The organism is Lipingzhangella rawalii (genome assembly GCF_031628175.1).
In the GTDB taxonomy this organism is placed as follows: domain Bacteria; phylum Actinomycetota; class Actinomycetes; order Streptosporangiales; family Streptosporangiaceae; genus Lipingzhangella_A; species Lipingzhangella_A rawalii.
Map to the genome: position 1 here is coordinate 112,590 of NZ_JAVLVT010000003.1, position 230,686 is coordinate 343,275.

Genomic DNA, 230,686 nt, shown 5'->3' on the forward strand with positions numbered 1-230,686 from the left:
GCATACGGCGGGGAGGGCTGGTGGAGCGCGAGTTCGGCCCCGCTGGCCAGGGCACCGGCCTGGAAGCAGGCGTGCATGCGGTCGTAGAGGCGCTGGAGGGCCTCGGCGTCGGGGGCTCGCAGTAGGTACTCCGCCGCGGTGTGTGCGGGAATCACGTTGCTGGCGGTGCCTCCTGCCGTGGTGAAACCGTGCACCTGTTGCCCCGGTTCCAGCTGTTGACGGGCCAGACCGATCGCGGCCTGCGCGACGGTCATCGCATCGGCCGCGTTGACGCCCAGGTGGGGTGCCATCGCCGCGTGCGACTCCCGACCGGTATAGGTCACCGTGATGTCGGTGCACGCCAGGGACGTGGGGGCACAGCGCTCGTCGGGTCCGGGGTGCACCATCATGGCCATGGCGACGTCGTCGAACACGCCGGCGTCCAGCATGAGCTGTTTGCCGCCGCCCTGTTCCTCGGCCGGGGTGCCCACGACCCGCACCGTGATGTCGAGGTCGGTGGCCAGATCCCGCAGGGCCAGGGCCGCGCCGGTGGAGGCCGCGGCGATGATGTTGTGCCCGCAGGCATGCCCGATCTCCGGGAGGGCGTCGTATTCGGCGCACAGAGCGACCACCAGGTCCGAGGTGCCGACACTGGCGGTGAACGCCGTATCCAGGCCGGCCACACCCGGCTCTACCTCGAATCCTGCCTCGGCCAGCACTTCGGTCACCTTGCGGGCGCTGCGGTACTCGGCGAAGGCCAGTTCCGGTTCGGCGTGGATGTCGTGCGAGAGCTGGACCAGAGTATCGCGGTACCGCTGTACCTGGGTGGTGATGTGCTGGACGTCGGTCTGGGGGAGGATCATGCGGGTACGGTACCGTCCGTTGTCTCGTCGGTGCTGGGGCGGCTCCGTGGTGGTCTGGGCAGCTTCTGGCCTGGTCAGATTTCCTTCGCTGCGGCGTGCAGCCCCGCGGTTGCCGCATCCAGCTTGGCGTCGTCAATGTCGAGGTGCAGCACGAGCCGCACCAGGTCCGACCCGAGGGCCACGGCACGCACTCCCTGGGTTTCCAGTGCCGCTACCAGCTGCTGGGCGGAGTCCGCCGGGGTGGTGACCAGCACCATGTTGGTTCGTGCGACCGCGCTGAGCTGCGTGTTGTCGGTTACGAACCGCGCGAGTCGCTCGGCACGGTCGTGGTCCTGCACCAGCCGGCTGCGGTGCTGGTGTAGTGCGTGCCGGGCGCCGGCGGCCAGAACCCCGACCTGCCGCATCGCCCCACCCAGCAGCTTGCGGGCTCTCCGGGCCTGGGCGATGGTGGCCGCGTCCCCCGCGAGCGCGGAGCCGACCGGGGCGCCGAGGCCTTTGGAGAAGCAAACCGAGACCGTGTCGAAACCGGCTGCCACGGCTGCCGGTTCCTGGTCCAGAGCAACGGCGGCGTTCCACAGCCGCGCTCCGTCCAGGTGGGTGCGCAGCCCGTGTTCGTGGGCGAACGCGGTGGCGCGCCGCTGCTCCTCCAGGGGCACCACGCGTCCGGTCAGGGTGTTTTCCATGCACAGCAGGCTGGGCCGTGCCCGGTGGATGTCCTCGGTTCCGGTGGCCCAGCGGTGCAGCACGTCCGCGGGTGGAACCCCGTCGGGGCTGTCGAAGGTGCGTGGCAGCACCCGGGACAGGACCGAGGCGGCCCCCTGCTCGTTGCCCAGGATGTGTGCCTGTTGTGGCGCCCAGATCTCCGCACCGCTGCGGGTGTGCACATAGACCGCGATCTGGTTGCCCATGTGTCCGGACGGAACGAAGACAGCGGCTTCCTTGCCCAGCAGGTCCGCGGTCTCGGTCTCCAGGTCGGCGACGGTGGGGTCCTCGCCGAAGACGTCGTCGCCCACCTCTGCCGCTGCGATGGCGGAGCGCATTTCGGGGGTGGGACGGGTGACGGTGTCGGAGCGCAGGTCGATCACGGTGGCGCTACCTCCGGAAACTAGGAGACGCTCGTCATCCTACGAATCCGGTAGTGGTATCGGGACACGTGGTGGAACCCGGCCTGCACGTACAGCTCCAGTGCGGCCCTGTTGACGCTCTCCACCGCGAGGTAGGCCCGGCTCGCCTGCCGCGCATGCCCCCAGGCCAGGAGCGCGGACAGCACCTGTCGCGCCAGCCCCTGACGGCGGGCCCTCTCCTCGGTGGCCAAGGCGTAGATTCCCACTGTGCCCGCGCTGGGCGCGTGGACCGCACACCCACGGGCGCGGCCGGAGGCGTGCACCGCATAACCCACGTCTGCTGGTGCGAGGATTCGTGCGGTGATTGCCGCCGACTCCGCGGTGACCCCCAGTGGCTCGTTCAGGGCGTCCCAGCGGGCGTCGGGTGTGTCCCGGATCTCAACATCGGGCTGAGGCCGGTGGTGGGGGGTAGTGTCGCGCGCCAGCAGTACCGTCGTGCCACAGGTCTCGAATCCCGCTGCGGCCAGTCGTTGGTCCAGGTGCTGCTGGCCTGGGCCCACTTGGACACAGGGAGTGTGGCCACGCGTGGTGTAGTGCTCGATCACCGGCTCGATCGGGGCAGCGTCGTGGATGGCGCGCGCCGAATTGGCGCGTCGGGACGTACCACCGCTGGTCCCCAGGTGCCATCCGTCCCGTTCCACAAGGTGGAGTGCGGGCCAGTCTGTGGCCAGGCGTTGCCACCACCACGTGTCCATGAATCCTCCTCGACCGTCCCAGACGGGCCGTTCCGGCATCGCGGGATCGCTGCCCGGACCGATGGAGTTTAGGGGAAGGGCGGGGCCGCCAGCACCGTGTTTCTGTGGCTCCGGGGTTTCTGTGCTGGCGCGCTGCGGTGTATCCGCGGGCACGGGCGGTGGGGGAGCGGTGCGGGGCGGGCCCCGCGGACTCCAGCGCCTCCCGGTATCCGTCAGACTGGGAGGGGAACGGACATGCCGCCCCGGCGGTAGGGCTGAGGGGTGCCGGGACGGCCGCACAAGGACGCGCAGACAGCAGGACCCAGGCAGGTGCCGGACGTGGATGGCCAGGACCGGGAAGTAGGGGCAGGCGGGTGCCGCGAGGGGTGCGGTGCCGGTGCTGGTCCCGCGGTGTGCGCCGCCCCCACTGCCGGTATGGTCCGCGCCATCCGGCCATGTGGGGCCAGGTGCCACGAACTGGGTTCTCGGTGATACTGCGGGGAGGGACATCCGGCCGTGTGACGGCCCTGGCGATGATGGCGGTGGCAAGTGCCCGAGTACGAGTTCGTGTTCATCGTGGAGGGCCTCGTCGAGGACGACGTGGCCGCTACCCGCCGACTGCGGGCCGAGTTGGGCGCACGGGTCTGGAGGAGCGGCGAGCTGTGCCGGCTTCAGGTTCGTTGGACCGGTCCGGACCCGGTGGCGGCCGTTGGTTCCTTCGCGACTCATGTCGCCCAGGTGGTGTCCCGGGTGCGGTTGGCCCGGTTGGACCGTGACCTGGTGCGGGTCGCCGATATCGCGTCTCGGGTGGGAGTCCCCGTGGACACCGTCGCGGAGTGGATCGCCAGTCCGAACCCGGAGGGGGAAGTCTTTCCACAGCCTGAGGGTGACGTGGCGGAAGAGCGCGTGTGGCTGTGGGCGGAGGTCAACCAGTGGCTCGCCGGCTTCGGCTTGGATGACGGGCGTCGTCGCCCCAGCCGCGCGGACATGGCCGAGATTGAATGGCGACTCCAGCGGCGCAAGCTCACGGAGTTGACCGTGCGGGCCACCCCGGAGAGTGGGCCGAATCTCGCGCAGGTGTTGGAGCGGGCCCTACGGTCCCCGGACTTCGTGGACTATCTCGTGTCCCGGGACCAGGTCCGTGACGTCAACGGGCGCTACACGATCGTGGCGTGCGCTCCCGACGAGGCGGCGACCACCGTGTTCCGGCGACTGCGGGGCGCACGTCATCCCGTGGTCCTGGCCATGACGGAGGGTGATGTGCGCGCCGTGGAGATGACCCCGATCAGCGAGCGTCCCGCCGATGTCGTAGAGCTGGTGCGGGAGATGACCGCACGGGACTGGTTCGGTCTGATCCGGCTCAGCCCCGGCCAGAGCTACGGACTGCGGGAGGATTCCGAGACCGGGGCGATGCGTGCGGACGGGATGCTGGACATGACCGGGCAGGAGCTGGACGAGGGTGGACTGCCCGCGGACTAGGACGGATGAGGAACGAGTCGCCCCGGCACGGCGTTAGGCTGGAGATCGTGGCTGATACTTCGATTCGCACCCGTTTCGCACCGTCCCCGACCGGCATGTTCCATGTGGGAAACGCGCGTTCCCTGCTGCTCAACTGGGTGGTGGCGATGCAGACCGGGGGGCGGCTCGTGTTGCGGATCGAGGACACCGACGCCGAACGCAACCGTCCGGAGTGGACCGAGGGCATCCTGGACGCCATGGCATGGCTCGGGGTGGACGCCAGCCAGTACGAGGGCCCCTACTCCCAGGCCTCCTACGCCCCGAAGCACCAGGAGGTTTCCGAGCGCCTGTTCGCGGAGGGGCGGGCCTACTACTGTGACTGCACTCGGGAGCAGCTCCAGCAGCGGCGGGAGAACCCCAACCTGGGCTACGACGGCTACTGCCGGGACCGGGGCCTGGAGCCGGGGTCGGGGCGTGCGTTGCGGTTCCGCGTCCCCGATGGGGGCGTCACCGTGGTGGACGACCAGATTCGCGGGCAGGTGGAGTTTCCCCACGACGCCCTGGAGGACTTCGTGATCGCCCGCGGCGACGGTTCGCCGCTGTTCGTGCTGGCGAACGTGGTCGACGACGTCGAGATGGGCATCACGCACGTGATCCGTGGGGAGGAGCACCTCTCGAACGCGCCCAAGCAGCAGCTGTTGTGGCAGGCTCTGGGCCACGAGGCACCGGTGTGGGCACACGCCCCCGTGCTGGTGAACGAGAAGCGGCAGAAGCTCTCGAAGCGTCGGGACAAGGTGGCCCTGGAGACCTACCAGGCGGAGGGCTACCTGCCTGAGGCCATGGTGAACTACCTCATGCTGCTCGGGTGGTCCCCCGGCGACGACCGGGAGATCATGCCGTTGGCCGAGATGGTTCCGCTGTTCGATCTGGGGGACGTCAACCCGTCTCCGGCGTTCTTCGACGAGAAGAAGCTGCGTGCCTTCAACGGCGAGTACATCCGGGCCCTGGGCGAGGACGAGTTCGTGGCGCGCTGCCAGCCGTTCCTGCACGGCGACGACGTCCCGTGGCCAGCGGAGAACTTCGACGCCCGGCTGTTCGCGGCGATCGCGCCGCTGGCACAGACTCGGGTGGCCGTGTTGAGTGAGATCGTCGCGAATGTGGACTTCCTGTTCCTCGACGAGCCCGTTTTTGATGAGAAGAGCTGGGACAAGGCGATGAAACCGGGCGCGGCCGAGGTGCTTGCCGGGGCGCGGGAACGGTTCGCGGAGGAGTCCCTGTCCTGGGACGCGGCCACGCTCAAGGCGACTCTGGAGGAGATCGGTCAGCAGCACGGACTCAAACTCGGCAAGGCACAGGCGCCGGTTAGGGTGGCGGTCACCGGACGCACGGTCGGACTGCCGCTGTTCGAGTCTCTGGAGCTGCTGGGGCGGGAACGTACCCTGGAGCGTATCGACGCCGCCCGTACGCGGTTGGGCTGATCGCCACGTCGGTGCCCGCCGGCTGCCTGGACGGGGGCGGGCGCTCTAGCTGCTTCTAGCGCCCCCATCGGCCTTTCCCCGCCCCCAACCTCTGGGGGACCACTCCCAGGTGTCAGCACCGCCGTGATCCCGCCCCGAAGGCCGTCTCAGGGCTGTGTCGGGATGTTGGGCTGTCGGACGCCGATCAGAACGGCCACCACCACGGTGGCCAGTCCTTGCCATCGTCCTCGTCCGCGTTGTCCTCGGTGTCATCCCCGTCCTGCTCGGTGTCCTCGGAGCCCTCGGATTCCTCCGTGCCGGACTGGGATTCCCGTTCGTCTCCGGACCCACTCTCGGAGCTGTCGCCCGACTCCGGGGCGGAGTCCTCCGGGGTCGATTCCGGCGACTCCTCGGCGCCGGAATCTGGAGCACTGCCCGAGATTTCCTGGCCGGCGTCGGCGGCGTCGTCACTCTCGTGGGTGGTGCCCTGCCCGGTGTTGGTGCTGTCGGGTTGGCCGGACGTGTCGCCGGCGTCCTCGGCCTCTGCCGCGGGATTCCCGCCGGACAGACTGACCTCGTCTCCGTCGCTGTCCTGGCTGGGCTCCTCGGCGCCGTCCTCGTCGGTCTCGCTGTCCCCGCTGTCGTCGCTGTCGTCGGATTCCGCCGAGACCGCAGACGGGCTGTCGGTGGGCCCGTCGGCCACATTCGAGTGCAGGGTGTCCCGATTCGACAGGGGGTTGGGCACGATCCCCGACCAGAAGGCTCCGGCGCCGATGATGGCCAGGACCACAAACACCCCGACGAGAAGGGTCGCCCAGGGTGTGGACAGCCGATTCCGGGCGGCGGCGGAGTGGTCGCCGGACATAGGGGCACTCCCTCGTGAGGCTGAATCTGGTGCAGGGCCGGATGGGGCCTAGAGACCCGGACGCTCTGCGCGGTCCTCTGGTCAGAGCGAGCTGTGGCCCAAGCTACACGAGTTGACGGTACTAGACGGGAGATCTTCGCGTAAGCGCTGGCCCCACGTCAATGGAAAAGCCCATCCGGATCGTGGATTGGGCGGGCTCACTCGGACATGGACGGGGCCTGCGCGCGGTCCACCACCTTGCGCAGCAGCTGAACCAGTGTGGCCCGCTCAGTGTCGTCGAGGGGGGACAACACCGCGGCCTGGGCGGCGTGCACCGGAGTGGAGAGCTGGTCGTGAAGTTCGGTGCCCCGGCGTGAGACCCGCAGTACGACTCGGCGCCGGTCGGTCGTATCCGCGTCCCGGTAGGCCAGAGCGGTGGTCACCAGGTGGTCGGCGACCCGGGTGGCGGTCGGCCCGGTGAGGCCCAGCGCCGAGGTGAGTGCGGCCATGCTGTGTGGTCCGCGCGTGTGTAACAGGTCGAGCGTGCGCCACTGGTCCAGGGTGAGCCCGTGGCCGTGCACGATCTCTTCCGCGCGTCGGTCCACCTCAGCGGCCACGTGACGCAGGAGTAGCGGATCGATAGCGGGTGCGTCGATGGGGCCGGCCATGCGCGTGCAGTCTCCTCCGGTTGACCACTTGCCCAGAGTATTTCCATTCGAGAAGATTTCTTCCACCGGGGAATCTAGCACGGAGCACTCGGTCCCGCCCGCCGGGGTGCCACCGCGGCCGCAGCTACGCCCGCCCGGGCGTGGACCAGGATCGAAAGGGAGTTCACGTGCGGTGTCACTGCCCGACGCACGCTGAGGCCACTGCCGCACCGGGCGGTGCGGATTTTCCGGTGGGGGTGGTGATCCCGCTCCAGGGGCCGGCGGGGATCTTCGGTCCGTCGTGTGAGGCGGTGACCGAGGTTGCGGTTGCGTCGATCAACGCAGAGGGGGGAATTCTCGGGCGTCGCGTCCGCCCGGTGGTCATCGACGGTGGGGATCGGCCCCAGCGCGTGGCCGGCGAAGTCGGGGATCTCGTGCGTTCGGGGCGGATCCACGCGGTGACGGGGTGGCACATCTCCCGTGTGCGCCAGGCCCTGGTCCCGGTTACCGCCGAGCACGTGCCCTATGTCTATACCTCCCTTTACGAGGGCGGGGAGCAGGGCAGCGGGGTGTTCTGCTCGGGTGAGACCCCGCCGGACCAGGTTGCCCCGGCGATGCGCTGGATGCGGGACGAGCGGGGAATGCGTCGCTGCTACCTCGTTGGGGACGACTATGTCTGGCCGCGGGGAACCGCACGGGCCGTGCGCAGCTACGCCCGGGAACTGGGCCTCAGCGTGGTCGGCCGTGAGTTCGTCCCGCTCGGAACCTCGAATTTCGACACCACGATGGGGCGGATCGCGGCCAGTGGTGCGGACACGGTGCTGATGTTGCTGGTGGGGCAAGACGCGGTGCACTTCAACCGGGCCTTCGCGGCGTGGGGCCTGCACGAGCACACCCGTCGCCTCACTCCGTTGATGGAAGAAAACATGCTCCTGGGCAGTGGCCCGGAGGCGACCGAGGAACTTTATGTGGCGGCGGCCTATTTCCGGTCGCTGGCCACGGAGTCCGCCCTCGACCTGACCGGAGCCTACACGCGGATGCACGGGCCGCACGCGCCGGCACTGAACAACATGGCCGAGTCCTGTTTCGAGGGAATGATGGCGCTGGCCGCCCTGTCCCGCCGGGCGCGCAGTGTCCAGCCCTCCGGGTTGATGGCGGTCAGTGACGAGGTGGGCTACGACGGTCCCCGCGGACCCATGCAGATCTCCCGTGGGCATGTGCGCCAGCATGTTTACCTCGCGCGTGCCGACGGGGTCGGTTTCGACATCCTCGCCCGTCTCTGATCCTCCGGGCGGGCCGGGGTCCGGCGCGCCGCGGAGATTCGGTGTGCAGGGACGACCTCTTGACATTTCCTTTCATATAGATCATTTTCATTTGAAAAGGAGTTGTTATGGTGACTTACCTGTACCGCTGTGCCTGCGGGCACGAACACACCGTCCCGTTGCCGATGGGGCAGGCCAGCCCCAGTGTCGACTGTCCCTGCGGGGCCACCGCCTATCGCGTGTTCACCCCACCCGCCCTTCGGCCCACCACACCGGACCTGTCCCGTGCGCGCGACCGGGCCCGGGAAAGCGCGGAACACCCCGAGGTTGTTTCCGCTCCGCCACCCACTGACGGGTCACAGTCCCGCTCCCCCCACATCGATCCCCGAACAGCAGGGCTCCCACGGCCATGAGTGCGGCCGGACTGTTCTACGTCGGCGCTGTGCTCGTCATCAACGGGCTGCTGCTGCTCGGCACCGTCTCGGCCCGGGCCGCAGCGCCCCTCAACCTTTTTGTCGGCGCCCTCCAGGTGGTTGGACCCACGATTCTGCTCACCCAGGCCACAACCACCGCGGAGGTCGCCGATGCCGCCCCGCTGTACCTTTTCGGGTTCACCTACCTGTGGGTCGGCATCAACGCGATCACCGACTGGGACCAGCGTGGCCTCGGGTGGTTTTCCCTGTTCGTGGCTGCGAGCGCGGTAGGGATGGCCGCCTACACCGCCCTGGTTCCCGGGGACTGGCCGTTCACGGTGATCTGGCTGTACTGGGCGGTGCTGTGGTTCCTGTTCTTCTGTGTGCTCGGGGTTCAGCGCATGGAACTCACCCGCTACACCGGCTGGTTCGCGATCGTCACCGGAATCGTCACGGCCGCGGTCCCCGGCGCCCTCCTCGTGGTGGGCCACTGGCCTGACCTGCCCGTCGTCGCCGTGGTCCTGGCGGTGCTGGGCGTAGCCACCCTCCTCGGCCTGTGGCCGGTCACGGTCCACCAACGCGAGCACCCGCCCACCCCCCCAACCACGCCCCCAACCACACCCTGAACCCACCAGTCCCGAATGCAACACCCAGAAAGCGAGGCCCACCATGCCCGAGGTACTCTTCACCCACGATCCCGACCGCCCCATGGCCGAACAGCGCGTGCCCGGACACAACCGTTGGCATCCCGAGATTCCCGCGGCCGCCACCGCCCGATCCGGCCAGGAGTTCCGTGTCGAGTGTCGGGAGTGGACCGACGGTCAGATCGGCAACAACGACTCCGCCAACGACGTCCGGGACGTCAACCTCAACGGCTGTCACGTGCTCAGCGGCCCCATCGCCGTGGAGGAGGCGCAACCCGGCGACCTCCTCATGGTGGACATCCTCGACCTGGGGCCGATCCCGCAACAGACCGGCCCGGTATGCGGCCAGGGCTGGGGCTACAGCGGTATCTTCGCCAAGGTCAACGGCGGGGGGTTCCTCACCGACTACTTCCCCGACGCCTACAAGGCGGTGTGGGACTTCCACGGACACGAGGCCACCTCCCGGCACATCCCCGGTGTCCGGTACACCGGGATCACCCACCCCGGCCTGATGGGCGTCGCCCCGTCGAGCGATCTGCTGTCCTCGTGGAACACCCGTGAGCGTGCCCTGATCGCCACGGATCCGGACCGGGTGCCGCCACTTGCACTGCCACCCCTGCCGGACGGCACCCTCGCCGGGCAGGCCGGGGACGCTGCCGCCCAGCGCGTCGCCACCGAGGGAGCGCGCACCGTGCCTCCGCGGGAGAACGGCGGGAACCACGACATCAAGAACTTCACCCGGGGCTCGCGCGTCTTCTACCCGGTGCACGTTCCGGGGGCCCTGCTGTCCATGGGGGACCTGCACTTCAGTCAGGGCGACGGCGAGATCAACTTCTGCGGGGCGATCGAGATGGCCGGATACATCGACCTGCGGGTGGAGGTCATCAAGAACGGAATGGAAACCTATGGCGTGCACCGCAACCCCATGTTCATTCCCGGCCGGATGGAGCCCCGCTACTCCGAGTTCCTCACTTTCATCGGGGTGTCGGTGGACCACCGCGACAACACCAACCTGTACATGGACGCCACCGAGGCCTACCGCAACGCCTGTCTGAACGCCATCGAGTACCTCAAGAAGTGGGGATACACCGGGGAGCAGGCCTACTTCATCCTCGGCACCGCCCCGATCGAGGGCCGGATCAGCGGTGTCGTAGACATCCCGAACGCCTGCTGCTCGCTCTACCTGCCCACCGAGATCTTCGACTTCGATATTCGCCCCGGTGGCCCCGGACCGGTCGCCACCGACCGCGGGCAGGTCTGCGTTACCTCCTGACCGTGCCCGGCCCGCGAGGCTGCGCCGTGCGGATAGTCCCGGCGGCGCAGCCACCAACCGGCCCGGGGCTGCGACGGCTCCCGCAGGGAGACACGGCGACAGGGGGCGCGGAGACAGGCAAGCAGGGGAACGGCCGGACATGTGTCACACTGGCCCCATGGCTGTAGGTTCGTTCATGGTTCCACTCGGGACTCCTGCTCCCGACTTCTCCCTGCCCTCGATCGACGGTCAGACCGTCGCCCGCGACGACTTCGCGAACGCACGGGCGTTGTTGGTGATGTTCCTGTCCAACCACTGCCCCTACGTGCAGCGGATCGAGAAGGCCCTGGGCGAGACCATCGCCGCCTATCCGGGCCATGAGCTGGCCGCGGTTGCGATCTGTAGCAACGACGTCGCCAACTATCCGGACGACGACGCCGCACATCTACGCGAGCAGTCCCAGCGGGCCGGATTCACCTTCCCCTACCTGGTGGACGAGTCCCAGGAGGTGGCCAAGGCGTTCCGGGCCGCGTGCACCCCGGACTTCTTCCTCTACGACGCCCAGCGTCGGCTCGCCTACCGCGGTGAGTTTGACGGTGCCCGTCCCAGTAACGACGTCTCCTCGGACGGGGCGAGCCTGCGCGGGGCGATCGACGCCGTGCTGGCCGGAACTCCGGTTCCCGAGCCGCACAATCCCAGCCTGGGGTGTGGTGTGAAGTGGAAGCCGGGCAACGAGCCGGCGTGAGCCAGCCCGTCCATCTCTGATGACCGAGCAGCCGGGTCCCGGAGGCCGGGATCCGGCGGAACGGTCGGGGGATGCCGCGCGGTCCGGAACCGATCTGGTTCCGTTTCGCTCGGCCGTGCGCACCTGGTTCCTGATTTCGCTCCAGACCTTCGGCGGCCCTGCCGGGCAGATCGCCGTAATGCAGCGGGTGCTGGTTGAGGAACGACGCTGGATCGGGCAGCGGCGGTTCAACCATGCGTTGAACTACTGCATGCTGTTGCCCGGTCCCGAAGCCCAGCAGCTCGCGACCTACGTTGGTTGGCTTCTCAACGGGGTGCGCGGCGGTCTCGTGGCCGGTGTGCTGTTCGTGCTCCCCGGGGTGGCGGCCCTGCTCGGGCTGTCCGTGCTGTACGTGGCCTACGGGGACACACGTATTGTCACCGCGCTGTTCGCCGGGCTGGCGCCTGCGGTGCTGGCGATCGTCGCTCAAGCGCTGCTGCGGATCGGTCGACGCATCCTCACCCATGTGAGCCTTGCCGGTATCGGCCTGGCGGCGTTCGTTGCGCTCGCCCTGTTCAACGTGCCGTTCCCGGTGGTGGTGCTCGGTGCCGGCGTGGCTGGGTATCTGGTGAGTCGGCTGTTGCCCCACGCTGTGGTGGGCACCGGCACCGCTGGAGCCGGAGACGGCGAAGCGGATGGTCGGGCGCCGGTGGTCGCCGACGATGTCCTGCACCGTGCCGTTCCGGGGTGGCGGCGGAACGTGCGGGTGCTCGCCGTGGGGCTGACCTGTTGGGTGGGTCCGCCCCTGGCTATCGCCGCGGCTACCGGGGTGGGCAGTGTGTTCACGACCCAGGCCGTGTTTTTCTCCGCGGCCGCGCTGGTGACGTTCGGCGGTGCCTACGCCGTGTTGGCTTTCGTTGCCCAGCAGGCGGTGGAGGTGTACGGCTGGCTGCACCCCACCGAGATGGTTCGGGGCCTCGCCTTCGCCGAGACCACGCCAGGGCCACTGATCATGGTCGTGCAGTTCGTGGCCTTTCTGGGGGCCTACCGCGATCCGGGGGCGTTGGACCCGTGGGTGGCCGCGGTGGTGGGGGCCTTGGTGGTCACCTGGGTCACCTTTGCCCCGTCCTTCCTGTTCATCTTCCTCGGGGCGCCGTACGTGGAGCGACTGCGGGGAAATACTGGTCTGTCCGCGGCCCTGACGGGGATCACCGCCGCTGTGGTTGGGGTGATCGCGAATCTGGCGTTGTACTTCGCCGTCCACACCCTGTTTACGGAGGTCCGGGAGCTCACCTGGGGGCCGTTGCGGCTGGAGTTGCCGCAGCTGGCGAGCGTGCAGCCCGTGCCTGTCCTGGTCGGACTCGCGGCGATGGGCATGGTTTTCGTGCTGCGGTGGAGCATTCTGCGCACCCTGGCCGTCAGTGCCGTGCTGGGCGTGGTGGTGTCGCTGGCCAGTGGGCCCATCACGGGACTGTTCTAGCCGACGCTCCTGGCGCCGGTGCACTGTCCGCGATGGCTGTCCGGCCGGGGCGCTCGACCCCGTGGGTGCGCGTGTCCGCAGCCCCTCCTGTGTCGGGAACACACCGTTCCGCTTTCGAATTTGACTTAAAGTCAACTTTAACTTCTAGGTTTGGGTGCTGAATCGGGTGATGCCGGGTGCTTCGCACCGCGAACACCGTTCGACCCACGGCCGACAAGGAGGACCCATGCACACGGACCCGAAGCTGACGGTGGCGGTCATCGTTGGCAGTACCCGACCCGGACGATTCGGGCCGACCCCAGCCCAGTGGATCGCCGAACGGGCCGCCGAGCATCCGGAGCTGGGTGTGGACCTCATCGACCTCAAAGAGGCCGCACTACCCGAAACCCTGGGCACCGAATCCCCGGGGGACACCATTCCGGACAACGTGCGGGCCCTGGGCGAGCGCCTGGAACGAGCCGACGCCTTCATCGTGGTCACCCCGGTGTACAACCGCGGCTACCCGGCCGCACTGAAGACCGCGATCGACTGGTTCTACCACGAGTGGAGTGCCAAGCCCGTGGGATTCGTCTCCTACGGAGGTGTCGGCGGCGGCCTGCACGCTGTGGAACAACTGCGCCAGGTGTTCAATGAGGTGCACGCCACCACGATCCGCAACACCATCAGCTTCGCGAACTTCTGGGAACGCTTCGACTCCGAAGGACAGACCGTCGACAACGAGTCCGCAACCGCCGCTGCCAAAACCTTCCTCGACCAGCTGACCTGGTGGGCCCGCGCCCTGCGCGACGCCCGTGCCAAGCACCCCTACGCAGCCTGACCGGAAAGGCATGACCATGACCTTCGACCCGAACACGATCGCCACCTACACCAGCAGCGACGTCGAGGAATGGATCGGGAGTTATGACGAGGACGGGTCGGCCATCGGCTATATCGCCGACCAGCCGGAGGGCGCGCCGATGGGGCTGGCCTTCGTGCGGCTGCGTGCGGGGATGACCTTCGACTTTGCCTGGCCCTACGATGAGTTGTCCATCGTGACCAAGGGGAAGCTGACCATCCGCACAGCGGGTCGACGCGTCAGTGCCCGTGCCGGGGAGATCCTCAACCAGCCGCGTGGCGTCCAGGGCACCCTCGATATCGAGGAGGACCTGGAGATGATCTGCGTGCACCACCCCACCTTCGCGGCGGCGTTCGGCATGACCCTCGCCGAGTATCGAGCGGCGAGTCAAGCCGGCACGGATCCCGAGATGCCACCGTCCACGCCCCGAGGCCCGGAGTGGGCCGGTGGGTTCTTCGACCCCACCATCATGCAGCACTTCACGATCGCGGACGTGGCCACCTGGATCCCTGTGGACGCGGAACAGCGGGCCTACGTCGGGTACATCGCGGACCAGGCTGAAGGATCCCCCATGGGGATCGCGTTCTCGGACTTTCGCGGCGCCGGTGTCCACGAGCTCGACTTTCTCTACGACGAGGTCGCCGCCATCACCAAGGGCAGCTTCACCGTACACAGCCAGGGTCGTACCTTCCGGGTCCGTGCCGGCGAGATGCTGTACATGCCCAAGGGGGTGTCGGCCACCTTCGAGATCGATGAGGACACTGTCGCGGTGGGCATGCACTATCCGACGTTCGAGGCCGTCATGGGCTATCCCCCACACCAGAGCTGAAGCCCTCCGGGAGCGTGGGGCGGAACCGCTCGGCCCCATGCCGGCAGACACCCCGTCCAGCCGATATGGGGCCGTACCGCAGGGGCATCCGCTCGACCTCGGCCCGACGGCCTCGGTCGCCGGTGGGACGATATCCACACCGGGCTGAGTTGGATGCCCCACGCATCCGGGCCGCAGCCCCTGCTCCGACCGGAAGGATTACGGTGACTGGTGAATCCCACGAAAACGAACCCGCCAAGGATGAACCCACCGAACCAGCCCCCCACACCGCAGCCATCAACCCCGACCCAGGAGCGCCAGTAAGCGCAGAGGCAGAGCAGGATCCAGCGCCGGAGGCGTCCGGGGACAATCACGGCGACGGGATGGCGACCGGCGAGTCCGACCCCGCCAGCACCGCCGCGCCGGACGTCTCCGAGGAGGCGACGGCGTGGGCGGGAGCACAGACACCTCCGGGGTGGCACGATTCCGCTGGCTCTCCACAGCCGCACGGGACCACACCCCCTCCGGGGCACGAGCCGCGAAGCGACTCCCCGGCCTACGGCCCGCCCTGGCCAATGCCGGCTCCCCGCCCCCGGCCCCCGCTGCCGGAGACCCCACGCTGGCTGCTGCCCGCGGCGCTGGTCGCCGGGCTGCTGGCCGCAGTGCTGGTTCCCGCTGCCCGACCCGGGGTGGGGGTGACCCTGGCCGCGGTCACGGTGATGCTCGTGGTGGCCCGCGGCGCCGCGCATCGCGCCTGCGTGTGGTCCATGCTGTTCGGGCTGGTCACGGTGGGGCTCGTAGCGGTGCCCACACTCCGGGACGCGCAGTGGCTGGCAGTGCCCAGCCTCCTCCTCGCGGGTGGGCTCGCCTCACTCGCGGTCTCGGGGGCGGGCCGGCACTGGTTCGGTCTCCTGTGGGGCAGCTTCAGCGTGCTGAGGGCACTGGGCAGCGTGCCACGGTTCCTGGCCGCGCCCCTACAGACCCCCGAGGCTCGCCGCACCTGGGTGCCGCTTGTGGGTGGCCTGGCCGCGGCGGTGGTGTTGGTCGCGGTGTTCGGGCTGCTGTTCGCCTGGGCGGACGCCGTGTTCGCGGAGCTGCTGCGTGGCTTCCTGACGCCGGATCGCCCCGGTTCCGCAGCGCTGAACGTCGTGGTGTTCCTCGCCGCGGTCCTGGTCGCCGGGGCGGGAGTGCTGGTCGGAGCGTGGCCGGTCGCCGACTCCCGGCTCCGTCCCCGCACCACCGGCCCCAGCCGCGCGCTGTGGCTGATCCCCCTGGCGAGCGTGAATGTGCTGTTTGCGATGTTCGTTGCGGTGCAGGCACCCCGGCTGTTCGGCGGACACGCCACCGTGCAGGACGTCACCGGGCTGATCTATGCCGACTACGCACGCGAGGGGTTCTTCCAACTCGTGGTGGTGGCCGTCCTGGTGCTCGCGCTCGTCGCGCTGGCCCGCTGGCTGGTGCCCCGGGAGCGCGTCACCGACCACCGCATGCTGACCGTCCTACTCGGAGTACTGTGCGTGCTCACGATCATCGTGCTTGCCTCCGCCCTGCACCGGATCGACCTCTACGTGGACATGTTCGGATTCACCCGCACCCGTGCCATGGTCTTCGGGGCGATCCTGTGGATCTTGGCCGTGTTCCTCCTGACGCTGACGGCCGGGGTGCGGGACCTGTGGGGCCACGGCGTGACCTGGTTTCCGCGCGCGGTCGCGCTGGCCACCGGGGTGGGGATGCTGGTGTTCGTCGCCTGGAACCCGGATGCGCGGATCGCCGAGAGCCTGGAGACCCGCGAGGTAGCCACTGTGGACGCCTGGTACGTGAGTGGCCTGTCCGCCGACGCCCTGCCCGTCGTGGCGGGACTGCCCGAGCCCGCCCGTAGCTGCGCCCTGGGTTCGATGAACGACCGCCTGGAGCGGGACGAACCAGCGACCGCATGGAACCATGCCCGGAGCCAGGCCCGGGAGCTGCTGGACGGGTTGTACTGGACCGATCCGGCGGGGCTCGACTGTCCCACGCACTGGCAAGACGGGGACATGGACCGCCGGGAGTACTGAGCTCCGCACCCAGATCCGCGACCAGGCCGTGGATACGAGGACATGTACGCCACGACGGCCGTTCCAGCGCATGCCGACCACTGCTGTCGGCCGTCGGGCTCCCAGGTGTCCGACCATGTCACGGCGGACAGGAGGACTCCGAAAATTCGGAGGAATATCCGTAGCTACGCAGTATCTGCATCGCTAGTCTTGGTGCTATGCCGCAGTTTCGGATCAGCGAGGTTGCGCGGCTCGTGGGAGTCAGCGATGACACCGTACGCCGGTGGGTGAGTAGTGGCCGCCTGCCGGCGCAGCGGGACGAGGCCAACAGGTGGGTCGTCCCCGGCGAACGGGTCGCAGAGTTTGCCCGCGAGCAGGCGCACGCGGGCGGGCGCGGTAACGAGGTGTCCGCCCGCAACCGTCTGGGTGGCATCGTCACCGACGTGACCCTGGACGGGGTTATGGCCCAGGTCGAGATCGCCGCTGGCCGGTTTCGCCTCGTGTCCCTGATGACCCGGGACGCCGCCGAAGAGCTGGGCCTGCGTCCCGGGGTTCGGGCCACGGCCGTCGTCAAGGCCACAACTGTGGTGATCGAGTCCTCCGGGAGCCCGGAATGAACCCGCGCCCCGAGCCACACGACGCCAGGCCACACGACGCCAAGCCGCGGCCACACCGGAGCCGGCCCGTGCCAGCCCTCCCGGCCCGGACCGCAGGAGCCGGGGCGGCCGTGCTCCTACTGGTGGGCGGGTGCGGGGCCGACGCGACGGCCGAACCTGCCACCCAGATCCACATCGCGGCTGCCTCGGATCTCCAGTTCGCCCTGGACGAGGTGATCCGCGTGGCCGAGCAGGACCGCGCCGATGACCTCTCGGTGTCGGTCACCTACGGCTCCTCGGGAACCTTCGTGCAGCAGATCGCGAACGGCGCACCCGTGGACCTGTACCTGTCCGCGGACCAGGACTACGCCGAACAGCTGATCGAGGACGGGCACGCCGACGAGGACAGTCTGTTCCGGTATGCGGTGGGACGAATGGTGGTGTGGGCACCGGAGGATTCCCCGGCAGATCCGGACCAGGGACTGGCCGGGCTCACCGCGGAGTCCGTGGACACGGTGGCACTTGCCAATCCGGAGCACGCCCCCTACGGGGCGGCCGCCGTGGCCGCTCTGGAGGACGCCGGGGTGTACGAGGACGTCTCGGACAAGCTGGTGCGGGGTGAGAACATTGCCCAGGCCGCCGAGTTTGTTCGGTCCGGAAACGCCGATGTGGGGGTCCTCGCCCTGTCCCTGGCGCGCGCCCCCGAGATGCGGGACGAGGGCAGTTACGCCGAGGTTCCGTTGGAGAGCTTTCCCCGACTGAACCAGGCCGGGGTGGTGTTGGCCGAAGCCCCCGCGGAGGCCGAGGAACTGGCGTCGTATCTGCAATCTTCCGACGGCCAGGCGATCCTCGCCGACTACGGGTTCTATCCACCCGAGTGGGACGGGGACTGACGCGGCCGTGGACTGGGACGCGGTCGAGCTGAGCCTGCGGCTGGCGGGAGCAACCACGCTGATCCTGCTCCTGGTGGCGCCCATGCTCGCCGGATGGTTGGCGTTTTCGCGACGACGCTGGACGGTGGTGGTCGAGGCGGTGGTGGCGCTGCCGCTGGTGCTACCGCCAACCGTGCTGGGCTTCTACCTGTTGGTCGCACTGGGCACCCAGTCTCCGGTGGGACAGTGGTGGGCCGAGACAACCGGGCGGCCGCTCGCCTTCACCTTCACCGGGCTGCTGATCGCCTCGGTGCTGCACAGTCTGCCGTTCGCGGTGCAGCCGCTGCTGGCCGCCTTCGCGAGTGTGGATCGTCGGCTCGTCGAGGCCTCCACCGTGCTCGGGCGGGGGTGGTGGTCCACGCTGCTGCGGGTGGTGCTGCCCCTGTCCCGCCACGGGGTGGTTACCGCGGCGGTGTTGACCTTCGCACACACCATCGGGGAGTTCGGAGTGGTGCTCATGGTGGGCGGCAACATCCCGGGCGAGACCCGCACCGTCGCAATTTCGATCTACGACAGTGTCCAGGCCTTCGACTATGCCACCGCCGGCCGCACCAGCCTCGTGCTCCTGGTGTTCTCCCTGCTGGTGCTGGTCGTGACCTATGCGCTCAACCGCGGGGGGAGGCCCGCATGGCCCCAGGGATGAGCCACGGAGCGCGCCACCGAGCCAGCAACGCCCCCGTCCTGCCGCACAGCGCTGCCAGGGATCGTGCGGCGGGAGCCCACAATGCGACGGACACGTGCGCAAGCAGCGACAGCAGCAACGGCATGAGTGCGGCCGCTGGCGCCGGAACGATACGGGAGGACGCGTGACCCTTGCGGTGCGGCTGCGACGACACGTGCTGGACGCGGAGCTGGAGGTGCAGCTGGATCCCACCGGCCCGGTGACCGTCCTGTTCGGCCCGTCCGGAGCGGGAAAGACCACCCTGTTGCGGTGTGTGGCCGGCCTCGACCGGCCGGAACCAGGAAGCCGAGTCGCACTCGACGATCAGGAATGGACCGGAGCGCGGCAGTACGTACCGCCGCAGCACCGTCCCGTGGGATACCTGTTCCAAGAACATGCGCTCTTTCCACACCTGAGTGTGCTGGGAAACGTCAGCTACGGCCTGCACCGCCTGCCGCGAGCCCAACGTCCGCGGCGTGCGGCGGAGGCCCTGGCCGCGACGCGCGCCGGGCACCTCGTGGACACCCCCACCCCCCGGCTGTCCGGGGGAGAGGGGCAACGGGTGGCGCTGGCCCGTGCCCTCGCGCCCGAGCCGCGGCTGCTGCTGCTCGACGAGCCCCTCTCCGCACTGGACACGCCCACCCGGCTACGGCTGCGCGGCGACCTTCGGGACATCCTGCTGCGACTGGGGACACCCACACTGATGGTCACCCACGACCTGGGCGAGGCCCTGGCCATGGGCGACCGAATCGCCGTTCTGGTCGACGGCCGGGTGCACCAGCATGGCCCGGCGCGCGGGGTGTTCGCCCGGCCGGCCACGGTGTCGGCGGCGCGGGCACTGGGGATGGACAACCTCCTGCCCGGGCACGTAACCAGCACCATAGGCGATCAGCTGGAGATTTCGGTTGGTGCATGGTCGATGCGTACGAACCCACCGTCCGGGGCGGCGGGATACGGAGCCGGAGATGCCGTGATGGTGGGCGTGCGGGCGGAGGAGATCTGTGTCACCGCAGACACCGAGCCCGATGCACGGGTCGGGGACGCGGCGTGTGTCGTACGACAGCGTGCCACGGTCACCGCGGTCACCCCCGAGGGAAGCCGACACCGCCTGGAGCTGGACGTCCACGGGGTGCCGATGGTCGCCACCGTGGCCAACCGTGACGCGGTGGCGTTGTGCGCCGGGCAACGCGTCTCGGTGACGGTGCCGGGGGACGCCGTCCACCTGATCCCACACCACCAGCCATCGGAGGTGCCCCCGGGCGGCTGAGTGCGGGCGGTTCTGGTGGGGGCACCGGGGCGAAGGTCCGGGACAGTCCGCAGCAGCAGGCAGGATGGGGCGGGTGGTGCCCCAGCGTTGCGCGGGAAACCATGGCCGATCTCGGCCGCGAGGGTTGACATTCGTGCCCATCCCGGGGCGGGGTCGTTCGCGTCGTGGGTGCTGCGGGTACGGATACCCAGGTGGGTTGTGAGCGTTGTTCCTGCGCATCATGGGTGCCTTCGGAATCTACGGCGGTTTCGGGTCGGGGGTTTGGGCGGCTGCGGCCCGTGGGGTGGTGCTTATTCGGCCTGGATCGGCCGGTATGCAGCGCTGGTTTCCCGGATGTGAGGGATCGCCCAAAGTTTGTGCTGCGTGCAGTGGATGGGTAGGGAAGAACCATGAGGTCTTGGCAGGAGCAGCCGGCTCGGGACGACCGCGGCACCGGCGAGGAGCCCGTAGCGGCGTCGGATCCCGAATCGCGGGCTCGGGACATTGAGGAACTGTACGATCCTGAGGATCCGGAGGAGACCCGCCGCAGGGTCCGGGCCGAACTGGACCGGATCTACGCCGGGGTGACGGAGGGAGCCCGGCCCCACACCTGAGGGGTGTGCCCGCGCTTGCGCCAGAGTCATCCCCGGATGTCGCCCGGCCATCGCCGTGAATCGTGCCGAGGGCCTGGCAACTGCACCAGGTCCCCGGCGTTCCTGTGGTAGAGTCGTTCCCGTTGCCGATTGGGAACGCCCATCGGGAACACACCCGCGCTCGTAGCTCAACGGATAGAGCATCTGACTACGGATCAGAAGGTTGGGGGTTCGAATCCTCCCGAGCGCGCCAGGTCAAAGGCCGGTTCCGTGATCGGAACCGGCCTTTTTCATGACCGTACTTCAGCAAAGTACTGCAACCTCAGGCTGAGGGCTCGTCTCCCTCCGGGACGCTAAGAACTCCTATCCGGGGTGGTGGTGGATTCCTCCCACGTCTGCGTGTTACAGGGGGATCCGCGACGGGACGCAGCCCTGTAGACCGGCGTAAAACTGGCAGCATAGACCCCCGTTGGCCGTGGTGCAGGGGAGCGCCTCAGGGCGCGACGTCGCCCGCGGCCAACACCCACAGTGAGGCGAGATATCCACCTGGACCCCACCCGTGGTGGCCGTGGGGGAAGAATTCTGGTGGCGGTAACGGCCCACTCGCTGACGCCGTGTCGGCCGCCGGCGGCGTCGGGGGGTGGACGCCCTCCCCCGTACGACGACCAGCGGGTCTGTCGGGGCTGCGCCGCGGGCGATCCGTCGGGCCGAGTAGCTCCCCGGACGGTGGCCAGCGGGCGGGTGGGGGCACACCGGGGACGCCCTGCTGGACCTGGTGGAGCACCTCGCCGCGCCGGCTTCCAGGCCGGTCGCGTCCAGCCTGGTCATGGAGGCGCTCTTGCAGGTCCAGCGGGCCCCGAGCTCGCCGAGCTGCTGGAAGGTGACCACGACACCGAACACGAGACCCTGGTTCTGCTGCTGGCCCGCGCCGCGGACGCGGGCCAGGTGGACCTGCCGTTGCCCGCGCAGGACACCGCCGCCTGGATCCAGTCACTGATCGGATCCCTGTTTCTGCGTGCGGCCACCGAGAGCGGATTCGATGCCGCCACCCAGCTTCGGGGCCTGCGTCGCCTCCTGACCCATCTGCTTCGTGGCGAGGAGCGTCTTGGCTGACTGGTGCGACCATACTGCTCGGTTCCCTGCCCGGGTGTGGGGAAGGGTGCGGGGGCTCCCGAACCTCCCGTGGGCATTCGAGGGTCGCGGGTTGCTGGTGGCGGTGGGGCTTTCCTCGCTGTCCGATGTCCCGCAGGAGAGTCCGAGGCGCCGGGCGGGTACCAGGAACGTCCCTGCGTTGATGATGGCGGTCAGTGGCCGCGGAAGCACGGGCCGCACCGTGATCCTCTTCAGCCGGGGACGGCCGCAATGCGCGAGACGTAGTCGTCGCGGCCGATGAATCCACCGACCCGGCCGGGCGGCACGGCGAGACCGTCCACAAGCCTGGGGAGCCACCGGGCGACCCGGGCAGATACCCTGGCGTGCGCCTGACGCAGGACGTCGACGTCGCCCGGACGGAGCGACCCCTGATTGAGGTGCCAGGCTGCCGATGCGAGGAGCGTGTCGAGCCCGTAGAGACGCCGGGCCGCGTCCAGCATGGTGTGTCGCTGGCCCTGCACTGTGGTCAGCGCCGCGTCGAACTCCTCGAGGATGCGCCGATTGAGGTGCACGCGGGCCAACTGTTCGATCTCGAGTAGGTGTGGGCTGGGGTCGGCTTGGTCGACGAGGCGCTGTAGCTGCTCGATCAGGGTGCCTTCCTGAAATGCCACGAGGTGGACGGCCGCGTGTTCGTGCTCCAGGTCGGTAGGAACGGCTCTGGGGGCTGACGGGGGGCTGGTGCCACCGATAAGTTGTTTTCCGGCCTCCAACAGCAGTAGACGTGTGTCGCCCCCGGCGGAGTGAAACGATCTGGCCATGTCCTCGTAGACGGCGATGCGATTGGTGTGCAGGATGCCCTGGAACCCGCAGAGGCGGCGACAGGTTCCCGCGACGGATTCGAGGGTGGTTGCGGCTGCGGCCTTCGCGAGCGTCCGGTCCCGGTTGGCGGCGAGCCAGGGGGCGTGCTGCGCACTGTCGGCAACTGTGGATGTGTCGCCGCTGTCGGTCTGGAGCCGCTCATGCACGAAGTCGCGGCGCACCCGGTCCACATAGCAGGTGGTGGCGTAGACGCGTGCGACCGCGGAGGCGAGCTCCGTGCTGTGGGTGGAGAGGTTGATGGCGGGGGCGCCCGGGTGGCCGATCAGGCGCTGGGACGTGTAGCGGGTGGCTGTGGCGACGGTGGCGCGGGCGGCGGAGGTGAGTGCTACCGCGGCCGCGGTCACCGCGGCGTTGACCCCGACGAGGGAGCGGGCGAGCCGCTGCTGGGGGGTGCAGGGGTCGGTGACGCCGTCGCCGGTGATGGTGGCCGTGTCGGCCAGCCAGTATCCGTAGGGGATCTCGGCATCGCGGAAGCGGATCGTGGAATAGTCCAGCGGAACTGGTGCCCCGCCCGGAAGCATGGTCACCCGGGCCTGCGGATGGGGAAAGCGGAACGCGAACGCGTGGATTCCATGGTCGGTGTCGTCGACGAGGAGACGCGCATTGACGACCGCGGTTCGGGGCAGCCCGGTCCAACCAACGTTCGGCATGATCTTCACCGCGGCATCGTCCGGGGTGTGCAGGGTGAAGGTGCCACGGTCGCGCTGGTAGCGCGCCTCGGTGCGCATGTGGACCTGCGATCCACCGCGCCCCAGCTCGGTGGCCACGATCGCGCCCGGCGCCTCCAGCCGGTCCAGATCCCGGAGGAGGGGGTGCAGATCCGGGTTCGTATCACCACACTCGACCAGCGTGGTGGTGGCGACCCCATAGTGCACCATGGCTGCGTGCATCAGGGCGGGGTCCACGATCCCGGCCCACTCCATTCCCGCGAGTAGCCGTTCCGGGTCGCGGTGCAGTTCCCGTGCCGGACCGAGCCGCCGGCCGAATGCCTGGAGGCGCTGGTAGGTGGCGGACACGCTGGCGAGGTCCTGGGTGAATTCGGGGTTGTCGAGCAGCTCGTCAAGTTCGGCCCAGACCGGCAGGCGCGTGCGGAAAAAGAGGTCGGCAGGCATGGGGTCACCACCGTGGTTGGCGTGGACGGTCGCGGGTTCGCTCGACGGGGGCGGTGCCGTTGTCTCGTCCTCCGCGGCTGGGCGTTGGCCGGCCACCTCGGTGAACCAGTAGCTGCGCAGGTTCCAGGTCCGTTGCGGCAGCCGGGCACGGGCATCATTCTGCGCTGGCGGGGCGGCGACGATCGCGTGTGCGTTCGCTCCGGACAGGCCGAAGGAGGACACCGCGGCGCGGCCGGGGCCGGTGGCGGGCCACGGCTCGCACCCGGTGGGCACCCGCAGCGCTGACCGTTCCCAGTCGATAGCCGGGGTGGGCGAGCTGTGGTGCAGTGAGGCCGGCACCTGCCCGTGGCGCACCGCGAGGATGGCCTTGAGGAGCCCGGCGATTCCCGCGACGGGTTCCAGGTGGCCGATGTTGGTTTTGACCGAGCCGACGAGACAGGTGGCGGGGTTGGCCCCGTACACCTCGTCGAGGGCGGCGAGTTCGACCTCGTCGCCGGTGGGGGTTCCCGGGCCGTGCGCTTCGACGTAGGCGATGTCGGCGGGCACGCAGCCGGCGTCGGCGAGCGCTTCGCGCATCATGCGCACCTGGCCGGGGACACTGGTGGTGACGATGTTGCGGCCGGACTGTCCGTTGGCGTTGATGGCGCTGCCCTCGATGACCGCATGGATCGGGTCCGCATTGGCCAGCGCGTCGGACAGGCGCCGCAGGAGCAGCACCGCCACCCCTTCGGCCCGGGGGTATCCGTCGGCGTCGTCGCTGGCGAAGGCGGAGCGGCCGCGTGGGGACAGGGCCTTGGCGAGTCCGTGGGATGGGCCGGCGTCGGGATTCAGGATCAGGTGTGTGCCGGCGGCGAGTGCCGCGTCCACCTCTCCGTTCCGTAGCGCGCGGCAGGCGGTGTGTACGGCGGTGAGGGACGCCGAGCAGGAGGTGTCCAGCGTGATGCTCGGTCCCTGGAGGTCGAAGCAGTGTGAGACGCGCCCGGATAGGAAGCTCTTCAGCCCACCTCCGGAGAGGGTGTACATGTTGGGTTTCAGGACGGGGGTCGCCAGGTCCCAGTAGTCGGAGTGGGACTCCGCGACCCAGACACCACTTCGAGGGCCCGCCAGGTCACGCGCCGCCAGGCCGGCGTCGTCGATGGCTTCCTGCACGGTCATCAGTAGCAGGCGCAGTCGTGGGTCACTGCGGTGCGCTTCGCGGGTGGTGAACCCGAAGTATTCGGCGTCGAACTGGTCAACATTGTCGAGGAAACCCCCGACGTGCATGAGGGGCTGCGTGTCGTTGGTCGTTCGTTCGGGCGGGACGGGGCCGACCGCGGTGCGGCCGTCGCGCAGCAGGTCCCAGAACGCGGCCGGTGTGTCGGCCCCGGGTAGGCGGCAGGCCATGCCGATCACGGCGATGGGGTCGGGGGACTGCGTCGTGGCGGTGCTGTCCTGGGCGGTGATGCGGATGATCTCGTTCTGCCGCTCGGTGACTGTGAAGTGGCCGGCGTCCAGGAGGTGGATGGAGACGGGGGCCGAGGTGGCGGTGCGCCAGTCCATAAGGTCGTTCAGGTCGAACAGCTCGTCCCGGGTGCCGCCGATGGCGGTGATGGGGCAGGACAGTGTGCGCTGGGCGGGTTGGTGCCGGCCCACGGCGGTGGCGTCGGCCCGGATGATGTCGACGTTGGCGTGGATCGTGTCCCGGGCGGATTCGGGAGCGCCGCCGAGCCGGATGACCTCGGTGACCATGTCCGCGTCGGGAAGTCCGTGCAGGGAGGAGAACCGGCGGTGTCCCAGGTGGGGAGGTGGAGCGGAGAGAACGAACAGGCGTGTTGGGTGTGGATCGCCGCGTTCGTCTACCAGGCTGGCCACGGCGTGCGCGAGCCACGCGCCCATGGAGTGGCCCAGCAGGTCGTAGGGCCTGGGAAGCAGGGGGAGGACGCTGTCGACGATGTCCTCCGCCAGCGCCCACAGGGAGGAGACCAGCGGCTCCTCCCGGCGTGGCCCCCGGCCGGGCAGGATCAGGGGCAGCACGTCCACTCCGGGAATTCGCCAGTTGTCGAACACGGTGCAGGGGGCACCCGAGTAGGGCAGACAGAGCAGATGTCGCTGGGCGTTGGGGTTGGGGTCACGGGGGAGCCATGGCGTTGTCGGCACGGCTGTCACCTTTCCGATCCGGGGTCAGAACTGGGTGAAGCCTCCGTCCACACTGATCGCGGTTCCGGAGATGGCGCCGGAGTCCGTTGATGCCAGGGCGAGGACGAGGGATGCCACCTCGTCGGGGGTGACCATGCGGCCGAGGTCACCGGTGTAGTGCTGCGAAGCTGTGGCGATGTCGATTCCGGCGGTGTCCAGGGCCGTGTTGAGTTCTCGGGGGATCATGTCGGTGTCGGTGATGCCGGGGCAGACGGCGTTGACACTGACGCCCCGGGCGGTGACCTCTTTCGCGAGGGTCTTGGTGAAGCCGAGGAGGGCGTGTTTCGCGGTGCTGTAGCCGGCGAGTCCCGGCATTCCAGTCTTGCCGGCGATAGAGGACATGTTGATGATCCGTCCGTAGCCGCGGGGCAGCATGTGGGGCAGCGCGCAGCGCGACGCCCAGAAGGCCGAGTTCACGTTCAGCGTGAACGCGCGGCTGAGGGACTCGTCGTCGCGCTCGGTGACCAGGGGCCCCTCCTCGGGGCCGCCTCCGGCGTTGTTGACCAGGATGTCGACGCGCCGGTACTCGTCCACGGTCTCCTCGACGAGTTGGCGAATCTGGCTGGGGTCGGTGACGTCGCACTGGATGTAGCGGGCCTTGTTTCCGGCGTCGAGTTCGGTGATGGCCTGCTGTCCGCGTTCTGCGGACCGGCCGGAGATGATGACGGTGTCGTCGTTGTCGACAAATCGCCTGGCGCAGGCGAGTCCGATGCCCGAGGTTCCGCCGGTGACGATGGCGACCTTGCCCATGGTGTGCTCCTTGGTGGGGTGGTGTGGGGGCGGGGTGAGCAGCGCTAGGTTCGGGTGAAGGCCAGCACGGCGTTGTGGCCACCGAAACCGAAACTGTTCGACAGGGCGGTCTCGAATGTGCCGGTTCGGGGCGCACCAGTGACCAGATCGAGCGCTCGGGCTGCCGCGCACGGCTGTTCCAGGTGGGCCACCGGCGGGATGGTTTGGCTGCTGAGGGCGAGGGCGGTATAGGCGGCTTCGATCGCCCCGGCCGCTCCCATCGTGTGGCCGGTGACCCCCTTGGTGGAGGTGACGACGGCGTTCGGGGTCATTTCCGCCAGGACTGCGGCCTCGATGGAGTCGCCGGTGGGGGTGGAGGTGGCGTGTGCGTTGACGTGTTCAATGTCGCCGGGGGCGATTCCGGCGTCGCGGCAGGCAGCGTGGATGGCTTCCTTGGCCCCGCGGCCCTCGGGGTGGGGCGCAGTGATGTGGTGGGCGTCGGCGGTGGCGCCGTATCCGGCCAGTTTGGCGTAGGTCCGGGCTCCGCGCTGGGCCGCGTCGCTGCCCCGTTCGAGTGTGAGGATTCCGGCCCCCTCGGCTAGGACGAATCCGTCATGATCCCGGTCGAAGGGGCGGGAGGCTTGGCGTAACCGGTGCTGGGATCGGGACAGCGCACGCAGTTTGTGGAAGCCAGCCACCAGCAGGGGGGTGACGCTGGCGTCGGTGCCGCCCGCGATGACGATGTCGGCGCTGTCGGCGCGCAGCAGGTCCAGGCCCACGCCGAGTGCGGTTGCGCCGGAGGCACAGGCGGTGGAGGTGACCAGGTTGGGGCCGGTCGCCCGCAGTTCGATGGACAGGATGCCCGACACCATGTTCACCAGGCCCTTGGGGAGGAAGCGGGTGGTCACGGCGGTGGGGCCGGTGGTGTGGAAGCGGGTGTGGTTGTCCTCGAAGGTGTGGATTCCCCCGAACGCGGTCCCGATGACGACGGCGATCCGCGCGTCTGAGCGAACCGTGGGGGTGAGCTCGGCATCGTTGAGGGCGGCCTGGGCGGCGACCAGTGCGAATTGGGTGCTGCGGTCGTACTGCCGGGACAGGTGGCGGCCGGTGAACCGGTCGATATCAAAAGTACTGGGAACGGTGCTGGCGAATCCGACGGGTGCGTCCGCGAGAATATCCAGAGGGGTGGTTGTGGATCGTCCGGAACAGACGGTGGCCCAGTTGGATGAACGTCCGATTCCGGCTGGAGTGACGAGTCCGATTCCTGTGATCGAGGCCGGACCGTTCTCTGGCATGGCGTCACGCACCCGCCTTCTTGGTGACGATGGTGGCAAGCTGCTCAACGGTGTTCTGGGTGGACACTTCGTCCTCGCTGACGCTCACTCCCAGTCGCTCGTGGAGTATTTCGGATAATTCGAGAGCGGCAACCGAGTCAATGCCCAGCTCGTCCAGGGTCTTCTCGGAGCGGATTTCGTCGCTGGGCACGTCGAAGCTCTCGTGGAGGATGCGGAAGAGTTCAGTTCTCATGGTGGGCATGCCTCAATCCGGTGTAGGTATGGATGGGGTCGCTGGGGTTACTTCCATTCTTACATGAGTAACTTTCATGTTGGGAGCCGTGAAGGCAATTCATCAGAATGACATTTAAATTACTCTAAGTTATTTGAATATTACTGTATGGATACTTGAAGGGCTGGCGAATCCGCGGGATGCCGACGGTGACGGGGCGCATGTTCGGGGACGCGGGAGCCTGTCGTTACGCTTTCTCGTGTGCTCGAGCCTTGGGCGTGCTGCGCGGACCCGGCCCGCGGCCGTGATTGGAAGCCACCACCTCCGGCACGGAGCGCGGCGTGGGGAGTGTGCGGTGCCGGCGCGACACACCGTCGGCGCCAGCACCCGTAGCCCTGCTACCAACACTGTCGAATAGGGACCGGGCTGCGGGAGCTACCCGGCGCCGCAGGTCGGTGCGACCGGGGCGCTGCGGGTCAGGCCCGGTCCAGCTCGTGGGCGTGGGGTGGGTCCGCGCCGGGGCGCGAGCAGGTCACAGCGGCAACACGGGCCGCGAAGTCCAGGGCCGTGCACCACTGCTCGGTGCTCAGCCCGGTGAGCGCGGTGGACGTCAGCGCGTCGTGACGATTCAGCCAGTGCAGTAAGGCCGCCTGGACGGTGTCACCGGCGCCGATCGTGTCCACCAGTTCGGTGGGCTGGCCAGGGACGGCTACATCTCCACCTGTGCGGGTGACCACGGAGATGCCGTTCGCCCCGTGGGTGAGGACCACCGCGGCCGGCCCCAGTGCCGCCCAGCGCCGCGCCTGGGTCGTGGCATCGTCCGGGGATGTTTCGCCGAGCCACGCCGCGTCCTCCACCGAGAGCTTCAGCAGGTCCACATGTGGCAGCCAGCCCCGGAAGCGCTCTCGGTAGGCCTCCGGATCTGCGATGAGCTCCGGACGAATGTTGGGGTCCAAGGTCACGAACGCCCCGCGGGTGGACTCGCGGCGCAGCACCGTCTCGTAGGTGGTGGCGCCCGGCTCCAGCACCAGGGACAGGGTGCCGAGTGACACCGCCCGCACCTCGGGGCCGAGCGGTCCGGGGTCGGCCACCAGCCGGTCCGCGGTGCCCTCGGTGTAGAAGCCGTAGCTGGCCGAACCATCCGGTTGCCTGCTCACCACGGCCAACGTGGTCGGTTCGGGGCCGCGCTGGACCCGGGAGGTGTCCACCCCGCTGCCTCGGAGGCGCTCCACCAGGGCCTCCCCGAATCCGTCGCGAGAGATCCGGGACAGGAGGGATGTGCGCGAGCCCAGACGCCCCAGGGCCACGGCCACGTTGTAGGGGCCGCCACCCAGCCGGGGGGCCAGCCGTGCCAGCTCTCCCGGGGGCGCGACCTGGTCCGGCACGAGGTCGACGAGGGCCTCGCCTCCGACAACGATCACGCGAACTCCTCTCCGGGCATCGTCCCGTCGCCAGGCGTGGGGCAGCGGCCAAACGCGCTCGGGCGCGGGCCGGGACCTGGCTGCCCGGGAACCATGGTTACACGACCTCCCCCCGGAGGGGACACGATCGAGGACAACATCCTTGGATGAATCGGTTTATTCAAGCGAGGTTATTAACCCCGGCGTCCGTGTGGGGACACGGCGTGCGCAGTCCTTAGCGCCGCTCATATCGGTGGTATCGGTAAGGATTCTGTTTCTTAGACGCCATCATTTGAACTTAAACGGTTGAGTAGATGGCGAGTGAACTATAGCCTGATGCCTCCGGTGGAACCAACCCCGGCCCGCCGGTCCCCCCACCACGTCCCCCAAGCCGATGCCCCTCCTGGCCCCGTACCCCGGCACACTGTTGGAGGTCACGCTTATGCCATCCCCCACCTCACGCAGCACAGCATGCACACTGCTCGCGCTCCCGGCATTCGTGGCGGGACTCGTCCTCGCCCCGGTCGGAGCGAGCGCCGATACCGACCCGAACGGGCAGGCCAACGGGCACACGAACACCAACGGCAACGGCAATACGAACGGGGCGGCGTCCCCCAACGGGAACGCCAACGGCCCCGTCACCCCCGGTTTGCGGGTTCACGACGGCCGGATCGTGGACGCCAACGGTCGCGATGTCGTCATGCGCGGAGTCAACCACCCCCACGCCTGGTATCGGCAGGAACGCCAATCCATCGACGATATCGCCGCGCTCGGAGCGGACACGGTCCGTGTCGTCCTCAGCAGTGGGGACTACTGGGAACGGATTCCCGCCGGCGAGGTGAGCAGCATCGTCGGACAGTGCCAGGACAACGGGTTGATCTGTGTCCTGGAAGTCCACGACACCACCGGATACGGCGACAACGACCAGGCGGTTCCCCTGGACCGGGCCGTGGACTACTGGGTCGATATCCAGGACGTGCTGCACGGGGAAGAGGACAACGTCGTCATCAATATCGGCAACGAACCACACGGCAACTCCAACGCCCAGGACTGGACCCACGACACCGTCGAGGCCGTGGAGCGCATGCGCGCCGAAGGATTCGAGCACGCCCTGATGGTGGATGCCCCGAACTGGGGTCAGGACTGGTCCCACACCATGCGTGACAACGCCGACGCCGTCTTCGCCGCCGACCCGCACGACAACACGATCTTCTCGATTCACATGTACGGGGTCTACGAGGAGGCGGACACGGTCTACTCCTACCTCGGTGACTTCGTCGATGCCGGCCTACCGCTGGTGGTGGGCGAGTTCGGACACGAACACAGCGACAGCACCCCCGACGAGGACGCCATCCTCGCGGCTGCCGAGGAATACGGGATCGGCTACCTGGGCTGGTCCTGGAGCGGTAACTCCGGGGGCGTGGAGTACCTGGACATGGTGTACGACTTCGACAGTGACCATCTGACCGACTGGGGAGAGCGCATCTTCCACGGCGAGAACGGGATCGCCGAAACAGCCGACCGGCCGGGCTGTTAGCCCGCGTTCCGACCGAGCCCCGGCCCCAACGTTCTCGGTATCCGACACGGCTACGCTGTGATTAACCAGTTAAGGGACCTGTCGGGAGCTTACGTGCGCCGTGTCACCATTGCCGATATCGCCCGGGCCGCTGGAGTTTCCAAGGGCTCGGTCTCCTATGCACTCAACGACAAGCCGGGTGTGTCCGACGCGACCCGACGGCGCATCCTGGAGATCGCGGACGAGCTGCGGTGGGCTCCCAGCACCGCGGCTCGCTCGCTCTCGGACGGGCGTGCCGACGCTTTTGGGCTGGTCATCGACCGTCCCGCACGTGCGTTGGGGCTGGAGCCATTCTTCATGCAGCTGATCTCCGGAATCCAGGGGGCGCTGAGCGGAAGCTCGACCTCGCTGATGCTCCAGGTCACCGAGGACACGGAACGGGAGCTGGACACGTATCGGATGTGGTTCGCCCAACGGCGTGTGGACGGTGTCCTGGTTGTCGACCTGCGGGTGGACGACCCCCGACCCGAGCTGCTGTCCCAGATGGGGTTGCCCGCCGTGCTGATCGGGGGGCCGCTCACGGGCGTCAGCCAGCCCTACGTGTGGTCCGACGACGCCTCGGCGGTCCGCGAGGTCGTGCACTACCTGTTCGCCCTGCGGCACCGCAGGATCGGACGGGTGGCCGGGCCCGCGAAGTTCCTGCACACCCAGACGCGCTCCGAGGCGTTCTCGTCGGTGACCAGCGAGCTCGGGCTCATGGGCTGTCCCACGGTCCACACCGACTACTCGGACGATGCCGGCGCCCGAGCCACTCGCCGCCTGCTCGCCGACCCGAACCCGCCCAGCGCCCTCCTGTTCGACAACGATCTGATGGCGGTGGCAGCCCTCGGGGTCGCCCAGGAGATGGGCATTTCCGTGCCCGAGCAGCTGTCCGTCGTCGCATTCGACGACTCCCCCCTGTCCCGCAGCGTACGGCCGGCCCTGACCGCGGTACGGCGGGACGCCGCCGCCCACGGGCAGCGCGCCGCTGAGGTGTTGCAGCGACTCTGCGCGGGGGAGGATCCGGGCTCGGTCGAGACTCCTCCCGCAGAGTTGGTGCCGCGCTCCAGCACCGCGATCGTCCCCGACCCGGCCGCCGGGTGAGTGTGGCCCGCCCGCATGGGTGGGCCTGCCGGTAGCCGAGCGGGAGAGCCAGTGCCGCACGTGCCGCGGCGACCGGGCACCAACGCCCGCCAGAGAGGTTCAGTATCGTGACCAGCAGTCATCCCAGCCCCGCGCCGACATCGCCGTCCCCGCACCTCTCCTGGCTGCACGAGCAGCGGCACGCCCTGGTGCGGTGGGCGTGGCGTGCCCGCCACCCACACGGCTTCGCCTGGCTGGGCGATGATGGCTCCCTTGACCACACGCACGGCATCCAGCTCTGGATCACCGCGCGGATGACCCACGTCGCGGCCCTGGCCCACCGGCACGGGGACGAGGCAGCCCGGGAGCTGGCCGGGCATGGGGTCGCAGCGCTCCGCGGCGCGTTGCACGACGAGGTCTCGGGCGGGTGGTTCTCCCGCGTTGACGGGGAGGGTGCCCCCAGCGGCACGAACAAGGCCGGATACGAGCACGCGTTCGTGCTACTGGCCGCGGCCAGCGCCACTTCGGCGGCGGTCCCCGGAGCTCCGGAGTTGTTGCGGGAGGCCCGGGAGGTGGTGCTGGAACGGTTCTGGGATGAGAAGTCCGGGCTGTGCCGGGAGTCGTGGGACCGTCGTTGGCGTGTCCCGGAGTCCTACGGGGGCGCCAACAGCAATATGCACATGGTGGAGGCGTTCCTGGCAGCCTCCGCGGCCACCGGGGATGCCGACTGGGTGGGCCGGGCCCAACGCATCGCCGATTTCCTGATCGGGAGGCAGGCCCGCGCCTACGGATACCGTCTGCCCGAGCACTACACCCCCGAGTGGACCGTGCTGCCCGAGTACAACCGGGAGCGACCCGACGACCCGTTCCGCCCCTACGGGTGGACCCCGGGGCACTCCATCGAGTGGGCTCGACTGTTAGTGCACCTGGAGGCGGCCCAACCGGAGGCGCCCACCGCGCTGGTGGAGCACGCCGAGGCCCTGTTCGACACTGCGGTGCGCAACTCCTGGTCCCGCGATGGTGCGGACGGCTTCTGCTACACCCTGGACTGGACGGATGAGCCCGTAGTGCGGCTGCGCATGCACTGGGTGGTGGCGGAGGCGGCCGCCGCGGCCGAGGTGCTACACCGCCGCACCGGCAGCGACCACTACCGCGCCTGCGCTGAACGGTGGTGGGCCTATATCCGAACGCACCTGACCGATGGTCGCGACAACTGGCGTCATGAACTCGGGGAGAACAACCAGCCCTCGGCGGTGGTGTGGCAGGGACGCCCGGACGTCTACCACGGGTACACGGCTACCGCCCTGGCTGCCGGGTTGTCGATCCCCGGCTACGCGATCCGATCCGCACGGAACTGAACCAGGGAACTGAATCGGTTCGTCATCGGCGGGGCGACGGGGATCCCGACCTGCTTCCGTTCGGCAGGAGGGGCACCCGGTGCGGATGTCGTCGTGTCGCCTGCGCTTTTGGGAGGCTCCGGTGGCGGAACCCGAGTACACCCCGGGTCATTACGGTGGGGTAACAGCTCGTCGGGTACACGTTGACTCCGGCTTTCGGAGATGTTTCAGTTGCCAGAACTTATTCGATTAAGTCATTGCTCCTCCGGGTCTTCGCCTGGAGGAGCCCGATGGCCTGGTTCTCGTCCGGGATCCTGAAGCCATTCCGGATCAGGGTTCGTTCTGGACTGGGAAATCGGGAATCCCCCAGTGCCAACCCGGCGCGCCGTGCGGCGGGCGGGGAAGGAGAACACATGATGCTTAACCGGTCAAGTACTATGGCTGCACTGGGCGCGGTTGTCCTGGTGGTGACGGCCTGCTCCACGGACAACGGCGCCGGTGGGAGCTACCCCCGCGACGAGACGCTCTACACCACCGGAACGCAGTGGGGACCGCCGTCCAACTGGAACCCCATTATGAACTGGACGTATGCCACCGGAACAGTGGGCTACGCCTACGAGACCCTCTTCCTGTACGACCCCCAGGAGGAAGGCGAGATTCCCTGGCTCGCCGAGTCCGGAGCGTGGACCGACGAGGACACCTACGTGGTGACCCTGCGCGACGGCATCACTTGGGAAGACGACGAACCCCTCACGGCCGACGACGTTGTCTTCACCGTGGAACTCGGCCAGATCGACTCGGTTCCCTACAGCAACCTGTGGAACTGGCTCGATGGGGTCGAGGCCCGGGATGAGACGACCGTGGAGTTCACCTTCACGGAGCCGCGGCACCAGGAGTGGGAGAACTGGCTGTACAGCAACGCCATCGTTCCCGAACACATCTGGTCGGAGCTGGGAGAGGACGAGATCGTCTCCGACCCGAACGAGGATCCCGTGGGGACCGGTCCCTACACCTATGCGGATCACACCGACGAACGCATGATCTGGGCCAAGAAGGACGACTGGTGGGCCACCGAGCACCTCGACCTCGAGGTGGCCCCGAACTACATCGTCGACGTCGTCACGACCAGCAACGAGAACGCCCTCACGATGCTGGACCAGAACGAGATCGACATGAGTACCAACTTCCTGCCCGGTATCGACCAGACCCTCGACACCGACGAGCACATCACCAGCTACTACGACGGCCCCCCATACATGATTCCCGCCAACACCGCATGGCTGAATATGAACACGGAGCGGGAACCCCTTGATGACGCCGACTTCCGGCGTGCCATGGCCCACGCGATCGACGTGGAGCAGATCGTGGCGGGGCCCTACAGCGATCTGGTGGAGGCCGCCGACCCGACCGGGCTGCTGCCGGTCTGGGAGAACTACATCGACGAGGACCTCGTTGCGGAGCAGGGATTTTCCTACGACCGGGATGAGGCGGAGGCACTCCTGGAGGAGGCCGGCTACACCGACACCACCGGCGACGGCTACGTTGAAACGCCCGACGGAGACCCCATCGCACTGGACCTGGCTGTGCCCTCGGGCTGGACCGACTGGATGGAGGCCAGCCGCATCATCAGCGAGAACCTCCAGGAGGTCGGGATCGACGCCACCTCGGACACCCCGGACGAAGCCGCGCTCCAGGACGCCCGCGAAACCGGGGACTTCGACCTGATCATCAACAACGAGCGCCAGATCAGCAACACTCCCTGGACCTACTTCGACTACCTGTTCCGGCTTCCCGTCGAGGAACGCCAGACCACCGTCAACTTCGGACGCTACGAGAACGAGGAGGCCTGGGAACTCACCGAGGAGTTCTCCCGCATTCCCGTCGACGACCGGGAACGGATGCAGGAGGCCGCCGCAGAGCTCCAGGAGATCCACCTGTCCGAACTGCCTGCCATCCCGCTCTGGTACAACGGCCTGTGGTCGCAGGTCAACGAGGGAACCTGGACGAACTGGCCCTCGGCGGACGAGGACACGCCGCACTATTTCCCCACCACGTTCCGCGGATACCACCAGATGGGCGCCATCCTGACCCTCACCGAGATCGAGCCGGCCGACTGAGGCCACAACCGCCCCGCGTCGCCCCGGCTGAGCACATCGCCGCACCGGGGCGGCGCGGGACGGACCACCCCGCGTCCGTCCCCGCACACCCCAGGAGCAGCGCTTGTGGCGATACTTCGGTAGGAAACTCGCGGTCTACGGGCTGACCTTCGTAGCGGCGGTAACCATCAACTGGATGATCCCCCGGTTCATGCCGGGAGATCCGATCCGGTCCATGATCGGTCGCTCCGCCGTCAACGACCCGGAGGCCGTCGCCAGCATGGAGTCCTACTATTCGGAACTCTTCGGTCTCGACGTGCCGGTCTGGCAGCAGTACCTGAACTTCTGGGGGTCGCTCCTCCAGGGGGATCTGGGGGTGAGCGTCTGGCTGTTTCCACAGCCGGTCACCGAGATCCTGCTGGGCGCGGTGCCCTACACGGTGGGGCTGCTCGTCCCAGCGATCGTGCTGAGCTGGATCGCGGGCAACAAGTTCGGTGCCTATGCCGCACGCAGCAAATGGCTGGACAACACCATCCTGCCGGTGGGCTACCTGCTCACCGCGATGCCCTACATGTGGCTGGGCATTCTCCTGGCCTGGGGGCTCGGGGTCGTTGCCGGGATCCTTCCGGCCACCGGCGCCTACAGCCTGGCGGTCACACCATCCGTCACCTGGGAGTTCGCGCTGGATCTGCTCCTGCACTGGATTCTGCCGTTCCTGTCGCTGTTCCTCGTCGCGTTCGGCGGCTGGGCGATCGGCATGCGCAACATGATCATCTACGAGCTGGAGGCCGACTACTCCGGCTATCTCCAGGCCCTCGGTGCCCCCCGAACCCTCGTGCGCAAGTACGCCTTCCGAAACGCGATGCTGCCGCAGATCACCGGGCTGGCGCTCCAGCTCGGCACCATCGTGGCCGGGGCGCTGCTAACCGAGGTCGTGTTCTCCTATCCCGGGCTCGGCAACCTGATCCTGGAGGCGCTCAACAACCGGGACTATTTCCTGCTTCAGGGCGCGTTCCTGTTCCTCATCCTCGGGGTGCTGATCGCCAACTTCATCGTCGACGTCCTCTACGTCCTGGTCGACCCACGGATCCGGGTGCAGATGCAGGGAGGTGCCTGACCGTGAGTATCGACGCAACGTCTCGCCCCGAGGATGAAACCCCACGTCCCGGAACCGGCGACGGCCGGGAGTCACTGCGCTTCGCCCTGCGCAATCCGAAACTGATCGCGGGGGGCAGTGTGCTGCTGCTTCTGGCGCTCGTGGCGGCCCTCGGCCCGATTTTCGTCAGTGACCAGCCCAACGCCTACGTCGGTCCGCAGAATGCCGCCCCCTCGGCGGAGCACTGGCTGGGCACCACCAGCTTCGGCCAGGACGTCTTCGTGCAGTTCGTGCACGGGCTACGCGCCACCTTCCTGGTGGGGCTGCTCGGTGGGGGACTCGCGGCCGCCATCGGCATGGTGGTTGGCTTCGTTGCCGGCTACCGCGGCGGACTCGTCGACGAGATCCTCAACATGCTCACCAATATCGTGCTGGTCCTGCCGACCCTGGTCGTACTGATTGTCGTCACCGCCTACCTGGAGGCCCGCGGCCTGGCAGTTCAGGCCCTGTTCGTCGGGTTGACGTCCTGGCCCTGGGCGGCGCGGGCGGTCCGGGCCCAGGCGCTGTCCCTGGCCACACGCGACTTTGTGGACCTGGCCCGGTTGAGCGGACGGCGTTCCTGGCGGATCATCGTCCGGGAGGTCGCTCCCAATATGAACTCCTATCTGTTCATGACCTTCATTCTGCTCTTCGGGGGCGCGATCCTCATCGCCGCAGGCCTAGACTTCATCGGCCTCGGCCCCACCCAGGGCGTGTCGCTGGGGCTGATGATGCACAACGCGGTGAGCTGGAGCGCCCTACACCTGGGCATGTGGTGGTGGTTCATCCCACCGGGCCTCGGCATCACGGGCGTCGTCGGCTCCCTGTACATCATGAACGTCGGCCTGGACGAGGTGTTCAACCCTCGTCTGCGGGAGCTCTGAACCGGATGAGTCTCGAAGTCAGTGACCTCAGGGTGTACTACCAGACCCTGCGCGGCGACGTGCGTGCCCTGGACGGGGTGTCCTTCTCCCTCGCCGACGGCGAGATCATGGGGCTGGTCGGCGAGTCCGGAAGCGGCAAGTCCACCCTCGGCAAAAGCCTGATCCGGCTCGACTCCCGCATGCGGCACGTGGGCGGGTCCGTGCGCGTCAACGACACGGAGCTCCCCATCGGTAACGACCCCGCTATGAACCCTTTCCGGTTCCATGAGGTGTCGCTGATCCCGCAGTACGCGATGAGTGCACTGAACCCGACCCGGCGGATCGGCCGGATGATCCGGGAGCTGCTCGGCTCCCGGGGGGTGCAGTACTCGGCCGTGCGCCCGGAGCTGGAACGTCGGCTGGCGCTCGTGGGCCTGGAACCGGACGTGCTGCGTCGGTTTCCCATCGAACTGTCCGGCGGGATGAAGCAGCGCGTGGTCATGGTGCTGTCCACGCTGCTGGACCCGGCACTGCTGATCGCCGACGAGGTGACCTCCGCCCTGGACGTCTCCACGCAGCGTGCAGTCTCCGAGGCGCTGGTGGAGTTCCGAGACCGCGGATACGTCTCCTCGATGGTGTTCGTCTCGCACGATCTGGCTCTGGTCGCCCAGATCGCCGACACCACCATGGTCATGTACGCCGGCAAGCTCGCGGAGAAAGCTCCCACCGCCACCCTGGTCAGCGAACCCCGCCACCCCTACACGCGGATGCTGCTGCATTCCCTGCCCGAGGTCGGGGTCACCATCGACGAGCGACGCCAGGAGGGGGTGGCCGGCAACCCGCCGGGACTGCTGGACCCACCCACGGGCTGTCGTTTCCGGGCCCGGTGTCCACTCGCCGACGACACGTGCGCCACCGAGCCCCCGTTCGTCGACGTCGAACCAGACCACTGGGTCGCGTGCTGGAAGGCGGAGTGACAGGAATGCTCAAGCTCGACCGTGTTCACAAGGTCTACCGGGTGGGCACCTTCGGAACCGACCGGCTCACGGCCGTCTCGGATGTCGGATTCGAGGTGCACCCCGGGCGCGTGGTGTCCCTCATCGGCGAGAGCGGAAGCGGCAAGAGCACCATCGGCCGTATGGTGCTACGCCTGGCCTCCGTTACGTCCGGCAGCATCACCTTTGCGGGAAACGATGTTTCCCAGCTGCGACGGCACCGGCACCGCAAGGACTACTACCGTCACGTTCAGGGCGTCTTCCAGGACCCGTTCAGCTCGTTCAACCCCATTTTCAAGGTCGATCGGGTTTTCGAGATGCTGCGCTCGGAATACTTCCCGGGCACAACGGATCCGGAGTGGCGACGCCGCATGGGCGAGAGCATCCGAACGGTGACCCTGGACCCGGGCGAGGTGTTGGGCAAGTTTCCGCACCAGCTGAGCGGGGGCCAGCTCCAGCGACTGTTGATCGCGCGGGCCCTCATGCTGGATCTGCGTCTGCTGGTCGCCGATGAGATCATCAGCATGCTGGACGCCTCCACCCGGATCGACGTGCTCAACCTCCTAGGGGACCTGCGGGCCCGTGGTCTGGGAGTCCTGTTCGTCACCCACGACCTCGCGCTGGGGACCTACGTCAGTGACACTTCGGTGATCCTACGGTCCGGCCGGATCGTGGAGATGGGGCCGACCGGGCACGTCTTCGCCAAGCCGCAGCACCCCTACACCCGCAGCCTGCTGGCGTCGGTGCCGCAGCTGCATCGGTCCTGGGCCGAGGTCGACGCCGAGCTCAGCGCCGAACCGGACGGGCCCTGTCCCGTGCACACCGCCGCGGACACCGAGGTACTGCCCGGTCCACTGGTGCGCATCGACGATGACCACTTTGTGGGCTGTTCCGGGGACGGCACGGGCACACGCTGCTGACCACGCCACCCTCGGGCGGCCCCGGAGCCGCAATCCACCACACGTATGGAGTCGCTATGGCACAGCACGTCGCCCTGCACGACGACTGGACCCTCACCCCCAGCAGTACCGACCTCGTCCCCGCCCCCGTGCGGGACGCCGCCGACCACGACGGTATCCCGGCCACCGTCCCCGGATGTGTGCACACCGACCTGCTGGCGGCCGGGCTGATCCCCGAGCCCTACACGGACGACAACGAGCGCGTCCTGACCTGGATCGGCCGCACGGACTGGCGCTACACCCACAGCGTCGACAGGGACCTGCTGACCCGCGCCGCCCGCGAGGAACGTGTGGATCTGGTCTGCGACGGCCTGGACACCGTCGCCACCGTCCGCGCCAACGGTCGAACGGCCGGCAGCACAGCCAACATGCACCGCTCCTACCGCTTCGACGTCACCGACGCGGCCCGCACCGGCCGGCTCGACCTGAACGTGGACTTCACCGCGCCGTACCACTACGCCGAGCAGCTCCAGCAGCGGCTGGGCCACCGCCCCGGCGCCTACGACGAGCCGTACCAGTTCATCCGCAAGATGGCCTGCAACTTCGGGTGGGACTGGGGACCGACCCTGGTCACGTCCGGCATCTGGCGACCGATCGGGCTGCACGCCTGGAGCACCGCACGCCTGGCGCGGGTGGTGCCCGAGGTCACCGTGGAGTTCGACGGGGCCGCGACCACGGGAGTGGTGCGGCTGCGGGTCGAACTGGAACGCACCACGACCGGAGGCGAGGAGCCGCTGCTGCTGGAGGCCAGCATCGCCGGCCAGGACCAGCAGCTGACGGTTGCGCCCGGACAGACCGACGCCGTCCTGGAGCTCCGGGTGCCCGAGCCGCCACTGTGGTGGCCGCGGGGCTACGGGCAGCAGCCCCTGGTCGACCTCACCGTGCGCCTGCACGGGCAGGTGGGCGAGCTGGATTCCTGGCAGCGGCGCACCGCCTTCCGCACGGTCGAGCTGGACACCAGCCCGGACGCGGACGGGACCGAGTTCACTCTGCGGGTGAACGACCGGCCGATCCTCGTTCGGGGAGCGAACTGGATCCCCGACGACTGTTTCCCCAGCCGCATCACCCGTGCGGACCTCGTCGAGCGGGTGACGCAGGCGACGGAGGCGAACATGAACCTGCTGCGGGTCTGGGGCGGGGGCCGGTACGAGTGCCCGGAGTTCTACGCCGTGTGTGACGAGGCCGGCGTGCTGGTGTGGCAGGACTTCCTGTTCGCCTGCGCCGCCTATCCCGAGGAGGAGCCCATCGCCAGCGAGGTACAGGTGGAGGCGCGTCAGGCCGTCGTTGACCGGGCCCACCACCCGAGCCTGGTGCTGTGGTGCGGCAACAACGAGAACATCTGGGGGCACGTGGACTGGGGCTGGCGCGAGGAGCTGGCGGGCCGCAGCTGGGGCGAGAGCTACTACCGTAAGCTGCTGCCGCAGATCGTCGCGGAGCTGGACCCCACCCGGCCCTACATTCCCGGAAGCCCCTACTCGCCTGCGGAGGGGACGCATCCCAACGACCCGGCCCACGGGCCCATGCACATCTGGGACGTGTGGAACCAGCGGGACTACTCTGCCTACCGCGAGTACCGCCCCCGTTTCGTGTCCGAGTTCGGGTTCCAGGCCCCGGCGGCGCACGCGACCCTGCGTGCGGCCCTCAGCGACAGCCCGCTCGCGCCGGACTCCCCGGGGATGCGCCACCACCAGAAGGCCGAGGACGGAGCAGGCAAGCTCGCCCGTGGGCTGGAACCGCACCTGGGCCGGGCCGAGAACTACGACGACTGGCACTACCTGACCCAGCTCAACCAGGCCCGCGCGATCGCGGCCGGAGTGGAACACTTCCGCGCCGAGTGGCCGCGCTGCACCGGAACGGTGGTGTGGCAGCTGAACGACTGCTGGCCCGTGGTTTCCTGGTCCGCCGTGGACTCCGCGGCTCGGCGCAAACCCCTGTGGTATGCCCTGCGGCACGTCTACCGGGAACGGCTCGTGACCCTGCGACCTGCGGGGGACACGGGCCTCGATGCGGTGGTGTGCAACGACACCGACGAGCCCTGGCCACTGCGGCTGCGCCTGGCACGGCGCGACATGGCGGGGCTGGTGCTCAGCGAGACCAGGCGGGACGTCACGGTGGGTCCCCGTGCGGTTCACCGGATCAATGTGCCGCCCGAGGTCGCCACGCCGGACCATGCATGCCGGGAGTTCGCGACGGCGCAGGTCCACAGCGCTGGCGACGCTGGCAGCGCTGACGATATTGACGACACTGGCGGCGCCGCAGCCCAGCGGGCGTTGTGGTTCTTCGCTGAGGACATCGAACTGGACTATCCGGAGCCGGACTACCACCTCACGACCCGCCCGCACGGGAAGGACCTGCGGGTGACGGTGCGGGCGCGGACCCTGCTGCGGGACCTGGCGCTGTTTCCCGATCGCCTGGACGGGAGCACCAGTGTCGACGACGCCCTGGTTACCCTCCTGCCGGGAGAGGAGCACACCTTCACCGTCGCGGGAGGTGCGCACCTGCCGCCCACGGAGCTGGGGAAGCCGCCCGTGCTGCGCTGCGTGAACGGGGTCCAGCTCGTGCGTTGAAAGGAAAGGCCGATGGGGGCTCGGGGGAGCTGGCGGGTGTCACGGCACGCGCAGCACCCCGCCGTACTCGTACATGCGCCGGTTGTTGGTGCCGGCACCCAGGTATCGCTCCAACTCGGGTGGGCAGTCTCCGAGCGGAGGCTGGTTCGGGTCGGGCCGCCAGTCGTTGATGTCCACCAGCCCGGGCTCCACCGGTTGGAGGTCGGCGAGCCAGCGGTCCACGTGCTCCGGCGTGCGGGTGCGCCACGGCATGCCGAGCCCGGTGATCACGTCGGTGAGCTCCTGCGCGGTGGCCTCGTCGTCGGCCACCACGTGGGACATGGCCAGGTAGCTCCCGGGGGCGGCCTGTTCCACAGGGCCGCGGATTGCCCGCAGAGCGTCCTCCTCGTCGGGGATACAGTGCGGGATGCTGAACATGAGAATCCCCAACGGCTGGGTAAAGTCGATCAGCTCCCGGGTTTGCGGATGTGTGAGGATCTCCTCGGGAGTGGTCATGTCCGCGGTGATGACCGTGGTCTGCGGACTGTCCGCGAGAAGGGCGCGGCCGTGCGCCAACACGATCGGGTCGATGTCCACGTAGACCACCCGCGCATCGGGCTGGAACTGGCGCGCGACCTGGTGCACGTTGTTATCGGTCGGGAAACCGCTGCCCAGGTCCAGGAACTGGGTGATTCCGAGGTCGCGTGCGAGGTAACGGACGGCGCGGTAGAGAAACAGGCGGTTCTGGCGAGCGATATCCAAATCTTCGGGAAACTTCGCGCACACGCCGAGTACCAGATCCCGGTCCACCTGGAAGTTGTCCTTACCACCGAGCAGCCAGCCGTAGGCGCGGGCGGGGGTGGGGACATCCGTGGGCACGGGGGGCGGTTCGTATTCTCGGTGCCCGTCCTCGGGCCCACCACGCATGAAACGTGTGCACGGGTCCTGGGTGGGGTCGGTGTGGCGGTCCGGGCCGGGGGCTGCTGGAGTTTCGGGCATCGGTCGGCTTCCTGCTGAACGGGAGCACGGGGGAGGCGGCCGTGGTGGTGACATCCGGCGCGCCCGAAGAGTAGAGGCCCGCAGCCCCGGACACAAGGGGGCTGTGTTCGACGAACCCGCCACCGGCATCTCGATTGCTCGTTGGCTGCGGCGTGGCAGTGGCACCAGGGGGAATGAATGGCTGTGGCGAGATTGCAGCGAAGTGCCGGCTTCCGCCTCCGTTGGCCGTCGTGCGGGGGAGCGCCTCCAGGGCGCGACGCCGCCGGCGGCCGACACGGCGCGCATGGCTCACCCACCACCGGCACCACGTTTCTTCTCCTCGGGGCCAGCGCTGGCGCCGGCCTCCAGAAGGGATCCGGCTCTGGGCCGGGCCTTGCGAGAATCCTGCGCCCTCCGGAAGCGCATAGGCAGACACACCGGCCACACCCAGAGAAGCACCCCGGAGCAGAACTCCACGAAGCCCGGCACCGGTGGCTGGCCAACACAGACCCCCCGCTGGCCGCCGACGGCCAACGGGCTGGGAGCGGCTGCTTCCCACTGGCCTTCCCGCCAACTTTCGGCCGCGGGCGGTGTCGCGCCCTGGGGGCGCTTCCCCCGTACCACGGCCGATGGGCTGGAGTTCGGCTATAGCCAATCTGCGGGCAGTGTGGTGGCCACCGGCGGTGTGGCGTCGTAGCCGTGCTCCGTGACCCACGGCCAGGGGGACGGGTTCGGGGGCGGCGGTGTGGGCCACCATCGACGGGGCTGTGCTGCGGGCGGGCGGGACCGGGATTAATACTGGCGGCAGGTTCGTGGCTTCCGGCCGTGCGGGTCACCGGGCTCCCAGGCCGGTACAGGCCTGGAGAAGCTGGGCCCGGTAGCTGGTGCCGAACAGGCACACGTGGGCCAGGAGGGGGTGCAGCTGGTGCAGGGCGATACGGTCGCGCCAGCCTTCGGCCAGGGGGGCGATCTCGGTGTAGGCGTGAACCAGGCGGTCCAGGTGCGGGGCGCCGAATAGGTGCAGCATTGCCAGGTCGCTTTCCCGGTGCCCGCCATGCGCGGCCGGATCGATCACCACCGCCCCGGACCTACTCCACAGGATGTTGCCGGCCCACAGGTCCCCGTGGATGCGCGCAGGCGGCTCCGCCGGACCGGCCAGGTGCTCGATGCGGCCCAGCACCTTCTCCACCGTGGCCACGTCCTGGGCGTGCAGCGAGCCGGCGTCTCGGGCGCGGCGTAGATAGGGGCGCAGCCGATGCTCTGCGAACCATGTGGGCCAGTGGTCCCCCGCAGTGTTGTCCAGCGGCAGGGTGGCGAGCCAGCCGGGCCAGGGAGCACCGAAGGACTCCGCGCCGGCGAGGTGGGTCCGTGCCAGGCGTCGACCCAGCTCCTCGGCCGCGTCCGCGCTGGGGCGGGCTTCGGGGATCCATTCGAGCACCAGGGTTCCCGCGCCGGTGGCCAGTACCTCGGGTACGGGGACGCCGTTGGGGACCTCGCCCAGCCAGTGCAGCCCGGTGGCTTCCACATCCAGGGCTTCGCTGTGTCCGGGGGCGATTTTGGCGAAGAATCCCTGCCCGTCGGCGAGCTCGCCCCGGTGCAGTGTCCAGGCGTGGGAGGAGCCCAGGGCGGTCTGGGAACGCACCTCGACGCCGGCGACTTCGGTCAACACAGTACGGACCCCTTTCGGTGTGGTGGCGGTCGCGCTGGCCACAGGATCACACAGTGGTGTCGGGCTGTGCGGGGGCCGGAGGTCGGATCCTGTCCGTGGATGAATGGTGGCGATGAATCCGAACCGGAGGAACCGCATTTCCTGCGTGCGCTCCAGGCTGGACCGCGTCGCTGTCATGCTGCTAGATCTGGCCCGCACACGATGCCCCTGCCCCCGGCATCGAGGCGACGCGTGGACCGGATACATCGCCTCTCCAGGCTGGCTGCCGGTGTGCCCACGGGCCGGCAGGACGCGGCGGCGGTCGGGGAGGTTCGTCGCGGCGACATCACACCGTTGACGTGGGGAAGAGGTGGGACAGCTGTGGAGGTTGTCATTGGCCTGCTCGTGCTGCTGGCTTTCGTCATCCTGGCGGTGATCGGGATCTCTCTCGGGACGGCACGTCCGTCGAAGCTCATGGACTGGTCCCAGCAGCGCGGCTGGCAGTACACCCAGGAGGTCCCCGGCCTGCTGGATCGGTTCCGCGGGCATCCTTTCGACCTGTGTCGGGACGACCGCAGCGGCCACCATGTGCTGACCGGCTGGTATCGGGGATACCGGGTGCTGTTCTTCGAGCTGTGGACGTCGGCCCGAGTCATACACAGCGGCGACTCCTTCCGCCGTACCACGGGCACGCCTTACCAGGTGGTGGCGATCGAGCTGCCAACCCAGCGCCCCGAGCTGAAGGTGGCCCAGAAGAACATGGCGGACCGGCTGCTGGGCACGTTCGGGCAAGAACCGAAACTCCCGCTGCGTGACAAGCAGTTCAACGGCGCATTCCGGGTGCACACCACCAGCCAGCGCTTCGCCTGCGACGTGCTGTGCCCACAGGTGACCTCGTGGCTGCATTCCGATCCGCGTAGCAGGCACCGAACCCTGAAACTGGAGGTGTTCCGTATCGTGGACGGACACATCCTCTGTGCCCGTATCGGCAGGTCGGACCCGGACCGGTCGCTGTGGGTCGCCGACTTCCTGGTGGACCTCCTCCAGCAGATCCCACCCCAGGTTCTGGGCTGGTCGACACGGCAATAACCCAGCCGCCGTACGACCGCCCCCGTTCTGGACGTGTTCTCACACTGTCGCGGCCGCGGTGGGTGAGGGTGGTGCTCTCGGCGGCACCGGCCAGCCCGCCGGGGCCGGCGAGGCCGGCGCCGTCATCGTGTCGGGTTTTGCTGAGCCCATGCGTGGTGCTGACACTATGATGCCTCGCCACCGGGCATCCCCAGCACCGGGAACAGTGCCGCCCAGCCGGGGGGATGTCATGCAGCGGACCGCGGCGAGTACAACTCCAGTGGAAACCGAATACAGCGAGCTGGACCGGCGTGCCCGAACGGTGGAACCCAAGGTTCGGCAGTGGCGACATCACCTGCACGCCAACCCGGAGCTGTCCAATCGGGAGAGGCACACCGCGGAGTTCATCACTGACCATCTGCACCGGATCGGCCTGGACGAGGTGCGGACCGGAATCGCGGGCCACGGGGTGGTGGGGGTGCTGCGCGGCGGCATGCCGGGGGAGCGGGTCGCCGCACTGCGCGCGGACATCGACGCCCTACCGGTGCAGGAAACGTCCGGGGTCGACTTCGCCTCTACCCAGGTGGACCGCGACTATCCGGGCGGCCCGTTTCCGGTCGCGCACGCCTGCGGGCACGACTGCCACACCGCCATGCTGCTGGGAGCCGCCGAGGTGCTCGGTGGGATCCGGCATCGGCTCCCCGGCACGGTAATGTTCGTCTTCCAGCCGGCCGAGGAAGGGCCGCCGGTGGGCGAGGCTGGCGGGGCGCGGGAGATGCTGCGTTCCGGGGCGCTCGCGGACCCGGAGCCCACCATGGCCTTCGGGATGCACGTCACCCCGCTGCCCGTCGGTGTTGTCGGCTACCACACTGGGAACCAGTACGCCGCGTCCTGCCTGGTCAAGACCACAATCACCGGTAAGCAGGTGCACGGCTCCACACCGTGGCAGGGCAGGGATCCACTGCCGGTGGCCGCGGACATCATCTCCGCCTGCGGCCAGGTGTACCGGCAGGTCCCGGCTACCTCACCAGTCACAGTGAGCATCGGCCACGTCGAGGACCAGGGACGGTTCAACATCATCGGTGGCGAGGTGACGCTCTGGGGAACCATCCGCTGCATGCGGCAACAGGACATGGCCGCGGTGCAGTCGAAGTTCAGCCGCACCGCACAGCATCTGGCCCAGGCCTACGGTTGTCAGGCACAGACCGAGTTCATGCTGGAAGTGCCCCCGGTGGAGAACACGGGGCCGTGGGTGGACGCGGCACTACCCACACTGCGGCGGGTCGCGGGCGAGGACCACGTCATGGACACCGGGGCGACGCTGGGTTGTGACGATGTCGCAGAGTTCGTGCGGGCCTACGGTGGGCTCTACGTCATGCTGGGATGCCAGGACACCCGGTATGTGGATGGCGATGTGCAACCGGTTCCCGGTGGGCGTGGGGTCGTGGTGAACCACAATCCCGGCTTCTACGCTGACGACGCGTCGCTCCTCACCGGGGTGCGGTTGCACGTGAATATGGCGATGGACCATCTGGCCGGACTGGCCGTTCCCGGGTCGGCTCGCTAACCGCCCGTTCTCCCTCCTGTGGCGGACGCGGCGGACGCGGTGGGCGCGGTGGACTTGTCGCAGGCTTCCCAGGTCGCCTATGACGTGCTGGAGCTGGTCGGCACCGCGGCTTTTGCCGCCTCGGGGGCGTTGCTTGCGGTGCGACGCGGCTACGACGTCGTGGGAATCACCGTGTTGGCCTGTGCCACGGGGTTCGGTGGCGGAATGGCGCGTGACGTCCTGCTGGGGGACGTGCCGCCGGTCGCGTTCACTGACCTGCGGTATCTCGCGGTGGCCGTGGCCACCGCCGCGGTTATCGTGGTGTGGCATCCACCGCCGGTGCTCACCCGGTATCCACTGAACTTCGCTGACGCGATCGGGCTGGGCCTGTTCTGCGTGACCGGAGCCGTGAAGGCATGGCAGTTCGGCCTGGGGCCGGTACCCGCTACGCTCCTCGGGCTGACCACAGCGATCGGTGGGGGAATGATCCGGGACATCCTGGGCGGGCGTTCCCCGTCGGTGCTTCGCGACGACGAGGAAATCTACGCCGTGCCCGCGCTCCTGGGTGCCGCCACAACCGCCGTCCTGCTGTATCTCGACCTGTTCACCGTGGTAACCGGGACTCTGGCGGCTCTCGGAGCGATCGGCCTCCGGCTACTGGCGCTGCGGTTTCGCTGGCGGGCTCCACGGGCGCGGGGCCGACCCAGTGCGGAGTGACCCCGGTGTGCGCGGCAGGAGACCACGGACGTTCGGCCGACAGCGGTGGCTGTTGGCTCGGCGGGTATCGCGCGGTCATCGGGCAGGCCGGGCGCTACTCCCCAGCGTCTGCCGTGGCGCGGGAGTGGAACTCCTGGAGTAGCTGCTGTTCGGCGCTGACCAGGTAGTCGTGCAGGCGGTTGGCGGCCTGGGCGGTCTCGCCGGCGGCGAGGAGTTCGTAGATGCCCTGGTTCTGCTCAAGATAGGGAAGGTGGAGTTCTCGGGGGGTGGTGATCACCTGGAACACCAGACGCATTTCGGCCAGCAGCTGGGCCATCGTCTCGTCGATGCGTGAACTGCGCGCCAGGGCGACCAGACGCTGGTGAAAATGCATGTTCGCGGTGCCCACGGTCCACCAGTCGCCGGTGTCCCGAGCCTGGATGCCTTCGTGCACGGCGGCCGCGACGTCCTGAAGCTCGGCCGTGGCGTCCGCGGGGGTGCACTCACGGAGCGCCCCGATCTCGAGGGCTCGGCGAGCCCGGTAGAGGTCGCGCACATCGCGTTCGGTCGGCATGGCGACAAACACCCCACGGCCAAACTCGTGCACGAGAAGCCGCTCGTGGCCCAGCAGACGGAAGGCCTCGCGCAGTGTGTTGCGGGAGACGCCCAGCGCGGTGCGGATCTGTTCCTCGGCGAGGCGTTCCCCGGGAGCGACAGCCCCGGCGGTGATCTGTCCGCGCAGGATTTCCGCGATCCGCTCGGCGGTACTCAACCGCTCCAGCGACCTGCGTGCGGCCGCCAGGTCGCGAACCCAGTTCGCTGCCACCGTCACCTCCGTTGCCGATGCGTCGCCGCTGTGAGCATAACGCCGCACCTGCAACAGGCCGGTCCGGAACTGTACGCGGCACCCCACAAACCCTTCAGGGTATGTGAGTCAAATCACACTTCCCTGTAGCACAATCCTCCAGGAGGATTGTTCAACAATATTGGTGACTGTTGCGCTCCCCGGAAACTGGAGGTGAGCATGCCGGGCATACCCACACGCACCAGCGACGACAGGACCAGACCACACTTCCAGGACGCCTCCGCCACCGGCCGGCCGAATCTGCGCCGTGTCGTGGGCGGGGCCGTGTTCCGCCGCCACCTGCTGCGTGGATACCGCTACCCCCGGCTGGCTGATCACCATCGATATCGCCGTGTGACTGTTTCCTCTCGTCCTCAGCCGCAACTCCATGCAGGGAATCCCCGAGGTGTGGGAGCTGTGGGAATTCCGCACCGACCGACCCCAACACGAACCACCAGGAGGGAACCGTGACTGGACGGGACGCACCACCAGGAATCGACCTGAACAGCGACCTCGGGGAGAGCTTCGGCCGCTGGCAGCTCGGCGACGACGACGCCATGCTGACCCTGGTCAGCAGCGCCAATGTCGCCTGCGGTTTCCATGCCGGCGACCCCGGCGTGATGCGACGCACCTGCGAGCTCGCCGCCGAACGTGGCGTCGCGGTGGGAGCCCACGTCGCCTACCGCGACCTCGCCGGATTCGGGCGACGGTTCATCGATATCGCCCCACAGGAACTCACCGACGACGTGCTCTACCAGCTCGGGGCGCTGGACGCCTGCGCGCGCGCAGCGGGAACCCGGGTGCGCTACATCAAGCCGCACGGGGCGCTGTACAACGCGATCGTGCACCACGACCAGCAGGCCGCCGCCGTCGTGGAGGCGGTCCTGCGCTACAACCCGCAGCTGCCCGCCCTCGGCCTGCCGTCCTCCGCGTGGCTGCGTCACGCCGACAAGGCCGGCCTGCCTATCGCCCACGAAGCCTTCGCCGACCGCGCCTACACCCCTGAGGGCACGCTGGTTCCCCGCACAGAGCCCGGCGCCGTCCTGCACGACCCCGCCGAGATCGCCGAGCGGTGCCTGGCTATCGCCCTCGGCGCGGGGGTGTCGGCCATCGACGGTTCCCAGGTGCCGCTGCGTGCCGACTCGCTGTGTGTCCACGGCGACAGTCCCGGTGCGGTGGAGATCGCCCGGGCCGTCGCCGAACGGCTGCGCGGTGCGGCAGTCCCGATCCGGACGTTTGTTGCCTGACCCTGCGAACACGGGGGACATTATGCAGATCCTGCCCTGTGGGGATCGTGGGCTACTCGTGGAGCTGGACACCCTCCAGGAGGTCCTGAACCTGCACGCCGCCCTGCGCGCCGACCCACCACCCGGGCTCAGTGAGCTCGTGCCCGCCGCGCGTACCGTTCTGCTGCGCCTGGACCCCACACAGTGCGACCCCGCTGGGGCCGAACGTCACCTGCGCAGGCTGAACCCGGGCAGTGTCGCGGCTCCGGGGCAGAGCAAGGCGCCGCTGGTCGAGATCCCGGTTGTCTACGACGGCCCCGACCTGCCCGACGCCGCTCGCCTGCTCGGTATGTCCGAACGGGACCTGGTTGCCGCACACACCGCAGCGGGCTGGACCGTGGCGTTCTGTGGCTTCGCACCCGGCTTCGGATACCTGGTCAGCGACGATCCACGCTTCCAGGTGCCGCGCCGCGGCGAGTCCCGCACGGCCGTTCCGCCAGGCTCCGTCGCCCTGGCTGGCGAATTCAGCGGCGTCTATCCGCGCAGCTCGCCCGGTGGCTGGCAGCTCATCGGCACAACCGAACTGGAGGTGTGGAACCTGGATCGCGACCCGCCCGGCCTGCTGCGGCCCGGTGTCCACGTTCGTTTTCGAGAGGAAGCGTGATGCGCGGCCTCACGGTCACCGATCCCGGCCCGTCGAGCACGATTCAGGACACCGGCCGGGCGGGCTACGCCGCGCTGGGGGTGGGACGTTCCGGTGCGGCCGACGGGCCGGCCGCGGCTTTGGCCAACCGGCTTGTGGCCAACCCACCCGGCGCCGCAGTGGTGGAATCCACGCTGGGTGGTGTGCACGTGCGCGCCCACGGTCGCGTCACCGTCGCCGTCACCGGAGCTCCCTGCCCGCTCACCGTGGCCGTGCCCGACGCCAGCTCCGTCCACGGTGCGGCCATGAACACGGTGCTGCACCTCGCCGACGGTGCCACGCTGCGGCTGGGCCGGCCAACCCGCGGGCTGCGCAGCTACCTCGCCCTGCGTGGCGGAATCGACGTGCCGCCGGTGCTGGGTTCACGCAGCACAGATCTGCTCGCCGGGCTGGGGCCGCCAGCGCTGGCCCCGGGGACGTGGCTGCCCGCGGGGCCACCGCCAGCCGCGTTTCCCCGGCTGGACAGCGCCCCTGTCCCGGAGGTCCCCGACGGGTCGATCACCCTGCGCGCGGTGCTGGGTCCGCGCTGTGCCTGGTTCACCCACGAGGCCCACGCGTCGCTGCGGGAATCCGGGTTTACCGTGACCCCGCGCAGCAATCGGATCGGCCTGCGCCTCGACGGTCCGGAGTTGCCGCGTGCCCGTGGGGGAGAATTGCCCAGCGAGGGCATGATGCCCGGCTCGTTGCAGGTCCCACCGGGCGGCGAACCGGTGCTCTTTCTCGCCGACCATCCCGTCACCGGTGGATATCCCGTGCTTGCTGTGGTGCACAGCGCCGACCTGCCCCGGGCCGCACAGGCCCCGCCCGGATGTCGCCTGCGGTTTCGGATCATCGAGCCAGCATCCGCGGAAGGAGCTGTCCGGGCCCTGCCCAGACCACGCTGATCGCCGTCCCCCGCGATCTGCCCTTCAACCTGGTGCCCTTCGCCCAGCACAACCCCAGAGCCTGTCCCGTGCTGGACGCCCCGAACTGCGGAAGTCCACACTTCGGGTGCCCGGACACCCGTGGCGGGGTAGCGCGGGGTGACCATGCTGGTTCCCGAACCGCGCCGGCGGCGAGCGTGGCGGGCTGGCACGAGCGCCCACCGGAGCACCCGGTGGCCGCTGGGGGGATCCAAGCCAGCGCGCAGCTCAGGCGTGCTGTGAATTCGCGGTCACTTCCCAGGCGAGGGTGTAGGTGGGGGCCTCGGTCATGCGGAGTTCGGCCGTGCCGGACAACCCGGCCAGGGCGTTCTCGATCGCGGCCATCCGGGCCGCACCGTCCGAGGTGGCCACGAAGTTGCGGTAGTCCGCCTCGCTGGCCCAACGCACGATGGTGAACACGCGGGTGCCATCCGTGTTCACCAGGAACTGGGCTCCGCGGTAGCCGGGGTAGCTGCGCACCCACTCCTCCTGGATCTGGGTGAAGGCGTTCACCAGGGCCAGCTGGGTCTCCTGCCCGTCCACGGTGTAGTCGATGATCGAGTAGAAGCCGGTGTCCGTCTGCATGGGTGTCCTCCCACGGGTCGGTAGGTGGTCGGCGCTGGATCACCATCCTGGTAGTTCAAGTGAACTCGAAGTCAAGCGTGGCCAGGGGTGGAGGGCGAGGCGGGGGAGTGTTCGTCAGGTGTCTTCGGGGTCCCTGGAGTGTGGAGCCGAGAGCCGCCCGGTGGGTCCGGATTTTCGTGGGAATGCCGTTCCACTTCGGATATAATAATGATTATCGTTTCGATTTGGGGGTTGTGTGGACACCAGCACGGTGGGAACGATCTTCGACGCGGGCGCGCAGGAGTTCGCCGCGTGGTCGCAACGGCTGTGGGACCCCATCGGCTCGGCGACGGTGGCAGAGTCCGCCCCTGCACCCGGGGAGCAGATCCTCGATGCCTGCTGCGGGGCGGGAGCTTCGGCACTGCCCGCCGCCCGGGCCGTGCAGCCGCGCGGTTCGGTGGTGGGGGTCGACCTGTCCAGCGCGTTGGTGGCGCAGGGCCGGCAGCGGGCACAGCGCGCCGGGGTCGCGAACCTGCGGTTCGTGGTCGACGACGTGTGCACCTGGCCCGAAGCGGGCCGCTACGACCTGGTTCAGGTGGTGCATGGTGTCGCGTTCTTCGACGATATGGACGCCGGAACCACGGCCCTGATCCGGGCCGCACGGCCCGGCGGGCGCCTCGCGGTCACCGTGTGGGCCGACGGGGCACTTCAGGAGTTCCTCACCGTCTTCTCCGCGGCGATCGCCGCCGAGACCGGCCAGCCTCCTGAGCCCCCCGGCTACACCCAGGCCCGCGAACGTATCGCCGACGCGCAGCGCCTACGGTCCTGGCTGGAGCGGCTCGGCCTGGTCGATGTGCGCGTGCGCCGCCACGACCACACCCTGCCCCTCGACCCGGACGCGGCTTGGGAGTTCGTGCTGGGCAACGCCGCCCGCGGAATGCTGACCGGCCTCGATGACGCAGCGCAGGAACGGGTGCGTGCACACCTGGGCACCCTCATGCGCGAGCGCGGAGTCAACCAGCTCAACGCCGCCTTCCACATCGCTGTGGGCCGAGTTCCAGCGGAGGCGACGGCGCAGCCGACCTAGCATCCAGACCCGGCGCGGGCGGTGCAGGGTGGGCCGGAGCCTGCCGTCCGAACAGGGGTAATTCCAAGTCAATGTCGGGAAGTTTGAGCTGCGGTCTGGATGTCAGAGGCTGGGCTGTGCTCGGACCGAGATGTCTACGGCTGTGCGTGGCAACGGTTTGTCGTTCCCGGTCTCAATGTGGGCGAACTACGACTGGCTGCGGTTGACCCGGTGTGGAAAGACCCGCCTGCGCTGTAGCGACGAACCGAGACCACGGTGATTGAGCGTGGCCGTGCATATCCGTGGGACGCCCCTGGGGCGGCCCGAGCCGCCATGTCAGCGCGAATCACCGGGTGACGGGCGGCGCACACTACGACGGTTGGTTGTTGCGGGGTGGGAGGTTGTTTCCGGTGGACGCCTTCCGGGAGGCTGGACTGCTCCGGTAGTCGCGCCGCACCCCCGTTGGCCGTCGTGCGAGGGAGGGCGCCCAACGCGCCTCCCCGCACACCCCGAGTTTCCTCGCTGGCAATCCTCACCCCTCGCACCACAGCCAGTGGGACACTTCCCGGGCACCTCCAACCACATCCCCACCCCCGGCACCGATCCACGCCACGCGGGCTAGTCGTCCGCGTCGGCACTGCCGCTGCGTTGCGGGATGCCTATCCCTACGGCCATGTCGTCATCGTCATCTGTGTCCTCGTCGTCCTCTTCCTCGTCGTCGTCGCCGTCGTCGCCGTCATCGCCATCGTCTTCGTCGGCTTCCTCTTCTTCTGCCTGCTCGGCCTCCTGCTCGGCGCGGCTTGCGGCCCGCGTGGTGCACACCTGGTCTCCCGAGCTGGCGGTGGCATCGACGGCAACCACAGTGAAGCAGTACTCGACATACGTGTCGGCGGTGGCCACCTGGGTTGAGGTGACCCCGGCGCCGGTGCGGGTCATGGTCTGCTGGGCGCCGTCGGCTGGCCCACCCACGACGAAGTAGTCGGCCTGTCCACCGGTGTTGTCATTCCACCGCAGCTCCACGCGGTCCAGGTGATCGTCCAACGTGACCTCGGTGGGGGCGGCTGGAGCCCCATGTTGCTCTGTGGGCTCCGCTGCGTCCTCGCCGGTGTCCGTGTCGTCGACCGGATCCGAGCCGTGTCCCTGCTCATCGGCGGTGTCGTCCTGCGCGGCGACCGTTTCGGCCTCGGCGGTGGAGTTGCCCAGCCACGGTTCGGGCTGGAGCAGCGGAAGGAGCCCGCCGATCAGCGCCGCCACAGCCACACCCCCGACTACGGCGGCGACATGCAGCCGGGTGCGCAGCCTGGCGACGGCGCTGGGCGTGTCCTCGACCCATTCCGGATCCTCGTCCCACTGTGGATCTTCCGGGTCGGTGTCGAAGGCACGCTGCTGTCCCGGTAGGCGACTGGCCTCGGCGGCGCCGGTCCAGCCCTGCAAGTGCTGTTGGGCCAGCTCCAGGATCAGCTGGCTGGCGTCCGGGGGGTCGGTGCGCTCGGCGGCCGCGGTGGTGGCGGCGTCTGCGGCCACGGCGGGCTGTGCCGGGGGCGCATCCGTGGGGGGCGCGTGCCCCGTGTACGTGGTCGCATTCTCGGGGAGGCGGTCCGTCTCGGGAGGGGTTTGTGCCGGTGCCGGTTCCGCCGCGGGTTCGGGAGCGGCAGTGGGGGTCGGGGCTGGCCCGGCTGGTGGGCCGTCCGGGGGAGACGCCGGCCCGTCGGTGGCGGGCTCGGGGCGGACCGGTGCTGCTGGGTGGACCTGCTCCGGCGGACCATCCGCGTTCGGCGCAGTGGCCGGTGGTGCCGTGGGTGGCGGCTGCGGAACGTGCGGGGATGCGTGTTGTGGATCCTGCTGTGCCGGTGGGGCGGGGTGGTGCGGTGCTGCGGGTACGGGGGGCTGCTGGGCTCTGGAGGCTGGTGGGGCCGGTTCGGACGGGGGCTCGCGGAGCCAGACGTCCTGGAGTGCGGCCACCAGATCCGCTGGGGCGGGGCGATCCGCGGGCCGCCGGGCCATGGCCTGCCGGAGCAGCTCACCCACATCCGGGGGGACGTCCGTACGCGGAAGGTCCGGGACGGGTTGCCGCATTGCCGTACGGGCGTAGGCATAGGCGTCGGAAGGGTCGGTGAGGTGCCCCGCGAAGGGCAGCCGGCCCGCGGTGAGGCTCCACAGGGTGGAGGCGAACGCGTAGGTGTCGGATCCGGGCTCGGTCGGTTCCTTGCGCAGAACCTCGGGGGGTGCGTGGAACGCCAGTTCGGAACTGGTGCGCACCGGGCGCGGCGATCCGGGTTCGGCAAGCGCCCCCACATCGGTGAGGACGGCCGAGGTCTCGGCACGCAGAATGTTGCCCGGAACCACGTCGTTGTGCAGCAGCCCGCGGCTGTGCAGGACGTGTAGCGCGGAGGCGACCGCTCGGGCGAGTCGCAGCAGCTCGCCTGCGGACAGCTGCTCGCCCCGGCTCAGTGGCCCTGCGTAGGAACCACCGGGGTAGAACGGCATCACCAGCACCGGGTGCCCGTCGGGCGTCTGCTCCAGCGCCAGCAGCGGAACGGTGCCGCCAACATCACCGAGGGTCCGCATCCGTTCCACCTCGGCGCTCGCGCCGGAGCTGTGCAGCACTTTGAGGGCGACCGGTGTCTGGAGGCGCGGTGCGACAGCGCGGTAGACCATGCAGCCGCGTCCCCGATACACAAGGATCGGGTCCTCGTATCCGGGAACGGGCGGGATGTGGGGGGCGGACATACGGCGGTCCCTTCTGTGGACGTCTGGCCGACGGGGGCTCGTTACGGCCGTGCCCCGTCGTCCTCCGGTTCCAGGGGGCCTGCGTCCTCGGAGTCGTCGGGCTCCGACCCACCGAACAGGCCTGCGGGGCCGCCACCGCGGCCACGCTCCTCGTTGATGTCCTGCTGTGCCTCGAATGCGCCGGCAACCGCGATCCCACCGCAGATCACGCCGATAAGTACGACACCGCAGATCACGGCGGGCCATACGCGTTGCCGCCGACGCCAGTAGCGGCTGGAGCCGTACAACAGCGCGGCGCGCAGCTGGCGCCGGCGCAGCGCGTCCGCCTGGAGTACGTACTGCTCGGCGTTGGGTGTGTAGTGGAACGCTTCGGGAACCCGCTCCTCGGTGGAGTCGGCAGGCGCGGACTGGGCGGTTTGAGTTGCCACGGCTGATCGTTGCCCGGTCAGAACATGTTGTTGAAGGTCCGCACCAGCTGCGAGTAGTTGTTCGCGGACTCGTCGGTGGCGTCGATCATTTTCGCGAAGGCGCTCAACACCCCGTTGAAATGGGAGTCGAATTCCTCGGCCTTGGCCTGAAACTCCTGACTTCCCGCGCCCTCCCACCGGTTAACGGTGTCCTCCGACTGGGTCCGGATCTCGTCCATGATGCCGTGGAACCGGCTCATGTAGCCCTGCTGGTCGGCGGACAGCTCCTCCAACATGCCGACATTGCCGTAGACCTCGTAGCTCATACGCCCCCCTCCTGGCGTCCTGGCCTAGTTGATCGCGCGGGTCAACCCACCCAGCTCGGTCTGGGCACCACCGAAGTCGTCTGCGGACGCCTCGTCGGTGGTGTTGACGAGGCGCTGGCCCTCGTTCAGGTCGATGCCGTTGTTGTTGCACCAGCGAATCAGCTCGTCGAAGCGGTGGGTGAGCTCAGTGCGGGCCTGCTGGAACTTCGCGAGCGCCGAGCCCTGGAGGGCCTGACCGTCGCGTTCGCTGATGTCGTCGATGAGGGACTGGAGCTGTTGGTACAGACCCTCGGACTCCTGGCCGAGGCCCTCACCACCACGCGACAGTGCATCGCCCTCGGTCAGACCGACATGCTGATCAGACACGGGATTGCCCTCCCGAACGATTACGAATACACGCGGACAAAGCGCGGAATAACCGAAGCTACTGTAACGTATTATTCATATTCGGCAACCCTGGGGTGCTAAATGATCTTTGTGATCAATATGGCATTGTCTGGGATTCGGCTTTCCCGCAGCGGCACCGCGGAGTACACCCCGTCCCGGCTTCCGGTCGGGAGTCACCCATGTTTCCAGCCGGCCGCCACCGGCGAACCGGCCAGGGAGGCGTCCGCGGGGGCCTCGAACAGTTCCTCGGGCTCCTGCGGGGTGCCGTCCGTGACCTCCACGCGGTACCAGGCCGTGGGGGACTGCACGAGAAGTGCATCCCGGTCGGGGGCGGGGACGTACTGCACCATCGGTCCGGCATCCGCGGGCAGTAGCTCGGTGATGTCGGCAGATTCCGGGGCCGCGGCTGCCGTGGGCTCCTGCGTCTCCTCCCCACCGGCTCCGTCCTGGGCTGTTTCCTCCTCGCCGCCGGTGTCGTTGGTGTCTGTGTTGTCGGGGTCCGTGGACTCGGAGAGTGTCACCATCCGGGCAGCGCCGGGCTGATCCCCCGGTTCCTCCGAACTGTCGGCCTCGGCCTGTGGCTGTTCCGGAGCCCCGCCCTGATCGGCGGATTCCCGCTCGGGCGTCAGGATGGTGGTGTCCCCACCCCACACCGGGTCGATGCTGCGGGAGCTCCACTGCTGCCCGCCCTCGGCGTAGCTCGCGTTCATCACGTGGCCCCCGCTGCGCCGGACACTCAACTGGCCGTCCACGTCGGGGATCTGCTCTACCTGGACCTGTTCGCGGACGTGCACCGTCCCGTCCGGGGTGAGCTGCCACTCCTGCGGTTCCGGGCCCGTCTCGCCCAGCACGGCCTCTTCCCGGGGGGTGCTCTCCGGGTCGTCCAGCGGTACGGACATCACGCGGGTGGTGCCCGCACCCTGCCGGCCCGGAACGGATTCGGCCGGGGGCTGGTGGGCGGTGAACCAGATCCGCTCGTCGTGGATGCGCGGATCCTGGTAGGTGGCGCCCTGGTCAGGCCGAAGCGAGACCGCAACTTCGTATGCGCTGTCGTCCGCGTCGAGCTGCGCCACGTGCACGGTGTCCCCACCCGGCGGGCTGTAGGCCAGCAGCCGCCAGTCTTCGGAGAAGCGCAGGTGCACCGCCACGTCCGCCACCATCGGATCCAGCACACCGTCCGGCAGCTCCAGCACCGCCCGTTGAGCTCCGGTGTCCGGGTCGGTGAACACCAGAGCCTGGTCCTCCTCGGGGTCACCGCCGTCGTAGCCGCGGTACACCAACGCCAGCCCGGACAGCTGCGGCTGATCCTCCCCGTTCCCGTCCCCGTTGTTGTCGGCATCCCCGCAGGCCACCGTTGCGGCCACCAGCCCGACGGCCAGGCCACAGCCCCATCGCCGACCCAACCCGCGACGCATGAACATCCCACCTCCTGCCTGCTTCCGGGGGCGCCGGTCCGGCCGACCGGTCGCCATACCTGCGGGTATCACGCCTGCCACCCGTGTCACTCCGGTGGGTCTGTCCAGCCGACCTGCACCATTTCCGGCTTCTGCCCGCGCCGTGCCAGCAGCGCCCGCCCCGGCGGGAGTTGCCGAGCCGCAACCCCGTTGGCGAGCCGCCCTTCAGCCCGGTCCCCGGAGAACAGCAGGCCCGGGCTGGCCAGGTCGCTCAGCCCCTGGAGCACGGGTTCGAACATGGCCCGGGCTGCTCCGCCGGTGCGCCGCGCGAGGATCACGTGAAAGCCGATGTCGCGCCCGTAGGGCAGCAGTTCCGCCAGCGGCGACAGCGGGTTGGTGCGCCCGCCCACGAAGTCGTAGTCGTCCACCACCACGAACACTTCCAGCCCACTCCACCAGCTGCGTTCCCGCAGCTGACGCGGGGTCACGTCCGAGGTGGGCATGCGCTCCTTGAGGGAGCGGGCCAGGTCGGTGGCCGCGGCCTTCGTCTGCTCGGCCGTGGTGCAGTAGCCCAGCTGATGCGCCTGGGGAACCACCCCGAGGTGGGCCCGCCGGTAGTCCACCAGCAGCACCCCCACCTCCTGGGTGGGTCGCTGGATGATCTGGTGCAGCATGCCCCGCAGCAGGGTGGACTTGCCGGTCTGTGGGTCCCCGAACACCACCAGGTGTGACTCGTCCGTATCGTCCATCGCCACCGGCGCCAACGACCGTTCGGCCATGCCGAGAATGAGCCCGCGGCCCGAGTGGGACCGCTCCAGTTCCGGCAGTGACACCAGGGTGGGGAGGGTGTGCACCCGCCGTACCGGCCGTTGTTTTGGCCAGCGTTGACGTACCCGCGACACCAGGTCCCGCACCCCGGCTGTCAGATCGTCGTCGTCGGCGCGGCCGTCGACACGGGGCAGCGCGAACTGCACGTTGGCCTCACTGGGCAGCAGGCCCCGCCCGGGCGTGTCCTTGGGCACCGCCTCGGCGAGCTTACGGTCCACGCCGGAGTCGAACGGGTCGGTGAGGCGTAGCTCCAGCCGCCCGCCGAACAGGGCCTGCATCCGACTGCGGATTTGGCTGCTGGCCGCCCCGGTGAGCACGGTGTGCACACCCACGGCGGGGCCACGGGTCGCGATGTCCTGCACCAGCTCGTCCGCGTCGCCGAAGGCTTCGCGCACCGAGGCCCACCCGTCGATGAGGAGGAACACGTCGCCGGGCACCTCCGCCCGCACTTCCCCGGCCGCGCGGGCGCGGCGCAGCGCCGTGGGCGAGTCCAGTCCGGCGTCCCGGCACAGCTGTTCGCGCTGGTCCAGCTGCGCGGACACGTCCGACAGCACCCGGCGCACCCGCTCCGGGGAGGCGCGGCCCGCCACCCCGGCCACGTGCGGTAATTCCTCCATCGCGGCCAGCCCACCGCCACCGAAGTCGATGCCGTAGACCACGACGCGGCCCGGCGGGTAGGTCCAGGCGAGGCTGGCGATGAGGGTGCGCAGCAGGGTCGACTTTCCGGACTGGGGGCCGCCCACCACGACAAGGTTGCCTTCGGTGCCGGTGAAGTCCACCGTGGCGGCCTCTTGGCGCTGCTCGCGCGGGAAGTCGCTGCGGCCCACCACTGCCCGTACCTCGTCCGGGTCGGGTTCGGTGGCCGGTCCCACGGGCAGGCTCCCGTCCGGTTCGGCCAACAGCTCGCCCAGGCTCAGTGTGGCGGGCAGCGGCGCCACCCACACCGGGCGTACCGGTGCAGCACCCGCCGCGACCAGCCGGTCCACCGCCACCTGGAGAATCGTGCGGCTGGTGGTCTCTTCCGCAACTGACGGCTGCGGATTGGTGGGCTCCGTACCGGTGTCGCGGTTGGCGGCCCGCAGCACCGACTGGATCCCGTTGTAGGAGATTACCGGCAGCATCGGCTGCTCCTCTTCGGACTGCTCGGTGGGGGGCACGTAGGGGCTGGACACCATGGCGGCTTTGAACCGTTCGAACACTGAGGTGTCCACCTTCAGATAGCCCGACCCGGGCTCGGGCGGAAGGTGGTAGGCGTCGGTGACCCCGATCACCTCGCGGCTCTCGGCCTCGGAGAAGGTGCGCAGACCCAGCCGGTAGGACAGGTGCGACTCCAGCCCCTTGATTTTTCCGGACTCCAGGCGCTGGGTGGACAGCAGCAGGTGCACCCCGATGGATCGGCCGATCCGCCCGATGGCCACGAACAGCTCCGCGAAGTCCGGATGCGCCGTGAGTAGCTCGGAGAACTCGTCGATGATCACCAGCAGGTGCGGCAGCGGGTCCAGGTCGGGCCGTTGGGTGCTGCGCAGCTGCTCGTAGGCGTGCAGGTTCGGCAGGTTTCCCGCGTCCTTCAACAACTGCTGGCGGCGCGTCAACTCCCCGTACATGGCCTCCCGGAACCGGGTGACCAGCCCGTCGTCGTCAGCGAGGTTGGTGATGAGTCCGGCGCTGTGTGGCAGCCGATCCATGTCCGCGAAGGTGGCGCCACCCTTGAAGTCCACCAGTAGCAGCGCCAGCTGCTCCGGCGGATGGCCGATCACCAGCGAGGTCACCAGGGTTCGCAGCATCTCGGATTTCCCGGATCCGGTGGCGCCCACCACCAGGCCGTGCGGCCCCATCCCTCCGAACGCGGATTCCTTGAGGTCCAGGTGCACCAGCCCACCCGCCGGCCCCATCCCGATCGGTACCCGCAGAAACTCGTTCGCGCTCCGTGGCCGCCAGGTCTGCCGCGGGTCCAGCTCGGCAACATCCTGCACACCCAGAATCTCCGGCAGCCCCACAGTGGCGAACATTCCGTCGTCGTCCGCGCCGGCGGCCAGCCGCAGCGGCGACAGGATCCGCGCCAGGGAGGTGAGCAGTGCCACGCTGGCCTGGTCGGCCTGCCCCCGCAGCGGCAGGTCCCCGCCGGCCGGGCTCGTGCGCCGCTCCCCGCTCGGTTCGGGCGACTCTTCCTCGGGCCGGTCCTCGGCGACGGCTCCGGTCTCGTCCACGGTCAGCCGCAGATCCACCCGATCCGGCTCCTCACGCTGCTCACCCACGAGCAGAATCACGTGAATCCCCAGGTCAGCAAGGGAGGACACTCCGGCCTCGGCGGCCAGACCGGACAGGGTCGGCTGGTGTTCGCCGTCCACCAGCAGCACCAGCCGGCGGGTACCCGGCCCCGGGGGCTTACCGCGGCGCTTCTGCCAGTCCGAGGTGCGCTGCTCGAACTCTCCCTGAAGTAGCTCGGCGAGCTGAATCGTGCTGGTGCCCACGAGTCGCGCCGACAGCGGGCCGTCGTGGCGGTCGTCGGCGGCGTTGTGCGGCAGCCACTTCAGCCAGTCCCACTCCTCCAACAGGCGCGGATGCCGCACCACCCCCAGCCGCACCTCCTCCGGGGCGGTGAAGGTCACCAGCTGCGCGACCATCGCCCGCGCCATCGCGCGGCCGGTGGCGCGGTCCCCCACCACCGACACCATCCCGTGTTCCCGAAGGTCCACCACCAGTGGCTCTTCGGGAACGTGCGCGTACAGTTCCACAAGCTGGTCCGCGAGTCCTTGACACACCGGGTCGTAGACCACCAGCGGGTCCGAGGTGTCGGCCTTGAGGCTCAGGGGGCGTGCCAGCGGGCGGGTGCCCAGTCCCAGCCGCAGCTGGAGATGGTCACTGTCCCGAGAGCGGCGTTCCCACCGTCGCTCCCGGGAACGTGCCGGCTCCAGCAGCAGCTCCGGGGCGGGATGCCGGAAGGCGCTCTCGGCGCGCTGCGTCGCGGCCACCCCCCGCACGGTCTCGCGTAGCTGGTCCAGATAGTCGACGTAGCGTTCCCGCTGCTCTCGGATGCGCTTGCGCGGGCCGTTGTACTGCACCAGGAACATGGTGGCGCCCACGGCCACGCTGGCGATCATCACCAGCATCGCCCCCACCGCGTACAGCGGCCGGTGCCCCAGGGTGAGGGTGAACAGCAGCGAGCTGGATCCGGTGATGATCGGCATGATCATCATGGCCATGGAGCTGGTAGCGGGCGGATTGTCCGGCAGCTGTGGCGGCGCAGCGATCGACAGCGGCGTGGTGCTGGGCCGGGGGACGCCGCGACGCGCCGGCCGCGGAACGAGGGTGGTACTCACGAGTTCCTCCGGGCTCCGAGGCAGGGCAGGCGACATTGGCACACGGCCGCGGACTGTTACGGTAATGATTCCGCAGCCGGGTCCACGCCGACGAACCGGGACAGGGTCCCCATTGTCCACACCCGGCCACCTCCACACCGCTACCGCCCCAGGAGGCACGAGGTGAGTGGCTACTGCCGCGTGACGGTGACCGGGCCGCAGCGCTGGGCGGACCTGGCGCTGCCGGATACCGTGCCGGTGGCGACGCTGCTGCCGCAGATGGTGCGGGTGGTCGCACCGGACACCGCCGAAACCCGGCCGGGCGGGTGGAGCCTGCGCACCGGCACCGGCGAGCCCCTCACCCCGGACATGTCCCTGGACACTGCGGGGGTGCGCGAGGGGGATGTGCTGCTGCTGGAACGGGTCAGCGCCCCGGCCCGGCCCGCCCGGGTGGAAGATGTGCGTGGCGCTGTAGAGGACGAGGTCGACGAGAGCGGCGGGATGTGGACCCCGCGCACCACGGCCGCGTTCGGGATGCTCCTGGCCGCGCTTGGCCCCTTGGCCGTGCTGTGGACGCTGACCGTCACCCACCCGTTCGCGGGCAACATCGCCGTGGCCGGCGTGGGTGCGCTGGTGGTGCTGGCAATGATGGCGGTGGCGGCGCGGCGCTCCATGACCGCGGTGGCGCACGTGCTGCTGATTGCGGCAGCGGCCTGGGGCGCAACCGCGACCGGGCTGGCGACGATGACGGTCACGGCGGGCACCAGTCCCTTAACGGTGGTGGCGTTCGCCACCGTGGGGGCGCTGGTGCTGGCGGCACTGGGCTGGCTCGTGGACGAGCTGGCCCTGTCACACGTAGCGACCTTGGTGATGCTGGCCATCGCCGGTGCGGTGGTGAGCGGTACGGCCGCGCTGGTGGATCCCGCGCAGGGTGTCCGCGCGCTGGCGGCACTGCTGGCCCTGGGGGTGGGGGTGCTACCGCGGGTGGCGCTGACGATGGGGGGCCTGGCCGGGCTGGACTACGAGGTCCGCCACAGCGGCGAGGTGGCCACGGAACGGTTCACGGACACGTTCACGGCCAGCGACCGCATTCTGCTGGGGATCGTGTTGGGGCTGGCCCTGGCGACGGGCGCCACCCTGGGGCTGTTGACGGTGCTTGGCGGCACGGTCCAGGACTTCCTACTGGCGGGGCTGGTGGCCTGGCTGCTGCTGCTGCGTTCGCGCCTGTTCGACCGGATCCGGCACGTGCTTCCACTGCGGGTGTGCGCCCTGGGCGGGCTCGGGGTGGCGGTGGTGCTGCTACCGGAGATTGCGGGCTGGCTGGGCGCATGGTTGCCGGCGCTGGTGTTGGCCGCGGCGGTGGCGTGCGCGGTGTTGAGCCTGGTGCGTCTGGCGGACGTGCCGCGGGCGTCGCTGCGCCGCACCCTGAACGTGGTGGAGATTGTCGTGGTGGTCGCCCTGTGCACGGCGTTGGCCTGGGCGATGGGGCTGTTCGACGTGGTGCTGGGGTTGACCAGCTGACCAGACGCCCGCAGCGGGCACCGACCGTTCCTGGGTGGCGGTTCCACTGGTGCCGGCCATGGCGCAAAGCGACCCACGGTCTATGGGGGCGGCGCCGCGCACTGGCATCCCGCACACCGTCGCGGTGAATGTGGCGCCAATTGTTGCTCTGTGAGCTACGCCATTCAAGATCAACTTTTGTGTTTTCGGTCCAGAAGTCGACCATTCGCCGTTCCCTGTTAAAATCGCCGGCGTCTCCCGTGTTTCTCCGAGTCAGGAGCGCCTATGTCTGAGGACGGTATCGGCGTCAATCCGGACGAGGTCTGGCTGCGCGCCAACCAGGTCTCCACCAAGCTGGAAGAAATGAGTAATCTCCGAGATCGATTCCGGGACATCCTGGACAGCGCCCGCGAGGCGGCCGGAGAGATCGAGATGCGCAACGGATTCAACTCTTTCATGTTCGAGTATCTCGAATACTTCAACACGGTCCAGGAGGAGAGTATGCAGCTTGCGGAGAATATCCGGGATGCGGCTGGAAAGATCCAGAACGCGGACAGCATGAACGCGGACGAGTATGACGAAAGCCTACACGGACTCCTGGGGCAAGATTACGAACTCCGGGGTCTTCCTTACGAGAATATCTGCCTTGCCGGTGATCTCGATAATCTGGACGCCTACTGAAAACGGATCCAACCGTGAGTCATCACTATGATCAGCGTCTGCATGACGCAAATTCCCGTGCCGCTTCGGAGTTGGATGCCGCCCATTTGGCGTTGAGCGTAACCGACACCGACGCTGAAGTAGAAACTCTCCGGAGCAGTGCCGAGGGGATGTCGGATATGGCACTGGAGATCCTGGGTGACACGAGCGAGACGATGCACGAGTTCGACGCCGCCGCCACCAACTTCACGGATCCGATCCAGTGGCCGATCTCGGATCGAAGCTCGATGACAGAAAGAAGGTGGCTCGACGCGGCTGCGTCGTTGACGTACTGCTGGGGAGTTACCCAAAAATGGATAGAAGCAGTTGAAGAGTTCAAAGACCAAAGAAAGAAAATAATAAGAGAGTGGGAGAAAGCAGTCGAAGAAGCTATATCGGCGAAGGAAGGAGTTATAAATCGAGCAGGAACTCCAGCTGGGACTCCACCGGAATCTCGTGAAGATGGAAAAGAAGCAGGAAGAAGGCGCCTCTTAGAAAGTCGAGAGATCCTTAAGGATCGGGACACCGAAAATGAAGAGTATCTGAAGTCTGAAGCTGACACCCTTGGGGAGATGCTAGAGAAGGGAGTGAGTGAAGACCGGTTTGTTGAACTCCTAGACAACGGCGGGCTGCAATGGGCACCACACAATATTCTCGGCCCCGAAGGAGCGCCGGTACCTGAGAACAACATTGACCCCGCGGATGCCGAGGAGCATGCGGAGCAACTTGACGAATATCTTGGGGAGGACGGGTCGGAACCGGACTCCCACTACTGGGAAACAATTGCCCTGCTCGCTGCCTTGGGGAATCCAAACCGTCAAGGATCGCCGGACCGGTCAGGCGGTCATTCCAACGCCGCAGACTACCTGGAGAACTTCTATAGTCGCCTAGAAGAACTCTCGAACGAGCAGTCACTTCCTGAATATATCGTCGCTAACGAAGCCTTGGACGACGATGCAAAGCAGCCACTGGCGAACGGACTGCTGGCCTTGTCCGATGAAAGTATGGATGGAGGATTCGATCGGCTTCCGCAGAGCGTGAGAAACGTAGCAATAGGGCCGTGGGAAGGAAGTGAGTCGCTCTCTGGGGGCGACGGAGACCCATACAATTCATATCAGTGGGAACTAGATTTCAATCATCTCGGAAATCTGCTTTCGTCTGCAAGTCAGCAACAAACAGGAGGCGATCAATTCTCGGTTTATGTGACATCAATAATCGGATCTTATCTCGATGGATACACTCTAAGTGAGGATGGACAATCTCCATCTCATGGAGAGATAGACGACTACGCAATAGAGTCCTTGCTTGACGTTTCTACCCGAAATATTGATGCGAATCATAGCGTCATAACGGAGAATGGGATCTATTCACATCCGCACCGGTCAGATCCTTCCGAAATATTGGAAGGGCTGTGGAAACATGATTGGACATCAAGTCAAGAGGAAATCGTAAAGCAGCTGACCGACTGGATACCTGATTATGCAAATAGTGGTGATCCTGGAAAGGAGAATGTAGCTGGAACGTCCGCAGCTTCAATCGTGGACCTGTTAAGTGATCACGATGGACTCGGAAGCAATCTAAGAATGGTAAGGCAAGACGATGGAAGTGGAGAAGGGTTTGCAGAGTTCAACCCTGTAATCGCTGGCGATATTTCTAGAATATATTATGCATATATCGATGATTTTGCAATTGAGCAATCATTGCACGGAGGGGAGGACGCCTACTCACCTTCCTATGTAGGTGACATGGATGGTGGTGGGGGACTTCGGGTGAGCTTGCAGGATGGAACCAGCTTCCTTCAGGTATTCATGGCAAATGAAGATATTAGTAGAAATATATTTACTGCTTCCGCGGAAAAAGAAATGCTGTTGATTGAAGAAGGGATGACAGCAAATTCGTCCGATCATGCGAGAATAGTTGGAGAGCAGGCGGGAAAAATCCAGTCGATTGTTCAGAATTCATTTGTGAATGAAATGAATGCAAGAAATATGGACCAATCATACATTGAGACACAAAGTATAGATCGAATCAGAAGTGCGTACCAAGGTATAGGAATTGGTCTTTCAGCGATTCCAGGATTAGTTCCAGGAGTGGGCCCCTTGGCGGGAACTGTATCCGGTGTTGGTGTTTCTGCGATTACCGCAGCTACCGAAGATCCATTGATCAATATTGTGGAGCATCAGGAGTGGCATGACCAGATGGATGTTGACGATATTTCCGACAATGTGGACTCTTTGATCAGTGATATCGAAGATGCAGCCGATAACTTTGGAGATCCTGACGACCCTGATACGGGACTGATAGAGAGTAACAGCCAAATATCTAGAGCTGCATTAAACAGAAGAATTGATTCAGCGCTTTATGGAGCACCTGATTTGGATGCAAATGAAGATTTAAGAGGGGAATTTATTTTAGGGTATTTGACTGGATATAATCATGGAGGGACAGAGTCAGATACGCCAACCGAAGAAAACAGTATGGATAGTTGATTATGATATATTCGTCCACTGCACTAAAGATTGTTTTGTGTTGTATGATTGTTTCGTCGTGTCAATTTCATTCTGACTATTATCACGAAACTCATCGTGAAGTAGATGACGTAAATCGCATATCACATCATTTATATAATGACATTGCTTCTGAACTACAGGATTTGGGGAGTGATTATATTGATAAATTTATCACTGGAGCTGGTGTTGTTTTGGTGGAGAAAGATAAAGTAGCAACGATAGATTTGGAATCAAGGGAATTTCTCTGGGAATTTGAAGTTCCAGGAAAGGACATATCTGCATCTCATGTATCTGTTTCGGCGGGCGAGGATTTCAGTAATCAGCGTATTGTAATAACATTCGATGATATAAATTTGCTTGGCGGGAGAGAAAATTATCTCTCTCTTGATGTTTTCAGCGGAGAAGTAATATCAAGAAATTCGTGGTGGTGGCCAGATTTCGATCCATCTAAGCGAATAGAATTTGTTTCTCGGGATTATGTATGGTCGTTTTTTCCTAGTCAAATTATTGCTAGACCATTTTCCTCAGAGTATGACGAATGGAGCATCGATATACCTGGAGAATGCACTCTTGGGTCCGCGGATGAGATAGAGAGCAATGTTGTAATGTCGACATTCTCAGCCACCGTTCTGATGGAATGCTCAGGCCAGAAAGGCGTAAAAATGGTGCAATACAATGCAGTAGATGGTTCAATAAATTGGAGAAAAGAATGGGAAGGGTCTAAGGTTCCGGAAATCTATGATATAGATATGTTTTCCTTGGTGGATGAGAATGAAAGCAACCCTTTGGATTTGGTGACGAGAAGAGGAGCTTCTGTTGATTATTCGCTTTATGGGTTTCCTGGGGGGAATCAAAGCTTTATTTGGGAGGATATGCCTAGGCTCTCCGATTATGTAGAAGAGCCATTGTCTCCAAGGGAAGAGGTTCCCGAAGTTATTATTTTGGACGACGGAGTCTATGTGAGAAGCACTCTGGCGCTCATTGCTGCCGAGCGTGCCCTGGAAGAGGGAGATTTCACGCTGGAAGAACTTGAAGAATGGAATCTTGTGGTGTCGGACGGTGAAGGAAATAGTGCGATACCCAACAGTGTCCTTGGATTTAATCTTCCCAGGCCGGAGACTGGCGCATTTTCGCGTATATCGTTTCTATCGGGGAATGATTGATCCAGCGGCTTGTTGTTGTTTTTTCGGTGTGTGGGTGGTTGTCGTGGTCGGCGGAGCAGCGTCACGGCCCCGAAGTTCTCGCGATAGGTCCGGCGTGTGCCAGAAAGCCAGGGATGACCGGTGTGACCTGGAATGAGCGAATCGCGGCACGGTGGGGGGTGGTGGCCGTGGGGGGTCTCCCGCTACCCGGGGGAGCGCACTCCCGCGCACGACGGCCAGCGGGGTGGCGGCACGGTAGGCCGTGGGGCACATCCCGCTGCCGGGGAGAACACGCTCACCCGCACGACGGCCAGCGAGACCGGGCACGGGACCGACGTCGCCACGCCAGGTCCAACCTCGCTCCGAACTCCACGAAGCAGGCCGCACCACCCCACTGGTTCCTGGGAGTGCCGAGACCGGGCCGCGCTGGCATCCCGGGCACGGTGGGGTCTCAGGCGTCCCTGCGACTCAACGCGTACAGGACGGCGGCCGTCACCAGGCCGTAGATCAGGTGACCGACGAGACTCATCATGGTGCCCTCGTTGATCATGAACAGCGGCATTCCGAGCCAGGCCGGCATGATCAGCAGCGGACCCAGGACCCACCAGACCAGGCCGTAGGCGAGCCCGGCCGCAAGCACCGGCCCGACGCGACCCGCAATGGTGCCGGCGAGCACGCCGAAGACCAGCCCGATGATCGCGGAGTTGACCAGGTGCACCCCGAATCCGAGCACCGCGCTCTCGAGTCCGACCAACATGCCGATCATCGGCAACATCTCCGGCATCGCCATGGCCATCATGGCACCGAAAACCAGACCACCGCCGATTCCGGCGACGGCGCCGCGCCACACGTGCGTGACGATGCTGGAACGGGAGGTGGCGAGTGTGGACATGGCGAAACTCCTCAACTGACGTCGAGCCGCGGCGCGGCCCAGGACAACGGATAGTGCGCTGCCCCCAGAATTCCGCGGCGCGGATCGGAATTCGGTGCCCTGGGTCACATAACTCCACCCGGCCCGCAGGGTTGACTTGGCCACCAGGGATCAGGCCCACCAACGTTCGTTAGGGGCACGGTGATGATGCGGCGGGCACGGCGGTGTGGCATCGCGGCCGGGGTGGTTGGGGTTCTGGTTGTGAGCGCCTGCCAGCCCCACACGGAGCCGGATCGCGATCCGGATGGCTCCGGGGCGACCGCCCCGGACGCGAGCGACGTGCAGCCGATCGAGGATGTGGTCTCGGCGCTGGACGAACCCGCATCCGCGGACCTTCCCGAACCACTGGTGGACCCGGACCGCCTTATCAGTGGGGGTCCCCCACCGGACGGGATCCCCGCTCTGGACGATCCCGCCATGGAGCCGGCGGACGAGGTGGACTGGCTGGCCGACGACGAACCGGTGTTGGCGGTGGAGGTCGGTGGCGAGCATCGCGCCTACCCCGTGCAGATTCTGATGTGGCACGAAATCGCCAATGACACGATTGCCGACGTTCCGGTGGCCGTAACTTACTGCCCGTTGTGTGACTCCTCGCTCGCGTTCGACCGCAGGGTGGAGGGTCGGGTGCTCGATTTCGGGGTCTCCGGAATGCTGTACAACTCGGACCTGGTCATGTTCGACCGCCAGACCCACTCCCTGTGGCCCCAGATCGAAGGGGAGGCTGTTGCGGGCGCGCTGACCGGAACCGAGCTGGACCAGCTCAGCGTGGCGGTGCTTCCGTGGTCGGTCTGGCGGGAGGAGACCCCGGAAGGGCTGGTGCTCAGCGAGGACACCGGGCACGACCGCGACTACGGGGGCAACCCCTATGTGGGCTACGACGAGCCGGGCGGGGAACCGTACCTGTTCGACGGCGAGGCTGACGACCGGCTCCGCGCCATGGAACGCGTGGTGGGGATCGGGGCCCAGCCGCGGGACGGGGACACAGACGCGCTCGCGATCCCCCACGAGGTCCTGGCCGAGGAGCGTGTGGTGACGGCCGAGGTGGACGAGGAACCGGTAGTGGTGTGGGCCGGGCCGGGACACACCTCCGCTCTCGACAGCGCCCGGATCGCCGAGGGGCGTCAGCTCGGCACCACCGCCGCGTTCCACACGCGGGTGGACGGGCAGGATCTGACCTTCACGCCCCACCCTGACGAGGAGGATCGATTCCTCGACGAGGAGACCGCATCCACCTGGACCGTACTCGGCGAGGCGAGCGCCGGCCCTCTGGAGGGCGAGCAGCTCGACGCCGTGGACCATCTGGACACCTTCTGGTTCGCCTGGGCATCCTTCAACCCCGAGACCGAGATTCTGGAGTGACACGATGACCACAGCCGCCCGCATGCGTGGCGCCGTCGCCCCCGCGCTGGCTGTCCTGCTCGCCCTGTCTGCCTGTGGGAGCGCCGAGGAGGAGTCGCCGGCTGATGCGGCCCGAGCGACGGACGAGCCGGACAGCCAGCCGGACGCCGACGCCGCGTCCAATGGCGAGGTTCCCGCGGCCCTCGACTTCACCTCCGAAACCCTGGAGGGGGAACCCGCCGAGGGGGCCGCGTTGCTGGGTGAGCCCGCCGTGCTGTGGTTCTGGACCCCGTGGTGCACCATCTGCCGCGGGGAGGGCCCGGAGATCGCGGACGCCGCGGAGCGCCACGCCGGGGACGTCGCGTTCCTCGGGGTTCCGGGGCAGGGGGAACGTGCGGCGATGGAGGAGTTCGTCGACGACACGGGAACCGACGGGATCCGGCATGTGGTCGACGAGGACGGGGCAATCTGGTCCGGGTTCGGCGTCTCGGGACAGCCCTCCTTCGTGTTCCTGGAGGCCGACGGCAGCCACGAGACGGTTCCGGGCACACTGTCGCCCGACGACGTGGACTCCCGAATCGCCGAGATCACCGACTGAGCGGCGGGCCCGGACATGTCCGAACTCCCGCTGCTCATCGCCGTGACCGCCGGGATGTTGGCCGTGCTGAACCCGTGCGGCTTCGCCATGCTGCCCGGCTATCTGGCACTGCTGCTGGCCCGGGACACCGAAGAAGCCTCGCCGTTGCGGGCGATGGGGCGAGCCGTGGCGACCACGGCGGCCATGACCTCGGGCTTCGTTGTGGTGTTCGGCGGCTTCGCGCTGGCGGTGACGCCGTTGGCCGTGTCCGTCGAGCCCTACCTGCCGTGGTTGACGATCGTGATCGGGCTGGCCCTGTGTGGGCTGGGGGTGTGGCTGCTGGCTGGGCGTCAACTGACGCTGCTGCTGCCAAAGTTTTCCCCTGGCCGCCCGACACGATCGCTACGGTGGGCCTTCACCTACGGGCTGAGCTACGCGGTGGCGTCCCTGTCCTGCACCGTAGGGCCGTTCCTCGCGCTGGTCGCCAGCGCCCTGCGCACCGGGAGCGTCCCGGGCGTGCTGGGAATGTTCCTCGCCTACACCGTCGGTATGGGGATGGTCATCGGGGTGCTCACCATCGGCACGGCCCTGGCCCGGGACGGGGTAGCGCACCGGCTGCGCCGGCTGCTTCCGCACGTCACGCGGGCCAGTGGTGCGCTGCTGCTCCTGGCGGGCAGCTACGTGGCCTATTACGGAATATTCGAGCTGCGCACCCTCGCCGCTGGCACGGCCCAGGACCCGGTGATTGGCACCGCGATCCGGGCGCAGGCCGCACTCGGCCGCTGGCTGGCGGAGATCGGCCCAGGGTGGGTGGCCGCGGCCGCACTGCTCGCGCTCGTGCTTCCGGTCGCGGTCCGCATACTGTGGCCCCGGCGCACCATGGCGGCCGTCCGGGAGCCGAGCCAGGATTGACGCCCGGCCCCAGACGCCGATGGTCCGCGCCGGCGTTCCGGCGCGGACCATCGGATCAGACGCGCTCCACGAGCGTGACGTTGGCCTGGCCACCGCCCTCGCACATGGTCTGGAGCCCGTAACGGCCCTCGGTGCGGTGCAGCTCGTAGACGAGCTTGGTCATGAGCACAGAACCGGTGGCGCCGAGGGGATGGCCGAGCGCGATGGCCCCACCGTTGGGGTTGGTGCGCCCCAGGTCTGCTCCGGTCTCCTTGGCCCAGGCCAGGGGCACCGGCGCGAAGGCCTCGTTGACCTCGAACACGTCAATATCCCCGATGTCGAGGCCGGCCTTGCGCAGGGCTCGCTGGGTGGCGGGAATCGGTGCGGTGAGCATGTACACCGGGTCGTCTCCCACCACGTCCAGCTGCACCACCCGGGCCAGCGGCTGGAGCCCGTGCTCGTTCACGGCGCGTTCCGAGGCGAGCAGCAGCGCGCCCGCGCCGACAGACATCTGGCTGGCGACGGCAGCCGTGAGGGCCCATCCCTCGCGGATCGGATCCAGTTGGCTCATGCGCTCCAGGCTGGTGTCTGCGCGGGCCCCCTCATCCTGAGTGACGCCGTTGTAGGGGGTGATCTCGGAGGTGAAGCGGCCCGCCTCGATCGCGGCGACGGCGCGGCGGTGGCTCTCCAGCGCGAAGGCTTCCAGATCCTCGCGGCTGAATCCCCACTTCTCGCACATGAGCTGGGCGCCCCGGAACTGGGAGATCTCCTGGTCACCGTAGCGCTGGGTCCAGTCGTCACCGAAGAGTGCGAGGCCGTGCTCCAGAGCGAAACCCACGTTGGCGCCCATCGGCACCATGGCCATGTTCTCCACTCCCCCGGCCAGCACCAGGTCCTGGGTTCCGGACATGACGCCCTGGGCGGCGAAGTGCACGGCCTGTTGGGAGGAGCCGCACTGGCGGTCGATCGTGACACCGGGGGTGCTCTCCGGCAGACCCGCGGAGAGCCAGGCTGTGCGGGCCACGTCCAGAGCCTGGGGGCCGACCTGGGACACGCAGCCCAGGATCACGTCCTCGACGGCGGCCGGGTCGACATCGGCGCGCCGCACCACTTCCGCCAGCACGTGGGCCGCCAGATCCGCGGGGTGCGCCTGGGCCAGTCCCCCCTTGCGGGTGCCGACCGGGGTTCGCACCGCGCCGACAATGTACGCCTCTGCCATGGTTCACTCCTGGGACGGTCGCTGCACTCTTTGACCGAACGATATTCGGTTCACGTTGATGGTCAACGGTCGGGGTCGGTTGGTGGCTCAGTTCCGCCACTCGGTGCAGGTTTCGTCGGCGTCGGCGACGTCCCCCAGCAGCTGGTGGGACAGTCGCCGCAGCAGCTCTACCAGTTCGGGATGCTCTTCGGCGGAGAGCCCCTGGAGGGCCTCGCGCAGGGCAGTGCCCTGCGCCGCGAACAACTGGTGTGCCGCACGGGTGCCCTGCTGGCTCAGCGTCCAGGTGTCGGTATCCGCGTCCAGGAGGCCGCAGCGGTCCAGCTCGTTGCGGATTGGTTCCAGGTCGGCGGGGCTGATCTGGGCGCGGGCCGCGAGTGCGGCGTCCGAGAGCGGCCCGGATGCCGCCAGGTGGGTCACTGCCCAGCTTGCTCCGGGGGAGAGGTCCACTCCGGCCGCCTCGGCGAGCCGCGTATAGGCCCGCCTGGGGCCGTCGCGTCCCCACAGTTGGTAGACGAGCTGTTCCACCTCGTCCATGGCGCTGCGGTCGGTGCGCACCGGTGCGACGACCTCGTCCAGGTCAGGTGTTCGGATGGTTTCCCGGAGTGGCAGCTCCCGCAGCACCAGTGCCAGGAGCAGCGCCAGAACGGCCAGGGGTACCGCGGCGAGGAACACGAGGTCGATCGCATCGGCGTAGGCCTGGAGAAAATCCGCCTGGACCGCGGGCGGGAGGCGGTCCACCTGCTGCGGGTCGGCTTGGAGGTCCTCGACGGACATCCCGGGCGGCAGGGTGACCTCGTCGGAGCGTGCGGCGAGATTCGCGGCGAGCTGCCCCGAGAAGATCCCCCCGAACACCGAGGTGCCAAAGGCGCCGCCGATCGATCGGGTGAAACTCGCCGCGGAGGTGGTGGCTCCCAGGTCCGCGTAGCTGGCGGCGTTCTGCATCGCCGTGACGACCACCTGCATGATCAGGCCGAGTCCCAGACCGAGCAGGAGAATGTAGGCAGCCATTTCCGGATACGGCGTGTCGGGCCCGAGGCGGGTCAGCAGCGCGAGTGCGATGCCCACCACGACGGAGCCGAGGATCGGGAACACCTTATAGCGTCCCGTGCGGGTGACCAGGACCCCGCTGCCGATGGACGTGGTGAGCATCCCCACCACCATGGGGATCAGGGCCAGACCGGAATTCGTGGGGGTGTAGCCGTGCACGACCTGGAGGAACAGCGGCAGGAAGGTCATCGAGCCCATCATGGCGAAGCCGATACAGAAGGTGAGCCCCATCCCGACCCGAAGCACCGGGTTGGCGAACAGACGCAGCGGCAGCACGGGTTCGGCCGCGCGACGGGCGCTGAGCCACCACAGCACCCCGAACCCGAGCGCGCCCAGGCCCAGCCCGAGAATCACCGGGGAGGTCCAGTCGTAGCTGCTGCCGGCCCAGGAAGCCAGCAGGGTCACGCACACCGCGGCTCCCGCGATCAGCACCGCCCCGATGTAGTCCACCCGGTGCTGCACCCGAAGCTCGCTGCGCGGCAGCACCACCAGCACCACGACCAGCACCACCGCGCCCAGGGGCAGGTTGATGTAGAACACCCAGTGCCAGGAGAGATGGTCGACGAACAGGCCGCCCAGGAGTGGCCCGGCCACGCTGGCCACGCCAAACGCGGCACCGATGAACCCCTGGTAACGTCCTCGTTCCCGTGGCGAGACCACGTCTCCGACGATCGCCATGGCCAGGGTCATCAGGCCGCCCCCACCGATGCCCTGGAGACCGCGGAACAGGATCAGCTGCATCATGTCCTGGGACATGCCGCACAGGGCCGAGCCCACCAGGAACACGACGATGCAGGCCAGGAAAACGACCTTCCGCCCGTAGAGGTCTCCGAGCTTGCCCCACAGTGGGGTGCTGACCGTCACCGCCAGGAGGTAGGCGGTCACCACCCAGGACAGGTGGTTGAGCCCGCCCAGGTCGGACACGATCGTGGGCAGGGCCGTGGCAACGATGGTCTGGTCCAGGGCCGCCAGGAGTACCGCCAGCACGAGGGACGTCATGACCAGCGGAACATTGGTCGAGGTGCCGGTTGCTGTCCGCGCTCCGTTGTCGGCCATCCCACCCTCAGCGATTACGTATAGGTCCAAACTCGCTACACTTCGCTTACCCAGGTGGGTCTCTGCCCTACCCTTCCCAAGAACCGAACCTGGTTCGGTTACAGTGGCTCCACCACATCGCGGACGCTAAAGGAGCCCAGGGATGCGACGGGACCTCTTCACCCCCGACCAGGAACTGTTTCGGGAGACCGTGGCGAAGTTTCTGCACCGGGAGGCGGTCCCCCACCACGAGCAGTGGGAACGCGACGGCATCGTTCCCCGGTCCGTGTGGGAGCGGGCGGGTTCGGTGGGCCTGCTGGGGCTGGGCATCCCGGACGAGTACGGCGGTTCGGGAACCACCGACTTCCGGTTCAACACGGCGGTCACCGAGGAGGTGTGCCGAGCGGGAGTCCCGGGGCTGGGGTTCAGCCTCCAAAACGACATCATCGCCCCCTACCTCGTGCAGCTCACGACCGAGGAGCAGCGGCAGCGCTGGCTTCCTGGCTTCGCCTCCGGGGAGCTGATCGGTGCGATCGCGATGACCGAGCCGGAGGCCGGAAGTGACCTCCAGGGCATCCAAACCACCGCGATCCGGGACGGCAACGACTACGTCCTCAACGGGCGCAAGACCTTCATCTCCAACGGGATCAATGCCGACCTCGTCCTCGTGGTGGCCCGCACCGACCCGGACGCCGGCGCGCACGGGATCTCCCTGCTGGCCGTGGAACGGGACACCCCCGGCTTCCAGCGGGGCCGAAACCTGGACAAGATCGGGCTCAAGGCCCAGGACACCGCTGAGCTGTTCTTCAGCGACACACGCGTGCCCGCCACCAACCTGGTAGGAACCGAGAACCAGGGGTTCATGCACCTGATGCAGAACCTGCCCCAGGAGCGCCTGTCGATTGCCGTCTCCGCCGTCGCCTCGGCGGAGGCCGTCCTGGACCAGACCATCAGCTACTGCCGCGAGCGCACCGCATTCGGCCGTTCCCTCTCCCGGTTCCAGAACACCAGGTTCGTCCTGGCCGAGCTCGCCACCGAACTGGACATCGCCCGCACCTACGTTGACCGCGCCGTCACCCTACTCAACGAGAACGAGCTCACCGCCGCCGACGCCGCCAAGGCCAAGTGGTGGACCACGGAGTTGTGCAACAGGGTGATGGACCGCTGCCTCCAGCTCCACGGTGGGTACGGCTACATGATGGAGTACCCGGTGGCCCGGGCCTGGCAGGACGCCCGCATCCAGACCATCTTCGGTGGCACCACCGAGATCATGAAGGAGATCGTGGGGCGGTCCCTGGAGCTGTAGTCTGGGGCCGACGCACACCGGTCGCCCACCAGAGAGGGGAGCCGCGGCGTGACCGGATCTTTCGACGGTCTGATCGTGCTGGGCCTGTTGGTCCTACTCCTGGTCATCGGTGTCGCCAAGCTCCGCAAACGCGTGTACATCCCCTGGGCTACCAGCGGCCTCGTGGTGTTCTTCGTGTTTCTGGTGCTGCTGCTGTGGGCCTACTCCTGGGGCTGAGTCGCCCCGGTGGCCGGCACGGCAGGTCAGTCCGGAACACCGGTGCCGTGCAGCGGGACTTCGAACCACACGAACTTCCCGTCGGGGGTTGGTCGGGATCCCCACCGGGTGGCGAACTGGTCCACGAGGTACAGTCCGCGCCCACCCTCATCATCGGCAGTGGCACTCCGAATGCGGGGCAACCGCAGGTCCGAGTCGTAGACCTCAGCCCACACCGAGTTCGCGCCGCGACGCAGGCGCAGCAGGAACTCCCGCTTGGGCTCCTCCGCGGGCGCGGGGGCTGCCCCCACCTCCTCCAGCAGGTCGCTCCAGTCCTCACTGAACTCGTCGTCGATCAGGCCGTCGGCTCCTTCCGGGGCCACGGACGTGTCGGTGGGCGCCGGCTCGTGCGGAGCCGACTCAGTAGACTCCGCGGCCCCGGGGTCCGTCGCACCCCCACCCTGGCCCAGCTGCCGCCGTACGGGGCTCGGGGCGGCGTGCAACACCACGTTGGTCACGACCTCGGAAATCAGTAGGCAGGCGAGTTCCTGTTGCCCCGGATCCATGCCCCAATCCGAGAGTGTGCGCGCGGCCAGGTGCCGCGCATCGGCGACCGTGGGTGGCTCCGCGACGAACCACTGCTCTCGCAGGGCGAGTTCCTCGGGGTGTGTCCGCACGACGAGGAGCGCGGTGTCGTCGTCGCTGTCCCCGGGCACCGCGTCTTGGGCACAGGCCGCGATCTCTTCCACCGTGGCCCCGGACACCTCCCGCACGCGGTCCCGCAACTGCTCGAGCGAGCGTTGAACGTCCAGCTCCCCACCGATGGGGCATCGTTCCACCAGCCCGTCCGTGTACAGCAGCAGGGTGGCGCCGGGAGGCAGCGTCAGCGAGTCCTGCCGGTACACCGTCTCGTCGTGCGGAACACCGCGGGCCCGTTTACCCAGCAGCATGTCCGTGACCTGGAGGGGAAGTTCCTCCACCTGGTCGCCCACGATCAACAGCGGCGAGGGGTGGCCGGCGTTGGCGTAGGTGAGATCGCGGGACCAGGCGTCGTAGGCCAGGTAGAGACAGCTGACCCCGGGAGCGTACCCGTCACTCGCTCCCTCGGCTCGGGCCATACGCCGCACCCACTCGTCCAGTTCCCGCATGATGTCGGCGGGTTCCCGGTCGGCTTGGGCAAAGGCACGTATGGCGGCACGCACCTGACCCATAACCGCTGCGGCCTGGGCGCCACGTCCCTCGACATCCCCGATCACGATGCCGACCCGACCGGCGGACAGCGGGATCACGTCGTAGAAGTCGCCCCCGACCTGGGTTCGAATACCGCGACCGTTGGTCTCCAGAGGCTTGGTGGGAATGTAGCGATGGGCGATCGACAGGCCGTCGAATGGGGGGAACGTCCGCGGCAGCAGGTTGTGTTGGAAGGCCAGCGCGGTGGTGCGCTCCTCCTCGTACAACCGCGCGTTGTCGATCGCGAGGGCCACCCGGGAGGCGATCGCCCCTACCAGATCCCGATCGAAGCCGTCGTAGCGGGTCTTGTCCCGGTCGGTGAGGGAGGACAGGGCCAGGGTCACGACGCCCAACAGCTCACCACGCGCCCGCAGCGGTGCGGCGATCGCGGAGGTGATCCCCACCCGCTCGGATACGGCCGCGGACTCGGGGTTGGGGGCGACCTCCGGTGCCCGAATCTCGGTGCCGACAACCACGGACTCCTGCTTACGCATGGCGCGACTGACGAAATGGTGCTCCGGGTAGCGCACTTCCTCGCCGACGTCGAGCCAGCTGTCCGGAGGCGGGGTCCATCCCTGGGCGTGGACCGAAACCCGACGTACCAGCCGGTCCCGGTCCACCAGGTCAATGAAGCAGTGGTCGGCGAACTGCGGGACGAGAATCTCGGCGACCACCCGTAGCGTGCTCTCGACCTGCAAGGAGCTCGCGAGCCGGTCTCCGATCTGGTCCAGCAGGCCGAGCTGCTCCTCGCTACGTTCCGTCCGCAGGGCCTCGTCCACCACCACGATGGCCCCGTCGATTCCCCCAAGATCCGTGCACATGGGGGCGGCCCGCACCCGCAGATGAAACCGGGTCGCATCCGGGCGCACCATCGCCAGGGTGCCCTCCCAGACACTGCCGCTCAGGGCGCGCCGCAGCAGCTGGTAGACACTGTCCTCATCCCGAATCCCGAGCTCGGGCAGGGACCTGCCGATCTGACCGGCACCATCCACCATCCCGAAGAGCCGCACGGCATACGGGTTCCAGTAGCGCAGGTGGCCCTGCCGGTCAACGACGAGCACCCCCAACTGCGCGCTGGTGAGAATACTCTGCGCATGCGCTGGACTGTCCTCGTAGCAGGCGTTCCCCCAGCGATTCATCAGCCCGACACCTCGCCGTCCCGGAGCGAAGTCAGTGTGCCGTCTCCCCCTCGGACCAACGGCACCGACCCATGGGCGGATAGCGCTCCAGCTGCTCCAGCCCCCGACATGTCGCGAGCGTAGCAACAGTCGATGGTAGGGCGCAGACTATCGATGCAATTGCCGCTCTCAACCACGCTGTGCGGTACGCCCCACGACGCGGTTTCCGTCAGGGTTTGACGACAAAAATGTGGCTGGCGACACGGCGGGGAAGTTCGGTGTCTCCGACCCGCACGCCGTCGTCCGCGGCCACGAGGGACACCTCGGACTCGGGCAGCACCCCGGCGCCCTTCAACGTGCGCATGATGTCCTGGAAGTCCTGCAACTGCTCGCCGATGCGCCGCACCCGAACCGACACCGGGGTCTCCCCGGCCACGTCCACCATCGGCACAATGGTGTCGTCGGTGAACGGCTCGGTCTGGTAGTCGTCCACCCCAAGCTGGTCCAGCGCGGGGATGGGGTTGCCGTGCGGGCAAACGTTGGGCTGGTTCAGCAGGGTGACCAGCCGCTCCTCCACCTCCTCGGAGATGACGTGCTCCCAGCGACAGGCCTCGATGTGCACGTCCTCCCAGGGCAACTTGATCACGTCGGCCAGCAGACGCTCCGCCAGCCGGTGCTTACGCATCACGTGTGTGGCCAGGCCGCGCCCCTGCTCGGAGAGTACGAGGTGCCGGTCACCCTCGACGCGCAGCAGGCCGTCCCGCTCCATGCGGGCCACGGTCTGGCTGACGGTGGGGCCGCTCTGGTTCAGCCGCTCCGAGATCCGCGCCCGCAGCGGGACGATGCCTTCTTCCTCAAGTTCGATGATCGCCTTGAGGTACATTTCCGTGGTGTCGATCAGTCCGTGTGCGGTCAAGACTCCCCTCCCAGGTCCGAGCACCGTCGAGAGTGACAACGGCCGCGTGTTCCAGTGGGTGCTACGTCTCGACCCGTGGCCGGTCGGGGCGGAACGCTCGTGCAGCGGCGGCTACCGCCAATAGCTCAAGCGGGCCCACTGATACCCGTCATCATAACGTGCCGAGGGGACAACCCGATTCCGTCACACCTGCACGGACACACCGTGCTCTCCGTGTCCCACGGACAACTCCGGGATCAGGGCGCGAGGCGCTCGACACGCCACCCGCCCGGATCCTGGAGCGGCACGTAGCGGAACCGGTCGTGCAGCCGGTCGGCGCGGCCCTGCCAGAACTCCACCTCGAACGGCAACAGTCGATAGCCACCCCAGTACCGCGGACGGGGCACCTCGGCCTGCCCCTCGGGCCAGCGCTGGAGGTAGGCCTCGAACCGCTTGTCGAGCTCTTCCCGGCTGGCCAGAGGGGAGGACTGGTGTTCGCTGGCCCACGCCCCCAGCTGGGATCCGTAGGGACGTTGCGCGAAGTAGGTGTCGTTTTCCTCCTCGCTGAGACATTCCACACGGCCGGTGACGATGACCTGACGTCGCATCCGGTGCCAGGGAAAGACCACACTTGCGTTTGGGTTCACGGCCAGGTCGGCACCCTTACGTGAGGTGCGGTTCGTGAAGAACCACAGCCCGGCCTCGTCGTAGCCCTTCATCAGTACTGTGCGGCCCCGCGGCACCCCCTGGGCGTCCGCGGTGGCCAACACCATGGCGTTCGGCTCGGACATTCCGGCGTCGAGGGCCTCGGTGAACCAGCGACGGAACTGCTGCATAGGATGCGCGTGCAGCTCGGACCGGTGCAGGGGGGCGCCGGCGTAGGGCCTGCGCAGCTCAGCGGGATCGTAGTCGTCCACAACGGTGCATCCTCACACGACCTGTGCGGATCGCGCCACCACCATGACGGTCCCCGGCCGGCCATCCGCCGGGCCGGGGCAGGACTCTGGAAGGAGCCGCTATGTCCGAGTTCAAACCCGGGCTGGAAGGCGTCGTCGCGTTCGAGACGGAGATCGCGGAGCCGGACAAGGCCGGAGGCGCGCTCCGCTATCGGGGCGTCGATATTGAGAACCTCGTGGGGCAGGTCACCTTCGGCCGGGTGTGGGGTTTGCTCGTCGACGACAGCCTCGCGGCCGGGCTGCCGTTCGCCGAGCCCACGAGCCTGCCGGTGCGCACCGGCGATATCCGGGTGGACGTGCAGAGTGCCCTGGCGACACTGGCTCCACGGTGGGGGTGGCAGCCCCTGCTGGACACCGAGGACACGGCGGCACGGGAACAGCTCGCCCACGCCTCGGTGAGTGCCCTGTCCGTGGTGGCCCAGTCCGCACGCGGGGACGCGCCCACGGTCCCGGCAGAGCGCGTCGCCGAGGGCCGCAGTGTGGTGGAACAGTTCATGATCCAACTGCGGGGCGAGCCCGATCCGCGACACGTGCAGGCGGTGGACGCCTACTGGTCCTCGGCGGCCGAACACGGGATGAACGCCTCCACGTTCACCGCCCGCGTGATCGCCTCCACGGGGGCGGACGTGGCCGCCGCCCTGTCCGGGGCGGTGGGCGCCATGTCTGGACCGCTACACGGCGGCGCCCCCGCACGGGTCCTGCACATGCTGGAGGAGACCGAACGCATCGGGGACGCGGCGACATACGTGCGCCAGGCCCTGGACAACGGTGAACGACTCATGGGCTTCGGGCACCGGGTATACCGGGCCGAGGACCCGCGGGCGCGGGTGCTGCGCCGCACCGCCAAGGAACTGGACGCGCCCCGCTACGAGGTGGCCGCCGCACTGGAGGAGGCCGCGCTGAGCGAGCTCCAGGCCCGCAAGCCGGACCGGGTGCTGGCCACCAACGTGGAGTACTGGGCCGCGGTGGTGCTGGACTTCGCACAGATCCCGCCGAGCATGTTCACCTCCATGTTCACCTGCGCACGCACCGCCGGCTGGTCGGCCCACGTGCTGGAGCAGAAGCGCACCGGGCGTCTGGTGCGGCCCAGTGCCAACTATGTGGGCCCCGCGGAGCGCGAGCTGCGCGCGGTTCCGGGCGCCGAGGACGCCCTGGCCCAGGGCGTGTGACCTCCCGCCGCGGCCTCGAGGACCCGCGGGCTCTCGGGGCCGCCGGTCCGACGCCCTGTGGGCCAGAGGACTGACGTGTGAAGGTCTTTCCTGGCTGGCCGGGAACAGAACGTCCAGGTGGTTGATGAACGCTGCTGCGCGCGATCGCAGCATGCTGGCAGGCAGGCCCCCGAAAGCGGATCCGGTGGGGAGCCCGGGGGTCCGGGGGAGCCCGGGGGAGCCCGCAGTGGCGGTATGCGGGTGGCCGTGCCCATCGTCTCGGCCTTCCGCAGCCACGACAGCCCGCACGGCCAACCAATCACCGTCTCCCACGGTCCAAGGTGCGGGGCAGGGCGCCCAGCGCCCGACGCCGCCGGCGGCCACCACGGTGCGTGCGGCTCACCGCAGTCACCAGCGCCACACCCCCTGAAAATCCGGGGCGAGGGTTGTACCTGCCTTCCGCTGGATTTCGGCCGCGGGCGGCGTCGCGCCCTGGGGGCGCTCCCCCGCACCACGGCCAACGGGGCTTCGGGGGTGCGGCTGGTGGGCGCGTCCCCCGGGCCGGCGGGCTACAGCTCGTGGGTGCGCACGGCGTTGAGGAAGGCCGTCCATTCGCTGCGAGGCACAGTCAGCTGGCCGAGATGGCGGTGCTGGGTATCACGAACATCGACACTGTGGGGAGTCTCGCGGACCTCGACACAGTTGTCCGCGCCGCCCTGGCTGTAGCTGGACGTGTGCCAGATGGGTTCAGTCATCGTGGAGCTCCTGGTGGATCTCGGTGAGTAGGGTCTGCGAGGCGCGGGGCGGGAGGGCGACGCCGCGCAGTTCGGCGAAAACGTTGGTGTAGTCCTCGACCACGGTGGGGCTATCCAGCGGGGTGCCGGAGACGCGGGTTTCGGTGTAGACGATGGTGCCCTGGCCCGCGACGGTGAACATGAGGAAGGCGCCGTCGGTGCCGTAGTGCTGTTCGGTGTTCATCGGCACGATCTGCACTGTTACGCGGCTCCACGTGGCTACCTCCCGCAGGTGATCGAGCTGCTCCCGCATGATGGCACGTCCCCCGATCGGACGGCGCAGCACGTGTTCCTCGACCACGGCCAGCAGCCGGGGGCCGGGGTCGGCCTGGAGGACGGCTTGGCGTTGCAGGCGCCCCTGGACCTGCTTATCGATTTCATCGGTGCTGGCGGTTGGTCGCCCTTGCCGGATGAGGCTTCGGGCATAGTTTTCCGTTTGGAGCAAGCCCGGAACGGTGAGCGGCTGATAGGCCCTGATTTCGGTTGATTCCTGCTCCAACGGGACCACACCGCGGAACCATTCGGCGTAGCCGTCGCTGCGCTGCATATCCTGCCAGCGCCGCAGGAGAACCCCACCGGTGTTAAGGACCGTGTCCAAACGTCGGATTTGTTCGGTTGTGGTGCCCTTATTTCCCAGCTCGATACCACTGAGCTGTGATTGGGACAGCAGCACGGCCTTGGCGAGCTGCTGTTGCGTCATTCCTGTTTGTCTGCTTCAGTCAGGTTGGTTCCCGGTATGGGTGCACCTGTGAAGCGCGGGTCCCAAGACGTCCTACCATCGGTCATTGGTCGACCTCGGGAACGTAGAAGGCTCGTTTGGCTGCGTAAACTGTGAACAGGGCGAAAGCGGCACGTGCCGAGACCAGGATCAGCCACAAGGACAGCAGGTGTAGGTAGCCCGTCAGTGCCAGTAGCACAATCACAGGCAAGGCGGCACACCACATCACGATGACCAGGCCACGCACCGTGGCGTGCGGCGCGACGACGACCTTGAGTACGGCAGATAGGAAGCCCGCGCAAGGCTCCAACAGTAACTGGACCCCGATCAGGCGAATCCCCCACAGCACAACCGGATCGTTCCCCAAACCGAGCAGGACGGCGACTGGGCCTGGCGCGGCCAGAAATAGCAGCGCAAGTGGCCACAGAAGGAGAGTTGTCGACGCAGTGAACAGGCGTACCCTGCGCGCCCGCTCTTCAGAAGTACTGTCGGAGGCGTTTAACAGGCGTCCCGCCACCATGCCATAGGGTTTAAGCGGTACCACCACTGTCCGTATGACGGTAATAAACACGACGGTCGCAGCCGCCTGCTCCACCGGCAGAGTGGTGGAAATCTGCGCTACCGAAGCGAAAGTCACTACCAGGACGAGCACGTCGAACGATCCCGAGAAGGATCCGGGCACGGAGCGGAGCACTCGAGCGGAAAATACTTGTCGAGAACCGGTGCGCACCGATTGGATGATAGCGGTTCTCGCCTCAGGCTCGGTGCGCAGAACTGTGCGAACGAGCGTCGAGAAGTCGACCAGGGAACATCCCGCGCCAATCACCGCAAGTGCGATAACCGGTGACGGTTGCCAGAGGAAAACGGCGACGGCGAGTACCGCATAACCGACGAAGTTCTCCACACTTGTGCGTAGGCGAACCCCCTCCTGCCCCGTGACAACCAGGACGCCCCCGGCAGCGTACAGCAGGGGAGCAATGAACACGGCCGGAAGGTAAGCGATGTAGTATACGGCGAACAGGAGGGGGGAGTGCTGGAAGAAGAAGGCGCCACTTCCTATTGCCAGAGCTATTGCGGCGAGGAATATGGATCCGGCCAGCACCACAGCGGCTAGGGCGGTCGTCCGCTCGGTGTCCTGCAAGAGTGTTTCCCTGCGTAAGCGGGAAACCACCAGGATCTGGTAAGCGGTTCCCAAGGCGAGGACCACTAGTAGCAGGGAGAGCGTACTACCGTAGGAGGCCGGAATCTCGGGGCCGTAAGCACTCAGAGCAGCGAAAAAGACCAGTACCTTGGCTCCGGCAAGGAACATGGCCAGGGCCATCTTTGTGCCACGCGACAGAAAGTCACGTACGGATCTGATCTGGCCCTTTCTGATAGTTCTCGACATGAAATGTTCAGCGTTCCAGGCTGTTGATCTGCTCCAGCGTCATTCCAAATTCATTTTGCAGAAACTGCACAACTGCCCAGTCCTTCGCAGTTTCCCTAGTAAATTCTCCAAAGTTTTCCAAGTAGTCTGGCATCCACTCCAGAAATTGAGAGACGGCTACGTGCTTTCCGATTCGCTCCCCGTAGTCCGCGAATCCAATACTCTGATGATGGATATATCGCTTCCCGGAGAGAGCCACAAAGATCCATCTAGGGCCTAAAGAGGCGCCGAATTTTCCTTGCGATAATTGATGAATATATCAAACGCAGGAAAAATAAGCCTATATCAGAGAATATATTTGCACCTCACTTCGACGCAAAATCACTCCCGCTTCAAAAGTTGGCACGAAACTCGATAGTCGCAAAACAAAGAATCGTGAATTAACCCTTGCAATCTTCAACTAGGCTACCACGGCACCCTCGTTCCGGCGTCAATATTGCCCAGCGGTTGCTTATTGCTAGAGCAAGATCAATTTTATTTTCGCTGCTCGTTTGGCTGGTGTGGCCGAATTCGGCCACACCAGCCAAACGTTGCACTCATGATCGAATGGTCCGGAGTAAACCCAGGTTTCCGTCTGGAGAACAAGGATTCCGGGTCGTCTCGCCTATGGGTAGGCCGAGCTGGCCCTTACCCACCTCGCCGCGGCTGCCTATGGCTAGTGCGGCAGCCGCTAATTGAGGTTTGACCTGGTGTGATGTGGTTGGGGAAAGTCGCGCGCATGAGGGCAGCCGCCTGACGATCATGTGTTTGTGAGGACCACAGGATCGAGGGCGGCTGCTGCCGCCGGGATAGCGACCGGGCAGGCACGGAAGAAGCAGGCCGAGATGATGGAGCTGCTGAAGTCGTGCTTCGCGCGGACGGAAACGTGGCTGCATGCGGGCAGGTACATGTCTGCGCTGGCCAGCGAGTTGCCGAGGCGGAACGGGTGGACGATCGCCGGGCATGTCGGGGACCGGATCGGACGCGGCGGTTGCTGAACCGGGCGGCCTGGGATGAGATGGCCGCAATGAACCAGGTCAGGAAGTTCGCCGCGGCGGGCCTGGACGAGGCCACGCGGCGCAACCGCAGGACAGGTGGCCTGAGAGTCGGGGCGCTGGCCGAGACCGGGCAGGAAACGCACGGAAGCACGACGGCCGGGGTGAAACGGCAGTACATGGGGTGCGCGGGCCGCGTCGCCAACGGCATCAATACCGTGCACCGGTCCTACGTGCGGGACAAGGCCAGGCATACGCTGATCGGCGCGCGGCAGTGGATCCCCGCCGGGCAGGGCACCGACGCGGTGACCTCGCTGGTCATCGGGTTGCCGCTGGATCTGTGGTTCCGCACCAAGGGGCAGCTGGCCCTCGACATCGGCGAAGACGCCTGGGCCGATGGGCGGGCCTTCGATGCCATCTGCGGGGACGAGGTCTACGGCAGCTGTACTGAGCTGCGGGACTTCCGGGAAGGCCGCCGGCAGGCATACGTGCTGCGTGTCGCGTCCTCCTGCATGATTCCGCTGTCCCCGGGAACCAGGGTGAGGTGCGCGGATGCAGTGAAACAGCTGGCGAATGCCCAGCAGGAGGCCCTGGAACAGGCCCAGGCCCGCCTGCCCCGCTGCGGCCTGTGCACCCACCCCACCACCGGCCAAAGCCCCACCTGCCCCTGGTGCGGACACCCCCAACCACCCACCGACTAAACCCCACCAGCCGGGGCCACCCGGCACACACACCCCACACCGAGTCGCCCCGGCCCCGATCCGACGGTTCTGTAAAGCCGCACCTCCCAATGGCCTAACTCATCAAGGACTCGGTACCTGAGTCGACGATCATCCGTTCCACCCGCGCCAGAACGGTGTGCGACCGTCACCAGCCGAGACGAGGGCGGACTTGAGGGCGTCAGGTCGAACGTCAGTCTCGGCAAGTCGATCCAGAGGCAACCAGTGGAACTCGAGGTGCTCTTCCCTGCTGGCCGGCTCCGTACCGGTCACGGCGACATCGAAGACAAGGTTGATCTCATGGTGGGGGGTGTCATCTTCGACGTAACCATGTTCGACCGCGCCCAAGAAGCCTGTGATCTTGGCTCCGGTTCCGAGTTCCTCCTCAAGCTCACGGACCAAGGCGGCTTCCACCCGCTCGCCGGGATCGACGTGGCCACCCGGCAGGAACGACCAGGCCTTGTTGCGTTGGCGCGCCACGAGGAGCTGGTCATCGCGGCGGATGACAGCACGGGCAATGATTTCGGTGGAGGCGGTACTCATGTGCGCCTTTCGTGTCGGTCGGCGCCGGCAGTGGTACTGGGGCTGTGATGGGGGGGGCGAGGAGCCCTCGTGCAGGCCGAGCTCGCCGTGACGGCGATACCCGTTGACCCATGTGGGGACACACGCCCGTGAAATGCCCATCTCCGCGGCCACGTGAGCGATCGGGTGGCTTCGGCAGCGCTCGATCAGACGAGGTCGCCCCTCGACGGACAGCGGCGCATTGCGGTGGGACATGAGAGTAGCTTTTTCCCAACGGCTTGATGTGTTGGTCGCAATTCTCATCATCGCCACCAGGGGCCTGCTCTCCTCATGTCACCCCCACCTGAGCGTCACCAACCTCCCACCCCACAACAGCTAACCCCTGCTGGCCACCGCATGAGCGACTCGAGAGGTGTCCTACGGACGCACCTGGCAGTCTCCACCGACAATACGGGCCTCCGCTTCCCCCACAGGTAGATACGGTCGCCGACGAACCGGGACGACCCGATCCGCTGGTGTGGCTGATGGTCCCCCCTGCTCCGCTATTCGGGTGGACAATCACCGGTTCGCTGGTCACCTCGCGCGCCATTGGCACAGCCGCTGTCGCATCCGGAGGTACGCAGCAGCTGACACCCACCGCCACGATCTCCAGGACATCTGCCGCGACCGCGAATGCCTCGGCCCACGACTGTCCGGCTCGGGTGCGTTCCCCCTTGATGGTGTAGACCCACCATGTGGACAAACCCAGCCCGTCAACCAGATTGACGGGTTTTTCGGCTGAAGTTGCTTCCCCCGGGGCGAGGGTTGTACCTGCCTCCCGCTGCATTTCGGCCGCGGGCGGCGTCGCGCCCTGGGGGCGCTCCCCCGCACCACGGCCAACGGGGCTTCGGGGGTGCGGCTGGTGGGCGCGTCCCCCGGGCCGGCGGGCTACAGCTCGTGGGTGCGCACGGCGTTGAGGAAGGCCGTCCATTCGCTGCGGGGCACAGTCAGCTGGCCGAGATGGCGGTGCTGGGTATCACGAACATCGACACTGTGGGGAGTCTCGCGGACCTCGACGCAGTCCTGATGGACTCCTTTGCTGTAGGAGGATTTGTGCCAGCAGGGCGTGCCGTCAGTCATGGTCCATACCCTCCAACTCGTCCCGAAGTACAGGCAGCGATTGCCTCGGGGATAGGGCAGCCGCTTGGATGTCGGCGAAAAGGATGCGGAAGCGCTGCACCTGTTCCGGATCATCGATGAGGTGCCCTGAGTGTGCGGACTCCACATAAGTTACTTCTGGTGCCACCGGTGACGATATCAGCTTGAAGGTTCCCACGAGTCCTGGATGTCCGCTCGTTGGGTCTGCCACCTGCACCGATATGCGCCCTCTCTCGACCAGGTGGATCACGTGCCGTAGCTGTTTCGCCATGACCTGGTTGCTCCCCCAGTGGCGGCGAATGATTGATCCGTCAAGGACTGCTCGATACGTGGGTGCGGCAGCCTCGGTAAACCGTTGGGCACGTTCCATCCGTGTGGTGACCATCGCGGAGATTTCGTCTTCGGTTGCCCACGGCGATACGGCCCGAGCTACGGATCGGGCATAGCCCTCCGTCTGTAGCAGGCTTGGAAAGACTTCGATGTGGGATTCCATGATGGATGTTGCCTCGCGTTCGAGGTTAGCGAGGTCGTCTAGCCATGCCGGTTCGCCATCGTCGGTGAGCTTGCGCCAGAGTTCCTGCAACCGCCCCTCGGCGTGCAACGCCTGATCCAGGTCCGCGACCAGGCGCAGATTCGGGCTGCGGCGTCCAAGTTCAAGGTTGCTGAGGTGCGACGAGCTCAGTCCGGTTACTTCCCGAGCGAGACGCTGCTGAGTGAAACCAGACAAGCGCCGCAATCGACTCACTTCACGCCCAAAACGAACATTTGCTTCGGCTTGCTGGTGTCCCATCTTTTCAGTCAAACATAAAAATCTTCAATCAGCCACATGGATATTCGAGTTTTCCCCAAAGCCCGTTGGCCATGGTTTTTGTCCATCCGCTAGGGCAGTGTGGGGCCATCCAAACAAAACGAGCCCCGGGGAGTGCTTGCACCACTCCCCGGGGCGTGGCCCACCTGGGAGGTGTCCAGATGGATGTGTACATGCTAGTTGCGGTGCGGTTGGTGCGGGGGTATCGCGCGTCGGTTGGCCGGGGGTGGCTGGTGCGGCCGTATGTGTTGGCCGCGGAACTGCGGCAGGCGGAGGCCAACGCCCGGCGGGAGCTCGCGGGACTCGTTAGTCCACAGCTGCTGGGCCAGCTGGTGCGCGGGGGAGGTGGCGGGCAGTGATTCCTACTCCCCGACACCCCGAGGGCAGCCCTCCGAGCGCGGAGCCGGACGGGCTGGCCCGGCGGGCCTGGGCGTCCGTGGATGATGAGTATCGGTATGTGGCCCTGGCGGTGGAGGGCACCGAATACGTGTTCTCGGCTGGGGCGTGGGATGTGGCGGACTCGGTGGATCTGCTGCGCCGTCTGGCCGCCGCCGCGCACTTCGCCGCCGGAGCGCTGGAACAGTGCCACCGCGAGCTTCAGGCCCAGCAGGAGGCCCTGGAACGCGCCCAGGCCCGCCTGCCCCGCTGCGGCCTGTGCACCCACCCCACCACCGGCCAGAGCCCCACCTGCACCTGGTGCGGATACCCCCAACCACCCACCGACTAAACCCCACCAGCCGGGGCCACCCGGCACACACACCCCACACCGAGTCGCCCCGGCCCCGACCCGACGGTTCTGTAACCCGGGTCACACCACTACGCTTGAGCAGGTGACTGAGATCGAGATTCCCACGAACCTGCTACCCAAGGACGGCCGCTTCGGGTGCGGGCCGTCGAAGGTACGTCCCGAACAGCTCAACGCGCTCGCCGAGTCCGGCGCGACCTTCCTCGGCACCTCCCACCGGCAGAAGCCGGTGAAGTCTCTGGTGGGCCGGGTACGGTCCGGGCTGGCGGACCTCTTCTCCCTTCCCGAGGGCTACGAGGTCGTCCTCGGCAACGGGGGAACCACCGCGTTCTGGGACATCGCCGCGCACGCACTTCTGCGGAACAAGTCCCAGCACCTGTCGTTCGGCGAGTTCTCCTCGAAGTTCGCGAAGGTCGCCGCGAGCGCCCCGTGGTTGTCCGAGCCGACCGTGTTGACCAGTGAGCCGGGAACGCACGGCGAGTCCCAGGCCGAGGCCGGCGTGGACGCCTACGCGCTGACGCATAACGAGACCTCCACCGGTGTGGCCATGCCGATCCGTCGGGTGGCCGGCGCCGACGAGGACGCCCTGGTCATGGTGGACGCCACCAGCGGCGCCGGCGGCCTGCCCGTGGACATCGCGGAGACCGACGTCTACTACTTCGCACCGCAGAAGTGCTTCGCCGCCGACGGCGGGATCTGGGTGGCGATCATGTCGCCACGCGCGCTGGACCGGGTGACCGAGATCGCTGGCTCCGGACGCTACATCCCCGAGTTCTTCTCGTTGACCACCGCAGTGGACAACTCCCGCAAGGACCAGACCTACAACACGCCGGCCGTTGCCACGCTGGCGCTGTTCGCCGACCAGATCGAGTGGCTCAACAGCCAGGGCGGGCTGTCCTGGGCGGTGCAGCGCACCAAGGAGTCCTCGGACATCCTTTACACCTGGGCCGAGCGCTCCGCGGTGGCCACCCCGTTCGTCACGGATCCGGCGCAGCGCTCCCAGGTGGTGTGCACCATCGACTTCGTGGACAGTGTGGACGCCGCCGCGATCGCCGCCACCCTGCGCGCCAACGGGATCGTGGACACCGAGCCGTACCGCAAGCTCGGCCGCAACCAGCTGCGGATCGGCACGTTCCCCGCGATCGAGCCCGCGGACGTGCAGGCGCTCACCGAGTGCATCGACCACGTGGTGACCAAGCAGTCCTGACCCAACCGGGTGCGCTGTCCGGGCCGGGACGCCGAGCTTCCCGGCCCGGACGCATTCCATGACCGATGCCTGGAGAAACCACATCTACACGGTGGGGCTACGCCAACGCTCCGGTTGTTCGAGGACCCCGAGAACGGCGCCGACCGGCGACACACCACCGTGCCGTCCGGAGCGAAACTCACCCTCCTCGCTCCCGTCGACATCGAGCTGGACAGCAGCGCCTTCCCCCACCCGCGGAGTGCGAGTAGCTCAGGCACGCCGCGCCGCGAGCACGATCCCGCCGATCGCAGCCGTTGCCACCACCCCACCCAGCAGGATGCCCCAGGTGGCACCGCCCAACAGGCCCGCTTCCTGCTCATCCGTGGCCGGGCCGGCGTCCGCCTCGGGCGGCTCCTCCCCCGAATCGGTGTCCTCCTGCGGCTCCGGCTCAGGTGCGCCCTGCTCCTCGGTGAGTTCCAGGCGCCACACCGGGGTGTGCTGCCCCTCGGAACTCACATAGACCGCTGAGCCGTCCGGGGTGTGGGCAATCGCCTCGCCCTGCTCCTGGTTGGGCAGGTTCAGCCGTGCGGTGGCCTCCCCGGGCACCCCGTCGGTGGCGTCGTACACGGTCGCGTTCCAGTAGGTGCGCACGATGTAGGTGCGCCCGTCCGGGGCGAAGCTGGCCCCGGTCGCGAACAGCGGCGCTGGCCCCACCCGGGTGAGCTCGTTCGTGCCCTCCGCGGACAGTTCCTCCGGGGCGGCGTATACACCTCCGCCCGCTTCCTTGCTGGTGATGTACAGCCGGTTGTCCCGTGGGTCGATCATGAGCCCCTCGGCGTCGCGCCCTCCATCGTCGTAGGTGAACGTGTAGGTGGTCGCGTGCAGGGTTTGGTCAGTGAGCTCGGTGGGTTCCGGCACGCGGTAGACCCGGATGGTGGGCCAGCGTCCGTCGAAGTTGTCTCCGATGTCGCCCACGAACATGGCGGGCTGCCCGTCCGGGCCCTCCCCGATGGCCATGCCCTCCCAGTCGCGAGCCTCCACCCCGGGGCCGGCAATCCGCAGGGTGGCCACGGTCTCCCCGGAGGAGTTGACGGCGAACACGTCCGGGGTCATGTCCGGCCCGCTGTCGTTGTGGGTGTAGTAGATGTCGTCGTGTAGCTGGGAGACGGCCATACCGCTGGACTCGTCGATCCGTGGATCCTGGAGTTCGAAGGCGACTTCCGCCCCGGGGGGAGCACCGGCGCTCGTGTCCCCCTCCCCCGGTGGCTCGACGGGTGCGGCCCCCAGCAGGGCGGGGAGCAGCAGCACCCCGAGCAGGAGCCCACGGATGCTACCGCGCATACTCGGCATCGTTCAGTTCCCCAGCCTGCCTGCGTATTCTTCCCCGTACCTGGGCATGTTTCCGCCCAGCACGTCACGTGAAGGGACCCAGGCCATGAGGATAGTCGCCTGCCTGAACGGCACGTTGCGCCCCGGCGCACACCCTGCGCTCCCGCTGTCGGCGGGGCAGCTGGCCGCGGACGCCCACGCCGCCGCAGCGGCCGGGGCGAGTGAGATCCACCTGCATCCGCGGGACGCCCGGGGCGAGCAGGCGCTGGAACCGCAGGCCCTCACCCCCACCCTGGAGCAGGTCCGGGCAGCCGTACCGGAGGTGCCCGTGGAAATCACCACCTCACTGGCGGCCGAACCCGACTCGTGGCGGCGCTACGACCTGGTGGGGCGGTGGGGCCAGCTGCCCGACGCGGCCACGGTGAGTCTGCACGAGCCGGGCTCGGTGGAGGTGGTACGGCTCCTGGTGGACCGCAGGATCCGGGTCCGGGCCGTGCTGTGCACGGTGGACGCCGCGCGGATCCTGACCCGCACCGGGGTGGACGTGGATGCCGTGGTGCTGTGCCCGCAGGAAGCGCGGTTGGACGAGGCACAACGCACGGTGCAGCGGATGGAGCAGGTCCTGGACCGGGGCAAGGTCACGGTCCCGCGGATGCTGCACGGCACCGGGGACACCGCCTGGCCACTGCTGGACCAGGCCCTGGAAGCCGGCTATGACATCCGGATCGGGTTGGAGGACACGCTCGTGGGGCCGGATGGGGCCCAGGCCCGCGACAACGCCGAGCTGGTGCGGGCGGCCGTGTCCCGCATCCCCGCCCCGGCCTGAACGTATCGGCCCGGACGACTATCCGAACACCGCGCCGAGCACGACGAGGAGCATGATCGCACCCAGGACCGTCGGTAGCAGCCAGCGCTGCTTGCGGTTGTTGGTGAGCATGCTCATGACCTCAGGTTAGCGCCCAGGAGGACACGGTCCGGTAGTGCGGTCCCCGCGGACCGAGCGTGCTGTGCAGCAGCCGCACCTCGGTGGCGGTCCAGCTGTCCCCGGCCACGGTGTCCAGGCCAGCGAGCGCTCCGCGCATGTCCGTGGGCCGGCGACTGCGGGCCACGGTCAGGTGCGGATGGTATTTCCGGTTCTGCACCGCGATGTCACTGGTCTGGGCGGCATCCCGTAGCGCGTCGACAAGCCGCTCCAGGGCCTCGGTGTCTCCGCGCACACCCAGCCACAGCACCCGGGCCCGCTCCACGGCGGCCGGGAACACGCCCGCACCGTGAACGGCGAGGGACAGCGGGGCGTGTCCAGCCAGCTGCTGGGGAAGCGCCCGGCGGAGCTGGTCACACTGTGTCTCGGTGACGTTCCCCAGAAACACCAGGGTGAGATGCCAGGTGGCCGGGGCGGCCCAGCGCAGCTGGGGACGCTGCTGCCGCAGGGGGTGTATCGCCCGCTCGACAGCGTGCAGCGCCTTGGGGGGTGGGACGAGGGCCAGGAACATGCGCATGGAGGTCATGCTGTCGGTTCGTCCCGGGTGCGTGCCACGGTCAGCCCCGGCCAGCGCGGTACCGGCCGAAACCTCAGACCCAGATGCCGGAACAGGGCGATGGCGACCAGCAGGGTGACCACCAGCGATACCACTCCGCCGACCATGAGGCTGACCCGCGGGCCGAAGGCGTCGGCGAGCCACCCCACGAGCGGGGCACCGACCGGTGCCATGCCGAGGAAGAACAGCAGGTACAGGCTCATCACGCGGCCGCGGAGCTGCGGATCGACAGTCAGCTGGAGGTAGGCGTTCATGGCGGTGTTGAGGGTGAGGAAGGCCACTCCCATGGGGACCAGGACCACCAGGAAGGAAATGTAGTCCGGAGCTATGCCGAGCAGGATCTCCAACAGGGCGAAGGCGACCCCGGAGAGGAGGATCAGTCGCAGTCGGGGCCGGTCCCGGCGGGCGGCCAGCAGCGCCCCGGCCAGGGAGCCCACCGCGATAGCTGTTCCGGCGATACCGAAGGCGTCGGCACCGGCCGCGTAGACGTTGTTCACCATGAGTGCCATCTGGTTCTGGATGTTCGTTCCGAACATGGACAGAAACGCCGTCATGGTGAGCAGCAGCATGAGGTCGGCGCGCCCGCGCAGATAGCGTAGACCGTCCACCACCCGTCCCTCACCCGCGGCGGAGGGCTCGGTGACATGCAGTTCGCGGGTCCGCATCAGCCATAGCCCACTGAGGACGGCGAGGAAGGACAGCGCGTTCACGAGAAAAACGGGCCCGCTGCCGATCGCTGCCACCAGCACGCCCGCGAGTGCCGGACCCGTGACCCGCCCCAGCTGGAAGCTGGCGCTGTTCAGACCGATGGCGTTGGGTAGGTCCCGCTTGCCCACCATCTCCACCACGAAGGTCTGGCGGGCGGGGGTGTCCACCACGGTGACGAGTCCCAGCCCGAGCGCGAACAGGTACACGTGCCAAACCTCGGCCGTTCCGGCGGTGGCGAGCACCCCCAGCCCCAGAGCCAGCACGCCCATGCTGGCCTGGGTCGCGATGAGCAGCCGGCGCTTATTGACTCGGTCCACCAGGGCCCCGCCCCACAGCCCCAGGATCAGGGTGGGCAGGAACTGGAGCATGGTGGTGATGCCGAGCGCGATCCCGCTGCCGCCGCTGAGCTGGAGCACCAGCCAGTCCTGGGCAATACGCTGCATCCAGGTTCCGGTGTTGGAGACCACCTGGCCCATGGCGAACAGCCGGTAGTTGCGGATCGCCAGGGAGCGGAACATGGGCGGCCAGGAGAAGCCGCCACGCCGTGGTTCGGGCTGGGAACCGGGGTCTGCTAGGTCTGGCTCAGCCGGTCCAGAATCGTCGCCGCCCGGCGCAGGGTCGACTTCTCCTCCGGGGTCAGTTCCGCGAGGCGCCGGGCCAACCACGCCTCGCGTCGGCGCCGGTCCTGTTCCACCAGCTGCCGTCCCTCCGGGGTCGGTTCCACCAGCTGCTGCCGGCCGTCGCTGGGATGTCGGGTCCGGCGCACCAGTCCCCGCGTCTCCAGGGCGGTGATGATCCTCGTCATCGACGGGGGCTGCATCTTCTCGTGTTCCGCGAGCTCCCCGGGAGTGAGCTGACCGTGCCGGTCCAGCGTGACCAGGGCCGCGCTCTGGCCCAGCGACAGTGACGCGTCGGTGCGCTGGTGGCGAAGCCGGCGTGCGAGGCGCCCGATCGTCACGCGCAGAGTCGCCGCCAGTCCGGCGTCCGTCCTGGTCTGTGGGGGTGGTTGCGGCGCACTCATTAGCATCACTCATTACTTTTGCTAACGGTATCCGGTGTGGCCGGATTCCTCCAGTCCGAAGCACCGGCCCCCGGCCTAGCGCAGCCCCAGCAGGGACTCGATGGGCCCGAGGGCGAAGAACACGAGGAAGGCCGCGGAGACCACCCACAGCAGGGGATGGACCTCCCGGAACCGGCCCTGTGCGGTCCGGATCAAGACGTAGCTGATGAATCCGGCACCGATTCCGTCGGCGATGGAGTAGGTGAACGGCATCACCACGATCGTCAGAAACGCCGGGATCGCCAGACCGTAGTCCGAGAAGTTGATCTTCGTCACCTGGGTCATCATCAGGAACCCGACCACGATCAGTACCGGAGTCGCCGCCTCGAACGGAACGATACCGACCAGGGGGGCGAAAGGCAGGGCGAGCAGGAACAACCCCCCGGTCACGATCGCAGCGATCCCGGTCCTGGCGCCCTCGCCAGTGGCGGCCGCCGACTCGGCGTAGACCGTGTTGATGGACGCGGAGGCAGCCCCACCGAAGATCGTTCCGATGGAATCCACCACGAGTACCTCGCGAGCCCGGGGCAGCTGCCCCTCGGAGTCCAGCATCCCGGCCTGTCCCGCCACGCCCACGGACGTACCCATGGTGTCGAAGAAGTCGGCGAGCAGAAGGGTGAACACCAACAGGACCAGGGCGACCACCCCGACGTGTTCGATGCTGCCGAACAGGTGGAACTGCCCCAATAGGCTCAGGTCGGGTACCGCCATCACGTCACTGACCGAGGTCGGCAGTTGGGGGACGTTCAGCGCCCAGCCGTAGGGGTGATCCTCGCCACCGGGACCCACCTGTGCCACGGTTTCCACCAGGACCGCCACCGCCGTCGCCACGACGATCCCGATCAACAGCGCCCCACGCACTCCCCGCACCAGCAGCACGATGGTCAGGGCCAGCCCGAGCACGAACACGAGAATGGGCCAGCCATGTAGCTGTCCGTCGCCGAGCTGTACCGGCACCGTGGTGTCGGCCGCGTCCGGCACGCGTCGAATAAATCCGGCGTTCACGAAACCGACCAGGGTCAGGAACAGGCCCAGTCCCACCGCGATGGCCGTCTTCAGATCGCTGGGGATAGCCCGGAACACGGCGGTGCGAAACCCGGTCAGGACCAGAACCAGCAGGATGATGCCCTCCAGCACCACCAGACCCATGGCATCAGCCCAGGTCATCTCCGGCGCCAGCGAGTGGGCCACGACCACGTTCAGCCCCATCCCGGCGGCGAGCGCGAAGGGATACTTGCCGACCGCTCCCATCAGGATGCTGACCACACCCGCAACGAGCGCGGTCACGGCGGCGACCATGCCGATCGCGATCCCGATGTTCTGCTCGGTGTTGGCCAGCCCACCGGGCAGGTTCCCGTCGATGTCGGTCGCGGTGCCGATGATCAGCGGGTTGAGCACCACGATGTAGGCCATGGCGAAGAACATTGCGAGCCCACCCCGGACCTCCCGGCCGAAAGTGGACTTGCGCGCCGAAACCTCAAAGTAGCGGTCGATCCCGCGGGTAATCCGGCTATTACGGGATGGAGACTCTTGCACGACGATGACCCAAACGTGTTCGAGTGGAAGTACGGGAACAGGCTAGCCGCGCCACAGTGAGCGTGACCCCCGCGTGACCTGGGCTCCGATCATCCGACCAGAAGTGCCGCGCGGCGTGGGCGCGCACGCATCGTCTAGCCTGAGAACGTGCCTAGACCACGTCAGCCGGACCCAGCAGCATTCGAGGGCGACCACCGGATCCCCGCGGCCCTCGGCTCAGTGGCCTGGGCAATCGCCCTGGTCATCCTGCTGGCCATGGGCGACTCCCTGCCACGCGAGGACCGGTGGTGGATCGGTGTGTGCCTGACCGGCCTGGCCCTGGGCCTGTTCGCCTTGGCCTACATTCCCCACATACAACGCCGCGGCGACAGCCCCGCCCCGGACGGGGCCGGCTCCTCCCAGACCGACGGCCAGGACCCGGCCAGCGCTCAGACCGATCCCGAATCCGAGACCGCACCCGACGCCGCGGATCCCGGAACCGACCACAGCCACAATGCGTCCACCACGCGCACGGCGCCGTCGTCCCCGGGCACAGACGCCGCCCCCGGTTCCAGTGATACCGGGACCACGACCGGTGCCGCCCCCGAGACCAGCGGCGAGCAACCCCCGCATCGCGGGGAGTGAGCCGACGGGCGCGTCGTTCGACCACGTATCCGATAATGGGAGGGTGTCTGACATCCCCGGCCCAGCAGTGCCCGCCGTGGCCGAACGCCTCCGCAACGCGCTGCTCGACATCGACTACACAAGTACCGGCATCCGGGACCGGCTGGGCAGCACCGCCGCCCGGGCCCTCGCACGAGACGAGCTGGTTCCCGCCCTCCGGGCCACGGGAGGCGAGGAACCACTGGGGCTGCTGTTACGTCTGTGGTGGCTCGGGGAGTCGGTGCCGGCCGGCCCACTCCGCACGGCCCTACCGCTCGACGAACTCACCGACGCCGGTCTGATCCGCCCCGATTCGAGTGGCGACACGATCCGGGCCACCCTGCAACTGATTCCCTGGGACACCACGGACGGCCGACCCGCTTTCGTCGTCGCCGACCATTCCGCACGTCCGGGACAGGCACCCCCCGGGCCCGACCATGTGGTGCGGGCCGGGGCCGCCTCGGCCTCCCTTCGGGACCTGCTGGTCCCGGGGCCGGTGGACCGAGCACTCGACCTCGGGACCGGATGCGGGGTCCAGGCGCTACACCTGGCCGAGCGTGCCGGGCAGGTGTGTGCCACCGACGTCAACAAGCGGGCGCTGCGCCTGGCCGAATGGACCTTCGCCCTCTCCGGCGTCGACCGGGCTCATACCCGCGCCGGATCGCTGTACGAACCCGTGGCCGCGGAACAGTTCGATCTGATCGCGGCCAACCCCCCGTTCGTGATCACGCCGGAGCGCGCGCACTACAGCTACCGCGAGTCGGATCTGCCCGGCGACGAGGTGTGCGCCCAGATCGTGCGTTCGGCCCCAGCGCACCTCACCGACGGCGGCTGGTGCCAACTACTGGCGAACTGGCTGCACGTCGACGGGGAGGACTGGCGGGACCGGGTTGGCGACTGGGTCTCCGGAACCGCCTGCTCGGGATGGGTGGTCCAGCGCGACGTCCAAGACCCCGCAGAGTATGTGGAACTGTGGCTCCGGGACTCGTGCGAGGTCGGCACCCCCGAGTACACCCGCCGCTACGACGCCTGGCTGGACTACTTCGAACGCCGGGGAGTCAAAGGCATCGGCTACGGCTGGATCTCCCTGCGCAAGGACTCGGCGGCGGACGCCACCGTGCGGATCGAAGAACTGCGCCACGACGTGGAGCAGCCTGTTGGCCACTACCTGCCCGACGTGGTGGACGGGGCGATGACCGCGCACCGGCTCACCGACGCCGCGCTGCTGTCGGCGCATGTCGCACTCGCGCCGGGCGTCGTCGAGGAACGAGTGGGGGTGCCCGGCGCCGCCGATCCGGAACAGATCCTGCTGCGACAACGCGGTGGCCTACGCCGCGCGGCCCAGGTCGGTACCGTCGAGGCGGCGCTCGCCGGAGTCTGTGACGGCACCATGCCGGTGGGGCCACTGCTGGACGCAATCGCCGAGCTGACCGGGCAGGAGGCCTCCGCGCTGCGGGAGTCCACACCCGAGACCCTGCGCGGGCTCATCACCGAGGGCTTCTTCCGGGTCGCACGCTGAGCGGGACCCGGCCGCCTTTCGGGCCAGCACAATCGGCAAGGAGCCGCATCGTTGCACACAGCAGACCCCTTCGACACAGCGGAACTCCGACGCCGGGTGCTGAGCGCCTGGGCGGACTCGCCCGCCCGGTTCCGAGCGGACGCGAACCTCGAGGATGACTTCGCCCTGGACGGCTACCGGGATCGACTCCTGGTCGAGCTGGCACAGAACGCCGCGGACGCCGCGCGCATGGCCGGCCAACCGGGGCGGCTACACCTGTGGCTGGCTGAGGGGGAACTGCGTGCCGCCAACACCGGGGTGGAGCTGACCGCTGCGGGTGTGGAATCGCTTGCGACGCTGCGCGCTTCCGCCAAACGATCAGCGCCCGACACCCCTGCCACCGTGGGCCGGTTCGGTACCGGATTCGCTGCTGTGGTGCCCGTGGCACAGCGGGTCACGATCGCTTCCCGTTCCGGGACGGTCACCTGGGACCGGGAATGGGCCACAGCGGAGGTCCGCCAGCACGCCGCCACGTCGACGGGCCTGGCCACAGAGCTGGACCGGCGCGACGGGGCCGTTCCGCTGCTGCGTCTGCCCTACCCGGACCAGGGGCTCCCCCCGGACGGCTTCACCACCGAAGTGCGCATCACGCTACGGGCCACGGGGGACACGCCGAGCACCACAACGCCCGCATCCCAGGAGGCGACTCGGGAACGAATCGCCGAGGAGCTCCGCACGGCCACACCCGCGTTGCTGCTGGCGCTGCCGGACCTCGCCGAAATCCGGATCGAAACTCCCGAGTTCACCCGCGAGCTGAGCCGGGACAGTATCCCGTCGCGCACGGCCCGCCAACGCACCCACGTGCGCGCCAGCGGCACAGCATCGGCCGGGGAGCCCGCGACACAGTCCACGGAGTGGCTCCTGGTCAACAGGGACGGCATCCACAGCGACGCTGCGCTGGCACAACGTCCCCGCGAGGAGCAGGAGCGGGCAGGCTGGCACATCACCTGGGCACTGCCGGTCACCGAAGAGAATCGGTTGGCCGACTGGCCTGCGGAGGTCGCCCGGGTCGTGCACGCGCCCACCCCGAGCGAGACACAGCTGCACCTGCCGGCCCTGCTTCTCGGCACCTTCCCCCTTGCGGCAGACCGGCGCCAGCTCGCCATGTCCGAAGCCACAGACGCCATGCTGGACGGCGCCGCCGAGGCCTACGGGGAACTGCTCACCCTCCTGCCCGCCGAGGCCGCGTTGGACCTGATTCCCGAGGCGCTGCCGGCCGGAGGCGAATTCGACGCGCAGCTGCGGCGTCGGCTCGAACAGCGGCTGCCCGAGGTTCCGTTCTTGCGCAACGCCCGCGCAGAGGAACTCCGTCCTCGGGACGCCGTGGCCCTGCCCGGGGGGCCACACCTGGCCAGCGTGCTGGGGGAGCTGATGCCGGGGCTCCTGCCCGGCCTGTGGAACCACCACCGCGCACTCCCCCGCCTGGGTGTCAGCCGCATGTCCCTGGCGGAACTCGCGGACGCGCTGGTCGAAGTCACGGCGAAACCGGACTGGTGGCGTCACCTCTACGCCGCACTGCGGTCCGCGGGGGACCAGGGAGCCGACCTGCACGACCTGGGGGCACTGCCCGTCCCCCTTGCCGACGGCCGCGTCGTACGGGGTCCGCGCGGACTCCTGCTCCCCAGCACCGACACAACCATCCAGCCGGAGCACCTGAACCCCTTGGGGCTGCGCATCGTCGACCCGGCGGCCGTGGATCCCCTGCTGGAACGGCTCGGAGCCGTCCCCGCCAGTCCCACCGCCCTACTGACCGATCCGATGACGCGTGCTGCGGTCGAATCCTCCCTGGACGCCGAGGACCCCGAACCGATCGCGGACTGTGTCCTGAACCTGGTGGCCGCCACCGACGTCACCGCGGACACCGAACCGTGGCTGGCCGAACTGGCGCTCCGCGACGACGAGGGTAACCACTGCCCCGCAGGCGAGCTCCTGTTCCCGGACAGTCCGCTGCGGGACCTTCTGGTCGACGACGCCCCGTTCGGGGTCCTCGCCCCGGACGTGGCCGGGTGGTACAGCGCCCGAGCCCTCCACGCGGTCGGAGTCACCCACGGCTTCACCGTCTTCCGCGCGGCCGACGTGCCCCTCGATCACCCCGAGGCGCTGCACGAGCTTCCCCTGGACGGGATCGAGGAGTGGGCGGCGTTTGTCACCGGGCGCTTCGGCACCGGCCAGAACGCCGTCACCGCCGGCGAACTCATCGGCCTGCGCGACATCGAACTGGTCCGCCCCGATGCCTGGCCCCAGGCCCTGCACCTGCTCACCGCGCCCGACACGCGGGCGGCCATCGTCACCCCAACCCGGATCCACCGGCCCGACGCCCCGGCACTGGACGTGCCCGCGCCAGCCGCCTGGTGGCTGGGCCGACACATGCGGCTGGAGTCGGGAACCCCGGTCCACACGCGGCGTAACGACGCCGACGAGGCGCTCCAAGGGCTCTATCCGCCGGCCCCCGACCTCATCGATCCCGAACTTGCCACCGCACTCGGGGTGCGCGGGAGCCTCGTGGACCTACTGTCGGAACCGGACGGCCCCGACGAACTGCTGACGCGCCTCGCCGATCCGCACCGCAGCATCTCCCGAGACGGGTTGGAACACGTCTGGCGGGAACTGGCGCGGCTCAGCCCGGACCGGCTCCACCCGCCGGAACACACCCGCGGCCTGTGGGTGGACGACTCCGGGGTGACCACGGAGATCGTGCTCGCCGAGGCCGAAGACCTCGTGGTCGTGGACGCCCCGGACCTGCTGCCGCTACTCACGGAGCAAGCGGTCATCCTGGCTCCGGCCCAGCGGGCCACGGACCTGGCCGACGTCCTGGACCTCTCCCTGGCCAGCGAAGAGCACCCCGCGGTGGTGACCTCACACGGTCGGCAACGCGCGGTACCGCAGCTCGTACGGGACCTCCTACCCGACGCACCCGACACCTACGTGCAGCACACCGAACTGCGGGTGGACGAAATTCCGGTCAGCTGGCGTTACGTCGACGGCCAGGTGCACGCCCAGAGCGTGGAGGGGCTCGCCCGAGGGCTCGCCTGGGCCAGCGGGGCGTGGCCCCGCCGAGCCCTGGTCGCCGAGATCCTGCACAACCCGGCGTCGACCGCACGTCTGCGCGACGAACGTGCCCTCGACCCCGAGTAGTCCGGAAGACGGAGAGAACGCCCCCGATCGGCGGGCCATGCGCCGCGCGCGTGCTGGCTATGGGATCGGCCCTCGGGGTGGAGTTGCGGTGGTGCTGGCATCTGGGGGGTTGCCCCCAGGCAATGGGGGGCGGGAAAGGCTGATGGGGGTCACTGAGCACGCATCAGGCCGGGCGAACCGCGCCCGGGCTGCGAACCCGGCCCCGCGACGCGACACCACGACAGCCCTACAGCAAGACCACCGTCATGGTCACCCCACCACCGCGACCTAGCTGGACGAACCTGCTGCCGCAGGCGGCCCCTCAGAGGGTTGCACCAGGGCGAATCCGTCCCCGTCCAGGGCCAGTTGGAACGCCTCCCCGCTGCCGCGCCCGATCAGGGATCCGAGTTTGACCGTGCTGTTCACGGTGGTGTTCAGGTGTGTGGACCAGGCCACCGCGGCGGAGGTGTCCACGAACACCGGCTGGCCCGCGCGCACGGGCAGCGCAACCGGCGTTCCGTAACAGGCGACAGCAAGTCGCCCGTACCCACTGATCACCATGCCGAACAGGCCACCGGCCATCATTCCGGCACCGGAGACCCGGTGGATGTTCCAGTCTAGACTCGCGTCAAAGGCAAGGACGTTCTCACCGCTGACCGTGACCGAGTCGCCGCGCAGGTCGATGAGGTGGATCTCGCAGGCGTCCCGCGCGAGGTAGACATCCCCACGGCCAGAAACCCGCATCAGGGGAAGCCCCTCGCTGGTGAACGCACGCTTCATAAACCGGCCGACACTGCCCGCTCCCTGGTAGGCGAAGTCCACCGCGCCCTGGTAGGCGGCCATCGCCCCCTGGCGTGCCAGAACCTGACCGTCGAGGCACACGCGCAGCATGCGCGGGTTCTGAAGAAACATTCCGGGCTGCCACTGCTGTGGTGTGGAATCGAATACCGAACTCTGCACCCTGGTCCCTGCCCTCTCGAGGTTGGCCCTGCGCGGCGGTCCGGGTCAGCCCTCCCGGGCGCTCACCAGTTCCAGCTCGCTCGTGTCATCGAAGACCACCGTGTCATAACCCAACTCGTCGATGACCGGCGCGGGGGCTTCCTCCGGCTCGGTGGGGCGGGACACCTCCGAATGTGCCCCGCAGCCGTGGTCGAGAGACACGACCCTGCCGTCGTCGGGGGCGTACTCGTTGGCGCACACGCCGAACATCTGGCGCATCTCGCCGGCCAGCGGCAGCAGAAAACCGCAGCTGCCACAGTTGGCGGGCGCACTCGCCGCGATCGCACTACTCGGTCCGGACTCGCCCGAATACCAACGCTGCGCGGCCTGGGCACGCCCGGCCTCACTCAACACCCGGGACCGGCCCAGCCCCAGCTCCCAGCTGATCTGGCGGTCCGTGCCCTCCTCGGCCAGCTCACCCTCCAGGGGGACCTGGCCGTATCCGGGCGCGAGACGCTCGTCATCCTCAGCGGCCGGCAGGATGTCACCCACCCCGAGATCGCCGGGCAGCAACCGCTCTTTCCACGGCACCCAGCTCGGCGCCAACAGCGCACCGGTACCCGCGACCAGGGCAACCTCATTGACGGTGACCCGCCGGGCACGGGCGGCGCGCACGACGGTCACCGCGTAGTTCCATCCCGGGTAGGCCGGGTCCAGGCAGGAGAACCGGTGGGTGACCAGGCGGTCGCCCTCTACCGTGGCCGAGATATGCTCGCCAACCCATTCGGGGCGGCCGATCTCCGTGGCCACGGAGCGGGCCAGCTCCACGGCCTCCATGCAGGCCTTGTCTGCTACGGGACTACGACGCGAACGGCTCACAGCTCCATTTTCGCTGATAGCAGTCACTGCATACGCCACCCGGTCGCCACCTGTGGGCCGGGGCACCCACGACAGTCCTAGGAGGGGTCCAGGTCACCGGCGACCGCGCGCAGTACCTGAGCGACTTTCTGCGCCTCCCGACGATCCGGATGCTTGCCCCGCCGGTAACTCTCGGATACCCCTTCGAGCAGCTTGATGAGATCCTCTACCAGGATCACCATCTCGTCGGGCTTCTTGCGCTGTGCACCACTGACCGACCGCGGACTGTCCAGGAGCTTGAGGTGGAGAGCCTGCGCTCCCTTCCGCCCCTCGACGACGCTGAACTCGACCCGTTGACCGGAGCGTAGGCTGGTCGTTCCCTGCGGCAGGACAGAGGAGTGCACGAAGACCTCACCGCCATCATCGCGGGTGAGAAATCCAAACCCCTTGTCGCCGTCGTACCACTTGACCTTGCCGGTGGGCACGTGTGACCTCGCTGCTCGTATCGGACCCAGAAATCAAGGAAGCCCGCGAGCAGGTCACCCGCACACGTCGCGCGCCTGCCCACACAGCTTCCCACCCCCCATGTTCCCACGGGGACAGCCTCAGGCTACTTCCGGTGCGGAAGCAACGCGAGAGTTGTGTCCGGCCCGCCGCGCCCCCGGCCACTTTCGGTCAGCACCGCCGGGAACCGGGACGACGTATGGGAGCCCGGACAGCCCGAGCCCCCATACACGGCGCCGTCCACCGCCGGTTGCGGAGTCAGGGACGGGGCCCGCGGCAGGGGCGCCGTTGTCCACGGTGCCGGCGAGGATCCGCTGTGGCTCAGTCGGCTCCCACCGAAACCACGGTGCGCTTCCGCTGGCGCACGGAATGCAACGCAGCACCATACCTACCCCCTCAAGCGCTGCAACATTCTGACAACGTCGCAGGTCAACCCACATTTTACGAGGATTTGCCGGGCGGTGACCCACCCTGACGCCCCGCCGCCGGCAGTCGGCACGGCCCACACGGACAACCACCCACCGGAACCACACCACCCGCAGGCACCCCATCACCGCGCCCCCACCCTCCGTTGGCCGTCGTCAAGGGCACACCGCGATGGGACGCGCTCCCCCACACCACGGCCCCGAGGTCACGACGCCTCGTCGACACGTGCGTTCGGGGCACGCACGATCCGTGCGGCGCGCCAGGCGAGGTAGAAAAAGCAGGCCACTGTCGCGATCTGGAGTCCCAGTAGCCCGGTGTCCAGGAGTGAGTGCAGCAGGTACTCGTCGGGGTAGGGCTCCCAGCCGTACTGCTCCTCCCAGGCGCTACTGTCCCACAGGGCCATCGCGACCATGGTCGCGACGAGAGGCACGCCCACACCCACCCACCGGTCGGCCGTATGCCACAACCGCCCCAGAACCAGCTGCACCGCGGCGATCGGCCACAGGAAGGACACGGCACTGATCAGCCCGGATATCAGATAGACGAGCAGGGCCACGATGTCGAGGGGATAGTGTTTTGCGGCGTACAACAGCCGCACGAACACCAAGCCCGGATGTAACTGCCACTTCCGCCCCTCCCATGGGGGGAGCTCTCCGCTGGTGGACGCGGTCCCGTTCGGGGATTGCGCACTGGCACCACCGGGTGTGTCCTCGGTGCTCCTGGCGGTCTCGCGTCGATAGAACGTGGTCCGTTTGGGACCGCCCTTCCACGGGGGTGGGGCCCGTCGGAGCCGGACGGGACGGGCCAACACCCCGATATCGCGCCGCCCGGACGGTGAGGTCATCGCCTCCTCATCGGTCTCTGCGGCGTCCCCCTCCGCCGCGGTCGCGCGGCCGTTCGGTGCGGCCGAGTTCGAGGTGTCGTGGGCCGTGTCGCCGCACTCCCGGACCACGAGCTCCCGTGGCGTGCCGAGGCGGTCCAGGACCCGCCGCACCTCGTGTTCCCCACGTTCGGAGGACAGCTGACTGTCGATCCGTTCCCGCACCTGGTCGATGTAGTGCCGACGTTTCGTCGGGGTGAGGTACGGCGCCGCTTCTGTTCCGATCTTGGCCAGATAGTCCAGGATCAGCTGATCCGCTTGCTGCGACATGCCCCTATGGTGCCGCAGACAGCGCACGATTCCGAGGCGCGTAGCCGCCACGCCTCCGGGCAGCGGCCCACGGGGCCGGTTCGCTAGCGTGAGTACCGATGCACGAGGATCTGGACGATACCGAGCTGGTCACCTGCCTGCGGGAGCGCAGCAGTGCGGACCCGGCCACGCTGTCCGCCCTGTTCTCCGCACGGCCGGACCTGATGACACCGGTTCCCAGCGACCTGGCGGCACTCGCACGGCGCGCCGTCTCCCGGGCGGCGCTCGCCCGGGCCCTGGACGAGCTGGACCGGCCCAGCCTCGAGGTCCTCGAAGGGGTGCTCGTGTACACCGAACATCCCCGCACTCCGGCAGAGCCGGGAGCGAACCGGGAAGAGCTGGCACAGGCCCTGAGCACCCCGGTAGCACAGCTGGACCCGTACCTCGAAACCCTGGCCGGCCAGGCCCTGGCCTGGAGTGTCGATGGTCGGCTGCGCACGACACCGAATCTGCACGCGCTCCTCACCGAACCGGCCGGTCTGGGGCCCAGGATGCGTTCCCTCCTGGCGGGGTGTTCCCCCGAACGTCTGCGGATGCTGGTGCGGGACCTGGATTTGACCACGATGACCCCCGAGGAGCATGTTTCGGAACTCGCGGACGAGCTGGCCGAACCCAACCGGGTGTCAGCGGTCCTGGAGGAGCTGGACCCCCAGGCCCGCTCCGTCCTCGACCGGCTGACCTGGGGGCCACCGCGCGGGACCATCAGCAGTGTCCGGCATCCCGTGCCACGCACCGAGGCCGCCTCGCCGATCGAGAGCCTGTTGGCCCACGGTGTCCTGGTCCCGTCCGGGGAGACCACCGTGACCCTCCCCCGCGAGATCGCGTTGATCCTCCGCGGTGGACGGCTGCGCCGCTCCCCGATCGAGGGACCGCCCGAACTCACGGGCAGTAGCCTCCCGATGGAGCAGGTGGACCGGATCGCCGCAGGTCAGGCGTTCACGGTTGTGCGGGGCCTGGAGGATCTCCTGGACTCCTGGGCGGAGACTCCCCCCGCGGCGCTGCGGGACGGCGGCCTGGGGGTGCGGGACCTACGCCAGGCGGCACGGCTCCTCGGCACCGAGGAAACCGCGGCCGCGGTGGTGTTGGAGGCGGCACACGCCGCGGGCCTGGTCAACACGGCGGGTGGTGTCGGTGGAGAGTGGCTGCCCACCGTCGCCTTCGACGCCTGGCGGGCGGAGGATCCGGCATACCGGTGGCTTCGCCTGATTCAGGGCTGGCTGGCGGCGCCGCGAGCTGCCTCCCGCGCCGGTACCCCCGCCTCGACGGGGAGCACGAGGAGGCCGCGCAGCGTGCTGGGGCCCGGCCTGGACCACACGGCCGCCCCGTTGGCGCGGCTGGAGGTACTGCGTCTGCTCGCCGAGCTCCCCGGCGGGTTCGCCCCGCAGGAGGAGGCACTGGCGGCGCGGCTCACCTGGCTTCGCCCGCGACGCAGCCGCAGTGACGAGGTGGAGTTACGCGCCGAGGCCCGAGGGGAGGCGGCGCTGCTCGGCCTGAGCGGGCGCGGTGCTCTGGCCACCCACGCCCGGATCCTGGTGGCCGGGTTGACTGACCCACCGACCCCGGAAGGACCGGGTTCGCAGGAGCAGCGTCGGGCGACGGCGGCCAGCGCCGCACCAATGCCCGACGCCGGGACCGCACGCAACGGCCACACGGACACCGCCGGGACCGGCGAGGGCGACACGTCCGACACCCCGGCCACTCCCGATCCAGACCCAACCGGTGGCGAGACGGAGGTGGACCGGCGGGTCGTCCAGGCGCTCGCCGCCCATCTTCCCCAAGCCGTGGAACACGTGCTCGTGCAGGGGGACCTCACCGCGGTCGCGCCCGGGCCCCTGGTGCCACATCTCGCCCGCGAACTCGAACTCTGCGCCGAGGTCGAATCCACCGGGGGCGGCACCGTCTACCGGTTCACCGAAAGCTCACTCCGCCGCGCCCTGGATGCGGGACGGGGCGCGGAGGATGTCCTGGCCCTGCTGCACACCCATGCGGCCACCCCGATTCCCCAGGCCCTGGAGTACCTCGTTCGGGACGTGTCCCGCCGGCACGGCCGCCTGCGTGCGGGGCGTGCCTCCAGTTACCTGCGGTGCGACGATCCCCTCCTCCTGGACGAACTGCTCGCGGATCCCCGCGTGGGCGGACTCGCCCTGGCGCGCCTGGCACCCACGGTGGTCGCGAGCTCCGTACCGCGGCCCACCCTGCTGGAGCGGCTGCGGGAGCTGGGGTACCACCCGGTTGCCGAGGCCACGGACGGTAGCACCCAGATCCGACCGGCTCAGGACCGCCGCGCGGAGGGAGTCGCAACCGGTTCCCCACCCCGGGAACCGGTCCCCGGAACCCGCCCGCCCACCCACCTGTGCACCGCTGCGGCACGAGCGGTGCATGCCGGGGATGCGGCCGCCCGCCAACACCGAACCGCGGTGGCCGAGCCGACGGGCCGACCTCCCCGTGCGGCGACCGAGGAAACACTCACCACGCTGAGTGCCGCCGTAGCCAGTGGCGTCCCCCTGTGGATCGGCTATCTGGACGCCGAGGGACAGTCCAGCAGCCGGATCATCGAACCCGCACGCCTCGACGGTGGCTACCTCACCGCCTATGACGCGACTCGGGCGGCGGTGCACCGCTTCGCGATCCACCGCATTACCGGCGCGGCCCGAGTGGACGAGCAGGATGCCACCCCGGCCACGGCGGATTCTGATGGGATGGCCTCCGCTATCTCGACGGGTACAGGGGACGGGGATCATGAGTGATGAGCCGCAGACACGGCAGCCCCAGGGGAGTCGGTCCACGCCACGGCCGCACCCCGCGGACGACACGACCGCGGACTCGAATCCGGAGGCGACCGGTCCGCACGCGGGCAGCAGCGCCTTCATGGTGTTGGTGCTGCACATGTTCACATTCGTGTGCTGTGCGAACTGGATCTTCGGACCGCTCGGGATCGTACTGGCGGCCCGGGGGGCGATGGCGCGAGACCGCGGCCGCTACACCCAGGCGGACAACCTCGTGTGGTACGCCTGGCTGGCTCTGGGGGCCGGCCTGGTGATGCTCCTCGTCATGATCATCGTCACAGTCGTCCTGCTGCTCCTGGGTATTCCGTTCCTCCAGGAGCAGGCTGAGCTCGTGCCCTACTAGCCCGCCCCTACCGGAGCTACGTTTCGAACCTCCCGCTGTTGCGGGAGTTTCCCGAAAACGGCCATACGGTACGCGGGCACGGAGTACACTCGTCCGTGCCCGTGAGCGCCTGGCACATCGCACGTTCTGAATGCGCCAACCTCGCTCCGGGGCTTGGTCGCGGTCCGGTTGTGGATCGCCATCGCAGTCACCTGTCCCCAACCTCCCGTGGGGTGCGCACCGATGTCTGACCATGCCGTGAACCGCATCCGCTCCCGGAACTCTCCGCAGGCGCGGGCGCTGGCCGTCCTGGGAGGCGTACTCGCACTCTCGGTTGGCCTGTTGGTCGTGGCAGCACTAACCGTCCCGCCCACCGGAGCAGTCGGCGGGATCCTCCTCACCGGCAGTATCCTCGCGGCCGCCCTGGCCCTGGCTGCCCCACTCGCCGTGTACTACGCCGAAACCGCGCGGCAGGCCCAGCAGACCAACCAGGAGCTGCGGACCCGACTCGACCGCATGGACCGGGAGGCGGACCACCTGGTGCGGGAGATTCTTCCGGTGCTCGGGCAGCGCGCCCGGTGCGAGGTCGACGTCACCGCCTCCGGCATCGCGCCGGGATCCGGCGGTGACCACGACGGAACCGAACCGCGGGCGAGTGCCGACGCCATCCGCAGTGGGCTTCCCACCCCCGTACACGCGGTCTACCAGCACCTGCTGCACGCCGTGTCCGAGGAGATGGTCACCACGCGCCTCAGCCGCACGGACACCACCGGATCCGGAGCCGACTCCGAATCCGAGGTGAGTACCGCTCTGGACACGGAGACCACCCGATTCCTCGACGAACTTCTTCCGGAGCTGGTGCACCGGGTGCGGTGGAAGCGACAGTCTTCCGACACCGTGCTGGACAACATGGACGAACCCGAGCACGAGATCCTGCACCGGCTGTGGGAGCCCCTGGTGCAGGAACTCAGCACCTCGGAACGCCGGGGGGCGGCGGCGATGTCCGCCTGTGCGGGTGCGGCCGCCCGGATGCAGGCCCAGGTGACCACCCTGCTCGCGGAGCTGCGCGAGCTGGAGGAACGGTACGGCGACCAGCCCAGGATCTTCGGGGATCTCCTCGACGTGGATCACCGGGTCTCCCAGATGGGACGCATGGCCGACACGGTCGCCGTGCTCAGCGGAGGACGTTCCGGGCGCCGCTGGACCAAACCCATCCCCATGGAGGGCATCCTGCGTGGCGCCATGGGCCGGATCAGCAGCTTCCGCCGCATTCGTACGCACTCGACCACGGGAGTGGCCGTGGTGGGCTACGCCGCGGAAGGGGTGATCCACACCCTGGCCGAGCTCATGGACAACGCCACCGGCTTCTCGGCGCAAAACACCGAGGTGCACGTCTATGTCGAAGAGGAGCCCACCGGTGTTGTGATCCGAATCGAGGACGGTGGGCTGGGCATGCGCTACCGCGAGCGCCGGCGCGCCGAAGAGATCCTCGAACATCCCCAGGACCTGACCGCACTGTTGGGTACGCGACTGGGACTCGCCGTGGTGAGCCGGCTGGCTGCGAAGTACAAGTTCACCGTGAACTTCCGCCCCTCGTCCCGCGGCGGTACCGGCGTGGTCGTGCTCCTGCCGCACCACCTACTGACCCATTCGGGCGAGGATCGCACCATTCCACCGAAGGAGCGGGCCGCCGCCCGCGCCGAGGCCCGCCGAAACCGGCGCGAACAGGCCGCGGTCACCTCCGGTGCCGGCAACGGCGCGGCGAACACCCTGACGACGGAGCAGCCGCAGGCCACGGAGGACTCCACGGAACAGCACAACGACCCGAACAACCTGCCCCGACGCCGGCGCGGGGCCACACTCGCCGCCTCCCTCCAGGAGGCACCCGCCCCGCCTCGGGAACGGTCGGATCAACCCCGCAACCCCACCACCCGTTTCGCCGCCTTCCAACAGGCACGCGCCCAGGCCCGTTCGGAGTCCCCACCGTCCGAGCGGGAGGAGTCCGAATAGTGGGCCGCGCGCCCTGATTCGACATCTCCCCGGCGAACCGCCCCGAAGCAGAGTAAGGAGGTAGGGAACGCAGTGTCGTCACCGCCGGACGGCCCCGTTCCCACACACCCCACATGAACACCACAGAACCGTTGCGCAGCGCCGACCGCAGTCTGGACTGGCTCCTGGAGAACCTGCGGGAGCGGACTCCCGGCCTGGAGCATGCCCTGGTGCTCTCCAACGACGGCCTCAAAATGTGCTTCACCTCCGACCTCAGCGTGGACAACGCGGACCAGCTCGCCGCCGTGTCGGCGGGGATCCAGAGCCTTGCCCTCAGTGCCTCCGTCGAATTCGGAGACGGCCAGGGCTCCGGACAGGCGATGGTCGAGTTCAGTGGGGGGATGCTGCTGGTGGTCGAGGCCGGGGCCGGTGCCCACCTGGCCGGGGTCGCAGCCCAGGACGCCGATGTCGGCATCGTCGCTCACAACATGAACGAGCTGGTGGAACAGATCGGGGGGCACCTGACCGCGGCCCCCCGGCAGAACACCGCCGCCGGTAGCGAGATGCCATGACCCAGCGTGACGTCGACAGTGAGGCACCGGATCGCCTCTTCCTGATCACTGGGGGGCGCCACCAGGCCCAGGACAATGAGATCGATCCGGTCGCACTCGTGGTCAGCGAATGCGAACCGAGTGCGAACATGCAGTCCGAACACGCCCAGATCCTGCGCATCTGCCGGCACCCCACGGCTGCCGTCGAGCTCTCCGCAGACCTCAACCTGCCGGTGAGCGTGACACGTCTCCTCCTGCGGGATCTCCTCGATCGTGGCGCCATCACCGTGCGGCACCCGCCGGTTGGCACCGCGAACGCCGGCCAGGCACCACACCCTGCCCCCGAGACACTGAAGCAGGTGCTCGATGCCCTCCAACGTCTCTGACCCGGCGGCGGACAGCCGCCCACCCCTGCTCGACACGGCCTCCCAGGGGCTGAAAATCGTGATCGTCGGCGGTTTCGGCGTCGGCAAGACCACCATGGTCGGATCTGTCAGCGAGATCCGACCGGTGCGCACCGAAGAGACCATGACCGAGGCGAGTGCCGGGATCGACGACGCGAGCCGGGTGCAGGACAAGGTCACCACCACGGCCGCCTTCGACTTCGGGCGGATCACCCTGGACGAACGCCAGGTGCTCTACCTGTTCGGTGCCCCGGGGCAGCAGCGCTTCTGGTTCCTGTGGGATCAGCTGTTCGTGGGCAGTCTCGGAGCGGTGGTCCTGGTGGATACCCGGAGGCTGGCCGACTCCTGGTATTCCATCGACCGGCTGGAGTACCACGGAACCCCGTTCGTGGTCGCGGTCAACCGCTTCGACGACGGTCCCGACCTGGACCAGGTCCGCGACGCGCTGGACCTCTCCGCGGGGGTTCCGCTCGTGGACTGTGACGCGCGACAACGTCAGTCCTGCACATCCGTACTGATCACGCTGATCAAGCACCTACAGGACCTGTACGCCCAGCCACCTGTTCCGGAGGGGATGTCGTGACCGATTCCGCCGCCGCACCGGCTCCAGCTCAGACGCCCACCCTCCAGTTGCCGCCGGGGTACCCGGAACACACCAACGCGACCCGGCTGTACGGCCCGCAGATCACCGGGGACACCAACGAGTTGTACACGCGGATCCGCCAGGAGCACGGTCCGGTGGCGCCAGTGCTGCTGGACGGGGACATCCCTGCCTGGTTCGTCCTCGGCTACCGCGAGATCCAACACGTCACGTCGAACTCGCAGCTGTTCGCTCGGGACTGCCGCCGGTGGAACCTGTGGGACCACATTCCCTCGGACTGGCCGCTGCTGCCCTATGTGGGCTGGACCCCCTCCGTGATGTTCGCCGAAGGTGAGGAACACCGCCGGCGGGCCGGGGCCCTCGGCGATGCCCTGGACGCGCTCGACCGTGCCGAGCTGGTGACGATCTGCAACGAGATCGCCGAAGAGCTGGTCGAGACCTTCGCCGAGGACGGCACGGCCGAGCTCATCTCTCAGTACGCGCACCAGATTCCGGCCTACGTCGTCGCGCGGATCTTCGGACTGCCCAAGTCGGACATTCCCCAGCTGGTGCGGGATGTTCTCGACTCCCTGGACACGGCCGAGGGGGCGGCCGCGGCGCACCAGCGGGTCCACGACCGTCTCCACCAGCTGGTCGCCGACCGACAACAACGCCGCCGCCGGGACGTCCCGTCCCGCCTGCTGGACCACCCCGCAGGCCTGACCTTCGACGAGATCGTGATCGATCTGCTGGTGGTCATGGCGGCGGCACAGGCCCCCACGGGCAACTGGATCGGCAATACTCTGCGCCTCATGTTCACCGACGACACGTTCTCCACGACGGTGCAGGGTGGACGCAGCAGCGCCACCGAGGCGCTGAACGAGGTGTTGTGGAAACAGACCCCCACCCAGAACTTCATCGGGCGATGGGCCACCCAGCGCTGTGAACTGGCCGGGCGGCGGATCCAGGCCGGTGACCTGCTGGTGCTGGGATTCGCAGCCGCCAACACCGATCCGCAGGTGCAGCCCGGCCAGCCCACCGGATCCGGGGAGAACCGGGCGCAGATGTCGTTCGGGGGTGGGGAGCACGGCTGCCCGTTCCCCGCCCCCGAGCTGGCCCGAATCATCGCGACCAGCGCGATCGAGGTCCTGTTGGATCACCTCCCGGACGTGGAACTCTCGGTGGCCGAGGACGAGCTCGAATGGCGCCCCTCGGTGTGGATGCGCGGCCTGTTCGAACTTCCGGTGCAGTTCACCCCGGCGCCTCCGACCACCTGAGAGTCCCGTTATCCCGCGGCCCGGGTCACTGCGTGGTGGGGGTGAACCGCACCTGGAGTTCGGCCGGGCCGCGGGTGAACACGCCCTGCTCCACCGGAGTGTGCCCCTCGGCCAGCCTCAGGTCGGCCATGGCGTCCAACAGCTGGTTCGTCGCCACCTCGACCTCGGTCACCGACAGCAGGGCGCCCACACAGAAATGCCGCCCCAGCGCGAAGGCCAGGTGGTCCGCGGCGGCGGTGAACGCCGTTGAGGTGTCGAGTTCGGGGCGGTGGATGTTGAAGGAATCCGGATCCGAGTACCGGTCACTGTCCCGGTTCGCTGCCCCGATCAGGCAGGTGACGGTACTGCCGGCCGGAACGACGCCGCCCCCGAGCTCCACGTCCTCGGCCGGTTGCCGCATGATCATGTGCACCGGTGGGCTGTAGCGCAGGGTCTCGGCGAAGGCGCGGGGGATCAGGCTGCGGTCGGCACGCACGTCAGCCAGCTGCTCGGGATGCTGGAGGAGGTTCGCGAACAGGCTGGCGATCGCCTTGTCCGTGGTTTCCCCTCCGGCAGTCAGCAGCAGGCTACAGAACGCCTTGATGTCCTCGTCGCTCATGTGTGTCCCGTCGATCTCGGCGAGGCACAGCCGCGACAGCAGGTCGTCCCCGGGATTCTCCCGACGTTCCCGGATGATGGGCAACATGTACTCGGCGAATTCGTCCCGGGTGCGCAGCCCGTCCGCGATCACGTCCTGGTCCTGGGTGAGGTTACCGAGGAATGCGATGATCGAGGTGTACCAGCGGTGGAACCGGTCATGGTCGCTGCGTTGCAGGCCCAGCATGTCCACAATGACGTTGATCGGGAACCGCGTGGCGAACTGGCTCACCAGGTCCGCCTCTCCCGCGGTCCGGAAGCCGTCCACCAGTTCCCGCGCGTTGCGTTCGATCACGGGAAGGAACCGCTGCTGGAGCTCACTGCCCCGAAAGGCGGGGGCGACCAGTGCCCTGCGCACCGCATGCTCCCGACCACCCATCTGAAGAATGGTGCGGCCGTGAACCGGCTCCAGCTGCCAGTCGTAGTTCGCCGTGGTGAACGTCTCCTGCTTGAAGGCCTTCTCCACATCCTCGTAGCGGGAAATGATGTAGGCCTGCGTCGCCTCGTGCCAGATGAGCGGAGCCTCGTTCCGCATCACCTGGTAAGCGGAGTACGGATCGGCGTTGAACTCGGCGGATAGGATGTCCGGCGCCTCTGGAGCTGTGGTCATCAGACTCCCTCAGGTCAAGATCAGTTAAAGCCTCAACCTAGCCCAAAGCACGGGATCTTCGCATCGGGGCTGAATACGCCACTAATCCGACGGGCGGGGCACGTCCGGGGCCAGGCTCGGTGCGTGTCGCCCCCTCGTCCGAACCCGCCCCGGAACCGCCCTGGTGCAGCACGCGTCCCAGCTTGGGCATCCCAATCCGGCCGGAAAGGCAGGCCAGGCCATGCACGACCCCTACGGTGGGCAGAGGTTCCCCGGACAGCAGCCGCCGTACGGCGGGTACACACCCCACCACCAGTCCCCCGGCCCGGGGGCCTCCCCCTACGGCGCGGCAGGCCCGGACAACCAGGTGAACGCGACGCCCACGCTGGTTCTGGGCATTCTGATGTCCCTGTGCTGTAACCAGATCTGCGGCATCATCGCGATCGTGTTTGCTGCGCTCGCCATGGGCAAACCAGACCAACCCACCGAACAAGCCCGTTTCGTCCGCTACGCGAACATCTCCATGCTTATCGGCATTGGTATGTGGGTGGTGATTCTCGTGGTATATCTACTCCTGGTGTTTCTGACAGTGGGACTCTCCTCCTGAACAGAGTGATCCTGGCTGACCGCCCCAGATCCCCCGACTCCACCGAGGTCTGTTCCCCCGTGGCGTATTCCGACGGCTTCCCCGGCTCGAGCGGCCCCCACAACCATCAGCCCGCTTCCCGGCCCCCAACCGGTGGCGGCAGCCCCGGCCTCGCCCTGGCGGGCTCCATTGGCGTCACCCTGTGTTGTTGCTTGATTCCGGGCATACTCGGAATCGTGTTCTCGGCCATAGCCATGTCCAAAGACGATGACCCCGTGGAACAGGAACGGTTCCTGGGCTATGCCCACACGAGCATCATCATCGGAGTTCTATTGGGGATTCCCGTCATGCTCCTCCTGTTCGCTGGATTCGATGGCTAGATGTCACCCCGGGCGGGTCCCGCGGCACTCCCCGGGTGACCCGACGCGGGGCAGGTAGTCTCGGCGGTGATCCCGGCCCGCGGGGCTGGCTGCGGCCGCGCCCGACGCCCGGCCGCGCGGCTCCAGGGCGGTCGGGCACCAGTCACCACCCGCGCCTGTGAGGTCCCCGTGTCCTGTCTCATCGTCCAGTCGGACAAGACCCTGCTGCTCGAGGCGGACCACGAGCGCGCCGCGGAGTGCCGCCGCGCCATCGCTCCCTTCGCGGAGCTGGAGCGCGCCCCCGAGCACGTGCATACCTACCGGATCACCCCGCTGGCGTTGTGGAATGCCCGCGCGGCGGGACACGATGCGGAACAGGTCATCGACGCTCTGATCACCTTCTCGCGGTTTCCCGTGCCCCACTCGCTGTTGGTGGACATCACCGAGACCATGGACCGCTACGGGCGGTTGCGTCTGGAGCAGCACCCCACACACGGCTTGGTCCTGCGATCGCTGGACCAAGCGGTGCTGGAGGAGGTCGTCCGCTCCCGCACCATCGCCCCGATGCTCGGGCAGCGGCTGTCCACAGCCCCGGGCCACAGCGACGAAGCAGGAAACGGGGCCGGTTCTGACGACAGCGACAGCGACAGCGACAGCGACACTGTGGTCGTCCACCCCAGCGAGCGTGGGAACCTGAAACAGGCCCTGTTGACCCTGGGCTGGCCAGCTGAGGACCTCGCCGGATACGTGGATGGCGAGGCGCACCCCATCGAGCTCGATACCAGGGACTGGGAGCTCCGGCCCTACCAACGGGCCGCGGCCGAGAGCAGCTACGCCGGCGGGTCGGGGGTGGTGGTGCTGCCCTGCGGCGCGGGGAAGACGGTGGTGGGAGCGGCCACGATGGCCCTGGCGAAATCCACAACGCTAATCCTGGTCACCAGCACCGTGGCGGTACACCAGTGGCGCGACGAGCTCCTCGCCCGCACCTCCCTCACGGAGGACGAGATCGGCGAGTACTCGGGGACGCGCAAGGAGATCCGGCCGGTCACCATCGCCACGTACCAGGTTCTCTCGGCCAAGCGCAACGGCAGTCACCCCCACCTGGAGCTGTTCGACGCCCGGGACTGGGGCCTGATCGTCTACGACGAGGTTCACCTCCTGCCAGCGCCGATCTTCCGCAGGACCGCGCAGCTCCAGGCACGGCGCAGGCTGGGCCTCACCGCCACCCTGATCCGGGAAGACGGCCGGGAAGGAGACGTCTTCTCCCTCATCGGGCCGAAACGGTACGACGTTCCGTGGCGGCAGATGGAAGAGGAGGGATGGATCGCTCCAGCCGACTGTGTGGAGGTCCGCACCGACCTCACGCAGTCGGAACGGCGCGCCTACGCCACCGCGGAACCACAGGACCGGTACCGGTTCTGCGCCGCCTCGGCCACCAAAACGCAGTTGGTGACCGAACTGGCCTCCCGGCACACCGCGGAACCGACCCTGGTCATCGGAACCTATCTGGACCAGCTGGAAGAGCTGGCCACAGCACTGGACGCACCGCTGGTCACCGGGGACACCACAGTACGGCGGCGGGAGCAGCTGTTCGCCGAGTTCCGCTCCGGCGCCATCCACACCCTCGTGGTGTCGAAGGTGGCGAACTTCTCGGTGGACCTGCCCCAAGCCCGGGTTGCAATTCAGGTCTCGGGATCCTTCGGTTCCCGCCAGGAGGAGGCGCAGCGCCTCGGCCGGCTGCTGCGTCCGAAGGAGAACGGACACACAGCCCGGTTCTACGCCGTCGTGGCGCGGGACACTCAGGACCAGGACTACGCGGCGCACCGGCAACGGTTCCTCGCCGAGCAGGGCTACGCCTACCGCATCGTCGATGCCACCGACGTGCTGGCCGGCCACGAGCTCTGAGACTCCGACCGGCTCCCTGCCCGCCCCAGGTCGGTGCCGGGTTCCCGGCCCTCAGTGTCCCCAGGAGCGCTCCGGCGCGATGCGCAGCCGCGCGGAGAAGGCCGCGTCGAACGAGTCCACGGTGTGGTCGATACCGGGATAGTCCTCGGCATACTTGTCCAGGTAGCCCGGGCATTCGGAGGGCGGAGGCGCGTCCAGCCACACCTCGGCCCGTCCGAACATCACGTCCACGTGCTCACCGTCGGTGTCGGTGTTGAAATGGAGCGCCGACCTCGGATTGACCTGAAGGTGCCGGATCTTGGCCGACTCGGGCGGCGCGTGGATCAGGAAGGCGGACTCGTCCCAGACGAACCACACGGGGCGGGATGTGGGCTGGCCCGTGGGTGACACAGTGACCAGCCAGATGACTCGTTCCAGGGCGATGTTGCGTTGCAGTAGTGGACCAGGCTCGAATGTCACACTGTGCTTATATCCACGACACACAGTAGCTAATCTCTGGCGCGGTTCCCGGAATGCGGGCGGGGCGCTGTGGGAGTGTTCGGGGCTCCGCTTCCCCGGGCCGAGGGGCAGCCCATCGCGAGGGAAACGCCAGCCCCAGACGGGGTCGAACCGTCGTTCCCACCATGCCCCGGACCGCGAACGAGGCGGGGCTTCAGATCGCCGGCAGCCCTCCCAGAACGAAGGTGAATGCGGCGATCAGCCATGCGAGCAGCGAGAAACCCAGGGTTCGGGCCCGCAGAGTGGGCCGGTCCCGAAGGCTGGGGGCGGTGAAGGCGACCACCATGAGCGTCAGTGCGAGCCCCGCGGGAATGAGCGAGGCCACCGCGAACAAGTGCATCTGTTGGACACAGCCCTGCGTTGGGAACTCGCCACAGAACACCCGCACGCTCCGTTTCCCGGTCCTGCCCAGTCCGGCCCGTGGCATCGGGGCAACGAGCATGCACCGCCCGCAACCCCGACCTAGCCTCCGCTCACCCCACGACGGCTCCCCCAGGATACCGGCTGCCCGGAACCCCCGCCCCGGTCAGACCCGCGGGCGACGACACCCCGACACCAACGCCGCACCCGACACTGCCCCGGCGTCCCGGCATCGAGCCGGCCCGGGGCGGGGGAACCAGCCCCGCCCGAAGGCCTCACCTCTTCCGGCCACCGCCACCGCGCCGTCCTCCGCCGCGCTTGCGGCCGCCGCCGCGGCGGGAACGGGAGCTGCTTCCGCCCCGGGAGCCACCACTGAGCAGGCCACCGAGCCCGCCCCGGCGAGACGAGCCCCGGGAACTCCCCTTGCTGCCGCCCGTACGGGAGCCCTTGCCTGCGCCCGAACGGCCACCGCCTCCGAGACCACCGGGGCTGAACAGCCCACCCCCTGCGGATCCCGAACGTGCTGCACTTCCCCGGCTCCGCGCCGAAGCCCCACCGGACTTGGCGCCGGACGACCCCGCACGGGAACCGCTGGCGGTGCCACGCGGGGACAAGCCTCCCGATTTCGCAGCCGAAGCACTGCCCCGGGAACCGGTCGTGCGCGAACGCCGCTCGACCGAGTCGTTGGCTCGGCGTGGCTCGGCGCTGGCTCGCCGGGCCACTCCCCCGCTCCGCGTGGCCGAGGACACGCGTTGGCCATCCGGCCTTGGCTCGCGGGGAACCACACGGCGCCCCACGGGGACGCTGCGGCGTGCCGGTCCGTAGGACCGCCGCGTGGGGTAACCGTATCCACGCCGGTAGTACCCGCGTGGCCGGGAGCGGGCGCGGCGGTAGAACCCTCCGTAGTAGAAACGGTCCCGACGCCATCCCGAACGCGGCCCCCAATAGCCGGACGTGCCGTAGTAGAAGGGGTCGCCCCGCCAGCGGCGGCGCGGACCGTAGTGGTAGAAGCTTTCGTCACGCTCGTGGAGCATCACGTCCACCGTGATCGCGGCTGCGACCACGAGGGTGCGCAGCGGCTCCTGGACCTGGTGGGCGAACTGGAGTGCGTAGCGGCTCTCCGTTCCCCACTCACCACTGAACAAACCGGTGTAGTGCTTGTTGATCCGCGCGACCTCGCGCCCGTCCGCACCGGTGATCCGAAAGTCGCAGCTGTTCCAGTTTCCCTCGATCTGGCCGAGGGTGCGGCCGTGCCCGTCCTGAAGCCAGAAGCGTGACCCCAGGAACGTAAGGTCCTGGACAATCGTGCCGACCGGCGTGCCGTCGTAACCGGACGTGACGTAGATATGGGGACGCCCCCACTGCCAGGGCTTGTCCAGAACCAGCAGCGGTTCACCATCCGGTGCGACAATGTGGAAACGGTGCGGCCGGTGGCGCCCGCTGCCGATGAAGTCGCCGGCCGGCGCGGCCTCACGCACATGGGCGACCGGCTGGCCGTGCGTGTCGAACACCTGGTAGTAGCTGTCCTGGAACAGTTGTCGGGGCTGTTCCACCATCAGCACGGGGGAGGCGTACAGGGGCACCATTGACGACGTCCAATCTCTCCCGGGGGTACAGGCCGTGGTTGGGGTGCTGTCGTGCAGAGATACGACGCTCGGGCACCGTGCCCGGTTCCCGCTACCGCAACGGAACGAGGCGGGGCACCGGCGCCAAGTATGCCCGGGAATCTCCCGGAGCGCCGCACTCACCCCTTCTGCGGCGGTATGGCGCCGGCGGGAAGCCAGCCACGCGTAGGATGAGACGCTATGTGGATCTGTGTTTTCTGTGGTTCCAGCACAGGATCGGGCGAACGGTACCTGGCTGCGGCACGCGAGCTGGGCCGGCTGCTGGCCGAACGAAACATCGGACTGGTCTACGGCGGCGCTCGGGTGGGCACGATGGGCGCGCTGGCCGACGCTGCCACGGAGGCCGGAGGAACGGTTGTGGGGGTCATCCCACAGCCGTTGGTCGAGCGCGAACTCGCCCACCCGGGGCTGAATGAGCTGCATGCCGTCACGGATATGCACGAACGCAAGGCCCTGATGGCCCGACAGGCGGACGCCTTCGTGGCACTGCCCGGCGGCGTGGGCACGCTTGAGGAAGTGTTCGAAGTATGGACCTGGGCACACCTGGGGCTGCACGAGAAGCCCCTGGCCCTGTTGGACGTCGACGGCTTCTACACGCACCTGCACCGCTTCGTCCAGCACATGGTCGACGAGAGTTTCCTGGCCGAGGCGTCCCGGGACCTGGTTACCATCGACCCCGCACCCGAGGTGGTGGTGACCGAGCTGGCCCGGAAGGCTCCCCTGGACGTGCTGGCGTGGGCCCACACACGTCAGGGACGGATGCTGGCGGCGCGCACCCGGGGCAGTGAATTGTTCTATCTCCCCGGCGGCAAACGAGAGACCGGAGAGAGTGACACGGCCGCGCTGGCCCGTGAAGTCAAGGAGGAAACCTCGGTGCTGCTGCACCCAGAGTCCGTCGCACCGCTCACCGTCGTGCACGCGCCCGCACACGGATACCCGTCGGGGACGCAGGTGCGGTTGGCCGCCTTCCAGGCACAGGGGGACGGTGAACCGGAAGCCCAGGCCGAAGTGGCCGAGCTGGCCTGGCTGAGCTATGCGGAACGGGAACGGTGCGCCCCCGGAGTGCAGCTGGTCATGGACGAGCTCCAGCAGCGCGGCTTGGTCGCCTAGGTCGGGGAATGCTGCCGGCACGGGGGTGGATGCGGCTGGGTGCACCCCCGCCGGAGTACGGACAAACCGCCCGCATCCCCGCGCCCGCTGGCCGTGGTGCGGGGGACCTCCCCGGGGCGCGACGCCGCCCCCGGCCAACATGCACCAGCGGACACGAGAAGCCCGTATCCGGGATGCGCAAGACACCGGCCCGCCCCGCACGCATCCCCAACGGCGCCGTCTCGGCCGCCGTCCCGGCTCGTGGTTTGGCCCGGGTTCCCCGCCTCGAACAGCGAAAAGGGCGGCCCCCAGCGGGGGACCGCCCTCGCGGCTCGGGTTCCGGCCGGGACTCCTTAGAAGTCCATGCCGCCCATGCCACCGCTCGGGTCGCCGCCGGCCGGCTTCTCCTTCTCCGGCTTCTCGGCGATGACCGACTCTGTGGTCAGGAACAGCCCAGCAATGGAGCTGGCGTTTTGCAGCGCGGACCGGGTCACCTTGGTCGGCTCGATGACGCCGTCCTTGGCGAGATCGGTGTACTCGCCGGTGGCGGCGTTCAGGCCGACGCCGGGCTCCAGGCCCTTCACCTTCGCTGCGACAACGCCGCCCTCGAGGCCGGCGTTCACGGCGATCTGCTTCAGCGGCTCCTCGACCGCACGCCGCACGATGTCGGCGCCGACCGCCTCGTCGCCCTCCAGGTCCAGCTTGTCGAAGCCGACCGTGGCGGCCTGCAACAGCGAAACACCACCACCGGGGAGGATGCCCTCCTCCACGGCCGCCTTCGCGTTGCGAACCGCGTCCTCGATCCGGTGCTTACGCTCCTTGAGCTCCACCTCGGTGGCGGCACCGGCCTTGATGACCGCGACACCGCCGGCGAGGCGGGCCAGACGCTCCTGGAGCTTCTCGCGGTCGTAGTCGGAGTCGGTGCGCTCCATCTCGCCGCGGATCTCGTTGACGCGGCCCTGGATCGTGGTGGCGTCGCCGGAGCCGTCCACGATGGTGGTCTCGTCCTTGGTGACAACCACCTTGCGGGCACGCCCGAGCATGTCCAGCTCGGTGTTCTCCAGCTTGAGCCCGACCTCCTCGGTGATGACCTGGCCGCCGGTCAGCACCGCGATGTCCTCCAGCTGGGCCTTGCGACGGTCCCCGAATCCGGGGGCCTTCACGGCCACGGACTTGAAGGTTCCGCGGATCTTGTTGACCACGAGGGTCTGTAGGGCCTGGCCCTCCAGGTCCTCCGCGATGACCATCAGCGGCTTGTTGGTCTGGAGCACCTTCTCGACGATCGGAAGGAACTCGTTGTTGTTGGAGATCTTGGAGTTGACGATGAGGATGTAGGGATCCTCGAGCTCCGTCTCCATGCGCTCCAGGTCGGTCGCGAAGTACGGCGACACGTACCCCTTGTCGAAGCGCATCCCCTCGGCGAGCTCCAGTTCCAGACCGAAGGTCTGGCCCTCCTCGACCGTGATGACGCCTTCCTTGCCGACCTTGTCCATCGCCTCGGCGATGATCTCACCGACCTGCTGGTCCCCGGCGGATACCGACGCGGTGGAGGCGATCTGCTCCTTGGACTCGATCTCCTTGGAGAGCTTGGCCAGCTCCTCGCTGAGGCGGGTCACCGCAGCCTCAATCCCCCGCTTCAGACCCACGGGGTTCGCGCCGGCGGCGACGTTGCGCAGCCCCTCGCGCACCATGGCCTGAGCCAGCACGGTGGCGGTGGTCGTGCCGTCACCGGCGACGTCATCGGTCTTCTTGGCGACCTCCTTGACGAGCTCGGCCCCGATCTTCTCGTAGGGGTCCTCGAGCTCGATCTCCTTGGCGATGGAGACGCCGTCGTTGGTAATGGTCGGGGCGCCCCACTTCTTCTCCAGGACCACGTTGCGGCCCTTGGGGCCGAGCGTGACCTTGACGGCGTCCGCGAGCTGGTTCATACCGCGCTCGAGGCCGCGCCGGGCTTCCTCGTCAAACGCGATGAGTTTGGCTGCCATAGACTGTCTGTCCTCCCGAGTACCGGGCTGATGCACGAAGGAACGAGCCGACGCCCGCGACGGACGACCCGACCTTCTCGGCACCCCTGCTGTCGAGAGTCGTGGCCTCGTCGCCTCGAACCTGACTAGCACTCATTACAACGGAGTGCTAACGCACTTATTTTTAGCACTCGACAGCGGGGAGTGCAAACATCCCGGCAGCGGGGTCGGCTGGACCGCTCCCCGGTCCAGCCGACGCCATATGCGTACCTACCCCACAAGTGGGCCGGCCCCACCCGCGACCGCGGGAATAATCGACACCTGGCTGCCGGCGGGAGTCGGTGTGTCCAAGCCCTGGGCGAACCGAACGTCCTCGTCTCCCACGTAGACGTTCACGAAGCGCCGCACCCTGCCGTCGTCATCCAGCACCCGAGACTCGATCCCGGGATAGTCGGACTCCAGGGTACGCAGCACATCCCGCAGGGTCTCACCACTGGCCGTGACGTCCGCGGCACCGTTGGTGTAGGTACGCAGGATGGTTGGCACGCGCACACTGACGCTCATGTTGTCTCCTCAACGATTGGGTGGCCGACCAGCCGGCCGGCCACGAACCACAGCGGGCCGGTCACGCAGACGAAGCGAGCCGCTCCGCCTGCGTGATTCAGCGCAGTCCCGCCTCGTGGAAGGATTCCAGCGAGGGGCGAATCGTGGCCGTGATTCCCGCCTCTGCCGCATTCAGGGTTTTGAGGCCGTCGCCGGTATTGAGGACGACCGTGGAGGCCTCGGGGTCGAGCTCACCCTGCGCCAGCAGCTGCCGCAGCACCCCGGTGGTGACGCCACCAGCGGTCTCGGCGAAGATCCCTTCGGTCCGCGCCAGCTGGGCGATGCCCGCAACCACCTCCGTGTCGTCGACGTGCGCGACACTGCCGCCCGTACGCCGGCACACGTCCAGCACGTAGGGCCCGTCCGCGGGATTCCCGATGGCGAGGGACTTGGCGATGGTGTCCGGCTTGACCGGCTGGACCACCTCGTGCCCCTCCTCCCAGGCGCGCGCAACCGGGGCGCACCCTGTGGCCTGGGCCCCGAAGATGCGGTAGGGACGGTCCTCGACCAGCCCCAGCCGGACCAGCTCCCGAAATCCCTTGTCGATCTTGGTGAGCTGGGATCCGGAGGCGATCGGAACAATGATCTGATCCGGCAGACGCCAGCCGAGCTGCTCCGCGATCTCGTAGGCCAGGGTCTTCGACCCCTCCGCGTAGTAGGGGCGGAGGTTCACGTTCACGAAACCCCATCCCTCACCGGCGGGGTCTCCCATGAGTTCGGAGCAGAAACGGTTCACGTCGTCGTAGGTGCCGTCGATCGCGACGACCTTCCCGCCGTAGATGGCGGCCATAACGACCTTGCCCTCTTCCAGCCCGGCCGGGATGAACACACAGGAACGCAACCCGGTGCGGGCCGCGGCGGCGCCCACGGCGCCAGCCAGGTTGCCCGTGGAGGAACACGACAGGGTGGTGAATCCCAGATTCCGGGCCGCCTCGACGGCCATGGCAACCACCCGGTCCTTGAAGGAATGGGTGGGGTTGGCGGAGTCGTCCTTGACATGCAGCTCGCGCACGCCCAGTTCGTTCGCCAGCCGGTCCGCGCGCACCAGGGGAGTGAATCCGGGATCCATGGTGGGGGTGCTGGCAACCGTGGCCGGGACGGGCAGAAGCGGCGCGTAGCGCCACAGGCTGGTGGGTCCGCGTTCAATCTGCTCTCGGGTGACGGCTCCGAACTCGTAGGCGATCTCGAGTGGGCCGAAACAGAAATCGCAGGCGAAGTAGGGGCCGAGTTCCCGGCGTTGACCGCATTCCCGACAGGACAGGGCGATCGCGGGCCCGAAGTCAGGGGCCGACGGAGTCGGAACGGTGGTGGAATACTCGGCGGCGACAGTCGACATAGGCGAGGCGTCTCTCCCCTCATCTGCCCTGGGAGCCACTCTGACTCCAGGCCGGAGTTGGCACCTGTTCCGGCCAGCCTCGCACCATCGCGAAACCGTTCTTTCCTGATGCCGGAATGGTTGCCGGGGCTTCGTCGGGCCGGTCCCTCCACCCCTCTGGATGAGCGCTATTCGGTTATGGTTGCGCCTTACTCTAACGGACTGCCCTCGGGTCACTCCATGCCGGGGCCCGAATCCCGGTCGCCGTGCCGCACGGCCGGCCGAGACACAAACCACAGCGGCGCTCCTGTCGGGATGGGGAAACACCATGGTGTAGTGATGTTCCCGACAGTCCGCGGCGCTGGGAAGGCAGGCGAAGATACGGTGAGTGCAACAGATCCGGTCGCCCACGTCAGCAACACGGCCACCACCCCCACCACCTCCTCGATCCCCCCTCCGGAACGTGCCACCGTCCTGGTCGCGTCGAATCGGGGCCCGATCTCGATCACGACCGACGAGCACGGTCACTACCGGGCCCAACGCGGCGGAGGTGGCCTCGTCTCCGGTCTCAGCGCCCTGGGCCACCGTCCGGAATACGCCGGGACACAGGCCCTGTGGGTGTGTGCCGCACTATCCGAGACGGACCGGCAGGCGGCCCGGTCGGCCCCGGGCGGCCGACTCGACCAGAGCAGCGAGCTCGCCGAACATCTGGAGAGCACCTCCCCAGGCGTGCAGATGCTGGACATCCCGGTCGAGACATTCACCGGCGCCTACACCACAATCGCGAACTCCGTGTTGTGGTTCGTGCACCATCTGCTGTTCGACATCCCCAACCATCCCCAGTTCGACGCGCGATTCCGCGAACGCTGGGAGGACTATGTGGCCTACAACGCCGCGTTCGGCGAGGCACTGGCCAGCGCCGCCGCCCCGGGGGCCCGAGTCTTCGTGCAGGACTACCACCTGGCCCTGGTTCCGCGGATGCTGCGGGAACGGCGTCCGGACCTGCGGGTTTCGCACTTCTCCCATACGCCGTGGGCCCCGGTTGAGTACTTCCGGCTGCTCCCCCCAGATATCCGGGTCCAGCTCCTAGACGGGATGCTTGGGGCCGACCACCTGGGGTTCCACACGCAGGGCTGGGCCCGAGCGTTCACCGAATGCTGCACCGCCGAACTACCCGGGGAGGTTGCGGTCAGCGCCACCAACGGCTGGGAGATACGCCGGGGTGGGCGCGTGGTGCGGGTGGGTGTCCACCCGCTGGGCGTGGACGCTGCGGGGCTGCGATCCCGCGCGGCCGAGGCCGACGTGGCTGAACGCCGGGCCGAGCTTTCCGAGGCCGTGGGGGATCGGAAACTGCTGGTGCGTATCGACCGCACGGAGCTGTCCAAGAACATTGTCCGTGGCCTTGCGGGATTCCGGGAACTGTTGCAGCGACACCCCGAATGGCGCAGGGCCGTCACCCACCTCGCCTTCGCCTACCCGAGCCGTACGGATGTTCCGGAGTATCGTTCCTACACGGAGTCTGTACGCGAGCTGGCCGCGAGTATCAACAGCGAGTTCGGCACGGAGGACTGGACCCCGGTACTGCTGGAGGTCAGAGACGACTTCGCTCGTTCCCTGGCCGCATACCAGCTGGCGGACGTCCTCGTGGTCAACCCAATCCGGGACGGGATGAACCTGGTCGCCAAGGAAGGCCCGATCCTGTCGGAACGGGACAGTGTCCTGGTTCTGTCCACAGGGGCCGGTGCGGTGGAGGAACTTGGGGAGGACGCGCTACTGGTCCACCCCTACGACGTGTCCGCGACCGCAGATGCCCTGGACACGGCGCTCCGGATGCCACCGGGCGAACGGCAGAAGCGCCGGGAGCGCCTGGCGGACCGGGCGGCCCAGATGCCGCCGCACCGCTGGTTCACCGAGCAACTCACCCACCTTGGCTAGTGCGGGACCTGGGCCTCGCCCACCCGTGCCCGAACATCGTGTCGGGGTGGACGTGCGACACGGGTGATGTCCCGGGGGTGTCCCCGATCCAGGCGGCCGAAGCGGGCGGTGCGTTGTGGACCCGTCCTTCCCCGGGGCGTGGGTCTGCGGTACTCTACTGCATAACCGGCAGCCCGACACACTGGGCACATTGGGCTCAGCAGACACCGTCGTGGACCGCGCTGCGGACACCGCACCCCGGTTGCCGGGCGAGCGAACGCTGCGGGCGCGTGTCCCAGATCTCCACGCGCATGGCGCATGCGCCTGACTCCCCCACGTGACCTAGCAGGAGTTGAGCACCTGTGCGGGACCGAAAGCATCCCCCCAATCGTTGGCTCGGCAAGCAGGGCGCCTACATCGGCACCGTCTCCGTCCTGTCTGTCGCTCTGGCCGGCACCATGTTCGGTGTCGGCGCGCTGACCCACTGGGACGACATGTCCGACGGCACAACCTGGCTGTGGAGCAGCAGCACCGGCGAGCTGTCCCGGATCAACGCGCACAGCGCACAGGTGGACCTGGCCCAGCCGGTGCGCGCCTCGGTAGCCAACCCGGTCCGGCTCGTGCAGAACAGCCACAATCTGGTGGTGCACGACCTGGCCGAGGAACAACTCCGCTCGATGGACCTCACCGACACGGAGTTGGGCGCCGAGGTCGATCTGCCGGACAGCGGCGACACGCACTTCGTGCTGCACGACGAGTCCGCGGTCATCGTGGACCGGACCACCGGCGAGCTGCGTCCAGTCTCGCCCACCACGCTGGAGCCGACCGGAGAGTCCGTACACCTTCCCGGGCCGTTGGCCGGCGGGGACTTCGACGAGGACGGCGTCCTGTGGCTGGCTTCCTCGTCGCAGGGGACGGTCTCCCAGGTCCGTACCGACTCCACCGGCGCGTTGCAGGTGGCGGACAGTGTGCCGATCGCGGAACCCGGCCAGGAGCTCCAGGTGTCCGTGCTGGACCAGGGGGCGCTGGTCCTGAACCAGGACACCGACGAGTTGAGCCTGGTTGGTGGGGACGCTGAGGTCGACCGCCATGTATCGCCCAGTGAGCTCGCCGGGGCCGAGACTCCGCAGCGGATACGGGGAACGCTCGCGGTGGTGACGGCGCGTTCCGCGTCGATGATCGTGTCGATGGCCGAGTTGGACGCCAACCCGCGGCTGCACGCCTTCGCTCCTGAGGATCCCGAATTTGACGTGGCGGTTCCGTACGAGAACCACATCTACGTTCCCTACGTCTCGGAGGGCACTGTTCGGGTGTTCACTCCGCAGGGGCAGCACGCCCGCTCGATCACGCTGCCGGACGTCGCCGATCAGCCCCTGGAACTCTCCGAGAACGACGGTTTCCTGTTCATCAACGCCCCGGACAGTGAGGTGGCGGGGGTGGTGAGCCCGGATGGTGAAGTTCGCCTGGTCGACAAGTATGACCCGGACCTCGACGACATCGAGGACGGTCCCGCCGAGGAGCCCGGCGGCGGGGTCGTGGATCTTCCGGACGGCGCCGAGGATCCCGAACCAGTGGACCTGCCGAGTATCGCGGACGCGCGGGACGAGGAGGACCCGGGGCGGCCCCTGTTCGATGAGGACGACGAGGACGAGGGCCGCGACGACGAGGACAATGGGCACCGGGACAGCGAGGCTGAGGAGCAGCCCGACGGCCCTGGCCCGTCGGACCCGGGGAACGATTCGGCAGACGACGAGCCAACGCAGCAGGCGGAACCGTCCGAGCCGGATGCACCCGCGCCCGACCTTCCCGACCTGCCGGATCTACCTCCGGATGCCGATGGCCCGGACAGCCCCGGACCCGGGGAACCGGATGACGAGGGCGATAGCGACGCGGACGACGACCCCCTCCTCCCACCGCCCGGGAATCCTCCGGTCGACGATCCGCCCGACGACGAGGATCCGCCCGACGACGAGGATCCGCCCGACGACGAGGAACCCCCAGACGGGGACAACCCACCCGATGAGGAAGAACCCCCGGACGAGGAAGAACCACCCGGCGGGGACGAGCCACCCGACGACGAGGACCCCCCAGACGGGGACAACCCGCCCGGCGGGGAAGAACCCCCGGACGAGGAGGAACCACCCGGCGGGGACGAGCCTCCTGGTAGCGACGAGCCACCCGACCAGGAAGAACCACCCGGCGGGGACGAGCCACCCGGTGCGGAGGACCCACCTGGTGGCGACGAGCCACCCGACCAGGAAGAACCACCCGCTGCGGAGGACCCACCCGAGAACGAGGACCTTGGGTCCGAAACCTCCCCGAGCGGGGGCGGAAACGACGAGGAACAGACGGCCTGAGGGGTGGACCTGGATTACGGATGCGGCGCCGCTCCCGGCGGGGTATCCGCCCGGTCCACCGTGCAGTGAGACATCAGGCGGGTGTGCGTGGCGTTGTGAGACACCGGGCACACCCGCGCCAGGTTGAGGGGAAACACCCACGTTGACGACGATGTCCGCGGCAGGTCCGGACGCCGAGGCGCCGGGGCTGACCGCGCAGGAGGCCGAACGCCACGCCCGCCTGTTCGAACGCATGGCGAACGAGATCGATACGGCAGTCCTCGGTAAACCCCAGGTGGTGCGGTTGGGCCTGGTCGCACTCCTCACCGGAGGTCACATCCTGTTGGAGGACGTCCCGGGGCTCGGCAAAACCACCCTGGCCCGTGCTATTGCCGCCTCCGTGGACGGTTCGTGGCGCCGCATCCAGTTCACCCCGGACCTGTTGCCGTCGGATGTCTCCGGCGTTCCGGTGTTCAACCAGGCCACCCGGGAATTCGAGTTCCACCCGGGGCCGGTGTTCGCCAATGTTGTGATCGCGGACGAGGTGAATCGCGCCTCGCCCAAGACACAGTCGGCCCTGCTGGAAGTCATGGAGGAACAGCAGGTCACTGTGGACGGGGTCCGTCATCCCGTGCCTGACCCGTTCCTGGTGGTCGCCACCCAGAACCCGGTGGAGATGGACGGGACCTACCGTCTCCCGGAAGCCCAGCTGGACCGGTTTCTGATGCGGCTCTCGCTTGGCTATCCCGACCCCGAGGCGGAGCTCACGCTGATGCGTGGGGGGCGGCACCGACGTCCGGAGGAGCTGAGTCCCGTCACGGACGCGGCGGGGCTGGCCGAGTTCGCACGGGCCGCCGCACACGTACACGTGCCGGACCAGGTGTACGAGTACGTGCTGCGGCTGGCACAGGCCACCCGCACCCACTCCGAGATCCGGGTGGGGCTGTCGACCCGCGCCACGGTGGTGTTCATGCGCGCGCTGCGCATCCGCGGGCTGAGCGTCGGCCGGCCCTACGTCACCCCCGAGGACGTGAAAGAACTCGCGGTTCCCGTGTGGGCGCACCGTCTCGTCCGAAGCACCGAGTCCGCGGTGAGTGGCCGCAGCCTGACCGCACTGATGCACCAGGTTCTGGAGCAGGAGGCGGTGCCCAGCCCCGTGGTGGACCGAGCCTAGGATGCCGCCGGCCCAGGGAGTACGGTGATGCCCACCAGCCGCGGATGGACTCTGGTGGCCGCTGGTGTCCTGCTGCTTGCCTGCGGCCTGGCGCTGGGCTACCGAGAGATCGTGATGCTCGGGGCGACAGCGCTCCTGTTCGTGGCTGGCGCGGTCGGACTGGTCGGACGGGTGCGGGCCCCACAGGTGGAACGTCGGATTCCCAACACCAGGGTTCAGGCCGGCGAGGACCTCGCGGTGCGCCTCCGGATCCGGCCGGCCCACCGGAGCGGGCGGACCCCACACGCGTTGCGGGATCGGGTCCGTTCGACCGCCGGTACGCAGTACGTCGACGTGAGCAGCCGGGAAGCGGAGCGCGGCAGGGGCGTGGATTCCCTGGACTACCGGCTACACACCGACCGGCGCGGGGTCCGCACGCTGGGGCCGGTGCTCGCGCTGCGCACCGACCCGCTGGGGCTCGTGCGCAGCCAACGCGACTGTGGCGACAGCCAGCGGGTGTGGATTCATCCGCCGTGGCGGGTACTCACCGCTATGCCCGTAGGGCAGCAGGCCGACCCAACCGGTGTCCTCGACGGCACCCGGATCGGCAACCTCAGCTTCGACGGTCTTCGCGAGTATGTGCCCGGCGACGAGGTACGGCACATCCACTGGCGTAGCTCAGCACGTTACGACCGGCTGATGGTCAAGGAATATGTCGACACCGCGCACACCCGGCTAACGGTCCTTCTGGACGACCGTGGCGACGGCGGTGCGGACCCGACAAGCGGCCTGGACGAGGCGGCCAGCGCTGCGGCCTGTGTGGTGGGCACCGCCGTGCGCGGAGCCTGGTCGTGCGAACTCACCTTGGTGAGCGGGGACAGCAGGGACAGCAGCGCGGGCGTGACTCCGATGCTCGACCTGCTGGCCGAGGCCGAGCCGGTCGCGAACGCGGACATGTCCCGAGCGCTGTGGCGACTGCGCAACCGTCCCGACGGTGACACCGTCGTCCTGGTCAGCGCGGTGGTAACTCCAGAGGACGGGCAACGGTTCGCGCAGCTGGTGGACCGCTACCCCACACTGGTGCTGGCCTGCGTCGGCGCGGCGGCCGAACGGGCCCCCAGCCCGCCTGGAGTCACCGTGGTATCGGCGGCCACGGCCAGAGAGCTGGCCACCGTCTGGAACGCGGCCCGGTGGTCGCGGTGAGTGTTCTGGTGCGCACTGGTGCCCTGATCCTGGCCGCTGCCGCCCCAGGCCTGGCCCTCGCCGAGAGCTACGCCGAACCCCGCCAGGTCACAGCGATCCTGGGATTGTGGGCCGTGATGAGCGTCCTCAGTACCACGCTGATGTCCTGGCGCTCGGCGTCCCCGGCCGCGCTCCTCGGCGGGGTCCCGCTGGCCCTGGCCGGTGTGGCGGTGCTCGCCGTGCTGTATCCGGGGCCGCAGGAGACGGTGTTCGCCGGCACCCTGGACGCCGTGGCCCATTCGGGTGCGCGCATCCTGACCGCGAGCGTTCCCACCCCGGTCGCCGTGGACACTCTGGCACTTCCCGCACTCGCCACGTGGCTGGCGGGTGCCGCGGCGACCCTCGCCGCCCGGGAGAACCGTCCCCTGCTCGCCGCTGCCTGCGTACTACCACCCCTCCTCGGAGCGGCCGCACTCAACGGGGGCGTCGTCTCCCCCGGCTACGTCCCGGCGGCGGCCTACGCGGCCGCGGTGGTGCTGCTCCTCGCGGCCACGGCCCACGCCCACAGCGCATCTCCCGGCTCCGCCAGCGATACTCCCACCGCCACGGTTTCCGACCGGGTGTCGGGCAACGTCGCGGCCCGGTGGTGGCGCGCCGCACGCACATCGGCCCGGTCCTGCTCCGTCGCGGCCCTCACCGCGACAGCCGCGGTGATCGTGGGCTACCTGGGTCCGTTCGCGCTGTACGGCAGCGGGGTCCATCCCGCCGAGATCCGCACCACCATGGACCCGCCAGATGAGGAAGAGGCCGTCCTGAACCCGCTGGGATACCTGTCGGCCTGGTCGGAGGAACCCGAACAGCCGTTGTTCACCGTCACCTCGACAGGGCCGCCCAGTGAACTGCGCTGGGTGGCCCTGTCGGAGTTCACCGGGGTGATGTGGGCCCCGGACAGCGGATACCAGGTAGCGGGCAACGTCCTGCCCGAGCCCGAGGTGACGCTACCCAGTCCGCGGGCCCACACGGCCGAGGTATCGGTGCTGGACCTGCCCGGGGGATGGCTCCCGGTCCCCGGGACGCCACTGCGCCTGGACGGGGTTCCGATCGGCTACGACCCCGAGTCCGGGACCGTGCGCGCGGAGTCGGGGAACGCCTCCGGGCTGGACTACACCGTCACCGGCGCCGTGCCCCAGTGGGACCCGGAGGAGCTACGCGCGGCCGACGCCCCCGAGGACGAGGAGTTCGACCGGTACCGGGCGCTGCCACCGGATGGGCCCGCGGCGATCGCGGAGATCGCCGCGGCGGTGGCGGACGAGGGCAGCGGCTACGAACGCGCCAACCGGCTGGCGGCCTACCTCCGGGAAACCTACACTTTGGATCCGCACGCCCCCGGCGGGCACGGATACGCGAACCTGGACGAGCTTCTGGTGCCTCCCGGCGAACCGGCAGGTGCGGGAACCACGGAACAGTTCGCGAGCGCGTTCGCCCTGCTGGCCCGCCAGGCGGACCTACCGAGCCGGGTCGTGGTCGGCTTCGCCTCCGGCGGTAGCGAGGACGACGACACAGGCTCCCAGGAACGAACCGTGCACACCGGGGACGCCGTGGCCTGGGGTGAGGTCTACCTCGAGGAGACCGGCTGGGTTCCGTTCGATGTCACTCCCGGCAGCGAGACATCCGACTCCGGGGCCACGGCCGCGGAGGCATCCGAGGAGAACGGCGACGGCGACGCCGGTTCCGAGTCGGAGGATATGCCGCTGCCGCAGGACGAGGACGAGAGTAAACCGTGGTCGACCTGGACCAGCGGCACGATCGTGGACTGGGAGACGCTGGGGGACGGGGCCGGCCGGCTGGGGGTGACCCTCCTGGGGGTGGCGGTGGCCCTGCTCGTGACAATCCCCGTGGCGCGCTACGGGGTACGCCAACACCGGCTGCACCACCGTGACCCCGACCGGCGGGTCGTCGGTGCCTGGCGGGAGTTGCAGGACGGCCTGCGGCTTGCCGGCCGTGCACCTAGACCGGCGGAGACCGTCACCGAGATTCTCGCCCGCGCGGATGTGCTGGCGCCCACCGCCCCGCCGGTGGGACAGTGGACCCTGGGCCCGCTGGTCAACCAGCTGGCCTTTGGACCCGATTCCGGAATTCACCGGGTCACCAGCTCGGCGGCGGGGCGTGCCGCCGCGGAGGCCCGGAGCTACACCCGAACCCTGCTGGCCGGTCAGAGCCGGATTCGACGTCTGCTCTGGTGGCTGGACCCCCGCCCCCTGATCTGGCTGCGGAGATAGCGATGTGGATTCCCCGACGAAATCGCGGCCCTGGACGACGATCAAGAAACGGTGTCTCCGAGCCGGGGATCCCCGGATTCCACCAGGCCCGGATCCTGTCCGCGGGTCGAGAGTCGACGGTCTACCGCGCCCTGCGGGACGGTTCGGACACTCCGGTGGTGCTCAAGATCTGCCGGAACCAACCGGCCCAGGCCTATCCGCACGAGTTCGACGTGTGGTGGGGGCTGGCGAACCGGCCGGGGATCGCCCCACTTCTGGAACTCGATGTCACCGAGTCGGGCACTCCCTATGCGGTGATGGAAGAATACTCGGGAAGTTACCGGGAGCAGCTGCGTCAGGGGCCGCTTCCGGTCGACGAGGTCCTCAGTGTGGGGATCACTGTCGCCCAGGCGCTGACAATGCTGCACGCCGAAGGCTATCTCCACCACGACGTCACCCCGGAGAACATCCTGCGCGGCCCCGGTGGGCCGTTGCTCACCGACTTCGGTTCCGCGTTGCCGCTGCATTCCCCGTTCCCACCCGTGTCCGTGGATGCGACCACCATCCGGCAGCTGCCACCGGAAGCGCTCGTCAACGGGGCGCCCACACCGGCATCGGACGTGTATCGACTGGGTGTCACGCTGTGGACCCTGCTGACCGGACACGCCCCCTTCGATCGGAAAGGCCAGCGTCCCCTGTCGGTGGAGGACTACCGGGCCGGAATGTTGACCCAGCTACCGCCGGCGTCCTCCCGCACCGACACGCCCGAATGGCTTCAGCTGATCCTGGTACACGCCCTGGCACCGCGGCCGGAGGAACGCTGTGCCACCCCCGAGGCGCTGGGAGCCGCACTCCAGAACGCCACACCCAACCCTGTGGCCACCACCGCGCAGTACACCATCCCCGAGCTGCCACCGGGCGCTGTTCCCCGGGCCTACGCAGCCCCGGATCCTCCTCCGGCGGCGGCACCGGAACCCGATTCCGGACGGGGACCGGAGTCCCCACCCCCCGGGCAGGACACCGACGCGTCCGGGTCCGCGCCGCCCCCCGACGGGTACACCCAGGACCCGCCGGACAGCCCAGCAGCGACAGCGACACCACCCCCGGCCTCCACCACCCCGGCCGGGGGGACTCCGCTCGACACGTCGGCACACGAACCGGCCCGGGGGTGGGGGCGCCGTCTGGTACCCATGGCCCTGGCGGCGCTCGTGCTCACCGTCGTTGGCGTGGGTGCGCTGCTGCTGGGCCGCACCATCGGAGTTCCGTTCGCGACAGCCGGCTCTACCGAGGAGCCCCGCCCCTCCCCCACCACAACCTCCGATCCGACCACCCCGTCCGGCGAGGCAACAGATCTCCTGGACGAGGAGACCGCCGACACCGACCAGGCGCCCAGTGGCGTCGACCTGGACGACGGCGGTATCAGCGTGCGCCTGTCGTGGACCGACAACACCTCCGGGGAGGATGCGCACCACGTGGTCGGCGGGCCGGAGGACCAGCCGGTCGCCAGCATGGCGCGCGCGGATCCTGGCGAGAACCGGGTTGAGATCATCGGGTTGAACACGGAGGTTGACTACTGCTTCACCGTGGTCGCCCTCGTGGACCCCGAGACCACCGCCCCGGGGCCGCAGGTTTGCACCGAACGCGCAACCGAGACCACGGATTCTCCAGAGTCCCCGAGCCCGAACACCCCTCGGGAGTAGCCAGCCGCGCGGGCGCCCGGACCCATGCCGACCAGCGACCGCCCAGCCGACAAGGCTCGGGTTCCTCTCAGGACGACAGCGCGGCGGCGAGGGCACTGAGCAGCGCCACCACACCCGCGGGTCCGTCCACCACCAGATCCGCCCGGCTGGCCAGTGCCGTGACCTCGGCCGAACCACTGCACACGCACAGCCCGGGCATGCCCTGCTCACGAAGCGTGTCCACAGCGTCGAAGGCGGCAATATCCCCAAGGTCGTCCCCGGCGTACAGCACGGACGTGGCCCCAAGCTCGGCGACCAGGCCGCGCAGTGCGGCGCCCTTGTCCATCCCACCGGGGCGGAGCTCCAGCACCATCCGCCCCGGCTCGATCAGCAGGCCGGTCCGTTCCGCCAGATCGGTGAGGACGGGCCGCAGGGCCGCGAGGGCCGCGGCCGGGTCCGCGCAGCCGCGCGTGTGCACAGCGATGGCCTGCCCCTTGTCCTCCAGGTGCGTCCCGGACGGGGCGCCAGCCAGGATCGTGGGCAGCTCCGCCCGGACCTGGGCGATACCGGGATCGTCGGCGGGAAGTGTGAGCTGCCCGTGCTGCCACCGCTGGTTCCCGTAGGCGCCCAGAACCACCAGGGAGGGAATGTCCTCGAAAGGGCCGAGCCGTGGGACATCCGCGGCGGGACGCCCGGTGATGATGGCCAGTCCGCCAAGGCGCCCGGACAGGTGCCGCAGCGCGGGTGCCGCCCGCGGATGGGCCTGCGCTTGGCCGGGGTCGGTGACGATCGGCGCCAGTGTTCCGTCGTAGTCGAGGGCCACGACCGCGCGGCTGGGGTCGGCCCGGATGTGCGAAAGCCCCCTACGGCCAGCCTCGGTCTCGGGAACCGGCAGCCCCGAGGGCAGATCGCCCGTGGACGTGGACACAGTGGACATCACCACGACCTCAGAGTTCGATTCCCAGCCGACGTGCGGTGCGCTTGCGCCGCCGGCTGTTTCGCAGCCGGCGCAGGCGCTTCACCAGCATGGGATCCTGGGCGAGCGCCTCGGGGCGGTCGATCAGGTCGTTGAGGAGCTGGTAGTAACGCGTGGGGGAGAACCCGAACTCGTCGCGGATCGCCTGTTCCTTCGAACCTTCCAGTTTCCACCACTGGTTCTCGAAGGCGAGGATCCGCGCATCCCGTTCGGTGAGGTCGGGCGTGTCCGCCGCGGACTGCCCCGCAGCGTTATCAGACGGTTCTTGGTCAAAAGGCCCGACAATTGACATTGGGCGCCTCCTCGTCCGGTTGGCGCGAATCATGGTAGCGACTGACGTGTATCTGCGAAGGGTGGAACCACGATGACTGTGCATCGGGGTTACAGTTGCCTGTCCTTCCTCACCGACTACGGAACCTGGGACGGCTTCACCGCGGCCTGCCACGGCCAGTTCCTGCACCACGCGCCGGCGACTCGGGTCATCGACATCACCCACGAAGTGCCCCCCGGTGACATCAGGCGTGGAGCGGTCGTCCTCGCCGACACCGTCAGCACGCTGCCACCGGCAGTGCACGTAGCGGTGGTGGATCCGGGGGTGGGCACCCACCGTCGCAGCATAGCCGTCCGGGCCGGCGGACACATCCTCGTGGGCCCGGACAACGGCCTCCTGCTGTGGGCCGCCGCACGACTGGGCGGTGCGGTCGAGGCTCGGGAACTCACAGCGCAGCAGTACTGGCGCCACCCCGTGTCCCGCACTTTCCATGGGCGGGACATCTACGCCCCGGTCGCCGCGCAGCTCGCGGTGGGGCTCCCTCTCGCCGAGGTTGGTCCCGAGCTTCCGGTCCACAGCCTCGTGCGGCTTCCGGAACCACGCCGGTCCGTGTCGCCGCGTGGCGAGGTTCCCACCGCCAACGGTGAGGTCCGTACCGTCGACCGTTTCGGCAACGTGCAGTTGAGTCTGCTGGACGTGGACCTCCACCACCTGGCTTCCGTGGGCGACACGCTCCACCTCGACAGCGACGGCAGGGCGGATCCCCGAGTCTGGGACACGCCTCTGCCGGTGGCCCTGCCGGTCGCAACCACCTTCGGAGACGTGGCCGACGGGGAGTTGCTCATCCTGGTCGACTCGGATGGTCATGTCGCCATCGCCGCCAACGGGGGGAACGCCCAGGCCCGGCTGGGCCTGCACCCGGGCGAGCCGGTCACACTCCACCAACCGCCGAGCCCCACCTGAACGGGTCGTGTAACAATGAGCCGGCGGGTCGTTCCCAGGTGATTCGATACCGCCACGGGGAGACCACAACACCGGCCGAGGGAATCCGTACCAGCGAGAGAGTTGCCCCACCATGTCCACCCGACGCGCACCACAGTTCGGGATCATTGCCGTCCTTGCCGTCCTCACCGGCGCTACGGCCCCCGCTGTGGCCAACGCCGACGTGGACCACTCGGACCTGAGTCGGGACCAGTGGGCACACGAACTGCTGGATCTGGAAGAAGCCTGGGAGCACGGGCGGGGCACCGGCGCGCGGGTGGCACTCCTGGACACCGGGGTGGACCAGACCCACCCCGACCTCGACAGCGCCATTGTGGACGAGGTGGATGTCACCGGTCAGGACCTCGACCCCGACACCGCCCCCCTGGGACGGCACGGGACCCTGATGGCCGGGCTGGTGGCGGCGCGCGGCCATGGCGAGGAACACGCCGGTGGGGTGTTGGGAGCCGCCCCGGAAGCGGGGATCCTATCCGTGCGCACCACAACCGCGCAGGACGGTAGCGCGGAGTCGGCCGAGCAGGACTGGGTGGTCTCCGGAATCGAACGTGCCGTCTCCGAGAACGCCCAGGTCATTCTGCTGACCGGGCCAGCAACCGGAAGTGAGGCCGAACGCGAGGCCATCGCCGAAGCCCACAACCGCGGCGTGTTCGTGGTCGTTCCCGGAGACGGCCCCCACGTCGCAACGCCCAACGCGCTTAGCGTCAACGCCGTGGACGAACAGCAGCAGCTGGTGTCCCCGGAGGGCGCCACGCCCAACGCCGAGGCGTCCCTGGCCGCACCCGGGCAGGACGTCCTCACCACAGACCCGGATGGTGGCTTCACCGAGGCCAGTGGTACCACCGCCGCGAGCGCGCTCGCGGCCGGCGTGGCCGCCCTGATCAGGGCGGAGTATCCCCAGCTCCGCCCCGACGACGTCGCCGAAGCGCTCCAGGACGGCACGACCAGCCCCCCGGCCAACGACGAAGCGTCCGACACCGGGTACGGTTCCGGGGTCCTGAACGCGGCCGCGGCGCTCGAAGCAGCCGCGGACAGCGCGGAGGACGTTCCGCCCTTCGACCCGTCCCTGGCCGAGGAGGACACCGAGGACAGCCCCTGGCTGTTCTGGGCCACAGTGGCCGCGGGCGCGGCGTTTATCGTGCTGGCGGCGCTCCTGGTGTTCCGACTGGCGCGCGGGCGCCGGGGCGGGACCCGCCGCGCCCGACGGCGCTAGGGCGTGTTACTCGAAGTTGGGAGCGAGGTTGGGCCTGGCCTGACGACGTTCACCCCGTCCCCGATCCCGCTGGCCGTTGCGCGAGGGAGGACGCTCTCCCCCGCAGGGGAGCGGGATGCGCCCCAGGATCACCCCGGTCCCCACTCCCCGCTGGCCGTCGTGCGGGGAAGCGCCACAGCATCCTGCCGCAGCGCACCCTGCAACCCTCCGTTGGCCGTCGTGCGGGGGAGCGCCCCCAGGGCGAGACGCCGCCGGCGGCCAACGATCGGGGAGGGCGGCCGCCCTGGCAGTGCCCCCAGGGTGGGGCACAGTGGTCCACTGCACCACGGCCAACGGGACATGGGGAGCGCGGCGACCGTCAAGGGCACCCCCGCGATGGGACACACTCCCCCACACCACGGCCGGCTTCCCCGTGGTGGTCCGAGGCCCGCGCCGCCGAGCCCGCGGATGATCCACAGGATCCGGCTACCAGGACCGTTGCCGGGCCCTGTTCATCCCTCCGGTTCGGCCAGGACGACGAATTCCGCACCGAATAGGTCGTGGCACACGGCCATCCGCCCCACCCCGGTGACATCCTGTGGCTCCAGGACAACGTCACCGCCACCACGGCTGGCGAGCGCGGCCGCGCTGTCACAGTCACCGACGTTGAAGACCGGATGCCAGTACGGGGTGCCCTCGGGTAGGTGCTCGGCGGCGAGCTCCACGATGCCGCCCTGTTCCTGCTGCTCCTGCTGCGATCCACCCCCCGCGGAGGTGATGACCCGGTAGGTTCCCGTCCCGTCGGGCATGGGCATCTCCGCGAAGTGCCATCCGAAAAGGTCACCGTAGAATCGGGCCGCCACCGAGGGGTCCGGGGTCATCAGCTCGGTCCAGGACAGCGCACCGGGACGGTTCACCAGCTCCAGGCCGGGAGCGCGGTTGGGCTGCCAGACGGCGAACCGGCCCCCCAACGGGTCGCTGAACTGCGCCATCCGGCCTTCCTCTCCGACATCGCCGGGGGCGACCCGCACGGAGCCACCCAGGTGCCGGACCGACGCCGCGGCCGCGTCCACATCCGGAGTGTGAAAGTACAGCATCCATGCCGAGCGCGCCCCCTCCTCCTCGAGCGGCCCCACGGCGGCCACGGCGGCGCCGTCCCGGCGAAAAATCCCGTAGCCGCCGGCCTGAGCGCCGAAAGTCTGGAGGTCCCAGCCGAGGACTGTGTGGTAGAAGGCCGCCGTGGCGTCGACGTCGGGCGAGCCGATGTCCAACCAAGACGGGGTGCCGGGTACCGGGTCTGTGGTGAGCATGAGCGTGTCCTTTCCTGGGGTCGTGCCATGTCCAGAGTCTGACAGCGGGCACTGACAGTCCCCCAAGCTGCATTCTCGGACCGGGAAAGATCCGGCCAAGGAGGGGGTGCAGCGACCCGGGACCGCCCCGGCGCGGCGCGTTCCAGCCCTACCGGCGCGCAGGAGGTCTGGGACCGCTGTGGCGTTGGCAGGCCCGCACTCGCCTCGCGGGACCGACGACCTACAGGGCGGGTTGCGCGGCCAGAGCGTGTTCCGCCCCGGAGCGCAGCTCCTGCACCCGACCGCCCCGGTCCCGCCCGTAGTGCACCGCGTTGGTCAGGATCCCGATATAACGTCCGGACTGTGGGTGTAGGTGCAGGCTGGTTCCCGTGAAACCGGTGTGGTGGACGACACCGGTGTCGGTAACCAGCCAGCCCAGGCCACGGGAGAGGCCAGGCTCCACTGATACCTGTGGCGTCCAGCTGTCCCGCAGGAACCGCGCGAGCTCGCTGGCTCCACCCTCGGCCGCGTAGCTGCGGAGGAGGTCGCGGGCATAGGCACCCACGTCTGCGGCGGTGCTGAACACGCCGGCGTGTCCGGCCACCCCACCCAGCAGCGCCGCGCCCTCATCGTGCACCACTCCCCACGTCGGGGCGGCTCCGCGCACCCGGCGCTCGGTGGGGGCCACGCCGGAGCCACGTGGCAGGGGGCCGTAACACGTTGCCGACATTCCCGCCTGCGCCCACATTTCTGTGGCCACCCGGTCCAGGGGGGCAGCGAGCACGCGCTCCAGTACCAGCCCGAGTAGGACGAAGCCACGGTCGATGTACCGGTATCCACCGGTTGTGGACGGCGTGTCCAGGATCGCCTCGGTGATGTCCCGTCCGGACGCCGCATGCTCCTCCAGCGGGGTCTCGGCATCGAGGCGGGAGGTGTGGGTGAGGATCTGGCGGGTGGTCACGTCGTGGCAGGCGAACGGTCCTCCGGGGACGTAGTCACCCAAGGGAGCATCCAGGTCCAGGAGCCCGTCCAGCACCGCGCGGCCGGTCAGGGTCCAGGTGGCGAGCAGCTTGGTGAGGCTGGCGATGTCGTAGCGGACGGCAGGGCCAGTCGCCACCTCGGGCAGATGCTCGGGCGACAGTTCCCCCACGGAGACGAACTCCCAGGTGTGTACGGTCCCCACCACGACCACACCGCCCGGTATGCGACCGGTGTCGACAAGGACTTTGAGAATGCCACGGAACTCCGAGCCCGTCTCGTTCACCCAGTCCCCGTCACGCAGCATTGTGGGCGTGCCCCCTCCCCACTCGGTTCCACCGCGCTCACCTTGATACCCAGGGGGAACCCGGTCACTCGCCCTCACTCTCGGTGAGCCCGTCGATGACGTCGTCGAGAACAAGAGCGCGATGCCGGTGGGACATGAGCGTGAGCTCTGCCAGGACAGCTGTGGTGTCCACGGTACTCCCCGCGGAGCCCCGGACCACGCACATCTTCAAACACTCGCGTGTGGGAATGGTCCAGGCGGCACGCTCGTCGGCAGGGGCCAAGGTGTAGACGGCCGCAGGAAAGGTGGGGCGGTGTTGGGGACTGAGCCACCGGGCCGTGCGGGCGAGAACGAAGCCCTGCAACAGGGAGTCAAACATCCCGCCGGGACATGGATCCGCGAGGGCCTCCCGGTCCCCCGCGATGCGGCACACGGAGCAGTTCGCCAGCTCGGCACGTAACAGCCAGCGGGCGCGTGGATGCTCGACCTCGGCGTTGTACAGCCGTCCGGGATGGCGGTGTCCCATGAGCTAGGAGATGGGTGTGCTGTGTTCGACGGCAACCATGGCGAGATTATAGAAAGGGACAGCGCGCCATAACTCCCCCGGGACCGGGGTGTTCCCTTCGGTTCCGCCACGCTCTGGACCGCTGCTTCACGATGAGCAGGAGGTCTGTCCACGCGTGCCGGCCCAGCTGGGGCATGCCCTGGGGAAGGGAATGGCGCGGGCACGCTACAACCGCGACCACCCCGAGGTGCACCCCCATGACCCAGTCATCCCCCACATCCCCCGCCCCGGCCGGTCCGGCCGGAATTGCCCCCGCCGAGGCGACCAAACGGCGACATCCGGTCGGTGTCTGGCTGGGGCTGACCCTCATCACCCTCGGCATCTACCACTTCGTGTGGTACTACAAGATCCATGCGGAAATGGCCGAATTCAGCCGTAGCCGCAACCACCCGGTGGCAGGGCCGATGCTGGTCCTCCTGTTCCTCCCCTGGACCCTCGGAATCGCACCGCTGGTTTCGTACTTCCGCACCGGTAAGCGGATTCGCACGGCCCAGGAGACCGCGGGTCTCACCCCGACGTGCTCGGCAGGATCCGGGCTGTTGCTGATGTTCCTGTTCGGCGCCGGAGTGGCCTACTACCAGTCCCAGCTGAACCTCATCGCCGATAGCTGATTGCACGCCGCCTCCGCCCGCCGCACGTCCATGCGGCGGGCGGACGTGCGGCGGGCGGAGGCGACAGTCGCAGTCGCGTTGGATTCCTGGGCAGAGGGAGACACTGCCGAAGCCCGATGGGACGCGCCCGGCACCGGTGGGGGTGATGGCGTCCTGACCCCCGCGTCACCGACGGCGAGACCCTCAATGATGCCCAGCTGGTGGTCAGTGAACTGGTCACCAACGCGATCCACCGCACTCCCAGCCTCGACCATGGCAGCACCCTAGCCCCCGCACCGTCGTGTCCGGTGGCCGTGGTGTGCCCCCAGTCCCCCACAATTTGTTCCTCTGGAAGCGGTGTAGTCAACAGATTCGATCTGTCGCCTCCGCGTTTACCCAGGTCAGATTGTGTGAGAGCCGGCGAGGGGACTCGAACCCCTAACCTATCGCTTACAAGGCGATTGCTCTGCCAATTGAGCCACGCCGGCAGGCCACCGCTCCCACGGAACGGCGACAGTCGCATGCTACCTGGTTACGCGCCACGCGACGACCGGCGGCGGGCAATCTCGTAGAGTGTCACTCCAGCAGCGACCGAGGCGTTGAGGGACTCGGTGCCGTGCATGGGAATGGCCGCCACCGCGTCGCAGGTCTGCCGGACCAGTCGGGACACTCCCTCTCCTTCGGCTCCCAGAACAAGAACCAGCGGATCGGTCACTAGGCTCAGCTCGTCGATGCGTGTCTCTGCCTGGCCGTCCAGGGCCACAGCGAACATTCCCTGGTCCTGATACGTACGCAGGGTACGGGTCAGATTGGTAACCCGGGCGACGGGAAGCCGGGCCAGGGTTCCGGCGGAGGTCTTCCACGCGGCGGTCGTCACACTCGCGGCGCGCCGCTCTGGAATCACCAGGCCGTGCGCGCCGAACGCCGCGGCCGAGCGGGCCACAGCCCCCAGGTTGTGCGGATCGGTCACACCGTCCAGAGCCACCACCAGGGGTGGGGCGTCGGTGTTTCGCGCACTGTCCAGCACCTCGTTCGGATCCACGTAGTGGAACGGGCGCACCCGCAGCATGATGCCCTGGTGGGCGAGTTCACCCTGACCGGCCCGCTGGAGTCGTCGGTCCAGATCCGCCCGGCTCTCCTCCACAACGGGAACGCCGGCGTCTCCGGCCAGCCGGGCGGCCTCGGTGATCCGGTCGTCAGAGTCGAGGCTGTTGGCAAGGTAGAGCCGTGTCGCCGGCATCCCCGCACGCAGTGCCTCCACAACCGGATTGCGCCCCACGAGGAGATTCGGGTCCGCCGTCGGCTCGGGCCGTGCCGGAGGGGACGGCCGTTTGGCAGCGCGCGCACGCTGCCGGTCGGAGTACCAGTGTCGCTGCTCCGCGGGCAGTGTCGACTTCTTGCCCTGGAGCGAGCTCCGGCCCTTGCCCCCGGTGCCGCGGCTCGGCCCCTTGCGGCCACCCTTGCCAGCCATCGTGTCCCCTCTGTGTCCTACAGTGCCGAACTCCCGGTCCGCGCACGGCGGACGCGAATCCCACGCGCGCCGACGCCCCTGGGCGAGACGATCTCGGACCGCACTATCGCGAACCACGGCCTTGCTCGTGAGGCTACCCGTCGTGGGCGGTCCCGCACTCCAGGGCGGGAACCGGACCAGCCTGGAGTCGTCGGAGGTGGACGGGCCTCAGCCGTGAGACAACACCCAGCGGGGACCGTTGGGAGTGTCCTCCACGGTGACCCCGGCCGCGCTCAGCCGATCCCGGATCTCGTCGGCCGTGGCGTAGTCCCTGCGGGCACGCGCGGCCTGCCGCTGTTCGAGCGCCAAGGGAACCAGCGCGTTGACGATCTGGCGCAAACCCCCGTCGTCGCCCGATACCCAGGGCTGTGCCAGGGGATCCAGGCCCAGCACCGCGAGGGTCTGCCGAACCTGCCCGGCGAGTTCAGCCACCCGCTCCTTGTCGCCGGCACTCAGCGCGGTGTTGCCGTCCCGAACCAGGCCGTGCACCACGGCCAGGGCGGCCGGCACCCCCAAGTCGTCGTCGAGGGCCGCGGCGAAGTCCTCCGGCACCCGCGAGGCAGGCTCCACGGAGCCCACCAGATCCTGTGCCCTGCGCAGGAAACCTTCCAGGCGCTGGTAGGCGGCAGCGGCCTCGTACAGCGCCTCGTCGGAATAGTCCAGAACGGACCGATAGTGGGCCTGCCCCAGGTAGTACCGCAGCTCCACCGGTCGTACCTTCGTGAGGATCACGGGGATGAGCAGCGAATTGCCCTCAGACTTGCTCATCTTCGATCCACCCACGGTAAGCAGCCCGTTGTGCAGCCAGTACCGGGCGAAGGGGTCGCCGGCTGCCTGTGACTGCGCAATCTCGTTCTCGTGGTGCGGAAAGACCAGATCCACCCCGCCGGCGTGGATATCGAACTCCGAGCCCAGGTACTTGGTGGCCATGGCCGAGCATTCCAGATGCCAGCCGGGCCGACCTTCGCCCCAGGGTGTCTCCCAGCTCGGCTCACCGGGACGGGCACACTTCCACAGTGCGAAGTCGCGCGGATCCCGCTTGGCCCGCTCCTGCTCGGCGTCCGTGTCGCCGGCGGCACGCATATGGTCCAGGCGTTGGTTGGACAGGGCGCCGTAGTCGGGGAAGGAGCGCACGTCGAAATAGACACTGCCTGCGCCGTCCTCCGGCACATAGGCGTGTCCCCCGTCGACCAGCCGTCGCATAAGCGTGATCATCTCCGGCACGTGGCCGGTGGCCCGCGGCTCCACACTCGGTGGTAGGCAGCCCAGAGTGTCGTAGGCGGCCGTGAACGCGCGAAGGTTGCGCTCGCTGACCTCCCACCACGGGATTCCCTCATCCTCGGCATTGGCGATGATCTTGTCGTCGATATCCGTGACGTTGCGACAGAACGTCACGCGATAGCCCTGAAACGTCAGCCAGCGCCGGAGGATGTCGAAATGCACTCCGGAACGGATGTGCCCGATATGCGGCGGCGCCTGCACTGTGGCCCCGCACAGGTAGATCGAGACACATCCGGCGCGCAGCGGGGTGAAGGTCCGTACCTCGCGCGCACGAGTGTCATAGAAACGCAAGCTCACGCCTCCACCCTAGCGGTTCACCGAGCCGCACCGGTCCGGATGCGCGTGGCCGACACCGCGTCCGGTTTCGGCCCCGGGGGATTTCAGCGCCCGCCTCGTGCCGCGGGCCCACCTCGACTACTCTTCTCCCACGATGGCCGTTACGTCCTCCTCCGCACCCGCCACGACGGCAGCCTCCCGCGGTTCACGCATCCTCACCGGGACCCTGGTCCTCGTGGGAGTCCTGGCCCTGGTGGCGTGTGCCATGCTGCTCTCCTACCACGGGCTCCTCCAGCTGGCCGTGCGCGGCAACGTCGGTGAGCCACACGCGCACGCCTACCCCGTCCTGTTCACCGTGCTGGTGCTGCTCAGCTTCGGGGCCAGCTACGTGCTGCGCGACGCGCCGCTGCGCACGCGCATACTGGCCGACCTGGCGGTACTGCTGCTGCTGGCCGTGGGTGCAGCCGCCAGCGCGGTGCACACCCTGGAACTCCCCATCTCCGAACAGAACCTGACCCTGGTGGTTACGGCGGTTCCCTGGGCGGCGGTGGGACTCGGGTTCTATCTGGCCGTAGCGGTCGGTTCACACCTGCGGGCCCAACGCCGGTCACCCACTCCCCAGACACGGCAGGCCCCGGACGCCACCGGCGGTTCCGCCTCCACCCCTTCCGCGGCACCCCCACTGCGGGGTTTCGTTCGCGACGCCACCACCGAGGACTCGTCCGGAACCGAGGCCACCGCGGCCCCCCGGGCCTCCGCCGGAAAGCAGAACCCGGCCGACCTCGACGAGAGCCAGCAAAGCCAGGAGGACGGGACGAGCAGGGAGGCCACCTCGGGTAGCGAGCCCGAGCCGAGCTCCGGCTCGCCCGACAGGGAAACCGGTCTCGGACTCACCCCGACGGTGGGGGCGGCCGCTGATACGCCACCGGCCACCGCGGACACCGCAGATCCGCCCGCCCGTGGGGACAGCACGGACAGCGGGGACAGCGGGGACAGCGGGGATAGCACTGCGACAGATGCCCCGGAACGGGACAGCAGCCCCGAGGACCGTCCCGAGCAGACCACCCGCCCCGGACCCGAACCGGACGATCACGAGCCCCGCGCGGACGCCACCGTCGGTCACGCGGCACCGACGGAGCAGGCAGCGCCCGGGGACCAGCTCCAAGATCACGCCGAGCACACACCCACGGCCGAGGACAACGAGCCGCAGCCCACGGACGGGACCGCGCCCGACGAGGACACGTCCCCCTCAGTCCGGGCGAGGCCACGGCTGGAGGCCCCGGCGACACTCCCGCAGCGCACTCCCGGGAAGAGCGCGTTTCCCCGACGGAGTCCCGGCCCGCGGAGCGCGGCGCCCGATCCCCCGGCTGACAGGGACACGTCCACGGTGCAGCGCGACGAGGGCTTCGTGCCGGAGGACCAGGTGGACGACCCGGCCACCGACGAGGACCTGGCCCCCGTGGCCGGCTCCCCCGACGACATCCCGCGTCCCGATGCGGCCGGGGAACGGCACAACACCACCAGCGCCATCCCGCGCCGCGCCGTGATCACCCGTCCCGGGAACCGGCACAGCCGGGAAAGTCCATCGGGTCCGGGCACGGCGCCCCCCTCGGGGCGGGTGCGTAGCGGACCCGTGCCCCCGGACGACGACTGACAGCGGGCGGTCCCGGCCGATACCACATCGGGTTCTATCGGGTTCTACGGACAGTGTGGCTGGCCGAGAGGCGTCCGGAGTCAGCCCTGCTGGGGATCGCGGTGCGGCTCGCTGGCCACGCACAGGGCCGTGGCGACGGCTGCGATACCCTCCCCGCGCCCGGTCAATCCCAGTCCGTCCGTGGTGGTCGCGGTGACGGTGACCGAGGCTCCGACGGCCGAGCCTAGAACCTGCTCCGCCTCGACACGACGCGGACCGAGCTTGGGGCGATTCCCGATGACCTGGATCGCGACATTGCCGATCTCGTAGCCGTGCTGGCGTACCCGTCGTGCGGTCTCCGCCAGGAGCGCCCGACCGCTGGCACCGCTCCACTGGGGATCCGAGGTGCCGAACTGGCTCCCCAGGTCCCCGAGCCCACAGGCCGACAGCAGTGCGTCGCAGGCAGCGTGCGCCGCGACGTCGCCGTCGGAATGCCCGGCAATACCGGGCTCACCGGGCCAGTCCAGGCCTGCCAACGCCAGGGACCTGGTGTCATCAAAGGGGTGGACGTCGACCCCGACGCCCACCCGCGGCAGAATCGGTCCGTTCCCGGAGCTCAATTCGTCAGGACTTCGTCGAGCAATGCCTCGGCTTTGTCCTCGTTCGTTCGCTCTGCAAGTGCCAACTCACTGACCAGGATCTGACGTGCCTTCGCCAGCATTCGCTTCTCGCCGGCCGAAAGGCCACGCTCCCGATCGCGCCGCCAAAGGTCTCGAACGACCTCTGCGACCTTGTTGACATCCCCGGAGGCGAGTTTCTCCAAATTCGCCTTGTACCGCCGGGACCAGTTCGTGGGTTCCTCGGTGTGCGGCGCCCGCAGCACCTCGAAGACGTGGTCCAGGCCCTCCTGGCCCACCACATCCCGGACACCGACCTCCTGCGCGTTCTCCGCGGGAACGCGTACAGTAAGATCACCCTTGTCAACCTTCAAGACGAGATAGGTTCTGTCCTCGCCCTTGATAACGCGATTCTCGATCGCTTCGATACGAGCAGCCCCATGATGGGGGTAGACAACGGTGTCGCCGACCTTGAAAGCCATGTGACAAGTACCCCTTCCGCTGGCCTCATCCTACCACGAATCGGCACTGACGGACACGAACGACGTTTACAACGATGCAGGTCAGGGCAGGTATGTGGGTCTTGACAAACGTGAGTTGAACGATCTCGGTGTGCGGAGGACAGTCCTGGATCGGGGCGCCGTGGCTGCCTCGGCAATCGCTCGGACCCGAGCGGCCGGTGCCCTCTCTGGTCGGTACGGTGATACGGCCAGGGTGCGCACCGGCCGGTCATCGCGATTGCGCGGCTTTCCGTGCCCCACCAGCGCCGCGCGCACGCCTGCGGTTAGGATACTGGCCGACCGGTTCGTCGTCTCCCTAGGCATGAGGAGTTACCTGGCCATGCGTAGTAGCAAGCCCGCACCCAGCACCAGGCGGAACGTCGGCTTCGCCGCCATCGCGGCCGCCGCCGCCCCGGTCGTTGCCGGATGCGGTGCCGCGGAGGCGAACCCGGAGAGCCCGGCGTGGGACTACGTTGCCAGCGCCGGCGCCAACGGGGCCACCAACGGGATGGAGGCCCACGGTGCCGTCGTGATCGGCCCCGAGGTCTGCGAGGTGCTTCCGGAAGGCTCGGACGTCGGTTTCTACGCGATGCTCGCCAACACCTCGGTCCCCGACGGGCGGGACCTGGAGGGGCTCACCCGCGACGAACTGGAGTCGGAGCTGGCCGAGTACACCGACGAGCTCACCGACATCACCGTGTCCGTCCCGGACGAACCTCGGGGGGAACACGAGGCGGAGGTTTCGGCCGCCAGTGTGGACTTCGACGGCCCGCTTGAGGTCGTTCCCGAGCAGCCCGTACAGATTTCCCACGAAGACCCGTTGGCGGTACTCGAGGAGCTGGACAGCGACCTGCGCGGAGGCGAGTACATCCAGATGACCCTGTCGTTCGCAGAAGCCGGGGACATGACCATGGACGTACCGGTGATGAACCGCAACGAGCTGGAGACCAGCGGCTTCTCGGAGTACCCGGAGCTGGCCGCGGCCGCGGACGAAGACGGAGACGGAGACGAGGACGGGGACGCCGAGGCGGACGAGGCCACAGCCCCCAGCGAGTGCCAGCCGGAGCGGGACGATTAGCCACGGGCCGTGCCGGGCGAACGGCAGGCGCTCCAGGCCCGCATACCGTGATTCGCCCGGCCCCGGCCGGGGGGCGTGGGCCCGGTCAGCCCACCGGCGTCCTCAGCTCTCGGCCGGTTCGAACTTGTACCCCAGTCCCCGCACGGTCACAATGTGTCGGGGATCCGCAGGGTCCACCTCGATCTTGGCGCGCAGGCGCTTGATGTGCACGTCCAGGGTCTTGGTGTCCCCCACATAGTCGGCGCCCCAGACCCGGTCGATCAGCTGCATCCGGGTCAGGACCCGCCCGGCGTTGCGCAACAACACCTCGAGCAGTTCGAACTCCTTCAACGGCAGCTGCACGTTCTCCCCGGTCACGGTCACCACGTGCCGTTCCACATCCATGCGCACGGGGCCGGCCTCCAGGGTGGCCGGCACCATGGCCTCCTCCTCACCTCGGCGGCGCAGCACGGCCCGGATGCGAGCCATCAGCTCCCGGGTGGAGAAGGGTTTCGTCACATAGTCGTCGGCACCGAGCTCCAGCCCGACCACCTTGTCGATCTCACTGTCCTTGGCGGTCAGCATGATGACCGGGACGCCCGAGCGTTGGCGCAGGGTGCGACACACCTCCGTGCCGGACAGTCCGGGCAACATCAGATCCAGGACCACCAGGTCGGCTCCGGTGCGGTCGAAGGTTTCCAGAGCCGCGGTTCCGGTCTCCGCCACCGCGACCTCGAAGCCCTCCTTGCGGAGCATGTACGACAGGGCATCGCTGTACGACTCCTCGTCCTCAACGACGAGTACACGCGTCACTGTGCTGCCTCCCGATCGGTGTCGTTGGTGGAGCGTCCAGGCTCCTGTGTGGTCGGCCGCGGCAGACGTAGGGTGAACGTCGACCCGGCCCCCTCCTTGCTCCACACCGTGACCTCGCCGTGGTGGTGGGTCATGATGTGCTTCACGATCGCGAGCCCGAGGCCGGTGCCACCCGTGGCACGGCTCCGTGCCGCGTCGACGCGGTAGAAGCGTTCGAAAATCCGCTCCAGGTCCTGGTGCGGGATTCCGATCCCCTGGTCGGCGATACTGATGTCAATGGTGCGCTCGGTAACCTCCGCCGAGATCGACACCCGGGTGCGCTCCGGGCTGTAGGCGACCGCGTTGGCGACCAGATTGCGAACCGCAGTGACGAGTAGCCCCTCGTCGCCGTAGACGATCAGCCCGGTGAAGTCACCGGAGGCGAGCTCGATGTCCTTGGCCTCCGCCGAGAGCCGCACCGCGTCCAGAGCCTCCTCGACCGTGGCCGCCAGATCCACGGCGACCGGATCCGTCATGGGTTCGGCACCCTGGATTCGGGACAGGGTGATGAGGTCCTGGATGACCTTGGTCAGCCGGTCGGCCTCCTGGCTCATCCGGGCGGTGAAGCGGCGCACCGCCTCGGGGTCGTCGCTGGCCTCGGAGATGGTTTCCGCCAGCAGCGACAGGGCACCGACCGGAGTCTTGAGCTCGTGGCTGATATTGGCAACGAAGTCGCGCCGTACGGCCTCGACCCGCTGGCGTTCCGTTTGGTCCTCCGCCAGGACCAACACCAGCCCCATACCGCCGAGTGGGGCCACCCGCACCGCGAAGGAGGTCGAGTCCGGCCCGAACCGGCGCACCGACACCTCGATCTCCGTTTCCCGGATGACACCATCTCGGCGCACCTGCCGCGCCAGGGCGAGCAACTCGGAGATCACCAGCTCCTCCCCCCGGACGATGCCGAAGGCACGTGCCGCAGAACTCGCCCGCAACACCCGGTCCGCCGAGTCGAGCACCACGGCCGAGGACGGAAGCGCGGTCAACACTTCCGCGATTCCGGGAGGTAGCTCGGGCTCCATCGGCTGGTACGGGGACGGTGGGCTCGGCTTCGGGCGCCGGGAGAACCGCCCCAGCACAACTCCCAGGATCAGCCCGACGACGCCGGTCAGCGCGGCGATCAGCTCTGCGTGCACAATTCGAGCCTAACCGGACAGGCTTCCACGACGTTCCCCGCGGCCGCGTGTTATAACCGAGATTCCCACAGAGTTAACCGACACGCCGCGGGCGGTTCATGCACGCCCTGGAAGGATGGGGGCATGCGCGACACCTATCACGAGGAACTCGACGCCCTGGGCGAACGGCTCGTCGAGATGACCAGGCTTGCCCGCCACGCGGTCGCGCGCGCGACCACGGCGCTGCTCGACGCGGACCTCACCGCAGCCCAGGAGGTGATCTCCGGCGACGACGCGGTGAACCAGCTGGAGAACGAGATCGAGTACAGCGCCTTCGACCTCATGGCGCGCCAGCAGCCCGTGGCCAAGGACCTCAGAACCATTATCACTTCGCTGCACATGGCGGGTGACCTGGAACGGATGGGTGATCACGCCGTCCATCTGGCCAAGGTCGCGCGGCGGCGACACCCGGACAGCGCCATCCCCAAGGAGCTGCGGGCCACGGTCCTGGAAATGGGGCATCAGGCGGAACAGCTGGTCATCAAGGCCGGCGAGGTCATCACGGAGCAGGACGCGGAAAAGGCGCTCGAGCTCGACAAGGACGACGACCAGATGGACCGGCTGCGGCGTAAGCTGCTGACCCGCATCCTGGATCCCAGCTGGAAGCACGGGGTCGAGGCGACGATGGACGTGACCCTCGTCGGCCGGTTCTACGAACGATTCGGCGACCATGCGGTGCACGTCGCCGACAACCTCATCTACATGGTGACCGGGGAGAAGCCGGGCGACGAGGAGCGGGAGCCCTAAGGGACGCTACGGCGCGCGGGGCGGTGCCGCTCCGACGGCTCCGCCCCGGAACCGCAGATCAGCGGCCCTGGTTACGAACCGCTTCGATGGCCTCCCGCGCGGCCTCCGGATCGAGGTACTGTCCTCCGGTCCGGCGCGGAGTGAACGACTCGTCCAGGTCGTAGACCAGGGGGATTCCCGTGGGGATGTTCAGCCCCGCGATGGTGGTGTCGTCCACACCGTCCAGGTGTTTGACCAGCGCCCGCAGGGAGTTTCCGTGCGCGGCCACCAGGACGGTGCGGTCGGCGGCCAGGTCAGCGACGATCGCGTCGTACCAGTAGGGCAGCAGGCGCGCCACAACATCGGCCAGGCACTCGGTGCGTGGCATTAGCTCCGGCGGCAGCTGGGCGTAGCGAGGGTCGCCGACCTGCGAGTACGGGTCGTCGGCCGCGAGCGGCGGCGGGGGGGTGTCGTAGGAGCGCCGCCAGACGGAGAACTGCTCCTCCCCGTACTCCTCCCGCGTCTGCGCCTTGTCCTTGCCCTGGAGGGCCCCGTAGTGGCGCTCGTTGAGCCGCCAGGAACGTCGCACGGGAAGCCAGTGCAGATTCGCCTCGTCCAGTGCAATGTTGGCGGTGCGGATCGCGCGCCGCAGCACGGACGTGTGCACGATGTCCGGCCGAATGTCGGCTTGGGCCAGTAGGCGGCCGCCGCGGCGGGCCTCGTCCTCCCCTGTGGCGGAGAGATCCACATCCACCCAGCCGGTGAACAGGCCCTTCGCGTTCCACGTGCTCTCGCCATGTCGTAGCAGTACCAGTCTCGCCATGGTGGCCAGCCTAGCGAGTTTCCGCAGACGGCGCTGTGGGCGGTGGGGTCGGCGAGCTGTCCCGGGACTGTTCGCTGCCCCGTGCCGCATCCCCGCCCGTGCCCCCGGCGTCCTCGGCCGCCGGGGGTGATGTGGCGTCCGTGTCCGGTGGCGTGTCCGTATCCTCGATCAGATGCCGGAAGGCGGCGAGGTTCCGTTTACTCACTCCGCGGGCGGTTCGCCACTGCCACTCCCGGCGGATGGAGGAGGCGAACCCACGTTCCAGGGCCGGGTTGAAGTTCTCGTCGGAGTAGGTGAGCGCGCACCCCAGCAGCCGGTCCACCTCGTCCGCGGTCACGGCATGCAGCGGCAGCCGTCCGGACAGGTAGACGTCGCCGATGTCATCCGTGACGAAGGACAGCACGTACATGTCCTCGCTCTTGCGCAGCAGCCACTGGTAGAAGGCGGCGTGGTTCTCGTCGGGTTGGCGGCAGAAAAAGGTCTTGATCCGCAGGCTGTGGCTGCCCACGCCCAGCCACACCTTGGTTGCGAGTTTGCGCTGTCCGGGCAGGGTGACCAGGAAGGCGTGTTCGTCCTGGCGTTCGTAGTCCACCTCGGCCCGTTCGAGCGCGGTTTCGAGTTCCTCGATCGCCGTTGCGCGTGTGGTCACTGTGGTCCTCTCTGCACGCGGTCCGCCCCGGCACTCAGGCGGGTGCGGACTGTGCCGGTGTTCCCAGGGTCGACTGGTAGACGTCGAGGAGGCCGTCCACCGTGGCGGACCAGCCCAGACGTTCGGCGTGCTGACGTGCCCCGGCAGCCAGCCGTCCCCACCAGGCCTGGTCCCGTACCAGGCGGGCCAGTTCGCTGGCGTAGTCGGTGGGATCGTGACCATCGACCAGAACTCCAGAGATCCCCTCACGTACGGCGAGCGGTAGCCCACCGACCCGGGCGGCAAGCACCGGGGTCCCGCACGCCTGGGACTCCACGGCTACCAGACCGAAGGACTCGGCGTGTGAGGGAACGACGGTTGCGGTGGCCGCCCGGTAGTAGGTGGCGAGGTTGGTGCCGGACGTGGGTCCATCCATCCGGACCAGGTCGCGAACACCCAGTTCGGCGGCGAGCTGGAGGAGACGCCGGGGCTCGGCGGGCTCGCCCGAGGAGCCGCCCACGAGCGCGACCACCAGGCGGTTCCGCAGCTCGGGGTGGCGGTGCACGAGCTGCGCGGCGGCCCGAATCAACACCTCCGGGCCTTTGAGCCGTTGGATCCGCCCGGCGAAAAGCAACAGCAGGGTGTCCGTCGGCAGCCCCAGCTCGGCGAGGGCCGCCGAGCGCGACCCCGGGGTGAAGACCTCGAGGTCGGCGCCGGGCGGAACGATCGTCACGCGGCTCGGATCGGCCCCGTAGTGCTGGGCGAGCTGCTCGGCCTCCACCGGAGTGTTCGCGACGATCCGGTCCGCGGAGCGCACCAGGTGGGCCTCGCCACGGAGCCGCGCCTCGGGCTCGGCGGAGACCCCGGCCGCGGGCCGAGCGAGATCCTTGACCCGCGCCAACGTGTGCATGGACTGCACCAGAGGGACACCCCACCGCCGAGCCACGGTTACGCCCGCACGTCCGCTGAGCCAGTAGTGACCGTGCACCACATCGTAGGGCTGCCCCGCCGCTTCGGTTCGCAGCACTCCGAAGATGAAGGGGCACAGATAGCGGGTGAGGCTGTTCTTGTCCAGTTCGCCAGCCGGACCGGCCGGAATGTGGTGCACGTCCACTCCGGGGGCGAGCTCCACCGTCGGGGGCTGGTCGAGACTCGTGGCGCGCGTGAACACGTCCACGGCCGCCCCGCGCCGCGCCAGCCGCTTGGTGATTTCGGCCACGTAGACGTTCATGCCTCCCGCGTCGCCGGAACCGGGTTGTTCCAGTGGGGAGGTGTGCATGCTGAGCATCGCGATGCGTCGTGGCGTCGACGCGACCGCGGGGCTCGAAGTGTCCTCGGCCTGGGCCTCTCGCTGGACCCGCAACTGCCGCACTGTCGTCTCGCTCCCTGATCCCGACTCTGCTGGAGGTCCACCCAGCCCAAACGCCGGCACGTGGGCCTCTGTTCCCGGGACCCAATGATGACGTCCGAGCGGATCCACTCCGGCATCCGGGGTGGCGCTGGCACAGGACACCCCTCGGGCGGTAGCCAGGGGTGATGCGTGGACGGGGAGGGCGCTTCTGGGGGCGCCCACCAGGCGAGGGGTTGGGAAATGCCAATGAGGGGGGTGGGGATGGGCACTGGGCACCCCGCGTCCACACTCCTCCGGGGGCACTACGCGACGTAGTAGGTGGCGCAGTAGACTGAACCTCATGAATCGGCTCGGTGATCTGGAACGCGCGGTCATGGACGTACTCTGGGAACGGGGCGAGCCGTTGACGGTGCGCGAGGTAGGTCGTGCCCTCGCGGATCGGGACCTGGCACACACGACGGTGATGACCGTCCTCGACCGATTGGCGAAAAAGGGTATCGTCGAACGGACACGTGAGGGACGGGCCTGGCGGTACCAGCCAGCTGCCAGCCGGGAAAGCTACGTCTCGGAACTGATGATGGACGCCCTGGGACAGACGGGCAACCGGGACGCCGCGCTCGCTGCTTTCGTCCGGTCCATGAGCGGACCGGAAGCGGAGGCGCTACGGCGCGCCCTCGGAGAAACGGACGACACCTAGGACGCAACCGTATGGTCAGTGCCGCGCTTCTTACCGCGATCTCGGTGGGATGCCTGCTGGGAGCGGTGTGTCTGCGCCGTGCCTCCTGGCCCATCCGTGGACCGCACGTCGCCGTGGTTGTCTGGCAGGCACTGGGGCTGGCGTGGGGTATCGCAACGATCGGCGCCCTACTCGCCTTCGCTGTCGCCCCGTACGGCTTGGGCGTGGTCGGGGGAATCTCGGCGCTGTACGCCGAGGCCCGCTCCGGGGGAGTTTCGCTGGCCCGGCTGGACGCCTCCCCCTTCGGCGCCGCCGAGCTGGGGGCGCTTCTGGCCGCCCTGGCGCTGACCGCGCTGCTGTGTTCCGCGCTGGCGGTGTCCCTGTTCCAGGTGCTGCGTACCCGGCGTCGGCACCGGGAGCTGCTGCGGCTGGTGGCCCGGGATGATCCCGAGGTTCCCGGCGCGCGCGTGCTCGACCATCCGGGAACCGCCGCCTACTGCCTGCCCGGGATCACCGGTGCGCAGGTGGTGATCAGTACCGGGGCGGTCGCTGTGCTCCAACGGCGGGAGTTGTCCGCGGTGCTCGCGCATGAGCACGCGCATCTACGGCAGCGTCACGACCTGGTGTTGCTTCCGTTCTCCTCGCTCAAGCGCGCGTTTCCGAAGGTGCCGTTCGTCGAGTCCTGCTACAGCGCGGTCGCTCTGTTGATCGAAATCTGTGCCGACGATCACGCCCGCCGCACCCACTGCGCCCGGGAACTAGCCACGGCGCTGCTGCGGTTCGGATCCAGTGGCAAGGGCACGGTTCCGCCCGGGGCGCTGGCCGCGCAGGCGGACTCGTCCGAGCCCGAGGTGGTGACCCGGGTATCCCGCCTGTTGGACCCGACCCTGGAGCTGTCCCGCACGGCGACAGCCGGGGCGCTGCTGTTCGCCACCACGCTGATGACCACCACCATGGCCCTGTGGAAGATCCCGTTCTAGCGGGAAGCGTGGTAGCCACTCGGGCGGCTCGGGCACGCACGGGGTGCCTCGCGCGTTTAGTCTGAAGAAGGAAGCCAACCCGCGCCTGGCGGGTTGAACGTCGAGGGTGGGGTTCGATGGATGCCGCGCTGGTGACAATCCCGGGAGTGACTTCGGTCGCCAATATCCTGTTCTGGCTGATCTTCGTCGCGGTTTTCGTGGTCTCGCTGTACGCGCTGGTGGATGCGGCGAAGCGCCCCGCGGAAGCGTTCGTGGCGACGGACAAGCAGACCAAACAGCTCTGGCTGATTCTGCTGGGGGTGGCGACCCTGGTCGGGTTTATCACCGTGTTCGGTGGTTCCCGCATCCTGTTCCTCACGATCGCTGCCGGTATCGTCGCGGGAATCTACCTGCTGGACGTGCGGCCGGCCCTGAACGCGATCACCGGGGGGCGGGGCCCGTACGGCCCCCGTTAGGGCTGGTTTTTGGCAGGTCTGCGGGGTGGGGTGCTGGTCGTGCCGCCTCGGTGGGAATGGGCGGAGGCCAGGAACGCTCCGTTGTCGAGTGAGCGCTACTGGCTGCGCTGATGCGCGCCGATCCGCCCAGGCGAGAGGGACAGCAGCCGCACCCACCCTGGGCCATGGGGGCAGCCCCGCCGGGTGTACATGAGAGCCAGCAGGAGGCGTTCGGGACGCTCCCGCACCCGCACGCTCCCCGGGGAACGTGCGGGTGACGGTGATTGGTTGCGGCACGCGCCGTCTCGGCCGCCGGCGGCGTCGCGTCCCGGTGGTTACCGCTGGTGTCCCGTTCCCTGGGGCGCTCCCCCGCACGACGGCCAGCGGGGACGTGGGTGCGGCGCCCGCGGGGGCGCCTCCCGCTGCCCGGGGAGCGTTTTCCGGCACGGTGGCCAGCGGGGACGTGGGTGCGGCGCCCGCGGGGTGGCTCCGTGGTGGGGGGGGCGGCGTGGTTTTCTGCACGACGGCCAGCGGGATACGGGGTGTGCTGGGGGTGTTCTGTTGGGCCGGATGGCCCTGCGTGCGGTGGCCAGCGGTGAGTGGGGGCCGCTGTGCACATCCCTGCGGTCCATCAGAAACCCGGCCCCCACCTCATAGCCCCCGGGCCACCATCAACCGGAGCAGAGGAATCCGCCCGCACCACCCACTCTGCACGAAGGGATACGCCCAGCAGCCGCCGCTCCCCCGCGCTCGTTGGCCGTGGTGCGGCGGAGGGCACCCCCGGACGCGACGCCGCCCGCGGCCACCACCCGCCGGATGGCAGGAGACGTCCTCGCGCCGGGTTCTTCAGAGGGTGTGGCGCTGGTGACTGCGGTTAGCTGCACGCGCTGCGGTAGCCACCGGCCGCGCGCACCCGTAACCAACGACCATCACCTGGGCGCCTGTGGATGAATCACGCGCCGCAGGCGCCCCACCGTGGGAGTCGTCGTTGAGTGGCCCATGGCACCCCCATCACGGGGCACCCCCAGGACTACGCGCCGCCCCCACGTCCCGTTGGCCGCCGTGCGGGGGAGCGCCCCAGGGAACGGGACACCAGCGGTAACCACCGGGGCGCGACGCCGCCGGCGGCCGAGACGGCGCGTGCGGATCGACGATTGCCGCGACCACAACCCCCTCCCCTTCCCAAGGGGGTGGGGTCGGGGACGAGGACGGAGCGGACGTCGCCAGGCCAGGCCCAGCCTCGCTCCCCCCAAGAAGGCAAGCCCTGGTTGTACTGCCCCGTGGGGCGAGCCAACACTCGTCACTGGTCGACAGGCCGCCCCGAGTGGCCGGTTCCGGACTGGCTCCGCGGTTCGGGTATGGAGGTCTCACCCTCGGAAACCTGTGCCTCGGAATCGTTCCAGCCGCAGAGATGACGGACGAGTTCCCACAGGGTGGACGCGTAGGCGGCGTCGCGGGTGTACCAGGCGTGCCCGGAGATGGGCGGCGGCAACGCCTCCCCCGGCGCGCGGCGTAGCGCCCGCGGATCGGGCAGGGGTGCACACTGCGGGATGGTTTCCCGGCTGAGATGGATCGGCCCACCGATCGCGTCGGTGGCGCGCCACAGGTTGCGCCAGTGGCTGATGCGCGTGGCCAGATCGTCCAGTGCGGCCGGCCCGAAGTAGCTCGGGAAGTAGCGGGCGTAGAGCCGGTACAGGGGAGAGCCGTGTGTGAGTAGGGCCACTCGGTCCTGGGCATGGTGGGGAAGCTGCCACACGGCGGCGGCCGCCAGCACCGAGCCCTGGGAGTGGCCGGAGAACAGCACCGCGCTGCCGCTACGGGTGAGTTCCGTGACCCGGCACACCAGCTGGGGCACGGCCCGCTCGGTGTAGCACGGCGGGGCCAGCGGATGGGCCCCGCGGGGCCAGAAGGTGCCAATATCCCACACGATCCCCAGCATCTGGCGGGTGGGCTTGTCCTGGTACGCGGCACGGCCCAGCCACACCAATGCGCCCAGGAGCAGGGCTCCCAGCAGTGAGCCGGCCGGAACGAGCCATGCCAGCAGCGAACCGAGCCAGCCGGGGCCGTACGTGCCGAGCGCCTGGGGTGTCAGGCTGGCCTGGCCACCGTCCGGGGGCAGCGGGAAGAGCCATCCGCCGACTGCGGCCACGAGTATGGTGCCGGTGAGTGCGAGCACCGGGACGAGCATGATGGTCGCCAGCAACGGCAGGCGTTCGGTGAGCTGGCCATGGGCGATGGCGCGGGTAACGCGGTCCTGGCGTTGTGGATGCTCGGTCCAGTCGGTGTAGGTGCGCGCGGCCAGGCGTCCGGCCCGGGCGTGTCTGCGTCGTTCCAGCAGCCACACCAGTGGGAGGACCACGACGGTTGTGGCTGCCACCAGCACCAGGGTCAGCTGGAGCCACGGGTAAACCACCGGAGTGGTGAAGGCCAGGCAGCCGGCCTGCTCCGCTCCCGGATACAGGCATCCCCCGAGCCATTCGGGTACCTGGGTGCCGAGGGCCGCGCTGAACACACCGCCGAGGAACAGGCCGAGCAGCGCTGCCGCTGGACCCGCCATTCCGCGCATCGCCGTGGTGGCACGGGCCCGACTGCCGCGGTACAGGGCGATCGCGAGGACCGCAAGTATCAGCACTAGGACCGCCTGGATCGTGAACAGCGCGGTGAGCAGGGTGGCGAGCCCCGGCAGGGACCCGTCGGGGGTCCAGGTGGGACGGGGCCACAGTGCGGCATAGCCGGCGGCAGCGAGCACAGCGGCCAGGGCGAGGTTCCGCACCCAACGGCCGATGGGATCCGCCCAGCCGTGCCAGGCCGAGTCCGGAACGGCTACCAGTGCCACACAGCAGGTGGTGAGGATCGCCAGCAGCAGAGCCAGGCCGAACCCGGTCAGGCGGGCGGCAGGTTCGTGGTCCCACCCCAGAGGCGCTGTGATCAGCAGTGCGGCGATAACACAGCAGGCCAGCGCGATGTGTAAACAGCGGAGGCCGCCAACCAGACGGTATCCGCGCCAGAAATCCGGGTGGCTGAGGGGGGCGGGATGCTGCGCGATCGGGGCGGGGGTGTTGGGGTCGTCCTGGACGGTTGTGCCCGTGGCCGACCGGGGGGCCGCGTGGGGCTCTTCGCCGGCGCACACAGCCTCGAACCGGCCGCCGGTACGCCGGGAGAGCCGCCACAGCACCACGAGGACGAGCAGGGGAAGTACCGCCCCGACCACGAGTGCGGTCCCCGTTTGGGCCAGGGGGGCGCCGGGGGCGGCCAGGAATCCCAGCCAGGGGCGCAGCTCGGCACAGTCGGTGCCGTAGCCGGCGCACTGCCAGGCCACGAGATCCATGCCGATCCCGGCGGCCGCGGTGATGAGCAACGCGGTGAGGCTCAGTGCGAGCAGTCGGACCACGGCACCGTAACCGTGATTGGCCCACAGGTGCCGGCGGCTGGCGCCCGGGCCGAGGCGTCGCGGCCGCATCCAGTAGGCCAGATTGACCAGGAGAAACGGAAACAGGAGGAGCCACAGTGCCCGGGTGGGAGTACCGGAGGTGAGGTTGCCCCAGGCGAAAACCTCACGGCGAACGCCGGGGCGGGTCTCGGCGTCTGCGGCCGTGCGTCGCTGGAAAAAGCCGGCGAGCTCGTCCCCGCCCACCCGTTTCACCGGGACAACGTCCAGCAGTTCGGTCGCCACACCCCCGCTGACTCCGTGAATGCGGAGCTCGACAACATCGGGGGTGGTGGGGTGGGGGTCGATGGTCACTGCACCAGTTCCTCGTCGGCGGTCCAGGTGTTACATGCGCCGGGTCGCTGCTCGGTGAACCCCGCGTGGGTCCAGTATTCGCTGTTGTCCGCAGTCCCGTGGGTGCGTTCGTCCTCGTCGAGCTCGTCCTGCTCCCCCCGGCCCGCGGCGCTGGTGTCATCGGCGGTGGCCCGCGCGTCCTCCAGGAGCACCTGTACGTCGTCCTCATCGAGGGGATAGGTGACCGCGATGGAGCCGAGGAACACCCCGGCCAGACAGTCCGCCTGAAGTTCGCTGCGGCGGGTCCACTCGTTGCGTTCGGCGGTGGTGGGGGCCTCACTGCGCTGGTCGTGGTAGTACTCCAACAGTCCGGCCTCACTTTGGACATGGTGCGCGTACTCGTGGCTCAGCAGGGAGGCGTAGACGACGCCGTTGGTCTCGCCCAGCCACTTCTCCACCACGTCGGAGGTCCCGATGTAGATTCCGGAGCTGGCCCGGCAGTAGAAGGCACCGGCGGCCGAGGGGTAGTCGCGACAGGGGCTGGTCCCGGGCTCGGACCAGAACACCCGGTTCGCGGGCTCGAACGGAAGATCCGCCCGGGCGAACTGGGTGGACCAGGCATCATCGAGACAGTCGGCGACCGCGTTGAGGAAGGTCTCCATGGACGTGGAGTCGTGCACGTTCAGGTCCGGAACCGGGCAGGGCCGGGGGGCGAGTGGCTCGGTGCCGTAGAGGGGATTGTCCAGGAGCGCTTCCGCCCCGCTGGGTCTGCGCGTGTCGTCGTTGCTGTCCTCATCTGCGGCGTCCGCGTCCGGTGTGGCCGCATCCGGGCCGGCACCTCCGGGGCTGTGCTGGTCCTGCTGGCCCGGTTCGGCCGCCCCCAGGTCCTGCCCCTGGGGGCGCGGGAAGGCGGGTTCATCCGCAGGCGTCTCCGTGGAGTCGGTCGACTGACCCGCCTGGTCGGCGCGGTCGGTCTGCGACGTCTCGGACGGCTGTGGTGCGGGCTCGGCTCGGACCACGGTCCACACGAGTGTGGCCAGGAGAAGTGCCACAACCGCGAGTGCCGCGTGCAGGGCGCTCCGCGAACTCAGCCGCACGTTCCTCCACTCGATCGACTACTCGACCAGCTCATCCCGTGCGTCCCAGGTGTTGCAGGCGGCCGGATCCTGCCGGTCCAGGCCGTGCTCGGTCCACATCGCCCCGTTCTCCGGTGTGCCGTGGGTCCGTTGGCGCTCCGGCTCGACGTCACCGCGGGTTCGCACATCTTCGAGGATATTCCCGCGCTCCTCCTCCCCAATCGGGAAACTCTCCGCAACCGATCCCAGGAAGGCACCGCCCAGACAGTTGGCCTGGAGCTCACTGCGACGGGTCCAGGCCTCCTTGCGTTCCGCGGTGCTCTCGGCCCCCCGCGTGGCCTGGTAGTAGTCCAGGATCCCGGCTTCTCCCTGCACGTGGTGCCCGTACTCGTGGCTCAGCAGCATGGAGTACTTTTCGGGCTCCTTGGCGTGCTGGGTGTTTTCCACAATGTGTTCCACCCCCAGGTACAGGGCCTGGTTGGCACGGCAGTAGAACGCGGCCGTGTCGGCGGCGGGATAACGCCCACAGGGGCTTTGTCCCTCGGTCATCCAGTACACGCGGGTCGGGGGGCTGAACGCGAGGTCGGCGGTGTCGAACTGTCGTTCCCAGGTGTCGTCCAGGCAGTCCGTGAGCTCGTGTAGGTAGGCCTCCATCGACTCTGGCTCGGTGACGTCGAGGTCGGGTGCGGGGCAGTCGCTGCTGTCCAGAGGCCCGGTGTCGTACAGGGCGTTGGCAACGAGAATCTCGTGCTCGATGCCCTCGGATCCGGCCCCTTCCTCGGGGATCTCGGAGGTCGCGCCGGTGGGTTCCATCTCACTGGCGGGGGCCGCGGGCGCCAGTGCGGTTCCGCTGGCCTGTTCCTCCATGATCGTCGCGGCACTGACGAATCCGGCGAGCCCGATGGCGCCCAGCCCCGCCGCGACCACCCCGAGGACCCCGAAACTGAACCGTTGGCGCTGCTGGTGCGGCCGGGGCCGCAGTCCGGAACGTTTCTCCCGCACCAGCATGGATTCCGTCCTCACCATCCTTAGCTCAGCCATGACCTGTGCCACGTTCAGCTCGTATTCAGGAGCAACTTTCCAATTATGCAGGTGGCGGTGACGTCGCAGCGAGGGCCTGTCGCGGCCGATCATGGCCACGTTGCCCTGGTCACCACGATCGGGCTGGATCGTGCCGCCCCGAACGGCACCGGATAGGCTCACTTCGCGATGTGGTGGTTGCGACGTCGGCTCAGGGGCGCGGGCACGGTGGTGCTCGTGGTGTTCGGGCTGCCCGCGCTACTGGGCGTCACCACGCCCCTACAGGATTCCGCGCAGCCGGGCACGGAGCCCACGTCCGGTCCACCGTCCACGCTCGACACCGTCGAGGCGGGCGACGGTATCGCCAACCAGATGCGGCTGGTCATCGACCGCGACGGTGTCCTTCGGGTCACCGAGCGGATCAGTTTCGCCGGCGAGGTTCCCGAGGAGTTCACCCGCACCTTCCTGGTACGTGAGCCCTACGACAGCGAGTTGGATCAGCTCTATCCGATCGACGGCGTGCGGGCCGAGGACCATGCCGGCTCCCGGGTCGATGTGCAGACCGATGCGGGCCGCGAAGTGACCAGGCTGGTCATGGACACCTCACAGGTCAGCTCTCCGACGCCGGGAGCTGTTCCCACCCTGGTCCTGCGGTACGAGGTCCGGGGGGCTACGGTGCATCTCGGTGACCGGGTGGAACTGGACTGGCTGGCGGTGGGTGGCTACAGCCGGCCGGTCGCCGAAACCCAGATCGAGGTAGACGCGCCGCTTCCCCCCAGTGCCCTGTCCTGCGCGGCCGGGGATCCCCGCAGCACCATCTACTGCACCTCCTCTGGTATGGGTGGACACGAGGCGTTGATCGCCCAGTTCACCCAGGCTGAGCTCGCCCCGGGCGAGATCTTGCGGATCAACGTGAACTATCCCGGGGAGAGCCCGGCCTACGGTCCGATCACCGATCGCCCGTTCTCGCTGACCTCGGCCTTCCGCATCACGCCGCTCACCGGTGGGGTGTTTGCGGCCATCCTGCTGGTGCTCGTCGGGGGGCTGGTGCTGCTGATCCGTGCCCGGGGTCGGGAGGAACGGATCCAACGGGCGGAGATGGCCGCCGGCGACCATGCGCCGGTGGTCTGTGAAAGCTCCGGGATGCGGTTCGAACCACCCGATGGTGTGCACCCGGGCCAGATCGGCACCCTGGTCGACGAGCAGGCCGACGTGGTCGACATCACGGCGACCGTGGTGGATCTGGCTGTGCGCGGCTACATGGAGATCGAGGAACTTCCGGCGTCCGGCCGTGCGGGCGTGGAGCGGCTGGCCGCCGTGGACTGGCGCCTGTTCCGCAGCGCCACCCCGCCGGCCAACGACCGGCTCCTTCCCTACGAGCAGCTGGTGCTGGATGCACTGTTCCAGGACGGAGACACGATCCGAGTCTCGGATCTGGGCGAGGGGTTCGCGGACCGCCTGGCCGAGGCTCGGGACGAGCTCTATCGGGACATGGTGCATCTGGGGTGGTTCGCCCGTCGGCCCAACAAGGTCCGCAACCGGTGGACCACCCGCGGGATGGTGCTCACGGCGGCGGGGATGGTGCTGACGGTCGTTCTGGCGATCCAGACCACGCTGGCCTTCATCGGCCTCGCGGTGATCATCGCTGGGGCCGCGGTCACGGTCGGTGCGAACTACATGCCGGCCAAAACCGCCCGTGGAAGTACTGTTCTGGCGCACACCCTCGGTTTCCGCCGCTACCTACAGCGGGCCCGGGCCAGCGACATTCCCGAAGAGGAACGGCTTTCCGTGTTCTCCCACTACCTGCCGTACGCGATCATCTTCGACAATGTGAACGTCTGGGTTCGCATCCTCGCGACGGAGCTCCGCAACGAGGACCTGCCGTGGTTCCACGGCCCCGACACCTGGCACCGCGACGATGTCGCCCGCTCCATATCGACCTTCGTGGTGACCCTGTCCGGGGTGATCTCCAGCACTCGACCGTTCCGCACGTTCATCTGAGCACGAGCTGATTGGGGGAAGCCGGCATTGCGTGCCGTGGTTCAACGTGTGAGCAGCGCCAAGGTCACCGTCGAGCAGGCGGTGGTCGGCGAGCTGCGGGAGGAAGGGCTGCTGGCCCTGGTGGGGGTAACCCACACCGACGGGAAGGAGGAGGCGCGTCGCCTGGCCGCGAAACTGTGGAATCTCCGGCTACTGCGGGACGAACGGTCCTGTGCCGAGTTGGGTGCCCCACTCCTGGTGGTCAGTCAGTTCACCCTGTACGGCGACGCTCGCAAGGGTCGACGGCCGACCTGGCACGCGGCCGCTCCGGGGCCGGTGGCCGAACCGATGGTTGAGCAGGTTGTCACCGAGCTTGAGCAGCTCGGTGCGCGCGTCGAGACGGGGGCGTTCGGGGCCCAAATGTCGGTCAGCCTCACCAACGAGGGTCCGATGACCCTGTTGCTGGAGGTCTGAGGTCAGTTCCGGGCCTCGGCCGGGACGACGTGCGCGATATGCAGCTTCTGGCCGTCCGGTGCGGCCAGTACGGCACGGCCGTCGCGCAGAACGACCTGGCCGTGCACCTCGAGCAGGTCACCCGGGCACACAGCCCACTCGCGGTACTCGAACTCGATGGTCTCACCGCGGAATACCCCGATGATCTGACCGCGGACCCGGTTGAGGAGGTCGTCCCCCGCCACCCGCGCTCCCGGCTGGCTCGGACCCACCACCCGTCGCAGGCACAGCCGCACCTGGCTCACCTCCGCCCCCGTAGGGTCCACCAGCATCCCGGCGGCGTCATCCGGTGTCTCCGCCGTGAGGCCGAAGTCAGTCTCCGCAGCGTACTCGGCGATCGAGTCGGCCCGGCGCGCGCGTTCGGGGCCGGACGCCGCGGCATCCGCACCCTCCGTGGGCGATGCCCAGTAGTGGCGCAGCACCTCGTGGCCGTGCCAGACACATTCCACCCCAGCCAGTCCGGAGGCCTGCACCCCACACGTGCCCACGGTGGCTCGACCACGCACCGTTACCCGCTCCCCGACCCGGGATCGCGCCTCGGACGGGGACAGGGCGGCGCTGCCGCTGTTGGCCCGCCGGCTGCGCCACAGTAGTACCAGCAGCCCCGTCGCCACCAGCACGACCAGCGCGATCCCCAAGCCCGTCACCGTTTCCGCCTCCCAAGCCCTCACCGATCAACTGCCCCGCCCCTGACTACCACCCCGCACCGATGCCCAACTCCCGTGCGTGGCAGATGGTTGTGCACAGTAGTACCTCATCGACAAACACCGGGAACGAACACTGGATGACGTCGGTGCGGACCGTGGCGAACACCGCAGCGACCCATCGACGTGTTCCGGGACCAGGTGCCCCCTGGCGGCCGCTAGTCTCGGGGACTATGCACGTAGAACAGCACCCGGCACTGGCCCGTATCGCGTTCCTCATTGGTCGCTGGGAGGGCGTTGGAGTGGCCGGATACCCGGAGGCGGAGGAGTTCCAGTTCGGTCAGGAGGTCGAGTTCAGCCACGACGGCCTGCCCTACCTGAACTACACGAGCCGGGTGTGGCGCATGAACCCGGACGGCTCCCTCGGCGAGTTCGTGACCGCGGAGTCCGGGTACTGGCGGGTCCGGCTGGATGAGGACACCAACGACACCGGGACAGGCACCGGTGACAGCGAGGATCCGGAGAAGACCGTTCACGTCGAGGCCCTCATCTCGCACCCCGAAGGGTTCAGTGAGGTGTACGTCGGCAACGTGTTCGCCAACCGCATCGAGATGTACACCGACGTGGTGATGCGTACCGAGACCGGCTTGCAGGCCACCGCCAGCCACCGTCTCTATGGCCTGATCGGGGAAGACCGGGAAAACCTCGGCTACGCCTGGGATCTGGCCGCGCACGGGCACGAACTTCAGTCCTACATGTCCGCGCAGCTCAAGCGCGTGGCCTGACGCCGCACGGGGTGTCCGCCCCGCAGTCGAAACCTGCCAGCGCCAGGGACCGTCCAGCAGGACGGACGGTCGTGTGTGGCCCGTAGCGGAGGCGCGAACCGACGCACCCCCACAGAACCGGGACAACGGCCACCCCCGACATGGGCAGGCTCCCGGGCCTACTCCACCGCGGCCGGGACGGCAACGGCGGGACCGGCTGGACTAGGCCGGTCACCCGGGAGCCTGGGTGTCCGTTGTGGATTCGCTGGGCGAATCCCTACCGAGGGCTGCCCTAGCGGACGGACACCTCGCGAGTCCGATAAGCATGCATTCTTCGGACCACCTCCTTTCCCGCGTGCGATCGACATTAGGGCACGTCACCAGATCGGGCAAGAAGTTTTTCGCACGCCGGCACTCTCGCTTCCCGACCCACGCGGGTTGACCACCGAGGCCATCCGCATAGGCTCGCAGGCATGGGGGAATCGAGCTTGCTGGACCGCCCCGGCGCCGTCGCCGCCGAGGAGCCCGACACCGACATCGCCGCCCACTACGGCGAACCGGTCGCCGAACAGCGCGCCCTGGACAGTGCCGTGGGCTGGGTCGACCGCAGCAACCGTGGTGTGGTGCAGGTCAGCGGACCGGACCGGCTGGGTTGGCTGCACAGCCTCACCAGCCAGTATCTGGACGGTCTGACTCCGGGCAGCGCCACCGAGGCGCTGCTCATGGACACCAACGGGCGGATCAACCACCATCTGACTCTGGTGGAAGACGGCACCGCGGTGTGGATCCACACCGAGCCCGGCGGTGCGGCGGACCTGGCGGCGTTTCTGGACTCGATGCGGTTCATGTTGCGGGTTGAGGTCGCCGACCGCACCGCGGACTACGGAGTGCTGACCCTGCGCGGCCCGCAACGTTCCCAGATCGACCCCGGTGAGCTACTGGCCGACCGCCCGGAAGGTCCACAGCTCGTGCTGCGTCAGGCCGAGCATGAAACCGACCTATTCGTGCCGCGGGAGTGGTTGGTGGACGTCGCCACGGAACTCAGCAACGCTGGAGTCCGACCGGCGGGACTGTGGGCCTACGAGGCGCTGCGCGTGGCCGAGCACCGCCCGCGACACGGTCTGGACAGCGACCACCGTGCCATTCCGCACGAGATGGGCTGGGTGGGTCCAGCTGTGCACCTGGAGAAGGGCTGCTACCCCGGCCAGGAGACCGTGGCGCGGGTCCACAACCTGGGCCGGCCTCCGCGTCGACTGGTGATGCTGCATCTGGACGGGCACGCCGACCGGCTTCCCGCCCGCGGCTCCGCGGTCGAGTACAACGGCCGCTCCGTGGGCACACTGGGCACCACCGCCCGTCACCACGAGCAGGGGCCGATCGGACTTGCCCTGGTGAAACGCTCCATCCCGGTGGATGCCGAGTTTTTGGTGGACGGTGTGGCCGCCGCCCAAGAGGTCATTGTCAGCCCGGACACCGGCGCGAACGCCGATATTCAGATCCGCCGCAAGCCGGCATAGCCGCGACCCAGCAGGACGTGCGGGACCGGCGCGGTCCCGCACGGGCGTCACGGTGTCCCGAGGAGCGTGCCGAACGTCCGAATCCCCAGCCGAACAGCCTGTTCTTGGTCGAGTACCGTGTAGGTGACCTCGGGATTCCGGCGCGACCACTCCTCGGCGCCCTCACGGTCGGCGAAGAAGTTCACCGTCTCGCAGCACACCGAGGCTGCCGGACCGGTGACGGGCCTCGCCCCAGCGAGGACAACCGCATGCCGCGGCTGCCAGCGGGCCGGGTACGTATCCCCAGCTCGGGCCCTCGCCGCCGCCTCCACCATCACCGCGGCTCCGGTCCGTGGGTCGGCCGACTCGATCACGGCATCGGTACGCAACATCGCTGGGATCCCCAGCGCGTCGACGGCACACATCGCCCACGGTGTGGCGCCGCCGCTGATGCGCACGCGGTGGGCGGTGGGCTGGGTGGAGAAGGGATCGGCCAGACGGATCGCACCGGTGGTGTCGAGCCCGGTCACGTCATTCCGCGCCAGCTCGGCCAGCACCCCCGCACGCTGCTCCTGGTCCGCGCCGACTGTGTCGGCGAGCTCGGCGGGGCTGGGCGGCCGCGCCGAGCTCGCGAACGAACGCAGGATGGCCTGATGCGCTGCCCGGTGTACGGCGGTGTCGGGAATGCCGCTGCGCGCGGCGGTGTCAAACACCGCGTGCAGCGGCTCCGGTAGGCGGCAGCCGCAGTCTGCCATCACGCATGCCCCTTCTCGATCGCCGTGCGGATCTGTGCGGTGGTGGGCACCGGGCAGGTGTCGTGGTCCTCACCCGGGCAGACCCGACAGGAGACCGATGGGACGGTATCGGGTGGCGCCATCGGGTCGACGCCGTTCACGAGCAGCGTGGGCGACCCGTGCATACCCCACTCCTCGGCCTGCGCCTGCTCGGTCACCACCACCCGCTGGACCGCGATGCCCGGGAAGTCCCTCAGGACCTCGGCCAGGCGCTCCTCCAGGATCGCCGCAGTGGGGCACTCCGGTACCGACAGTACGGTCAGCACGGCACATCACCCCTTTCTCGAACAGTCGTTGCGCTCGGATACCGGGCACGCTAGACCTTCCCCCGCACTGGAAGGTCAAGTGCGTAGAGTGGAGGAATGCGGATTGGGGAGTTCGCGCGCGAGGCCGGGGTCACCGCGAAGACGGTGCGGTTCTACGAGCAGACCGGGCTCCTGCCGCAGCCGCCACGCACAGCCGCTGGATACCGCGACTACGCGCCCGGCGACGTCGAACGGCTACGGTTTGTTCGCTCGGCCCAGGCCGCGGGACTGTCCCTGGCCGAGATTGGCGAGGTCCTGCGCCTGAGCGACAGCGGGCAGCGCCCCTGTGCCCATGTGCGCGACATCCTCACCGCCCATCTGGAGCAGGTCGAGGAACGTCTCGTGGAACTGCGCGATGCCCGCGCACGGCTGCTGCGCCTCGCGGAGATCGCCGAGGCCACCGATCCGGGCGACTGCCCTCCGGAGTCGGTGTGCCGAATCCTGCGGAACCACGCCAGCTAGAGCCATGACTGTCGGGCTCGGTTTCGGGACCAGGGGAGGTGCCCCCGCGGCGTCCCGCGGAGGCTCAGCCGGCAGCGGCCAGTCGCTCCTCGTGTAGGCGCTCGCTCCAGGAGGGCGGCAGCGGCGGCAGATCGCCCATGGCCCAGCCCAGCAGCACGTCGGCCAGCGCCGGGTTGCGGGGCAGAATCGGCCCGTGCAGGTAGGACCCGATCACCCGCCCGCGGAAACACCCCTCGGTCCCGTCGCCGTTGCCCACGCCAACCCGGGTCTCAGCCAGAGGCGCGACCCCCGGGCCCAGGGCGGTTCGTCCCTGGTGGTTCTCGAAACCGGTGAGCTGCCCCACTCCCAGGGCCGGCGCCGCGTCCGCGACCACCTCACCCACGGCCCGATGCTGTCCCCGGCCGCTGCGGATATCGAGCAGCCCCACCCCCGGAAGGGGGTTGGCCTCGTCGTCACCGAAGCTTTCCCCCACGATCTGGTAGCCGGCGCAGACCGCGAGCACCACCGCACCGTCCTCCGCGGCCCGCAGCAGTCCACCGCAAGCCCGCAGCCGGTGCGCCGCCAGAACCTGGGGCCGGTCCTCGCCCCCGCCGAGCAGATAGATGTCGCCTTCCCGGGGCACCCGGTCACTGGAGTTGACGTGCACGATCTCGGTGCACACACCGCGTTGTTCGGCCCGGCGCCGGAGAACCAGCGCGTTTCCCTGGTCCCCGTAGGTACTCAACAGGTCTGGGTACACCCAGACGATGCGCAGTGTGGAGCTGGTGTCGGTCATGGTGGTCCCCTGTCACACCACGCGGCCGTAGGCCGCACGGATCTGCTGGAAGGCGGTGTAGTTGGCGATGACGTCCACCGTTGTCAGCTTGGGCCACTGGGACGACAGTCGACGCAGGGCGGCGTCCACGGTCCCCTCCGGGACCACCTCGAAGTCCACCCCGTCCACGTCCAGGCGGAGGGCGAGGTCGGTGGACCGCTCCCCCAGAACCAGTACTTGTCGTCCTCGCAGCACGCTGTAGTCGACATCCCACAGCCAGGAGGTGTCCCGCCCGTCGGGTCCCCGTGCGTTCACGGCCAGGAGCACGGGGCACGGTGGGGGGTCCAGGATCGTGAACGACTCCAACCATCCGGCGGGATTCTTCGCCAGCAGGAGGCGCAACTCCACCCCGGCCACATCGACCGAGGTGTAGCGTCCCGCGACCGAGGCGACCTCGCGCATCCGCGGTAGGGCCACTGCCGGTTCCATCCCGAAGGTGGCGACGGTGGCCAGGGCCAAGGCGGCATTGGCGCGGTTGGCGTCCCCGGGGAGGTGTAGCCGCACCGGATACTCCTGCCCGTCCGGCCCGGTCAGGGTGTCCGTGTCGTGATCCACGCTCCAGCTGGGCTCGGGACGGCGGAGGCCACATTCGGGGCACTCCCACAGGGGGTCGGTTTCCCGCTTCAGGTGCCCACCGCACTCCGGACAGCACCAGGAGTCCTCTTTCCACCGCTGCCCGGCCGACACCCACACGGCGCTGGGGGCACCCAGGCCGGCCCAGGCGACCAGGGGATCGTCGGCGTTGGCCACCACGCGACTCGCGGACGTGGCCAGGGCGTCCCGCCATCGCTTCGCGAGGAGGTTGATTTCGGTGGCGCGGTCCATCTGGTCCCGACTGAGATTGAGCAGGGCCACGACCTGGGGCTGCGTCTCCCGCAGCACCTGGGGCAGATACTTCTCGTCCACTTCGAGGACGGCATGGGCAGCGCGGGACTGTGCGGCCAGGGCGGTGACGTGGCCGCTGGGCATATTGGCGCCGTGCTCGTTGGTGGCGACCGCACCGAGCTCCCCGAGCGCGGTGGCCACCAGCCGGGTGGTGGTGGTTTTTCCGTTGGTAGCGCTGACCAGGGCCACGTTCCGGCGGCGGGCCAGCTTGCTCAACAGCCGGGGCTCGATCACCTGCGCGACCCGTCCCCCGATGACGGAGCCGTCGCCCCGGCCCGTGGCCCGGGACATCCAGGCCAGGCCATTACCGACGGTCATCGCTGCACGGGCACGCAACGGAATGCCACTCATTGTTCCCACCGGATCGCCAGCAACGAGAATCCCACCTTGCCCCACCGTTTCCGGGTCAGATTCCCAGCGTATGCGTGGAACGTGGCCGATCGTCGAACCTATGACACGTGTCGCGACGATCCATTACTCTCCGTACTCGAGTCGGTGACGGAACGGGAACGGGAACTGGGGGTGCAGCGGCCCCGGCACGCCCGTCGAGGCGGCCGCGCGCCGGACCCCATCGGCCTGATGCCCCATGGCCTGGAGGGCGGCTCCGATTCGCCAGAGCCCCGCTGGGGCTTCCCAGCCCGGCTGTGGGGGATCGTTCCTATCGCCGGCCGAGAATCAGGCTCATGGCCTCGGCGCGGGTTTCGTCCCGCTGCCGGAAGCTGCCCCGAACTGCCGAGGTGAGCGTTTTCGCGCCCGGCTTGCGCACACCCCGCATGGTCATGCACAGGTGCTCCGCTTCGATGACCACAATCACGCCCAGCGGGCGCAGGTTCGCCATCAGCGCGTCCGCCACCTGGGAGGTGAGGCGTTCCTGCACCTGGGGGCGGCGGGCGAAGACGTCCACCAGCCGCGCCAACTTCGACAGACCGGTGATCTGCCCCTTCTCGTTGGGGATGTAGCCGACGTGGGCCACTCCGAAGAACGGCACCAGGTGGTGCTCACAACTCGAGTAGACCTCGATGTCCTTGACCAGGACCAGCTCGTCGTGGTCGGCGTCGAACACCGTGGTGAGCACGTCCTCCGGAAGCTGGCGCAGCCCCTCGAACTGCTCGGCGTAGGCGCGCGCGACCCGGGCCGGCGTGTCCACGAGCCCGTCCCGCTCGGGGTCCTCCCCGATCGCCAACAGGATTTCCCGTACGGCCCGCTCGATGCGGTCCTGGTCCACCCCGTCCCGCGTGGCGGGGACGGGGGTTTCGAACTCCCCCGACTCGTCGGGCTGTGCCACACTCACGCCCGGTCCTCACCATCCTCACTACCGTCCACGTTTGCCTGGGTCTCCGTGGACTCCGTGGACTCTGCGGAACGCACGGTTGGACTCTGCCCGTTACCACCGGTCAGATCCGCCACGTCCGCGGGCCCCAGAGTCGAGAGTTCCCGGGGGGAGGTGACCGGGGGACGGTCCGAAGGCACACGCTTGCCGTACCCGGTGTAGGAGCCGCGCGTGGGGCGCTTGCTCACCGGCGCGAAGATCTCCAGCACTTCCTCCTTGCTGAGGGTCTCTCGCTCCAGCAGCTCCAGCACGAGATTGTCCAGCACCTCGCGGTACTGGGCGAGGACCTCCCAGGCCTCGTCGTGAGCGGACTCGAGTAGCCGGCGCACCTCCTCGTCGATGATGGAGGCGATCTCCTCGGAGTAGTCGCGCCCATGGGCAACCTCCCGGCCCACGAACGGCTCACCGTTGCCGTCGCCGAACTTCCGGGCGCCGAGTCGCTCACTCATCCCGTACTCGGTGACCATCTTCCGGGCCAGTGCTGATGCCTTCTCGATGTCGTTGGCCGCGCCGGTGTTAGGCTCGTGGAACACGAGCTCGTCCGCGGCCCGCCCGCCCAGCATCATCGCCAACTGGTCCATCATCTCCGATCGGGTGGTCAGGAACTTGTCCTCGATCGGCAGGGTCATCGTGTAGCCCAGGGCCTGGCCCCGCGGCAGGATGGTGACCTTGTGTACCGGGTCGGCGTTCGGGAGGGCGTGCGCCACCAGGGCGTGCCCACCCTCGTGGTAGGCGATCGCCTTCTTCTCCGCCTCGGACATCGCTCGGGTCTTGCGTTCCGGTCCGGCCATCACCCGGTCGATGGCCTCCTCCAGTGTGGCCATGTCGATCTGTTTCCGGTCGCTGCGGGCGGTCAGCAGCGCGGCCTCATTGATCACGTTGGACAGATCCGCACCGGTGAGGCCGGGCGTCCGCCGCGCGATCACGTCCATGTCCACGTCCGCAGCCATGGGTTTGCCGGCGGCGTGCACCCCGAGAATGCCCTTGCGGCCCTCGAGGTCGGGCCGGTCGACCACGATCTGGCGGTCGAACCTGCCCGGGCGGAGCAGGGCCGGGTCCAGAATGTCGGGACGGTTCGTTGCCGCGATCAGAATGATCCCGCCCTTGACGTCGAAGCCGTCCATTTCGACGAGCATCTGGTTGAGTGTCTGCTCCCGCTCGTCGTGTCCACCGCCCATGCCGGCACCTCGGTGGCGCCCCACAGCGTCGATCTCGTCCACGAAAATGATCGCGGGGGCGTTCGCCTTGGCCTGCTCGAACAGGTCACGTACCCGACTCGCTCCGACACCCACGAACATCTCAACGAAGTCCGATCCGGAGATCGAGTAGAACGGCACCCCGGCCTCACCCGCGACGGCGCGCGCCAACAGGGTCTTGCCGGTCCCGGGCGGACCGTACAGCAGCACACCCTTGGGAATCTTGGCGCCGATCGACTGGAACTTCGCCGGATCCTGGAGGAAGTCCTTGATCTCGTGCAGCTCCTCGATCGCCTCGTTCGCCCCGGCGACGTCGGAGAAGGTGCTCTTGGGGGTGTCCTTGGTGATGAGCTTGGCCTTGGACTTGCCGAAGTTCATCAGGCGGGAACCACCGCCCTGCATCTGACTGAAGATGAACAGGAAGATGGCGATGATGATGATCAGGGGGATGAGCCCGAACAGCAGGGACATCCAGGCGCTGTCCTGCGGAACCTCAACGTTGTAGGCCTCGAGGTTGCCATCCGCGGCGTCCTGGTGCTCCTGGAGTAGCTCGGCGAGCTCCTGGCCCTGACCCTCGACCCAGTACCCTTCGAGGCGCTCCCCGTCGGTGGTCGTCAGCTCGATGCGCTGTTCCTTGTCGATCAGGAGCGCATCGCGAACCTCGTCGCCCGCCACAAGATTGTGGATGTCGGACGTGTCAGTCTCGGCGTAGTCCTCACCCGAGCCCAGTCCTGTGAAATTCAGGGCCACGACCACTGCGATGGCAACACCGATCAGCAGCAGCCACGGCCTGCGAAATATACGTTTCAACTTCATCGATCCGAACCCCGTCGGGTCCGTCCCTCCTGACCAGGCGGCCCGTCGTGCACCCCGCGACGCCCCGCTGCCGCTACCGACGCGACCGGGCACCAGGGCATGGCTCGGGACCTATCGGACAACTGCTCCCTACAATCGTGTCGCGGCTGTCGACCGTACCCCCCAATCGCGTGGGCATGTCGTGTCGATCGCTGCGACTGACTCCCGTCACGACTGCAACGACCACGCGCACCCCGGTTGTTCCCGGGGAGACAACGCCGGAGATCCGGCCGTTGCGACCTCCACCTACGAGTACATGTGCGGTGCGAGCGTTCCGATGAACGGGAGGTTGCGGTACTTCTCCGCGTAGTCGAGCCCGTAACCCACGATGAACTCGTTGGGCAGGTCGAACCCGACATAGCGAACGTCCAGTTCCACATCCAGTGCCAGCTCCTTGCGGACCATGGCACAAACCTCCACCGATGCGGGCCCCCGCGATCGGAGGTTACCAACGAGCCAGGACAGGGTGAGCCCGGAGTCAATCACGTCCTCGACAATCAGCACATTCCGCCCGGAAATGTCGATGTCGAGATCCATCAGGATCCGCACCACCCCCGAGGACGTGGTTCCCGCACCGTAGGACGAGACCGCCATCCAGTCCATCTCACAAGAGTGGTGCAGTTCACGCGCGAGATCGGCCATCACCATGACCGCTCCCTTGAGCACCCCCACCAGCAGCAGATCCCGCCCCGCGTAGTCGGCGTCGATCTCGGCGGCCAGCTCCGCGAGCCTGGTCTTGATCTCCTCCTCGGTCACCAGCACCGACTTGAGGTCCTGGCCCATGTCATTAAGATCCACGCTGCTGATCCTCGCAGGTCTCTCGGCACCGAACGACACCCAGGATAGGACGACAGCGAATCACTCGGACCGGTCCGTGTGTTCCACGAAGAGGCACCCGTGCCGCCGCCGCCCACACACGCGGCCTGGGAGGTCGACGTGGGACTGGCCACGATAGTGGGTAACCAGCCGGTCCAGGGCGTGGATGTGCACCGCCCCCAGGGCACCTTCCGGCACACCCGCCGCCACGGCCAGCTGCCGCAGCACGCGGGTGCGCACGGCCCGCGGCAGCTCCGCCAACACAGCCAGATCCGCCCCACCACCCGGATGCCGGCACCGGTCCAGGGCCTGTGCCGCGGCGTCGTCCAGCGCCGCGGCGTCGTCCCGCAGCAGGTCCGCGCTGCGCGCGAGGGCCGCGGCGACTCCCGGCCCCAGGGTCTCCTCGAGTATGGGCAGCGCCTGGCTGCGAACGCGGGAGCGGGCGTAGGCCGGGTCCCGGTTGTGCGGATCCTCCCAAGCCGTGAGACCCATCTGGGCGCAGGCGTTGCGCACCGTCGAACGGTCCACGTCCAACAGGGGCCGCCGATAGCGACCACTGCACGGCGACATTCCGGCCAGGGAACGTGCCCCGGATCCGCGGGCCAGGCGGAGCAGGACCGTCTCCGCCTGGTCGTCCCGGGTGTGCCCAAGCAGTACGCTCTCGGCACCGTGCGCCTCCGCGCCGGAGTCCAGAGCCGCATAGCGGGCGCGGCGGGCCGCCCCCTCCGGGCCACCAGCCCGACCCACGCGGACCGTGTGCAGGTCCACCGGGTCCAGCCCGAGCCTCCGCAGCGTTGGGAGCAACGCAGCAGCTCGCTGTGCCGAACCCTCCTGCAACCCGTGGTCAACAGTCATAGCGCCAGCTCGTAGCCCCAGCCGTGGCGCGACAAAGGCCGTGGCGGCGGCCAGGGCCAAGGAGTCGGCGCCTCCGCTGCACGCCACCAGAATCAGCGCCCCGGAGGGGAACTCCTCCAAGTGGCGGCGCACCGCGCGCCGCACCGTCGCCACCGCGGCGGGTGGGCCTCCCATTCCGGCGGTCAGGCCGAGGAGGCGGCAGCGGGCCCCTCGCCTGTGGTGGAGTCGTCCGCGCCGGTGACGCTGTCCTGGCCGTGCACCACACGCTGGATCCACGACTGCGGTTCCCGGATCTCCGCCATGGTCGGCAGGGTCTGGGGGCTCTCCCACACGCGGTTGAACTCTCGCATCCCGACCTGGTCGATGACCTGGCGTACGAATGCCGATCCCTCGGCATACTGGCGCATCTTCAACTCGATGCCCAGCAGCTGCCGGATCACCCGATCGATCCGGCCGGTGCCCTCGCGGCGCCGCTGGAAACGCTCACGGATCTCGGCAACCGACGGCACCACCTCGGGGCCGACGGCGTCCATCACATAGTCGCCGTGCCCCTCCGCGAGGGTCATCACTGCGGTCACTCGCTCCAGGACCTCGCTCTGTCCGGGAGTCTGGAGCGCGTCGATCAGGGTGGCGTCCCCGCCGCGCATCACCTCGGCCACGGCCTCACCCGTGGCACGCAACCGGTCCAGGAAGGCACCGGCGTCGATCTCCGAGGCCAGCAGGAATTCGCGCATCTGCTCCTGCACGTAGTCCCGCAGCCACGGGACCGAGGTGAACTGGGTGCGGTGCGTCTCCTCGTGCAGGCAGACCCAGAGTCGGAAGTCGTCCGGGTTCACGTCCAGCTCCCGCTCGGCCTGGACGATGTTCGGGGCAACGAGGGTCAGCCGGCCGGCCGGCGCGCGGCCGTCCGGGTCCGGCGGAAGGAACAGCTCGTACTGCCCCAGCACACGCCCCGCGAGATAGGACAGCACCGCTCCCAGCTGGACCCCGGTGATCCGGGATCCCACCGCGCTGGTGAGTGTGCTGGCCGCGGAGGAGTTCAGCCGGTCCGTGCCCAGCTGATCCAGCAGTGGTTCCAGGACGGCACGGAATCCGTCCACGTTCGCCCGGATCCAGCCGGGGCGGTCGACGACGACCGCGGCCCCGGCGGGTTCCAGACTGTGCATCTCGGTGAAGTCCCGCACATGGGCCTGAGCCGCCACGGAGAGCTCCCGGAGCTGGGTCACGGCATGGCGGGCCTCGGTGAACTCCACCTGCGGTCCGGGCCGCACGAGGCGGACCCCGGTGGTTACGGCTACATCCCAGTCGATCAAAGTCACGTTCCTCACAGTACCCACCCTGTCCACGATCGCCCGCGCTCCCGGACAGGGTGACAAAAAACCGCTCCGCGCGCAGGGAAACCCGGAGTCAGCGGGCGGGCTCGCTAACAGCCACACTCGACGACGGCCGCGGCGAGTTCGTCCAGAGCCGAACCCGTGGCCGCCGGGTCGTTGGCCATGAACGCGAACAGCAGCAGCCGCCCCTGCTCGTCGTGCACGGTCCCGGCGAGGGTACTGACCCCAGACAGGGTTCCGGTCTTGCCGCGGACCAGGCCCGCACCCGCCGCGGCGTCGCTGTCCGCGGCGTAGCGGCCCGACAGCGTTCCGGTGAAGCCTGCAACCGGCAAGCCGGTGAACGTGGGGTGGAGGTCGGGATGATTCGGATCCGTCGCCACCGCCAGCATGTCGACGAGGCTGCGCGGGGAGATCTCGCTGTCGACCGAGAGCCCGCTGCCGTCGGCGAGCTCGACCCCGGAGATGCCGAGTTCGTCGAGCACCCGCTCACTCGCGCGCGCAGCGCCGGCGAAGGAGGCGTCTTCCCCCTCGGCGAGGGCCACCTGGCGGGCCAGGGCCTCGGCGACATTGTTGTCGCTGGTGTCCAGCATGTACTCGACCAGTGCACCGATCGGTGGGGAGTCCACCGCTGCCAACTCCACGGCCTCGGGGGTGGCGTCCCGCTCCTGCGGCTCCCCCTCCACCGCGATTCCCGCGGCCGCCAGCTGGTTGGCGAAGGCCGTGGCCGTGGCCCGCGGGGGGTCTCCCACCCGTTCGCCGTAGAAGTCGTCGGCGTCGACCCGGCCGGCGTCGTGCATCAGCGCGTGCACGGGCGCGACGCTGCCCCCGTCGACGTAGTTGGGCCGCCATCGGGGCCCCCGGTCCGATCCCGTGTAGGCCGAGGAGTCATAGCCCACCCGCACCGTGTCGACGTCCGCCTCCGCCAGCTCAGCGGCGGTCTCGGCCGCGAGTTCCCAGAGGGAGGCGACCGTCGGATAGGCGTGTGGATCCGGGACCTCGGTCAGTGTGGGGTCTCCAGCCCCGACGAGCACCACCTCGGGCACATTCCCCCCCTCGGAGTCCCCCTCCGCCGCGACGAGGGAGTCACCGACGACCGTGGTGGTGATCCGTTCGTCCGGTCCGACGGTGGCCAGCACCGCGAGCGCCGTGGCGATCTTGGTGGTCGAGGCGGGTGTGGCGCCCTGCTCCGCGTGCAGCTCGAACAGCGGTTCGTCAACGGCGTCCGGGGCGGCGACGTAGCCGGAGAGGCCTTCTTCGACCGCGGAGCCACTCATGCGATCATCGAGCTGTTCAGCAAGTCGCGTCGCGTCGACCTCGGCCACATCGGACTCCATCGCGTCCGGTGCGGCGGCGGCGTGCGTGACCGGAGAGGCAACCGGATCGGGTGGACGCGTGGCGATGACGTCGTAGGCGGTCAACGCCGCCAGCAGAACGAACAGGTTGAGCAGGGCTAACGTGAACAGCACCCACGGCTGGTCGTGCCGCACCCTGGCACCTGCCTTTCATCGCCCGTGCGAGATCCTGAGCATCCTGATACCGCGACACTAGGGGAGCCCGGAAGAGTATGGAATTCGACGTAACAATCGAGGTCCCCAAGGGGGAACGCAACAAGTACGAGATGGACCACGAGACCGGGCGCCTGCGCTTGGACCGGATGCTGTTCACCTCGACGAGCTACCCCGCGGACTACGGATTCATCGAGGGCACCCTCGGTGACGACGGGGATCCCCTGGACGCCCTGGTCCTGCTGAAGCAGCCCACCTTCCCGGGCTGCCTCATCCGGTGCCGGGCTGTGGGAATGTTCCGGATGCGGGACGAGTCCGGAGGAGACGACAAGGTGTTGTGCGTGCCGTCAACGGACCCGCGGATGGAACACCTGCGTGACATTCACCATGTCGCGGAGTTCGAACGTCTCGAAATCCAGCATTTCTTCACCGTGTACAAGGACCTGGAGCCGGGCAAGTCCGTGGAGGGCGCCACCTGGACCGGCCGGGCCGACGCCGAGGCCGAGATCCGAACCTCAATCAAACGTGCCGAGGACCACGGGCAGCACGGCAGCACCGAACACATCGTTCTCGAGTAGCCGGTCCGCGGCCTCGGGCCGCCCGACGCGCGAGTCCGCGGAGTGGTGACCGAGCAGGCGCAGGCACCGTGTCGTGGCCGCACAGCGGTTGCCGGGGGCGCGTGCCCCCGGCACAGCGGCGAACGTCGGCCAGGTCAGGCTTTTTGGGCCGTGACGAGACTCACGACCTCGTCGGATTCGAGGACCGGCGGCGCATCAACAATCTGGCGTATCGCCGCCCGTGGGCGCGCGATCAGCGCCTCACCCGCACGCACGGCAGGCTGGGGCAGACGACGTCCCACCAGAACCACGGGAACAACCGACACATCCGGACGCACGTCGGCGAGGCCGAGGGCGCGTCCGACCCGCACCGCGTGTCGACAGACGCGGTCGACGCGTTTACGGGCCGGTATCTCGCCGATCAGCCACTCCGTTCCGGTCCAGGACACCGGATTGCGCCAGGCTCGGGTCTCCAGGACGAACACACCCCCCGGCCCGATGACCAGGTACTCGCTCGGCCCCTCGGGGAGGACGTGGTACCCGTGGCGTTGCAGTCGGCGCAGCCACCGTCCCAGGCCCCACGGGACGGGAACATGTGGCCCCAGCGTGGCCAACAGCACGTAACTGAGGGTGAGCAGGGCCGCCACCAACACTCCCGCATCCAGGCCGAGGAAACCTCCGGCCATCACCCCGGCCGCGGCCACAACCACCGCCCGCACCGCGAACAGGGCAAGGCGGGACGCATAGGCCTCCGGTGTGGGCGGGACGTCCCCGGGCCGGACAGGACCAGCCTCGGCCTCTCCCCCGTCCCGCACCAGCCACCCCCTGGCGAACGCTCCCGCACTGCTTCTGTGCCATCCCTATGGCATCACCGAACCCCCGGTGCCGCAATGCTGGCGTCGGGGATCCCGTCGCCGCGCACCACCAGGACACACGCCTCCCGCCCCGCGTCGTCCACCCCGGTGTGGACACGCGCGAACACAGCGACGTCGTGTGCACTGTGTCACGAGCGGAGTGTGACTTCCACCGCAACGCAGGAGCGATCCTTGACAACGGCACCCGGAGTTGGTCTGCTACGTGTCATGCATCAGCGCACACGTATGGTTCAGCCCGAGACTGCCCCGCATGGGCACGTGGCCGTTCCTGCCCGTTCGTGTGCCCTGTGTCCGGGTTCCTGTCGCTGAGGCCGACCTGCACGCCGCGTCCGCGGCGTCGCCTCGCTCCCCGGGTGCGGTTCCCGCGGCCCACTGTCTGTCGTCCGGCCGCCCGCTTCCGGAGTGCTCATATCTGCGTCCCGAAGACCTCGCCGTAGCCTTTGTCGCACGGCCCGCCCGTGAGGGAACCCGTATCCAATGCCGGTAGACGCCACCACCACAGCGCGCCCCTCCGATCAGTTCTCCTGGCCACAGCCCCGTCCCGCACCGGTTGCCGACCTCGACGGAATCGGGGACATCGTCGACGCGGGACGTGCCATCCCCTACCCCGAGCTCCAACGCGACAGCATCCCCACCGTCGGGCAGCTGCTGAGCACGGCCGAACACCTCGCAACACTGCTGGGTACCGACCAGCAGTGGCCCGACGGAACCTGGGCGGAACATCCGGTGTCCGCCCGGCTCCGCGTCCGTGCGGTGGCGCTGCGTCCGAGCGGGTTCGTCTCGCTGCCCCCGCCCCCGGCATCGCCCTGCCCGCACGGGGGCGGACTGTTGTATCTCGCCCGCGGACAGGCACACATGGTGACCGTGTCCGCGGTGGGGGAGCTCGAGACGGCCCACGCGCTCGCCGAAACGCGTGGGCGGATCCTGGCACGCCCGGATGTGGCTCAGGTGGTCCAGCTCCTGAACACGGGGGATCGTCCCGCACTGCTCGTTCACGTCACCCCAGACGCCCGGTAGTGCCCCCAACGGGCACCGCACCCTACTCCTCCTACTCCTCGGGTGCCCCGGAGGTGTTCCGAAGCGCCTCGTCCACAACCACGATCGAACGCAACGTCGCGGCCATACGCTTTCCCTCCGCAAGGTAGGCGTTCATGACCTGCTCGATGGCGGGAGGGGGCAGATGGTCCCGCAGCGCGACGCGGGCCCCGCGATACCCCCCGCGTGCGGCCTCCAGACAGGCCGTGACGTGTTCGCGGGCCAGCCGGGCCAGCGCCACGGGATATCGACGCAGGACACCGTGCAACCGGTAGTCCGGCGGAACATGCTCGAAGAGCCACACGACGGCGGTCTGTTCGAACGCCTCGGTCCCTGGTGGATGCACACTCGCGGGCCAGTCCGCAGGCAGCTGTTGCTCGGCCATTCCCCCAGGATATCGCATTATCGAACGTTTGTTCGGATCAGCCGGGGCGCGACTCCTCTCCGGCGAGCCCCTGCTCACCACCGCTCTCCCCGACACCCGCGCCCTCCGCCGCGTCGTCAGTGTTATTAGTGTTGTCGTCCCGCCGTTCCAACTCCGCGCGGAGACTGGTCTCCGCCGCGTCCACCGCGGCTCTCGCTGTGATCACACTGGTGTGTGCCCGCTCCAGATTGCCCAGACCAATACAGTCGAATGACACCCGCGCGTCGTGAATCGCCGACTCCAGCTGGCGTGCCGCCTCCTCCAAGCTCATGACTGTGTCCCTTCGCCCCTTCGCCCCTTCGCGTTGACGGGTTCGCGGCGCCCCACCAGGAACCGTTGCGGTATTGCCGGCCGGGCGGGAACTCCCGGTCCCGGTGAGGACCTACCCAGGCGAGGCCACCCCTATGTCCCCGAAGGCGCCAACGGTCCCACCCGTCGCAGCCGTCACTCCCGACGTACCTCCGCTCTCCCCTCCCCGCTCACGGCCCAGCATGCGGAGGGATTTCCCGGAACTCTGGGACACCGTCGCCGTGATTCCCGGACTGTCCCCCGGGCTTACTAGGCTTGACCCACGCGAACGAACAGGGGGCGCGACCATGCAGAACCGCTATCCCGGGACCTGTCAGACATGCTCGGAGCATGTGCCGGCAGGGGCCGGTGTGGTCGTACGCGAATCCGGGCGTTGGCGAGCCTACTGCTGCGAGCACGAGCCGCGTCCCGACCCCCCACCCCCACGCGGTGACCACGCCGGTTGGCACACCACGGCGCTGGCGGGCTACGACTGCGAAACCTCCGCACCCAACCCGGAGGAGGCCTTCGTGGTCTCGGCGGCACTCGTGGACGTGCAGGGTCAGAGTCACACTTGGCTGGTCGACCCCGGCGAGCGGGAGATTCCCGCCGAGGCGGCCGCGGTCCACGGAATCAGCACCGAGTACGCACGTGCCCACGGACGGCCCGCCACACAGGTACTCGGCGAGATCAGTCAGGCCCTGGTGGACCATCTGCGCGCTGGGCGGGGCCTGGCCGTGTTCAACGCCCCCTATGACCTGGTCGTGTTGGACCGGGAACTTCGGCGCGCCGACCTGCCCACCGTGCGCGAACAGTTGGACGGCACCGTCTGCCCGGTGATCGATCCACTGGTCCTGGACCGGGGCCTTGACCCCTACCGCCGGGGACGTCGCAATCTCGAATCCATGTGCCAGCACTACGGTATTGCGCTGAACGGGGCACACACAGCGACGGGGGATGCCCGCGCCTGTGTGGACCTGGCCGTCGAGATCGGCGCTCGCTACCGGGATGTCGCCGAGCTCGCACTGCCGGAGCTCCACGAGCGTCAGGTCGAGTGGGCCCGGGCATACGCTCGGGGCCGGCAGGAATGGCTGGACCGTACGCGCCCGGGGCACGGGCAAACGATCGACGGCACCTGGCCCATGCCCAGCACAACCTAGACGAGGCTCACCCCTGGGTTTGCATATCTGTTTACCAGGCAGTTCCTACTCTGAGTGGCGGTGCGTTTCGCACCGAAACGACCGCGGCGCGGTTCCTGCCGCAGCCCGGTCCTGAGGAGGCCCTGCCGCCGGACCACCACGCCGGCGGCAGGACGTATGTCGACGCCGACCAGGGTCGACGTCCGCCAATCCGGGGGGAAGGAGACAGCGCCACCGCGCTGACATTCCGGTGACACCTGACAACAACCAACCGACCACCACGGGCACGCCAGCACACCCTGACACTGACGCCGGCACGGACCCGAGCACGGACAACACAAGCAGCGATACCGACATCACCGCCGAAGACCTGCTGTGGGAGCCACCCACGGTCCTGACGGCGGAACGCAGCCCCCGCACCGACCGTGTTGTCTTCGGGGTGGCGGCAGTGTTGGGAATCGCGTTCGTGCTGTGGGGGGCGCTGCGCACGGAGACGCTGAGCTCCGTGGCGGACCGGGCCCTGACGGAACTCATCCACTATGGCGGGTGGGCGTTCATCCTCGCCGCCTCTGGATTCGTCGTGTTCGCCCTGTGGCTGGCGTTCAGTCGCTACGGTGACATCCGCCTCGGTCGCGACGAGGAGACCCCCGAGTTCCGCACCCTGTCTTGGATCGCGATGATGTTCGCCGCCGGCATGGGCATCGGATTGATGTTCTACGGCGTGAGCGAACCGATCAGCCACTTCGTGTCCCCACCGCCCGGAACCGCCGAGGACGGCGCTCCCGAAGCCACCGCGATGGCCACCACCCTGTTCCACTGGACCCTGCATCCCTGGGCGATCTACGCCGTGGTGGGACTGGCGATCGCCTACGGGACGTTCCGTCGGGGACGTGGCCAGTTGATCAGCGCAGCCTTCACGCCACTGATCGGGGCCCGGCATGCCCAGGGGACGGTGGGACGCATCATCGACGTCTTCGCAGTGTTCGCGACCCTGTTCGGAACCGCCGCCTCGCTGGGGCTGGGAACTTACCAGATCGCTGGCGGACTCCAGGAGCTCGGCTGGATCTCCACTGTGGACAACCGGGTGCTGCTGACGGTGATCGGGGTGCTCATCGTCTGTTTCCTGGCGTCTGCCGTCTCCGGAGTGGCCCGCGGCATCCAGTGGCTGTCCAACACCAACATGGTGGTCGCGCTCCTACTGATGCTGGTCCTCTTGGTCGGCGGATCCACCGTGTTCGTGTTCAACCTGGTACCAACGGCCCTGGGAAGCTACCTGGCCGAGCTGTTGCCCATGGCGGCCCGCACAGAGGTGCTCGGTGGCGCCGGCACCGAGGAGTGGCTGTCGGAATGGACCATCTTCTACTGGGCCTGGTGGATCTCCTGGTCCCCGTTCGTCGGAATGTTCATCGCCCGGATCAGTCGCGGCCGCACGATCCGGCAGTTCATCGGCGGGGTCATCCTCGTCCCGAGCAGCGTGAGCCTGGTCTGGTTCTGTGTGCTCGGCGGCTCGGCGCTCAGCATCGAGCGCGGCGATCCCGGCGCCATCTCGGGTGCGAACGGGGCCGAGGCGCAGCTGTACGCCCTGCTGTCCCAGTTCCCCCTGGCGACCGGGCTGATGCTGCTCGTGATCGTGCTGATCTCGATCTTCTTCGTGACCGGGGCCGACTCCGCCTCAATCATCATGGGAACAATGTCGCAGCGCGGTGCGATCGCGCCGCGGCGGCACGTCACCGTGTTCTGGGGGCTCATGATCGGCGGCGTCGCTGCCGTGATGATCCTGGTCGGCGGGGACGATGCCCTGTCCGGCCTCCAGAACCTGACCATCATCGTGGCGGCCCCATTCGCGGTCATCATCGCGCTGCTGTGTGTCGCCCTCGTGCGTGACCTGCGACGGGATCCGCGGGTCATGCGGTCCACCGTGGGGGAGGAACTTATCGACGCGGCGGTCATCGCTGGGGCGCACGACTACGACGGGGACTTCCAGATCGACATTTCACCCGCCCAGGACGCCGACGCCCCACCGCAGGGCGACAGCTCCGCAACGTCCCAGCCGGGCACCAGCGGCTAGACTGGGAACGCCCCCAGACGTCCACACCAAGGAGCACACGCCATGCTGAAGCTGATCGGTGCCCTGCTCGCCATCTGGATCGTGCTGTGGTTGGCCATGTCCATTCTCGGAATGGTGGTCCAGGCCGCGTTCTGGCTGTTCGTCGTGGGGATCGTCGTCCTCGGGGGGCTCGCGCTGGTGGACCGGGTCAGCAAGCGGAAGCGTTAGACCCGGCTCCGTGGGGCGCGCGGTTGGGGCGGCGCGGAGCTGTTTCCGCGGCCGGCCCGGCCCCCGCCCCCCGGGTTAATCCGGCCAATTGCCGCGGGCGTGCTGTGCAGCGGGTTCTCTCTCGACCGGGCCCAGCTTCCGCGGGGCTTTTCGGTCGGTGCCTATACTCCCGACATGGATGACATCGCGCCCCCCACCCACGACGCCGCCGAGGTCGTCGAGCGGCTACACCACACCTTCGCCAGTAACCGCACCAAACCTGCCCAGTGGCGTCGCTCCCAGCTGGAAGCCCTCCGGTCCATGCTCACCGCGGAGGAGCCGGAACTCCAGGCAGCGTTGAACGCCGACCTCGGCAAGTGCGCAACAGAGGCCTACATCACCGAGATCGGTTTCCTGCGCTCCGAGGTCGACCACGCCCTGTCGCACCTCTCACAGTGGCTACGGCCCCGTCGGGTGTCCTCAACCCTGCCGCTGATGCCCTCCCGCGCCCGGACCGTACGCGAACCCCTGGGCGTCGTACTGATCATCAGCCCCTGGAACTACCCCTTGAATCTTGCCCTGTCCCCACTGGTCGGGGCGATCGCGGCGGGCAACTGCGCCGTACTCAAACCCAGTGAGCTGGCTCCGTCCGTGTCGGCGGTTCTCGCGAAACTCCTGCCGCGCTATCTCGACCCGCAGGCCATCACCGTGGTCGAGGGTGGGGTTACCGAAACGACCGCGCTGCTGGAACAGCGCTTCAACCACATCTTCTACACCGGCAACAGCACGGTCGCCCGGATCGTGATGACCGCGGCCGCCAAGCACCTGACCCCGGTGACCCTGGAACTGGGCGGAAAGTCCCCGGCGATCGTCGAACCCGACGTGGACCTGACCACCACGGCGCGGCGACTGGCCTGGGGCAAGTTCATGAACGCCGGCCAGACCTGTGTCGCCCCGGACTACGTCCTGGCCGTCGGCGGATGCGCGGCCGAATTGGAATCTCGGCTGGCCACCGCGGTCGCCGAAATGTACGGGCCCCGACCCATCGAGAGCCCGGACTACGGCCGCATCGTCAACGAGCGCCACTTCGACCGGCTCACCCCCCTGCTGAACAGCGGGCGCCTGGTCACCGGCGGGGACACGGACCGGTCCCAGCGCTACATCGCACCGACCGTGCTGGCCGACGTCGACAATGAGGCCCCGGCCATGCAGGAAGAGATCTTCGGTCCCATTCTTCCGATCGTGTCGGTTCCCGACCTCGACACGGCCATCGCCACGGTCAAGCAGCGGGAACGGCCGCTGGCGCTGTACGCCTTCACGGAGTCCAAGCACAGCCGACGTCGCCTGACCACCGCCACTTCCTCGGGAGCGATCACCTTCGGGATCCCGAACGCACACCTGACGGTTCCGGGCCTTCCCTTCGGCGGTGTGGGGGAAAGCGGCATGGGCAACTACCACGGGCAGTACTCCTTCGAGGCCTTCACCCATCCCAAGGCCATCCTGGAGAAGTCGCTGACTCCCGACACCATGGCGCCGACCTATCCCCCCTACTCCCGTCTCAAGGATCGGCTGCTACGGCGGCTTCTTTGACCCGGGCTCCCGAAACACGCCACACTGGCGCTACCCACTGCGCGTCCACGACAGGCGCGCCGGTGTGGCGGCTCGTCGTGACCGGCGAGTCCCGGCCAGGAGTCGGAGCTGGGAGGTACGTGCGGTGGTACGCGCGAAGCCGAAGGGCACGGGCAAGAGCGACGTCGGCGCGCAGAGCACCCCGGCCACGCTGGCCGCGCGACGCGCGGGAATCGCCTTCAGCCTGCACACCTACGTTCCCCCCTCGGGCGGCGGGTCACTGAGTGAGGACGTGGCTACCGCGATCGGTATGCCCGCAGAGCAAGTCTTCAAGACCCTGGTTGTAACCGTGGACGAGCAACTGACCGTCGGGGTGTTGCCAGTGGGCAGCAGCCTGAACCTCAAGGCACTGGCCTCGACGGTCGGCGGCAAACGGGGAACCCTCGCGAACCAGGCTGCGGCCGAACGCGCGACCGGCTACGTACGCGGGGGGATCAGCCCGCTGGGCCAGCGCAGGCAGCTGCCCATCGTGGTGGACGGCTCCGCGCTGCGGCACGCAAGCATCTGTGTCTCCGCGGGGCGGCGGGGGCTACAGCTGGAGCTCTCACCGGTCGACCTGATCCGCGTGGCGGGCGCCCGGACCGGCTCTATCGCAGCTCAGGTGTAGTCTTCCCTCGCCAGGAAGGATATTCCCGCGTCCGCATGCCCTGTGGCTCAGCGTCTCCTCCCCGAGTGGCACGCCAGGCACAGCAGCGGGTGGGGACCCATCGGGTCGGGACCGCGAAGGAGAGGTCATGAGCAGCAGTGCGGCCACGGCAGCCACGGACACCAAGTCCCTGCGGGCGCGAATCCGGGCCATGATGCCCGAGGCGCGTCGGGAACTGGCCGAACTCGTCGCTTTCCGCTCGGTCGCCGACCCGCAGCAGTACCCGCCCCAGGAATGCGCAGACGCCGCGAGATGGCTCCGGGACGCCCTGGTGGCGGCTGGCCTCTCCGAGGCCGCCCTGCATGAGACCCCGGACGGATCGACGGCCGTGATCGCGCGGCGGGCGGCGCCGGCCGGGGCGCCCACGGTACTGCTGTACTGTCACTACGACGTCCAGCCGCCACTCGACGAGGACGCCTGGAACACGCCCCCGTTCGAGCTGACCGAACGAGACGGGCGCTGGTACGGCCGAGGCGCCGCCGACTGCAAGGGCAGCGCGATCGCCCACCTCCTGGCGCTTCGGGCGCTCGGAGACGATCCGGGGATCGGGATCACCGTGGTTGCCGAGGGTTCGGAGGAGCAGGCCACCGGCGGGCTGGAGCGTTTCGTCACCCAACACCCCGAGGAGCTGCGCGCCGACGCGATTCTGGTGTGCGACACCGGAAACGTGGCCGTGGGTGAACCCACCCTGACGACCTCGCTCCGCGGTGCGGTCGACGCCGAGGTGACCGTGTCCACCCTGGACGGTCCAATGCACTCGGGCATGTTCGGTGGTCCCGCCCCAGACGCGATGACGGCACTGGTACGGATGTTGGCGACGCTGCACGACACGGACGGCAGCACCACAGTGCGGGGGCTGGACAGTACCGGCACCTGGACCGGAGCGGACTACCCGGCTGAGCAGTTCCGTCGCGACGCCGGGGTGCGGCGCGGAGTACACCTGACCGGCTCGGGAACGGTCGCGGACCAGCTCTGGGCACGACCGGCGCTCACCGTGGTCGGCGTGGACTGCCCACCCGTGGTGGGTTCCGCAGCCGCGGTCCAGGCCACGGTTCGTGCCCGTCTGAACCTCCGGATCCCGCCCGGCGTGGACCCCGACACCGCCTACACGGCACTCGCGCGCCACCTGGAGGAGGTCGCCCCGTGGCAGGTTCAGGTCTCGATACGGCGCACCGCGTCGGGGCCTCCGTTCGAGGCGGACACGTCCGGTCCCGCCTACACCACCATGTGCGACGCCATGGCCAGTGCCTACGGGCGTAGGCCCGTGACCCAGGGCCAGGGCGGATCGATCCCGTTGTGCACCACACTCGCCCGCACCTACCCCGAAGCCGAGATCATGCTCCTGGGAGTGTGCGAGCCCCTGTGCCGGATCCATGCTCCCAACGAAAGTGTGGACCCCACCGAGATCGAACGCACCGCCCTGAGTGAGGCCGTGTTTCTCCGCGACCTTCCCGCGGCGCTGCGTTAGGCCAGGTCTCTGGGGATGGTGTGGATACGGCAGCAGACGCGGCTCGGGTGCCCCGCGGGCCACCTCGCCCCGGAGCCCCACCCGTGCCTGCTTGGCACCGCCCGGCCAGAAAATCCCGCACACCGCGGCTAACGTGGCCCGCGCAGCGGTGGTATCCCTGCTCAGCTCGGGCACCCCGGCCCCTGGTCAACGCGGCTCGTGCTGAGGGTGCGGCGGGCACCGAGCCATCCTCCGGATATCCCAAGCAGCGGGGTCTAGCGTCCCGCCGGTTCGGCACCATCGCTGCCGTCTGTGCCATCGTCACCTGGGTCGACCCGGGGCGGCCTGGGGTGCTCCTGCTCCGCACTGCTGTCGCTGTACGGACTTGGCGGGGTGTGTGGGTACGACCCGGTGAGTTCGGCCAGGTGCCGCTCGATGCGGGCAAGCCGGGCGTCTACGGCCGCAATCTCGCCTCCGGAGGCGTTCTCTTCCTCCGGACGTAGCCGGACCAGCACCGCTCCCCCCGGCTCCAGGGTCACCCGCTCCGTGTCGGACATGTGGTCGGCTCCCTGTTTCTTGACCGCCTGGAGGACATCTGCGGGACGCAGGCCGAGGCGGCGCAGGGTGGCGTGGTCAAGGTGCCCGTCGTGGGCCAGGGTGGTCGGACTTCCTTCGAACAGTCTCCCCAGCGTGGGCCACGAGGCCGCGGCCCGCACCATCACGGCGTTTCCGGCCAGGAGTACGGCGGCTCCCAGCACCCCGCCGGTGACGGAGTAGTCCTCACCGATCAGCGCGTTCTGCACAATGTTGGACAACAGCAGCATCACCACCAGGTCGAAGGTGTTGAGCTGCGCGAGATCGCGTTTGCCGGCCAGCCGTAGGAGCACCACGATGGCCCCGTAGACGAGCACGGTCCGCAGCACCTTGTCCCATGGTGGAATCTCGATCACGAGTAGGTCCTGCCACATGTCCGCCCGCCTCCCGTTCTGCCACTGTCTGGCGGGGGAACGCTACCGAACGTGCTGTGCATCCGCCGTACGCAACACGGTCGTCGCTGGCACGGTGCGGTCGGGCGGGCGGGTCAGGTGGTGCAGTCGCGGGTGAGGGCCGCGAGCACGCGGGACGGGCTGGGACGGCCCAACCGTTCTGCCATCCATAGGCTCAGTCGCGACAGTGCGTCCAGATCAACACCGTGCTCGATTCCCAGGCCAGTGAGCAGCCAGACCAGATCTTCGGTCGCGAGATTTCCGGTGGCACTTCCAGCGTAGGGGCAGCCACCGATCCCCCCGGCAGAACTGTCGAACTCGGTGACCCCCGCGGCCAGGGCCGCGGTGACGTTGGCCAGTGCCTGACCATAGGTGTCGTGGAAATGCATCGCCAGCCGCTCGGGCTCCAGACCGGCAGCGCGCAGTGCATCGATGAGGGCCGTGACATGTCCGGGGGTTGCCACCCCGATGGTGTCGCCGATCGATATCGATGCGCAGCCCATCTCCCGCAGCCGCACGGCCACCGAAACCACCTGGTCCATGGGCACCTGCCCCTCCCAGGGGTCCCCGAAGCACATGGACACGTATCCACGAACCGGAACCTGCTGTTCCTGCGCTGCGGCGACCACCGGAGCGAACATCTCCAGGGCGGCATCCACGCCCCGGTTCAGGTTGCGCTGCGCGAAGGTCTCGGTGGCACTGGCGAACACGGCCACCTCCCGCGCACCCGCGGCGAGGGCCCGCTCCAGGCCACGTTCGTTGGGCACCAGCACCGGCATGCGTGTTCGAGAGGCCTCAACGAGCGCACCCGAGGTCACGTCGTGGGCGTCCGCCAGCTGGGGGACCCAGCGCGGAGACACGAAGCTGGCGATCTCGACAGCGGGAAGCCCCGCGGCCACCAGGCCGCGAATGAACTCCAGCTTGTCCGCCGTCGGTACAACCGACTTCTCGATTTGGAGGCCATCCCGCGGGCCGACCTCGTAGATCCGCACCTTCGTGGGCATGCCGGCCTGGGGAACGACGGCGGGCAGAGCAGACATCAGACCTCCTGGCCGCTACGGCTAGCTGTGTGGCCCACGCTACGGCAGCGTGCCCACACCAACTGCCGACCCCGGCGAGGCGAGAGCGCGGGGCCAAGGAATGGTTTCGGACCGCTTTCGGGTCAGGGAGAGCCACTCCCTCATCCGAAAGCGTTCAAGAAACACTCCCTAGCTCTCCTCCGGCTTCGGCTTGACGACTCTGATCTTGGACTGGCGATGCGGACGCTCTTCCCAGTCCTCCCGGAACTCGGCGTGGAAACCGAGCTCCTCGGCCAGGGACAACAGGGTCTCGGTGCGGAAGTAGTAGTCCTCCCGCAACACCTGGTACTCGGCTCCCGAGGTGCGGTTGAAGGTGAAGTCGAAGAAGCCCCCCGGCACCAGAACCCGGTGAATGTGGGTCAGGCACTCCCGCAGAACGTCCAGTGGGCAGTGCGAGAAGACACTGTGTGCGTGGGCGACCGTGAAATGCTCGCTGGGCAGGAACTCGAAGGTGAGGTCGGCGACCATGGTCAGGTACGGCATACGGTCCTGGAGGCCACGCTCGCTCAGGGTTCGCTGCGCGTGTACGAGGATGTCCGGCGAGATGTCCACCCCGTAGTAGTGGCCGGGCTCCAGGTATTCGATGAATCTCCACCCGGCCCGGAGATTGCCGCAGCCGATCTCGAGCATACGGTCCGACGGCGTGAGACCGTGCTCCACCAGATAGTCGAACTGCATCTGCCCCAGGGCGAGCCAACGTTCCTCACTCGCGCTGCCCACGGCTTTGTGTGGGCTGCGTGCAGCGTCGTCGGCCATGACGGCCCGGTAGTAGCTGACGTGGTCCCGATGCCGAAGACGCAGCATCGTATCCCGTGCCGTGCGGCGCAGATAGGGGTAGATCCGCCCCGGATTGCGTGCGGCATGGTGCAGTCTGCCCAGCAGACCACGCCGCCGCCGGTCGGTCTCGTGCTGAGAGTTCATCTCGACCATGCTAGACCACCGAGACACCGACTATGGAACCCTGTGTGATCACGAAACCACGGTTTCCGCGGACTCCGAGTTCCAGGCCTCCCGGCACCCTCGGCCGGTTCGGGATGTCACCGGCACGGGGCGCTGTCTCCGGGAAATCCGAATCCCATACAATTACATAGAGTAACTAAAATACTACGGAAGGTCGGACCCGGCGTTTGTCTCGATCGACCATCCGGGCGGCACGCGAGAAGGCGCAGTGATCACATGCCAGAGGCTCCGGGCGAAACACGCCCCACATCTTCCCCCGACACCCGCCGCGGCCACTGGAAGCGCTGGGCCGGGTGGGTCGCGGTGACACTCGGCGTCCTGCTGTTCGCCGGGGCGGCAGGACTCTACGGATACTACTGGAATCTGCGCTCGACCATGGACGCCCACGACCTGGAGGACACCCTAGCCGAGGAAGAACGGCCACCCAAGATCGGCGATGACGTCACGGTTCTCCTGATCGGATCGGACGGCAACGACGGTCACGACGGTCAGTACGGCGGCCAGGACTTCGAGGGAGAACGGGCGGACACGCTGCTTCTGGTACACATCTCTCCCGAGCGGGAGTCGGTCACCGCCGTCAACTTCCCGCGTGACTCCCTGGTCCAACTCCCCGAATGTGCCCCGTACGAGGACACCGAGGGAACCGCCGGCTACTACGGCATGATCAACGCATCGCTGTTCCACGGCGGCCCACCGTGTGTGGTCAAAACCATCGAAACACTCACCGATATCCGGGTTGACCACTTCGCCCACGTGGGATTCGCCGGCTTCGAGGACATGGTGGATGCGATCGGCGGGGTGGAAATGTGCCTGCCGGAGCCCGTTCAGGACGAGCGTGCGCACCTCGACCTCGATGCCGGTCTCCAGACTCTGGACGGCGCGGACGCCCTGTCCTTCGTACGCGCCCGCTATGAGATCGGAGATGGCGGGGACCAGGGGCGAATCGACCGGCAGCAGATGTTCCTGGCCGCGCTGGCCAACGAAGTCAGCGGAGGAGGCCTGCTGACCGAACCCAGCCAGATGGTGGCGCTGCTGGACGCGGTCTCCGAGCACACCAGCACCGACAGCGACCTTGGGCTGGACCGGATCCTGTCCATCGCCTCCACCCTGGCCGACGTCGACCTCAACGACATCGTCTTCTACACCGTTCCCAACTGGCAGGCCCCCAGCGACCCGAACCGGGTCGTCTGGAACGAGGATCTGGCCGAACCCCTGTTCCACGCGGTGGCACACGATCAACCCATCGACAGCGTGACCCGCGCCGACCTCGAAAACACCACGGACGGGGAACCGGACCCGGGGTCCAGCCCCACGTTCCCGCCCGATACGACGCCGGGGGCCGCTGCCACGCCCACTCCCTCCTACCCCGCACAGGAGGAGCCACACGATCCGCCGGAGGACACCGAGGACGGAGACGGCGACGGCGACGGCGAAGAAACAGTCATCGACGACACCGGCGACGCGATCGGCTACCGCGACGGAACCGCCAACCCCTGCACCGATGGCCTGGGCACCGGAACCGACGATGAACGCGAGAACGAGAACACCGACGCGGACGCGCGCTGACCACGGGCATGGCCGGCCCACCCCTGGCTGGGGTGGGCCGGCCAGCGCCCCTCTCCCTGATGGTTCGTAAAACCGCTAGCTGACGAGCGAGTCCGCGGCGGCGGCAACCGTCTCCTCGGTCACGGCCCCGGCCTCGTCGACCGCAGCGGACACGTCGGAGACCACGTCCTCCTCGTGCGCGTGCTGAGCCTCGACCGCGCCCGGCTCGGCCGGCAGGGTTTCGGCAGCCTCACTGTCCTGCACCACGCCGTCCACAAGGGCGTTGGCCTCGTCCAGCGTCTCGGTCACCTCGGAGGGCACTGCCTCGTCCGGCTGCGCCAACAGTTCTTGGTCGTAGCCCGTCGGGGCGTCCTGGTGCACGGCGTCAACGTCGGTTCCGGCACTGGCTGTGTTGCCAGCGGGCTCGGCGACATCGAGCAGCTCGGACAGTTCATCGAGCGAGCCATCCAGCAGCTCATTGTCGACGTCAGCGACGTCACCCAGGAGTTCGGTGAGCTCATCATCGGCGGCCCCCAACCCCGCGCCCATGGTTGGCCGCTGGGCCGGAAAGTGCGTCCCCCCGGGTAGCGGGATGCACCCCACGGGCACCGTTACCCCCACCGCTGGCCGTCGTGCGGGGGCAGTGTGTTCTCCGCCGGCGGTGGGAGGTCGCCACGGGCACCGCCGCCCCCACCGTTGGCCGTCGTGCGGGGGAGCGCCGCCAGGGCGCGACGCCGCCGGCGGCCGAGACGGCGCGTGCTCCTAACCACGCACCGCCACCAGCACCCTCCCCAGCCCTCCGGCCCGGCACAACGCCCCCAGCACACCCCGCACCCGCGCCCCACCGACCGCTGGGCCGGAGAGTGCGCTCCCTCGGGGTGCGGGGGACCGCCCGCGGCCCACAGCCGCCCCCACCGTTGGCCGTCGTGCGGGGGAGCGCCGCCAGGGCGCGACGCCGCCGGCGGCCGAGACGGTGCGCGCCCCTAGCCACGCACCGCCACCAGCACCCTCCCCAGCCCTCCGGCCCGGCACAACGCCCCCAGCACACCCCGCACCCGCGCCCCACCGACCGCTGGGCCGGAGTGTGTTCTCCCCCGGGTTGGGGGGGACCCCCCACGGCCACCACCGCCCCCACCGTTGGCCGTCGTGCGGGGAGCGCCCCCAGGGCGCGACGCCGCCGGCGGCCGAGACGACGCGCGCCCCTAACCACGCACCGCCACCACATCCCCGGACGAACCGGGCGCGAGGACGCCTCCAACCGTCCGACGGATAGTGACCGCGGGCCGGCCTCGGGACTGGTGACACCGGGGGAGCACCCCCACCACGGCCCACGGACGGATGCGGCTGCGTTCCCTCGGGCCTCCCACACACGGACCGGCACGCATCGGCGCAGCCAACAGCCCCCATGCGGCATCCGGGGAGAGTGCCCGGTTCCCAGCCCGCGCCCACCGGAGCGACCCGACCAGCACCGCAGCCCGCAGACACGCCAAAAAGGGGTGCCCTAGGCTACCCCGCTGGCCGAGGAGCGGTACCCGCCCTCGGCGAACACGGACAACGCATCCGGGTCCAGCACCATGATCCGGCCACGCCGGAGCCGAACCAGCCCGTGGTCGGCGATCTCCCCCAGCGCTTTCGTGGCGTGTTCCCGGGTGGTGCCCACCAGCGCTGCCAGCTGCTCATGCGTGAGCCGGATCGGCGCCAGGCGCCCCGGGCGCCGATCCGGGACGGCCAGGCTCACCAGGGTCCCCGCCGTGCGTTCGGCCACCGTCTTGCCGTAGGCGTCGGCGAGGCGCTGCTCCAGCTCCCCGATTCGCGCCCCGATCCGCTCGGCGATGCGGGTGGCGACGCGGGGATCGGCCAGAAGTAGCCGTTGCACATCGGTGCGGCTCATCAGGCACAGGGTTCCGTCCTGGAGGGACTCGGCCCAGGTGCCGGACATGTGCAGCCCCAGGAGGTCCATTTCCCCGAAGATCGTGCCCGGCCCCGCGATTCCCGTCGTGACGGTCCGCCCGTCCGGCAGGATTCGGTAGAGCCGCACCTGGCCACTCTTCACGATGTACAGGGTGGCCGCCCGCGTTCCCGGGGAGTACACGATCTCCCCGGAGCGCATCTCCTCCGCCGGTGCCTGCGCCCCGATCGCTTCCATCTCCGCTGGAGACAGGTCCGCAAAGAGTTCCACCTCGGACAGACACCACTGCTCGTCCACGGATCCTCCTCGCGCAACACTCCGGGATGTGCCCGGAGACGGGTACTCCCGCACCCCTGACTGGACTCGGGGTTTGCTCCACCCACGGTTTCGGCCCGTCTACATCGAAAGTATCCCCCTGCGGTGGGGGGGTGATCCACCCAAAGTTGTCCCCAAGTCGAGCCTGTGGGTGGACGTCCCGGAAGGCCCGTACTCGCGAGAATGACCGCGAACGTGCACCCCTTTGCCCCTGAACTCCGGGAGAACAGGATGACCCCCCAATGACCGCGCTGAGCAGACTCAGTTTGACGAACCGACTACTGGCGGCGCTGATCACGGTTCTGGTGATCGCGACCGGGATCATCGCGACCCTGTCGATCCGCCAGGAGCTGATGCCCGACCTCGAGATGCCCCAGGCTATGGTCAGCGTCTCCGCGCCGGGTAGCTCCCCCGAAGTCATGGAGCAGGAGGTGGTCGTCCCGCTTGAGACCGCCGTGCAGCAGGTGGATGACGTCGAGCAGGTGGAAGCCACCGCCACCAACGGCATGGCCATGCTCTTCGTTCTGATCGACTTCGACGCCGACGCTGACGCCGCCGTCGACGAGGTGCAGCAGGCGGTGGCCGCGGAGTCCGGAACGCTTCCTGACAACGCCGAGACCGAGGTCATGACCGGCGGCAACGAGGACATCCCCGTGCTGTCGTTGGCGGCGTCCGCCGACGAGGACGAGGGAACCCTCTCCACCAACGTTCAGGAGCATGTGCTCCCCGAACTGGAGGGACTGCCCGGCGTACGCGACGTGCAGCTCTTCGGGCAGCGGGAAGAACTCGTGGAGATCGATCCGGATGAGGACGAGCTTGAGGAACACGGGCTCAGCACTGCCGACATTACCCAGGCGCTCCAGGACACCGCGACCATCCTGCCCGGCGGGTCACTGACCGAGGATGGACAACGCGCGCTGTCCGTGGACGTGACCCGGGAACTGGCTGACCTCGACGACCTCGCCGACGTGCACCTCATGCCGGCGACGGCTGCGGGGCCGGCAGAGCTGGCGGGTCCCGAAGCAGCACCGGACGGTGGCCCCGAGCCGGTCCGGCTGGGGGAGGTCGCCGACATTGACTGGGTCACCGAGGACGAGTCCACACTCAGTCGCGTCAACGGTGCGGAGGCGATGAGCCTCATCGTCTACAAGGACCAGGACGCCAACACGGTGGAGGTCGCCGAGGAGATCCGCACGGCCGTTCCCGACCTGGCCGACGACCTGGGCGACGACGGGGAACTCCTGGTTGTCCTGGACACCGCCCCCTTCATTGAGGACTCCATCGACGGTCTGGTGGAGAAGGGGCTCGCCGGTCTGGTGATCGCGATCGCGCTGATCCTGGCGTTCTTGCTGTCGGTGCGTACCACCATCGTCACGGCCGTCTCGATTCCACTGTCCCTGCTGATCGCGATGACCGCCCTCTGGTTCGGCGGATACACCCTGAACATCATGACCCTGGCCGCCCTCACCGTGGCGATCGGCCGGGTCGTGGACGACTCCATCGTCGTGTTGGAGAACGTCAAACGACACCTCAGCTACGGCGGCGAGCGCATGGCCGCCATCCTTGCCGGTGTCCGGGAGGTTGCCGGCGCCATCACCGCCTCCACCCTCACCACGGTCGCCGTGTTCCTGCCGGTGGGGCTTCTCGGCGGAATGATCGGCGAGATGTTCCGCCCCTTCGGGATAACGATCGCCGTGGCCCTGCTGGCCTCCCTGCTCGTGTCCCTCACCATCATCCCGGTGCTGGCCTACTGGTTCGTGCGCTCCACACCGGTGCCACCGCAGGACCAAGAACGGGTGCGGCGGGAGATCCAGGAGCGCGAGCGCCGGTCCTGGATGCAGCGCGCCTACGTTCCCGTTCTGCGTTCCGCCACGGTGCGTGGCGGCGGGCTGGTACCCACCTGGCGGCGGTGGACCACCCTCGCGGCGGGCCTGCTCGTCTTCGTCGTCACGATTGGCCTCGCCACCGGGCTCCGGTTCACCTTCCTGGAAGATGATGACCAGAACCAGCTCATCGTCCAGCAGGAGCTCCAGGCGGCCACGGCCATGGAGGTCACCGACGATCGGGCCCGCGACGTCGAGGAGCTGCTCGACGGGATGGACGAGGTGCGTTCCTACGAGACCACAGTTGGCGGCGACGGAATGGGTGGGGTCCGGGAGAACCAGGCCTCCTACTTCGTGATCATCGACCCGGAGGCGGACATTCCCGCTGTGCGGCAGGACCTGGAGGAGCGGCTCGAGGGCTTGGAGGATGCCGGAGAACTCGACGTCGCCACCATGATGGGTGGCCCCGCCGGTGGGGAGGCCGACCTCGGGGTGCAGGTACTGGCCTCCGACGGCGCCGATCTGGAGGAGGGAACGCAACGGGTCAGCGCGATGTTGGAGGACGTCGACGGACTCGGCGAGATCAGCAGTGACCTCGCCGAGGAGGAGCCCGGGATCGAGGTCCGGCCCCGTGAGGAGGAGGCCGCCGAACATGGCCTGAGCGTCGCGGACATCTCGCAGGCGGCCAGCGCGTCCTTCGACGGGCAGCCGGTCGGGACCAGCCAGATCGGCGGGAGCGAACGGTCCCTGGTCCTGGCCAACAGCCAGACCGCCCCGCAGTCGCTGGAGGAGTTGCGCGAGATCGAGATCCCGACGGCGACGGGGACCGTGGAGCTCGACGAGGTTGCCGTCGTCGAGGAGGTTGAGCGGCCGGTGGAGATCGTCCGGAGTGACGGCGAGCGCAGTGTCACCGTGAGTGCGGTACCCGAGGGCGCGGACCTGGGCGCGGTCACGGCGGAGGTCACCACCGAGCTGGACCAGCTGGAGCTGCCTGCGGGCGTGACCGCACAGCTCGCCGGCCAGGCGGACGACCTGGCCGAGGCGCAGGAGGACATGCTGCTGGCGATGCTGGCATCGATCGCCCTGGTTTTCCTGATCATGGTGGCGACCTTCCGCAGTCTCGCCCAGCCCCTGATCCTGCTGGTATCCGTGCCGTTCGCGGCCACCGGAGCTATCGCGGCGCTGCTGGTCACCGACACGGCGATGAGCATGCCCGCAATGATCGGGCTGCTGATGCTGATCGGGATCGTGGTCACGAACGCGATCGTGCTCATCGACCTGATCAACCAGTACCGCGAGCGCGGAATGCCGCTCCAGGAGGCTGTCATCGAGGGTGGGCGCCAGCGGTTGCGACCCATCATCATGACGGCTCTCGCCACCGTCGGTGCCCTGGTTCCGATGGCACTGGGGCTGGGCACCGGAAGCGTGTTCGTCGCACAGTCCCTGGCGCTGGTCGTGATCGGCGGCCTGGTCACCTCCACGGTGCTGACCCTGCTCATCCTCCCCGCGCTGTACATGATGCTGGAGGAAGGCAAGGAACGGCGGGCCGAGCGTCGTGCCCGGCGCCGTGCTCGCCGCCGGGGCGAGCCCGCCGTTGACGGGGCCGGCGACCCTGATCCGGGGGATGGATCCGACGGCGGCCCGGGCGACAGTCCCGGAGACGGGCCGGGAGAGGATCGCCGCGGCCCCGCTTCGGACCGGGATTCCGGATCGGGCGGTGGCCAGTCCGATCTGGAGCCGGCAGGACACTGACGACCCACATCCAGTGCGTGGGGGCCGTGGGCGGCGGCCCCCACGCGCGTGGGTCCGGCCATGCTCTGTGCCACTGTTGTGTCAGATCGTGCTGCGGGTAGTAACAACGGCGGATCGTGTCGAGGAAGGGACGGCCATGCAGGACCATCCAGCGGGAGCCTCCGGAGCGGAACCCGAGCACCCCTCTGAATGGGAGAGCCGTGGGGGCACCCGAGGGGAGATGCTGTCTACATCCGAGGTGGCCGCCAGCTTGTCCGCGTCACGGGAACTGGGGCGGGAGTACGACCGTGAGGTCGCCGAGGCACTAACGGAACGACTGGATGAGATCATCAGCGCCCGCATCACGGAGCAGCTGGAGGCACGTTCGGCGGGATCGCCGCGACGCGACCCACCGATAGCTGTGCCAATCACTACCGGGATCGTCGCCATCCCGCTGGCCCAGATGGGACTGGATGCCGCGGGAGGCACCGGGATGGCGGTCGCCGGCGTGCTGCTGTTGCTGCTCAATGTGATCTACTTCTGGTTCTGGAGCCGTAGCCGCTGACCTGCCGGTCGCGGAGTCGGTCGTGCTGAATCACGGAGATTCCGGGGTCGAGCGAGTCCACGATCGGTCCCGTCACGGGCGGCTGGGGCAGCCCAGTGCGACTGCCGAGCATCGAGACAGGTGTGGCTCGGAGCTCAGGAATGCATTCTGGTAATACCTGCGCGGTAGGTCAGGCGGCGCAGCACCACCTCGGCGGGCCCACGACGCTCCTGACGTTCCAGAACATAGGCGCCGACCACTGTCAATGCCCATATCGCGACAGCGACCAAGGTCATTCCGGCGCTGTTCAGATGGGCGCCGACACCCAGCCCCCAGGCCGCGAGTAGCGGCGCCGCGATAACCGACTGGGCCAGATAGCAGGAAAGGGAGCGTTTGCCGACTGCGGTCAACGCAGTGGTGATGGTGGCGCGTTCGCGGATCCGCTGGGCGATGAGGCCGAAGAGTGCGACGTACCCCAGGCCACAGGCCAGCCCGGTCAGGGGGTGCGTCGTCGAGAACACCCACATGGTGTTCTCTGGCCCCTGCCACTGGCCCGTATGCGCGAGGGCGTGCGGCAGGCCACCCAGCCATCCGATTGTGATGCCACCGATCGCCACGGTCCGGAGGAGAGGCTGATGGTCACGGGCATCCTCCAAAATCCTTCGGTTCGCTGCCCAGAAGGCCAGTAGGATCGCAATCGGGGCACTTAGGGATAGCAGTCCCGTGACCAGTACGGCAGTAGGCCAGATCGACGCGCGGAACACAACGGAGGACAGGTAATTCGGATCTTCTACGGTCTGTTCGAGAATCCGCAGGTAGGCGTCGAATATCGCGAATCCCTCCGCGGTCTGACCGGTACTCGTGCGGTAGGCGACCCATATGCTGAATACGGCAGAAACGGTAAGCAACGCCATGCCCAGCGCAGCCCACACCAGTTGTGTGCGGCCGGACCGACGCAGGAACAGCCACGCAAGGACAAGTCCGGACAGGGCGTATGCGCCCAGAATGTCCCCAGCGAACAACAGAGCAGCGTGAAAGAATCCGAACACGAACAGCCACAGGTTCCGACGGCGCAGCGCGCGACGGGCGGCCTGTTCGGAAACTCCCTTCTCCTGTTGACGCCGAAGCATCTGTACCATGCCATATCCGAACAGAAATGCGAACATGGGGTAGACGCGCATGTCGACCGTGGTTATTACGACACCCTGCACGACCAGATCCAGCGTTGACCCCTCGGTGGGGTGAAAATTCGTCCCAGACGCGTCTCGACCCAACAGGTATATTGGTGCGTTGGCAATGGAGATCAGTAGCAACATCAATCCGCGGGCGAGATCGGGTGCGATCTCTCGTTGAGTTTCTGGTTTCGGCCCCAATTCGTTCCGAGTTTCCGATGTCATGATCAACTCTTCTTGGTTGGGTTTGTGTGGCGAATATCTTATGGTAGGGGTTGTCTGGAGTAGTGTGATCCTTCGTGAGTTGGATTCGATCTCCTCCGCACGGATGGAACGACGAGAGTCCTAGCGCACGTCCAGAGCAAATATGGTCTGTCCGGGGCCGCGCGCCGAACGCAGAGTTCGAATCGACGTTGGATGCCACACAAGTGCGGAAACCGTGTTCTGGGTGGCTCGTTCACTGGCGGATATGCGACGTGGCGATTCCTACTCAGAAGCCGCTACCGCTGGCGTCGTCCGATCGCGAACGCCGGACGCTGAGAGGCTGAACGAACGCAGACGGCCGGCCAGACGCTCGCGCTGCGCCCGAGGACCGGGCTGACCTGCGCCCAGGGCCGCCGCAACACGCGGATAGCCGAGGAACTGGGGGAGGTCGCGGGCAACCCACCGATTGCGTTACCACGACAGGTAGACACCGACACGTGGCTCCACCCGCGCGCCGAGATCGGCCTTCGACTCACCCACGCCCCCGCAGGGTGCGATCCCGCGACAGACCGCACGCCAAGACCTTCAGTGACCTGCTAAGCGTGGTGCACCGAATCCAGCCCCAGCCAGTCCGCAAGCTGCTTCAATTCGGCCGCGAGTTCGGCCTTCGTATCCGGCGGTGCATCCGCTTCGACGGTGGTGCGACGCACCAGGAGCCGCCCGGTGTGGCGGTCCGCCTTGAGATCCACCCGGGCCACCAGGCGCTGTCCCAGCAGGAACGGCAGCACATAGTAGCCGTGCACCCGTTTGGGGGCGGGGACATAGATTTCCAGGCGGTAGCGGAAGTCGAACAGGGCCTCGGTGCGGCTGCGCTCCCAGATCAGGGAGTCGAACGGGCTGAGCAGGGCACGCGCCGACACCGAACGGGGGATCCGCGCCTCGTGGTGCAGATAGGCGGGGCGACGCCAGCCCTCGACCCGGACCGGGACGAGCTCCCCGGAGTCCACCAGCTCGTGCACCGCCGCGCGTGCCTCCGCGGCACCCATCCGGAAGTAGTCGCGCAGGCACGGCTCGGTTCCTACGCCATGCGCCCGGGCCGCGATCCGGATCAGTTCCCGACGCGCCTCGGCCGGGTCCGGGTCCGGTGCCTCGTGCACCTCGGGTGGCAACACGCGTTCTGGTAGGTCGAATCGGCGCTCGAACTGGGTCGTGCGTCCGGCCGCACTGAGCCGCCCACACCAGAACAGGTACTCCAACACCCGCTTGACCGCGGACCAGTTCCACCCCCAATGGTCCGTGGGCCGTTCCGTTCCGCGCGCCAGGGCCCGTTCCACCTCGCGAGCGGTCATCGGCCCGTTCTCCGCCACTTCCGCGTGGGCTGCCTCCACCAGTCCGGGATGCTCCACAGCGGACTCTCGTACATGCCGCCACGCCTCAGCGTCGGCCCGCCGCATGCGCCAGCGCAACAGCCGGTGGGTGCTCGGGGGCAGCAGGCTGGCCTCGTGGCCCCAGTACTCCACCAGCTGCGGTCGCGGCCCCCGGGTGGCCCGGTCCAGGAGCTGTGGGGCATAGGGCCCCAACCGTGCGTACACGGGGAGGTAGTGACTTCGGGCGAGGACGTTCACGCTGTCGATCTGGAGGAGTCCCACCCGGTCTAGGACGCGGCGGAGGTGGCGCGGCCCCACGGCTCCCCGGGGGCGGGCCTGGGCGAAACCCTGGGCGGCCAAGGCGATCCGCTGGGCCTGGCCACGGGAGAGGGTGGCGTCCTGGCGTGGGTGCACTCCGTGGGGATCGTACATAAGTACGAATCTACCAGGGTGGTGCGTGGTGTTCTCGGGAGTTGCGCTGTCGAGGCACGGATGCGGGGTGGCGGACCCGCATCCGTGCCCACTGTTCGGGACTGGTCCCGGGGTCAGTCCGAGCGCGGCACGGTGCGCCGCACGTTCTCGGCCTGGGATGGTCCCGGCTCCGCCGGACCGATCAGGGGACCGGGAATCGAGGGGTCCACGATGCCCTCTTCCAGCCACGTGTAGCGGTCGTCCATGGCGCGCCGGGCCAGTTTCCCGTCCAGCGAGTCCGTGTTCTCCCACAGGGAGGTGAACAGGGACTCGGCGCGCAGCTGGGCCTGCTGGCAGAAGGCGTCGGCCAGCTCCTGGGAACCGCGGGCCCGCTGCGGGTGCAACTCCGCGTCACTACGGGCGCGCGAGCATGCGGCGCTGATCGCGAACAGTTCGGCGCCGATGTCGACGATGCGCGCGAGGAAACCCTGCTTGTGTTCCAGCCGGCCCTGCCACCGGGACATGCCGTAGAAGGTGGCCCGGGCCAGTCGACGGCTGGCCCGCTCGGCGTAGCGCAGGTGGGGGGCCAGCGGCCCGAACTCGGTGAAACTCGTCGGGAGTTGACCAGAGCCCACCACGAGCCCGGGAAGCCACCGGGCGTAGAACTTGCTGGCCCGCACCAGGGCCTGGGCGCGGCGTGCCCGGTCGGCCTCGGGGTCGATGATGTCGCCGGCCACGGCCAGGTGGGCGTCAACGGCCTCCCGGGCGATGAACAGGTGCATGATTTCGGTCGAACCTTCGAAGATCCGGTTGATCCGCAGATCCCGGGCAAGCTGTTCGGCGGGAATGCCTCGCTCGCCGCGGGCGGCCAGGGAGTCGGCGGTTTCGTAGCCGCGGCCGCCGCGGAGCTGCACCAGCTCGTCGGCGACCCGGTCCGCCAGCTCGGAGGCGTACAGTTTCGCGATCGCCGCCTCGATCCGGATGTCGTTGCGTTCGTCGTCGGCGAGCTGGCTGGCCAGGTCCAGCATCGCCTCCAGGCCGTAGGCGGTGGCGGTGATGAAGGAGATCTTGCGGGAGACCTCCTCGTGCTTGCCGACGGCCTTGCCCCACTGCACCCGGGCGCGTCCCCACTCGCGGGCGATCTTGCTGGCCCATTTGGCCGCCCCGACGCAGGAGGCGGGCAGGGACAGTCGGCCGGTGTTCAGAGTGGACAGGGCGATCTTCAGGCCCTGACCCTCGCGGCCGATCATGTTCTCCGCGGGAACCCGAACCTGGTGGAACCGGGTGACACCGTTCTCCAGCCCGTGGAGTCCCATGAAGCGGTTGCGGCGTTCCACCGTGATTCCCGGGGTGTCCCCGTCCACCACGAACGCGGTGATCCCGCCGCGGTGTCCCTCGCTCTGCGGTACGCGGGCCATGACCACCAGCAGGTCCCCCAGGACGCCGTTGGTGGTCCACAGCTTCACCCCGTCCAGGAGGTAGGCCGAGCCATCCTCGGTGGGGACCGCGGTCGCGTGCAGCCGGGCCGGATCACTGCCCACATCCGGTTCGGTGAGGAGGAAGGCACTGATGTCGGTCGTGGCGCAGCGGGGGAGGAACCGCTGTTTCTGCTCCTCGGTGCCGAACAGTTTCAACGGTTGGGGAACGCCGATGGACTGGTGCGCCGACAGCAGGGCCCCCAGGGCCGGTGAGGCCGAACCGGCCAGGGTCAGCGCCTTGTTGTAGTACAGCTGGCTCAGCCCCAGCCCTCCGTACTTCTTGGGGATCTTCATGCCCAGGGCGCCGAGGTCCATCAGCCCGCGCAGCACCTCGTCGGGGATGCGTTCCTCGTCCTCGATGCGTTGGGAGTCGATGTCCGCGCAGAAAGTGCGCAGCCGCTCCAGGAACGCCTCCCCTTCGGCTGTCGTGTGGTCGTCGGGGCGAGGATAGGGGTGGATCAGGTCCATACGCAGGCGACCGAGGTACAGTTCTTTACCGAAGCTGGGACGCTGCCATTCGGTTTCCCGGGCGGCCTCGGCCACCTGCCGGGCCTGCCGCTCGTCCACCTGCTGCGGGTCCGGGGTCGTCGCTTCTGGTTTCGACGTGGTCATTCTCACCTCGCACGCGTGGTCTCTGCGGTGGCCCCAGCCCTACCCGGTGGTAGCGCAGCTACGCCTGCACAGCGGCCACGGATGCGTCACTGTGCCTCCGGCGGAGTCGGGGACTCCGTGTCCAGCGGCGGTTGTGCACTGCGTGGATGTCGCGGCAACCGGACCGTGACCGTTGTTCCGGAACCCGGGGTGGAGTCGAGCCGCACGTCCCCGCCGTGAGCCGTTGCGCTCGCCCAGACGATCGCGAGACCGAGTCCGCTACCGCCTCCCGGGGCGCGTTGCCCGCGATGGAAGCGGTCGAAGGCGCGGGCGACATCGTCGGCGGGCATCCCGGGGCCGGTGTCGCTCACCTCCAGCGCGACAACGGAATCGCGGGGCTGATCCGGGCTGGCCTCGTCGTCCCGCGCCCCCCACTCGGAGGGTTCGGGCTCCTCGCGCACCTCGATGGCGACGCGGCATTCGGGCGGGGTGTGTTCCCGTACGTTGGCGAGCAGGTTCGCCAGGATCTGCCGGAATCGGGTCTCGTCCACCTCCCAGGTCAGCTGCGGTGGGGCGTGGAGGTCCACCACCCGCTGAGGCTCCACCGCACGGGCATCCGCAGCCATGTCCCGCACGATCGCCGCGAGGTCACACTCCCGGGGGTGGAGGGAACTGCCCTGGTCCAGGCGTGCCAACTCCAGGAGTTCGTTGACGAGCCGCGACATGCGCTCCGCCTCGGCTTCGATACGTCCGATGGTCTCGGGGACGTCGCCGGGGCCCACCGCCCCCTGTCGGTACAGCTCCGCGTATCCACGGATTGAGGTGAGCGGGGTGCGGAGCTCATGTGAGGCGTCGGCCGCAAAGGCGCGGATGCGTTCCTCGGAGGCCCGCTGGGCATGGAACGCCCGCTCCAGCCGGCCCAGCATGGTGTTGATGGCCTGGGCGAGCCGGCCCACCTCGCTGTCGGACTCCGCGGTGGGCATACGTGCCCCCAGATCCGAGCCCGTGCCGATGCGGTTGGCGGTGCTGGCCATGCGGTCCAGTGGTTCCAGGCCGCGGGTGATGAGCCAGCGCCCGGCCAGGGTCAGCCCGGTCAGCAGCACCACCGCCGTGCCCAGTTGCGTCCATACGAGCTGTTGGGTGAACACCTCCCGTTCGTCGGTGGGGACACCGCTGATGACCAGGGAATCGTCCCGTCTGCGAATCGTGGCCCGGTGCGGCGGGACCGTGCTCTGGCCCTCGTCGAGTTCGAATATCTCGCGGGTTTGGGCGTACCGGCGCAGGTCCTGGATGGGGACCTCGGCGATCCGTTCCAAAACGACGTCTTCCCGCTCGGCATCCCCGAAGATGCGATCCACGTCTCCGGTGCTGGGATTGACGAGCACGACGAAGTACGGGGAGGGGCTGGGCGCGTCCACCCCGACCGGGGGAGTGCCCTGATCGAGCCGTGCCATGGCTCGCTCGGCGGTCAGCTCCAGCTGGTCGTCCAGCTGGGTGGTGACGAAGGCCCGGAGGGTCAGAAAACTCACCAGTAGGGTGACGAGCAGGCCGGTCGCGGTCACGACCAGCAGCCCGATCAGCAGTCGGGCACGCAGGGATCTGCGCCCGGACATCAACGTCGCTCGTCGGGTGACCGGAGCATGTAGCCCACCCCCCGTTGGGTGTGGATCAGTGGGGGGCCCAGCGGGTCCAGCTTACGTCGCAGATAGCTGACGTAGGTCTCCACGATCTGGGACTGGCCGGCGTAGTCCCAGCCCCACACGTTCTCCAGAAGCTGGGTTCTGGTCAGTACCCGGCCCGCATTGGCCATGAGGTAGGCCAGCAGTCGAAACTCTGTGGGCGAGAGCTCCAGGGGGGTTCCGCCACGCCGTACGGTCCAGGACCGTTCGTCCAACTCCAGGTCGGCGACCCGCAGTGCAACGTCGGTCTCCTTGCTGTTCGCCCCCACTCCGCCCGAGCCCCGATAGGCACGCCGCAGCAGCGCCCGCACCCGTGCCACGAGTGCCTCCACCGAGAATGGTTTGGTGACGTAGTCGTCACCGCCCAGGGACAGTCCGGTGACGGTGTCGGAGGGCGTGTCCCTGGCGGTCAGGTAGATCACCGGAACGTGGTTGTGCTCCGCCCGAAGCTGGCGACACACGTCGAAGCCGTTGATGTCGGGGAGGAGCACGTCGAGAACGATCAGGTCCGGCGACTGGGCGCGTGCCTGGGTGAGCCCGGCGCTGCCCGTGGCTGCCGTCGTGACGTCGAACCCGTGGAAGCGCAGAGCGGCCTGGACCAGGTCCCGGATGTTGGGCTCGTCGTCGACGACGAGGACGTGTGGCTGCCCGACGGTGTCACGGTCACTCATGGGACTGGATGTCTCGATTCTGGCCTGCGCCTGGACCCTCTCCCATGATGCCGCAGAGCAGAACGCGTATGAATGTGACTCAGGTCACAGACTCGATCCAGGGGAGGCGCGATGCGCGCCGTGCTCGCGCTCCCCCGGAGCCGCCGGACAGCCACCTCCGTCCGTCCGGCACCGAGTCCAGCGTCCGTGTCGCCCGGGCGGACCGGACCAGGACACCCGGGCGACCCCTCAGACGCACAGCTCCCCAGGAGGTCGTGCAGACACCGTCCCAAAAGGCTGCCGATCGTCATGAAAACTCCTCAACCTGGGACAGAGCATGGTTCCGGCTGAGAATTCGCTGAGACTCCGACAACGAATCGCTGGGTGGGCAGTGACCGCGGCGTGCCGTGTGGTGGAGCGGTGCCGATACCCGCACACATCGGAGTGAACCCGGGAGCGTTCCCACACATCCAACAGAAGGCGGATGCCGACGACGGTGGAGACGGGCCGTTGTCGGTTGGTTGGTCCCTGGGGCGGAGGACGGCCGCCCCAGGGACCAACCGGCCCGTCGCGTTGGCTCGCTCCCCGATCACGGTGACGGATAGCCTTGCGGTGTGCGACTGGCGACATGGAACGTGAACAGTGTGCGCGCTCGCTCCGAGCGCATCGCGGCCTGGCTCACCCGCAGCGAGGTCGACGTCCTGGCGATCCAGGAAACCAAGTGCCGGCAGGACCAGTTCCCCACCGAGGTGTTCACCGAGCTGGGCTACACCGTGGCCCACCACGGCCACTCCCAGTGGAACGGGGTGGCGATCGCCTCCCGCGTCGGCCTGGAGGAGGTCCGTCGAGACTTTCCCGGCCAGCCCACCTGGAAAGACGAGGACCAGCCCGAGGCCCGGGCGATCGGCGCCCGGTGCGGTGGGGTGGACGTCTGGAGTCTCTACGTCCCCAACGGTCGCGAGCTGGACGACCCTCACTACGTCTATAAGCTGGACTGGCTCGCCGCCCTACGAACGGCCGGCACCGCCTGGCTGGAGGAGGATCCCGCGGCACGGATCGCGCTGTGCGGTGACTTCAACGTCGCCCCCGAGGACACCGACGTCTGGGACATGGCCGAATTCGAGGGCAGCACGCACGTGTCACCGGCGGAACGCGACGCTTTCGCAGCCCTGGTGGAGGCGGGATTCACCGACACGGTGCGTCCCTTCGCCCCGGGGCCGGGGGTTTACACCTACTGGGACTACAAGGGGCTGGCCTTTCCGAAGCGCAAGGGCATGCGCATCGACTTCGTGTTGGCATCTCCCGCCCTGGCCGCGCAGGTCGCCGACGGCCGTATCGACCGGGAGGAACGCAAGGGCAAGGGACCTTCGGACCATGCCCCGGTCATCGTGGACCTGAGCACCTCCGGCTGAGCCAGCGCCCCGCGGCCGGCCGCGGGGCGCTGGCTGTGCCCGGACCCTGCCGGGTTCGCGCATACCCCACCGACGACGTCTGAGGGCGAACGTAGTGACACGACAGGCACAGACCGAGACGGCTTCCGCGCGGATCATGGTGGTCGGCAGCGTCAACATGGACCTCGTGGCCTACATGACCGCGGCCCCGGCGCCCGGCGAAACGGTTGCCGGACGGGAGTTTCGCACCGTGCCCGGGGGCAAGGGCGCCAACCAGGCGATCGCGGCGGCTCGGGCGGGAGCCGAGGTCACCTTCGTGGGGGCCGTCGGTGACGACGTCTTCGCTGATGAGCTGGGACGGAGTCTCACCGCGAGCGGCTGCGACACCTCGCGCCTGCGACGGGTTCCCGGAGCCTCGGGGGTGGCCCACATTCGGGTGGCCGACAGCGGTGAGAACTCGATTGTGGTGGTGCCCGGTGCCAACGCGAGCGTGCGGGACCTCGACGCTACGGACACGGCACTGCTGGCCGGCCAGGATGCGCTTCTGCTCCAGCTGGAACTGCCCGTCTCCGGCGTGATCTCCGCCGCCCGCGCGGCCCGGGAGGCTGGGGTGGCCACGATCCTCACCCCAGCACCGGTGGCCCACCTGCCCGCGGAGCTTCTCACCTCGGTGGACCTGCTGGTGCCCAACCAGCACGAGGCCGCGGCCATAACCGGGGAGAGTGATCCGCGTCGCGCCGCACCGGCGCTCCTGGAGCACGTTCCCGCCGCACTGATCACCCGCGGCACCGAGGGGGCCCTGCTGGCCCGGCGGGGCAGTACGACAGTGGAGGTACCGGCGGCGGAGCCGCCAGCCCCCGTGGTGGACACGACCGGCGCCGGCGACGTCTTCTGTGCCGCATTCGCCGTGGCCCAGGCGGAGCGGGGCCGCGATGCCCACGCGCACGGGGAACACGGGGAGAACACCACCGCTGCCGAGGCCCTGCGTTTCGCCGCGGCCGCGGCGGCGCTCTGTGTGACCCGGGAGGGAGCCAGCAGCTCGCTCCCGTGGCGCGATGAGATCGACCGGAGCGTCGTCTGACCGCGCCGCGCTATTCGTGCCCGAGTTCGCGCAGCACCTCGGTCGGATCCTGGTTCTGGAGTCGCGCCTCCAGCACGATGTCCACCACGTCACCCACGAGGCGCCCTCCCCAGGGGACCTCGCCGCCGTCACCGACCCCGAAGTCGGACAGGCGGATGCTGCTGTTGGCGGTGAAGAAGTGACCGTGAGCCTGACCGTAGCGCAGATAGTCGGGCGCGTCGCCCACCCAGCGGCCCGTCAGCACGATCTCGTTGGTAACCCCGTGAATGGTGAGGTCGCCGGTGAGGCGGAACCCGGTGCGGGTGCCGTCACGCGCGATTCTCCGGCTTACGAACCTGAGTTCCGGATGGGTGGCCACGTCGAGAAAATCTGGGGAACGCAGATGGTGGTCCCGGGCTGCCACCCCCGTGTTGATACTGCTGGCATCCAGGGTCACGTCCACCCGCGCCTGGAGCGGATCCGAGGGAACCTGGACCTGCCCGCGAGCCCGGCCGAACGTTCCCTGGACCCGCCCGAAGGCCAGGTAACGGGCAACGAAGATCAGGCTGGAGTGCATCGGATCCAGGTGCCACGTTCCCGGTCCGGGGCCCAGTTCCACCAGGCCGGGAGTGTCGGACATGTGTTGTTCCTCGTTGGTCTCGGTACCGCTCGTGCTGGTGCCCATGGCCTAATGCCCCCTCATCCATCGGCCGCCGGATCACGCCTGTGACCTGCCAGGGTAGAAGGTCCCCCTTCGCGTGACGCGGGTCGGCCCCCGTCCGCCGGTGCCAACCGGCGGGTGGCCCCCTCCCACGCGTCGGATCCCGCGGTGCGGCCACCAGGGTCGGGCCGCCCGGCGGGTGGCAGGAGGTGTCGGGGTGCCCCCGGCTACATCTGGGCCGGGGCCCGCACCCCGAGCAGTGCCAGCCCCTGCACCAGGACACGCTCGGTCAGCGCGGTCAGGGCCAGCCGCGAGTCCCGCTGCGCGGCGTCCTCGGCACGCAGGACCGGGCACTCCTCGTAGAAGGTCGTGAACGCCTGCGCCAGCCCGAACAGGTAGCTGCACAGGCGGTGCGGTTGCAGTGTGCTCCCCACCTCGGCCACGGTCGGCCCGAACTCCAGCAGGGCCAACGCCAGAGCCCGCTCGGAAGCCGCACCCAGGGCCACCGGGGCCGCAATCGCGTCGGTTCCGGCCTGTGAGGGTGGGGTGAATCCGCCCTTGCGGAAGATGGACCGGATGCGGGCCACCGCGTACTGGAGATAGGGGCCGGTGTTGCCGTTGAGGGCCAGCATCCGGTCGAAGTCGAAGACGTACTCGCTGTCGTGGGACACCGCGAGGTCGGCGTACTTGACGGCCCCGATGCCGACGTCCCGGGCGATCTCGGCGCGGGTGTCCTCGTCCAGCTCGGGCCGGGTCTCCGCCACGACCTTGCCCGCCCGCTCGATAGCCTCGTCCAACAGGGTCATCAGCCGGATCGGTTCGCCACTGCGCGTGCGCAGGATCTTGCCGTCAGAACCGAGAACGTTACCGATCTGCACATGGATCGGCTCCACGCTGTCGTCCGGCGGCAGCCACCCCGCCGCCCGCGCCGTGTCGAACACCATACGCAGGTGCAGCGACTGGGCCGCGCCCACCACGTAGAGGATCCGGTCTGCTGCCAGTTGCTCGATCCGGTACTTCAGGGTGGCCAGATCCGTGGTCGCGTACCCGTAGCCACCATCACTCTTGCGGATGATCAGCGGAACGGGCCGGCCCTCACGGCCGGTGTGGCCCTCCAGGAAGACACACAGGGCCCCGTCACTGATCTCGGCGATCCCACTGTTCTCCAGCTCCGCACACACCCCGGCCAACCGGTCGTTGTAGGTGCTCTCCCCAGCAAGGTCCTCGTTGGTGAGGGTGACGTCGAGCTTGCGGTACACCTTGTTGAAGTAGGTCGTGGACAGGTCCACCAGCGTGCGCCAGTAGTGCAGGGTGTCCGGGTCGCCGCCCTGCATCGCCACGACACGCTCCCGGGCCCGCCCCGCGAAGTCCTCGTCGGCGTCGAACTTGGCGCGGGCCGCCTGATAGAAGGCGTTCGGGTCGCTCTCCAGCTGGTGTGCCTGGGCGGAGTCCGCCCCCACGTCCAAGAGGTGCTCGATGAGCATGCCGAACGGGGTGCCCCAGTCCCCCACATGGTTCTGGCGGATCACGTGGTGTCCGAGGAACTCCAGGGTCCGGGCGAGCGCGTCCCCCACCACCGTGGTGCGCAGGTGCCCGACGTGCATCTCCTTGGCGACGTTCGGCGCCGAGTAGTCGATCGGGATGCGCTGGGCCTCCTGCGGGAGGACCCCCAGCCCCGGATCATCCAGCAGACGCGTGGTCTCCGCGGCGATCCAGTCGTCGCTGAGGGTCAGGTTGACGAAGCCCGGGCCGCTGATCTCCACCTCTTGGCAGATGTCCGCCACGTCCAGGGCAGCGACGATGTCCGTGGCCACCTCACGCGGATTCCGGCCGAGCTTCTTGGCCAGTGCCAGGGCAGCGTTGGCCTGGAAGTCGGCGAACTGGGACGGGCGGATGACCGGGTCGGCGTCGCTGTACTCGGTGCCGAGGGCGGCGCCGAGGGCAGCCTGGACCCGGTGGGTGAGGACTGACTGCGGATCGGGCATGTGCAAAGCCTACCGAGGATCACGCCCGGTCCTGGACTTGCGCCCGGCCGGCCGCGGGGCCTCGGCCTGGCCGAATTCCGCGTTCCGCGGTCGCGTCCGGTTCATCCCGTCACCCCGTCACTCCGGGGTGGCGCGTCGTTGACGTCGCGTCGCGCTGCGCCCGGCCGCATGCACGCGTTGGCGCACCTGGTCCACGATGCGCCCCTGCACCAGATCGCCGGCCAGGGCGCAGGCCCGTGCCACACCCTGGGCGTGGCTCGCCCCGTGCGCAAGCACGACCGTGCCGTTCAGCCCCAACAGGATCGCCCCGCCGTAGGTCTCGGAGTTCATCCGTTCGCGCAGCTCCCGCAGTGGGCCGCGTTGGAGCACCGTGCCGAGCCGCGCCATGCGGGTGCCGCCGAGAGCCGCACTCATCTGTGCGAAGGCGAACTGGACCGCGCCCTCGACGGACTTCAGCGCGACGTTACCGGTGAAGCCGTCGGTGACGACGACGTCGACCTCCCCGGACAGCAGGTCGCTGCCCTCGATATTGCCACGGAAGTCGAGGGCTGGTGGACCCTCGGCGGTGGCGGCGAGCAGTTCCGCGGCTTTACGCGCCAGGCGGTTGCCCTTTCCGGGCTCCGAACCAATGGTGAGAATACCCACGCGGGGTTCGGTGATTCCGTGTGCGGTGTGCGCGTAGGCCGCACCGAGATGCGCGAACTGCACCAGCATCTCCGGTTTGGCGTCGGCGTTGGCGCCGGCGTCCAGCAACACGGTGGGGGTGGGCTGGGTCGGCAACACCACTGCCAGCGCCGGACGGAGCACTCCGGACTGGGTTCGCAGCCGTACCGTGGACGTGGCGACCACGCCTCCCGTGGATCCAGCCGACACCAGGGCACCCACCTCCCCCTGACGGACGAGCTTGCACCCCACGGCCACACTGGATCGGGGGCGCCGCCAGCTCGCCAGGGCCCCCTCGTGCATGGCCAGGATGTCCTCGGCGTGGACCACGGTCACCTCGGACGTCGCATCGTCCTCGGCCAGCAGGGACAGCAGTTCGGGGGAGCGGCCCACCAGGGTGATCCGTGTCCCCGTCTCGCGGGCCGCCTGGACGGCCCCGCGGACCACCTCCCGCGGAGCGTAGTCCCCGCCCATGGCGTCGACCGCGATGCCCGAGGGGCGGCGTGGGGCCGGGCGTCGACCGCCGGCCGGGCCCGCCGAGGTCGAGGGTGACGCAGACGCAGACGCAGACACTGACGGCGACACTGCGTTCGGGGCGCGCTGCACGCTGGCCAACGGTGCTCCTAACCGGGAATTCGGGCAGGTGGTCCAGGCGGTTCCGGCTCGTGGACAACCGCAGCGTCAGCGTATGCAACCACCGTGACCTCTGCGGGCGGCACACCGGGATGGCCCGAAACCCGCACGGTCCCGGATCGGTCCGGGCGTGTCCCGTGGCGCAGACGGGAACAAGGGGAGGAAAAAGGGAAGGATGTGGATCTTCGGGAGGATACGGAGGATACCGTGCGCTGCGGATGCAACACGTCACCTGGTATCGGATCCCGCAAGATCGGGTATCGCACGTATGCGCAGATGACGCACAATGCCGGGGGTAGTCCGGACAGCCAACCCGACGTGACCGACGAAGGAGACGAGTGACTGTGCAGACAGACGCGGCGGCGCCGACCGGGGTCGCGCCCGCCCCGTCCGGCGGGCGACGGTTCCGCGCCTACACCACCAAGCACCTGGACGAGCTGACGGCGCGGGCCGGACTCGGGGACGAGGAACGGCTGGCGACCCGGGCGGTCGCGACGGTGCTGCCGTTCCGGGTGAACGCCTACGTCATCGAGGAGCTGATCGACTGGTCGGCCGCGCCCGACGATCCCATCTTCCGGCTGACCTTCCCCCGTCCGGACATGCTCCCCGAAGCGGACGTGAACCGGATCTCGAACCTGCTGCGTCAGGGGGCCTCCCGCAAGGAGCTGACCGCCGCGGCCAACGAGGTGCGGGCCAAGCTCAATCCCCACCCGGCCGGGCAGATGGAACTGAACGTGCCCACGCTCGGCAATGAGGACCCCGTGCAGGGTGTGCAGCACAAGTATCCGGAAACGGTGCTGTTCTTCCCCAAGCAGGGCCAGACGTGTCACGCCTACTGCACCTACTGTTTCCGTTGGGCCCAGTTCGTCGGTGAGCCCGACCTGCGCTTCGCCAGCGACGAGATCGACCAGCTCGTTGCCTACCTACGCGCCCATCCGGAGGTCACCAGTGTGCTGTTCACCGGTGGCGACCCGATGATCATGGGGGAGGGGGTCATCTCCCGCTACATCGAACCGTTGCTGGAGATCGACACTCTGGAGTCGATCCGGATCGGCACCAAGGCCCTCGCCTACTGGCCGCAACGTTTCGTGACCGATCCCGACGCCGACGAGACGCTGCGCCTGTTCGAGCGGGTGGTGGACTCCGGAAAGAACCTGGCTTTCATGGCACACTTCTCCCACCCGCGGGAGATGGCCCCCGACCTCGTCCAGCAGGCGGTGCGCCGGATCCGGAACACCGGAGCGGTGATCCGGACCCAGGCCCCCCTGATCCGCACCATCAACGACGACTCCGCCACCTGGGAGAGCATGTGGCGCACCCACGTGCGGCACGGCATGGTGCCGTACTACATGTTCGTTGAGCGCGACACCGGGCCCCAGGACTACTTCGCCGTTCCGCTCGCCCAGGCCTACGAGATCTTCCGGGGGGCCTACCGTTCGGTGTCGGGACTGGCACGAACCGTCCGGGGGCCCTCCATGTCGGCCACCCCCGGCAAGGTCTGTGTGGACGGCGTGACCGAGGTCGCGGGTGAGCGGGTCTTCGTGCTCCGCATGCTCCAGGCCCGTAACCCCGAACTGGTCGGGATCCCGTTCTTCGCCGCCTACGACGAGAACGCCGCCTGGCTTTCGGACCTGCGGCCCGCCCTGGGAGCCGACCGTTTCCCCTTCGACCCCTGATTCGATACCCGAGTCGTGCTCGGACGGGTCCGACCTGCCTGTCCGAGCATCCACGTCGGGGACGTACTGTGGCGGGCTGGTGCATCCATGCGGACTCTGGGGCCAGGGTCGCGGGAGTGCCAGCCTGTCCGTGAGGTTCCCGTGTGGCGAGGAGACGTGGAATGGTCGAGTGGTTCACCGGCCACATCGTGGGCACCGGGCGCCTTCCCCTGTTCTGCTTCTTCGTCTCCTTCGTGGCGGGTTTCCTTCTGATCCGGATCAGTGTGCGGCTCGTGCGAGCCCAGGTGCGCTGGTGGCCCGGAAACCTCACGCCCGGGGGTGTCCACGTCCACCACGTCGTGTTCGGGGTGGCTCTTCTCCTACTCAGCGGGGTAACCCTGCTGGCTCTGCCCGAGCGTGACGGCTGGCCGCTGGTCCTGGCCGCCGCAGCCTTCGGGCTGGGCGCAGCCCTCGTTCTGGACGAGTTCGCGCTGATTCTGCACCTCCGGGACGTCTACTGGACCGAACAGGGACGCACCTCGGTGGACGCGGTGTTCGTCGCGGTGGCACTGACCGGACTCCTACTGCTGGGGGTGCGCCCCTTCGGCTGGACCGAGGTGGCCGCGGCGGCGACCGGAGCCAGCGCCGACCACGGAGCATCCGCGGTCCGGGCCGCGGGCTTCGTCACCCTCGCTGTGCTGAACCTTGCCGGGGCGATCGTCAGCCTCCTCAAGGGCAAGATCTGGCTGGGCCTCGCCGGAGTGTTCCTCCCCGGCCTCTCCCTGATCACCGCCCTACGTCTGGCTGTCCCCGGATCCCCGTGGGCCCGCTGGCGCTACCCCCAGGGCTCGGTGCAGCTCGCCCGGGCCCAGGCACGCGACCTGCGACTGCGCCGTCCCATGATTCGGGTAAAGATCCGGGTGCAGGAACTCATCGCCGGTCGACACGATCTCCAGCGGCTCCCCGCCCCCGTCGTGTCCGCCACCGACAACGCCGGGAGCACACCGGCCTGACCAGCGAGGACTAGCTATGGCAGGGCGAGGCCGTCCGCCCCGCCGGGGTCTGACCATCGGAGTCGACATCGGGGGGACCAAAGTCGCCGCGGGAGTGGTCACCCCCGCCGGGCAGGTTCTGGACCGGGAACGCCGGGAGACCCCCGACCGCAGTAAGAGCCCCCGGGACGTTGAGGAGACGATCGTGGCGGCCGTGCTGAGCCTGAGCCAGCGCTATCCGGTCGCGGCGGTGGGGGTTGGGGCCGCGGGCTTCGTCGACGTCGACCGCTCCACCGTCCTGTTCGCCCCCCATCTGGCGTGGCGCAACGAGCCCCTGCGGGACGCCCTCACCGCGCGGCTCGGACGTCCCGTCGTCGTGGAGAACGACGCGAACGCCTCCGCGTGGGCCGAAATCCGGATGGGAGCCGGCCAGGGACACACCGACGTACTCGTGGTGAACCTCGGAACCGGCATCGGGGGCGCAATCGTCCGGGAGGGGCGCCTCCAGCGTGGGTACTCCGGCCTGGCCGGGGAGTTCGGACACATGGTCGTCGTTCCGGGTGGGCACCGGTGCGAGTGCGGCAACCGTGGCTGTTGGGAACAGTACGCCAGTGGCAATGCCCTGACCCGGGACGCACGGGAACTCGTGGCCGCGGACTCACCCGTGGCCGAGGGCCTGATCCGGGCGGTCGACGCGGACCCGGAACGCATCACGGGCCCGCTGGTGACCCAGCTGGCCCGGGCCGGAGACCGCGCCTGTGCCGAACTCCTGGACGATGCGGGGGGATGGCTCGGTCTCGGCCTGGCCAACCTCGCCGCAGCCTTCGATCCCGAGCTCATCATCGTCGGTGGCGGTGTGTCCGACGCCGATGACCTGCTGCTCGGCCCGGCACGCCGCACCTACCTGCGCAACCTCACCGGGCGGGGGTTTCGTCCGCAGGCGCCCGTGCGTGCCGCGGCTCTGGGTAACGACGCCGGCATGATCGGCGCCGCCGAGCTCGCCCGGGCCGAACTGCCGCGGTGGCGGCGGCAGCGGCGCCTGCGGCCCGGGCGCCCATCCGCACAGTGAGCGAAACGACCGCCCGCCACCGGTCCCACACGGGCGCAACTGCCCCTAGTCTGCTGAGAATGGGTGAGCTTGCGAACCGGTTGGAGCGTCCCGCGACCTCGGCGTGGGACCAGCCCGCCGTACCTGCGGGAACGTCCGTCGGCCGACCCGAACTCCTGCGGCTGGCCGCGTGGTTCGACGCCGCTGATGCGGACACGGCCCACGTGCTGTTCACCACCACCTTCCGCCTGTATCCGGCACAGTGGCTGGCGGGCGATCCCGACGACCCGGGCGGATCAGCCACGAACAGCCAGATCGAGGCGCGCCAGCCACCCCGCAGCTGGTGGACACCGCCCCCACGGGAGTCCTCCCCGGACGACACCGAGGCCATCGCGATGCCGCCACAGACGGAGCGCACCCGCGACCGGCTCCGCGCCGAAGCCGAGGCCGAGGCGCACTGGCGGCGCGCCGCCGCCACCGAAGTACGCCAGGTCCTGCGGGAGGGCACCACGCCCCAGGACCGCAGCGAACTCACGCTGTCGCGGCAGGGGCGGGAACTCCTGGTGGAACTTCTGGGCGCCGCGCTCGGCGGGGGAGCGCCCGACCACGCCCCCCGCTCCGCCGGCGATCTGGAGTACGACATCCGGGTGCACGTCGTGGCCGACCCCGAAGCGACCGTGGTTGTGCGCGACCCTGAGGGGGAGCTGACCCTTAACGGAGTGTCGCTGTGGGCCGGCGCCTGGGACGACGAGGAGCCCCCGTCCGCGAGTGACCCCGCGGCCGCGCAGCGCGCATCCGGCTGTGCACAGTCGGATGCGCGAACCGATACGGTCCCGTTCCGGCACCTCGTATCCACCGCATCCACCACACCCCCAACGGAGACATCCCCGACCCAGTCACCTTCCCCAACGACGCTTTCCCACCCGGGGGAGGGTCCCGAGGGCGCGGGACCGGGGGAGGCCGAGGAATCGGCTACGGAGGCACCGTGAGTACCGAGGATCTGGCCCAGGGCGTCGAACGGCAACGGGCCGCACGCCGACTCCTGACCCGCCCGCTCATCACCGCAGGGGACGCTCCCGAGGAGTTCGCCCTGGTGCAGGCGCACGCGGACTGGCTCATCGGCCGGTTCTGGGCCCTGCTGGAGTACCGGCTGGATGTCACCAGGGACCACGCACGGTTGGTGAAGTCCGAGCCGCCCCGTCGGCCCGCAGCGCTGGGGCGGGCCAGCGGCCTCCCGTTCAGCCCGCGCGCCTACGCCTATCTCACCCTCGCGATCGCCGTACTCCAGGACGCACCGAGCCCACTGGGCCTGGACCAGCTCCTGGCCGGGATCCGCAGCGCCGCCGCCGAAGCGGGCCTGAACCGCGACCCGATCGAGCGTCGGGCCGAGCGGCGTGCCTGCGCGACCGCGCTCCTGCGACTGCACGAGTGGCGGGCACTCAACGGCCCGGTCGAGCCCCTGGCCGAACTGGCGCTGTCCCCCGACACCGGGGAGTTGGGCACCTCCGAGTCGAGTGTGGAATCCGGGGCCGCCACCCCGCGGCGAGGACGGGGACACCACGCGCCGCCCGAGTCCACGCGGTACACCGTGCGCCACCCGATCGTCCGTGCCCTGGTGACCCACCCGCCGCGGACCCAGTCGCGGGTGGACGAGCTCGTGACACCCCCCGGTGGACTCCAAGCGGGGGGTGCCGCGGGCAGTGCCCAGGCGGAACGCGCCGCCGGTCGCGCCGTACTGCGACGCCTGGTGGAGCACGCGGTCGTCTATCGGGACGAGCTCCCCCAGCCGCAACGTCTGTGGCTGGGCCGGCACCAGTGGCGGGCGGTGGCCGCCCTCACCGATTTCCTCGGTGGCACGGCCGAAGTCCGGGCCGAGGGCGTCGCCCTGCTGGTGCCCGATACCGGGGCCAGTGCCGTCGCGGCCACTGCGGGAACCCTGAACACGGGCACGGGCGCAGGTACAGACACAGGCACAGCCGGGGGCGCCGGAGCGTTGTTCCCCACCCCCACCGAGACCGATCGGCTCGCCTGCACCCTGCTCGACCACCTGGTCGCGGAACTGCGTCCCACCACCCATCCGGTGGTGGGGGTACCCGTCCCCGCGGATCTGCTGGAACGGTGTACGCAACGGGTTATCCCGGACACGGCCACCGTGACCGGTGCGGCCGTGGTGCAGCGCCTCTGCGAGGTGGGCTTGCTGGACGACAACCCGGACCGGTCCGTCGATCAGCACAGCGGGGAGGACGGCTGGCGCCTGTTGGCAGCCGCCGGCCGTTGGTCGACACCGGGATGAGCACCCCCCGCGTGGAGTGCGAAGCGGTTCGCCGTGCCCGAGCACACCGAACCGCAAACCGGGATCGGCACGGTTCCGGGTACTGACGACGAGCAGCAGAATGGGACGATACGGCGTGCGGCACGAAGCGGAGGATGGTCGATGACGGGCACCGATCAGCTGATCGCAGGTACGCCAACCGTCGACGGAACACCGGGGAGCGCGCGCTATCGCCTCACCCGAGCCGGGATCCACAACGTGTGGCAGTATGCCGACCAGACGTTCCAGTTCGCGGACGGCCGGCTGCTGCTGCGTGGGCGGAACGGGGCCGGCAAGTCCAAGGCTCTGGAGATGCTCCTGCCCTTCCTCCTGGATGGGGATCCGCGCCGACTCGACACCACCGGAAGCGGACGAACGGGGCTGCGCTGGCTCATGCGGCAGAGCCGCCGGTTCGACGATGGGCCGCTCCGCGGCTATGTGTGGGTGGAGTTCGTCGCCGGCACCGAGGACGACGCAGCCCAGCGCAGGACGCTCGGCTGCGCGATCAGCGCCGTACCCGAAGAGGACTCGGTACACCCGGTCTTCTTCGTGACCGAGCTGCGTGTGGGCGAGGACCTGCACCTCCTCGACGACACGGACGGACCGCTGAGCCTGGACCACCTCCAGGACGCGGTGGGTGCGAACAACTGCTACCGCGACGGCGTCAGCTACCGCGCGCGGGTCATGCAGGAACTGTTCGGACTCGACGATCCGGTCCGGTACCGCAATCTCGTACACCTGTTGCACCGACTGCGCCGCCCCACCATCGGAGAGCGCATCGAAGCCGGGGAGCTCGTCTCCGTACTCGCCGAGGCGCTGCCCCCGACCGACGAGACCATCCTGGACACGCTGGCCCAGCACCTCGCCGCGCTGGACGCCGCGCGTGGCCGTCTGCATGGGCTGCGGGCCGCAGCCCAGAACATCGACAGCATGCTCACCGACTATCGGGAGTACCTGCGCGGGGCCTTGCGCAGCCGCGCCGACGAGGTCCGCGGCCACCTGGACACCTACGCGGACTGTGCCGCCACGGTTGAACGGCTACGCACCGAGGTCGAGGAGTGCCGCGCCACAGAGTCCGCCCGGCAGGAGGAACGGGACCGGCTACGTCGCACCCGGGACACCGCCACCGCGGACGACGGAAGCCTCGCCGGTGCGGCCGCCGCCAGCACCGCCCCCACCACGGCCGAGCAGCAGGCCCACCAGGCCGCGATCGGTGCCTACGCCCGCGCTGCGGAGGCGGCCGCTGCCGGTACCGAGCACGCCCGCGCCGCGGAATCGCACGCCGAGCAGCACCTGGCGGCCACCACCACCGTGCTGCACCAGCAGCTCGACGAGCTGCGACAACTGCACGGCACCTGCCGCGACGCCGCGCACGCCGCCGGTCTCGACCTGACCGAGCCGGTGCCCCAGCCGGGCACCAGTGTGTTGGCCGCCCGCGAAAGCCGCACCCTGGTGGACCTGGAGGGGCTGGAACACTCTGTGGAGCGGGAGCCGGTGACCGGGATCGACGCTCCGGCGCTGCGCGCGGGGCTCTCCCGCCTGGCCCACGACATCGACCACCTCACGACCCGGGCCACCGAGCGCCGCGAGGTGGCCACGCGCCTGCACGCCGACACCGACACCCTGGCCCAGGCGCGCCGACGCGCCACCGCCCTGCGGGACGAGGCCGAGTGGCTCGACGGCCAGTTGGAGATGTGTCTGCGTCGGGAACAGCAGGCACACGAGGATGTGCGCTCGGCCAGCGACAGCTACACCACGGCGGTGCGGGACTGGATCGCCCGGGTGCGCACGCTCAGCCCGGACTCCGGTCTCGACCTGACCGCCCTGGAGGCCCGGGTGGCCCTACCTCCGGATGGCACGCCCCAGCCGCATCCCACAGACCTGCCCGCGACCGTCACCAAGGAAGCCACCGAGATCCTGCGGGGGCTCGTCGGGGAGCTGCTGGAGCTGCGCGACGCCAATGTCGCGGAACAGCGGGAGCTCGGCAGTGAGCTGGACGATCTGGCCGCACGCAAACGTGCGCAGGGCCAGCACACCGCACGGCATTCGGACGCGCCCGTGGGGCCGTCGGGCGGAGAGGACGACGGGCAGAGTACCGCCGAACTGGATCGACGGATCGCAATCGCCGAGGCCCTGTTGGCGGAGACGCGGGAACGCCACACCGAGATCGCCGAGCGCCACGACCAGGTGGCCGGCCTGCTGCACGTCCTACCGTCCGGGGCGGACCTGTTGTCGGCCTGGGCCGTGGCCACCAACGCGACCGACCTTCGGGCCGCGGCCGCCCAGGAGGCCCGCGCCTCCGCGCAGCGCGCCGACGCCGCCCAGACCGAGGTGCAGAACCTCGAGGCGGAGGTTACCGAGACCGCGCACCACCATGGTCTGCCCGCCGACGGTGCCGCACTGGCCAGGGTCCTGTCCGCCCTCACCCGAACCGAAGCAACCCTGACCACGCTCCGGAGCGGCACCCGTTCCGTGATCGCCGCCGTCGACCGCTACAGTTCCGAGGTGGCCACCTGGCAGCGGCTGCGGGCCGACCGCATTGCCGCCGAAGACGGACGAACCGCCGCCATCCAGGACATGATCAGTGTGCGGCGCGACATCGAGCTGACCGACCGTGCCCGCACCGCCAGCCCCGAACAGATCCAGCAGGCCCGAACCGAGGTGCGGGGGCGTGGGGCCGAGGCCGGATCCCGCCTGCCCGAGCTGGAGCGTGCCGCGCAGGACGCCCGGGACGCGCGCGTGGCGGTGGAGACCCGGTACGAACTCGCCGAGCGGGAGCTCGCGACCGCCGCGGACCGGGCACTGGCAGCCGGTACCGAGTTCCGTGCCCTACTCGGAGATCCGGAACCGGACGAGGATCTCCTGCACTGTGTCGGGGCGAGTGATCTCGCCACCCACACCGGGACCATACGCGCCTTCGATGCGGCGATCAGTCGGTCGTCCGGGCCGGACGGAGCCACCGAGTCGGACGGCGCCGGGGAGGCACCCGCCTCCGCCCGCAGCACCGCCCTCACAGCGTTGCGTGACCTCGTGGATGCCGTGGTCGACACCGTGCAGCGGGCCGACCCTCCCCCGGCACACGCGCCCGCCACAGCCGGCGCCGGGGACGACAGCCCGGACCATGCGTACCACTCCACGCCGGACGACACCGACGCCCCCGACGACGTCCCCGATGGCGCGGCCGCCGTAGCAGCAGCCACCGAGTCCGGACAGCCGGATGAGCCCGCGGGATCTCCACCCCGCCCCCAGCCCACCGACGCCCCAGAGGGACGCACCACCCCCGACGACAACGACATCCTGCGCGGCTACGAGCTGTTGTCCCAGCGCCTCGCGGACATCGGGGCCGAGGTCAACCTGCGGGTGGAGCTTGGCGAGACCCGTGCGGTCAAGCGCCTGCGCATCGTCGATGACCACGGGACCCACGACATCAGCCGCTACGCCAGCCACCTCGCGGACGCGATCTCCGAGGCGGAGAAGAACGTTCGACTCCGGGAGGACGAAGCCTACGAACGCCAGCTGCTCGGCGAGCTGGCCGGACACCTGTACCGGCAGATCACCGAAGCGCGTTCCCTGGTTGCCACCATGAACGAGGTGCTCGGTGAGGTCACCACCTCGCAGGGCATCGGTGCGCGCCTCGACTGGCAGCTTGCTGCGGACGCCGACTCCGACATCAGCGCGGTGGTGCCCCTGCTGGAGTGCCCACCCGACCAGCGCAGCCGGCTGGAGACCACCCGGCTGCGGGATGCGCTCCGCCGGTGTATCGAGGCGATCCGACGCCTGGACCCCGGGGCGAGCCACGGGGCCCAGCTGCGCGCCGCCCTGGACTACCGGTCCTGGTTCACCTTCACCGTCTACGTGGCCGGCGGGGCCCAGGACACCACCGAACGACCGTTGACGGGGCGTACCGCACTCAGTCAGGGCGAGCAGCGGGTCATCGCCTATCTGGTCCTGTTCGCCGCGGCCGCCGCCCAGTTCGGCTCCCTGGCACAGCACGCCCCGCAGGCACCGCGCCTGATCCTGTTGGACGATGCGTTCGCCAAAGTGGACGAGCCGACCCACGGTCGGCTGCTGGGACTGCTCGCCGAGCTGGACCTGGACTTCGTGCTCACCTCCGAGCGACTGTGGGGCTGCTTCGCCAGCGTGCCCAGCCTGCACATCTACGAGTGCATGCGCGATCCGCAGGTGCCCGGGATCGCGACCCTGCACTTCTCGTGGGACGGGCGACGCCGGCGACTGCTCGGGGAGTGAAACCCCATCGGCCTTTCCCGCCCCCCATGGTCTGGGGGCGGCCCCGAGACGCCAGAACCGCACCGATCCCACCCCGACACGATGCCCCGGTACCGGGATCACCGGACGGCACTCCCCAGCCCCGGTCTAGGGTTCCTCCTGCTCGGGAAGCGGGTTGTGCTCGTGCCCGGTGTTGGCGCACATTCGGCACGGCTCGTCGACGCGCACCCAGGTGATAGCCCCCGAGATCGTGTCTCGACGCGGCATCTCCGGCTGCCACCATCCCGTACCGTCACACCCCCGGCACGGCCGGTCCGGACGGAGACACCACTCGCAGTCGGGAAGCTTACAGTGCGTGCTCTTCTGGCGATCCATCACCTGCATTGGCCCGTTCCCCCGCACGTGCTGCAATCTTCGACACTGTCCACCCAGTCGATCGTCCCGTCGGGGCGCTTCTTGGGTCGTTGGTAGGTGAGCTTGCCCGTCCCCCTGCACTTGCCGCAGGGTGGTGGATCCTGATTGCGTGCCATCTGCCCCGTATCTCCTCCGCACTCCCCAGGAAGTGACAGGGGTAAGACTGGCACCCGTGGGCGTCCCGGTCGAGGTCGTAGCACGTCATGGTCGGCCAAGCGGCCATTTTTCCGCGATGAACGGTCGGAACCGGTGCATACGGATGCCGCACGCGTCTCCGGCCCAGTCCACGTGGACGCGGCCGGACACCACGGCTCGGCCTCATGCGGAGGCGGGCTGCTCCGGCGGTGCGGAACGCGCACGTGGGGGGCGGGCGAAGGGAACAGCGAGGGCGATCACCGCCGGCAGCACGGCCAGCCCGAGGACGACGGGGGCATAGGCCCCCACGATGTCATGCCCCAGGGACAGGATCAGCGGGGCTACCGCGGTCGAGGCCACGGCCAGCGACTGGCTCATACCCCGCAGGGTCCCCAGGATCTCGGTTCCGTAGTAGTACGGGAAGGCTGCGGCCTCCACCGCACGGGCGGCCGCGCCTGCCGCCCCCAGCGCTGCACCGAAGGCCAGGGCGCTGACCCCGGGGCTGACCACCGGCAGTAGGGCGAGCGTGACCGCGTGCGCGCCCATCGCGATCGACAGCAGCACCTTGGGCGAGAACCGGTCCGTTGCCGAGCTGAACAGCAACGACGCCAGCAGCCCGGCCAGAGTTTGGGGGAGGAACGTGGCCGCGGCCTGGGTGGGGCTCAGGCCCTGCTCCCCGAGGATGGCGACCAGGTGGAAGAAGACCGCGGTGCTGACCAGGCCACTACAGGTCACCACGCTCGCGATCGCCCAGAACATCGACGTGCGCAGCACGGCCCGCATCGGCCAGGTCGGCGATGCGGGCGGCGTCTCGTCCGTGGCACCGGAGCTGTCCCCCCGCGCGCCCCGTCCCGGATCCGGGGTGTCGGTGGAGGTGCCGCGTCGGAGGCCGCGCATTCCCCACCAGGCGATCGGAACGATGATCGCCAGGACCATGCCGGACTCGACGACGAATGCCATACGCCACCCCAGCAGGGCGATCAGGCGCTCCGCCAGCAGGGGAAACAGCGAGATTCCGGCCGTGCCGATCGCGCTGGTCACACCGAGCGCGGTTCCGCGGTTCCGGGTGACCGCGATACCGACGGCGGTGGTCGCGATCATGGTGACACCGCCCTGGCCCAGGGCACGCGCCCCCACGAAACCGGCGGTCAGGCCGAAGACTTCCCGAGTGGTGGCCAGGAGCAGCAGGAACGCCGCGAAACCCAGCGCCACCGTCACCAGGGTGGGGCGCACCCCGTACCGGTCCACGGCACGACCGATCCAGGGCAGGGACACCGCCCCAGCCAAGGTGCCCACCATGTATGCGGCGGACACCACGGAGCGGCTGATGCCCAGATCGGCGATCATGGGGTCGATGAACACCGCGAACCCGGCCGTCTGGCCGGGGCCACTGAGCGCGAGGACGGTTCCGGCCAGCGCCACCAGGACCGCGGGTCGCCGGCCGGAGCCGGCGTGGCCAGCCTGCGTGGCGCCCGATAACTTCTCGGGCGTGTGTGTCGTGTTCAGGATGACTCCTCAGGGAGCGCGCGCCGCGATCAGGGCGGCACGCGGGCGCGGCGTGGCGGCCGGGCCCGGACCGCTCAGGCCGAGACCCCGCCCGCCAGTAGCGCTTCCATGGTCAGTTCGGGATGGTCACGCTGGATGACCTTGAGCCGCCACTTGTTGTGCACGAGCACCAGCAGCTCACTGTCCTGGCGCCGGGTCAGCACCTCGGCTCCGGACAGACTGTGCAGGGTCGGGGCCGAGGCGGCGTCGGTGCGTCGTGCGATCGAGTAGTCCAGCGGAGACAGTTCCACCGGCGCGTTGAACTCCTGCTCCATCCGCCCGCGGACGACGTCGAACTGGAGCGGGCCGACGGCGGCGAGGACCGGGGCCTGCTCCCCACGCACATCCGAGCTGAGGACCTGGACCACACCTTCGGAGTCGAGCTGGGCGATCCCGCGCCGGAACTGCTTGTCCGTACGGGTGTCCTTGGCCCGGGCCACCGCGAAGTGTTCCGGGGCGAAGCTCGGGATCGGCGGGAACTGCACCTTGGGTCCATCGTAGAGCGTGTCCCCGACCCGCAGCGCACTGGCGTTGACCAGTGCGATCACGTCCCCAGGGTAGGCGGTTTCGATCGTGGAGCGTTCCGAACCGAACACGGCCTGGGTGTACTTGGTGGCGAACGGCCGGTCGGTGGTGGCGTGGGTGAGGACCATGCCGCGTTCGAACCGGCCCGAACACACCCGTAGGAAAGCCATCCGGTCCCGATGCGCCTTGTCCATATTGGCCTGCATCTTGAACACCTGGCCGGAGAACGGAGCATCGACCGGGCGCGGCTCGCCGGACGTGTCCAGGCGCGCCTCCGCCGCGGGAGCCAGGTCGACCAGGGTACGCAGCAGCTGCGCCACCCCGAAGTTCGGCAGGGCCGCACCGAACAGCAGCGGGGAGGAGATCCCGGCACGGAAGGTCTCGGGGTCGTACTCCGCTCCGATCTCCTCCAGGAGCGCCAGCTCCTCCTGTGCCTGGTCCCAGGCCACTTCCTCCACCGCGGCGGCCTGCTCCGCGGACAGGTGTTCCTCCTGGGCCCGCGTCGCGCCACCGGGTGTGCGGTGCAGTTTGGTGTAGGCTCCGCTGGCGCGGTGGATCAGCCCGCGGAAGTCGCCGGCGATGCCCACCGGCCAGTTCAACGGTGTGGGGCGAAGCCCGATCTGCTGTTCCACCTCGTCCAGCAGTTCCAGGGGTTCCCGGCCCGGCCGGTCCCACTTGTTGACGAAGGTCACCACCGGAACGCCGCGCGCGCGGCAGACCTCGAACAGTTTCAGGGTCTGGGGCTCCAGGCCTTTGGCGGAGTCCAGCAGCATGATCGCGCAGTCCACCGCGGACAGCACGCGGTAGGTGTCCTCGGAGAAGTCGGCGTGCCCGGGGGTGTCCAGCAGGTTGAGGACACAGTCGTCGTAGGTGATGCGCAGCGCCGCCGACGTGATGGAGATGCCGCGGTCCTGCTCCATGGACATCCAGTCCGAGGTCACCCCCCGACGGTCTCCCTTGCCATGCACGGCGCCGGCTGAGGTGATCGCCGCGGCGTGCAGCGCGAGGGCCTCGGTGAGCGTGGACTTCCCGGCGTCCGGGTGGGAGATAACAGCGAAGGTGCGCCGCTGCGCGGCGGCTTCGCGTACCTCGGCGGTGTCCTGAGCTGTTCCTGTCGCCGTGCTCACCGGCCTATGCCCCCTCGATCCCTCGGATGGCTGGCTGGTCGGGACCGTGACGGCCACGTGCCCGGCCCCATACAGACTAAGTGACCCAGACACACGAATATTCCGCGTGCCGACGCCCCCTCCCAGTCCGTCAGCACGCGGAATGACCCCGTAACGGGGGACTTCAGGCTATCGCACCGGATGCCCGACGTGAAGCTTGTATGCAATCCCGCTTCTGCGAAATGCCGGGCGTTCTGAAACAAGGTTGGCAACGGATGTGTGTGCACGGTCGTATACCGGAGCGGATGGAAAATCCGGAAATGGGGCTCGTTTCTGGGGCGCGCCTTGGGTAGCGTTCCCTGTGGGGCCGCGCCGCTTCTCCCCTCCCGGTGGCGTTGGCCCCGCGCGCATGCGCGGGCGGCGCCGCCCGGGAGGGGTTGGACGACGCCGCCCACAGCAGTCTGGGAAGATGGGGCCCTCCCCGGCGTGGTGCCGGAACCCCCGTCGCCCCGCTGCCCGCGCAGTTGCGGTGTTGTCGGCGGGAGAGGTCGACCCGCCGTTGATCCGGCTGTCCGCAGCGCGTGGCACACACTCTGCCACCCGGCCCGACGCCCGGACTGTGCCTCCTGCATAGACACCCCTCAAACGCCTGTGCATTAGGCACAGACATCCGAGGTGTTGGGATGGCCGCTGCGGACGCCACCACTGCGCAGCACGGTGGCTGAGCTCCGGTATCGTGCGGTCACTCACCCAAGGAGTGTTTCGTGGACACTTCCGGATCAGCGCGCGGCCCGCAGGAGCGCGGAGCCGCACGCGGATCCACGACGGGCACCCTGGTCTGGCT

The 230,686-nt window shown here is 68.6% G+C and carries 196 protein-coding genes, 2 tRNA genes, 1 pseudogene and 1 riboswitch (1 of these 200 running past the window's edge); of the genes and pseudogenes, 101 read left to right on the plus strand and 98 right to left on the minus strand.

The window, feature by feature from the left end; genetic code table 11:
- From RIF23_RS07320 to RIF23_RS07330, 3 genes are all read right to left on the minus strand, one after another.
- Positions 1-842 carry the 5' portion of an amidohydrolase gene (locus tag RIF23_RS07320; protein ID WP_310911646.1) on the minus strand. Its footprint begins 352 nt before the window's first position, so the window shows 842 of its 1,194 coding nt (coding positions 1-842); the start codon lies at positions 840-842; the stop codon falls past the left edge of the window.
- A gap of 74 nt (positions 843-916) precedes the next feature.
- Complete coding sequence (locus tag RIF23_RS07325; protein WP_310911647.1) at positions 917-1,927, minus strand: threonine aldolase family protein; 1,011 nt, start codon at positions 1,925-1,927, stop codon at positions 917-919.
- Positions 1,928-1,947: 20 nt separating this feature from the next.
- Positions 1,948-2,661, minus strand: coding sequence for a GNAT family N-acetyltransferase (locus RIF23_RS07330; protein ID WP_310911648.1), 714 nt, complete (start codon positions 2,659-2,661; stop codon positions 1,948-1,950).
- A 528-nt stretch (positions 2,662-3,189) separates the two neighbouring features.
- On the opposite strand from RIF23_RS07330, the gene RIF23_RS07335 reads away from it, so the two are divergent.
- Complete coding sequence (locus RIF23_RS07335; RefSeq protein ID WP_310911649.1) at positions 3,190-4,119, plus strand: hypothetical protein; 930 nt, start codon at positions 3,190-3,192, stop codon at positions 4,117-4,119.
- A 47-nt stretch (positions 4,120-4,166) separates the two neighbouring features.
- Positions 4,167-5,576 (plus strand): glutamate--tRNA ligase, encoded by a 1,410-nt coding sequence (gene gltX, locus RIF23_RS07340; RefSeq protein ID WP_310911650.1) that lies wholly within the window; start codon positions 4,167-4,169, stop codon positions 5,574-5,576.
- A gap of 184 nt (positions 5,577-5,760) precedes the next feature.
- On the opposite strand, the gene RIF23_RS07345 is transcribed toward gltX, so the two are convergent.
- Positions 5,761-6,420: an ICP22 family protein gene (locus RIF23_RS07345; protein ID WP_310911651.1), complete on the minus strand. Its 660-nt coding sequence runs from the start codon at positions 6,418-6,420 to the stop codon at positions 5,761-5,763.
- Positions 6,421-6,617: 197 nt separating this feature from the next.
- Positions 6,618-7,067 (minus strand): MarR family winged helix-turn-helix transcriptional regulator, encoded by a 450-nt coding sequence (locus RIF23_RS07350; protein WP_310911652.1) that lies wholly within the window; start codon positions 7,065-7,067, stop codon positions 6,618-6,620.
- Positions 7,068-7,234: 167 nt separating this feature from the next.
- Between RIF23_RS07350 and RIF23_RS07355 the strand changes: the two genes are divergently transcribed.
- The 15 genes from RIF23_RS07355 to RIF23_RS07425 all read left to right on the plus strand — a co-directional run bounded on the left by RIF23_RS07355 (position 7,235) and on the right by RIF23_RS07425 (position 21,638).
- Positions 7,235-8,329, plus strand: coding sequence for a substrate-binding domain-containing protein (locus RIF23_RS07355; protein ID WP_310911653.1), 1,095 nt, complete (start codon positions 7,235-7,237; stop codon positions 8,327-8,329).
- A gap of 388 nt (positions 8,330-8,717) precedes the next feature.
- Positions 8,718-9,347: an AmiS/UreI family transporter gene (locus RIF23_RS07360; RefSeq protein WP_310911654.1), complete on the plus strand. Its 630-nt coding sequence runs from the start codon at positions 8,718-8,720 to the stop codon at positions 9,345-9,347.
- Between the two features lie 43 nt (positions 9,348-9,390).
- On the plus strand, positions 9,391-10,638 hold the full coding sequence (gene fmdA / locus RIF23_RS07365) for a formamidase (RefSeq protein ID WP_310911655.1): 1,248 nt from the start codon (positions 9,391-9,393) through the stop codon (positions 10,636-10,638).
- 175 nt (positions 10,639-10,813) lie between these two features.
- Complete coding sequence (locus RIF23_RS07370) at positions 10,814-11,362, plus strand: thioredoxin family protein (protein WP_310911656.1); 549 nt, start codon at positions 10,814-10,816, stop codon at positions 11,360-11,362.
- A 19-nt stretch (positions 11,363-11,381) separates the two neighbouring features.
- Entirely contained in the window at positions 11,382-12,821 is a 1,440-nt protein-coding gene (chrA, locus tag RIF23_RS07375; RefSeq protein WP_310911657.1) for a chromate efflux transporter, read from the plus strand.
- Positions 12,822-13,047: 226 nt separating this feature from the next.
- Complete coding sequence (locus tag RIF23_RS07380; RefSeq protein ID WP_310911658.1) at positions 13,048-13,638, plus strand: NADPH-dependent FMN reductase; 591 nt, start codon at positions 13,048-13,050, stop codon at positions 13,636-13,638.
- Positions 13,639-13,654: 16 nt separating this feature from the next.
- On the plus strand, positions 13,655-14,485 hold the full coding sequence (locus RIF23_RS07385) for a cupin domain-containing protein (protein WP_310911659.1): 831 nt from the start codon (positions 13,655-13,657) through the stop codon (positions 14,483-14,485).
- A 203-nt stretch (positions 14,486-14,688) separates the two neighbouring features.
- Positions 14,689-16,518: a DUF4153 domain-containing protein gene (locus tag RIF23_RS07390; RefSeq protein WP_310911660.1), complete on the plus strand. Its 1,830-nt coding sequence runs from the start codon at positions 14,689-14,691 to the stop codon at positions 16,516-16,518.
- Between the two features lie 197 nt (positions 16,519-16,715).
- Positions 16,716-17,114, plus strand: a complete 399-nt coding sequence (locus tag RIF23_RS07395; protein WP_310911661.1) for a TOBE domain-containing protein — start codon at positions 16,716-16,718, stop codon at positions 17,112-17,114.
- A gap of 68 nt (positions 17,115-17,182) precedes the next feature.
- On the plus strand, positions 17,183-17,986 hold the full coding sequence (gene modA / locus RIF23_RS07400) for a molybdate ABC transporter substrate-binding protein (RefSeq protein ID WP_310911662.1): 804 nt from the start codon (positions 17,183-17,185) through the stop codon (positions 17,984-17,986).
- A 7-nt stretch (positions 17,987-17,993) separates the two neighbouring features.
- Positions 17,994-18,668 carry a molybdate ABC transporter permease subunit gene (gene modB / locus RIF23_RS07405; protein WP_310911663.1) on the plus strand — a complete coding sequence of 225 codons (675 nt, stop codon included), beginning with the start codon at positions 17,994-17,996 and terminating at the stop codon, positions 18,666-18,668.
- 163 nt (positions 18,669-18,831) lie between these two features.
- Complete coding sequence (locus RIF23_RS07410) at positions 18,832-19,953, plus strand: ABC transporter ATP-binding protein (RefSeq protein ID WP_310911664.1); 1,122 nt, start codon at positions 18,832-18,834, stop codon at positions 19,951-19,953.
- 389 nt (positions 19,954-20,342) lie between these two features.
- On the plus strand, positions 20,343-20,546 hold the full coding sequence (locus RIF23_RS07415) for a hypothetical protein (protein ID WP_310911665.1): 204 nt from the start codon (positions 20,343-20,345) through the stop codon (positions 20,544-20,546).
- A gap of 156 nt (positions 20,547-20,702) precedes the next feature.
- Positions 20,703-20,778 (plus strand) — tRNA-Arg (locus tag RIF23_RS07420).
- A gap of 473 nt (positions 20,779-21,251) precedes the next feature.
- Positions 21,252-21,638, plus strand: a complete 387-nt coding sequence (locus RIF23_RS07425) for a hypothetical protein (RefSeq protein WP_310911666.1) — start codon at positions 21,252-21,254, stop codon at positions 21,636-21,638.
- Positions 21,639-21,868: 230 nt separating this feature from the next.
- Here the strand turns inward: RIF23_RS07425 and RIF23_RS07430 are convergent, their stop codons facing one another.
- The 5 genes from RIF23_RS07430 to RIF23_RS07450 form a co-directional block, all read right to left on the minus strand.
- On the minus strand, positions 21,869-25,744 hold the full coding sequence (locus RIF23_RS07430; RefSeq protein WP_310911667.1) for a beta-ketoacyl synthase N-terminal-like domain-containing protein: 3,876 nt from the start codon (positions 25,742-25,744) through the stop codon (positions 21,869-21,871).
- A gap of 24 nt (positions 25,745-25,768) precedes the next feature.
- On the minus strand, positions 25,769-26,533 hold the full coding sequence (locus tag RIF23_RS07435) for an SDR family NAD(P)-dependent oxidoreductase (protein ID WP_310911668.1): 765 nt from the start codon (positions 26,531-26,533) through the stop codon (positions 25,769-25,771).
- Between the two features lie 44 nt (positions 26,534-26,577).
- Positions 26,578-27,819, minus strand: coding sequence for a beta-ketoacyl-[acyl-carrier-protein] synthase family protein (locus RIF23_RS07440; protein WP_310911669.1), 1,242 nt, complete (start codon positions 27,817-27,819; stop codon positions 26,578-26,580).
- On the minus strand, positions 27,812-28,039 hold the full coding sequence (locus RIF23_RS07445) for an acyl carrier protein (protein WP_310911670.1): 228 nt from the start codon (positions 28,037-28,039) through the stop codon (positions 27,812-27,814). The genes RIF23_RS07440 and RIF23_RS07445 overlap by 8 nt, the downstream gene beginning before the upstream one ends.
- A gap of 455 nt (positions 28,040-28,494) precedes the next feature.
- On the minus strand, positions 28,495-29,439 hold the full coding sequence (locus tag RIF23_RS07450) for a carbohydrate kinase family protein (protein ID WP_310911671.1): 945 nt from the start codon (positions 29,437-29,439) through the stop codon (positions 28,495-28,497).
- 421 nt (positions 29,440-29,860) lie between these two features.
- Here RIF23_RS07450 and RIF23_RS07455 point away from each other — a divergent pair, with 421 nt between their 5' ends.
- The 9 genes from RIF23_RS07455 (at position 29,861) to RIF23_RS07495 (ending at position 42,008) form a co-directional block, all read left to right on the plus strand.
- The gene (locus RIF23_RS07455) at positions 29,861-30,955 is read left to right on the plus strand and encodes a glycoside hydrolase family 5 protein (protein WP_310911672.1); all 1,095 of its coding nucleotides are present in this window, start codon (positions 29,861-29,863) and stop codon (positions 30,953-30,955) included.
- A 93-nt stretch (positions 30,956-31,048) separates the two neighbouring features.
- Positions 31,049-32,077: a LacI family DNA-binding transcriptional regulator gene (locus RIF23_RS07460; protein WP_310911673.1), complete on the plus strand. Its 1,029-nt coding sequence runs from the start codon at positions 31,049-31,051 to the stop codon at positions 32,075-32,077.
- A gap of 107 nt (positions 32,078-32,184) precedes the next feature.
- Positions 32,185-33,414, plus strand: coding sequence for an AGE family epimerase/isomerase (locus RIF23_RS07465; protein WP_310911674.1), 1,230 nt, complete (start codon positions 32,185-32,187; stop codon positions 33,412-33,414).
- 395 nt (positions 33,415-33,809) lie between these two features.
- Positions 33,810-35,510: an ABC transporter substrate-binding protein gene (locus RIF23_RS07470; RefSeq protein WP_407659439.1), complete on the plus strand. Its 1,701-nt coding sequence runs from the start codon at positions 33,810-33,812 to the stop codon at positions 35,508-35,510.
- Between the two features lie 103 nt (positions 35,511-35,613).
- Positions 35,614-36,606 (plus strand): ABC transporter permease, encoded by a 993-nt coding sequence (locus tag RIF23_RS07475; RefSeq protein WP_310911676.1) that lies wholly within the window; start codon positions 35,614-35,616, stop codon positions 36,604-36,606.
- Positions 36,607-36,614: 8 nt separating this feature from the next.
- Complete coding sequence (locus tag RIF23_RS07480; protein WP_310912084.1) at positions 36,615-37,508, plus strand: ABC transporter permease; 894 nt, start codon at positions 36,615-36,617, stop codon at positions 37,506-37,508.
- A gap of 5 nt (positions 37,509-37,513) precedes the next feature.
- The gene (locus RIF23_RS07485) at positions 37,514-38,464 is read left to right on the plus strand and encodes an ABC transporter ATP-binding protein (RefSeq protein WP_310911677.1); all 951 of its coding nucleotides are present in this window, start codon (positions 37,514-37,516) and stop codon (positions 38,462-38,464) included.
- Between the two features lie 5 nt (positions 38,465-38,469).
- Positions 38,470-39,402 carry an ABC transporter ATP-binding protein gene (locus RIF23_RS07490; RefSeq protein ID WP_310911678.1) on the plus strand — a complete coding sequence of 311 codons (933 nt, stop codon included), beginning with the start codon at positions 38,470-38,472 and terminating at the stop codon, positions 39,400-39,402.
- A gap of 56 nt (positions 39,403-39,458) precedes the next feature.
- The gene (locus tag RIF23_RS07495) at positions 39,459-42,008 is read left to right on the plus strand and encodes a glycoside hydrolase family 2 protein (protein WP_310911679.1); all 2,550 of its coding nucleotides are present in this window, start codon (positions 39,459-39,461) and stop codon (positions 42,006-42,008) included.
- 39 nt (positions 42,009-42,047) lie between these two features.
- Here the strand turns inward: RIF23_RS07495 and RIF23_RS07500 are convergent, their stop codons facing one another.
- Together RIF23_RS07500 and RIF23_RS07505 are read right to left on the minus strand one after the other, a co-directional pair.
- Entirely contained in the window at positions 42,048-42,986 is a 939-nt protein-coding gene (locus RIF23_RS07500) for an SAM-dependent methyltransferase (RefSeq protein WP_310911680.1), read from the minus strand.
- 811 nt (positions 42,987-43,797) lie between these two features.
- Positions 43,798-44,634 carry a fructosamine kinase family protein gene (locus RIF23_RS07505; RefSeq protein ID WP_310911681.1) on the minus strand — a complete coding sequence of 279 codons (837 nt, stop codon included), beginning with the start codon at positions 44,632-44,634 and terminating at the stop codon, positions 43,798-43,800.
- 360 nt (positions 44,635-44,994) lie between these two features.
- On the opposite strand from RIF23_RS07505, the gene RIF23_RS07510 reads away from it, so the two are divergent.
- The 3 genes from RIF23_RS07510 to RIF23_RS07520 all read left to right on the plus strand — a co-directional run bounded on the left by RIF23_RS07510 (position 44,995) and on the right by RIF23_RS07520 (position 47,944).
- Complete coding sequence (locus tag RIF23_RS07510) at positions 44,995-45,702, plus strand: type III secretion system chaperone family protein (RefSeq protein ID WP_310911682.1); 708 nt, start codon at positions 44,995-44,997, stop codon at positions 45,700-45,702.
- 229 nt (positions 45,703-45,931) lie between these two features.
- A complete protein-coding gene (locus RIF23_RS07515) occupies positions 45,932-47,248 on the plus strand; it encodes a M20 metallopeptidase family protein (RefSeq protein WP_310911683.1) in 1,317 nt (438 codons plus the stop codon).
- Between the two features lie 48 nt (positions 47,249-47,296).
- On the plus strand, positions 47,297-47,944 hold the full coding sequence (locus tag RIF23_RS07520) for a trimeric intracellular cation channel family protein (RefSeq protein WP_310911684.1): 648 nt from the start codon (positions 47,297-47,299) through the stop codon (positions 47,942-47,944).
- A 94-nt stretch (positions 47,945-48,038) separates the two neighbouring features.
- On the opposite strand, the gene RIF23_RS07525 is transcribed toward RIF23_RS07520, so the two are convergent.
- Positions 48,039-48,749, minus strand: a complete 711-nt coding sequence (locus RIF23_RS07525; protein WP_310911685.1) for a GntR family transcriptional regulator — start codon at positions 48,747-48,749, stop codon at positions 48,039-48,041.
- Between the two features lie 485 nt (positions 48,750-49,234).
- Between RIF23_RS07525 and RIF23_RS07530 the strand changes: the two genes are divergently transcribed.
- From RIF23_RS07530 to RIF23_RS07540, 3 genes are read left to right on the plus strand one after another with little or no spacing between them, the layout of a single operon-like run.
- Positions 49,235-50,014, plus strand: a complete 780-nt coding sequence (locus tag RIF23_RS07530; protein WP_310911686.1) for a LamB/YcsF family protein — start codon at positions 49,235-49,237, stop codon at positions 50,012-50,014.
- A gap of 22 nt (positions 50,015-50,036) precedes the next feature.
- Positions 50,037-50,657 (plus strand): 5-oxoprolinase subunit B family protein, encoded by a 621-nt coding sequence (locus tag RIF23_RS07535; RefSeq protein WP_310911687.1) that lies wholly within the window; start codon positions 50,037-50,039, stop codon positions 50,655-50,657.
- Positions 50,657-51,580: a 5-oxoprolinase subunit C family protein gene (locus RIF23_RS07540; RefSeq protein WP_310911688.1), complete on the plus strand. Its 924-nt coding sequence runs from the start codon at positions 50,657-50,659 to the stop codon at positions 51,578-51,580. Before RIF23_RS07535 ends, RIF23_RS07540 begins: the two co-directional genes overlap by 1 nt.
- A 246-nt stretch (positions 51,581-51,826) precedes the next feature.
- Here RIF23_RS07540 and RIF23_RS07545 read toward each other — a convergent pair whose 3' ends face one another.
- Positions 51,827-52,183 (minus strand): antibiotic biosynthesis monooxygenase family protein, encoded by a 357-nt coding sequence (locus RIF23_RS07545; RefSeq protein ID WP_310911689.1) that lies wholly within the window; start codon positions 52,181-52,183, stop codon positions 51,827-51,829.
- Positions 52,184-52,418: 235 nt separating this feature from the next.
- On the opposite strand from RIF23_RS07545, the gene RIF23_RS07550 reads away from it, so the two are divergent.
- A complete protein-coding gene (locus RIF23_RS07550) occupies positions 52,419-53,249 on the plus strand; it encodes a class I SAM-dependent methyltransferase (RefSeq protein ID WP_310911690.1) in 831 nt (276 codons plus the stop codon).
- A gap of 597 nt (positions 53,250-53,846) precedes the next feature.
- Here the strand turns inward: RIF23_RS07550 and RIF23_RS07555 are convergent.
- The 6 genes from RIF23_RS07555 to eccCa all read right to left on the minus strand — a co-directional run bounded on the left by RIF23_RS07555 (position 53,847) and on the right by eccCa (position 62,497).
- Positions 53,847-55,958 (minus strand): serine/threonine-protein kinase, encoded by a 2,112-nt coding sequence (locus tag RIF23_RS07555; protein WP_310911691.1) that lies wholly within the window; start codon positions 55,956-55,958, stop codon positions 53,847-53,849.
- A gap of 41 nt (positions 55,959-55,999) precedes the next feature.
- Entirely contained in the window at positions 56,000-56,386 is a 387-nt protein-coding gene (locus tag RIF23_RS07560) for a hypothetical protein (protein WP_310911692.1), read from the minus strand.
- Between the two features lie 17 nt (positions 56,387-56,403).
- Complete coding sequence (locus RIF23_RS07565) at positions 56,404-56,691, minus strand: WXG100 family type VII secretion target (RefSeq protein ID WP_310911693.1); 288 nt, start codon at positions 56,689-56,691, stop codon at positions 56,404-56,406.
- Between the two features lie 24 nt (positions 56,692-56,715).
- Positions 56,716-57,057, minus strand: coding sequence for a hypothetical protein (locus RIF23_RS07570; RefSeq protein ID WP_310911694.1), 342 nt, complete (start codon positions 57,055-57,057; stop codon positions 56,716-56,718).
- 194 nt (positions 57,058-57,251) lie between these two features.
- Positions 57,252-58,499 carry a hypothetical protein gene (locus RIF23_RS07575; protein ID WP_310911695.1) on the minus strand — a complete coding sequence of 416 codons (1,248 nt, stop codon included), beginning with the start codon at positions 58,497-58,499 and terminating at the stop codon, positions 57,252-57,254.
- An 80-nt stretch (positions 58,500-58,579) separates the two neighbouring features.
- Positions 58,580-62,497, minus strand: coding sequence for a type VII secretion protein EccCa (eccCa, locus tag RIF23_RS07580; protein ID WP_310912085.1), 3,918 nt, complete (start codon positions 62,495-62,497; stop codon positions 58,580-58,582).
- 285 nt (positions 62,498-62,782) lie between these two features.
- Here eccCa and eccD point away from each other — a divergent pair, with 285 nt between their 5' ends.
- The 4 genes from eccD (at position 62,783) to RIF23_RS07600 (ending at position 68,471) form a co-directional block, all read left to right on the plus strand.
- The gene (gene eccD / locus RIF23_RS07585) at positions 62,783-64,120 is read left to right on the plus strand and encodes a type VII secretion integral membrane protein EccD (RefSeq protein WP_310911696.1); all 1,338 of its coding nucleotides are present in this window, start codon (positions 62,783-62,785) and stop codon (positions 64,118-64,120) included.
- A 264-nt stretch (positions 64,121-64,384) separates the two neighbouring features.
- On the plus strand, positions 64,385-64,780 hold the full coding sequence (locus RIF23_RS07590; protein WP_310911697.1) for a hypothetical protein: 396 nt from the start codon (positions 64,385-64,387) through the stop codon (positions 64,778-64,780).
- A 158-nt stretch (positions 64,781-64,938) separates the two neighbouring features.
- Positions 64,939-67,287, plus strand: coding sequence for a TPR repeat region-containing protein (locus tag RIF23_RS07595; protein ID WP_310911699.1), 2,349 nt, complete (start codon positions 64,939-64,941; stop codon positions 67,285-67,287).
- A 44-nt stretch (positions 67,288-67,331) separates the two neighbouring features.
- Positions 67,332-68,471 (plus strand): hypothetical protein, encoded by a 1,140-nt coding sequence (locus RIF23_RS07600; protein WP_310911700.1) that lies wholly within the window; start codon positions 67,332-67,334, stop codon positions 68,469-68,471.
- A 430-nt stretch (positions 68,472-68,901) separates the two neighbouring features.
- Here RIF23_RS07600 and RIF23_RS07605 read toward each other — a convergent pair whose 3' ends face one another.
- The gene (locus tag RIF23_RS07605) at positions 68,902-69,342 is read right to left on the minus strand and encodes a hypothetical protein (RefSeq protein ID WP_310911701.1); all 441 of its coding nucleotides are present in this window, start codon (positions 69,340-69,342) and stop codon (positions 68,902-68,904) included.
- Between the two features lie 183 nt (positions 69,343-69,525).
- Here RIF23_RS07605 and RIF23_RS07610 point away from each other — a divergent pair, with 183 nt between their 5' ends.
- Genes RIF23_RS07610 through RIF23_RS07620 form a run of 3 tightly spaced genes read left to right on the plus strand, consistent with a single transcriptional unit; the run spans position 69,526 to position 72,208 of the window.
- On the plus strand, positions 69,526-70,740 hold the full coding sequence (locus RIF23_RS07610) for a DUF3179 domain-containing protein (protein ID WP_310911702.1): 1,215 nt from the start codon (positions 69,526-69,528) through the stop codon (positions 70,738-70,740).
- A 4-nt stretch (positions 70,741-70,744) separates the two neighbouring features.
- Complete coding sequence (locus tag RIF23_RS07615) at positions 70,745-71,317, plus strand: redoxin domain-containing protein (RefSeq protein WP_310911703.1); 573 nt, start codon at positions 70,745-70,747, stop codon at positions 71,315-71,317.
- Positions 71,318-71,332: 15 nt separating this feature from the next.
- Positions 71,333-72,208 (plus strand): cytochrome c biogenesis CcdA family protein, encoded by an 876-nt coding sequence (locus tag RIF23_RS07620; RefSeq protein WP_310911704.1) that lies wholly within the window; start codon positions 71,333-71,335, stop codon positions 72,206-72,208.
- A gap of 55 nt (positions 72,209-72,263) precedes the next feature.
- Here the strand turns inward: RIF23_RS07620 and RIF23_RS07625 are convergent, their stop codons facing one another.
- Both RIF23_RS07625 and RIF23_RS07630 read right to left on the minus strand, forming a co-directional pair.
- Positions 72,264-73,406, minus strand: coding sequence for an acetyl-CoA C-acetyltransferase (locus RIF23_RS07625; protein ID WP_310911705.1), 1,143 nt, complete (start codon positions 73,404-73,406; stop codon positions 72,264-72,266).
- An 87-nt stretch (positions 73,407-73,493) separates the two neighbouring features.
- The gene (locus RIF23_RS07630) at positions 73,494-75,509 is read right to left on the minus strand and encodes an MDR family MFS transporter (RefSeq protein ID WP_310911706.1); all 2,016 of its coding nucleotides are present in this window, start codon (positions 75,507-75,509) and stop codon (positions 73,494-73,496) included.
- Positions 75,510-75,651: 142 nt separating this feature from the next.
- On the opposite strand from RIF23_RS07630, the gene RIF23_RS07635 reads away from it, so the two are divergent.
- Both RIF23_RS07635 and RIF23_RS07640 read left to right on the plus strand, forming a co-directional pair.
- Complete coding sequence (locus RIF23_RS07635) at positions 75,652-76,794, plus strand: acyl-CoA dehydrogenase family protein (RefSeq protein WP_310911707.1); 1,143 nt, start codon at positions 75,652-75,654, stop codon at positions 76,792-76,794.
- A 48-nt stretch (positions 76,795-76,842) separates the two neighbouring features.
- Positions 76,843-77,010 carry a hypothetical protein gene (locus RIF23_RS07640; protein ID WP_310911708.1) on the plus strand — a complete coding sequence of 56 codons (168 nt, stop codon included), beginning with the start codon at positions 76,843-76,845 and terminating at the stop codon, positions 77,008-77,010.
- Positions 77,011-77,036: 26 nt separating this feature from the next.
- On the opposite strand, the gene RIF23_RS07645 is transcribed toward RIF23_RS07640, so the two are convergent.
- From RIF23_RS07645 to pdxH, 3 genes are all read right to left on the minus strand, one after another.
- Positions 77,037-79,358, minus strand: a complete 2,322-nt coding sequence (locus RIF23_RS07645; RefSeq protein ID WP_310911709.1) for an ATP-binding SpoIIE family protein phosphatase — start codon at positions 79,356-79,358, stop codon at positions 77,037-77,039.
- A 208-nt stretch (positions 79,359-79,566) separates the two neighbouring features.
- Complete coding sequence (locus RIF23_RS07650) at positions 79,567-80,253, minus strand: metal-dependent transcriptional regulator (protein WP_310911710.1); 687 nt, start codon at positions 80,251-80,253, stop codon at positions 79,567-79,569.
- Positions 80,254-80,489: 236 nt separating this feature from the next.
- Positions 80,490-81,149 carry a pyridoxamine 5'-phosphate oxidase gene (gene pdxH / locus RIF23_RS07655; RefSeq protein WP_310911711.1) on the minus strand — a complete coding sequence of 220 codons (660 nt, stop codon included), beginning with the start codon at positions 81,147-81,149 and terminating at the stop codon, positions 80,490-80,492.
- Positions 81,150-81,250: 101 nt separating this feature from the next.
- Between pdxH and RIF23_RS07660 the strand changes: the two genes are divergently transcribed.
- Positions 81,251-82,357 carry a citrate synthase 2 gene (locus RIF23_RS07660; RefSeq protein ID WP_310911712.1) on the plus strand — a complete coding sequence of 369 codons (1,107 nt, stop codon included), beginning with the start codon at positions 81,251-81,253 and terminating at the stop codon, positions 82,355-82,357.
- 548 nt (positions 82,358-82,905) lie between these two features.
- Here RIF23_RS07660 and RIF23_RS07665 read toward each other — a convergent pair.
- The 4 genes from RIF23_RS07665 to RIF23_RS07680 all read right to left on the minus strand — a co-directional run bounded on the left by RIF23_RS07665 (position 82,906) and on the right by RIF23_RS07680 (position 85,368).
- Entirely contained in the window at positions 82,906-83,091 is a 186-nt protein-coding gene (locus tag RIF23_RS07665; protein ID WP_310911713.1) for a DUF397 domain-containing protein, read from the minus strand.
- Positions 83,084-83,830 (minus strand): helix-turn-helix domain-containing protein, encoded by a 747-nt coding sequence (locus tag RIF23_RS07670; RefSeq protein ID WP_310911714.1) that lies wholly within the window; start codon positions 83,828-83,830, stop codon positions 83,084-83,086. Before RIF23_RS07670 ends, RIF23_RS07665 begins: the two co-directional genes overlap by 8 nt.
- An 82-nt stretch (positions 83,831-83,912) precedes the next feature.
- Positions 83,913-85,169, minus strand: coding sequence for a hypothetical protein (locus tag RIF23_RS07675; protein ID WP_310911715.1), 1,257 nt, complete (start codon positions 85,167-85,169; stop codon positions 83,913-83,915).
- A gap of 73 nt (positions 85,170-85,242) precedes the next feature.
- Positions 85,243-85,368, minus strand: coding sequence for a hypothetical protein (locus RIF23_RS07680; RefSeq protein ID WP_310911716.1), 126 nt, complete (start codon positions 85,366-85,368; stop codon positions 85,243-85,245).
- A gap of 912 nt (positions 85,369-86,280) precedes the next feature.
- Here RIF23_RS07680 and RIF23_RS07685 point away from each other — a divergent pair.
- Positions 86,281-86,949 carry a transposase gene (locus RIF23_RS07685; protein WP_456085737.1) on the plus strand — a complete coding sequence of 223 codons (669 nt, stop codon included), beginning with the start codon at positions 86,281-86,283 and terminating at the stop codon, positions 86,947-86,949.
- A gap of 129 nt (positions 86,950-87,078) precedes the next feature.
- On the opposite strand, the gene RIF23_RS07690 is transcribed toward RIF23_RS07685, so the two are convergent.
- The 5 genes and pseudogenes from RIF23_RS07690 to RIF23_RS07705 form a co-directional block, all read right to left on the minus strand.
- Entirely contained in the window at positions 87,079-87,510 is a 432-nt protein-coding gene (locus tag RIF23_RS07690) for an NUDIX domain-containing protein (RefSeq protein WP_310912087.1), read from the minus strand.
- Positions 87,511-87,539: 29 nt separating this feature from the next.
- Positions 87,540-87,744 (minus strand): annotated as a pseudogene (locus tag RIF23_RS07695) (helix-turn-helix domain-containing protein); the annotation flags it as partial.
- A gap of 73 nt (positions 87,745-87,817) precedes the next feature.
- Complete coding sequence (locus tag RIF23_RS20790) at positions 87,818-88,459, minus strand: homocysteine S-methyltransferase family protein (protein WP_407659419.1); 642 nt, start codon at positions 88,457-88,459, stop codon at positions 87,818-87,820.
- Entirely contained in the window at positions 88,417-88,608 is a 192-nt protein-coding gene (locus tag RIF23_RS07700) for a DUF397 domain-containing protein (RefSeq protein WP_310911717.1), read from the minus strand. Before RIF23_RS07700 ends, RIF23_RS20790 begins: the two co-directional genes overlap by 43 nt.
- Entirely contained in the window at positions 88,601-89,416 is an 816-nt protein-coding gene (locus RIF23_RS07705) for a helix-turn-helix domain-containing protein (RefSeq protein ID WP_310912088.1), read from the minus strand. The genes RIF23_RS07700 and RIF23_RS07705 overlap by 8 nt, the downstream gene beginning before the upstream one ends.
- A 179-nt stretch (positions 89,417-89,595) precedes the next feature.
- Here RIF23_RS07705 and RIF23_RS07710 point away from each other — a divergent pair, with 179 nt between their 5' ends.
- From RIF23_RS07710 to serC, 3 genes are all read left to right on the plus strand, one after another.
- The gene (locus RIF23_RS07710) at positions 89,596-89,793 is read left to right on the plus strand and encodes a hypothetical protein (protein WP_310911718.1); all 198 of its coding nucleotides are present in this window, start codon (positions 89,596-89,598) and stop codon (positions 89,791-89,793) included.
- Positions 89,790-90,161: a hypothetical protein gene (locus tag RIF23_RS07715; protein WP_310911719.1), complete on the plus strand. Its 372-nt coding sequence runs from the start codon at positions 89,790-89,792 to the stop codon at positions 90,159-90,161. Before RIF23_RS07710 ends, RIF23_RS07715 begins: the two co-directional genes overlap by 4 nt.
- Positions 90,162-90,264: 103 nt before the next feature.
- A complete protein-coding gene (serC, locus tag RIF23_RS07720) occupies positions 90,265-91,386 on the plus strand; it encodes a phosphoserine transaminase (RefSeq protein WP_310911720.1) in 1,122 nt (373 codons plus the stop codon).
- A gap of 249 nt (positions 91,387-91,635) precedes the next feature.
- Here serC and RIF23_RS07725 read toward each other — a convergent pair whose 3' ends face one another.
- Positions 91,636-92,706: a hypothetical protein gene (locus RIF23_RS07725; protein ID WP_310911721.1), complete on the minus strand. Its 1,071-nt coding sequence runs from the start codon at positions 92,704-92,706 to the stop codon at positions 91,636-91,638.
- A 94-nt stretch (positions 92,707-92,800) separates the two neighbouring features.
- Here RIF23_RS07725 and RIF23_RS07730 point away from each other — a divergent pair, with 94 nt between their 5' ends.
- Positions 92,801-93,520, plus strand: coding sequence for a 3-keto-5-aminohexanoate cleavage protein (locus tag RIF23_RS07730; RefSeq protein WP_310911722.1), 720 nt, complete (start codon positions 92,801-92,803; stop codon positions 93,518-93,520).
- 121 nt (positions 93,521-93,641) lie between these two features.
- Here RIF23_RS07730 and thpR read toward each other — a convergent pair whose 3' ends face one another.
- The 4 genes from thpR to RIF23_RS07750 form a co-directional block, all read right to left on the minus strand.
- Positions 93,642-94,202, minus strand: coding sequence for an RNA 2',3'-cyclic phosphodiesterase (gene thpR, locus RIF23_RS07735; RefSeq protein ID WP_310911723.1), 561 nt, complete (start codon positions 94,200-94,202; stop codon positions 93,642-93,644).
- On the minus strand, positions 94,199-95,458 hold the full coding sequence (locus tag RIF23_RS07740; protein ID WP_310911724.1) for an MFS transporter: 1,260 nt from the start codon (positions 95,456-95,458) through the stop codon (positions 94,199-94,201). Before RIF23_RS07740 ends, thpR begins: the two co-directional genes overlap by 4 nt.
- Positions 95,459-95,511: 53 nt before the next feature.
- A complete protein-coding gene (locus RIF23_RS07745; RefSeq protein WP_310911725.1) occupies positions 95,512-95,967 on the minus strand; it encodes a MarR family winged helix-turn-helix transcriptional regulator in 456 nt (151 codons plus the stop codon).
- Between the two features lie 69 nt (positions 95,968-96,036).
- Entirely contained in the window at positions 96,037-97,536 is a 1,500-nt protein-coding gene (locus RIF23_RS07750; RefSeq protein WP_310911726.1) for an NCS2 family permease, read from the minus strand.
- 147 nt (positions 97,537-97,683) lie between these two features.
- Between RIF23_RS07750 and RIF23_RS07755 the strand changes: the two genes are divergently transcribed.
- From RIF23_RS07755 to RIF23_RS07765, 3 genes are all read left to right on the plus strand, one after another.
- The gene (locus RIF23_RS07755; protein ID WP_310911727.1) at positions 97,684-98,160 is read left to right on the plus strand and encodes a DUF2530 domain-containing protein; all 477 of its coding nucleotides are present in this window, start codon (positions 97,684-97,686) and stop codon (positions 98,158-98,160) included.
- A gap of 67 nt (positions 98,161-98,227) precedes the next feature.
- Positions 98,228-99,697: a class I SAM-dependent methyltransferase gene (locus RIF23_RS07760; protein ID WP_310912089.1), complete on the plus strand. Its 1,470-nt coding sequence runs from the start codon at positions 98,228-98,230 to the stop codon at positions 99,695-99,697.
- 51 nt (positions 99,698-99,748) lie between these two features.
- The gene (locus tag RIF23_RS07765; RefSeq protein ID WP_310911728.1) at positions 99,749-102,871 is read left to right on the plus strand and encodes a sacsin N-terminal ATP-binding-like domain-containing protein; all 3,123 of its coding nucleotides are present in this window, start codon (positions 99,749-99,751) and stop codon (positions 102,869-102,871) included.
- Positions 102,872-103,138: 267 nt separating this feature from the next.
- Here the strand turns inward: RIF23_RS07765 and RIF23_RS07770 are convergent, their stop codons facing one another.
- The 4 genes from RIF23_RS07770 to RIF23_RS07785 form a co-directional block, all read right to left on the minus strand.
- On the minus strand, positions 103,139-103,762 hold the full coding sequence (locus tag RIF23_RS07770) for an AIM24 family protein (RefSeq protein WP_310911729.1): 624 nt from the start codon (positions 103,760-103,762) through the stop codon (positions 103,139-103,141).
- Positions 103,763-103,855: 93 nt separating this feature from the next.
- On the minus strand, positions 103,856-104,617 hold the full coding sequence (locus RIF23_RS07775; RefSeq protein WP_310912090.1) for a DUF3027 domain-containing protein: 762 nt from the start codon (positions 104,615-104,617) through the stop codon (positions 103,856-103,858).
- Positions 104,618-104,745: 128 nt separating this feature from the next.
- Complete coding sequence (locus RIF23_RS07780; RefSeq protein ID WP_310911730.1) at positions 104,746-105,132, minus strand: cold-shock protein; 387 nt, start codon at positions 105,130-105,132, stop codon at positions 104,746-104,748.
- A 650-nt stretch (positions 105,133-105,782) separates the two neighbouring features.
- Complete coding sequence (locus tag RIF23_RS07785) at positions 105,783-106,727, minus strand: hypothetical protein (protein ID WP_310911731.1); 945 nt, start codon at positions 106,725-106,727, stop codon at positions 105,783-105,785.
- Between the two features lie 98 nt (positions 106,728-106,825).
- On the opposite strand from RIF23_RS07785, the gene RIF23_RS07790 reads away from it, so the two are divergent.
- The 7 genes from RIF23_RS07790 (at position 106,826) to RIF23_RS07820 (ending at position 114,675) form a co-directional block, all read left to right on the plus strand.
- Positions 106,826-109,513 (plus strand): helicase-associated domain-containing protein, encoded by a 2,688-nt coding sequence (locus tag RIF23_RS07790; RefSeq protein ID WP_310911732.1) that lies wholly within the window; start codon positions 106,826-106,828, stop codon positions 109,511-109,513.
- Positions 109,506-109,895: a hypothetical protein gene (locus tag RIF23_RS07795; RefSeq protein ID WP_310911733.1), complete on the plus strand. Its 390-nt coding sequence runs from the start codon at positions 109,506-109,508 to the stop codon at positions 109,893-109,895. Before RIF23_RS07790 ends, RIF23_RS07795 begins: the two co-directional genes overlap by 8 nt.
- A 222-nt stretch (positions 109,896-110,117) precedes the next feature.
- Positions 110,118-111,884 (plus strand): ATP-binding protein, encoded by a 1,767-nt coding sequence (locus RIF23_RS07800; RefSeq protein WP_310911734.1) that lies wholly within the window; start codon positions 110,118-110,120, stop codon positions 111,882-111,884.
- 113 nt (positions 111,885-111,997) lie between these two features.
- The gene (locus RIF23_RS07805) at positions 111,998-112,435 is read left to right on the plus strand and encodes a roadblock/LC7 domain-containing protein (RefSeq protein ID WP_310911735.1); all 438 of its coding nucleotides are present in this window, start codon (positions 111,998-112,000) and stop codon (positions 112,433-112,435) included.
- A complete protein-coding gene (locus RIF23_RS07810; protein WP_310911736.1) occupies positions 112,432-112,800 on the plus strand; it encodes a DUF742 domain-containing protein in 369 nt (122 codons plus the stop codon). The genes RIF23_RS07805 and RIF23_RS07810 overlap by 4 nt, the downstream gene beginning before the upstream one ends.
- A complete protein-coding gene (locus RIF23_RS07815) occupies positions 112,781-113,401 on the plus strand; it encodes a GTP-binding protein (protein WP_310911737.1) in 621 nt (206 codons plus the stop codon). The genes RIF23_RS07810 and RIF23_RS07815 overlap by 20 nt, the downstream gene beginning before the upstream one ends.
- Positions 113,398-114,675, plus strand: coding sequence for a cytochrome P450 (locus tag RIF23_RS07820; protein ID WP_407659421.1), 1,278 nt, complete (start codon positions 113,398-113,400; stop codon positions 114,673-114,675). The genes RIF23_RS07815 and RIF23_RS07820 overlap by 4 nt, the downstream gene beginning before the upstream one ends.
- 25 nt (positions 114,676-114,700) lie before the next feature.
- Here RIF23_RS07820 and RIF23_RS07825 read toward each other — a convergent pair whose 3' ends face one another.
- Entirely contained in the window at positions 114,701-115,921 is a 1,221-nt protein-coding gene (locus RIF23_RS07825; RefSeq protein ID WP_310911738.1) for a cytochrome P450, read from the minus strand.
- Between the two features lie 163 nt (positions 115,922-116,084).
- Here RIF23_RS07825 and RIF23_RS07830 point away from each other — a divergent pair, with 163 nt between their 5' ends.
- The 3 genes from RIF23_RS07830 (at position 116,085) to RIF23_RS07840 (ending at position 118,750) form a co-directional block, all read left to right on the plus strand.
- Positions 116,085-116,507: a hypothetical protein gene (locus RIF23_RS07830; RefSeq protein WP_310911739.1), complete on the plus strand. Its 423-nt coding sequence runs from the start codon at positions 116,085-116,087 to the stop codon at positions 116,505-116,507.
- A 215-nt stretch (positions 116,508-116,722) separates the two neighbouring features.
- Entirely contained in the window at positions 116,723-116,866 is a 144-nt protein-coding gene (locus RIF23_RS07835) for a hypothetical protein (RefSeq protein ID WP_310911740.1), read from the plus strand.
- A gap of 168 nt (positions 116,867-117,034) precedes the next feature.
- Entirely contained in the window at positions 117,035-118,750 is a 1,716-nt protein-coding gene (locus RIF23_RS07840; RefSeq protein ID WP_310911741.1) for a DNA repair helicase XPB, read from the plus strand.
- Between the two features lie 51 nt (positions 118,751-118,801).
- Here RIF23_RS07840 and RIF23_RS07845 read toward each other — a convergent pair whose 3' ends face one another.
- From RIF23_RS07845 to RIF23_RS07855, 3 genes are all read right to left on the minus strand, one after another.
- A complete protein-coding gene (locus tag RIF23_RS07845) occupies positions 118,802-119,209 on the minus strand; it encodes a TIGR03667 family PPOX class F420-dependent oxidoreductase (RefSeq protein WP_310911742.1) in 408 nt (135 codons plus the stop codon).
- 193 nt (positions 119,210-119,402) lie between these two features.
- A complete protein-coding gene (locus tag RIF23_RS07850; RefSeq protein WP_310911743.1) occupies positions 119,403-119,588 on the minus strand; it encodes a hypothetical protein in 186 nt (61 codons plus the stop codon).
- 295 nt (positions 119,589-119,883) lie between these two features.
- Positions 119,884-121,194 (minus strand): LURP-one-related/scramblase family protein, encoded by a 1,311-nt coding sequence (locus tag RIF23_RS07855; protein ID WP_310911744.1) that lies wholly within the window; start codon positions 121,192-121,194, stop codon positions 119,884-119,886.
- Between the two features lie 219 nt (positions 121,195-121,413).
- On the opposite strand from RIF23_RS07855, the gene RIF23_RS07860 reads away from it, so the two are divergent.
- Positions 121,414-122,343 (plus strand): TIGR00730 family Rossman fold protein, encoded by a 930-nt coding sequence (locus RIF23_RS07860; protein ID WP_310911745.1) that lies wholly within the window; start codon positions 121,414-121,416, stop codon positions 122,341-122,343.
- Between the two features lie 332 nt (positions 122,344-122,675).
- Here RIF23_RS07860 and groL read toward each other — a convergent pair whose 3' ends face one another.
- The 3 genes from groL to thrC all read right to left on the minus strand — a co-directional run bounded on the left by groL (position 122,676) and on the right by thrC (position 126,225).
- A complete protein-coding gene (groL, locus tag RIF23_RS07865) occupies positions 122,676-124,307 on the minus strand; it encodes a chaperonin GroEL (protein ID WP_310911746.1) in 1,632 nt (543 codons plus the stop codon).
- A 249-nt stretch (positions 124,308-124,556) separates the two neighbouring features.
- Positions 124,557-124,850 carry a MoaD/ThiS family protein gene (locus tag RIF23_RS07870; protein WP_310911747.1) on the minus strand — a complete coding sequence of 98 codons (294 nt, stop codon included), beginning with the start codon at positions 124,848-124,850 and terminating at the stop codon, positions 124,557-124,559.
- Between the two features lie 97 nt (positions 124,851-124,947).
- Positions 124,948-126,225, minus strand: coding sequence for a threonine synthase (gene thrC, locus RIF23_RS07875; protein ID WP_310911748.1), 1,278 nt, complete (start codon positions 126,223-126,225; stop codon positions 124,948-124,950).
- Between the two features lie 16 nt (positions 126,226-126,241).
- Positions 126,242-126,392: riboswitch (SAM riboswitch) on the minus strand.
- A gap of 259 nt (positions 126,393-126,651) precedes the next feature.
- Between thrC and RIF23_RS07880 the strand changes: the two genes are divergently transcribed.
- The 6 genes from RIF23_RS07880 (at position 126,652) to RIF23_RS07905 (ending at position 136,747) form a co-directional block, all read left to right on the plus strand.
- Complete coding sequence (locus RIF23_RS07880) at positions 126,652-128,139, plus strand: alpha,alpha-trehalose-phosphate synthase (UDP-forming) (RefSeq protein ID WP_310912092.1); 1,488 nt, start codon at positions 126,652-126,654, stop codon at positions 128,137-128,139.
- Positions 128,140-128,480: 341 nt separating this feature from the next.
- Positions 128,481-130,475, plus strand: a complete 1,995-nt coding sequence (locus tag RIF23_RS07885; RefSeq protein ID WP_310911749.1) for a hypothetical protein — start codon at positions 128,481-128,483, stop codon at positions 130,473-130,475.
- A 151-nt stretch (positions 130,476-130,626) separates the two neighbouring features.
- On the plus strand, positions 130,627-131,628 hold the full coding sequence (locus tag RIF23_RS07890) for an AAA family ATPase (RefSeq protein WP_407659440.1): 1,002 nt from the start codon (positions 130,627-130,629) through the stop codon (positions 131,626-131,628).
- A 27-nt stretch (positions 131,629-131,655) separates the two neighbouring features.
- Positions 131,656-132,810: a DUF58 domain-containing protein gene (locus tag RIF23_RS07895; protein ID WP_310911750.1), complete on the plus strand. Its 1,155-nt coding sequence runs from the start codon at positions 131,656-131,658 to the stop codon at positions 132,808-132,810.
- Positions 132,807-135,068 carry a transglutaminaseTgpA domain-containing protein gene (locus RIF23_RS07900; RefSeq protein ID WP_310911751.1) on the plus strand — a complete coding sequence of 754 codons (2,262 nt, stop codon included), beginning with the start codon at positions 132,807-132,809 and terminating at the stop codon, positions 135,066-135,068. The genes RIF23_RS07895 and RIF23_RS07900 overlap by 4 nt, the downstream gene beginning before the upstream one ends.
- Before the next feature lie 2 nt (positions 135,069-135,070).
- Positions 135,071-136,747 carry a serine/threonine protein kinase gene (locus RIF23_RS07905; RefSeq protein WP_310911752.1) on the plus strand — a complete coding sequence of 559 codons (1,677 nt, stop codon included), beginning with the start codon at positions 135,071-135,073 and terminating at the stop codon, positions 136,745-136,747.
- 67 nt (positions 136,748-136,814) lie between these two features.
- Here the strand turns inward: RIF23_RS07905 and otsB are convergent, their stop codons facing one another.
- Both otsB and RIF23_RS07915 read right to left on the minus strand, forming a co-directional pair.
- On the minus strand, positions 136,815-137,663 hold the full coding sequence (otsB, locus tag RIF23_RS07910) for a trehalose-phosphatase (RefSeq protein ID WP_310911753.1): 849 nt from the start codon (positions 137,661-137,663) through the stop codon (positions 136,815-136,817).
- Positions 137,664-137,673: 10 nt separating this feature from the next.
- Positions 137,674-137,994: a DUF3263 domain-containing protein gene (locus RIF23_RS07915; protein WP_310911754.1), complete on the minus strand. Its 321-nt coding sequence runs from the start codon at positions 137,992-137,994 to the stop codon at positions 137,674-137,676.
- A gap of 72 nt (positions 137,995-138,066) precedes the next feature.
- Here RIF23_RS07915 and RIF23_RS07920 point away from each other — a divergent pair, with 72 nt between their 5' ends.
- Both RIF23_RS07920 and RIF23_RS07925 read left to right on the plus strand, forming a co-directional pair.
- Positions 138,067-138,936 (plus strand): SAM hydrolase/SAM-dependent halogenase family protein, encoded by an 870-nt coding sequence (locus RIF23_RS07920; protein ID WP_310911755.1) that lies wholly within the window; start codon positions 138,067-138,069, stop codon positions 138,934-138,936.
- 112 nt (positions 138,937-139,048) lie between these two features.
- Positions 139,049-140,185 carry a S8 family peptidase gene (locus RIF23_RS07925; protein WP_310911756.1) on the plus strand — a complete coding sequence of 379 codons (1,137 nt, stop codon included), beginning with the start codon at positions 139,049-139,051 and terminating at the stop codon, positions 140,183-140,185.
- Positions 140,186-140,676: 491 nt separating this feature from the next.
- On the opposite strand, the gene RIF23_RS07930 is transcribed toward RIF23_RS07925, so the two are convergent.
- The 3 genes from RIF23_RS07930 to RIF23_RS07940 all read right to left on the minus strand — a co-directional run bounded on the left by RIF23_RS07930 (position 140,677) and on the right by RIF23_RS07940 (position 143,243).
- Positions 140,677-141,474, minus strand: coding sequence for a VOC family protein (locus RIF23_RS07930; RefSeq protein WP_310911757.1), 798 nt, complete (start codon positions 141,472-141,474; stop codon positions 140,677-140,679).
- A 220-nt stretch (positions 141,475-141,694) separates the two neighbouring features.
- The gene (locus RIF23_RS07935) at positions 141,695-142,735 is read right to left on the minus strand and encodes a serine hydrolase domain-containing protein (RefSeq protein ID WP_310912094.1); all 1,041 of its coding nucleotides are present in this window, start codon (positions 142,733-142,735) and stop codon (positions 141,695-141,697) included.
- Positions 142,736-142,802: 67 nt separating this feature from the next.
- The gene (locus RIF23_RS07940; protein WP_310911758.1) at positions 142,803-143,243 is read right to left on the minus strand and encodes a hypothetical protein; all 441 of its coding nucleotides are present in this window, start codon (positions 143,241-143,243) and stop codon (positions 142,803-142,805) included.
- A gap of 236 nt (positions 143,244-143,479) precedes the next feature.
- On the opposite strand from RIF23_RS07940, the gene RIF23_RS07945 reads away from it, so the two are divergent.
- The gene (locus tag RIF23_RS07945) at positions 143,480-143,893 is read left to right on the plus strand and encodes a DUF4234 domain-containing protein (RefSeq protein ID WP_310911759.1); all 414 of its coding nucleotides are present in this window, start codon (positions 143,480-143,482) and stop codon (positions 143,891-143,893) included.
- 394 nt (positions 143,894-144,287) lie between these two features.
- Here RIF23_RS07945 and RIF23_RS07950 read toward each other — a convergent pair.
- The 3 genes from RIF23_RS07950 to cysS form a co-directional block, all read right to left on the minus strand.
- Positions 144,288-144,360, minus strand: a tRNA-Thr gene (locus RIF23_RS07950).
- Between the two features lie 44 nt (positions 144,361-144,404).
- The gene (gene rlmB / locus RIF23_RS07955) at positions 144,405-145,343 is read right to left on the minus strand and encodes a 23S rRNA (guanosine(2251)-2'-O)-methyltransferase RlmB (RefSeq protein ID WP_310911760.1); all 939 of its coding nucleotides are present in this window, start codon (positions 145,341-145,343) and stop codon (positions 144,405-144,407) included.
- A gap of 207 nt (positions 145,344-145,550) precedes the next feature.
- Entirely contained in the window at positions 145,551-146,960 is a 1,410-nt protein-coding gene (gene cysS / locus RIF23_RS07960) for a cysteine--tRNA ligase (protein ID WP_310911761.1), read from the minus strand.
- Between the two features lie 133 nt (positions 146,961-147,093).
- Between cysS and RIF23_RS07965 the strand changes: the two genes are divergently transcribed.
- Positions 147,094-148,593 carry a hypothetical protein gene (locus tag RIF23_RS07965; protein ID WP_310911762.1) on the plus strand — a complete coding sequence of 500 codons (1,500 nt, stop codon included), beginning with the start codon at positions 147,094-147,096 and terminating at the stop codon, positions 148,591-148,593.
- 80 nt (positions 148,594-148,673) lie between these two features.
- On the opposite strand, the gene ispF is transcribed toward RIF23_RS07965, so the two are convergent.
- Both ispF and RIF23_RS07975 read right to left on the minus strand, forming a co-directional pair.
- On the minus strand, positions 148,674-149,159 hold the full coding sequence (gene ispF, locus RIF23_RS07970) for a 2-C-methyl-D-erythritol 2,4-cyclodiphosphate synthase (RefSeq protein ID WP_310912095.1): 486 nt from the start codon (positions 149,157-149,159) through the stop codon (positions 148,674-148,676).
- A gap of 29 nt (positions 149,160-149,188) precedes the next feature.
- Complete coding sequence (locus RIF23_RS07975) at positions 149,189-149,671, minus strand: CarD family transcriptional regulator (protein WP_310911763.1); 483 nt, start codon at positions 149,669-149,671, stop codon at positions 149,189-149,191.
- A gap of 358 nt (positions 149,672-150,029) precedes the next feature.
- On the opposite strand from RIF23_RS07975, the gene RIF23_RS07980 reads away from it, so the two are divergent.
- Positions 150,030-150,767 carry a hypothetical protein gene (locus RIF23_RS07980; protein WP_310911764.1) on the plus strand — a complete coding sequence of 246 codons (738 nt, stop codon included), beginning with the start codon at positions 150,030-150,032 and terminating at the stop codon, positions 150,765-150,767.
- Positions 150,768-150,869: 102 nt separating this feature from the next.
- Here the strand turns inward: RIF23_RS07980 and RIF23_RS07985 are convergent, their stop codons facing one another.
- On the minus strand, positions 150,870-151,559 hold the full coding sequence (locus RIF23_RS07985) for a response regulator transcription factor (protein ID WP_310911765.1): 690 nt from the start codon (positions 151,557-151,559) through the stop codon (positions 150,870-150,872).
- Entirely contained in the window at positions 151,556-152,731 is a 1,176-nt protein-coding gene (locus tag RIF23_RS07990; protein ID WP_310911766.1) for a sensor histidine kinase, read from the minus strand. Before RIF23_RS07990 ends, RIF23_RS07985 begins: the two co-directional genes overlap by 4 nt.
- 123 nt (positions 152,732-152,854) lie before the next feature.
- Between RIF23_RS07990 and phoU the strand changes: the two genes are divergently transcribed.
- Positions 152,855-153,517: a phosphate signaling complex protein PhoU gene (gene phoU, locus RIF23_RS07995; protein WP_310911767.1), complete on the plus strand. Its 663-nt coding sequence runs from the start codon at positions 152,855-152,857 to the stop codon at positions 153,515-153,517.
- Between the two features lie 58 nt (positions 153,518-153,575).
- Here the strand turns inward: phoU and RIF23_RS08000 are convergent, their stop codons facing one another.
- Genes RIF23_RS08000 through mshA form a run of 3 tightly spaced genes read right to left on the minus strand, consistent with a single transcriptional unit; the run spans position 153,576 to position 156,235 of the window.
- Positions 153,576-154,319 carry a phosphoglyceromutase gene (locus RIF23_RS08000; protein WP_310911768.1) on the minus strand — a complete coding sequence of 248 codons (744 nt, stop codon included), beginning with the start codon at positions 154,317-154,319 and terminating at the stop codon, positions 153,576-153,578.
- A 10-nt stretch (positions 154,320-154,329) separates the two neighbouring features.
- A complete protein-coding gene (locus RIF23_RS08005; protein WP_407659423.1) occupies positions 154,330-154,968 on the minus strand; it encodes a type III secretion system chaperone family protein in 639 nt (212 codons plus the stop codon).
- Between the two features lie 34 nt (positions 154,969-155,002).
- Positions 155,003-156,235 (minus strand): D-inositol-3-phosphate glycosyltransferase, encoded by a 1,233-nt coding sequence (gene mshA, locus RIF23_RS08010; RefSeq protein WP_310912096.1) that lies wholly within the window; start codon positions 156,233-156,235, stop codon positions 155,003-155,005.
- A 403-nt stretch (positions 156,236-156,638) separates the two neighbouring features.
- On the opposite strand from mshA, the gene RIF23_RS08015 reads away from it, so the two are divergent.
- The 3 genes from RIF23_RS08015 (at position 156,639) to RIF23_RS08025 (ending at position 158,409) form a co-directional block, all read left to right on the plus strand.
- On the plus strand, positions 156,639-156,995 hold the full coding sequence (locus RIF23_RS08015) for a BlaI/MecI/CopY family transcriptional regulator (RefSeq protein WP_310911769.1): 357 nt from the start codon (positions 156,639-156,641) through the stop codon (positions 156,993-156,995).
- 11 nt (positions 156,996-157,006) lie between these two features.
- Positions 157,007-157,954: a M56 family metallopeptidase gene (locus RIF23_RS08020; protein WP_310911770.1), complete on the plus strand. Its 948-nt coding sequence runs from the start codon at positions 157,007-157,009 to the stop codon at positions 157,952-157,954.
- A gap of 116 nt (positions 157,955-158,070) precedes the next feature.
- On the plus strand, positions 158,071-158,409 hold the full coding sequence (locus RIF23_RS08025) for a DUF2516 family protein (RefSeq protein WP_310911771.1): 339 nt from the start codon (positions 158,071-158,073) through the stop codon (positions 158,407-158,409).
- Between the two features lie 1,279 nt (positions 158,410-159,688).
- Here RIF23_RS08025 and RIF23_RS08030 read toward each other — a convergent pair.
- From RIF23_RS08030 to RIF23_RS08040, 3 genes are read right to left on the minus strand one after another with little or no spacing between them, the layout of a single operon-like run.
- Positions 159,689-162,130, minus strand: coding sequence for a hypothetical protein (locus RIF23_RS08030; RefSeq protein ID WP_310911772.1), 2,442 nt, complete (start codon positions 162,128-162,130; stop codon positions 159,689-159,691).
- Positions 162,127-163,206 carry a neutral zinc metallopeptidase gene (locus RIF23_RS08035; protein WP_310911773.1) on the minus strand — a complete coding sequence of 360 codons (1,080 nt, stop codon included), beginning with the start codon at positions 163,204-163,206 and terminating at the stop codon, positions 162,127-162,129. The genes RIF23_RS08030 and RIF23_RS08035 overlap by 4 nt, the downstream gene beginning before the upstream one ends.
- A gap of 18 nt (positions 163,207-163,224) precedes the next feature.
- Positions 163,225-164,193, minus strand: coding sequence for a neutral zinc metallopeptidase (locus tag RIF23_RS08040; protein ID WP_310911774.1), 969 nt, complete (start codon positions 164,191-164,193; stop codon positions 163,225-163,227).
- Positions 164,194-164,445: 252 nt separating this feature from the next.
- On the opposite strand from RIF23_RS08040, the gene RIF23_RS08045 reads away from it, so the two are divergent.
- Together RIF23_RS08045 and dtd are read left to right on the plus strand one after the other, a co-directional pair.
- A complete protein-coding gene (locus tag RIF23_RS08045; RefSeq protein ID WP_310911775.1) occupies positions 164,446-166,206 on the plus strand; it encodes a DUF2207 domain-containing protein in 1,761 nt (586 codons plus the stop codon).
- Positions 166,207-166,233: 27 nt separating this feature from the next.
- Complete coding sequence (dtd, locus tag RIF23_RS08050) at positions 166,234-166,659, plus strand: D-aminoacyl-tRNA deacylase (protein WP_310911776.1); 426 nt, start codon at positions 166,234-166,236, stop codon at positions 166,657-166,659.
- A 2-nt stretch (positions 166,660-166,661) separates the two neighbouring features.
- On the opposite strand, the gene RIF23_RS08055 is transcribed toward dtd, so the two are convergent.
- The gene (locus RIF23_RS08055; RefSeq protein WP_310911777.1) at positions 166,662-167,369 is read right to left on the minus strand and encodes a hypothetical protein; all 708 of its coding nucleotides are present in this window, start codon (positions 167,367-167,369) and stop codon (positions 166,662-166,664) included.
- A 206-nt stretch (positions 167,370-167,575) separates the two neighbouring features.
- Here RIF23_RS08055 and RIF23_RS08060 point away from each other — a divergent pair, with 206 nt between their 5' ends.
- Both RIF23_RS08060 and ygfZ read left to right on the plus strand, forming a co-directional pair.
- Positions 167,576-168,127, plus strand: coding sequence for a nitrobindin family protein (locus RIF23_RS08060; protein WP_310911778.1), 552 nt, complete (start codon positions 167,576-167,578; stop codon positions 168,125-168,127).
- 452 nt (positions 168,128-168,579) lie between these two features.
- Complete coding sequence (gene ygfZ, locus RIF23_RS08065) at positions 168,580-169,623, plus strand: CAF17-like 4Fe-4S cluster assembly/insertion protein YgfZ (RefSeq protein WP_310911780.1); 1,044 nt, start codon at positions 168,580-168,582, stop codon at positions 169,621-169,623.
- Positions 169,624-169,670: 47 nt separating this feature from the next.
- Here the strand turns inward: ygfZ and RIF23_RS08070 are convergent, their stop codons facing one another.
- Positions 169,671-170,357: an alkylmercury lyase family protein gene (locus RIF23_RS08070; protein ID WP_310912097.1), complete on the minus strand. Its 687-nt coding sequence runs from the start codon at positions 170,355-170,357 to the stop codon at positions 169,671-169,673.
- A complete protein-coding gene (locus tag RIF23_RS08075; RefSeq protein ID WP_310911781.1) occupies positions 170,357-170,662 on the minus strand; it encodes a hypothetical protein in 306 nt (101 codons plus the stop codon). Before RIF23_RS08075 ends, RIF23_RS08070 begins: the two co-directional genes overlap by 1 nt.
- Positions 170,663-170,758: 96 nt before the next feature.
- Between RIF23_RS08075 and RIF23_RS08080 the strand changes: the two genes are divergently transcribed.
- Positions 170,759-171,163 carry a heavy metal-responsive transcriptional regulator gene (locus RIF23_RS08080; RefSeq protein WP_310911782.1) on the plus strand — a complete coding sequence of 135 codons (405 nt, stop codon included), beginning with the start codon at positions 170,759-170,761 and terminating at the stop codon, positions 171,161-171,163.
- A gap of 64 nt (positions 171,164-171,227) precedes the next feature.
- Here the strand turns inward: RIF23_RS08080 and RIF23_RS08085 are convergent, their stop codons facing one another.
- The 8 genes from RIF23_RS08085 to dacB all read right to left on the minus strand — a co-directional run bounded on the left by RIF23_RS08085 (position 171,228) and on the right by dacB (position 180,735).
- On the minus strand, positions 171,228-171,938 hold the full coding sequence (locus RIF23_RS08085; protein ID WP_310911783.1) for a type 1 glutamine amidotransferase: 711 nt from the start codon (positions 171,936-171,938) through the stop codon (positions 171,228-171,230).
- A 12-nt stretch (positions 171,939-171,950) separates the two neighbouring features.
- A complete protein-coding gene (locus RIF23_RS08090; RefSeq protein WP_310911784.1) occupies positions 171,951-173,213 on the minus strand; it encodes a Mur ligase family protein in 1,263 nt (420 codons plus the stop codon).
- Positions 173,214-173,520: 307 nt separating this feature from the next.
- A complete protein-coding gene (gene folE, locus RIF23_RS08095; RefSeq protein WP_310912099.1) occupies positions 173,521-174,147 on the minus strand; it encodes a GTP cyclohydrolase I FolE in 627 nt (208 codons plus the stop codon).
- 2 nt (positions 174,148-174,149) lie between these two features.
- Positions 174,150-176,204 (minus strand): ATP-dependent zinc metalloprotease FtsH, encoded by a 2,055-nt coding sequence (gene ftsH / locus RIF23_RS08100; protein ID WP_310911785.1) that lies wholly within the window; start codon positions 176,202-176,204, stop codon positions 174,150-174,152.
- Positions 176,205-176,489: 285 nt separating this feature from the next.
- On the minus strand, positions 176,490-177,041 hold the full coding sequence (gene hpt, locus RIF23_RS08105) for a hypoxanthine phosphoribosyltransferase (RefSeq protein ID WP_310911786.1): 552 nt from the start codon (positions 177,039-177,041) through the stop codon (positions 176,490-176,492).
- A 60-nt stretch (positions 177,042-177,101) separates the two neighbouring features.
- Positions 177,102-178,088, minus strand: coding sequence for a tRNA lysidine(34) synthetase TilS (tilS, locus tag RIF23_RS08110; protein ID WP_310911787.1), 987 nt, complete (start codon positions 178,086-178,088; stop codon positions 177,102-177,104).
- An 8-nt stretch (positions 178,089-178,096) separates the two neighbouring features.
- Positions 178,097-179,227, minus strand: a complete 1,131-nt coding sequence (locus RIF23_RS08115) for a zinc-dependent metalloprotease (RefSeq protein ID WP_310912100.1) — start codon at positions 179,225-179,227, stop codon at positions 178,097-178,099.
- Between the two features lie 110 nt (positions 179,228-179,337).
- Complete coding sequence (gene dacB, locus RIF23_RS08120; RefSeq protein ID WP_310911788.1) at positions 179,338-180,735, minus strand: D-alanyl-D-alanine carboxypeptidase/D-alanyl-D-alanine endopeptidase; 1,398 nt, start codon at positions 180,733-180,735, stop codon at positions 179,338-179,340.
- A gap of 77 nt (positions 180,736-180,812) precedes the next feature.
- On the opposite strand from dacB, the gene RIF23_RS08125 reads away from it, so the two are divergent.
- Positions 180,813-181,331 (plus strand): inorganic diphosphatase, encoded by a 519-nt coding sequence (locus tag RIF23_RS08125; RefSeq protein ID WP_310911789.1) that lies wholly within the window; start codon positions 180,813-180,815, stop codon positions 181,329-181,331.
- A 134-nt stretch (positions 181,332-181,465) separates the two neighbouring features.
- Here the strand turns inward: RIF23_RS08125 and RIF23_RS08130 are convergent, their stop codons facing one another.
- Positions 181,466-182,125, minus strand: a complete 660-nt coding sequence (locus RIF23_RS08130; protein ID WP_310911790.1) for a hypothetical protein — start codon at positions 182,123-182,125, stop codon at positions 181,466-181,468.
- Between the two features lie 537 nt (positions 182,126-182,662).
- On the opposite strand from RIF23_RS08130, the gene RIF23_RS08135 reads away from it, so the two are divergent.
- Positions 182,663-183,202: a hypothetical protein gene (locus RIF23_RS08135; protein WP_310911791.1), complete on the plus strand. Its 540-nt coding sequence runs from the start codon at positions 182,663-182,665 to the stop codon at positions 183,200-183,202.
- 31 nt (positions 183,203-183,233) lie between these two features.
- Here the strand turns inward: RIF23_RS08135 and RIF23_RS08140 are convergent, their stop codons facing one another.
- Both RIF23_RS08140 and RIF23_RS08145 read right to left on the minus strand, forming a co-directional pair.
- The gene (locus RIF23_RS08140) at positions 183,234-183,605 is read right to left on the minus strand and encodes a hypothetical protein (protein ID WP_310911792.1); all 372 of its coding nucleotides are present in this window, start codon (positions 183,603-183,605) and stop codon (positions 183,234-183,236) included.
- A 37-nt stretch (positions 183,606-183,642) separates the two neighbouring features.
- The gene (locus tag RIF23_RS08145; protein WP_310911793.1) at positions 183,643-183,915 is read right to left on the minus strand and encodes a hypothetical protein; all 273 of its coding nucleotides are present in this window, start codon (positions 183,913-183,915) and stop codon (positions 183,643-183,645) included.
- 325 nt (positions 183,916-184,240) lie between these two features.
- Between RIF23_RS08145 and RIF23_RS08150 the strand changes: the two genes are divergently transcribed.
- From RIF23_RS08150 to RIF23_RS08175, 6 genes are all read left to right on the plus strand, one after another.
- The gene (locus tag RIF23_RS08150) at positions 184,241-185,092 is read left to right on the plus strand and encodes an exonuclease domain-containing protein (RefSeq protein WP_310911794.1); all 852 of its coding nucleotides are present in this window, start codon (positions 184,241-184,243) and stop codon (positions 185,090-185,092) included.
- 229 nt (positions 185,093-185,321) lie between these two features.
- Positions 185,322-187,139 (plus strand): BCCT family transporter, encoded by a 1,818-nt coding sequence (locus RIF23_RS08155; RefSeq protein WP_310911795.1) that lies wholly within the window; start codon positions 185,322-185,324, stop codon positions 187,137-187,139.
- A gap of 42 nt (positions 187,140-187,181) precedes the next feature.
- Positions 187,182-187,346 (plus strand): hypothetical protein, encoded by a 165-nt coding sequence (locus RIF23_RS08160; RefSeq protein ID WP_310911796.1) that lies wholly within the window; start codon positions 187,182-187,184, stop codon positions 187,344-187,346.
- Positions 187,347-187,520: 174 nt separating this feature from the next.
- Positions 187,521-188,915: an aldehyde dehydrogenase family protein gene (locus RIF23_RS08165; protein ID WP_310911797.1), complete on the plus strand. Its 1,395-nt coding sequence runs from the start codon at positions 187,521-187,523 to the stop codon at positions 188,913-188,915.
- 124 nt (positions 188,916-189,039) lie between these two features.
- Positions 189,040-189,561, plus strand: a complete 522-nt coding sequence (locus RIF23_RS08170; RefSeq protein ID WP_310911798.1) for an aminoacyl-tRNA deacylase — start codon at positions 189,040-189,042, stop codon at positions 189,559-189,561.
- Between the two features lie 127 nt (positions 189,562-189,688).
- Entirely contained in the window at positions 189,689-191,068 is a 1,380-nt protein-coding gene (locus tag RIF23_RS08175; protein ID WP_310911799.1) for a dipeptidase, read from the plus strand.
- A 254-nt stretch (positions 191,069-191,322) separates the two neighbouring features.
- On the opposite strand, the gene RIF23_RS08180 is transcribed toward RIF23_RS08175, so the two are convergent.
- The 3 genes from RIF23_RS08180 to RIF23_RS08190 all read right to left on the minus strand — a co-directional run bounded on the left by RIF23_RS08180 (position 191,323) and on the right by RIF23_RS08190 (position 194,033).
- A complete protein-coding gene (locus tag RIF23_RS08180) occupies positions 191,323-192,015 on the minus strand; it encodes a DUF421 domain-containing protein (protein ID WP_310911800.1) in 693 nt (230 codons plus the stop codon).
- Between the two features lie 113 nt (positions 192,016-192,128).
- Positions 192,129-193,073, minus strand: a complete 945-nt coding sequence (locus tag RIF23_RS08185) for a hydroxymethylglutaryl-CoA lyase (protein WP_310911801.1) — start codon at positions 193,071-193,073, stop codon at positions 192,129-192,131.
- Positions 193,074-193,241: 168 nt separating this feature from the next.
- Positions 193,242-194,033, minus strand: a complete 792-nt coding sequence (locus RIF23_RS08190; protein WP_310911802.1) for a class I SAM-dependent methyltransferase — start codon at positions 194,031-194,033, stop codon at positions 193,242-193,244.
- A 342-nt stretch (positions 194,034-194,375) separates the two neighbouring features.
- Here RIF23_RS08190 and RIF23_RS08195 point away from each other — a divergent pair, with 342 nt between their 5' ends.
- Positions 194,376-195,638 carry an LCP family protein gene (locus tag RIF23_RS08195; protein ID WP_310911803.1) on the plus strand — a complete coding sequence of 421 codons (1,263 nt, stop codon included), beginning with the start codon at positions 194,376-194,378 and terminating at the stop codon, positions 195,636-195,638.
- A 75-nt stretch (positions 195,639-195,713) separates the two neighbouring features.
- Here the strand turns inward: RIF23_RS08195 and RIF23_RS08200 are convergent, their stop codons facing one another.
- Together RIF23_RS08200 and RIF23_RS08205 are read right to left on the minus strand one after the other, a co-directional pair.
- The gene (locus RIF23_RS08200; protein ID WP_310911804.1) at positions 195,714-196,166 is read right to left on the minus strand and encodes a hypothetical protein; all 453 of its coding nucleotides are present in this window, start codon (positions 196,164-196,166) and stop codon (positions 195,714-195,716) included.
- A gap of 952 nt (positions 196,167-197,118) precedes the next feature.
- Positions 197,119-197,823, minus strand: coding sequence for a Crp/Fnr family transcriptional regulator (locus RIF23_RS08205; protein WP_310911805.1), 705 nt, complete (start codon positions 197,821-197,823; stop codon positions 197,119-197,121).
- A 260-nt stretch (positions 197,824-198,083) separates the two neighbouring features.
- On the opposite strand from RIF23_RS08205, the gene RIF23_RS08210 reads away from it, so the two are divergent.
- Both RIF23_RS08210 and RIF23_RS08215 read left to right on the plus strand, forming a co-directional pair.
- Entirely contained in the window at positions 198,084-201,416 is a 3,333-nt protein-coding gene (locus tag RIF23_RS08210) for an efflux RND transporter permease subunit (RefSeq protein ID WP_310911806.1), read from the plus strand.
- A gap of 136 nt (positions 201,417-201,552) precedes the next feature.
- Positions 201,553-201,960 carry a hypothetical protein gene (locus tag RIF23_RS08215; protein WP_310911807.1) on the plus strand — a complete coding sequence of 136 codons (408 nt, stop codon included), beginning with the start codon at positions 201,553-201,555 and terminating at the stop codon, positions 201,958-201,960.
- Between the two features lie 134 nt (positions 201,961-202,094).
- Here RIF23_RS08215 and RIF23_RS08220 read toward each other — a convergent pair whose 3' ends face one another.
- The 5 genes from RIF23_RS08220 to RIF23_RS08240 form a co-directional block, all read right to left on the minus strand.
- On the minus strand, positions 202,095-203,336 hold the full coding sequence (locus RIF23_RS08220; RefSeq protein ID WP_310911808.1) for a DUF418 domain-containing protein: 1,242 nt from the start codon (positions 203,334-203,336) through the stop codon (positions 202,095-202,097).
- 575 nt (positions 203,337-203,911) lie between these two features.
- Positions 203,912-205,114, minus strand: coding sequence for a winged helix-turn-helix domain-containing protein (locus tag RIF23_RS08225; protein WP_310911809.1), 1,203 nt, complete (start codon positions 205,112-205,114; stop codon positions 203,912-203,914).
- 113 nt (positions 205,115-205,227) lie between these two features.
- Positions 205,228-207,183, minus strand: coding sequence for an acyl-CoA dehydrogenase family protein (locus RIF23_RS08230; protein ID WP_310911810.1), 1,956 nt, complete (start codon positions 207,181-207,183; stop codon positions 205,228-205,230).
- A gap of 86 nt (positions 207,184-207,269) precedes the next feature.
- On the minus strand, positions 207,270-208,775 hold the full coding sequence (locus RIF23_RS08235) for a sensor histidine kinase (RefSeq protein ID WP_310911811.1): 1,506 nt from the start codon (positions 208,773-208,775) through the stop codon (positions 207,270-207,272).
- A complete protein-coding gene (locus RIF23_RS08240) occupies positions 208,775-209,512 on the minus strand; it encodes a response regulator transcription factor (RefSeq protein WP_310911812.1) in 738 nt (245 codons plus the stop codon). The genes RIF23_RS08235 and RIF23_RS08240 overlap by 1 nt, the downstream gene beginning before the upstream one ends.
- 593 nt (positions 209,513-210,105) lie before the next feature.
- Between RIF23_RS08240 and RIF23_RS08245 the strand changes: the two genes are divergently transcribed.
- Both RIF23_RS08245 and RIF23_RS08250 read left to right on the plus strand, forming a co-directional pair.
- Positions 210,106-210,903, plus strand: a complete 798-nt coding sequence (locus RIF23_RS08245; RefSeq protein ID WP_310911813.1) for an exodeoxyribonuclease III — start codon at positions 210,106-210,108, stop codon at positions 210,901-210,903.
- Between the two features lie 136 nt (positions 210,904-211,039).
- Entirely contained in the window at positions 211,040-211,963 is a 924-nt protein-coding gene (locus RIF23_RS08250) for a ribokinase (protein WP_310912101.1), read from the plus strand.
- A gap of 10 nt (positions 211,964-211,973) precedes the next feature.
- On the opposite strand, the gene RIF23_RS08255 is transcribed toward RIF23_RS08250, so the two are convergent.
- The 3 genes from RIF23_RS08255 to plsX all read right to left on the minus strand — a co-directional run bounded on the left by RIF23_RS08255 (position 211,974) and on the right by plsX (position 215,824).
- The gene (locus tag RIF23_RS08255) at positions 211,974-212,582 is read right to left on the minus strand and encodes a YceI family protein (RefSeq protein WP_310911814.1); all 609 of its coding nucleotides are present in this window, start codon (positions 212,580-212,582) and stop codon (positions 211,974-211,976) included.
- 248 nt (positions 212,583-212,830) lie between these two features.
- On the minus strand, positions 212,831-214,588 hold the full coding sequence (gene argS, locus RIF23_RS08260) for an arginine--tRNA ligase (RefSeq protein ID WP_310911815.1): 1,758 nt from the start codon (positions 214,586-214,588) through the stop codon (positions 212,831-212,833).
- A 117-nt stretch (positions 214,589-214,705) separates the two neighbouring features.
- Entirely contained in the window at positions 214,706-215,824 is a 1,119-nt protein-coding gene (gene plsX / locus RIF23_RS08265) for a phosphate acyltransferase PlsX (protein ID WP_310911816.1), read from the minus strand.
- Between the two features lie 398 nt (positions 215,825-216,222).
- On the opposite strand from plsX, the gene RIF23_RS08270 reads away from it, so the two are divergent.
- The 6 genes from RIF23_RS08270 (at position 216,223) to RIF23_RS08295 (ending at position 226,138) form a co-directional block, all read left to right on the plus strand.
- Positions 216,223-217,560 (plus strand): KamA family radical SAM protein, encoded by a 1,338-nt coding sequence (locus tag RIF23_RS08270; RefSeq protein ID WP_407659424.1) that lies wholly within the window; start codon positions 216,223-216,225, stop codon positions 217,558-217,560.
- 161 nt (positions 217,561-217,721) lie between these two features.
- A complete protein-coding gene (locus RIF23_RS08275; RefSeq protein WP_310911817.1) occupies positions 217,722-218,552 on the plus strand; it encodes a hypothetical protein in 831 nt (276 codons plus the stop codon).
- Between the two features lie 16 nt (positions 218,553-218,568).
- Positions 218,569-219,600, plus strand: a complete 1,032-nt coding sequence (locus RIF23_RS08280; protein WP_310911818.1) for an ROK family glucokinase — start codon at positions 218,569-218,571, stop codon at positions 219,598-219,600.
- 59 nt (positions 219,601-219,659) lie between these two features.
- Entirely contained in the window at positions 219,660-220,568 is a 909-nt protein-coding gene (locus RIF23_RS08285; RefSeq protein WP_310911819.1) for a DUF2397 family protein, read from the plus strand.
- Positions 220,565-221,872 (plus strand): DUF2398 family protein, encoded by a 1,308-nt coding sequence (locus RIF23_RS08290; RefSeq protein ID WP_310911820.1) that lies wholly within the window; start codon positions 220,565-220,567, stop codon positions 221,870-221,872. The genes RIF23_RS08285 and RIF23_RS08290 overlap by 4 nt, the downstream gene beginning before the upstream one ends.
- Before the next feature lie 141 nt (positions 221,873-222,013).
- Entirely contained in the window at positions 222,014-226,138 is a 4,125-nt protein-coding gene (locus RIF23_RS08295) for an SbcC/MukB-like Walker B domain-containing protein (protein WP_310911821.1), read from the plus strand.
- A gap of 711 nt (positions 226,139-226,849) precedes the next feature.
- Here the strand turns inward: RIF23_RS08295 and RIF23_RS08300 are convergent.
- Both RIF23_RS08300 and RIF23_RS08305 read right to left on the minus strand, forming a co-directional pair.
- Positions 226,850-228,088 (minus strand): MFS transporter, encoded by a 1,239-nt coding sequence (locus tag RIF23_RS08300; protein WP_310911822.1) that lies wholly within the window; start codon positions 228,086-228,088, stop codon positions 226,850-226,852.
- A gap of 158 nt (positions 228,089-228,246) precedes the next feature.
- Positions 228,247-229,863 (minus strand): peptide chain release factor 3, encoded by a 1,617-nt coding sequence (locus RIF23_RS08305; RefSeq protein ID WP_310911823.1) that lies wholly within the window; start codon positions 229,861-229,863, stop codon positions 228,247-228,249.
- Positions 229,864-230,686 lie beyond the last annotated feature (823 nt).

Excerpts from the sequence above, each read along its gene's own strand:
- RIF23_RS07330 (WP_310911648.1), bottom strand. The coding sequence starts at position 2,661 with ATGGACACGTGGTGGTGGCAACGCCTGGCCACAGACTGGCCCGCACTC.
- RIF23_RS07345 (WP_310911651.1), bottom strand. The coding sequence starts at position 6,420 with ATGTCCGGCGACCACTCCGCCGCCGCCCGGAATCGGCTGTCCACACCC.
- RIF23_RS07350 (WP_310911652.1), bottom strand. The coding sequence starts at position 7,067 with ATGGCCGGCCCCATCGACGCACCCGCTATCGATCCGCTACTCCTGCGT.
- RIF23_RS07360 (WP_310911654.1), top strand. The coding sequence starts at position 8,718 with ATGAGTGCGGCCGGACTGTTCTACGTCGGCGCTGTGCTCGTCATCAAC.
- fmdA (WP_310911655.1), top strand. The coding sequence starts at position 9,391 with ATGCCCGAGGTACTCTTCACCCACGATCCCGACCGCCCCATGGCCGAA.
- RIF23_RS07370 (WP_310911656.1), top strand. The coding sequence starts at position 10,814 with ATGGTTCCACTCGGGACTCCTGCTCCCGACTTCTCCCTGCCCTCGATC.
- chrA (WP_310911657.1), top strand. The coding sequence starts at position 11,382 with ATGACCGAGCAGCCGGGTCCCGGAGGCCGGGATCCGGCGGAACGGTCG.
- RIF23_RS07380 (WP_310911658.1), top strand. The coding sequence starts at position 13,048 with ATGCACACGGACCCGAAGCTGACGGTGGCGGTCATCGTTGGCAGTACC.
- RIF23_RS07385 (WP_310911659.1), top strand. The coding sequence starts at position 13,655 with ATGACCTTCGACCCGAACACGATCGCCACCTACACCAGCAGCGACGTC.
- RIF23_RS07395 (WP_310911661.1), top strand. The coding sequence starts at position 16,716 with ATGCCGCAGTTTCGGATCAGCGAGGTTGCGCGGCTCGTGGGAGTCAGC.
- RIF23_RS07415 (WP_310911665.1), top strand. The coding sequence starts at position 20,343 with ATGAGGTCTTGGCAGGAGCAGCCGGCTCGGGACGACCGCGGCACCGGC.
- RIF23_RS07435 (WP_310911668.1), bottom strand. The coding sequence starts at position 26,533 with ATGGGCAAGGTCGCCATCGTCACCGGCGGAACCTCGGGCATCGGACTC.
- RIF23_RS07445 (WP_310911670.1), bottom strand. The coding sequence starts at position 28,039 with ATGAGAACTGAACTCTTCCGCATCCTCCACGAGAGCTTCGACGTGCCC.
- RIF23_RS07455 (WP_310911672.1), top strand. The coding sequence starts at position 29,861 with ATGCCATCCCCCACCTCACGCAGCACAGCATGCACACTGCTCGCGCTC.
- RIF23_RS07470 (WP_407659439.1), top strand. The coding sequence starts at position 33,810 with ATGCTTAACCGGTCAAGTACTATGGCTGCACTGGGCGCGGTTGTCCTG.
- RIF23_RS07485 (WP_310911677.1), top strand. The coding sequence starts at position 37,514 with ATGAGTCTCGAAGTCAGTGACCTCAGGGTGTACTACCAGACCCTGCGC.
- RIF23_RS07490 (WP_310911678.1), top strand. The coding sequence starts at position 38,470 with ATGCTCAAGCTCGACCGTGTTCACAAGGTCTACCGGGTGGGCACCTTC.
- RIF23_RS07495 (WP_310911679.1), top strand. The coding sequence starts at position 39,459 with ATGGCACAGCACGTCGCCCTGCACGACGACTGGACCCTCACCCCCAGC.
- RIF23_RS07500 (WP_310911680.1), bottom strand. The coding sequence starts at position 42,986 with ATGCCCGAAACTCCAGCAGCCCCCGGCCCGGACCGCCACACCGACCCC.
- RIF23_RS07515 (WP_310911683.1), top strand. The coding sequence starts at position 45,932 with ATGCAGCGGACCGCGGCGAGTACAACTCCAGTGGAAACCGAATACAGC.
- RIF23_RS07535 (WP_310911687.1), top strand. The coding sequence starts at position 50,037 with ATGCAGATCCTGCCCTGTGGGGATCGTGGGCTACTCGTGGAGCTGGAC.
- RIF23_RS07540 (WP_310911688.1), top strand. The coding sequence starts at position 50,657 with ATGCGCGGCCTCACGGTCACCGATCCCGGCCCGTCGAGCACGATTCAG.
- RIF23_RS07545 (WP_310911689.1), bottom strand. The coding sequence starts at position 52,183 with ATGCAGACGGACACCGGCTTCTACTCGATCATCGACTACACCGTGGAC.
- RIF23_RS07555 (WP_310911691.1), bottom strand. The coding sequence starts at position 55,958 with ATGTCCGCCCCCCACATCCCGCCCGTTCCCGGATACGAGGACCCGATC.
- RIF23_RS07565 (WP_310911693.1), bottom strand. The coding sequence starts at position 56,691 with ATGAGCTACGAGGTCTACGGCAATGTCGGCATGTTGGAGGAGCTGTCC.
- RIF23_RS07575 (WP_310911695.1), bottom strand. The coding sequence starts at position 58,499 with ATGTTCATGCGTCGCGGGTTGGGTCGGCGATGGGGCTGTGGCCTGGCC.
- eccCa (WP_310912085.1), bottom strand. The coding sequence starts at position 62,497 with ATGATGATCATGCCGATCATCACCGGATCCAGCTCGCTGCTGTTCACC.
- RIF23_RS07590 (WP_310911697.1), top strand. The coding sequence starts at position 64,385 with ATGTCTGAGGACGGTATCGGCGTCAATCCGGACGAGGTCTGGCTGCGC.
- RIF23_RS07595 (WP_310911699.1), top strand. The coding sequence starts at position 64,939 with ATGGCACTGGAGATCCTGGGTGACACGAGCGAGACGATGCACGAGTTC.
- RIF23_RS07600 (WP_310911700.1), top strand. The coding sequence starts at position 67,332 with ATGATTGTTTCGTCGTGTCAATTTCATTCTGACTATTATCACGAAACT.
- RIF23_RS07605 (WP_310911701.1), bottom strand. The coding sequence starts at position 69,342 with ATGTCCACACTCGCCACCTCCCGTTCCAGCATCGTCACGCACGTGTGG.
- RIF23_RS07610 (WP_310911702.1), top strand. The coding sequence starts at position 69,526 with ATGATGCGGCGGGCACGGCGGTGTGGCATCGCGGCCGGGGTGGTTGGG.
- RIF23_RS07615 (WP_310911703.1), top strand. The coding sequence starts at position 70,745 with ATGACCACAGCCGCCCGCATGCGTGGCGCCGTCGCCCCCGCGCTGGCT.
- RIF23_RS07620 (WP_310911704.1), top strand. The coding sequence starts at position 71,333 with ATGTCCGAACTCCCGCTGCTCATCGCCGTGACCGCCGGGATGTTGGCC.
- RIF23_RS07625 (WP_310911705.1), bottom strand. The coding sequence starts at position 73,406 with ATGGCAGAGGCGTACATTGTCGGCGCGGTGCGAACCCCGGTCGGCACC.
- RIF23_RS07630 (WP_310911706.1), bottom strand. The coding sequence starts at position 75,509 with ATGGCCGACAACGGAGCGCGGACAGCAACCGGCACCTCGACCAATGTT.
- RIF23_RS07635 (WP_310911707.1), top strand. The coding sequence starts at position 75,652 with ATGCGACGGGACCTCTTCACCCCCGACCAGGAACTGTTTCGGGAGACC.
- RIF23_RS07645 (WP_310911709.1), bottom strand. The coding sequence starts at position 79,358 with ATGAATCGCTGGGGGAACGCCTGCTACGAGGACAGTCCAGCGCATGCG.
- RIF23_RS07660 (WP_310911712.1), top strand. The coding sequence starts at position 81,251 with ATGTCCGAGTTCAAACCCGGGCTGGAAGGCGTCGTCGCGTTCGAGACG.
- RIF23_RS07665 (WP_310911713.1), bottom strand. The coding sequence starts at position 83,091 with ATGACTGAACCCATCTGGCACACGTCCAGCTACAGCCAGGGCGGCGCG.
- RIF23_RS07670 (WP_310911714.1), bottom strand. The coding sequence starts at position 83,830 with ATGACGCAACAGCAGCTCGCCAAGGCCGTGCTGCTGTCCCAATCACAG.
- RIF23_RS07675 (WP_310911715.1), bottom strand. The coding sequence starts at position 85,169 with ATGGCCCTGGCCATGTTCCTTGCCGGAGCCAAGGTACTGGTCTTTTTC.
- RIF23_RS07680 (WP_310911716.1), bottom strand. The coding sequence starts at position 85,368 with ATGCCAGACTACTTGGAAAACTTTGGAGAATTTACTAGGGAAACTGCG.
- RIF23_RS07685 (WP_456085737.1), top strand. The coding sequence starts at position 86,281 with ATGAACCAGGTCAGGAAGTTCGCCGCGGCGGGCCTGGACGAGGCCACG.
- RIF23_RS07690 (WP_310912087.1), bottom strand. The coding sequence starts at position 87,510 with ATGAGTACCGCCTCCACCGAAATCATTGCCCGTGCTGTCATCCGCCGC.
- RIF23_RS20790 (WP_407659419.1), bottom strand. The coding sequence starts at position 88,459 with ATGGACGGCCTTCCTCAACGCCGTGCGCACCCACGAGCTGTAGCCCGC.
- RIF23_RS07700 (WP_310911717.1), bottom strand. The coding sequence starts at position 88,608 with ATGACTGACGGCACGCCCTGCTGGCACAAATCCTCCTACAGCAAAGGA.
- RIF23_RS07705 (WP_310912088.1), bottom strand. The coding sequence starts at position 89,416 with ATGGGACACCAGCAAGCCGAAGCAAATGTTCGTTTTGGGCGTGAAGTG.
- RIF23_RS07710 (WP_310911718.1), top strand. The coding sequence starts at position 89,596 with ATGGATGTGTACATGCTAGTTGCGGTGCGGTTGGTGCGGGGGTATCGC.
- RIF23_RS07725 (WP_310911721.1), bottom strand. The coding sequence starts at position 92,706 with ATGCGCGGTAGCATCCGTGGGCTCCTGCTCGGGGTGCTGCTGCTCCCC.
- RIF23_RS07730 (WP_310911722.1), top strand. The coding sequence starts at position 92,801 with ATGAGGATAGTCGCCTGCCTGAACGGCACGTTGCGCCCCGGCGCACAC.
- thpR (WP_310911723.1), bottom strand. The coding sequence starts at position 94,202 with ATGACCTCCATGCGCATGTTCCTGGCCCTCGTCCCACCCCCCAAGGCG.
- RIF23_RS07740 (WP_310911724.1), bottom strand. The coding sequence starts at position 95,458 with ATGTTCCGCTCCCTGGCGATCCGCAACTACCGGCTGTTCGCCATGGGC.
- RIF23_RS07745 (WP_310911725.1), bottom strand. The coding sequence starts at position 95,967 with ATGCTAATGAGTGCGCCGCAACCACCCCCACAGACCAGGACGGACGCC.
- RIF23_RS07770 (WP_310911729.1), bottom strand. The coding sequence starts at position 103,762 with ATGTTTCTTCAGAACCCGCGCATGCTGCGCGTGTGCCTCGACGGTCAG.
- RIF23_RS07785 (WP_310911731.1), bottom strand. The coding sequence starts at position 106,727 with ATGTCGCAGCAAGCGGATCAGCTGATCCTGGACTATCTGGCCAAGATC.
- RIF23_RS07790 (WP_310911732.1), top strand. The coding sequence starts at position 106,826 with ATGCACGAGGATCTGGACGATACCGAGCTGGTCACCTGCCTGCGGGAG.
- RIF23_RS07795 (WP_310911733.1), top strand. The coding sequence starts at position 109,506 with ATGAGTGATGAGCCGCAGACACGGCAGCCCCAGGGGAGTCGGTCCACG.
- RIF23_RS07800 (WP_310911734.1), top strand. The coding sequence starts at position 110,118 with ATGTCTGACCATGCCGTGAACCGCATCCGCTCCCGGAACTCTCCGCAG.
- RIF23_RS07805 (WP_310911735.1), top strand. The coding sequence starts at position 111,998 with ATGAACACCACAGAACCGTTGCGCAGCGCCGACCGCAGTCTGGACTGG.
- RIF23_RS07810 (WP_310911736.1), top strand. The coding sequence starts at position 112,432 with ATGACCCAGCGTGACGTCGACAGTGAGGCACCGGATCGCCTCTTCCTG.
- RIF23_RS07815 (WP_310911737.1), top strand. The coding sequence starts at position 112,781 with ATGCCCTCCAACGTCTCTGACCCGGCGGCGGACAGCCGCCCACCCCTG.
- RIF23_RS07825 (WP_310911738.1), bottom strand. The coding sequence starts at position 115,921 with ATGACCACAGCTCCAGAGGCGCCGGACATCCTATCCGCCGAGTTCAAC.
- RIF23_RS07850 (WP_310911743.1), bottom strand. The coding sequence starts at position 119,588 with ATGCACTTGTTCGCGGTGGCCTCGCTCATTCCCGCGGGGCTCGCACTG.
- RIF23_RS07855 (WP_310911744.1), bottom strand. The coding sequence starts at position 121,194 with ATGGTGCCCCTGTACGCCTCCCCCGTGCTGATGGTGGAACAGCCCCGA.
- RIF23_RS07860 (WP_310911745.1), top strand. The coding sequence starts at position 121,414 with ATGTGGATCTGTGTTTTCTGTGGTTCCAGCACAGGATCGGGCGAACGG.
- groL (WP_310911746.1), bottom strand. The coding sequence starts at position 124,307 with ATGGCAGCCAAACTCATCGCGTTTGACGAGGAAGCCCGGCGCGGCCTC.
- RIF23_RS07870 (WP_310911747.1), bottom strand. The coding sequence starts at position 124,850 with ATGAGCGTCAGTGTGCGCGTGCCAACCATCCTGCGTACCTACACCAAC.
- thrC (WP_310911748.1), bottom strand. The coding sequence starts at position 126,225 with ATGTCGACTGTCGCCGCCGAGTATTCCACCACCGTTCCGACTCCGTCG.
- RIF23_RS07890 (WP_407659440.1), top strand. The coding sequence starts at position 130,627 with ATGTCCGCGGCAGGTCCGGACGCCGAGGCGCCGGGGCTGACCGCGCAG.
- RIF23_RS07895 (WP_310911750.1), top strand. The coding sequence starts at position 131,656 with ATGCCCACCAGCCGCGGATGGACTCTGGTGGCCGCTGGTGTCCTGCTG.
- RIF23_RS07905 (WP_310911752.1), top strand. The coding sequence starts at position 135,071 with ATGTGGATTCCCCGACGAAATCGCGGCCCTGGACGACGATCAAGAAAC.
- otsB (WP_310911753.1), bottom strand. The coding sequence starts at position 137,663 with ATGTCCACTGTGTCCACGTCCACGGGCGATCTGCCCTCGGGGCTGCCG.
- RIF23_RS07915 (WP_310911754.1), bottom strand. The coding sequence starts at position 137,994 with ATGTCAATTGTCGGGCCTTTTGACCAAGAACCGTCTGATAACGCTGCG.
- RIF23_RS07920 (WP_310911755.1), top strand. The coding sequence starts at position 138,067 with ATGACTGTGCATCGGGGTTACAGTTGCCTGTCCTTCCTCACCGACTAC.
- RIF23_RS07925 (WP_310911756.1), top strand. The coding sequence starts at position 139,049 with ATGTCCACCCGACGCGCACCACAGTTCGGGATCATTGCCGTCCTTGCC.
- RIF23_RS07930 (WP_310911757.1), bottom strand. The coding sequence starts at position 141,474 with ATGCTCACCACAGACCCGGTACCCGGCACCCCGTCTTGGTTGGACATC.
- RIF23_RS07940 (WP_310911758.1), bottom strand. The coding sequence starts at position 143,243 with ATGGGACACCGCCATCCCGGACGGCTGTACAACGCCGAGGTCGAGCAT.
- RIF23_RS07945 (WP_310911759.1), top strand. The coding sequence starts at position 143,480 with ATGACCCAGTCATCCCCCACATCCCCCGCCCCGGCCGGTCCGGCCGGA.
- rlmB (WP_310911760.1), bottom strand. The coding sequence starts at position 145,343 with ATGGCTGGCAAGGGTGGCCGCAAGGGGCCGAGCCGCGGCACCGGGGGC.
- RIF23_RS07965 (WP_310911762.1), top strand. The coding sequence starts at position 147,094 with ATGGCCGTTACGTCCTCCTCCGCACCCGCCACGACGGCAGCCTCCCGC.
- RIF23_RS07975 (WP_310911763.1), bottom strand. The coding sequence starts at position 149,671 with ATGGCTTTCAAGGTCGGCGACACCGTTGTCTACCCCCATCATGGGGCT.
- RIF23_RS07980 (WP_310911764.1), top strand. The coding sequence starts at position 150,030 with ATGCGTAGTAGCAAGCCCGCACCCAGCACCAGGCGGAACGTCGGCTTC.
- phoU (WP_310911767.1), top strand. The coding sequence starts at position 152,855 with ATGCGCGACACCTATCACGAGGAACTCGACGCCCTGGGCGAACGGCTC.
- RIF23_RS08000 (WP_310911768.1), bottom strand. The coding sequence starts at position 154,319 with ATGGCGAGACTGGTACTGCTACGACATGGCGAGAGCACGTGGAACGCG.
- mshA (WP_310912096.1), bottom strand. The coding sequence starts at position 156,235 with ATGCTCAGCATGCACACCTCCCCACTGGAACAACCCGGTTCCGGCGAC.
- RIF23_RS08015 (WP_310911769.1), top strand. The coding sequence starts at position 156,639 with ATGAATCGGCTCGGTGATCTGGAACGCGCGGTCATGGACGTACTCTGG.
- RIF23_RS08020 (WP_310911770.1), top strand. The coding sequence starts at position 157,007 with ATGGTCAGTGCCGCGCTTCTTACCGCGATCTCGGTGGGATGCCTGCTG.
- RIF23_RS08025 (WP_310911771.1), top strand. The coding sequence starts at position 158,071 with ATGGATGCCGCGCTGGTGACAATCCCGGGAGTGACTTCGGTCGCCAAT.
- RIF23_RS08040 (WP_310911774.1), bottom strand. The coding sequence starts at position 164,193 with ATGCTGGTGCGGGAGAAACGTTCCGGACTGCGGCCCCGGCCGCACCAG.
- RIF23_RS08060 (WP_310911778.1), top strand. The coding sequence starts at position 167,576 with ATGCACGTAGAACAGCACCCGGCACTGGCCCGTATCGCGTTCCTCATT.
- ygfZ (WP_310911780.1), top strand. The coding sequence starts at position 168,580 with ATGGGGGAATCGAGCTTGCTGGACCGCCCCGGCGCCGTCGCCGCCGAG.
- RIF23_RS08070 (WP_310912097.1), bottom strand. The coding sequence starts at position 170,357 with ATGGCAGACTGCGGCTGCCGCCTACCGGAGCCGCTGCACGCGGTGTTT.
- RIF23_RS08080 (WP_310911782.1), top strand. The coding sequence starts at position 170,759 with ATGCGGATTGGGGAGTTCGCGCGCGAGGCCGGGGTCACCGCGAAGACG.
- RIF23_RS08085 (WP_310911783.1), bottom strand. The coding sequence starts at position 171,938 with ATGACCGACACCAGCTCCACACTGCGCATCGTCTGGGTGTACCCAGAC.
- RIF23_RS08090 (WP_310911784.1), bottom strand. The coding sequence starts at position 173,213 with ATGAGTGGCATTCCGTTGCGTGCCCGTGCAGCGATGACCGTCGGTAAT.
- ftsH (WP_310911785.1), bottom strand. The coding sequence starts at position 176,204 with ATGAAGTTGAAACGTATATTTCGCAGGCCGTGGCTGCTGCTGATCGGT.
- tilS (WP_310911787.1), bottom strand. The coding sequence starts at position 178,088 with ATGGGAGGCCCACCCGCCGCGGTGGCGACGGTGCGGCGCGCGGTGCGC.
- RIF23_RS08125 (WP_310911789.1), top strand. The coding sequence starts at position 180,813 with ATGGAATTCGACGTAACAATCGAGGTCCCCAAGGGGGAACGCAACAAG.
- RIF23_RS08135 (WP_310911791.1), top strand. The coding sequence starts at position 182,663 with ATGCCGGTAGACGCCACCACCACAGCGCGCCCCTCCGATCAGTTCTCC.
- RIF23_RS08140 (WP_310911792.1), bottom strand. The coding sequence starts at position 183,605 with ATGGCCGAGCAACAGCTGCCTGCGGACTGGCCCGCGAGTGTGCATCCA.
- RIF23_RS08145 (WP_310911793.1), bottom strand. The coding sequence starts at position 183,915 with ATGAGCTTGGAGGAGGCGGCACGCCAGCTGGAGTCGGCGATTCACGAC.
- RIF23_RS08150 (WP_310911794.1), top strand. The coding sequence starts at position 184,241 with ATGCAGAACCGCTATCCCGGGACCTGTCAGACATGCTCGGAGCATGTG.
- RIF23_RS08160 (WP_310911796.1), top strand. The coding sequence starts at position 187,182 with ATGCTGAAGCTGATCGGTGCCCTGCTCGCCATCTGGATCGTGCTGTGG.
- RIF23_RS08165 (WP_310911797.1), top strand. The coding sequence starts at position 187,521 with ATGGATGACATCGCGCCCCCCACCCACGACGCCGCCGAGGTCGTCGAG.
- RIF23_RS08175 (WP_310911799.1), top strand. The coding sequence starts at position 189,689 with ATGAGCAGCAGTGCGGCCACGGCAGCCACGGACACCAAGTCCCTGCGG.
- RIF23_RS08180 (WP_310911800.1), bottom strand. The coding sequence starts at position 192,015 with ATGTGGCAGGACCTACTCGTGATCGAGATTCCACCATGGGACAAGGTG.
- RIF23_RS08185 (WP_310911801.1), bottom strand. The coding sequence starts at position 193,073 with ATGTCTGCTCTGCCCGCCGTCGTTCCCCAGGCCGGCATGCCCACGAAG.
- RIF23_RS08190 (WP_310911802.1), bottom strand. The coding sequence starts at position 194,033 with ATGAACTCTCAGCACGAGACCGACCGGCGGCGGCGTGGTCTGCTGGGC.
- RIF23_RS08200 (WP_310911804.1), bottom strand. The coding sequence starts at position 196,166 with ATGGGCGCGGGGTTGGGGGCCGCCGATGATGAGCTCACCGAACTCCTG.
- RIF23_RS08210 (WP_310911806.1), top strand. The coding sequence starts at position 198,084 with ATGACCGCGCTGAGCAGACTCAGTTTGACGAACCGACTACTGGCGGCG.
- RIF23_RS08215 (WP_310911807.1), top strand. The coding sequence starts at position 201,553 with ATGCAGGACCATCCAGCGGGAGCCTCCGGAGCGGAACCCGAGCACCCC.
- RIF23_RS08220 (WP_310911808.1), bottom strand. The coding sequence starts at position 203,336 with ATGACATCGGAAACTCGGAACGAATTGGGGCCGAAACCAGAAACTCAA.
- RIF23_RS08225 (WP_310911809.1), bottom strand. The coding sequence starts at position 205,114 with ATGTACGATCCCCACGGAGTGCACCCACGCCAGGACGCCACCCTCTCC.
- RIF23_RS08230 (WP_310911810.1), bottom strand. The coding sequence starts at position 207,183 with ATGACCACGTCGAAACCAGAAGCGACGACCCCGGACCCGCAGCAGGTG.
- RIF23_RS08235 (WP_310911811.1), bottom strand. The coding sequence starts at position 208,775 with ATGTCCGGGCGCAGATCCCTGCGTGCCCGACTGCTGATCGGGCTGCTG.
- RIF23_RS08240 (WP_310911812.1), bottom strand. The coding sequence starts at position 209,512 with ATGAGTGACCGTGACACCGTCGGGCAGCCACACGTCCTCGTCGTCGAC.
- RIF23_RS08250 (WP_310912101.1), top strand. The coding sequence starts at position 211,040 with ATGGTGGTCGGCAGCGTCAACATGGACCTCGTGGCCTACATGACCGCG.
- RIF23_RS08255 (WP_310911814.1), bottom strand. The coding sequence starts at position 212,582 with ATGTCCGACACTCCCGGCCTGGTGGAACTGGGCCCCGGACCGGGAACG.
- argS (WP_310911815.1), bottom strand. The coding sequence starts at position 214,588 with ATGCCCGATCCGCAGTCAGTCCTCACCCACCGGGTCCAGGCTGCCCTC.
- RIF23_RS08275 (WP_310911817.1), top strand. The coding sequence starts at position 217,722 with ATGGTCGAGTGGTTCACCGGCCACATCGTGGGCACCGGGCGCCTTCCC.
- RIF23_RS08280 (WP_310911818.1), top strand. The coding sequence starts at position 218,569 with ATGGCAGGGCGAGGCCGTCCGCCCCGCCGGGGTCTGACCATCGGAGTC.
- RIF23_RS08285 (WP_310911819.1), top strand. The coding sequence starts at position 219,660 with ATGGGTGAGCTTGCGAACCGGTTGGAGCGTCCCGCGACCTCGGCGTGG.
- RIF23_RS08295 (WP_310911821.1), top strand. The coding sequence starts at position 222,014 with ATGACGGGCACCGATCAGCTGATCGCAGGTACGCCAACCGTCGACGGA.